This is a genomic window from Pseudorhodoferax sp. (genome assembly GCF_047601025.1).
Lineage (GTDB): Bacteria > Pseudomonadota > Gammaproteobacteria > Burkholderiales > Burkholderiaceae_C > Pseudorhodoferax.
The window spans coordinates 4,202,869-4,430,815 of the sequence record NZ_JASGJZ010000001.1 but is presented as its reverse complement, the minus strand read 5'-3'; the positions used below and the strand labels follow the sequence as shown (position 1 = coordinate 4,430,815).

At 69.3% G+C, this 227,947-nt stretch carries 196 protein-coding genes, 1 tRNA gene, 8 pseudogenes and 1 other annotated feature (2 of these 206 running past the window's edge); of the genes and pseudogenes, 112 read left to right on the top strand and 93 right to left on the bottom strand.

Annotation, left to right across the window (positions count from 1 at the left end; all coding sequences use genetic code 11):
- From QM782_RS20570 to QM782_RS20495, 16 genes are all read left to right on the top strand, one after another.
- Positions 1-1,220, top strand: the 3' portion of a protein-coding gene (locus QM782_RS20570) for an aldehyde dehydrogenase (RefSeq protein ID WP_415204737.1). 268 nt of this gene lie to the left of the window's left edge; 1,220 of the gene's 1,488 nt are visible here — the last part of the coding sequence; its start codon lies off the left edge, out of view; the stop codon is at positions 1,218-1,220.
- 31 nt (positions 1,221-1,251) lie between these two features.
- Entirely contained in the window at positions 1,252-2,742 is a 1,491-nt protein-coding gene (locus QM782_RS20565; protein ID WP_415204736.1) for an aldehyde dehydrogenase family protein, read from the top strand.
- Between the two features lie 28 nt (positions 2,743-2,770).
- Positions 2,771-4,246, top strand: coding sequence for an aldehyde dehydrogenase family protein (locus QM782_RS20560; RefSeq protein WP_415204735.1), 1,476 nt, complete (start codon positions 2,771-2,773; stop codon positions 4,244-4,246).
- A 28-nt stretch (positions 4,247-4,274) separates the two neighbouring features.
- Positions 4,275-5,345, top strand: coding sequence for a zinc-dependent alcohol dehydrogenase family protein (locus QM782_RS20555; RefSeq protein WP_415204734.1), 1,071 nt, complete (start codon positions 4,275-4,277; stop codon positions 5,343-5,345).
- Between the two features lie 24 nt (positions 5,346-5,369).
- Entirely contained in the window at positions 5,370-6,503 is a 1,134-nt protein-coding gene (locus tag QM782_RS20550; RefSeq protein ID WP_415204733.1) for an ABC transporter substrate-binding protein, read from the top strand.
- Between the two features lie 33 nt (positions 6,504-6,536).
- The gene (locus tag QM782_RS20545; protein WP_415204732.1) at positions 6,537-7,667 is read left to right on the top strand and encodes an ABC transporter substrate-binding protein; all 1,131 of its coding nucleotides are present in this window, start codon (positions 6,537-6,539) and stop codon (positions 7,665-7,667) included.
- A gap of 25 nt (positions 7,668-7,692) precedes the next feature.
- Positions 7,693-9,111 (top strand): MmgE/PrpD family protein, encoded by a 1,419-nt coding sequence (locus tag QM782_RS20540; protein WP_415204731.1) that lies wholly within the window; start codon positions 7,693-7,695, stop codon positions 9,109-9,111.
- Between the two features lie 68 nt (positions 9,112-9,179).
- Positions 9,180-10,322 carry an ABC transporter substrate-binding protein gene (locus QM782_RS20535; RefSeq protein ID WP_415204730.1) on the top strand — a complete coding sequence of 381 codons (1,143 nt, stop codon included), beginning with the start codon at positions 9,180-9,182 and terminating at the stop codon, positions 10,320-10,322.
- Positions 10,323-10,350: 28 nt separating this feature from the next.
- Positions 10,351-11,475, top strand: a complete 1,125-nt coding sequence (locus tag QM782_RS20530) for an ABC transporter substrate-binding protein (protein WP_415204729.1) — start codon at positions 10,351-10,353, stop codon at positions 11,473-11,475.
- An 86-nt stretch (positions 11,476-11,561) separates the two neighbouring features.
- A complete protein-coding gene (locus QM782_RS20525; protein ID WP_415204728.1) occupies positions 11,562-12,455 on the top strand; it encodes a branched-chain amino acid ABC transporter permease in 894 nt (297 codons plus the stop codon).
- Entirely contained in the window at positions 12,452-13,333 is an 882-nt protein-coding gene (locus tag QM782_RS20520; RefSeq protein WP_415204727.1) for a branched-chain amino acid ABC transporter permease, read from the top strand. The genes QM782_RS20525 and QM782_RS20520 overlap by 4 nt, the downstream gene beginning before the upstream one ends.
- On the top strand, positions 13,330-14,103 hold the full coding sequence (locus tag QM782_RS20515; RefSeq protein WP_415204726.1) for an ABC transporter ATP-binding protein: 774 nt from the start codon (positions 13,330-13,332) through the stop codon (positions 14,101-14,103). Before QM782_RS20520 ends, QM782_RS20515 begins: the two co-directional genes overlap by 4 nt.
- A gap of 3 nt (positions 14,104-14,106) precedes the next feature.
- A complete protein-coding gene (locus QM782_RS20510; RefSeq protein ID WP_415204725.1) occupies positions 14,107-14,865 on the top strand; it encodes an ABC transporter ATP-binding protein in 759 nt (252 codons plus the stop codon).
- Positions 14,866-14,942: 77 nt separating this feature from the next.
- Positions 14,943-16,349 carry an MmgE/PrpD family protein gene (locus tag QM782_RS20505; protein WP_415204724.1) on the top strand — a complete coding sequence of 469 codons (1,407 nt, stop codon included), beginning with the start codon at positions 14,943-14,945 and terminating at the stop codon, positions 16,347-16,349.
- A 41-nt stretch (positions 16,350-16,390) separates the two neighbouring features.
- A complete protein-coding gene (locus QM782_RS20500) occupies positions 16,391-17,251 on the top strand; it encodes an acid phosphatase (protein ID WP_415204723.1) in 861 nt (286 codons plus the stop codon).
- A gap of 97 nt (positions 17,252-17,348) precedes the next feature.
- Entirely contained in the window at positions 17,349-18,320 is a 972-nt protein-coding gene (locus tag QM782_RS20495) for a Bug family tripartite tricarboxylate transporter substrate binding protein (protein WP_415204722.1), read from the top strand.
- A gap of 225 nt (positions 18,321-18,545) precedes the next feature.
- Here QM782_RS20495 and QM782_RS20490 read toward each other — a convergent pair whose 3' ends face one another.
- Genes QM782_RS20490 through QM782_RS20470 form a run of 5 tightly spaced genes read right to left on the bottom strand, consistent with a single transcriptional unit; the run spans position 18,546 to position 25,280 of the window.
- Positions 18,546-19,967 (bottom strand): MmgE/PrpD family protein, encoded by a 1,422-nt coding sequence (locus QM782_RS20490; protein WP_415204721.1) that lies wholly within the window; start codon positions 19,965-19,967, stop codon positions 18,546-18,548.
- A gap of 11 nt (positions 19,968-19,978) precedes the next feature.
- Entirely contained in the window at positions 19,979-21,160 is a 1,182-nt protein-coding gene (locus tag QM782_RS20485) for a CaiB/BaiF CoA transferase family protein (protein ID WP_415204720.1), read from the bottom strand.
- A gap of 10 nt (positions 21,161-21,170) precedes the next feature.
- Complete coding sequence (locus QM782_RS20480) at positions 21,171-23,126, bottom strand: AMP-binding protein (protein WP_415204719.1); 1,956 nt, start codon at positions 23,124-23,126, stop codon at positions 21,171-21,173.
- 16 nt (positions 23,127-23,142) lie between these two features.
- Positions 23,143-24,348 (bottom strand): acetyl-CoA C-acetyltransferase, encoded by a 1,206-nt coding sequence (locus QM782_RS20475; RefSeq protein ID WP_415204718.1) that lies wholly within the window; start codon positions 24,346-24,348, stop codon positions 23,143-23,145.
- Between the two features lie 56 nt (positions 24,349-24,404).
- Positions 24,405-25,280 carry a MaoC/PaaZ C-terminal domain-containing protein gene (locus QM782_RS20470; protein ID WP_415204717.1) on the bottom strand — a complete coding sequence of 292 codons (876 nt, stop codon included), beginning with the start codon at positions 25,278-25,280 and terminating at the stop codon, positions 24,405-24,407.
- A 197-nt stretch (positions 25,281-25,477) separates the two neighbouring features.
- Between QM782_RS20470 and QM782_RS20465 the strand changes: the two genes are divergently transcribed.
- Positions 25,478-26,626 carry an acyl-CoA dehydrogenase family protein gene (locus tag QM782_RS20465; protein ID WP_415204716.1) on the top strand — a complete coding sequence of 383 codons (1,149 nt, stop codon included), beginning with the start codon at positions 25,478-25,480 and terminating at the stop codon, positions 26,624-26,626.
- A 2-nt stretch (positions 26,627-26,628) separates the two neighbouring features.
- Here the strand turns inward: QM782_RS20465 and QM782_RS20460 are convergent, their stop codons facing one another.
- The gene (locus tag QM782_RS20460) at positions 26,629-27,591 is read right to left on the bottom strand and encodes an AraC family transcriptional regulator (protein WP_415204715.1); all 963 of its coding nucleotides are present in this window, start codon (positions 27,589-27,591) and stop codon (positions 26,629-26,631) included.
- A 137-nt stretch (positions 27,592-27,728) separates the two neighbouring features.
- Here QM782_RS20460 and QM782_RS20455 point away from each other — a divergent pair, with 137 nt between their 5' ends.
- The 10 genes from QM782_RS20455 (at position 27,729) to tssA (ending at position 38,121) form a co-directional block, all read left to right on the top strand.
- Positions 27,729-28,637: an alpha/beta hydrolase gene (locus tag QM782_RS20455; RefSeq protein WP_415204714.1), complete on the top strand. Its 909-nt coding sequence runs from the start codon at positions 27,729-27,731 to the stop codon at positions 28,635-28,637.
- 30 nt (positions 28,638-28,667) lie between these two features.
- Positions 28,668-29,606, top strand: a complete 939-nt coding sequence (locus tag QM782_RS20450) for an alpha/beta hydrolase (RefSeq protein ID WP_415204713.1) — start codon at positions 28,668-28,670, stop codon at positions 29,604-29,606.
- Between the two features lie 157 nt (positions 29,607-29,763).
- Positions 29,764-30,816 (top strand): MBL fold metallo-hydrolase, encoded by a 1,053-nt coding sequence (locus QM782_RS20445; RefSeq protein WP_415204712.1) that lies wholly within the window; start codon positions 29,764-29,766, stop codon positions 30,814-30,816.
- Positions 30,817-31,900: 1,084 nt separating this feature from the next.
- Positions 31,901-32,086, top strand: a complete 186-nt coding sequence (locus tag QM782_RS20440) for a hypothetical protein (protein WP_415204711.1) — start codon at positions 31,901-31,903, stop codon at positions 32,084-32,086.
- Position 32,087: 1 nt separating this feature from the next.
- A complete protein-coding gene (locus QM782_RS20435) occupies positions 32,088-32,969 on the top strand; it encodes an oxidoreductase (protein ID WP_415204710.1) in 882 nt (293 codons plus the stop codon).
- A 130-nt stretch (positions 32,970-33,099) separates the two neighbouring features.
- Positions 33,100-34,056, top strand: coding sequence for an SDR family NAD(P)-dependent oxidoreductase (locus tag QM782_RS20430; protein WP_415204709.1), 957 nt, complete (start codon positions 33,100-33,102; stop codon positions 34,054-34,056).
- Positions 34,011-34,856 (top strand): SDR family NAD(P)-dependent oxidoreductase, encoded by an 846-nt coding sequence (locus QM782_RS20425; RefSeq protein ID WP_415204708.1) that lies wholly within the window; start codon positions 34,011-34,013, stop codon positions 34,854-34,856. The genes QM782_RS20430 and QM782_RS20425 overlap by 46 nt, the downstream gene beginning before the upstream one ends.
- 20 nt (positions 34,857-34,876) lie before the next feature.
- Positions 34,877-35,737, top strand: a complete 861-nt coding sequence (locus QM782_RS20420; protein WP_415204707.1) for an oxidoreductase — start codon at positions 34,877-34,879, stop codon at positions 35,735-35,737.
- Positions 35,738-35,821: 84 nt separating this feature from the next.
- Entirely contained in the window at positions 35,822-36,877 is a 1,056-nt protein-coding gene (locus tag QM782_RS20415; RefSeq protein WP_415204706.1) for an NAD(P)-dependent alcohol dehydrogenase, read from the top strand.
- Between the two features lie 179 nt (positions 36,878-37,056).
- On the top strand, positions 37,057-38,121 hold the full coding sequence (gene tssA / locus QM782_RS20410; protein ID WP_415204705.1) for a type VI secretion system protein TssA: 1,065 nt from the start codon (positions 37,057-37,059) through the stop codon (positions 38,119-38,121).
- Positions 38,122-38,160: 39 nt separating this feature from the next.
- Here tssA and QM782_RS20405 read toward each other — a convergent pair whose 3' ends face one another.
- From QM782_RS20405 to QM782_RS20380, 6 genes are all read right to left on the bottom strand, one after another.
- Positions 38,161-39,012: an OmpA family protein gene (locus tag QM782_RS20405; protein WP_415204704.1), complete on the bottom strand. Its 852-nt coding sequence runs from the start codon at positions 39,010-39,012 to the stop codon at positions 38,161-38,163.
- Between the two features lie 5 nt (positions 39,013-39,017).
- Positions 39,018-39,995: a type VI secretion system-associated protein TagF gene (tagF, locus tag QM782_RS20400; RefSeq protein WP_415204703.1), complete on the bottom strand. Its 978-nt coding sequence runs from the start codon at positions 39,993-39,995 to the stop codon at positions 39,018-39,020.
- A gap of 13 nt (positions 39,996-40,008) precedes the next feature.
- Complete coding sequence (gene tssM / locus QM782_RS20395) at positions 40,009-43,905, bottom strand: type VI secretion system membrane subunit TssM (protein ID WP_415204702.1); 3,897 nt, start codon at positions 43,903-43,905, stop codon at positions 40,009-40,011.
- Entirely contained in the window at positions 43,902-45,425 is a 1,524-nt protein-coding gene (locus tag QM782_RS20390; RefSeq protein ID WP_415204701.1) for a hypothetical protein, read from the bottom strand. The genes tssM and QM782_RS20390 overlap by 4 nt, the downstream gene beginning before the upstream one ends.
- Before the next feature lie 265 nt (positions 45,426-45,690).
- Entirely contained in the window at positions 45,691-45,957 is a 267-nt protein-coding gene (locus QM782_RS20385; protein WP_415204700.1) for a PAAR domain-containing protein, read from the bottom strand.
- Positions 45,957-46,862 (bottom strand): M15 family metallopeptidase, encoded by a 906-nt coding sequence (locus tag QM782_RS20380; RefSeq protein WP_415204699.1) that lies wholly within the window; start codon positions 46,860-46,862, stop codon positions 45,957-45,959. Before QM782_RS20380 ends, QM782_RS20385 begins: the two co-directional genes overlap by 1 nt.
- Before the next feature lie 147 nt (positions 46,863-47,009).
- On the opposite strand from QM782_RS20380, the gene QM782_RS20375 reads away from it, so the two are divergent.
- The 9 genes and pseudogenes from QM782_RS20375 to QM782_RS20335 all read left to right on the top strand — a co-directional run bounded on the left by QM782_RS20375 (position 47,010) and on the right by QM782_RS20335 (position 58,472).
- The gene (locus tag QM782_RS20375) at positions 47,010-48,053 is read left to right on the top strand and encodes a hypothetical protein (RefSeq protein ID WP_415204698.1); all 1,044 of its coding nucleotides are present in this window, start codon (positions 47,010-47,012) and stop codon (positions 48,051-48,053) included.
- Positions 48,050-49,123: pseudogene (locus QM782_RS20370) on the top strand (type VI secretion system Vgr family protein); the annotation flags it as partial. The gene QM782_RS20375 and the pseudogene QM782_RS20370, both read left to right, overlap by 4 nt.
- 373 nt (positions 49,124-49,496) lie before the next feature.
- A complete protein-coding gene (locus QM782_RS20365; protein ID WP_415204697.1) occupies positions 49,497-51,152 on the top strand; it encodes a DUF2345 domain-containing protein in 1,656 nt (551 codons plus the stop codon).
- A complete protein-coding gene (locus tag QM782_RS20360) occupies positions 51,149-52,894 on the top strand; it encodes an esterase/lipase family protein (RefSeq protein ID WP_415204696.1) in 1,746 nt (581 codons plus the stop codon). The genes QM782_RS20365 and QM782_RS20360 overlap by 4 nt, the downstream gene beginning before the upstream one ends.
- A 5-nt stretch (positions 52,895-52,899) precedes the next feature.
- Entirely contained in the window at positions 52,900-53,955 is a 1,056-nt protein-coding gene (locus tag QM782_RS20355) for a T6SS immunity protein Tli4 family protein (protein ID WP_415204695.1), read from the top strand.
- Positions 53,956-53,979: 24 nt separating this feature from the next.
- Positions 53,980-57,231 carry an IS21 family transposase gene (gene istA, locus QM782_RS20350; protein WP_415205699.1) on the top strand — a complete coding sequence of 1,084 codons (3,252 nt, stop codon included), beginning with the start codon at positions 53,980-53,982 and terminating at the stop codon, positions 57,229-57,231.
- On the top strand, positions 57,231-57,614 hold the full coding sequence (locus QM782_RS20345) for a Mu transposase domain-containing protein (protein WP_415204694.1): 384 nt from the start codon (positions 57,231-57,233) through the stop codon (positions 57,612-57,614). Before istA ends, QM782_RS20345 begins: the two co-directional genes overlap by 1 nt.
- On the top strand, positions 57,614-58,186 hold the full coding sequence (locus QM782_RS20340; protein WP_415204693.1) for an ATP-binding protein: 573 nt from the start codon (positions 57,614-57,616) through the stop codon (positions 58,184-58,186). Before QM782_RS20345 ends, QM782_RS20340 begins: the two co-directional genes overlap by 1 nt.
- Positions 58,170-58,472: an ATP-binding protein gene (locus tag QM782_RS20335; RefSeq protein ID WP_415205698.1), complete on the top strand. Its 303-nt coding sequence runs from the start codon at positions 58,170-58,172 to the stop codon at positions 58,470-58,472. Before QM782_RS20340 ends, QM782_RS20335 begins: the two co-directional genes overlap by 17 nt.
- Before the next feature lie 177 nt (positions 58,473-58,649).
- Here the strand turns inward: QM782_RS20335 and QM782_RS20330 are convergent, their stop codons facing one another.
- The gene (locus QM782_RS20330) at positions 58,650-59,300 is read right to left on the bottom strand and encodes a DKNYY domain-containing protein (protein ID WP_415204692.1); all 651 of its coding nucleotides are present in this window, start codon (positions 59,298-59,300) and stop codon (positions 58,650-58,652) included.
- Between the two features lie 350 nt (positions 59,301-59,650).
- On the opposite strand from QM782_RS20330, the gene QM782_RS20325 reads away from it, so the two are divergent.
- Positions 59,651-60,115 carry a hypothetical protein gene (locus QM782_RS20325; RefSeq protein ID WP_415204691.1) on the top strand — a complete coding sequence of 155 codons (465 nt, stop codon included), beginning with the start codon at positions 59,651-59,653 and terminating at the stop codon, positions 60,113-60,115.
- A 485-nt stretch (positions 60,116-60,600) separates the two neighbouring features.
- Here QM782_RS20325 and QM782_RS20320 read toward each other — a convergent pair whose 3' ends face one another.
- The 7 genes and pseudogenes from QM782_RS20320 to QM782_RS20290 all read right to left on the bottom strand — a co-directional run bounded on the left by QM782_RS20320 (position 60,601) and on the right by QM782_RS20290 (position 67,715).
- Positions 60,601-61,254 (bottom strand): hypothetical protein, encoded by a 654-nt coding sequence (locus QM782_RS20320; RefSeq protein ID WP_415204690.1) that lies wholly within the window; start codon positions 61,252-61,254, stop codon positions 60,601-60,603.
- Between the two features lie 448 nt (positions 61,255-61,702).
- A complete protein-coding gene (locus QM782_RS20315; RefSeq protein ID WP_415204689.1) occupies positions 61,703-62,686 on the bottom strand; it encodes a PoNe immunity protein domain-containing protein in 984 nt (327 codons plus the stop codon).
- A 17-nt stretch (positions 62,687-62,703) separates the two neighbouring features.
- Positions 62,704-64,440 carry a hypothetical protein gene (locus QM782_RS20310; protein WP_415204688.1) on the bottom strand — a complete coding sequence of 579 codons (1,737 nt, stop codon included), beginning with the start codon at positions 64,438-64,440 and terminating at the stop codon, positions 62,704-62,706.
- On the bottom strand, positions 64,437-65,423 hold the full coding sequence (locus QM782_RS20305; RefSeq protein WP_415204687.1) for a DUF2345 domain-containing protein: 987 nt from the start codon (positions 65,421-65,423) through the stop codon (positions 64,437-64,439). Before QM782_RS20305 ends, QM782_RS20310 begins: the two co-directional genes overlap by 4 nt.
- Positions 65,420-65,776, bottom strand: a pseudogene (locus tag QM782_RS20300) (contractile injection system protein, VgrG/Pvc8 family); the annotation flags it as partial. The gene QM782_RS20305 and the pseudogene QM782_RS20300, both read right to left, overlap by 4 nt.
- 59 nt (positions 65,777-65,835) lie before the next feature.
- On the bottom strand, positions 65,836-66,726 hold the full coding sequence (locus QM782_RS20295) for a hypothetical protein (protein WP_415204686.1): 891 nt from the start codon (positions 66,724-66,726) through the stop codon (positions 65,836-65,838).
- A gap of 14 nt (positions 66,727-66,740) precedes the next feature.
- Positions 66,741-67,715 carry a DUF2515 family protein gene (locus QM782_RS20290; protein WP_415204685.1) on the bottom strand — a complete coding sequence of 325 codons (975 nt, stop codon included), beginning with the start codon at positions 67,713-67,715 and terminating at the stop codon, positions 66,741-66,743.
- A gap of 175 nt (positions 67,716-67,890) precedes the next feature.
- On the opposite strand from QM782_RS20290, the gene QM782_RS20285 reads away from it, so the two are divergent.
- Positions 67,891-69,116 (top strand): IS3 family transposase gene (locus tag QM782_RS20285; RefSeq protein WP_415204684.1). Its coding sequence is split into 2 segments (ribosomal slippage): positions 67,891-68,179 and positions 68,179-69,116, totalling 1,227 coding nucleotides; the frame shifts between segments, so codons are not numbered across the junction.
- Positions 68,169-68,285: a sequence feature (AL1L pseudoknot), on the top strand. It overlaps the preceding gene by 117 nt.
- 1 nt (position 69,117) lies before the next feature.
- Here QM782_RS20285 and QM782_RS20280 read toward each other — a convergent pair.
- Positions 69,118-71,331: a type VI secretion system Vgr family protein gene (locus QM782_RS20280; protein ID WP_415204683.1), complete on the bottom strand. Its 2,214-nt coding sequence runs from the start codon at positions 71,329-71,331 to the stop codon at positions 69,118-69,120.
- A 74-nt stretch (positions 71,332-71,405) separates the two neighbouring features.
- Positions 71,406-72,506 carry an Imm71 family immunity protein gene (locus QM782_RS20275; RefSeq protein WP_415204682.1) on the bottom strand — a complete coding sequence of 367 codons (1,101 nt, stop codon included), beginning with the start codon at positions 72,504-72,506 and terminating at the stop codon, positions 71,406-71,408.
- Between the two features lie 129 nt (positions 72,507-72,635).
- Here QM782_RS20275 and QM782_RS20270 point away from each other — a divergent pair, with 129 nt between their 5' ends.
- The 3 genes from QM782_RS20270 (at position 72,636) to QM782_RS20260 (ending at position 75,621) form a co-directional block, all read left to right on the top strand.
- A complete protein-coding gene (locus tag QM782_RS20270) occupies positions 72,636-73,910 on the top strand; it encodes an IS256 family transposase (protein WP_415204681.1) in 1,275 nt (424 codons plus the stop codon).
- A gap of 166 nt (positions 73,911-74,076) precedes the next feature.
- Positions 74,077-75,021, top strand: coding sequence for a DUF6708 domain-containing protein (locus tag QM782_RS20265; protein WP_415204680.1), 945 nt, complete (start codon positions 74,077-74,079; stop codon positions 75,019-75,021).
- A gap of 81 nt (positions 75,022-75,102) precedes the next feature.
- Positions 75,103-75,621, top strand: a complete 519-nt coding sequence (locus tag QM782_RS20260; RefSeq protein WP_415204679.1) for a contractile injection system protein, VgrG/Pvc8 family — start codon at positions 75,103-75,105, stop codon at positions 75,619-75,621.
- A gap of 10 nt (positions 75,622-75,631) precedes the next feature.
- Here QM782_RS20260 and QM782_RS20255 read toward each other — a convergent pair.
- A protein-coding gene (locus QM782_RS20255) for an IS3 family transposase (RefSeq protein WP_415204678.1) occupies positions 75,632-76,815 on the bottom strand; the annotation gives its coding sequence in 2 pieces (ribosomal slippage) (positions 75,632-76,560 and positions 76,560-76,815; 1,185 coding nt in all).
- A gap of 91 nt (positions 76,816-76,906) precedes the next feature.
- Here QM782_RS20255 and QM782_RS20250 point away from each other — a divergent pair.
- The 6 genes and pseudogenes from QM782_RS20250 to QM782_RS20225 all read left to right on the top strand — a co-directional run bounded on the left by QM782_RS20250 (position 76,907) and on the right by QM782_RS20225 (position 81,240).
- Positions 76,907-77,545, top strand: a complete 639-nt coding sequence (locus QM782_RS20250; RefSeq protein ID WP_415204677.1) for a hypothetical protein — start codon at positions 76,907-76,909, stop codon at positions 77,543-77,545.
- A pseudogene (locus tag QM782_RS20245) lies at positions 77,545-78,262 on the top strand (DUF6708 domain-containing protein); the annotation flags it as partial. The gene QM782_RS20250 and the pseudogene QM782_RS20245, both read left to right, overlap by 1 nt.
- 58 nt (positions 78,263-78,320) lie before the next feature.
- The gene (locus tag QM782_RS20240) at positions 78,321-78,470 is read left to right on the top strand and encodes a DUF6708 domain-containing protein (protein WP_415204676.1); all 150 of its coding nucleotides are present in this window, start codon (positions 78,321-78,323) and stop codon (positions 78,468-78,470) included.
- Between the two features lie 102 nt (positions 78,471-78,572).
- Positions 78,573-79,397, top strand: coding sequence for a toxin VasX (locus QM782_RS20235; RefSeq protein ID WP_415204675.1), 825 nt, complete (start codon positions 78,573-78,575; stop codon positions 79,395-79,397).
- Between the two features lie 54 nt (positions 79,398-79,451).
- Positions 79,452-80,435, top strand: coding sequence for an IS5 family transposase (locus QM782_RS20230; protein ID WP_415202385.1), 984 nt, complete (start codon positions 79,452-79,454; stop codon positions 80,433-80,435).
- 121 nt (positions 80,436-80,556) lie between these two features.
- Positions 80,557-81,240, top strand: a complete 684-nt coding sequence (locus tag QM782_RS20225; protein ID WP_415204674.1) for a hypothetical protein — start codon at positions 80,557-80,559, stop codon at positions 81,238-81,240.
- Between the two features lie 151 nt (positions 81,241-81,391).
- Here QM782_RS20225 and QM782_RS20220 read toward each other — a convergent pair whose 3' ends face one another.
- Positions 81,392-82,375: an IS5 family transposase gene (locus tag QM782_RS20220; protein WP_415202385.1), complete on the bottom strand. Its 984-nt coding sequence runs from the start codon at positions 82,373-82,375 to the stop codon at positions 81,392-81,394.
- A 53-nt stretch (positions 82,376-82,428) separates the two neighbouring features.
- Between QM782_RS20220 and QM782_RS20215 the strand changes: the two genes are divergently transcribed.
- The 4 genes from QM782_RS20215 to QM782_RS20200 all read left to right on the top strand — a co-directional run bounded on the left by QM782_RS20215 (position 82,429) and on the right by QM782_RS20200 (position 86,764).
- Complete coding sequence (locus QM782_RS20215) at positions 82,429-83,775, top strand: IS5 family transposase (protein WP_415205697.1); 1,347 nt, start codon at positions 82,429-82,431, stop codon at positions 83,773-83,775.
- A gap of 165 nt (positions 83,776-83,940) precedes the next feature.
- Positions 83,941-84,279 (top strand): hypothetical protein, encoded by a 339-nt coding sequence (locus QM782_RS20210; RefSeq protein ID WP_415204673.1) that lies wholly within the window; start codon positions 83,941-83,943, stop codon positions 84,277-84,279.
- A gap of 23 nt (positions 84,280-84,302) precedes the next feature.
- Entirely contained in the window at positions 84,303-85,397 is a 1,095-nt protein-coding gene (locus tag QM782_RS20205; RefSeq protein ID WP_415204672.1) for a T6SS immunity protein Tli4 family protein, read from the top strand.
- A 347-nt stretch (positions 85,398-85,744) separates the two neighbouring features.
- On the top strand, positions 85,745-86,764 hold the full coding sequence (locus QM782_RS20200; RefSeq protein WP_415204671.1) for a hypothetical protein: 1,020 nt from the start codon (positions 85,745-85,747) through the stop codon (positions 86,762-86,764).
- Positions 86,765-86,839: 75 nt separating this feature from the next.
- On the opposite strand, the pseudogene QM782_RS20195 reads toward QM782_RS20200, so the two are convergent.
- The 5 genes and pseudogenes from QM782_RS20195 to QM782_RS20175 all read right to left on the bottom strand — a co-directional run.
- Positions 86,840-86,935, bottom strand: a pseudogene (locus QM782_RS20195) (hypothetical protein); the annotation flags it as partial.
- A gap of 710 nt (positions 86,936-87,645) precedes the next feature.
- The gene (locus tag QM782_RS20190; protein ID WP_415204670.1) at positions 87,646-88,107 is read right to left on the bottom strand and encodes a hypothetical protein; all 462 of its coding nucleotides are present in this window, start codon (positions 88,105-88,107) and stop codon (positions 87,646-87,648) included.
- 193 nt (positions 88,108-88,300) lie between these two features.
- Positions 88,301-89,632 carry a 3-deoxy-D-manno-octulosonic acid transferase gene (locus QM782_RS20185; RefSeq protein WP_415204669.1) on the bottom strand — a complete coding sequence of 444 codons (1,332 nt, stop codon included), beginning with the start codon at positions 89,630-89,632 and terminating at the stop codon, positions 88,301-88,303.
- Positions 89,629-90,642 carry a lipopolysaccharide heptosyltransferase I gene (waaC, locus tag QM782_RS20180; RefSeq protein ID WP_415204668.1) on the bottom strand — a complete coding sequence of 338 codons (1,014 nt, stop codon included), beginning with the start codon at positions 90,640-90,642 and terminating at the stop codon, positions 89,629-89,631. The genes QM782_RS20185 and waaC overlap by 4 nt, the downstream gene beginning before the upstream one ends.
- A gap of 17 nt (positions 90,643-90,659) precedes the next feature.
- Entirely contained in the window at positions 90,660-92,057 is a 1,398-nt protein-coding gene (locus QM782_RS20175; RefSeq protein WP_415204667.1) for a phosphomannomutase/phosphoglucomutase, read from the bottom strand.
- Between the two features lie 447 nt (positions 92,058-92,504).
- Here QM782_RS20175 and QM782_RS20170 point away from each other — a divergent pair.
- Positions 92,505-92,717: pseudogene (locus tag QM782_RS20170) on the top strand (IS110 family transposase); the annotation flags it as partial.
- On the opposite strand, the gene aldA reads toward QM782_RS20170, so the two are convergent.
- Genes aldA through QM782_RS20150 form a run of 4 tightly spaced genes read right to left on the bottom strand, consistent with a single transcriptional unit; the run spans position 92,704 to position 97,480 of the window.
- On the bottom strand, positions 92,704-94,137 hold the full coding sequence (aldA, locus tag QM782_RS20165) for an aldehyde dehydrogenase (RefSeq protein ID WP_415204666.1): 1,434 nt from the start codon (positions 94,135-94,137) through the stop codon (positions 92,704-92,706). The pseudogene QM782_RS20170 and the gene aldA overlap by 14 nt on opposite strands.
- Before the next feature lie 16 nt (positions 94,138-94,153).
- Complete coding sequence (locus tag QM782_RS20160) at positions 94,154-94,954, bottom strand: aldolase/citrate lyase family protein (RefSeq protein WP_415204665.1); 801 nt, start codon at positions 94,952-94,954, stop codon at positions 94,154-94,156.
- Positions 94,955-94,964: 10 nt separating this feature from the next.
- Positions 94,965-96,155: an L-rhamnonate dehydratase gene (gene rhmD, locus QM782_RS20155; protein WP_415204664.1), complete on the bottom strand. Its 1,191-nt coding sequence runs from the start codon at positions 96,153-96,155 to the stop codon at positions 94,965-94,967.
- Between the two features lie 29 nt (positions 96,156-96,184).
- Positions 96,185-97,480, bottom strand: a complete 1,296-nt coding sequence (locus QM782_RS20150) for an MFS transporter (protein WP_415204663.1) — start codon at positions 97,478-97,480, stop codon at positions 96,185-96,187.
- Positions 97,481-97,682: 202 nt separating this feature from the next.
- On the opposite strand from QM782_RS20150, the gene QM782_RS20145 reads away from it, so the two are divergent.
- Entirely contained in the window at positions 97,683-98,702 is a 1,020-nt protein-coding gene (locus QM782_RS20145) for a LysR substrate-binding domain-containing protein (RefSeq protein ID WP_415204662.1), read from the top strand.
- Here the strand turns inward: QM782_RS20145 and QM782_RS20140 are convergent.
- Genes QM782_RS20140 through glgC form a run of 4 tightly spaced genes read right to left on the bottom strand, consistent with a single transcriptional unit; the run spans position 98,653 to position 102,115 of the window.
- Positions 98,653-99,111, bottom strand: coding sequence for a transposase (locus QM782_RS20140; RefSeq protein WP_415205696.1), 459 nt, complete (start codon positions 99,109-99,111; stop codon positions 98,653-98,655). The two genes, QM782_RS20145 and QM782_RS20140, sit on opposite strands and share 50 nt — an antisense overlap.
- A gap of 15 nt (positions 99,112-99,126) precedes the next feature.
- Positions 99,127-99,351 (bottom strand): hypothetical protein, encoded by a 225-nt coding sequence (locus tag QM782_RS20135; RefSeq protein ID WP_415204661.1) that lies wholly within the window; start codon positions 99,349-99,351, stop codon positions 99,127-99,129.
- A 47-nt stretch (positions 99,352-99,398) separates the two neighbouring features.
- Positions 99,399-100,850 (bottom strand): glycogen synthase GlgA, encoded by a 1,452-nt coding sequence (gene glgA / locus QM782_RS20130; protein WP_415204660.1) that lies wholly within the window; start codon positions 100,848-100,850, stop codon positions 99,399-99,401.
- Complete coding sequence (glgC, locus tag QM782_RS20125) at positions 100,847-102,115, bottom strand: glucose-1-phosphate adenylyltransferase (protein WP_415204659.1); 1,269 nt, start codon at positions 102,113-102,115, stop codon at positions 100,847-100,849. Before glgC ends, glgA begins: the two co-directional genes overlap by 4 nt.
- Before the next feature lie 181 nt (positions 102,116-102,296).
- On the opposite strand from glgC, the gene QM782_RS20120 reads away from it, so the two are divergent.
- The 7 genes from QM782_RS20120 to QM782_RS20090 all read left to right on the top strand — a co-directional run bounded on the left by QM782_RS20120 (position 102,297) and on the right by QM782_RS20090 (position 113,306).
- Positions 102,297-104,741 carry a glycogen/starch/alpha-glucan phosphorylase gene (locus QM782_RS20120; RefSeq protein WP_415204658.1) on the top strand — a complete coding sequence of 815 codons (2,445 nt, stop codon included), beginning with the start codon at positions 102,297-102,299 and terminating at the stop codon, positions 104,739-104,741.
- Positions 104,738-106,660: a 1,4-alpha-glucan branching protein GlgB gene (glgB, locus tag QM782_RS20115; RefSeq protein WP_415204657.1), complete on the top strand. Its 1,923-nt coding sequence runs from the start codon at positions 104,738-104,740 to the stop codon at positions 106,658-106,660. Before QM782_RS20120 ends, glgB begins: the two co-directional genes overlap by 4 nt.
- On the top strand, positions 106,657-108,768 hold the full coding sequence (glgX, locus tag QM782_RS20110) for a glycogen debranching protein GlgX (RefSeq protein ID WP_415204656.1): 2,112 nt from the start codon (positions 106,657-106,659) through the stop codon (positions 108,766-108,768). Before glgB ends, glgX begins: the two co-directional genes overlap by 4 nt.
- A gap of 68 nt (positions 108,769-108,836) precedes the next feature.
- Complete coding sequence (gene malQ / locus QM782_RS20105; RefSeq protein WP_415204655.1) at positions 108,837-110,342, top strand: 4-alpha-glucanotransferase; 1,506 nt, start codon at positions 108,837-108,839, stop codon at positions 110,340-110,342.
- 207 nt (positions 110,343-110,549) lie between these two features.
- Entirely contained in the window at positions 110,550-111,149 is a 600-nt protein-coding gene (locus QM782_RS20100; protein ID WP_415204654.1) for a cysteine hydrolase family protein, read from the top strand.
- 25 nt (positions 111,150-111,174) lie between these two features.
- Positions 111,175-112,308 (top strand): ABC transporter substrate-binding protein, encoded by a 1,134-nt coding sequence (locus tag QM782_RS20095; RefSeq protein WP_415204653.1) that lies wholly within the window; start codon positions 111,175-111,177, stop codon positions 112,306-112,308.
- A 74-nt stretch (positions 112,309-112,382) separates the two neighbouring features.
- A complete protein-coding gene (locus QM782_RS20090; protein WP_415204652.1) occupies positions 112,383-113,306 on the top strand; it encodes a cation diffusion facilitator family transporter in 924 nt (307 codons plus the stop codon).
- A 22-nt stretch (positions 113,307-113,328) separates the two neighbouring features.
- On the opposite strand, the gene QM782_RS20085 is transcribed toward QM782_RS20090, so the two are convergent.
- Both QM782_RS20085 and QM782_RS20080 read right to left on the bottom strand, forming a co-directional pair.
- Positions 113,329-113,586 carry a hypothetical protein gene (locus QM782_RS20085; protein ID WP_415204651.1) on the bottom strand — a complete coding sequence of 86 codons (258 nt, stop codon included), beginning with the start codon at positions 113,584-113,586 and terminating at the stop codon, positions 113,329-113,331.
- A gap of 9 nt (positions 113,587-113,595) precedes the next feature.
- Positions 113,596-113,892 (bottom strand): hypothetical protein, encoded by a 297-nt coding sequence (locus tag QM782_RS20080; RefSeq protein WP_415204650.1) that lies wholly within the window; start codon positions 113,890-113,892, stop codon positions 113,596-113,598.
- Between the two features lie 163 nt (positions 113,893-114,055).
- Between QM782_RS20080 and QM782_RS20075 the strand changes: the two genes are divergently transcribed.
- From QM782_RS20075 to QM782_RS20060, 4 genes are all read left to right on the top strand, one after another.
- Positions 114,056-115,639, top strand: coding sequence for an AlkA N-terminal domain-containing protein (locus QM782_RS20075; RefSeq protein ID WP_415204649.1), 1,584 nt, complete (start codon positions 114,056-114,058; stop codon positions 115,637-115,639).
- A 171-nt stretch (positions 115,640-115,810) separates the two neighbouring features.
- Positions 115,811-116,338, top strand: coding sequence for a methylated-DNA--[protein]-cysteine S-methyltransferase (locus QM782_RS20070; RefSeq protein ID WP_415204648.1), 528 nt, complete (start codon positions 115,811-115,813; stop codon positions 116,336-116,338).
- The gene (locus QM782_RS20065; protein ID WP_415204647.1) at positions 116,335-117,243 is read left to right on the top strand and encodes a DMT family transporter; all 909 of its coding nucleotides are present in this window, start codon (positions 116,335-116,337) and stop codon (positions 117,241-117,243) included. Before QM782_RS20070 ends, QM782_RS20065 begins: the two co-directional genes overlap by 4 nt.
- A gap of 103 nt (positions 117,244-117,346) precedes the next feature.
- Positions 117,347-119,305 carry a gamma-glutamyltransferase family protein gene (locus QM782_RS20060; RefSeq protein ID WP_415204646.1) on the top strand — a complete coding sequence of 653 codons (1,959 nt, stop codon included), beginning with the start codon at positions 117,347-117,349 and terminating at the stop codon, positions 119,303-119,305.
- Positions 119,306-119,368: 63 nt separating this feature from the next.
- On the opposite strand, the gene QM782_RS20055 is transcribed toward QM782_RS20060, so the two are convergent.
- Positions 119,369-121,045 (bottom strand): phosphoethanolamine transferase, encoded by a 1,677-nt coding sequence (locus tag QM782_RS20055; RefSeq protein ID WP_415204645.1) that lies wholly within the window; start codon positions 121,043-121,045, stop codon positions 119,369-119,371.
- Positions 121,042-121,737 carry a phosphatase PAP2 family protein gene (locus QM782_RS20050; RefSeq protein WP_415204644.1) on the bottom strand — a complete coding sequence of 232 codons (696 nt, stop codon included), beginning with the start codon at positions 121,735-121,737 and terminating at the stop codon, positions 121,042-121,044. The genes QM782_RS20055 and QM782_RS20050 overlap by 4 nt, the downstream gene beginning before the upstream one ends.
- 64 nt (positions 121,738-121,801) lie before the next feature.
- Here QM782_RS20050 and QM782_RS20045 point away from each other — a divergent pair, with 64 nt between their 5' ends.
- From QM782_RS20045 to QM782_RS20015, 7 genes are all read left to right on the top strand, one after another.
- Positions 121,802-122,488 carry a response regulator gene (locus QM782_RS20045; protein WP_415204643.1) on the top strand — a complete coding sequence of 229 codons (687 nt, stop codon included), beginning with the start codon at positions 121,802-121,804 and terminating at the stop codon, positions 122,486-122,488.
- Positions 122,485-123,840, top strand: a complete 1,356-nt coding sequence (locus tag QM782_RS20040; protein WP_415204642.1) for a histidine kinase dimerization/phospho-acceptor domain-containing protein — start codon at positions 122,485-122,487, stop codon at positions 123,838-123,840. The genes QM782_RS20045 and QM782_RS20040 overlap by 4 nt, the downstream gene beginning before the upstream one ends.
- Positions 123,837-124,241, top strand: a complete 405-nt coding sequence (locus QM782_RS20035; RefSeq protein ID WP_415204641.1) for a diacylglycerol kinase — start codon at positions 123,837-123,839, stop codon at positions 124,239-124,241. Before QM782_RS20040 ends, QM782_RS20035 begins: the two co-directional genes overlap by 4 nt.
- Before the next feature lie 90 nt (positions 124,242-124,331).
- Positions 124,332-124,943, top strand: coding sequence for a TetR/AcrR family transcriptional regulator (locus QM782_RS20030; protein WP_415204640.1), 612 nt, complete (start codon positions 124,332-124,334; stop codon positions 124,941-124,943).
- Positions 124,940-126,556, top strand: a complete 1,617-nt coding sequence (locus tag QM782_RS20025; RefSeq protein ID WP_415204639.1) for an MFS transporter — start codon at positions 124,940-124,942, stop codon at positions 126,554-126,556. The genes QM782_RS20030 and QM782_RS20025 overlap by 4 nt, the downstream gene beginning before the upstream one ends.
- Before the next feature lie 33 nt (positions 126,557-126,589).
- Entirely contained in the window at positions 126,590-127,714 is a 1,125-nt protein-coding gene (locus QM782_RS20020; protein WP_415204638.1) for an HlyD family secretion protein, read from the top strand.
- Positions 127,711-129,144, top strand: a complete 1,434-nt coding sequence (locus QM782_RS20015) for an efflux transporter outer membrane subunit (RefSeq protein ID WP_415204637.1) — start codon at positions 127,711-127,713, stop codon at positions 129,142-129,144. The genes QM782_RS20020 and QM782_RS20015 overlap by 4 nt, the downstream gene beginning before the upstream one ends.
- Here the strand turns inward: QM782_RS20015 and QM782_RS20010 are convergent.
- The 5 genes from QM782_RS20010 to QM782_RS19990 form a co-directional block, all read right to left on the bottom strand.
- A complete protein-coding gene (locus tag QM782_RS20010) occupies positions 129,141-130,031 on the bottom strand; it encodes a DMT family transporter (RefSeq protein ID WP_415204636.1) in 891 nt (296 codons plus the stop codon). The genes QM782_RS20015 and QM782_RS20010 overlap by 4 nt on opposite strands.
- Positions 130,032-130,133: 102 nt before the next feature.
- On the bottom strand, positions 130,134-131,501 hold the full coding sequence (locus tag QM782_RS20005) for a sigma-54-dependent transcriptional regulator (RefSeq protein ID WP_415204635.1): 1,368 nt from the start codon (positions 131,499-131,501) through the stop codon (positions 130,134-130,136).
- A complete protein-coding gene (locus QM782_RS20000) occupies positions 131,501-133,336 on the bottom strand; it encodes an ATP-binding protein (protein ID WP_415204634.1) in 1,836 nt (611 codons plus the stop codon). Before QM782_RS20000 ends, QM782_RS20005 begins: the two co-directional genes overlap by 1 nt.
- Before the next feature lie 7 nt (positions 133,337-133,343).
- A complete protein-coding gene (locus QM782_RS19995) occupies positions 133,344-134,039 on the bottom strand; it encodes a DUF6781 family protein (RefSeq protein WP_415204633.1) in 696 nt (231 codons plus the stop codon).
- A gap of 81 nt (positions 134,040-134,120) precedes the next feature.
- Entirely contained in the window at positions 134,121-135,470 is a 1,350-nt protein-coding gene (locus QM782_RS19990) for a dicarboxylate/amino acid:cation symporter (RefSeq protein WP_415204632.1), read from the bottom strand.
- A gap of 241 nt (positions 135,471-135,711) precedes the next feature.
- On the opposite strand from QM782_RS19990, the gene QM782_RS19985 reads away from it, so the two are divergent.
- A complete protein-coding gene (locus QM782_RS19985; RefSeq protein WP_415204631.1) occupies positions 135,712-136,083 on the top strand; it encodes an ATP-binding protein in 372 nt (123 codons plus the stop codon).
- A gap of 23 nt (positions 136,084-136,106) precedes the next feature.
- Here the strand turns inward: QM782_RS19985 and QM782_RS19980 are convergent, their stop codons facing one another.
- The 11 genes from QM782_RS19980 to QM782_RS19930 form a co-directional block, all read right to left on the bottom strand.
- Entirely contained in the window at positions 136,107-137,318 is a 1,212-nt protein-coding gene (locus QM782_RS19980) for an MFS transporter (RefSeq protein ID WP_415204630.1), read from the bottom strand.
- 44 nt (positions 137,319-137,362) lie between these two features.
- Positions 137,363-137,743: a DUF1428 domain-containing protein gene (locus tag QM782_RS19975; protein WP_415204629.1), complete on the bottom strand. Its 381-nt coding sequence runs from the start codon at positions 137,741-137,743 to the stop codon at positions 137,363-137,365.
- An 81-nt stretch (positions 137,744-137,824) separates the two neighbouring features.
- Positions 137,825-138,454, bottom strand: coding sequence for a dihydrofolate reductase family protein (locus QM782_RS19970; RefSeq protein ID WP_415204628.1), 630 nt, complete (start codon positions 138,452-138,454; stop codon positions 137,825-137,827).
- Positions 138,455-138,478: 24 nt separating this feature from the next.
- On the bottom strand, positions 138,479-138,820 hold the full coding sequence (locus tag QM782_RS19965; protein ID WP_415204627.1) for a YciI family protein: 342 nt from the start codon (positions 138,818-138,820) through the stop codon (positions 138,479-138,481).
- 51 nt (positions 138,821-138,871) lie between these two features.
- Positions 138,872-139,318, bottom strand: a complete 447-nt coding sequence (locus QM782_RS19960) for an SRPBCC family protein (protein WP_415204626.1) — start codon at positions 139,316-139,318, stop codon at positions 138,872-138,874.
- Between the two features lie 33 nt (positions 139,319-139,351).
- Positions 139,352-139,699 (bottom strand): GFA family protein, encoded by a 348-nt coding sequence (locus QM782_RS19955; RefSeq protein ID WP_415204625.1) that lies wholly within the window; start codon positions 139,697-139,699, stop codon positions 139,352-139,354.
- Positions 139,700-139,724: 25 nt separating this feature from the next.
- Positions 139,725-140,372 (bottom strand): glutathione S-transferase family protein, encoded by a 648-nt coding sequence (locus QM782_RS19950; RefSeq protein ID WP_415204624.1) that lies wholly within the window; start codon positions 140,370-140,372, stop codon positions 139,725-139,727.
- Between the two features lie 23 nt (positions 140,373-140,395).
- Complete coding sequence (locus tag QM782_RS19945) at positions 140,396-140,782, bottom strand: VOC family protein (RefSeq protein ID WP_415204623.1); 387 nt, start codon at positions 140,780-140,782, stop codon at positions 140,396-140,398.
- Between the two features lie 34 nt (positions 140,783-140,816).
- Entirely contained in the window at positions 140,817-141,227 is a 411-nt protein-coding gene (locus QM782_RS19940) for an SRPBCC family protein (protein ID WP_415204622.1), read from the bottom strand.
- 11 nt (positions 141,228-141,238) lie between these two features.
- Entirely contained in the window at positions 141,239-141,688 is a 450-nt protein-coding gene (locus QM782_RS19935; RefSeq protein WP_415204621.1) for a VOC family protein, read from the bottom strand.
- A gap of 42 nt (positions 141,689-141,730) precedes the next feature.
- On the bottom strand, positions 141,731-142,234 hold the full coding sequence (locus tag QM782_RS19930) for a VOC family protein (protein WP_415204620.1): 504 nt from the start codon (positions 142,232-142,234) through the stop codon (positions 141,731-141,733).
- Between the two features lie 115 nt (positions 142,235-142,349).
- Between QM782_RS19930 and QM782_RS19925 the strand changes: the two genes are divergently transcribed.
- Entirely contained in the window at positions 142,350-142,994 is a 645-nt protein-coding gene (locus QM782_RS19925) for a TetR/AcrR family transcriptional regulator (RefSeq protein WP_415204619.1), read from the top strand.
- A gap of 21 nt (positions 142,995-143,015) precedes the next feature.
- Here the strand turns inward: QM782_RS19925 and typA are convergent, their stop codons facing one another.
- From typA to QM782_RS19870, 11 genes are all read right to left on the bottom strand, one after another.
- A complete protein-coding gene (gene typA / locus QM782_RS19920) occupies positions 143,016-144,842 on the bottom strand; it encodes a translational GTPase TypA (protein ID WP_415204618.1) in 1,827 nt (608 codons plus the stop codon).
- Positions 144,839-145,789 (bottom strand): tRNA pseudouridine(55) synthase TruB, encoded by a 951-nt coding sequence (gene truB / locus QM782_RS19915; protein WP_415204617.1) that lies wholly within the window; start codon positions 145,787-145,789, stop codon positions 144,839-144,841. The genes typA and truB overlap by 4 nt, the downstream gene beginning before the upstream one ends.
- 3 nt (positions 145,790-145,792) lie before the next feature.
- Positions 145,793-146,164, bottom strand: coding sequence for a 30S ribosome-binding factor RbfA (gene rbfA, locus QM782_RS19910; RefSeq protein ID WP_415204616.1), 372 nt, complete (start codon positions 146,162-146,164; stop codon positions 145,793-145,795).
- 13 nt (positions 146,165-146,177) lie between these two features.
- Positions 146,178-146,858: a signal peptidase I gene (gene lepB / locus QM782_RS19905; protein ID WP_415204615.1), complete on the bottom strand. Its 681-nt coding sequence runs from the start codon at positions 146,856-146,858 to the stop codon at positions 146,178-146,180.
- Between the two features lie 26 nt (positions 146,859-146,884).
- A complete protein-coding gene (gene infB / locus QM782_RS19900) occupies positions 146,885-149,842 on the bottom strand; it encodes a translation initiation factor IF-2 (RefSeq protein ID WP_415204614.1) in 2,958 nt (985 codons plus the stop codon).
- A 24-nt stretch (positions 149,843-149,866) separates the two neighbouring features.
- The gene (gene nusA / locus QM782_RS19895; RefSeq protein ID WP_415204613.1) at positions 149,867-151,366 is read right to left on the bottom strand and encodes a transcription termination factor NusA; all 1,500 of its coding nucleotides are present in this window, start codon (positions 151,364-151,366) and stop codon (positions 149,867-149,869) included.
- A 25-nt stretch (positions 151,367-151,391) separates the two neighbouring features.
- A complete protein-coding gene (gene rimP, locus QM782_RS19890) occupies positions 151,392-151,979 on the bottom strand; it encodes a ribosome maturation factor RimP (RefSeq protein WP_415204612.1) in 588 nt (195 codons plus the stop codon).
- Between the two features lie 112 nt (positions 151,980-152,091).
- Positions 152,092-153,696 (bottom strand): ABC transporter ATP-binding protein, encoded by a 1,605-nt coding sequence (locus tag QM782_RS19885; RefSeq protein WP_415204611.1) that lies wholly within the window; start codon positions 153,694-153,696, stop codon positions 152,092-152,094.
- Entirely contained in the window at positions 153,693-154,757 is a 1,065-nt protein-coding gene (locus QM782_RS19880; protein ID WP_415205695.1) for an ABC transporter permease, read from the bottom strand. Before QM782_RS19880 ends, QM782_RS19885 begins: the two co-directional genes overlap by 4 nt.
- A 10-nt stretch (positions 154,758-154,767) precedes the next feature.
- Positions 154,768-155,781, bottom strand: a complete 1,014-nt coding sequence (locus QM782_RS19875) for a microcin C ABC transporter permease YejB (RefSeq protein ID WP_415204610.1) — start codon at positions 155,779-155,781, stop codon at positions 154,768-154,770.
- Between the two features lie 18 nt (positions 155,782-155,799).
- Positions 155,800-157,635 (bottom strand): extracellular solute-binding protein, encoded by a 1,836-nt coding sequence (locus tag QM782_RS19870; RefSeq protein ID WP_415204609.1) that lies wholly within the window; start codon positions 157,633-157,635, stop codon positions 155,800-155,802.
- Between the two features lie 100 nt (positions 157,636-157,735).
- Here QM782_RS19870 and fabI point away from each other — a divergent pair, with 100 nt between their 5' ends.
- Both fabI and QM782_RS19860 read left to right on the top strand, forming a co-directional pair.
- Positions 157,736-158,518 (top strand): enoyl-ACP reductase FabI, encoded by a 783-nt coding sequence (fabI, locus tag QM782_RS19865; RefSeq protein ID WP_415204608.1) that lies wholly within the window; start codon positions 157,736-157,738, stop codon positions 158,516-158,518.
- Entirely contained in the window at positions 158,472-159,365 is an 894-nt protein-coding gene (locus QM782_RS19860) for a DNA ligase (RefSeq protein WP_415204607.1), read from the top strand. The genes fabI and QM782_RS19860 overlap by 47 nt, the downstream gene beginning before the upstream one ends.
- Here QM782_RS19860 and QM782_RS19855 read toward each other — a convergent pair.
- The gene (locus tag QM782_RS19855) at positions 159,347-161,701 is read right to left on the bottom strand and encodes an Orn/Lys/Arg decarboxylase N-terminal domain-containing protein (protein ID WP_415204606.1); all 2,355 of its coding nucleotides are present in this window, start codon (positions 161,699-161,701) and stop codon (positions 159,347-159,349) included. The genes QM782_RS19860 and QM782_RS19855 overlap by 19 nt on opposite strands.
- A 122-nt stretch (positions 161,702-161,823) precedes the next feature.
- On the opposite strand from QM782_RS19855, the gene QM782_RS19850 reads away from it, so the two are divergent.
- The 4 genes from QM782_RS19850 to QM782_RS19835 all read left to right on the top strand — a co-directional run bounded on the left by QM782_RS19850 (position 161,824) and on the right by QM782_RS19835 (position 163,910).
- Positions 161,824-162,255, top strand: a complete 432-nt coding sequence (locus QM782_RS19850) for an NfeD family protein (RefSeq protein WP_415204605.1) — start codon at positions 161,824-161,826, stop codon at positions 162,253-162,255.
- 15 nt (positions 162,256-162,270) lie between these two features.
- The gene (locus QM782_RS19845; RefSeq protein WP_415204604.1) at positions 162,271-163,188 is read left to right on the top strand and encodes an SPFH domain-containing protein; all 918 of its coding nucleotides are present in this window, start codon (positions 162,271-162,273) and stop codon (positions 163,186-163,188) included.
- Between the two features lie 229 nt (positions 163,189-163,417).
- A complete protein-coding gene (locus QM782_RS19840) occupies positions 163,418-163,795 on the top strand; it encodes a DUF2237 family protein (protein ID WP_415204603.1) in 378 nt (125 codons plus the stop codon).
- A 24-nt stretch (positions 163,796-163,819) separates the two neighbouring features.
- Positions 163,820-163,910: transfer RNA gene (locus QM782_RS19835), tRNA-Ser, on the top strand.
- A gap of 599 nt (positions 163,911-164,509) precedes the next feature.
- Here the strand turns inward: QM782_RS19835 and QM782_RS19830 are convergent.
- The 5 genes from QM782_RS19830 to QM782_RS19810 all read right to left on the bottom strand — a co-directional run bounded on the left by QM782_RS19830 (position 164,510) and on the right by QM782_RS19810 (position 168,063).
- Positions 164,510-164,938 (bottom strand): acyl-CoA thioesterase, encoded by a 429-nt coding sequence (locus QM782_RS19830; protein ID WP_415204602.1) that lies wholly within the window; start codon positions 164,936-164,938, stop codon positions 164,510-164,512.
- A 38-nt stretch (positions 164,939-164,976) separates the two neighbouring features.
- Positions 164,977-165,405: a DUF3830 family protein gene (locus QM782_RS19825; protein ID WP_415204601.1), complete on the bottom strand. Its 429-nt coding sequence runs from the start codon at positions 165,403-165,405 to the stop codon at positions 164,977-164,979.
- 8 nt (positions 165,406-165,413) lie between these two features.
- Positions 165,414-166,130, bottom strand: coding sequence for an amino acid ABC transporter ATP-binding protein (locus tag QM782_RS19820; protein WP_415205694.1), 717 nt, complete (start codon positions 166,128-166,130; stop codon positions 165,414-165,416).
- Positions 166,131-166,225: 95 nt separating this feature from the next.
- The gene (locus QM782_RS19815) at positions 166,226-167,116 is read right to left on the bottom strand and encodes a dihydrodipicolinate synthase family protein (protein WP_415204600.1); all 891 of its coding nucleotides are present in this window, start codon (positions 167,114-167,116) and stop codon (positions 166,226-166,228) included.
- A gap of 14 nt (positions 167,117-167,130) precedes the next feature.
- Complete coding sequence (locus QM782_RS19810) at positions 167,131-168,063, bottom strand: dihydrodipicolinate synthase family protein (protein ID WP_415204599.1); 933 nt, start codon at positions 168,061-168,063, stop codon at positions 167,131-167,133.
- Positions 168,064-168,246: 183 nt separating this feature from the next.
- On the opposite strand from QM782_RS19810, the gene QM782_RS19805 reads away from it, so the two are divergent.
- The 9 genes from QM782_RS19805 to QM782_RS19765 all read left to right on the top strand — a co-directional run bounded on the left by QM782_RS19805 (position 168,247) and on the right by QM782_RS19765 (position 177,510).
- Positions 168,247-169,257 (top strand): LacI family DNA-binding transcriptional regulator, encoded by a 1,011-nt coding sequence (locus tag QM782_RS19805; RefSeq protein WP_415204598.1) that lies wholly within the window; start codon positions 168,247-168,249, stop codon positions 169,255-169,257.
- A 5-nt stretch (positions 169,258-169,262) separates the two neighbouring features.
- Positions 169,263-169,658 (top strand): tautomerase family protein, encoded by a 396-nt coding sequence (locus tag QM782_RS19800; RefSeq protein WP_415204597.1) that lies wholly within the window; start codon positions 169,263-169,265, stop codon positions 169,656-169,658.
- A 7-nt stretch (positions 169,659-169,665) separates the two neighbouring features.
- Complete coding sequence (locus QM782_RS19795; RefSeq protein WP_415204596.1) at positions 169,666-170,808, top strand: acyl-CoA dehydrogenase family protein; 1,143 nt, start codon at positions 169,666-169,668, stop codon at positions 170,806-170,808.
- 10 nt (positions 170,809-170,818) lie between these two features.
- On the top strand, positions 170,819-172,426 hold the full coding sequence (locus QM782_RS19790) for an acyl CoA:acetate/3-ketoacid CoA transferase (protein WP_415204595.1): 1,608 nt from the start codon (positions 170,819-170,821) through the stop codon (positions 172,424-172,426).
- Complete coding sequence (locus QM782_RS19785; RefSeq protein ID WP_415204594.1) at positions 172,423-172,890, top strand: MaoC family dehydratase; 468 nt, start codon at positions 172,423-172,425, stop codon at positions 172,888-172,890. The genes QM782_RS19790 and QM782_RS19785 overlap by 4 nt, the downstream gene beginning before the upstream one ends.
- Before the next feature lie 82 nt (positions 172,891-172,972).
- Positions 172,973-173,815 carry an ABC transporter substrate-binding protein gene (locus QM782_RS19780; RefSeq protein ID WP_415204593.1) on the top strand — a complete coding sequence of 281 codons (843 nt, stop codon included), beginning with the start codon at positions 172,973-172,975 and terminating at the stop codon, positions 173,813-173,815.
- An 18-nt stretch (positions 173,816-173,833) separates the two neighbouring features.
- Positions 173,834-174,544, top strand: a complete 711-nt coding sequence (locus tag QM782_RS19775; RefSeq protein ID WP_415204592.1) for an amino acid ABC transporter permease — start codon at positions 173,834-173,836, stop codon at positions 174,542-174,544.
- 44 nt (positions 174,545-174,588) lie between these two features.
- Complete coding sequence (hydA, locus tag QM782_RS19770; RefSeq protein ID WP_415204591.1) at positions 174,589-176,019, top strand: dihydropyrimidinase; 1,431 nt, start codon at positions 174,589-174,591, stop codon at positions 176,017-176,019.
- 525 nt (positions 176,020-176,544) lie between these two features.
- Positions 176,545-177,510, top strand: coding sequence for a DMT family transporter (locus QM782_RS19765; protein WP_415204590.1), 966 nt, complete (start codon positions 176,545-176,547; stop codon positions 177,508-177,510).
- Positions 177,511-177,562: 52 nt separating this feature from the next.
- On the opposite strand, the gene QM782_RS19760 is transcribed toward QM782_RS19765, so the two are convergent.
- The 3 genes from QM782_RS19760 to metE all read right to left on the bottom strand — a co-directional run bounded on the left by QM782_RS19760 (position 177,563) and on the right by metE (position 181,715).
- Positions 177,563-178,105, bottom strand: coding sequence for a hypothetical protein (locus QM782_RS19760; protein WP_415204589.1), 543 nt, complete (start codon positions 178,103-178,105; stop codon positions 177,563-177,565).
- Between the two features lie 3 nt (positions 178,106-178,108).
- Positions 178,109-179,359, bottom strand: a complete 1,251-nt coding sequence (gene glyA / locus QM782_RS19755; protein WP_415204588.1) for a serine hydroxymethyltransferase — start codon at positions 179,357-179,359, stop codon at positions 178,109-178,111.
- Positions 179,360-179,423: 64 nt separating this feature from the next.
- Positions 179,424-181,715: a 5-methyltetrahydropteroyltriglutamate--homocysteine S-methyltransferase gene (gene metE / locus QM782_RS19750; RefSeq protein WP_415204587.1), complete on the bottom strand. Its 2,292-nt coding sequence runs from the start codon at positions 181,713-181,715 to the stop codon at positions 179,424-179,426.
- Between the two features lie 109 nt (positions 181,716-181,824).
- Here metE and QM782_RS19745 point away from each other — a divergent pair, with 109 nt between their 5' ends.
- From QM782_RS19745 to QM782_RS19730, 4 genes and pseudogenes are all read left to right on the top strand, one after another.
- Positions 181,825-182,736, top strand: a complete 912-nt coding sequence (locus QM782_RS19745) for a LysR family transcriptional regulator (protein WP_415204586.1) — start codon at positions 181,825-181,827, stop codon at positions 182,734-182,736.
- Positions 182,733-182,900, top strand: a complete 168-nt coding sequence (locus QM782_RS19740; RefSeq protein ID WP_415204585.1) for an epoxyqueuosine reductase QueH — start codon at positions 182,733-182,735, stop codon at positions 182,898-182,900. The genes QM782_RS19745 and QM782_RS19740 overlap by 4 nt, the downstream gene beginning before the upstream one ends.
- A 109-nt stretch (positions 182,901-183,009) precedes the next feature.
- Entirely contained in the window at positions 183,010-183,504 is a 495-nt protein-coding gene (locus QM782_RS19735) for a hypothetical protein (RefSeq protein ID WP_415204584.1), read from the top strand.
- A gap of 32 nt (positions 183,505-183,536) precedes the next feature.
- Positions 183,537-183,725 (top strand): annotated as a pseudogene (locus QM782_RS19730) (epoxyqueuosine reductase QueH); the annotation flags it as partial.
- A 42-nt stretch (positions 183,726-183,767) separates the two neighbouring features.
- Here QM782_RS19730 and QM782_RS19725 read toward each other — a convergent pair.
- The 3 genes from QM782_RS19725 to tauA all read right to left on the bottom strand — a co-directional run bounded on the left by QM782_RS19725 (position 183,768) and on the right by tauA (position 186,497).
- Entirely contained in the window at positions 183,768-184,610 is an 843-nt protein-coding gene (locus tag QM782_RS19725; RefSeq protein ID WP_415204583.1) for an ABC transporter permease subunit, read from the bottom strand.
- On the bottom strand, positions 184,607-185,341 hold the full coding sequence (locus tag QM782_RS19720; RefSeq protein WP_415205693.1) for a taurine ABC transporter ATP-binding protein: 735 nt from the start codon (positions 185,339-185,341) through the stop codon (positions 184,607-184,609). The genes QM782_RS19725 and QM782_RS19720 overlap by 4 nt, the downstream gene beginning before the upstream one ends.
- Positions 185,342-185,450: 109 nt before the next feature.
- Positions 185,451-186,497, bottom strand: a complete 1,047-nt coding sequence (gene tauA / locus QM782_RS19715; RefSeq protein WP_415204582.1) for a taurine ABC transporter substrate-binding protein — start codon at positions 186,495-186,497, stop codon at positions 185,451-185,453.
- A 210-nt stretch (positions 186,498-186,707) separates the two neighbouring features.
- On the opposite strand from tauA, the gene msuE reads away from it, so the two are divergent.
- The 4 genes from msuE (at position 186,708) to QM782_RS19695 (ending at position 190,243) form a co-directional block, all read left to right on the top strand.
- Positions 186,708-187,274 carry an FMN reductase gene (gene msuE, locus QM782_RS19710; RefSeq protein ID WP_415204581.1) on the top strand — a complete coding sequence of 189 codons (567 nt, stop codon included), beginning with the start codon at positions 186,708-186,710 and terminating at the stop codon, positions 187,272-187,274.
- A gap of 409 nt (positions 187,275-187,683) precedes the next feature.
- Positions 187,684-188,652: a sulfonate ABC transporter substrate-binding protein gene (locus QM782_RS19705; protein ID WP_415204580.1), complete on the top strand. Its 969-nt coding sequence runs from the start codon at positions 187,684-187,686 to the stop codon at positions 188,650-188,652.
- Positions 188,649-189,767 (top strand): aryl-sulfate sulfotransferase, encoded by a 1,119-nt coding sequence (locus tag QM782_RS19700; protein WP_415204579.1) that lies wholly within the window; start codon positions 188,649-188,651, stop codon positions 189,765-189,767. The genes QM782_RS19705 and QM782_RS19700 overlap by 4 nt, the downstream gene beginning before the upstream one ends.
- A 281-nt stretch (positions 189,768-190,048) precedes the next feature.
- Positions 190,049-190,243 (top strand): hypothetical protein, encoded by a 195-nt coding sequence (locus QM782_RS19695; protein WP_415204578.1) that lies wholly within the window; start codon positions 190,049-190,051, stop codon positions 190,241-190,243.
- A 107-nt stretch (positions 190,244-190,350) separates the two neighbouring features.
- Here the strand turns inward: QM782_RS19695 and QM782_RS19690 are convergent, their stop codons facing one another.
- From QM782_RS19690 to QM782_RS19680, 3 genes are all read right to left on the bottom strand, one after another.
- Complete coding sequence (locus tag QM782_RS19690) at positions 190,351-192,732, bottom strand: TonB-dependent siderophore receptor (protein ID WP_415204577.1); 2,382 nt, start codon at positions 192,730-192,732, stop codon at positions 190,351-190,353.
- Positions 192,733-192,841: 109 nt separating this feature from the next.
- Positions 192,842-193,897 carry a FecR family protein gene (locus QM782_RS19685; RefSeq protein ID WP_415204576.1) on the bottom strand — a complete coding sequence of 352 codons (1,056 nt, stop codon included), beginning with the start codon at positions 193,895-193,897 and terminating at the stop codon, positions 192,842-192,844.
- An 86-nt stretch (positions 193,898-193,983) separates the two neighbouring features.
- On the bottom strand, positions 193,984-194,538 hold the full coding sequence (locus QM782_RS19680) for an RNA polymerase sigma factor (RefSeq protein ID WP_415204575.1): 555 nt from the start codon (positions 194,536-194,538) through the stop codon (positions 193,984-193,986).
- Positions 194,539-194,742: 204 nt separating this feature from the next.
- Between QM782_RS19680 and QM782_RS19675 the strand changes: the two genes are divergently transcribed.
- The 5 genes and pseudogenes from QM782_RS19675 (at position 194,743) to QM782_RS19655 (ending at position 200,288) form a co-directional block, all read left to right on the top strand.
- On the top strand, positions 194,743-195,258 hold the full coding sequence (locus QM782_RS19675) for a sigma-70 family RNA polymerase sigma factor (RefSeq protein ID WP_415204574.1): 516 nt from the start codon (positions 194,743-194,745) through the stop codon (positions 195,256-195,258).
- 21 nt (positions 195,259-195,279) lie between these two features.
- Complete coding sequence (locus QM782_RS19670) at positions 195,280-196,320, top strand: FecR domain-containing protein (RefSeq protein ID WP_415204573.1); 1,041 nt, start codon at positions 195,280-195,282, stop codon at positions 196,318-196,320.
- A 154-nt stretch (positions 196,321-196,474) separates the two neighbouring features.
- Positions 196,475-198,997 carry a TonB-dependent siderophore receptor gene (locus QM782_RS19665; protein WP_415204572.1) on the top strand — a complete coding sequence of 841 codons (2,523 nt, stop codon included), beginning with the start codon at positions 196,475-196,477 and terminating at the stop codon, positions 198,995-198,997.
- A gap of 176 nt (positions 198,998-199,173) precedes the next feature.
- Positions 199,174-199,464, top strand: a pseudogene (locus tag QM782_RS19660) (carboxylesterase); the annotation flags it as partial.
- Positions 199,449-200,288 (top strand): carboxylesterase family protein, encoded by an 840-nt coding sequence (locus QM782_RS19655; protein ID WP_415205692.1) that lies wholly within the window; start codon positions 199,449-199,451, stop codon positions 200,286-200,288. The pseudogene QM782_RS19660 and the gene QM782_RS19655, both read left to right, overlap by 16 nt.
- Here the strand turns inward: QM782_RS19655 and QM782_RS19650 are convergent.
- The 3 genes and pseudogenes from QM782_RS19650 to QM782_RS19640 form a co-directional block, all read right to left on the bottom strand.
- Positions 200,239-201,630 carry an MFS transporter gene (locus QM782_RS19650; protein WP_415204571.1) on the bottom strand — a complete coding sequence of 464 codons (1,392 nt, stop codon included), beginning with the start codon at positions 201,628-201,630 and terminating at the stop codon, positions 200,239-200,241. The two genes, QM782_RS19655 and QM782_RS19650, sit on opposite strands and share 50 nt — an antisense overlap.
- Positions 201,631-201,652: 22 nt before the next feature.
- A complete protein-coding gene (locus QM782_RS19645; RefSeq protein ID WP_415204570.1) occupies positions 201,653-202,444 on the bottom strand; it encodes an SDR family NAD(P)-dependent oxidoreductase in 792 nt (263 codons plus the stop codon).
- A gap of 141 nt (positions 202,445-202,585) precedes the next feature.
- Positions 202,586-204,844: pseudogene (locus QM782_RS19640) on the bottom strand (TonB-dependent receptor).
- A gap of 168 nt (positions 204,845-205,012) precedes the next feature.
- On the opposite strand from QM782_RS19640, the gene QM782_RS19635 reads away from it, so the two are divergent.
- The 7 genes from QM782_RS19635 (at position 205,013) to QM782_RS19605 (ending at position 217,787) form a co-directional block, all read left to right on the top strand.
- Positions 205,013-205,645, top strand: coding sequence for a TetR/AcrR family transcriptional regulator (locus QM782_RS19635; protein ID WP_415204569.1), 633 nt, complete (start codon positions 205,013-205,015; stop codon positions 205,643-205,645).
- A 367-nt stretch (positions 205,646-206,012) separates the two neighbouring features.
- Positions 206,013-208,199, top strand: a complete 2,187-nt coding sequence (locus QM782_RS19630) for a TonB-dependent siderophore receptor (RefSeq protein ID WP_415204568.1) — start codon at positions 206,013-206,015, stop codon at positions 208,197-208,199.
- A 92-nt stretch (positions 208,200-208,291) separates the two neighbouring features.
- Entirely contained in the window at positions 208,292-210,469 is a 2,178-nt protein-coding gene (locus QM782_RS19625; protein WP_415204567.1) for a TonB-dependent siderophore receptor, read from the top strand.
- Positions 210,470-210,551: 82 nt separating this feature from the next.
- Positions 210,552-212,786 carry a TonB-dependent siderophore receptor gene (locus QM782_RS19620; RefSeq protein WP_415204566.1) on the top strand — a complete coding sequence of 745 codons (2,235 nt, stop codon included), beginning with the start codon at positions 210,552-210,554 and terminating at the stop codon, positions 212,784-212,786.
- A gap of 39 nt (positions 212,787-212,825) precedes the next feature.
- Positions 212,826-213,548 (top strand): DUF4198 domain-containing protein, encoded by a 723-nt coding sequence (locus QM782_RS19615; protein WP_415204565.1) that lies wholly within the window; start codon positions 212,826-212,828, stop codon positions 213,546-213,548.
- Positions 213,549-213,636: 88 nt separating this feature from the next.
- Positions 213,637-216,087 carry a PepSY domain-containing protein gene (locus QM782_RS19610; protein WP_415204564.1) on the top strand — a complete coding sequence of 817 codons (2,451 nt, stop codon included), beginning with the start codon at positions 213,637-213,639 and terminating at the stop codon, positions 216,085-216,087.
- Between the two features lie 170 nt (positions 216,088-216,257).
- Positions 216,258-217,787: a catalase gene (locus tag QM782_RS19605; protein WP_415204563.1), complete on the top strand. Its 1,530-nt coding sequence runs from the start codon at positions 216,258-216,260 to the stop codon at positions 217,785-217,787.
- A gap of 36 nt (positions 217,788-217,823) precedes the next feature.
- Here the strand turns inward: QM782_RS19605 and QM782_RS19600 are convergent, their stop codons facing one another.
- Positions 217,824-218,873 carry an NAD(P)-dependent alcohol dehydrogenase gene (locus QM782_RS19600; RefSeq protein WP_415204562.1) on the bottom strand — a complete coding sequence of 350 codons (1,050 nt, stop codon included), beginning with the start codon at positions 218,871-218,873 and terminating at the stop codon, positions 217,824-217,826.
- Entirely contained in the window at positions 218,870-219,445 is a 576-nt protein-coding gene (locus QM782_RS19595; protein ID WP_415204561.1) for a GNAT family N-acetyltransferase, read from the bottom strand. The genes QM782_RS19600 and QM782_RS19595 overlap by 4 nt, the downstream gene beginning before the upstream one ends.
- 238 nt (positions 219,446-219,683) lie before the next feature.
- Between QM782_RS19595 and QM782_RS19590 the strand changes: the two genes are divergently transcribed.
- Complete coding sequence (locus QM782_RS19590) at positions 219,684-220,085, top strand: pyridoxamine 5'-phosphate oxidase family protein (RefSeq protein ID WP_415204560.1); 402 nt, start codon at positions 219,684-219,686, stop codon at positions 220,083-220,085.
- Between the two features lie 31 nt (positions 220,086-220,116).
- Here the strand turns inward: QM782_RS19590 and QM782_RS19585 are convergent, their stop codons facing one another.
- Positions 220,117-221,016 (bottom strand): LysR substrate-binding domain-containing protein, encoded by a 900-nt coding sequence (locus QM782_RS19585; protein ID WP_415204559.1) that lies wholly within the window; start codon positions 221,014-221,016, stop codon positions 220,117-220,119.
- Between the two features lie 76 nt (positions 221,017-221,092).
- On the opposite strand from QM782_RS19585, the gene QM782_RS19580 reads away from it, so the two are divergent.
- Together QM782_RS19580 and QM782_RS19575 are read left to right on the top strand one after the other, a co-directional pair.
- Positions 221,093-222,286, top strand: a complete 1,194-nt coding sequence (locus QM782_RS19580; RefSeq protein WP_415204558.1) for an MFS transporter — start codon at positions 221,093-221,095, stop codon at positions 222,284-222,286.
- A 203-nt stretch (positions 222,287-222,489) separates the two neighbouring features.
- Positions 222,490-223,944 (top strand): MFS transporter, encoded by a 1,455-nt coding sequence (locus QM782_RS19575; RefSeq protein WP_415204557.1) that lies wholly within the window; start codon positions 222,490-222,492, stop codon positions 223,942-223,944.
- A 124-nt stretch (positions 223,945-224,068) separates the two neighbouring features.
- Here QM782_RS19575 and QM782_RS19570 read toward each other — a convergent pair whose 3' ends face one another.
- Positions 224,069-224,824, bottom strand: a complete 756-nt coding sequence (locus QM782_RS19570; protein ID WP_415204556.1) for a hypothetical protein — start codon at positions 224,822-224,824, stop codon at positions 224,069-224,071.
- A 185-nt stretch (positions 224,825-225,009) separates the two neighbouring features.
- On the opposite strand from QM782_RS19570, the gene QM782_RS19565 reads away from it, so the two are divergent.
- Positions 225,010-226,284, top strand: a complete 1,275-nt coding sequence (locus QM782_RS19565; RefSeq protein ID WP_415204555.1) for an IS4 family transposase — start codon at positions 225,010-225,012, stop codon at positions 226,282-226,284.
- Positions 226,285-226,287: 3 nt separating this feature from the next.
- On the opposite strand, the gene QM782_RS19560 is transcribed toward QM782_RS19565, so the two are convergent.
- From QM782_RS19560 to QM782_RS19550, 3 genes are all read right to left on the bottom strand, one after another.
- A complete protein-coding gene (locus QM782_RS19560) occupies positions 226,288-226,680 on the bottom strand; it encodes a hypothetical protein (protein ID WP_415204554.1) in 393 nt (130 codons plus the stop codon).
- A 296-nt stretch (positions 226,681-226,976) separates the two neighbouring features.
- Positions 226,977-227,678: a 7-cyano-7-deazaguanine synthase QueC gene (gene queC / locus QM782_RS19555; protein ID WP_415204553.1), complete on the bottom strand. Its 702-nt coding sequence runs from the start codon at positions 227,676-227,678 to the stop codon at positions 226,977-226,979.
- A protein-coding gene (locus tag QM782_RS19550; protein WP_415204552.1) for an SIR2 family NAD-dependent protein deacylase crosses the window boundary here: on the bottom strand, positions 227,675-227,947 show its end. Its footprint extends 603 nt past the window's final position; 273 of the gene's 876 nt are visible here — the last part of the coding sequence; the start codon falls outside the window, past its right edge; its stop codon occupies positions 227,675-227,677. Before QM782_RS19550 ends, queC begins: the two co-directional genes overlap by 4 nt.

Sequence of the window (227,947 nt, the reverse complement as noted above, 5' to 3'; positions counted from 1 at the left end):
TGGCCGTGATCGAGTCGCACGACAACGGCAACCTCGTGCGCGAGCACCGCGCCAGCCTCGCGGCCCAGGTGCAGTGGTACCAGTGGTTCGCGTCGCTGGCCGACAAGGCCCAGGGCACCACCATCCCGATCGACGACAGCGTGCACGCCTTCACCACGCGCGTGCCCATCGGCGTGGTCGGCGCCATCATCCCGTGGAACGCGCCGCTGCTGGCGACCTGCCTGAAGATCGGCGCCGCGCTCGCCGCGGGCTGCACGCTGGTGGTCAAGCCCGCCGAGCAGACGCCGGTGTCCGCGCTGGAACTCGCCCGCCTGATCCACGAGGCGGGCTTCCCGCCCGGCGTGTTCAACGTCGTGCCCGGCTACGGGCGGACCGCGGGCCAGCGCCTGGTGGAACACCCGGACGTCAACAAGGTCTCGTTCACCGGATCGACCGCGACTGCCCGGCGCATGGTGCAAAGCGGCGCCGACAACCTCAAGCGCTTCACCTTCGAGCTGGGCGGCAAGGCACCGCACATCATCTTTGCCGACGCCGACCTGGACAACGCCCTCAACGCCGCCACCGCCTCGGCCTGGCGGCTCACCGGGCAGAGCTGCGCGCTGGGTTCGCGCGTGCTGGTGGAGCGCAGCATCTACGACCGCGTGGTCGAAGCCTTCCGCGATCGCGCCAAGGCCGTGCGCGTGGGCCTGCCCTGGGTCGACGCCAACCACATGGGCCCGCAGGCGCACCAGCAGCAGCTGGACAAGACCCTGTCGTACATCCAGTACGGCAAGGAGGACGGCGCCGAGCTCGTCACCGGCGGCCGCCGCATCGACACGCCCGAACTCGCGGCCGGCTACTTCGTCGAGCCCACGGTGTTCGCGGGCGTGGACAACCGCATGCGCATCGCGCGCGACGAGATCTTCGGCCCCGTGGCCTCGCTGATCCCGTTCGACGGCGAGGACCAAGCCATCGCGATCGCCAACGACACGCCCTACGGCCTGACCGCGGGATTGTGGACGCGCGACGTAGGCCGCGCGCACCGCGTGTCCAGCCGCATCGAAGCGGGCATGGTCTGGGTCAACACCTATTCGTTCCTGCGCTGGTCCACGCCGTACGGCGGCTTCAAGGCCAGCGGCTGGGGTCGCGAGAACGGCATCGACGCGCTCGACCCGTACCTGGAGACGCGCACCACCGTCATCAGCACCACGGGGCAGTTCCCCAACCTGTACGCCGCCTGACCGGCATCGTCGCGACGCAAGGAGACACAGCATGACAGCCACGGCCAACGCCACCGAAACCGCACGCACCAAGGCCCTCGCCTGGATCAACCAGGCGCCCAAGCGCCTGCTCATCGGCGGCCAGTGGGTCGATGCCGCGTCGGGCAAGACCTTCGAAAGCCTGAACCCCGCCACCGAGCAGTTGCTGTGCCGCGTGGCCGAGGCCGACAGCGCCGACGTCGACGCCGCCGTGGCCGCCGCGCGCAAGGCGTTCGAGGCGCCTTCCTGGGCGGCCATGTCGCCCCACGCGCGCACGCGCGCGCTGCTCAGGATCGCCGACAAGATCGAGGCGAACATCCCCGAGCTGGCCGCCATCGAGACGCTGGACAACGGCATGCCGCTGTGGTTCTCCATGGCGGCCGTCAGCGGCTGCGCGGACATCTTCCGCTACTACGCGGGCTGGTGCTCCAAGGTGCTGGGCACCACCATCCCCTCGGACGGCAGCACGCTCATCTACACGCTGCGCGAGCCGCTGGGCGTGTGCGGCCAGATCATTCCGTGGAACGCGCCCATCCTCATGGCGACGATCAAGTTCGCCAACGCGCTGTGCTGCGGCAACACCGTGGTGCTCAAGCCTGCCGAGCTGGCCTGCCTCACGTCCATCCGCCTGGCCGAGCTGATCCAGGAAACCGACCTGCCGCCCGGCGTCATCAACGTGCTGCCGGGCTACGGCCCCACGGCGGGCGCGGCGCTGTCGCAGCATCTGGGCGTGGACAAGATCGCCTTCACCGGTTCCACCGCTATCGGCAAGCAGGTGGTGCGCGACGCCACGTCCAACCTCAAGAAAGTGACGCTGGAACTGGGCGGCAAGGCGCCCAACGTGGTGTTCGCCGATGCCGACCTGGACAAGGCCATCGCCACCGCCGTCAAGACCTTCTGCGCCAACTCGGGCCAGATCTGCTCGGCGGGCACGCGCCTGTTCGTGCAGGAAAGCATCCATGACGAGGTGGCCGAGCGCGTCGCCAAGGAAGCCGTCGCGTGGAAGGCGGGCGACCCCTTCGCGGCCGACACCAAGCTCGGCCCGCTGATCTCGGCCAAGCAGCGCGATCGCGTGTGGTCCTACATCGACGCGGGCCAGGAAGCCGGTGCCGCGCTGCGCCTGGGCGGCACGGCGTGGAACGGCCCGGGCTACTTCGTCGAGCCCACGGTGTTCGACCAGGTCAAGAACGGCATGAAGATCGCGCAGGAGGAAATCTTCGGCCCCGTGCTCTCGATCATTCCGTTCAAGGACGAGAACGACGCGGTGCTGCAGGGCAACGAAACCACCTACGGCCTCTCGGCCGCCGTGTGGACGCGCGACATCTCGCGCGGGCACAAGGTCGTCAAGGCGCTCAAGGCCGGGCGGCTGTGGATCAACACCTTCGGCGAGTCCGACCCGGCCATGGCCTTCGGCGGCTACAAGCAGTCGGGCTGGGGGCGCGAGTTCGGCCAGGAATCCATCGAGGCCTATACGCAGACCAAGTCCGTGATGGTGCGCATGTAAGCGTCACGGCACATTCAGGAGACCCAGCATGAGCAACACCCTCCCCGCCTTCATCCAGGGCACCAAGCAACTGCTGATCGGTGGCCAGTGGGTCGATTCCGCCTCGGGCCAGCACATCGACGCCATCAACCCCGCCAACGGCGAACTGCTGTGCCGCATCGCCCAGGGCAACGCGCAGGACGTGGATCGTGCGGTAGCCGCCGCGCGCAAGGCGTTCGAGGGGCCTTGGAGCAAGTTCACCGCGCACGAGCGGCGCAAGCTGCTGCTCAAGGTGCACGACGCGATCATGGACAACTTCGAGGAGCTGGCGCTCATCGAGACGCTGGACATGGGCGCCCCGCTGGTGCGCACCCGCAGCTACAAGGAATGGCTGTCGCAGCTCCTGCAGTTCTACGCGTCGCAGACGGGGCTGGCAGGCTCGTCCAGCAGCGTGCCCATGTCCATCGCGCCCGACTTCATGGCGCTCAAGCACCTGGTGCCCGTGGGCGTGGTCGGCGGCATCATCCCGTGGAACGGCCCGTTGATGGGCCTGTGGTGGATCTACGGCCCCGCGCTCGCCACCGGCTGCACGGCGGTGCTCAAGCCCGCCGAGGACGCCTCGCTGGCCGCGCTGCGCGTGTCGGAACTGATGCTGGAAGCCGGCGTGCCCGAGGGCGTGATCAACGTCGTCACCGGCTACGGCAAGGACGTGGGCCAGGCCCTGTCCGAGCACATGGGTGTCGATCGCGTGGCGTTCACCGGCTCGGTGGGCACGGCACAGGCCATCGTGCGCGCGTCGGCGGGCAACCTCAAGCGCCTGCAGCTGGAGCTGGGCGGCAAGTCGCCCGACATCGTGTTCGCCGACGCCGACCTGAACAAGGCCGTGCCCGGTGCGGCCATGGGCGTGTTCGGCAACACCGGCCAGGTCTGCGTGGCAGGCACGCGCATCTTCGTGCAACGCTCCATCCACGACGAGTTCGTGCAGCGCCTGGCCGCGTTCGCCAAGACCATCAAGATCGGCGACGGCCGCGAGGAAGGCGTGCAGATCGGCCCGCTGATCTCCGGGCGCCAGCTGGAGCGCGTGATGCACTACATGGACGTGGGCAGCAAAGAGGCGCAACTGGTGCACGGCGGCAAACGCCTGACGGATGGCGCCTACGGCAAGGGCTTCTTCGTGGAGCCCACGGTGTTCGCCAACGTGACCAACGACATGACCATCGCCCGCGAGGAAATCTTCGGCCCCGTGGCCTCGGTGATCCCGTTCGACACGGTGGAAGATGCGCTGCGCCTGGCCAACGACACCAGCTACGGCCTGGCGGGCGGCGTGTGGACGCAAAACCTCTCCACCGCGCACAAGGTCTCGCAGGGCATCCGCTCCGGCACCGTGTGGGTCAACTGCTACGGCGTGATCGACCCCGCCACCGGCTTCGGCGGAACCAAGATGAGCGGCTACGGCTGGAAGGGCGGCAAGGAGCACGTCGAGAGCTTCCTGTACCCCAAGGCGACCTATTTCAACCTCGGCTAACCCCACCCATTTCCACCAGGAGACCACCATGCGCGGCATCGTATTCAGAGGCAACCGCAAGCTCGAAATCCTCGACTTCGAGGACCCTACCCCCGGCCCTGGCGACGCGATCGTCGCCATCAAGGCCTCGGGCATGTGCGGCAGCGACCTGCACTTCTACCGCAACAACCCGGCCGACGTCATCAAGTCGCTAGGCTTCAAGGACCTAGCCTCCCGCGGCATCTCCGAGGACACGCCCATCATCGCGGGGCACGAGCCCTGCGGCCAGATCGTCGCGCTGGGCTCGGCCGTGGATCCGCGCGTGTTCAAGGTGGGCGACCGCGTCACGGTGTTCCACTACGAAGGCTGCAACCACTGCGACCACTGCCGCAGCGGCTGGACGCAGATGTGCAGCCACGGCGCCGACATCCACGGCCTCATCAAGAACGGTGGCCACGCGCACTACATGAAGGTGCCCGTGACCTCGCTGGTGCACCTGCCCGAAGAGGTGTCGTACGCCACCGGCGCGGCCGTCTCCTGCGGCACGGGCACGGCCTGGGGCGCGCTGCTGCGCCTGCAAGTCAGTGCACGTGACACGCTGGCCGTGTTCGGCCTCGGCCCCGTGGGCCTGTCGGCGGTGCAGCTGGGCGCCGCCATGGGCGCCGAGGTGATCGGCATCGACATCGCCGCCGACCGCGTGGCACGCGCCAAGGAATTCGGCGCGGCCCACGCCATCGACGGCAGCAAGGCCGACGCCATCGAGGAAATCCTCAAGCTCACCGGCGGCCTGGGCGCGACCTGCTCCATGGACTGCGCCGGCGGCGACATCCCGAAGCAGCAGGCCGTGCGCTGCACGCGCCCCTGGGGCCGCATCGCCCTGGTGGCCGTGGGCGGCAACCTGAACGTGGACGGCATGAAGGACGTGATCGGCAAGCAGCGCACCATCGTCGGCTCCTACACCTTCTCGGAGCCGAGCATGAAGGAATGCGTGAACTTCATCGCCGACCACGGCGTGGACGTGGACAAGATCTTCACCGACCACTGGAAGCTGGAGCAGGCCGAGGAGGCCTACCGCGTCTTCGACGGCCAGGCTGGCGGCAAGGGCGTGTTCGTGTTCTGAATCCATGGCACAGGAAACGCGTTCATGAACAACCCCAAGCGCCATTCGATGAAGCTGGCAGCCGCGGCCGTGCTGACCCTGGCCAGCCTCGCGACGCATGCAGCCGATGAGATCCCGGTGGTCTCCATTCAATCCATGACGGGAACGACCGCATTCGCGGGAGCCGCGTTCCAGAACGCCATCCGCATGGCCATGGACGAGGCCAACGCCCAGGGAGGTGTCCACGGCGCCAAGATCAACCTGATCGAACGCGACAACGCCAGCGACAAGGGCCAGGCCATCAACCTGGCCAGCCAGGCGGCCGACCGCGACCGCGCCGTGCTGGTGCTGGGGCCCTCCTCCACCGCCGACACGATGGCGGTGGTTCCCCTGCTCAACGACAAACGCACCCCGTCCGCGGGGCTCGCGGGCTCGGACGCGATCCTGAAATCCGGTCCCTGGACGCTGAAGTTCCGGCAGAACTCGCAGGTGGACAGCCCGATCCTGGCCAAGTACGTGCTGGAGAAGACGAAGATCAGGAAAGTGGCGCTCGTCTTCGACCGCTCCAACGAAGCGCTGATCGAGTTCAAGAACAACTTCCGCGACGCCTTCAAGGCCGGGGGCGGCACGGTGGTGAGCGAGGAGGCCGTGGTCAGCAGCGACTCCAATTTCCTGCCGCTGGCGACCAAGCTCAAGGCCATGGATATCGACGCGGTCTACTTCACGAGCTATGCCGAGCAGTCCGCCAACATTGCCCTGCAACTGCGGCAGGCGGGCTTGCCGGAAAGGATCACCTTCATCGGATCGCTGGCCATCGCCTCGCCCAAGTACGTGTCGGTCGCCGGCAAGGCGGCGGAAGGCACCATTGCGGTGTCGGACTATCTGCCCGGCATCGACCGCCCGCAGAACAAGGCATTCGACGCCGCCTACAAGAGCCGCTACAACGTGGAGGCCGACAGCTTTGCCGCGGCCGGCTATTCGCTGGCGCAGGTCGCCATCGCCGCCCTGCGCGAGGCCGGCCCCGCCCCCACGCGCGAGAAGGTGCGTGACGCCTACCTGCGGCTGCGCGACGTCCCCGTCGTGCTCGGCACCGGCCACTGGACCCAGAGCGACCGCAAGCCCAGCTATGGCGCCGTCATGCTCACGGTCAAGGACGGCAGATTCGTCACCGCGCAGTAGCCCCTGTTCTTTCGTGCCACGGAAAACCGCTCCATGAGATTCGTTCGACAAACTCTCGGCATGCTGGCGCACGCCGCCGGACTCCTGGCGGCCGCGGCCGCGGCGCAGGCGCAGGACATTCCTGTGGTCTCGATCCAGTCCATGACCGGTCCTGCCGCCTTCGCGGGTACGCTGTTCCAGAAGTCGATTCAGCTGGCAGTGGACGAGGCCAATGCCAAGGGCGGTATCCATGGCCGCAAGATCGCCCTGATCGAGCGCGACAACGCCGGCGACAAGGGCCAGGCCATCAACCTGGCGAACCAGGCCATCGAGCGCGACCGTGCGCTGCTGGTGCTCGGGCCCTCGCTGTCGGCCGATTCGCTGGCGGTCGCGCCGGTCTTCAATGAGAAGCGCACGCCCTTCCTCACCTTCGCCAGCTCGGACGCCATCCTCAAATCGGGCCCCTGGTCGCTGAAGCTGCGGCAGGGATCGGACGTGGACGGCCCCATCCTCGCGAACCATCTGCTGGAGAAGACGCCGATCCGCAAAGTGGTGGCGATCTTCGACCGCACCAACGAGTCCCTCATCGAATACAAGAACGTCTTCCGCGACGCCTTCAAGGCCGGCGGCGGCGCCGTGGTCGCCGAGGAAGCCATCGTCAGCCAGGATGCCAACTTCCTGCCCCTGGCCACCAAGATCAAGAGCATGGACGTGGACGCGGTCTACGTATCCGCCTATGCCGAGCAAGCGGCCAACATCGTCTCGCAGCTGCGCAAGGCCGGCCTGCCCACGAAGGTCCGCCTGATCGGCTCGCTGGCCGTCGCATCGCCGAAGTTCATCGGCAATGCGGGCAAGGATGCGGAAGGAAGCATCGTCATCTCGGACTATGTGCTCGGCGTCGACCGCCCTCTCAACAAGTCCTTCGACGCGGCCTACCAGGCGCGCTACCACATGGAGCCCGACAGCTTCTCGGCGATCGGCTATTCGCTGGCCCAGGTCGCGCTGGCGAGCCTCAGGGAAGCCGGCCCCGACCCCACGCGCGAGAAAGTGCGCGACGCCTACCTGCGGATACGCGACGTGCCGGTGGTGGTCGGCTCCGGCACCTGGAACCAGAAAGACCGGCGGCCGCAGATCGGTGCACTGGTGCTGGTCGTCGAGGACGGGAAATTCCGCATCGCGCACTGATGGCGCGAACCGCATGGAGGCCACTGTGACGCTCTACGAACACGCGCCGTCGGAAGATCCGATGGCCGCACTGTGCAGGATGGCCCTCGGCGTCCGGTACGAGCAGCTGCCGGCCGAGGTGATTCGGCACGCCAAGCATTCGCTGCTCGACGCGATGGCCGTCACCATCGGCGGCTCCGGCATGGAAGGCGTGCCGGGCATCGCCGCGCTGGTCAAGGAAAAGGGCGGCAAGGAGGAAACGCTGCTGCCGTTCTACGGCGGGCGGGTGCCCGCGAGCGAGGCGGCACTGGCCATCGGGCCGATGCCGCGCGCGATGGACTGCGGGGAGCTGCACGAAGAAGCCGGACACATCGGCGAGTACATCGTGGCCAGCCTGCTGGCGGCCACCGGGCTGAAGCCCCGCGTGTCGGGCCAGGAGTTCCTGGCCGCCATGGTGGTGGGCCAGGAAACCATCATCCGCATCGGCATGGCGTACCGCCTGATCAGCCAGGCGGTCAAGGCGGGCGACTGCGGCGGCCACTACATCTTCGGCGCGGTCGCCGCCGTGGGCAGGCTGATGGGACTCAGCCAGGACGAGCTGGAGAACGCGCAAGGCATCGCCCGCACGATGACGCAGCCCCACACCATGGCCATCTACTCGCCGGCCACGCTGATGGTGCGCGTGCACCACGGCCTGGTGTGCCAGGCGGCGATCACCGCCTGCCAGCTGGCCCGCAAGGGCATCACGGGGCCGCGCCAGCAGGTGCTGCTGGGCGCCATGGGCTACCTGTCCCGCGCCCGGTGGGACACCCGCCCCGACGCCCTGACCGAGCGGCTGGGCCAGCGCTGGGAGATGGAGAACGTCATCGCCAAAGGCTACTGCGCCTGCTACTTCTCGCATTCGTCGATCGACGGTATCCTGGACCAGATGCGCAGCCATGGCTTCGAGGCTGGGGACATCGCCAGCATCCATCTCGAAGTCTCTTCGCCGGGATGGAAGGCGACCTGCGAGCCCAGGGACAAGAAGTGGAACCCGCAGACGGTTCCGGAGTGCCAGTTCAGCCTCGCCTATGCCGTCGCCATCGCCGCCCTGGACAAGGAGGTCTTTCTGAACGCCTACACCGCCCAGTCCCGGGCCCGCCACGACGTGCGCGACCTGATGTCCCGCATCACGGCGACCGAGGTGCCATCGCTGCCGGAATGGGGCGCCCGGGTCAGCACCAGGCTGCGCGACGGCCGCGCGTTCACCAACGACATCGTCTACGTCAAGGGGCACCCCAGCAACCCGTTCAGCGAGCAGGACTTCATCGACAAGTTCCGGCGCTGCGTGCCCTGGTCGGCCTGCCCGCTGTCCGAGCCGGTGGTGGACGGGCTGATCCATGACATCCTGAACCTCGAGCACATCGAGGATGCGGCGCAGGCACTGCTGCTGCCGCTGACGCCGCAAGACGGCCCCGGCACATGAGTATTCGCCGGCCGGCGGAGCGCCTCGGCGCCTCATCCCACCAATCCCACTCGAAGAGAGACAAGCCCATGCAATACCCTTCCCCCACCTCTCCGAGACGCCTGGGCACCGGCGCGCTGGCCGCCCTGGTTGCCGTCGTGGTCGCGCAGGCCCAGGCACAGGACATCCCCGTGGTGTCCATCCAGGCCGAAACGGGAGCTGCGGCCTTCGCGGCCGCCAACTACCAGAAGGCCATCCAGCTGGCGGTGGAGCAAGCCAACAGCCAGGGCGGCATCAACGGGCACAAGATCAACCTGATCACGCGCGACAACGCCAGCGACAAGGGCCAGGCCATCAACCTGGCCAACCAGGCCATCGACCGCGACCGCGCCGTACTGGTGCTGGGCCCGTCCTCGACCACCGACTCCATGGCCACGGCGCCGATCTTCAACGACAAGAAGGTGCCCAACCTGAGCTTCGTCACGTCCGACGCCATCCTGAAGGCCGGCACCTGGTCCATGAAGTTCCAGCAGTCGCCCGCCGTCATCACGCCGCTGGTGGCCAAGTACGTACTGGAGAAGACGCCCGCCCGCAAGGCCGCCCTGGTCTTCGACCGCACGAACGAGGCGCTGATCGACTCCAAGAACATCTTCCGCGACGCCTTCAAGGCCGGGGGCGGCACCGTGGTGTCCGAGGAAGCCATCATCAACACCGACGCCAATTTCCAGCCGCTGGCCACCAAGCTCAAGGCCCTGGACGTGGACGCGGTCTACATCTCGGCCTTCACGGAGCAGTCGGCCAACCTCGTCGTGCAGCTGCGCCAGGCGGGCCTGTCGGACAAGGTGCGCATGATCGGCGCACTGTCGCTGGCATCGCCCAAGTTCGTGAGCACGGTCGGCAAGGCCGGCGAAGGCACGATCGCCGTGACCGACCACATCATCGGCGTGGACCGCCCGCTCAACAAGGCCTTCGAGGCCGCGTGGAAGACCCGCTACGGCACCGAGCCGGACAGCTGGAGCGCCATCGGGTATTCGCTGGCCGCCGTGGGGCTGGCCGCGCTCAAGGAAGCCGGCCCCAATCCCACGCGCGAGAAGGTGCACGACGCCTTCGGGCGGCTGCGCGACGTGCCCATTCTCGGCGGCTCGGGCCTGTGGAACCAGACCGACCGCAAGCCGTATTTCGGTGCGATGGTGCTGATCCTCAAGGACGGCAAGTTCATCGTCGCCCCCTGAGCCTTCCACTACATCCAGGAGACATTCCATGCAATCCATACGACGCATCCGCGGACTCCTCGCCGCGGCCCTCCTCTCGCTCGGGGCCGTGGCCCAGGCGCAAGACATTCCCGTGGTGTCCATCCAGGCCGTGACGGGAGCGGCGGCGTTCGCGGGCGACCCCTACCGCAAGGCCATCCGGCTGGCCGTCGACGAGTTCAACCAGAACGGCGGCGTGGGCGGCCAGAAGATCAACCTGATCGAACGCGACAACGCCAGCGACAAGGGCCAGGCCATCAACCTGGCCAACCAGGCCATCGACCGCGATCGCGCCGTGCTGGTGCTGGGCCCGTCCACCTCGACCGACAGCGCGACCGTGGCGGCCATCTTCAACGACAGGAAGACGCCCAACCTGAGCTTCGCCACCTCGGACGTGGTGCTCAAACCCGGCCCCTGGACGCTCAAGTACCAGCAGGCCCCGTCGGTGGTCAGCCCCCTGGTGGCCAAGTACGTGCTCGAGAAGACGCCGGCCAGGAAGATCGCCATCGTCTACGACCGCACGAACGAAGGCCTGATCGAGTACAAGAACGCCTTCCGCGACGCCATCAAGGCCGGCGGCGGCACCATCGCGACCGAAGAGGCCGTGGTCACCAGCGACTCCAACTTCCTGCCGCTGGCCACCAAGCTCAAGTCCATGGACGTGGACGCGGTCTACATCGCCACCTACGGCGAGCAGTCGGCCAACATCGTGCTGCAGCTGCGCCAGGCGGGCATACCCGACAAGGTGCGCTACATCGGCACCATCGCCATGGTGTTCCAGAAGTTCCTGACCATGACGGGCGCCGCATCGGAAGGCGCCATCGCCGTGTCGGACTACGTCGCCGGCATCGACCGCCCGCAGAACAAGGCCTTCGAGGCCGCCTACAAGGCGCGCTGGGGCGAGGAGCCCGACAACTGGGCCGGGTCCGCCTACTCCCTCGCCCAGGTGGCGCTGGCGACGCTCAAGCAGGCCGGCCCCAACCCGACGCGCGAGAAAGTGCTCAAGGCCTACCATGAGATCCATGACGTGCCCATCGTCTGCGGCTCCGGCGTGTGGAACCAGAAGGACCGCGTTCCCAGCTACGGCGCCATCGTGCTGACCGTCAAGAACGGCAAGTTCGTCGCAGCGCCGTGACGACCATGCATCGCCGCATCCGCCATGGCTCCCGGTCCTTGAACCACAAGGGCCGGCCGTCCACTGCATCGTAGAAGGACTTTCCCATGCTGCTCCAACAGCTACTCAACGGCCTGGTGGTCGGCGGCACCTTCGCGGTGTTCGCACTGGGCTTCACGCTGCTGTTCGGCGTGAACCACATCCTGAACATGGCCTACGGCACGGTGTTCATGTGGGGCGCCTTCGCCGGCCTGTACGTGGCCACGGCGTTCCAGGCCCCCTTCATCGTCGCGCTGCTGGTGGGCATGCTCGCGGGCGGGGTGCTGTCCGTCGCGCTCGACTTCCTGGCCTTCCGCCCCCTGCGGCGGCGCCACGCGCCGGAGTTCTCCTACATCCTGACCTCCATCGGCGCCAGCATCGCGCTGGTGGCGCTGGCGCAGAAGGCTTCGAACACGGCGGTGTGGCAGTTCCCGCCCGACACCTTCCCGGTGGTGACCTATGAGTTCCTGGGGCTGCAGGTGCAGCGGCTGCAGCTCATCATCGTCGCCTCGGCCGTGGTCCTGGTGGCGGCGCTGATCTACGCGCTCTACCACACCGGCCTGGGCCGGCGCATCCGCTGCGTGGCGCATTCGGAAGGCACGGCGCAGCTGCTGGGCATCAACGCGGAGTGGGTGAACATCCAGGTGTTCTTCATCTCCGGGGCGCTGGCGGGCTTCGCCGGCGTGATGATCGGGCTGGCGTTCAACTCGGTGCACTTCCTGATGGGCGAGCCGTTCCTGATGCGCGCCTTCGTCATCATCATCCTCGGGGGCCTGGGCAGCATCGCCGGCTCGCTGGTGGGCGGCGTCATCATCGGCGTGGTGCAGACGCTGGCCTACGCCTACATCTCGTCCGCCGCGGCCGACGCCATCGCCTTCATCATCCTGTTCGTCATCATCCTGATCCGTCCGACGGGCCTGTTCGGCAAGCCGGGGGCGGTGATGCGGGTGCAGCGCCAATGATCGACTACCTCCTCTCCTACAGCTCGGTCCTCGACCACGTGCTGATCTACGCGCTGCTGGCCATGAGCCAGGCCGTGGTGCTGCGCGCGGGGACGTTCTCCATCGGGACGGCCGCGTATGCCGCCGTCGGCGCCTACACCGCCGCCATCCTGACCGTCAACTACGCCTGGCCCGCGCCGCTGGCCATCGCCTGCGGCATGGTGCTGGCGGGCGTCCTCAGCGCGCTGATGGCCTACCCGCTGTCGCGCCTGCGCGGCGTGTTCCAGGCCCTGGCCACGCTGGCGCTGGTGCAGGTGATGGTGACCATCGCGCAGAACTGGGACAGCGTGACCAACGGCGTGCTGGGCATCTCCGGCATCCCCAAGGTGGCGACCACCGGCTGGCTGGTGGTGATCGTGGCCGTCTGCATGCTGCTGACCTGGACGCTGGGCAAGTACAGCCTGGGCCGCGCGATGGACGTGATCCGCGCCGACGAGACGGTGGCCGTGTCGCTGGGTATCCGCGTGGCCTACCACCAGCGGCTGGCGATGGCGCTGTCGGGCCTGATCGCCGGGCTCGCCGGGGCGCTGCACGCGTGCAACTCCTACGCCATCTCGCCTGAGGAATTCGGCTTCGGCATGCTGGTGCACGCGCTGGCGTCGAGCGTGCTGGGCGGCACCACCTCGATCTGGGGACCGCTGGTGGGCTCGGCCGTGCTGACCACGCTGCCCGAGTTCGTACGGGTGTTCGCCGACTACCGCGGCGTGGTGCAGGGCGCCTTGCTGATGATGATCATCATCTACCTGCCGCACGGCATCGCCGACACGCTGCGCTCCTGGCGCCATGACCGGCGCGTGCGCCGCGGCATGGCCCGGTCCGCCAAGGGAGGTGCCGCATGAACGACCGCACCGCATCCCCCGTGCTGCAGCTCGACAACGTCGGCCGGCGCTTCGGCGGCCTGCCCGCGGTCGACGGCCTGAGCATCTCGGCGCCGCCGGGCACCATCACCGGCCTGATCGGCCCGAACGGGGCGGGCAAGACCACGGTGGTGAACCTGATCATGGGCATCCTCAAGCTCACCTCGGGCCGGGTGCTGTTCGACGGACGGGACGTGAGCCAGGTGGAGGCGGCCGACCTGGCGCGCGCCGGCATGGCGCGCACCTTCCAGAACATCCGCCTGGTGACCGAGGGCACGGTGCTGGACAACGTGCTCTCGGGCCTGCACGCGCACCAGCGCACCGGCCTGTGGTCCAACCTGCTGGGCCTGCCGTCGGCGCGGACCGAGCAGCGGGAACACCTGCGCGAGGCCATGGCGCTGCTGGAACGCTTCGGCATGGCCGAGCTGGCCGAGCACCGCGCGGGCACCCTCTCCTACGGCCACCAGCGGCGCATCGAGATGATGCGGGCGCTGGCGATGAAGCCCAAGCTGCTGCTGCTGGACGAGCCGGTGGCCGGCATGAACGATGCCGAGGCCGCCAGCCTGGGCCGCATCTTCAGCGAGGTGGCCGCCGAGGGCGTGGCCATCCTGCTGATCGAGCACAACATGCGCTTCGTCACGCAGATCTGCTCGCACCTGTACGTGGTGGCGTCCGGCCGGCTGATCGCCGAGGGCCCGCCCGAGACGGTGCTAGCCGATCCGGTGGTGATCGAGGCCTACCTGGGAAGCTGATCGATGAACCAAGCCACCCATTCCTCCCCTCCCTCCACCGCCAACGCGCTGGCGATCGACAAGCTGGAAGTCCACTACCAGGGCATCATCGCGCTGCGCAGCGTCACGCTGGAGGTCAGGCAGGGCGAGATCTTCACGCTGATCGGCCCCAACGGCGCGGGCAAGTCCAGCCTGGTCAACGCCATCACGGGCATCGTGCCCTCCACCGGCGCCATCGCCTTCGAGGGCGGGGAGCTGAACCGCCTGCCGGCCCACCAGCGCGCGCGGCGCGGCGTGATCCAGGTGCCCGAGGGGCGGCGCGTGATCGCCCCGCTGTCGGTCATGGAGAACCTGCTGCTCGGCTGCGAGGCCGTGGGCGCGCGCAAGGGCGACGTGCAGGCCGACCTGGACCGCGTGTTCACGCTGTTTCCGATCCTCGCGGAGCGGCGCAGCCAGCTCTCGGGCACGATGTCCGGCGGCCAGCAGCAGATGCTGGCGATCGGCCGCGCGCTCATGGGCCACCCCCGCGTGCTGCTGCTCGACGAGCCTAGCCTGGGCCTGGCGCCGGTCATCATCGCCGACGTGTTCCGCGCCATCCGCCAGCTCAACCAGGACGGCATGACCATCTTCCTGGTCGAGCAGAACGCCCGCCTGGCCCTGGAGACCGCCCACCGCGCCGCCGTGCTGGAACAGGGCCGCATCGTCAAGCAGGGCGAAGCCGCCGTACTGGCGCACGATCCCGAGGTCGAAGAGCACTACTTCGGGCAAGCCGCCGCGCACTGAGAAACAACCCCGACGGGAAATCCGTTCCCGTGCCAGCCGGCCCATCGCCGGCTGCCATCTTTCGACAGCGAGGAACCATGACCACCACCTCCCCCCTCAACTGCCCGCCGCTGGAACAGGCGCTGGTGCGCTTCGTCCAGGAACTGCGGTACGAGCACATCGACGCCCCCGCGCTCGCCGGCGTCAACCGCCTGATGCGCGACCAGCTCGCGCTGCAGATCGGCATCTCGAAGATGCCGTGGTCCGAGCAGCTGCTGCAATACGCCATCACCCAGCAGCGCCCCGGCAAGAGCCGCGTGAGCGCCTCCGCGCTGACCATGAGCGCCGCCGATGCCGCCTTCGTCAACGGCTCGTACGGCCACGGCTTCGAATACGACGACGCCCACGGCCCCAGCTACAGCCATCCGGGCAGCTGCGTGATCCCGGCCGCGCTGGCGATCGGCGAGGAGCTGGGCTCGTCGCTCGAGGAGGTCATCACCGCGATGGTCGCGGGCTACGAGGTCTATGCGCGCCTCGGCGTGCTGGCCGCGCCCGAGCTGCTGCAGCGCGGCTTCCACCCGCACGGCACGCTGTCGAACTTCGGCGCCGCGGCGGTGGCGGCCAAGCTGCGCGGCTTCGACGCCGAGACCACGCTGCATGCGCTGGCGATCGCGCTGAGCCACGTCTCGGGCACCACCGAATACAGCTCCACCGGCGGCTCCATCAAGCGCATCCATGCCGGCATCGGCACGCGCAACGGCATGGCGGCGGCCGACATGGCCCGCGCCGGCATCACCGGGCCGCGCGCCTTCCTGAGCGGCAACAAGGGCTTCTTCAAGACCTTCCTGCAACGCCCGGCGGGCGAGGCGCCCGAGCAGCGCTTCGCATCGGGCCGGCCTTTCGAGATCGCCACCGTCTGGCTCAAGGCCTACTGCGCCTGCTATTGCACGCACGCCTACATCGACGCGCTGCGCCCCTTCGCCGCACGCCGCGCCGAGATCGCCGACGTCCACCTGAAGATCACGCCCCATTTCAACGTCGTGGTCGGCACCGCCAACGCCAACGCCTACACGCCCAGGAACATCGAGCATGTGCAGTTCAGCCTGCCCATCCAGGCGGCGTTCACGTTGCAGGGCATGGGCAACGGCTACCGCGTCCACCGCGACTACCTCGCAGGCAAGGTGGACATGGAGCCGGTCGTCGCCACGGCGCGCAGCATCCGCATCACCGAGGAGCCCGCGCTGGAGCGGGACCATCCCGGCAAATTCGTCGCCGACGCCACGGTCACGTTCAAGGACGGCAGCTCCGAGCATGTGTTCGTGGCGGATCCGATCGGCACCGACACGAACCCCATGCCCGAGCACGAGCAGGATGCCAAGTTCATGGAATTGACCGCCGGCGTGCTGGGCGAAGGACGCGCCAGCCAGTTGCTGGCCGCGTTGCGCACCATGGACCCGAAGATGAAGGCGGCCGACCTGACGGCCATGTGCGCGGCCGCGCAATAGTCCGCCCCGCATCCTCACGACGCCAACAAGGAGACACCCGCATGCGGACCCCATCGCCCCTGCGGCCCGTTGCCGCCACGATCGCCTGCGCGCTGCTGGCCAGCGCCTGCACCGGCATCCCGAAGCCGCCCGTCACGCTGGCCGAGGTCGGGACCGTCAAGCTCGGCCCGTACACCATGCCCAAGGGCTACCTGACGCGCGACGAGTACCCCGACACCGCGGCCCTGCTCGCGGCCCCGCCGGCCGAAGGCTCGACCGCGCAGGCCGACGACGTGCAGGCCTACCGCACGCTGACGGCGCTGCAAAGCGGGCCGCGCGGCGCGCAGGCGGCCAAGGACGCGGAGCTGATGTTTCCGGCCGCCGCGTCGACGTTCGCCTGCGCGCTCGGCGTCCCCGTCTCCGAACAGGCCACGCCGCACCTGTACATGCTGCTGCGCCGTACCTTGACCGACGCGGCCGACGCCACGCAGAAGGCCAAGAACAAGTACATGCGCCCCCGCCCCTTCGTGGTGTTCAACGCACCGAGCTGCACGCCGCAGGACGAAGCGTCGCTCAGAAAGAGCGGCTCCTACCCGTCCGGCCACTCGGCCGTCGGCTGGGCCTGGGCCGAGGTGCTGACCGAGATCGCACCTGAACGCACCGACGCGCTGCTGCAGCGCGGCCGCGCCTATGGCCAGAGCCGCGGCATCTGCGGCGTGCACTGGAAGAGCGACATCGAAGCGGGCCGCCTGATGGGCGCGGCCACCGTGGCCCGCCTGCGCGCCAACGACGTGTTCAACGCCCAGGTCGCCGCCGCCCGGGCAGAAGTGGCCCAGGCCCGCGCAGCGGGCCGGCAGCCGCCGGCCGCGGACTGCGCGGCCGAGGCATCCGCCCTGGCCCTGTCGGCGCAGCTGGCGCCCTGAGCGCCGCCTCCCCTTCCTGGAGAGTCCGGCGCCTGCGCATCGCGCCGATGCCTCCCCCTTTCTCCAACAAGCATCCACTCACTCGAAAAGATCCACCATGGTTTCACGCCGCCAACTTCTGCAAGCCCTGCCCGCTCTGCCATCGGCCCTGGGCACTTCCGTGGCGCTGGCCCAGCCCATCGCCGGCAAACCCATCCGCCTGATGGTGGCCGCCTCCCCGGGAGCGACCGTGGATGCCGCAGCGCGCTTCGTGTCCGAGCCGCTGTCCAAGATGCTGGGCGTTCCCGTCATCGTGGAAAACCGTCCCGGTGCGGGCGGCGCGATCGGCAGCGATGCCGTGGCCAAGTCGCCGGCCGACGGCCACACGCTGCTGTTCACGGGTGTGACGCACTTTTCCGCGCGCTACTCGGGCGAAGCCTCGGCCACCTACGACCCGGTCAAGGACTTCTCGGCCATCGCCCGCATCTGCAGCGCCGCGCTGGCCGTGGTGGTGGCGACGAACTCTCCCTACAAGACCCTGGCCGACCTGCTCGCCGCGATGAAGGCCAAGCCCGGCGAGATCGACTACGGCTCGGGCGGCGTGGGCAGCACCTCGCACCTGTGCACCGTCATCATGAACGACCTGACGGGCACCAAGGCCAAGCACATCCCCTACAAGGGCAACACGCAGGCCGTCACCGACACCGTGGCCGGCGTCGTCGCCTTCACCTGCCAGGGCTCGGGCGGCGTGGTGCCGCTCATCAAGGCCGGCCGCCTGCGCGCATTGGCGGTGACCAGCCGCAACCGCTGGGAAGCCCTGCCCGACGTGCCCACGGGCATCGAAAGCGGCATTCCCGGCTTCGAGGTCGCGTCGTGGATGGGCTCGTTCGCTCCCGCCAAAACGCCCCAGCCGATGGTGTCCATGGTGTCCGACGCCATGGCGAAGATCGCCCGCTCGCCGGAGTTCAAGGCGTTCTGCGACAAGCAATCGATGTACGTGGAACTGATGGAGCACAGCGAATTCCAGGCCAGCGTGCCCGCGGAGGACGCGCGCTGGCGGCGTGTGGCGGAGCTGATCAAGCGCTCCTGAATCGCACACACCCCTCGATGCTCCCGTGGCCGCTGGACGATTCGTCGCGCCGGCGCGCCGAGACGCGGTGATGCTCAACCGGCCCGGCCCGGCCCGGCGCGGCTGCTGCCGCGCGCCACGCCTCTTCTTGCCGCAGGAGATCGTCCAGCACATCCGCGCCTCGCAGCCGGGCCGAACGCGCGACCCGACGCCCGCCCTCGCGGGCGCGGAAAGGAACGGCGCCTATTACCGCACGAGCACGCGCATGATGGCGCCGAAGTCCTCGACCTGCTCCAGGTGCAGCACGCTGTCCACGACCTGGTCGATGGTGGCGGCCGGCAGGATGCCATCGACGAAGGTGCGGAACTTGCCCACCAGTTCCTCGTTGGTCATGTAGGTGGCCGGATCGGACGAGCGCATGCCCTTGGGGAAGCCCTTTTCGGCCGCGAACGTCTGGCCGCGCGCCTGGATCTCGACGCGCGAGGGACGGCTCAGGATGTCGGCCGAGATCGACTGGAAGTAGGTCGGGTGCGTCTTGAGCTGCACCTTGTTCATCAGCGCCATGACCGAGGGGTCGAAGACCACCGCCTCGTCCTGCCACTGGCGGCCCGGCGGGATGCGGTGCGCCGCGACGGCCAGGCCGTGCGCGAAGCAGAACTGCGCGTCGTGCTGGAGCAATATCTTGCGGTTGGTGAAGCACGGCAGCTCGTAGGCCCAGCCCTCGCCGTAGGAGGTGATGCTTTCGATCTCGTCCACCTTGATGTCGTGCTGCGCGATGAGGTCGATCAGCAGGTCCAGCGGCGCATGCATCACGCGGCAGTGCGGGTACGGCTTGTACATCTGGAAGGCCGGGAAGCGCCAGTCCTCGCCCAGGCCGGTGGTCAGCAGCTCGGGCGACCAGCGCGCGGTGCCGACGAAAGCGGGATAGCCGTGTTCCTCGTCGTCCAGCATCAGCCAATCGCCCCGGTGGCCCAGGTCGCCCATATCGACGGCGGACAGCGCCACGTTGGTCAGCGCGCCCGCCATCTGGTACTTGATGGTGGCCGTGGGCGCGTGCATGAACCAGGCGCGCTGCGAGTTGACGGGCGCGGTGGCGGCGGCGATGCCCAGGGCGTTGGCGAGCTTTTCGGCATCCAGCCCGCGCAGCTTGCCTGCCGATGCGGTGGCGCCGAAGGCGGTGCTGCTGTAGCCGACGATGGAGGAGCTGGAGGCCTTGCCGTCCTTGGTGTCGCGGTAGCCGCTCATGGCCGCGCCCAGGCGGTAGGAGATTTCATGCGACACGGCGACGGCGGCGATCAGGTCCTTGCCCGAGCGGCGTTGCGACTCCGCCGTGGCGAACGCGCCGGGCAGCACGTAGGGGCTGACGTGGCCGGGCAGCAGCACCGAGTCGGCGTCGAGCGCGTTGACCAGTTCGCCGTTGGCGAAGGCCGCGCCGTGGGGCGTGGATTTCTCGCCGCTGCCGATGATGGTCGCCGTGCCGCCGATGCCGCCCAGGCGCTTGCCCGCCTCGATGCCGATGCGGCCCTTGGGGTGGTCGATGCCCGCGAGCGCGACGCCCAGGGTGTCGAGCACGTCGCGCTTGCATTCGTCGATGACGTTCGCGGGCAGCCGGCCGATGTCGGTGTCGGCCGAGAACGCGGCCAGCCGCTCGATGATGGTCTGGGTCATGGCGGGTCTCCCTAGATGATGTTGCGCTGGCGCAGCTCGGCGATTTGCTGTGCGGTCAGGCCGATGCTGGCAAGGATCTCGTCGGTGTGCTCGCCGTTGAGCGGCGCGCGCTGGCGGATTTCGGGCGGGGTGCGCGAGAGCGTGACGGGCGTGGCGAAGATGGGTACGGGCTTGGCCGCGCCGGGATAGTCCATCCAGTGGATGAGGTCGGCGGCCTTGACGGTTTCGTCGGCCAGCGCCTGGCGCGGCGAGTTCACGCGGCCTGCGGGGATGCGAGCCTTTTCCAGCAGGGCCAGGCATTCGTCGAGCGTCTTGTCCCGCGCCCATTCGCTCATCACGCCGCTCAGGAATTCGCCGTGATCGCCGCGCAGCTTGTCGTCGGCGAAGCGCGGGTCATCGAGGTATTCGGGGTGGCCCACGAGCCGCGCCCAGTTCTTGAACATGGCGCCGCCGATGACCTGGATGATGAACCAGCCATCCTTGGCCTTGAAGATGTCGGACGGCGCGTAGCTGCCCGCGCGGTTGAGCGTGGCCTGGCGGTCCAGGCCCAGCACCGCTTCCTCGATCAGCGCGCCGCTGGCCATGTTCAGGCCCGTGCAGAGCAGCGAGGCGTTCACCTCCTGCCCCTTGCCGCTTTGCTTGCGCTCGTACAGCGCGAGCACGGTGCCCAGGGCGCAGGCGAACGAGGTGGCGAAGTCCACCACGGGCACCATGGCCTTCTGCGGCTGCTCGGGCGTGCCCGCCATGTACACCGCGCCGCTCAGGGTCTGGCCCACGCCGTCGAAGCCCACGCGGTCGCGCACGGCCTCGGCGTTGCCGAAGGCGTTGGGAGCCACCAGGATGATGTCGGGCTTGACGGCGCACAGGCTCTCGTAGTCCAGCCCCAGGTTCTTGAGCGTGCGCGGCGGCATGTTGGCGACGACCACGTCGGCCCCCGCGACCAGCTTGCGCACGATCTCGCGGCCGTCGGGGCTGGCGAGGTCGAGCGTGAGGCAGCGCTTGTTGCGGTTGAGCTGCAGGAACATCGCGCCTTCGCCGGTTTCGGTGACGGGCACGATGTAGCGGTCCTCGCCGCCCTCCACGCGGTCGATGCGGATGACCTCGGCACCGTAGTCGGCCAGCAGCGCCGCGCAGTACGGCCCGGCGATGAAGCGGCCGAAATCCAGGACCTTGATGCCTTCGAGTACGTTCATCGTCGCGCTTTCAAGCCTCTGCCGCCGCGCGCACTTCGTCCAGCGCGGCCGGATTGTCGAGCGAGGACAAGTCCCCCGGCGGGCGGCCGCAGTACACGCTGCGGATCACGCGGCGCATGATCTTGGAGCTGCGCGTCTTGGGCAGCTGGCTCACCACGTGCACCTTGCCCGGACGGAACGGACGGCCCAGGCGCTTGTCCACGTGGCCGATCACGGCGGCCTGCAGCGCGTCCGCCGGCGGGGCATCGGGCCGGGCGATCACGAACACCACCAGCTTCTGCCCCTTGTCGGCATCGTCCACGCCGATGGCGGCCGCCTCGGCCACGCCGGGCAGTTCCAGCACGACCTCCTCCACCTCGGCCGGGCCCAGGCGCTTGCCGGCGACCTTCAGCGTGTCGTCGGAGCGGCCCATCATGAAGAAGTTGCCCTCGGGCGTGCGCAGCGCCAGGTCGCCGTGCACCCACAGGCCGGGAATGGTCTGCCAGTAGGTTTCCAGGTAGCGCTCGTCGTCGTGCCAGAACGACTGCGTCATGCCGACGAAGGGCGCGCGGATCGCCAGCTCGCCGACCTCGCCCGTCACGCTGCGGCCGTCGGCGTCCACCACGTCGGCCGCGACACCCGGCGAGACGGTGTTGAAGCCGCTCGGCGGAATCGGCCGGACCGGCACGCTGGCCAGCAGCGCCCCCGAGACCTCGGTGCCGCCGGTGTAGTTGATCAGCGGCGCCGTGCCGTCGCCGAAGCGCTGCTGGAACCAGTTGAAATGCTCTGGCGCGATGCCCTCGCCGGCCGTGATCAGCAGCCGCACGGTGCTGCGGTCGCCGGCCAGCGCCAGCGCCTCATGGCTGGCCATGCCGCGGATCAGCGTGGGCGCCGAGCCGAAGTGCGTGACCTTGTGGCGCTCCACGACGCGCGACATGCGCGACCAGTCCGGGTAGTCCGGCGCGCCGTCGTAGCAGACCAGCGTGGCGCCGCGCAGCAGCGCGCAGCCCAGCACCAGCGTGCCGGCGATCCAGCCCATGTCGGCCGGCCAGCAGTACACGTCGCCGGGCTGCACGTCGAAGTGCACCAGCGCGTCGTGCGCGATCTTGATCGGGAAGCTGCCGTGCGCGTGCACCACGCCCTTGGGCTTGCCGGTGGTGCCCGAGGTGTAGATCACCATGAACGGCGTGTCGGGCGTGACCGACACCGGCGCGAGCGTGCTGCCCTGCCCGGCGGCGGCGACCTGCTGCCAGTCCAGGTCGCGCGCGTCCTGCGCGGCCTCGCCCTCGGCGCGCTTCCAGACCACGCGCTCGAGCTGCGGCAGCTGGCCCCAGGCCTCGCGCAGCGCACCCTGCACGTCCACGCGCTTGGTGCGGCGCGAAAAGCCGGTGGAGGCGATCACCATGCGCGCCTCGGCCGCCGACAGCCGCGCCACGATGGCATCGACGCCGAAACCGCTGAACAGCGGCACGACCAGCGCCCCCAGGTGGACCAGGGCCAGCAGCGAGACCGTGGCCTCCACGCCGTTCTCCATCAGCAGGCCGATGCGGTCGCCCTGCCGCACGCCGTGCTGCGCCAGGCCGGCCGCGAACTCGCGCACGCGCACTTCCAGCTCGGCGTAGGTCAGCGCGCTGACGGAGCCGTCCTCGCGCTCGGCCACGACGGCCGCCCGCTGCGCCGTGGCGGGGTTGCGGCTCCAGGCCAGGATGGTGTTGACCCAGTTCAGCCGCCCGCCCGGGAACCAGCTCGGAAACTGCGGGCCGCGCGACAGGTCGGCATAACCGGTGGGCGGCTGGTCCCAGGCGATCGCGCATTCGCGCATCACGGTGCGCCAGTAGCGCTCGGGCTCGTCCACCGACACGCGGAGCAGTTCGTCGTAGTCCGGCGTGCCGAGCGCACGCATCAGCTGCACGATGCCGGAGTTCTGCAACTCGCGCGCGCCGGGCTGCCAGGTCGGAAAAGAAGGCTGGGAAGCCGCAGTGTTCATGGTCTCTAGTCTCCGTTCACGCGCGTTCGACGATCATGGCGATGCCCTGGCCGCCACCGATGCACATGGTTTCCAGCCCGTAGCGGGCCTGGCGGCGCTGCAGTTCGTACAGCAGCGTGGTCAGGATGCGCACGCCGGTGGCACCCACCGGGTGGCCCAGCGAGATGCCCGAGCCGTTGACGTTGAGGCGGTCTTCCAGCGCCTCCATGCTGCTGCCCCAGCCCTTGACGCAGGCCAGCGCCTGGCAGGCGAAGGCTTCGTTCAGCTCGACCAGGTCCATCTGGTCGAACTTCAGGCCCGTGCGCGCGAGCACCTTCTGCACGGCGGGCACGGGGCCGATGCCCATGCGCGCCGGGTCGCAGCCGGCCGCGGCCCAGCCGACCAGCCAGCCGATGGGCTCCAGGCCCAGCGCTTCGAGCTTGTCCTCGGCCACGACCAGGCAGGCTGCCGCCGCGTCGTTCTGCTGGCAGGCGTTGCCGGCGGTGACGACGCCGTCCTTCATGATGGGCCGCATCTTGGCCAGGCTCTCGGCGGTGGTGTCGCCGCGCACGCCTTCGTCCTGTTTCACGACCAGCGGATCGCCCTTGCGCTGCGGCACCGAGACCGGAACGATCTCGGTATCGAAACGGCCCGCGGCCTGGGCAGCGGCGGCGCGCTGGTGGCTGCGCGCGGCGAAGGCGTCGGCCTGCTCGCGGCTGATGCCGTACTCGCGCGCCAGCGTCTCGGCGGTCTCGATCATGCCGCTGATGCGGCCGAAGCGGCTCTCGGGCTGCGAGCGCTCGCGCCCCCGGTCGAGCCGGTCGTGCAGCTTGACCGTGCCCGCGCGCTTGCCCCAGCGCATGTCGGTGGTGTAGTACTCCACGTTGCTCATGCTTTCCACGCCGCCGGCCATCACCACGTCGGCCGCGCCGGTCTGCACCATCATGGCCGCCGTGGCCAGGGCCTGCACGCCGCCGCCGCAGCGCCGGTCGAGCTGCATGCCCGCCACTTCGATCGGAAAGCCCGCCTGCAGGGCCACCCAGCGGCCCGTGCACGGGGTTTCGCCGCTGGCATAGCTCTGGGCGAAGACCACGTCGTCGATGCGCGCGGGGTCCAGGCCGGTGCGCTGCACGACGGCACGCGCCGCGATGGCGCCGAGTTCCTCGACGGGAATGCCCCGGAGGCTTCCGCCGAACGCGCCCACGGGCGTGCGCAGCGGGGAAACGATGGCTGCGCGCTTCATACCGGGAGCCTCCTGTGCTGCAAGACCAGATTCATACCGTTCTCTCCTTGAAAAGTTCAGCGCAGGCTGACCCGCGCGTTGTTCAGCACCACCACGCCGCGCTCCACCGCCGTGGTGCGCAGCGAGACCGTTTCGCCCCGCACCCACATCTCGGTGCGCAGCGTGTCGCCCGGCAGGGCCGGCGCGGTGAAGCGCACCCGCATGCCCGCAAAGCGCGTGGCATCGTAGGCCAGCACCGTGCGCAGCACCGCGTGCGCCGCCACGCCCATCAGCGCCATGCCATGCAGGATGGGCCGGGAAAAGCCGGCCGCAGCGGCCACCGACGGGTCGGCGTGCAGCGGATTCAGGTCGCCGCTCAGGCGGTAGATCAGCGCCAGCTGGGCCGGCGTCGCCAGTTCGCAGACCTGGTCCGGCGCGCCGTCGGGCATGGCGTGCGGCGCCGGCGGCGCCCCCTCGCTGCCGCCGTCGCCGAAGCCGCCGTCGCCGCGCAGCAGGCTCAGCTGCACCACGCTGGCGAGCAGTTGGCCGGTCGCGGCATCGGTGATGTCACGCGTCTGCTGCAGGAAAGCGCCCTTGCCTGCGCCCTTGTCCCACAGGCCGGTGATGCGCGTGGCACCCCGCACGCGCCCGCTGGCCGGCAGCGGCGCATGCAGGTGGATCTCCTGCTCGGCATGCAGCAGCTTCTGCCAGGTGATGCCGGTGTCGGGCTCGCGCGCCCAGAAGCCGGGATAGGCCAGCACGTTGGCCATGGTCGGCATGGTGCGCAGCGCGGTGCCGTCCTGCCCCTCGTAGACATAGCGCAGCTGCCCGGCGTCCAGCGGATCCGCGCCCAGGCCCAGCCCGAGCGCATAGAGCTGGGTGTCGCGCAGCGTGTAGTCATGGTCGATGACGGGAAAGGAGCGCGAAAGCAGGTGGCGAGGGTCGATGGGCATGGCGGATGGGCGACTGGGCAACGAACCCGACGATGACGCGGCGCCTCGCCCCGGTCAACCGGCACGCAACGCGCGTTCCGTACCTTGGCAGACCCGGGTGCTCGTTCCAACCTTCGGAACGGTATCATCCGATGGCTTGCGTGCCTACCGGCCGGCACGCAGTATGTTGGGTTCCTCCCACCTACCGCTGCACCGACATGATCCGAGACCGCGAAACGCTGAACGGCCTGCTCGACACCATCGCCCGCTTCGTGCGCGAGCGCCTGATCCCCAACGAGGAAATCGTCGCCGAGACCGACGAGATCCCCGAGGACATCGTCGCCGACATGAAGGCCATGGGCCTGTTCGGCCTGACCATCCCCGAGCGCTTCGGCGGCCTGGAACTGACGATGGAAGAGGAAGTGCTGGTCGTGCTGGAGCTGTGCCGCGCCTCGCCGGTGTTCCGTTCGCTGCTGGGCACCACGGTGGGCATCGGCTCGCAGGGCATCCTGTTCGACGGCACGCCCGAGCAGCAGGAGAAATACCTGCCGCGCCTGGCGACGGGCGAGATCATGGCCTCGTTCGCACTGACGGAACCCGAGGCGGGCTCCGACGCGGCCTCGCTGCGCACCACCGCCATCAAGGACGGCGACCACTACGTGGTCAACGGCACCAAGCGCTTCATCACCAACGCGCCCCAGGCCGGGATGTTCACGCTGATGGCGCGCACCGACCCGAGCAACAAGGGCGCGGGCGGCGTGTCGGCCTTCATCGTCGATGCCGGCACGCCCGGCATCAGCTTCGGCAAGCGCGACAAGAAGATGGGCCAGAAAGGCGCGCACACCTGCGACGTGATCTTCGAGAACGTGCGCGTGCCCGCCGCCAACCTGATCGGCGGCAAGGAAGGCCAGGGCTTCAAGACCGCGATGAAGGTGCTGGAAAAAGGCCGCATCCACATCGCCGCCGTGGCCGTGGCCGTGGCCGAGCGCATGCTGGACATGGCGCTGCGCTACGCCGTCGAGCGCAAGCAGTTCGGCCAGCCCATCGCCAACTTCCAGCTGGTGCAGGCCATGCTGGCCGACAGCAAGGCGGAGATCTACGCCGCCCGCTGCATGGTGCTGGACGCTGCCCGCCGCCGCGACGACAAGCTGCCCAACTCCACCGAGGCCTCGTGCGCCAAGATGTTCGCCACCGAGATGTGCGGCCGCGTGGCCGACCGCGCGGTGCAGATCTTCGGCGGCGCCGGCTACATGAGCGAGTACGGCATCGAGCGCTTCTACCGCGACGTGCGCCTGTTCCGCATCTACGAAGGCACGACGCAGATCCAGCAGACGGTGATCGCGCGCAACATGATCCGCGAGGTCTGATCTCAGGGAGATCCGCGCTGGCCGCGGTGCTGGTGCTGTGCATCGGCAGCGGCTGGCGACCAGCGGCGCCGGTACTGCGTCGGCGAACAGGACATGGTCCTCTTGAAGGCGGTACTGAAGGCGCTTTCGGACGCGTATCCGAGCGAAAAGGCGATGGCGGCGACGCTCTCGTCGCCGCTGCCCAGGCGGTCCGCCGCCACCAGCATGCGCCAGCGCGTCAGGTAGTCCATCGCGGTGTGGCCTGCCAGGGCCTTGAACCGCTGCGCGAACACGGTGCGCGAGACCCCGGCGACGCGGGCCAGTTCCTCCAGCGTCCAGGACCGGGCGGGCTCGGCGTGCATGGCGCCGATGGCGGCACCGATCTGCCGGTCCTTCAGCGCGAGGAACCATCCTTTCGGCACCTCGGAGGATGCCGCCAGGAACAGCCGCAGCACCTGCACCAGCATCAGGTGCGCCAGGTGGATGGACATCAGCGCCCCGCCCGGCCGCGGATCGCGCAGCTCGCTGGCCCATTGGTCGAGCGACCAGCGCAGCACCTCGGCCTGGCTGGAGGCGCGGGGGATGTTGACGATGGGCGGCAGCGCATCGAACAGCACGGCGGCATGGCTGCCCGAGAAATCGAAGCGCCCACAGATCAGGAACACCTCGCCGCCGCCGTTGTGCACGGCCACGCCGTCGTGCGTGACCGCGTTCAGGATGCAGGTGGCGTCCTGCGGCGGCAGCGAGGGGTCGGATGAAAGCACGATGCGGCGCCCGCCATTCAGCAGGAAGCAGTCGCCTTCCTCGAAGCGGACCGGCTGCTCCAGCCCGTCCGCGATGCCCCAGCAGGCGCCGCGCATCATCGCGGTGAACTTGATGCCCTGGTGGGCGGGAAAGTCGAACGACCAGTCGCCCGCGGCGTCGAAACCGGCGTAGAACTGGCTGCGCGGCTCGATCAGCGAAAGCACGTCGGAAAGAGGGTCCATCGCCAGATCCGTACTTTGGAAAAAGAAACTTGTACTTTAAAGCATGGCTCGTTCGGCCATGATGGCTTATCGTCCATGCTTCGCCGCGTGCGCCGTCCGCGCCCGATGACTTCCACCGACGCCTGGAGCCTTTCGAGATGACCGAATCCGTATCGTTCAAGACCTACGCCTGGACCCTGGCCGGCCGCCTGCACCTGCCCGCCGGCTTCGACCCGCAGCGCCTCTACGCGGCCATCGTCTGCGTGCATCCCGCCGGCGGCGTGAAGGAGCAGACGGCCGGCTTGTACGCCGAGAAGCTGGCCGCGCACGGCTTCGTCACGCTGGCCTACGACGCGGCCTTCCAGGGCGAGAGCACGGGCGAGCCGCGCCACCTGGAGAACCCCCATCTGCGCGTGGAAGACGTGAGCGCCGCCATCGACTACCTGACCACCCTGGCCTCCGTGGATGCGGCACGCATCGGCGTGCTGGGCGTGTGCGCCGGCGGCGGCTACGCCACCAACGCCGCCGTGGTCGACACCCGCATCAAGGCCCTGGGCACCGTCAGCGCGGTGAACTACGGCCAGATGTACCGCCAGGGCTGGGACGGCACGGCCAATCCACAGGACTGCCTGGCGCTGCGCGACATGGCCATGGCCGCGCGCACGGCCGAGGCCAATGGCCAGCCCACGCAATACCTGCCCACCGTGCCCGACCGCCGCGAGGACGCGCCCCACCCCGACTTCGCCGAGGCGTTCGACTACTACCGCACCGCCCGCGCCCAGCACTGCAACGCGCCCGGCAGGCTGGCCACGCGCAGCCTGGCCCAGCTGGTGACCTACGACGCCTTCAACAACGTGGAACTGTTCCTGACCCAGCCGGTGCAGATCGTCGCCGGCAGCCAGGCCGGCACGCGCTGGATGAGCGAAGACCTGTACCGCCGCGCCGCCAGCAAGAACAAGGACCTGCTGATCGTCGAGGGCGGCACCCACATGGCCATGTACGACCAGCCCGCCATGGTCGAGGCCGCCCTGGGCAAGCTGGTGCCGTTCTACCAGGCCCACCTCTAGTCGCACACACCGCCGCGTCAGGAGCATTTCATGACCCAAGCACAATCCATCACCGTCAAGAACCGCAGTTGGGACGTGGCCGCCACGCTGCGCCTGCCCGAGGGCTTCGACGCCGGCAGGAAGTACGCCGCCATCGTCTGCGCCCACCCCATCAGCAGCTGCAAGGAGCAGACCTCGGGCGCCATCTACGGCGAGGCGCTGACGAAAGCCGGTTTCATCACCCTGGCCTTCGACGCCTCCACCCAGGGCGCCAGCGGCGGCGAGCCGCGCTTCCTCGAAGACCCCGGCACGCGCGTGGAGGACTTCCGCTGCGCGGTGGACTACCTGGTCACCCTGCCCTACGTGGACGAGGCGAAGATCGGCGTGCTGGGCGTGTGCGGCGGCGGCGGCTATGCCGTCAGCGCCGCGATGACCGACCGCCGCTTCAAGGCCGTCGGCACCGTGGTGGCTGCCAACTACGGCCGCCTGATGCGCGAAGGCGACATGTCGCCCGATGCCGCGATCAAGACGCTGGACGCCATCGCCAAGCAGCGCACGGCGGAGGCGCGCGGTGCCGATCCGCTGATCGTGGGCTACATCCCCGGCTCCGAGGCCGAGCGCGCGAAGGCCGGCATCAACGACATCGACATCGTCGAGGCCGTTCAGTACTACACCACGCCGCGCGGCCAGCAGCCGGGTTCGCCCAACAAGCTGCGCCTGACCAGCACCGGCGCGGCCGTGGGCTGGGATGCCTTCCACTTCGCCGAATTGCTGCTGACGCAGCCGCTGCACATCGTCATCGGCGGCGTGCCGGGGGGCTTTGGCTCGTACCGCGACGGGCTGGAGCTGTATGGCCGCGCGCGGTCGCACGAGAAATCGATCCAGATCCTGCCGGACACGAGCCACTACGACCTGTACGACAAGCCCGAGGCCACCAGCCAGGCGCTGGCGCAGTTGGTGCCGTTCTACAAGAAGCACCTGGGCGCCTGATGCCCTGACCCAGCCTTCCACGCGCAGCACCACAGCCCATGCTGGCGCTGCGCAGTCGGCGCAGCCTTTGGGCAGGTTCCGTTTTCCCATGACCTTTCTACGCCGCCGTGCGGGCATTGCCGCCCTCATTGCGCTCATCGCCTGGAGCGCCTACGCCATGCTGCAACCGAAGATTGCCGACTACGCCGCCTCGCCCCAATCGCGGGAAGGGCGCTTCCACAACCAGCGCCCGCCCGGCCCGGGCGACCTGCCCGAATCCACGCTGGGCGTGTGGTGGGACTTTTTCTTCAACAAGCCCGCCGGCACCGTGCCCGCCGCGCCCGTGCCCATCCACCGCCTGACGCGCGCCGAGCTCGACGCCGCGCCCGACCGCAGCCTGTACCGCCTGGGCCACTCCACGCTGCTGATGAAGCTGCGCGGCCAGTGGTGGCTGACGGACCCGGTGTTCTCCGAGCGCGCCGCGCCGGTGCAGTTCATCGGGCCCAGGCGCTTCCATGCGCCGCCGATCAGCATCGACGAGCTGCCGCCGATCCGCGCCGTGATCCTGTCGCACGACCACTACGACCACCTCGACCACGCCGCCATCCAGGCGTTGGCGGGCAAGGTGGAACTGTTCCTCGCGCCGCTGGGCGTGGGCGACCGGCTGGCCGACTGGGGCATCGCCCGGACCAGGATCCGGCAGTTCGACTGGTGGCAGGGCACCGAGATCGATGGCCTGCGCCTGACCGCCACGCCCGCGCAGCATTTCTCGGGCCGCAGCTTCAGCGACGGCAACCGCACGCTGTGGGCCTCGTGGGTCATCCAGGACGGCGACTATCGCCTGTTCTTCAGCGGCGACAGCGGCTACTTCACCGGCTTCGCCGAGATCGGCGAGCGCTTCGGCCCGTTCGACCTGACGCTGATGGAAACCGGCGCCTACAACGTGCAATGGCCCTACGTGCACATGCATCCGCCCGAGACCGTGCAGGCGCACCAGGATCTGCGCGGGCGCTGGCTGCTGCCCATCCACAACGGCACGTTCGACCTGTCCATGCATGCCTGGGACGACCCGTTCGAGCAGGTGCTGCGCGTTGCCGCCGAGCGCGGCGTGCCCGTGGCCACGCCGATGATGGGCGAGCGCATCGACATGGACGCGCCCCACGAGGGCCGCCGCTGGTGGCGCGCCATGCAGACCCAGGAATCCAGCGCATGGGCGCCCCAGCCGCAGTGACCGTCGGCGGCTCGCCGGGCGGGCGGTCCGCGCGGCGCTGGCGCCGCCGCGCGCGGGCATCGCCTCCCCCGTGCCGGAGCGCGCCGCCGGCCGCGCGCAGCGCAGCGCGGCCCTTCGCGCCGGCGGCGCACCGCTGGAACGCGCCATCGGCGCCACCGCCTGCCGCCACGCAGCCGACGTGCCGGGCGACACGGCAGTCCGCCAGCGCCCCTTGCCGCATGCAGGGTGGGACGTCTACACCGCGCCCCGCGCTGCCGCCAAGGCCGATGCGGTCATCCGCATCGCCGAGGGTGCCAGGGTGGCTGCGGCGGGCAAGCGAGGCGAAGCGGCCTGGGCACGCGGCGAAAGCGGCGCCCCCTGGCACGGCGACGTGCCCATCGGCGCCGACGGCTGCCGCAGCGTGGTGCGCCACGACGTGGCCGCCGACCGGCGCCATGCCGGGTACGCAGGCTACATCGCCTGGCTGGGCCGGTGCGGGACTCCCGAGGCCCGGCGACAGCACATCCGCGGCGCGGATTTCGTTCCGCATGGCCGGGAGCTTGTGGCGGTCCATCCGCTGGTCGACAGGAGCAGGCGGGGCACGCGCTTCGGCGGGACCTGGTTCGACACGGGGCACAACGCGCTGATGCGCGAGATCGGCGTGGTCCGGAATGGCCACGTGGTGCACACGCCGCGCGCCGGTCCTGTTCCCGATGCGGGCTATGCAGCGCTGGCCGGGCACCGGGCGGCAATGGGACGGGCCCTGGTGCCCGGGCATCGTGCAGGCGCTGCGCCAGCGCGAGGTCGTCGCCACGCCGATCCCCGAGTACGTCCCGCGGCAGGCCGTGCGCGGCCGCGTGGCCCCGGTGGGCGATGTCGCCCATGCGCAGACGGCGATGGCCGGCGCGGGCGTCGAGGAAGCCGTGCGCGATGTCGCCGCGCTGGCCGATGCCTTGCGCGGACAGGTCCGACGTGCCGCAGGGCCTGCAGCACTGCGCGTTGCTGCGGCTGACGGCGTGCGCCAGCGCGTCGAGGACGGGCCATCGTTCAGCGGTTCGCTGATGGGTTGCCCCTGTTTTTCTACCCGTTACCCAGGAAAGTCATCATGCATCGCTTGCAGAACAAGGTCGCCATCGTCACCGGCGCGGGCAGCGGCACCGGCATCGGCGCCGTGGTCGCCCGCGTGTTCGCCGAGGAAGGCGCCAAGGCCGCGCTGCTCCCGGCCGGCGACGAGGCGCCCTCCATCACCGGCGCCGACCTGGTGGTCGATGGCGAGCCGCCCCCCCTCTGACATGAAAGGAATCGACATGCGCAATGCCAGGAAAGTCTGGCTGATCACCGGCGCCTCCTCGGGCTTCGGCAAGTCCCTGGCCGAGGCCGTCATCGCCCATGGCGACAGCGCCGTCGTCACCGCTCGCCGCCTGGATCGCCTGCAAGCCATCGCCCAGGGCCATGAAGACCGCGTGCTGCCGCTGGCCGTGGACGTGACCGACGCCGCCGCGCGCGACAAGGCCGTGGCCGGCACGCTGGCGCGCTTCGGCCGCATCGACGTGCTGGCCAACGTGGCCGGGCGCGGCGTGGCCGGCGCCTGCGAGGAGTTCAGCCTGGAGCAGCTGCGCGCGCAGATGGAGCTGAACTTCTTCGCCGCCGCCGAGATGAGCCGCGCCGTGCTGCCGCAGATGCGCAAGCAGGGCGCGGGCCACATCCTCACCGTCAGCAGCATCGCCGGGCTGGTCTCCATGAACGCCGCCGGCCCGTACTGCGCGGCCAAGTTCGCCATCGAGGGCTGGACGGAGGCGCTGGCCATCGAGGCCAGGCCGCTAGGCATCCACGTCACGCTGGTCGAGCCCGGCGCGTTCCGCACCGAGTTCGCCGGCGACGTGAACATGCGCCCGGTGCAGAGCATCCCGGCCTACCGCCCGGTGGTCGAGCCGTTCGAGACCTACCTGGCGGCCTCCGCGGGCAAGCAGATGGGCGACCCGGCCAAGGCTGCAAAGCGCATGCTCGAAGTAGTGGCCAGCGACGCGCCGCCCGTGCGCCTGATGCTGGGCCGCGATGCCTATTCGATCTGGGACGCGACCATCGCCAAGCGCATCGAGGACCTCAACAGCTGGCGCGCGCGTGGCGAGGACACGGCGTTCGACGATGCCGTATTCGAGGCAATCAAGCTGTGACGCTGTACCGCTCGTCCCCTGCCCCGCACCCTGCCGCCCAGGTCGCGGCGGCGGGGCCGCGCCTGGCGGTCGAGCGGGCCGACGCGGATCGGAGGACGCTCCTGAACACGACTCGAACCAAGCCACCACCATGCAAGATCCGCAAACACCCCTGAACCCGGGCTTCGGCGCCCGCAGCACCGCTGCCGACGTGCTGGCCGGCATCGACCTTTCCGGCAAGCTCGCCATCGTCACCGGCGGCCATTCGGGCCTGGGCCAGGAAACCACCCGGGCCCTGGCCGGCGCCGGTGCGCACGTGCTGGTGCTGGCACGCCACCCGGAAGCGGCGCACCAGGCGCTGGACGGCGTCAGGAACGTCGAGGTGGATCGGCTCGACCTGGCCGACCTGGACAGCGTGCGCGCCTGTGCCGGGCGCTTCGTCGCCAGCGGGCGCACGGCCGGCATCGCCATCTGCAACGCCGCCGTCATGGCCAACCCCGAAACCCGCGTCGGCAACGGCTGGGAGTCGCAGTTCGGCACCAACCACCTGGGCCACTACGCGCTGGTCAACCTGCTGTGGCCCGCCATCGCGCCCGGCGCGCGCGTCGTGGCGCTGTCGTCCATGGGCCATCACTACTGCCCCATGCGCTGGGACGACGTGCAGTTCACCACCGGCTACGACAAATGGCTGGCCTACGGCCAGTCCAAGACGGCCACCGCACTGTTCGCCAGGCAGCTCGACATCCTGGGCCAGGCCAAGGGCGTGCGCGCGTTCTCGGTGCACCCCGGCAAGATCCACACGCCGCTGCAGCGCCACATGGACATGGCGGAAATGCAGGCCCTGGGCTGGTTCGACGACCAGGGCGACCTGATCGACCCGACCTTCAAGACCGTGCCGCAAGGCGCCGCCACCACGGTGTGGGCCGCCACCTCGCCACTGCTGCAGGGCAAGGGCGGCCTGTATTGCGAGGACTGCGACGTGGCGCGGCGCGACGACAGTCCGCAGCCCACCGAATCCGGCGTGCGCAGCTACGCCATCGACCCCGGGCAGGCCCGGCGCCTGTGGAAGCTGTCGGCCGAGCTGACCGGCATCGACGCATTCGCCTGAACCCCTCCACACCATCGACAGGAGCTCCCATGAAACAACTTCTCCAAGGCAGGACCGCCGTCATCACCGGCGGCAGCAAAGGCATTGGCCGTGCAGCGGCCGAACTGTTCATCGCCGAAGGCGCCAACGTCGTCATCACCGCGCGCCGGCAGAAGGAACTGGACGAAGCCGTGCAGGCGCTGACGGCCCAGGGTGGCAAAGCCATCGGCGTGGTGGCCGATTCCGCCGACCGTGCCGCACCGAAGCAAGTGTTCGAGCGTGCGATCGAAGCCTTCGGCCAGGTGGACATCCTGGTCAACAACGCCGGCATCGCCGATCTGTGCTCGATCGAGGAAACCACCGACGAAGTGCTGGAGCAGGTGGTGAGCGTGAACTATCTGGGCGTGTTCCGCTTCTGCCGCGAGGCCGTGCAGCACTTCATGCCGCGCGACGAAGGCGTGATCGTCAACGTGTCGTCGGTCAATGGCGAACTGCCGGTGTGCGGCCCGGCCTATACCTCCACCAAGGGCGCGGTGAACAACCTGACCCGCAACATCGCCATCCGCTTCGCCGGTACGAAGATCCGCTGCAACGCGGTGGCACCGGGCGCGACCGATACCGATCTGGCGCGCGCCTACTTCGATGGCAACATGCTGGGCGGCTGCTCGGGCATGGCCAAGTACGGCGCGCTGTACAGCAATCTGGAATTGCCCGCGACCCAGCCGCAAGACCAGGCCAACGCCATTCTTTATCTTGCCAGCGACATGTCGCGCGCCGTGACGGGCCGCGTGCTGACGGTGGACAACGGCATCAACTTCTGATTCTTCCAAGGAGTATCGACATGAGCAAAACCTGGTTCATCACCGGCGCATCGTCCGGCTTCGGCAAGGAACTGGCCCGGCTCGTTCTGGCCAGGGGCGACAGCGCCGTGCTGACCGCGCGCCGCCTGGAGCCGCTGCAAGCCATCGCCGCCGCGCACGGCGAGCGCGCGCTGGCGCTGCAGCTGGACGTGACCGACGCCGCCTCGCGCGCCGCCGCGCTCCAGGCCGCGAACGACAAGTTCGGCCGCATCGACGTGCTGGCCAACATCGCCGGCGCGGGTTCCTACGGTGCGCTGGAGGAGTTCACCTCCGCGCAGATCCGTGCGCAGATGGAACTGAACTTCTTCGCCGCCGCCGAGCTGTCGCGCGAGGTGCTGCCGCAGATGCGCGCGCGCAAAGCGGGCCACATCCTCAACCTGACCAGCATCGCCGGCCTGGTGGCCTTCCCCGGCAGCGGCCTGTACAACGCTTCCAAGTTCGCGCTGGAAGGCTTCACCGAGGCGCTGCACCACGAGGTCAAGCCCTTCGGCGTGCGCGTGACGCTGGTCGAGCCCGGCGCCTTCCGCACCGGCTTCGCGGGCAGCGCCGCCATGAAGGCCGAGGGCCGCATCGCCGACTACGCGCCGCTGGACGCGGGCATGGACGATTACTACGCCACGCAGAACGGCCAGCAGATGGGCGACCCGGCCAAGGGCATGCAGGTGGTCATCGACATGGTGGACAGCGACACCGCGCCGGTGCGCCTGATGCTGGGCGAGGACGCCTACCAGCTGTGGGAAGGCGCCGTCGCCTCGCGCAAGCGCGACCTGGCCCAGTGGCGCGCCCGCGGCGAGGACACGCTGATCCCCGGCGCCGTGAAGAACACGGCCCAGGCGCTTTGACGACTACTTGCATCGCCCGCTTGGCCGCCGGCGCCCGCCAGCCAAGCGCTGGCAGCCACGATTTTTGAGAAAGCACCACGACCCATGAAAACCGCCAGCTACGCCGCCCAGTCGGCCACCTCCCCCATGGCCCCCCACGCCATCGAGCGCCGCGCACTGCGGCCCGACGACGTGGGCATCGAGATCCTCTACTGCGGCGTATGCCATTCCGACCTGCACATGGCCCGCAACGACTGGGGCCGCGCGATGTACCCGGTGGTGCCGGGCCACGAGATCGTCGGCCGCGTCACCGCCGTCGGCCCCGAGGTCACCAGGCACAAGGTGGGCGAGCACGTGGCCGTGGGCTGCTTCGTCGACAGCTGCCAGCATTGCGACCAGTGCCACCTGGGCAACGAGCACATGTGCCGCGAGATCCTCACCGAGACCTACAACGGCAGGGACCGCGTCACCGGCGAGACCACCTACGGCGGCTATTCCAGGCACATCGTGGTGAAGGACGACTTCGTGCTGCGCATGCCCGAAGGGCTGGACCTGTCGCGCGCCGCGCCGCTGCTGTGCGCGGGCATCACCACCTACTCGCCGCTGCGCACCTGGAACGTCGGCCCCGGCAGCCGCGTGGGGGTGGTCGGCCTGGGCGGCCTGGGCCACATGGCCGTGAAGCTGGCCGTGGGCATGGGCGCGCACGTCACGGTGCTGAGCCGCTCCAGGGCCAAGGAGGCCGACGCGCTGGCGCTGGGCGCCGACCGCCTGCTCGACACCTCCGACGCCCAGGCGCTGGCCGCCGCGGCCAACGGCTTCGACGTGATCATCGACACCGTGCCGGTCAAGCACGACATCAACCCCTACGTCCCGCTGCTGGACATCGACGCCACGCTGGTGCTGGTCGGCCAGCTCGGCAACATGGACGAGCTGTTCACCGTGCCCGCCATCATGGGCCGCCGGCGCATCGCCGGATCGATGATCGGCGGCATCCCCGAGACCCAGGAAATGCTGGACTTCTGCGCGCGCCGGAACATCCTGCCCGACTGTGAAATGATCCGCATGGACCAGATCAACCAGGCCTTCGAGCGCATGGAGCGCTCGGACGTGCGCTACCGCTTCGTGATCGACATGGCCAGCCTGCCGGACACCGTGGCCTGAAGCGGCCACGCAGGCCCGCTGCCCCGGAGCGGCGGGCCGCATAATGGCCCCGGCCTGGCATGCGGACGCCGAGGGCCAGCGCACCCGCCAGGGCCGGCGATCATTGCGGGCCGCGGACGCATCCCCGGCCACCACCCGCGCCAAGCCGCCTGCCTGCATCCACCCGCCATCCCGACACCATGAACACCGACCTCGCCCCGCTGCTGCGCCCGTTCGACGCGGACGCCCCCTGCGGCCCCGACATGAGCTTCTCCGCCGAGTTCGACGCGCTGCGCGAGCTGCGGCGCGAGGACGACGCCACGCTGAAGCAGGGCGACTGGAAGACCGCCCTCAAGCGCGCCGACTGGCCGGGCGTGCTGCAAGCCTGCGAGACGCTGCTGGGCGAGCGCAGCAAGGACCTGCGCGTGGCGGGCTGGTACACCGAGGCGGCCGCGCGCCTGCGCGGCTATGCCGGGCTGGCCGACGGGCTGGACCTGTACGCCGGGCTGGTCGACGGCGCCTGGAACGACGTGCACCCGCAGGCCGAGGACGGCGACCAGGAGCAGCGCATCGGCAGCATCCAGTGGCTGCTGGCCCTGGTGGGCAGCGCCTGCCGCCGCGTGGCCGTGCTGCGGCACGAGGACGCCGGCTTCACGCTGGCCGACCTGGATGCCGCCCGCCAGCGCGCGCTGGCGCCGGAAGGCAGCGCGCAGGCCGAGGGCTACCCGAACATGGACGACATCCTGCGCGTGCAGCGCCAGGCGCCGGTGGCCGACGTAGTGGCGGCGCTGGCCGGCGCGCGCCGCGCCGCCGCGGCCCTGAACGGACTGCAGCAGGCGGTGGATGCGCGCCTGGGCGACGACGGCCCCGGCTTCGTCGCCACGCGCGAGGCGGTGGCCGATGCGGTGGCCGAACTGGAGCGCCTGGTACGCGAGATGGGGGGCAGGACCGACGCCGCCCCGCCGCCATCCACCGCCGGCAAGCCGGCCGCGCCCGAGGCGCCCGCCGCGGCCGGCGGCACCTTCGCCGGTGGCGCGCCGGCCACGCGCGCGCAGGCGCTGGCGCAGCTGCGCGAGGTGGCCGAGTTCTTCCGCCGCACCGAGCCGCACAGCCCGGTGGCCTACCTGGTCGAGCGCGCGGCCGCCTGGGGCGACATGCCGCTGCACGCCTGGCTGCGCCACGTGATGAAGGACGGCACCACGCTCGCGCAGCTGGAAGAGCTGCTGGGCATCGCGCCGCCGGACGACGGCAGCAGCGGCAGCTGATCCGGCCGCGCAGGCCCGGGCCGCCGGCCCGCCTTGCCCCTACTGCCCGACGCGGAACTCGATGCGCCGGTTGCGCGCGCGGCCCTCGGCGGTGTCGTTGCCGGCCACCGGCCGGTCGGGCCCGACGCCCGAGGTGCTGAACGCCAGCTCGGGCAGGCCCTTGCCCACCAGGTAGGTCTTGACGCTTTCGGCGCGGGCGATCGACAGCGCCACGTTGGTGGCGCGCGCGCCCTGCGCGTCGGTGTGGCCGATGATCTCGAACTTGCGGCCCTGCAGCTGCCGCAGCACCGGCACCAGCTGGTCCAGCACCCCCTGGCCGCCGGCGGTGAGCTGGGCACTGCCGGTCTCGAACTCGATGATGCGGTTGGCCAGCGCCGCATCCACCTGCTCCTGCCCCGGCCCGGCCACGCGCAGGCCGTTGCGCACCGTGTAGGTGGGGTTGTTGATCTGGGTCGAGAGCGTGCTCACCAGCTGCTGGCGCACCGCCTCGTTGCGCACCTCGCCCTTGACCTCGACCACGTTGCCCTGGATGGTGATCTGCCCGCGGCTGACCTGCTTCAGCTCGGGCGTCAGCATGCGCTGCACGTGCTGGGCCCAGTTGGGCGGCGCCACCAGGTTGCCCACGCCCAGGTGGTCCACCACCCGGTCGGCGCCGTACAGCTCGCGCATGCGGCCGATGATGGCCTGGCGCGCCGCCTCGTCGGGCACCGTGCCGGCCACCACCACCATGCCGGGCTGCGTCGCCGCGCCGGTGGGGCGCGCCGCGGCCGCCGGTGGCGCCGACGCGCCGGCCGCCGCCGGGCGGCCCTGTTGCGCCCAGGCCGCGGGTGCCAGCAGCGCCAGCGCGGCCACGGCCGCCCAGGCGCCGGGCCGATGAATGAGGCTTGCCATCGCGTTCAGCTCCCGAGAAAGGCTTCCTTGAAGGTCTGCACCGCCTGGCGCAGCGACATGCCGCCCTGCGCCAGGTAGGTGGACAGCTTGTGCACCCCGTAGTCCTGGCCGAGGTGCTCTTCCACCCAGGCCGCGTCGCGGGTGTCGATGTAGACCTCGCGGCCGAAGGCCGGGTCCAGCAGCGCGTGCAGCGAACGTGCGGACGCGCCGTCGAAGCCCAGCGCCAGCACCGGCGGGCCATCGTCGGGCGTGGGCAGGAACAGCGCCAGCTCGAAGTCGGCGCGCGCCAGGAAGCCGGCCACCAGGTCCAGCCACAGCGCGGCCACCAGCGAGCGGTACAGCGGGTCGGCCGGCAACGGCAGCAGCAGGCCGCGGTCCAGCGAATGCGCGCCGCTGGCCGGCAGCGGCTGCAGCAGCAGGCCCAGTCCCAGCACCAGCTGGCGCAGGTCCAGCACGTGGCCGGCCTGGGCCAGCATGGCGGTCAGGCCCGACACGGTCTGCATGTCCAGAAAGTCGCGCAGGCTGGCGTCGTAGGCGTTGGCCGCGCTTTCCACCGCCACCTCGATGCCGGCCAGCTCGCCCAGCGCCGGCCCGGCGTCGGCCGCGTCGTGGGCGTTGCGCGCTGCCGCGCCCAGCCGCAGCCAGGCCCGGCTGAGCGCCAGCGGGCTGCGCGCCAGGAAGGCCAGCGGCGCGTCCGTCTCCAGCCGCGCGGCGGTGATGAACGGGAAGCGCCGGCCCGAGGCGTCGCGGCTGGCCAGCAGGTGGCCCACCAGGCCGTGTGGGTTGTGCGAGCCGAGGAACGCGAAGTGCGCCGGCCGGGCCTGGTCGTACACCTCTTTCCAGCGCGGATCGACCGCCAGCGCCTCCACGCCGCTGGTCAGCCAGCGGTCCAGCGTCTGGATCAGCCCGGGCGCGTGCGCGCTGCGCACGAAGTCGCCCCGCGAAGGCAGCTTGCCGAAATACAGCAACGGTTGGCCGTTCATGATGGCGCTCGCGTCACGGCCGTCCGGAAGCAGCTGGCGTCGCCGCCGGCGCCGCCACGGGGGCGGCCGCCTGCGCGGCCAGCACCGGCGCGTCGGCACCGGCCACCAGCGCGGGCAGCTTCACGCCCTTGAGCTTGTTGCTGGCCACCGGCGGCGGTGCCGCCTGGCCCGACTGGGCGGCGGCGGCCGGCGGCGGCGCCTCGCCCGGCGAGCGCAGCACCTTCAGGTGCAGCGTGACGCGGTAGGTGCCCTGGGTCCAGCTCATCTCGTTGCTGCCGTCGGGCAGCCGGCGCCGCTGCGCGGTCTCGAACAAGCGGGTCAGGCCGTTGCTGCCCGGCTCGTTGACCAGGTCGATGCTGCGGCCGTCGTTGGTCACCGCGGTCAGCCGCGCACCGGCCGTGCCGGCGGGGTTGGGCCACACCATCTGCGTCCACTCGGGCGCGGTGTTGCGGTAGCGCAGCGTCTGGCCGTCGATCACCAGGGTGTACTCGCTCAGCCCCGGCGTGCCCTGGGGCAGCACCTGGAACACGGTCTGGTCGGCACTGGGCGTGGCGGGCGTGCCGGCCACGGCACCCGCGGGCGCGGCGCCGCCGGCCGGTGCGTTCGGCCCTTCGAGCGGGCTCACCCAGGCCGGGAAGCCGGCCATGAACTCGGGCTTCAGGCGCACGCCCACATCGGCCCATTTGCGCGGCTCCACCAGGTCGCCGCGCCGCACCACCAGCGGCCCCAGGGTCTCGCCGGCAAACTTGGCCACCGCGCCATCGGGGCCGAAGACCTTGGCGATCTCGGCCGGCCCGGCCTCCACCCGCGACGCCGGATCGAACGGGTACTTGGTGGCCAGCGTGCGCTGGAACGGATCGGCCACCTGGGCGGCCCAGATGCGGTTCAGCTCGGTCTCGGCCGGCGGCACGGCCACCGCCAGCGCCTGGATCAACGGCCGCACCAGCACCGGGCGCAGCGCGGCCTTGGCGCTGTCGGTCATGCCCACCAGCATGCGCTCGTCCACGTAGCGCAGGGTCTCGGCCAGCTCGGAGTCGCCGCCGTCCAGCGTCTTGCCGATCAGCGCGCGCGCGCCCGGGCCGGGGTCGCCCTGGTTCTTGATCTGGTTGAAGCGGGTGCGCAGCTTGGCCAGCGTCTGCAGGTATTCGGCGATCGGCGGCGTGCTGTTGTCGCGCGACATCATGATGCGCGCCAGCGGCGCGAACTCGCGCCCGATCGGCCCCAGCGGAATATTCGCCTGCTGTGTCTCGATCTTCAGGTTGATGTCCACCCGCGTGGGCGCCTGGCGCAGGATGGTCTGCTTGAACCAGGCCACCAGGCCGCGCTGGGTGGTGGCCAGGCGCTCGTTGAACAGCGACGGGTTGTCCCAGGAGGTCTGGTCGAACAGCGTCTGCATCAGCTTGCGGATGGGCGACTGCTGCGGGTCGCCCAGCCGGTTCAGGCGATCGACGGCGACGTTGAAATCGGTGAACTCGCCCACCGTCACGCCCTGCATGAAGCGCCGCCACTCGGCGACGTATTCCTTCTTGTACAGCTCGGTCAGCTCCTTGCGGATCTGCTCGGGGCTGCCTTCCAGCGTCAGGTCGTCGCGGGCGCTGGTCTTGAGCACCCAGTCCACGCTCTGCAGCTCCTTGCCGGCGGCGTCCTTGAAGGCCTGCTCGACGTAGCCGTCCCAGGCCTCGCGGGTGAACGGGCCGGGCACGGCATGGCTGCCGGCGATGGTGCCCTTGTCGGCCTCGGTCAGCAGCCCGGCCACGGTGATCGGCGGGAAGCGGGTCGCCGCGCGGGTCTTGATGTCGGCGTAGACGCGCTCGATGCCGCGCATGCCCTTGACCACCTCGCGCAGGTTCTCGCGCGTCTGGTCCACCAGGGCGAGCTGGTTGCTCAGCACCGGAAACGCCGGATCGGTCAGGTTGGCGGTGACGAAGCTGATCAGCTGCTCGGCGCTGCGGATCATCTGCTCGCGCGGCAGGGTGCCGCGGTTGTCGTCCAGCCAGCCGCGCCAGAAGCGGGTGATCTGGTCGGTCAGGTGGCCGGGCTCCAGGCGCTCGCGGTCACCCAGCATCAGGTAGGTCTTGAGCGCGTTGTAGGCCTCGGACGAATCCTCGGGCGAGGCATCGACGAAGCGCGCGCCGTCGGCCCGGCGGGCGCGCTCGGCCGGCGCGGCGCCCGATTCGGGCGTGCGCACCATGGGCTTGAGCCGCTCGGGATGGGCGTTGACCTCGGCCAAGTAGCCCTCGATGGCCTGGGCCACCGGCTGCAGCATCACCTGGCGGATGCCGGCGAAGTACTCCTCGCGCAGCTTGCGCTCGATCGCCTCGCCCTGGTACAGGCCCAGCGACAGGCCCAGCGGCGGGGCCTCGCGGTGGCGCTTGAGCTGCTCGATGCGGTCCTGCAGGATCTCCAGCGACGCCAGCCGCGAGGCCAGGTCGGGCTGCTCGGCCTGCAGCTTGATCGCCTTGTCCAGGTCGGCGCGCACGTTGGACATCAACTGGCGGTTGCCCAGGTACGACCAGCTCCAGCCGCCCAGCGCGGCCGCCAGCGCCACCACGCCCAGCACCAGCGCCGCGGTGCGCCAGCGCAGCTTGTTGCGACTGGTGTATTGCCGCACCAGGTTGCGGTCGGCGAACACCACCTTCGAGAACAGGTCCTTCAGGAAGAAGCCGGCGTCGGACAGCGTCCGCGGCGCGCCGCGCTCGCCGCCACCGGCCAGGCCGAACTGCTGCGCCACCTGCTCGCTGGCCAGGCTGGCCGAGGCGCCCTGCTGCACCGCGCTGGTGAAGTAGAAGCCGCGGAAGACCGGCTTGAACTGGAACGGGTTCTCCTCGAACAGCGTGGCGACGAAGGCGCGCAGCGCCGGCTTGAGCGCGGCGAACTCCAGCGGAAAGGCCAGCACCCCGGGCGCCAGCGTCTGCTGGCGGGCCAGCGACATGCGCGCCAGCGACATTGCCTTCAGGCCCTCGGTCAACTCGTCGAAGCGCGTCTCGAACTGCCCCAGCGCGTTCACCCCCTCGGCCTGGGCGTAGGGCAGCGAGGTGCCCCAGATGCGCTCGCGCTCGCTGCCGTCGGTGTCGTCGAAGAAGTCGGCGAAGCCGGCGATCAGGTCGGCCTTGGTGAAGACCAGGTACACCGGGGCGAACACCTCCAGCCGCTCGGTCAGCTCCTGCACGCGCTGGCGCAGGCTCTTGGCCAGCTGGATGGCCTGCTCGGGCCGGCCCTGCGCCAGCTCGGCCGCGCTGACCGCGATGATGATGCCGTTGATCGGCGCCTTGGACCGGTGCTTCTTCAGCAGGTCCAGGAAACCCAGCCACTCGCCACGGTCCTCGTCGTGCACCGAATAGCGGCCGGCAGTGTCCAGCAGGATGCCCTCGCTGGTGAAGAACCAGTCGCAATTGCGGGTGCCGCCGATGCCCTGGATGATGTTGCCGCTGGCGCGGTCGCCGCCGGCGCCGCCCTCGCCGGCGAACGGGAAGGTCAGGCCCGAGCGGATGATGGCCGTGCTCTTGCCCGCCGCCGGGTTGCCGATCACCATGTACCAGGGCAGTTCGTACAGCGCGCCGGCGCCGGCCAGCTGGCCCAGCTTGGAGCCCTTGATCGTCTTGATCGCCTGGTGCATGCGTTCGCGCAGCGCGGCCACCTCGGCCCGCTTGTCGTCGGGCACGGCGCGGGCGGCGCGCGCCGCCTGCTCGTCGATGGCCTGCTCCAGCGCCTGCCCGGCCCGGCGCGCGCGCCACTTCTGCACCAGCCACACCACGCCCCAGACCAGCAGGAACAGGGCGAACGCCAGCGCCGCCCAGACCAGCGCCACCTTCAGCGTCTCGGCGCCCAGGAACAGGAAGGCCGCCAGCGCCGCCAGCCCCACCACGGTGAGCACCCGGGTGTCGTAGAAATATGTCCAGATACGCTTCATGTCGTGTTCTTGTTCGGCGGCTCCCCGGCGGCGCCGGGCCGGGTGGACGCGCCGTCGTCGGCGGGCGGGGGCGCCTCGGGGCGCGCCACCAGCGCAAGCCGCCAGTGTGCATCACCCACGGCCAGCGCCAGCCAGGGCTTGCCGCCGGCGGCGGCGCAGCGTGCGGCCATCGCCACCGCCGCCAGCGTGCCGGCGGCGCCGGCGCGGCCCAGCAGGTGGCCGGCCATGCGGTGGTCCTCGGCGGCGTCCAGGTGTGGCAGCTGGGCCACCATGGCGCCGTACAGCTCGGGCGCGCGGGCGCTGTGCTGGTCGGCGTCGTCGGCCAGGCCGGCCACGGCATCGGGCGCCAGGCGCGCCGCGGCCAGCGCCTGGCGCAGCAGCTCGGCGGCCAGGTCGGCACTGGTGCGGCCGGCGGCGTCCACCGATTTGTCGCGCCGCGCCACCGCGGCGCGGTGCAGGTGCGGGTACGGCGGCGCGTCGGGCGCGGCCGGCGGCCAGTCGGGACCGGCCAGCAGCAGCGCGGCCGCCGCCTCGCCGGGGATCACGCCCTTGGGGCAGGCGCTGCCGAACAGCTGGCCGGCATCGCCCAGTTGGCGCACCGCGGCCTCGGTCACGTCGCTGTGGCAGGCCAGCAGCAGCAGCGGGTCGTCCAGGCCCTCGCGCTGCAGGCTGGCGTGCAGGCGGTCGGCCTCCAGCCACAGCTCGGGGCCGCTGGCGCTGCCGCCGGGCTGCACCACCCAGGCATCGGGATGCACCAGGCCTTCGCCGAGCACCAGCAGCTGCTGGCGCAGCCAGGCCCGCGCCAGCGCGAGCTCGGCCTCGGGCAGGCCGGCCGGCCAGGCGGGCAGCACCCGTACGCGGTGGCTGGCCGGCTGCGCCGGCTGGCCCGGCAGGCGCTCGGGTGGCAACAGGCGCCCGGGCCAGGCGGCCAGCACCGCCACGGCATCGGCCAGCGGCGCGGCCAGCAGCACGAGCGCGCGCACCAGCGTCTCGCTGGGCGCCGCCGGCGTGTCGGCCGGATGCAGCCGCGCCAGCTCGGCGGCGGCCTCTTCCAGGGCCTGGGTGGCGGCCTCCAGCGGCGGCTCGGCCACCGCGGCGGCCAGCACCGGCAGGCCGCCGGCGTCGAGCAGCCCGGCCTGCAGCGCCGGCCGCGGCTGGCCGGCCTCGGCCGCGCCGAGCAGTTCGTCCACCGACGCGGCCGCGGCGCAGCAGACGTGCGCGGCCAGCAGCTGCATGGTGGCGTGGCGGGCCGCCTCGTCCGCGCCGGCCGCGGGCTGCGCGGCAGGGGCGGCCGGCGCAGCCACAGCTGCCGCAGCCGCGGAGGCCTTGGCTGCCGCGCCGCGCCAGGCCCAGCGCGCCGCCAGCACCAGCACGAACAGCACGAGCGGCAGCGCGCCGAGGTAGACCACGATGTCCTCGACCGACATGTCGCGGCGCGTGGCCTGCCAATGCCACAGCACACCCACCCACACCAGGCAGGTGATCGCGATGAACAGGCCGAGGCCGCGAAGAAACCGCATCGGATGCAGACGGAGGACGACGGAAGACAGGAACGAACGCGCGCGGGAGCCCGGATCAGAAGCCGCGAACCAACCGACCGCGCCCACGACGGGGGGCGCCAGGCCGCAAGCCGCCACCATGGATCGCGCCAGCGCAAGGACTGCAACGCCCGCCTGCGGCCCGGCGGCCCCCGGCGCGCAGGGCGAAGCCCTGGGTGCGGCCACAAAGTTGCGAACAGTGGGTCATCGGGAGCCTCGCGTGGGGGTGAGCGGTTCGTTCACCGCTTCAGTCGGTGGTGACCACCTGGCTGGCCAGCAGCGTCGCGCCGCAGGCGGTCTTGTCGCCCTGGCGGGCGGCGGGTTGGCCGTCGATGATGCAGGTCGGGTCGCCGGTGGCGATCACCGTCACCGAGCCATGGCCCCGCCGGGGACAGGTGACCTTGTCGCCCACGCGGGCGATGCGCTTGCCGCCGGTGTCCGTGAACGGCGCGCCCTCGATCACGGTACCGCCGTGATCGGTCATGTCGCCTATCACGATGAAGGGTCGGCTCATCAGGATGCTCCCGGGAAGGATGGTGAAGAAGGTGGGTTCGACGGACCGGGCGGCGCGGCCGGCAGGCTGCGCATCACGCCGGGCCGGCGCAATTCGACATGGCCCAGGTCCTTCAGGCTGCGCCAGCTGCCGCCCCAGACCAGGCCGGCCGATTGTGCAACGGCACCCAGGATCTCGTAGCCGTGCGCGGCCACCGGATCCCGTTCATTGATCACGATTCGGCCATCGATGAGGAACGCGCTGTCGGCCGCCAGGCCGTACTGGTGGTAGCTGTGGCCCGGCCCGGCCTGCGTGACCTGCGGGCCGAGGGCCGCCAGCTGCGCCTGCCGCTCGGGGCTGCGGTAGCCCTCCAGCAGCACCATCTCGTAGCCGTGCTGCTCGCGCATGATGCGGTAGACGGCCAGCAGCCGGTTGCGGAACTCGCCGTCCAGCAGCTCCCAGTGCCGGCTGGCGGTGGCGATGGCCGGGCGCTCGCGCTCCAGCTCGGGTGTCGTGAACAGCTCGGGCGGCAGCGGCGCCGGCGGCACGAGCTGCTCGCCCGCCAGCAAGGCGGCCACCTGCGGGTTGGCCGCGCGGCTGGCCGTGTGGTCGAAGCCGTCGTAGGCATGCCACTGGCGCAGCCACAGCGTCAGCGCGGGCACGGCCCCCAGCAGCAGCGCCGCCGCCAGCCACCAGCGCACCGGCCCGCGCCAGTCGCCGAGGGCCTGCGCGGCCACGGCCAGCGAGCGGCGCGTGGCCCGCGTGCGCCGCCGCAGCTGGCCGCCACCGCTGCGCAGCGCACCGCGCCCGGTCGAGGCCACGGCCACCGTGCGCCGGCCCAGCCAGCGCCGCACTCCGGGCAGCAGCAGCCACGCGGCCACGGTGGACACCAGCAACAGATACAGGAAGACACCAACGAAGATCACAGCCGCAGTGGACGAAAAACGGGGCCGTGATTCTCGCCCAGCCCCGCACCCCACCCGCGGGCGCGGCCGGCGCGCCACTTAGAATCCACCCTCCCCGCGCCCCCCACCCCCGCACGCTTCTCGCACCCACTCCCGGGAGAAACGGCCTTGCCGCATTCCAACGACGCCAACGACGAACGCCTGCAACGCAGCGGGTCGGCCCGACCCTCGCTGATGGGTTCGCCCGGCTCGGGCGGCACGCGTCCGGACTCCATCCTGCAGGCCCTGCGGCAGAACGGCGGCGCGGCCCCGGCCGCCACGGCCGGCCGCCGCCCCGCCGCGCGGACCTCGAAATGGCTGCTGGCCGGCGCCGCCGTGCTGCTGCTGCTGGGCGGCCTGGCATGGACCCAGTGGCGGCACCAGCCCGGGCCCGACGCCTTCCCGTCCGCAATGCCCGAACGCCTGGCCGCCGCCTCGCCCGACACCCGCCATCCGGCTGCCGACGCCCCGCCGCCCGCGGCTCCGGCCAGCAGCGCCGACGAGGCCGCGCCCACGGCGGCACGCATCGAGACGCTGCCGGCCGATCCGCCCGCCCCCGCCGCGCTGGCCGCCCCGGCCGCGGAAGCCACGCTGGCCTCGGCCGCCATGCCAGCCGCGCCCGCCGCCACGCCCCCGGTGCCGGCAGAACCCGCGGCGCCCCCCGTCGCGCAGGCCGCAACGGCCGCCGCAACGGCCGCCGCAGCGGCCGCAGCCGCCACCGCCCTGCCCCATCCTCCGGCTGCGGCGGCGCTCCCGGCGGCCCGCGCGCCCGAACCAGCGAAGGCCCAGCGCAAGCCCCAGGCCAAGCCGGCCGACGCGCGCCCCACGCACCTGGCCAAGGCGGACAAGGCCAAGGCCCCCGCCGCCAAGCCCGCGGCCACCGCCCGCAAGGCCGGCACCGCCACGGCCCGCCCCGCCCCGGCCGACCCCGACGTCGCCATCGTCACCGCGCTGATGTCCGGCATCGACAGCGCCGCCGCCCCGGCGGCGAAGTCCCGCAGCATCGCCGAGCAGGTGGCCTCCTGCGGCCACAACGCCCGCAGCGACCGCACCCTGGCCTGCCGCGCCCGCATCTGCGAGGGCTACTGGGGCAAGGCCGACGCCTGTCCGGCCCACGAACGCAAGGCCGCCCAGCGCGCCGCGCGCGAGCTGGCGGGCCACGGCCAGTCATGACCCTGGACATCACCGCGACCCTGCGCAGCGTGCTGCTATCCGAGGCGACGCGGCTGTACCGGCTGCAGGGCGAGGGCGCGCTGTCCGGCCTGCTGGTGGAAGCCTGGACGCTGCACGAGGCGCTGGACGAGCCCTGGACGCTGTCGGTGAGCACGCTGTCGCCCGACGCCACGCTGGAGCCCGCCCAGTTCCTGGGCCAGCGCCTGACGCTGTGGAGCCGGCTGGCCGACGGCAGCGAGCTGCCGCGCAGCGGCCTGGTCACCCAGGCCATCGCCGAGGACGCCGACGGCGGCTTCGCGCGCTACCGCCTGACCATGCAGCCCTGGCTGGCGCTGCTGGCGCACAGCCGGCGCAGCCAGGTCTGGCAGGAGCGCAGCGTGGTGGAGATCGTCGAGAGCCTGTTCGCCGCTTACCCCCAGGCCGCCTGGCAGTGGGCGCCCTGCGTGGCCGCGCACCTGCAGGCCAGCGCCCATGCCGGCGTGCGCAGCTACACCGTGCAGTACCGTGAGAGCGACCTGGCGTTCGTGCAGCGCCTGCTCGCGCGCGAGGGCATCGCCATGCGGCTGCAGCGCCAGGACGACGCCCCGCTGGGCCACACCCTGGTGCTGCTGGCCGACAGCCCCGCCCGCGCCGCCTGCCCCGAGGACGCGGTGAGCGCCCAGGGTGGCACGGACGGCGCAGGCGGCGCCGGCGTGCGCTTTCACGCCAGCGGCGCGCAGCAGATGCAGGACGCGGTGCAGGCCTTCGGCGGGCGGCGCCAGTTGCCCGTGGCCACCACCACCGTGCTGGCCTGGGACCACCAGGCCAAGCGCGCCGTGGCCGCCAGCGTGCCCACCGCCGCCGCCTTCGCCGGCCCCGGCGCCCCGGCGCTGGAGGACTTCGACGACGCCGGCGCCGAGGCCTTTGCCGACACCGCCGACGCCGAACGCGCCGCCCGCCTGATGCAGCAGGCCCACGAGGCCCGCCACAAGACCTGGCTGGGCCGCGCCACCGTGCGCAGCTTCACCGCCGGCCAGTGGTTCCGCCTCACCGGCAGCGAACTGGACGCCCTGCCCGGCCTGTCCGATCAACCTGATTCCGAGCACCGCCGCTTCCTGCTCACCGCCGTCACCCACGCCGGCATCAACAACCTGCCCAAGGACCTGAGCGACGCCATCGCCCAGGCGCTGGGCGCGCCAGCGCTGCAGGCGCCAGGCGCCCTGGACACCGCGCCGCCGCTGGACGCCGCTCCCCCCGCTGGACGCCGAGCTGCGCGCGCAGGCCGCCGCCACCGGCTACGGCAACGCCTTCACGGCCATCCGCGCCAGCGTGCCCTGGCGTCCCCAGCTGCTCGACGGCACCGGCGCGCGCCGCCACCCCGTGCCCAGCGCCCCGGGCCTGCTCACCGCCACCGTCGTCGGCCCCGACGGCCAGGAGCGCGCCAGCGGGCCCGAGGAGATCCACATGGACCGCCTGGGCCGCGTGCGCATCCGCTTCGACTTCCAAACCCTGCCCCAGGGCCCCGGCACCAGCGCGGCCAGCACCTGGGTGCGCGTGCTGCAGCGCTGGGCCGGCGCCGGCATGGGCGCGCAGTTCATCCCCCGCATCGGCCAGGAGGTGCTGGTGGATTTTGTCGACGGCAATGTCGAGCGGCCCCTGGTGGTCGGTGCGCTGTACAACGGCCGTGGTGAGGCAGGGCTTGCTCCCACGCCCGGCGGCCAGGCGGCCCAGGACGATGCCAGTGCACTGGCCGCCTCGGGCGACCACCGCCCCGGCGCCCAGGGCAACCTGATCGGTGCCGGCCCCGGCGGCCACGGCCCGGCCTGGCACGGCGCCGGCCACGCCAGCCTCCAGGCCGCCGGACAGGCCAACGCCGCCGCCCTGTCCGGCACCAAGACTCAGGAGTTCGCTGGGTCAGGCTTCAACCAGCTCGTCTTCGACGACACCGATGCCCAGCTGCGCACCCAGCTGGCGACCTCCCAGCACGCCACCCAGCTCAACCTGGGGCACCTCATCCACCAGGCCGACAACCACCGCGGCAGCTTGCGCGGCCTGGGCTTCGAATTGCGCACCGACGCCTACGGCGCCATCCGCGCCGGCCAGGGCGTGCTGCTGAGCAGCTACGGCACGCACGCCCAGGAGCCGGCCGGGGACAACGTGGCCGGCATGGCGTTGCAGGGGCAACTGGCTACGCTGGCACGGACCTTCAGCCAGGCTGCGGGCATTCACCAGACGGTCAAGCTGGCGCAGGCCATCGGCAGCCGGCAGGCCGAGGCCAGCACCCTGAGCGAACGCGAGCCGCCGGCCCAGGCGCTGCACACCGTGCTCAAGGGGATGGTGGACGAGACAGGCTTCGATGCCGCCCGGGCTGACGCGGCAGCCGATAGCACATCCACAGAGCAAGGCAAGCTGCCGCACTTCACGCAACCCGTCGTGGAGGTGGCCGCCAAGGCCGGCCTGGCCACCGTGGCCGGGCAGGACCTGCAGTGGAGCGCCGGCGAAGGCATCGTCATCGCCAGCGGGCAGGACACGCACCTCGCCAGCGCCGGCGCCAGCCGCATCCACACCGGGCAGGCCATCGGCATCCTGGCCGGGGCGATCCAGCCCGGCGAGCAGGCGACAGGCACCGGCATCACCCTCATCGCTGGACGGGGGGATGTAGAGTTGCAGGCCCAGGCCGACCGGATGCAGGTGGCGGCCAAGCAGGACGTGACCATCCAGTCGCAGTCCACCCACATCGACTGGGCTGCGGCCAAGCGGATCGTGCTGTCCACCGCCGGTGGCGCGTCCGTCACCCTCGAGGGCGGCAACATCACCGTCGAGTGCCCGGGCACGATCACCGTCCATGCCAGCCAGAAGTCGTTTGAGGGCGCAGACAGAATTTCAGCACCTTCGGTGGAATTACCCCGCAGCATGATGCGATTCGACGAGAAGTTCCAATTAATAGACGAAGTTGGTGACCCCATCGCAAACATGCGAATTGAAATCATCCGGCCTGATGGCACCGTTGTTCCGGCAGTCAGCGATGCACAAGGCATACTTCCATTGCAGCAAGGCTTTGACCGTACACGACTTCAAATTCGTGTGGTTGGTCGTATTTCGGAAGGGAGCAAACCGTGAGCGCCGTTCCGCCGGAAATCCGACGCAGCCAAGTGGCACGGCCAGACAAGAGTGGCCGTGCCATGTTCGAGTGGACCTTAACCGGCTCCAACATCACCGACACAGTCCGCCTAATCGGAGGACCATTTAATGTACTGCCTGTGGTATTCGTACCAGGGATTATGGGGTCCAATTTACGAGCCAAAGGTGCCATCAAACCGACTCCGATCTGGCGACTAGACACCACAGGCGGGGAGCCTGCCGGATTACTAAATGATTTTCTCACCAAAGGTCCGGGTTTGCGACAAACACTATTGCATCCCGATCGTTGCGAAGTGGATGACCAAGGTGCTATCCCATCTACGCCGGTTGGTACCGTTCATGTCGTGGAAACCTTTCGCGATCGAGGATGGGGCACTGTCGGCGAAGGCTCCTATCACAAATTTCTACTATGGCTTGAAGAAGCGTTGAATCCAGGAGAACGCAACCCCGCACTATGGCCCGACTATCACCAAACGCAAGCCAGTATCGGTCCATCGCCAGCCTCTAACAGCCAGCCAAAACTCTCTCTTGGATTGCGCATGGGCATGAAAGGCGAACCTTTTGGATCAGAGAAACAGCCATTTTCTCCTGTTTTTTCCAATGACCTAATCGCACGCGGAAAATTCCTATTCCCGGTCTATGCTGTCGGCTACAACTGGTTAGCAAGCAATTCCGCTGCAGCCGCGGAGCTAGCCACTCGGATTACAGGGATCATTGACAAGAACAACATCGGCGCCTTTCGCTGCAAACAGGTGATTCTTGTTACCCATTCCATGGGAGGCTTAGTTGCCAGAGCATGTGCTCAAATATCAGACATGTCAGATAAAATTGCTGGCATCGTCCACGGCGCAATGCCGGCCACTGGTGCCGCCGTAGCTTATCGACGCTGCAAATTGGGAATGCGTGACGAAAGCTATTTGGCCAGTCTTGTGATTGGCGGCAATGGCCAGGAAGTTACCGCAGTTTTTTCTCAAGCTCCAGAGGCGCTCCAATTGCTCCCTTCTCAATTATACAAGCCAGAATGGCTGCGAATCTCCCAAACTGCATCAAAGCCAGCACTGCAACTACCTAGCAGCGGGCCAAATGACAGTTGCGATCCATATTCAGAAATCTACTCAAATCGTGATCACTGGTGGGGCTTAGTCAATGAATCTTGGTTGGCCCCATCCGGGGGCACCAAGATCAAATGGTCCGACTACATTGACAATCTCAATACCGCGAGAGATTTTCATTCAAAACTTGGAAGAAAATATCACCATCAAACATACGCATACTATGGTGCGGACCCAAAACAGCCCAGCTTCGAGACCATGACATGGCGTATTCGGCAGGGCCTTCGCCCTGAAGGTAGCGACAAGTCGCTTCCTGCCGCCAAGTTACAAGAATTATCTCCTCAGGAAGTGCGAATGGATGGAATCAATCCTGAGTATGTCGGTGGAAAAACAGTAATTCAACCCACCTATAGTCCAATGGGAAGTAGTGTATCCATCTACGAAACAAGTCAGTGGGAACTTCACGGCGAGATGCAGGATGGGGCTGGCGATGGAACAGTTCCGATTAGTTCAGGCTCTGCGCCACTCAGACATGGGCCAAGCGAAGTGAAGCAGCAGTTCAAGCTTATCGGCTTTTCACATGAAAAGTCCTACAACGACGCCATGGCACGCCGCGCGACACTTTACTCCATTAATAAGATCGCAGGGGCCGCAAAGAATCTGGCGTAACATCCATGCGTCGCACTCCGTATCGAACGTGGGCCATGGCATGTGGCGCCATTGCATTGATTGTTGCGGCTTTCCTCTATGCCTTGAACCCAAAAGATTCGGCCATAAAATCTGCTATGCCTTTGCCAGAACTTCGCACCACTTGCATTGGGCGATTTCTCATTGATTTACCCGTGGATATGGAATTCAGCGGCGACGTAGATTTCTATTATGGACTAACCAAAGACTTCCAAACGACGAAGTTCGAGCCTCTTGCTTTTCTTTCAGATCAACACAAATTTCGCAGATTGGTTGAAAAGCGCCTAGGAGATTTAAGAGCTCAGCGAGAACCAGACACACCAACCCATACTCACTTGGCAGAATCCAAGGTGATTGATGATTTCAGTGTGCTCATAGTTTCTTATAGAGAGCCCTTCCCTGCCTTAAAAATGGAGATCATCATGCAACGAGGCAACTCCATCGGGCGAATATCTCGCAAAATCTACAACAACGCATCTCAAACCGACAACCCGAAAGAGATAGAGTCCGAACTCATCTCAATGGCCCATCGTATCACTGCAGCGGACGACCCTCTGCACGCAGGTAAAGGAACATGTTTTGGCAACATGCTCATTAATGACAACCATGACGGAGAAGTATTTACAGTCTTCGCCGGCAGTAAACGCTACCCCGATATAGGAATTGAGCTATTCATTGACTCCATGCTCGCGAAGAACGACGGCGGCATGCTACGCAGAATAGACAATGAGATCGGGGCCTTGAAAATGATCGCCGACACAGGCACCATAGTACGACGTGGCAAGACGATAGTAGCAGGAAAAGCCGCAGAAGAAATCGTTAAAACATTTAAGGAAAAAAACAAGGTCGTGCGGCATTTTGATGTCGAGACCTTGTTGCCTACTCCCGCAAGACTTAATGACCCACATATTCACCTTGGCATGCGAATGGGAGGCCAAGTTGCTAGTGGTGAGTATGTAGATGCTAGCCTTTCGGAAAGCGACAGCTTAAGGCTGTGGGACGATATGCTCAAGTCAGTTCGCGTTCGGCCTGGTTCTTTCTAACCCCAACGGCCACCGACCTGGACGCTGCACGAGGCGCTGGACGAACCCTGGACGCTGTCGGTGAGCACGCTGTCGCCCGACGCCACGCTGGAGCCCGCCCAGTTCCTGGGCCAGCGCCTGACGCTGTGGAGCCGGCTGGCCGACGGCAGCGAGCTGCCGCGCAGCGGCCTGGTCACCCAGGCCATCGCCGAGGACGCCGACGGCGGCTTCGCGCGCTACCGCCTGACCATGCAGCCCTGGCTGGCGCTGCTGGCGCACAGCCGGCGCAGCCAGGTCTGGCAGGGGCGCAGCGTGGTGGAGATCGTCGAGAGCCTGTTCGCCGCCTACCCCCAGGCCGCCTGGCAGTGGGCGCCGTGCGTGGCCGCGCACCTGCAGACCAGCGCCCATGCCGGCGTGCGCAGCTACACCGTGCAGTACCGCGAGAGCGACCTGGCGTTCGTGCAGCGCCTGCTCGCGCGCGAGGGCATCGCCATGCGCCTGCAGCGCCAGGACGACGCCCCGCTGGGCCACGCGCTGGTGCTGCTGGCCGACAGCCCCGGCCGCGCCGCCTGTCCCGAGGATGTGGTGAGCGCCGGTGTCCTGGGCGCCCTGGATACCCTGAGTAGCGCTGGTGGTGCCGGCGTACGCTTTCACGCCAGCGGCGCGCAGCAGATGCAGGACGCCGTGCAGGCCTTCGGCGGGCGGCGTCGGCTGCCGGTGGCCGCCACCACGGTGCTGGCCTGGGACTACAAGGCCAAGCGTGCCGTGGCCACCAGCGTGCCCACCGCCGCCGCCTTCGCCGGCCCCCCGGCGCTGGAGGACTTCGACGATGCCGGTGCCTACGCCTTTGCCGACACCGCCGATGCCGAGCGCGCCGCCCAGCTGATGCAGCAGCAGGCCCACGAGGCCCGCCACAAGGCCTGGATCGGCCGCTCCACCGTGCGCAGCTTCACCGCTGGCCACTGGTTCCACCTCACCGGCAGCGAACTGGACGCCCTGCCCGGCTTGTCCGATCAACCTGATTCCGAGCACCGCCGCTTCCTGCTCACCGCCGTCACCCACGCCGGCATCAACAACCTGCCCAAGGATTTCAGCGACGCCATCGCACGGGCGCTGGGCGCGCCGCCGCTGGATGTGCCAGGCGCCCTGGACACCTCGCCGCCGCTGGACGCCGAGTTGCGCGCGCAGGCCGCCGCCACCGGCTACGGCAACGCCTTCACGGCCATCCGCGCCAGCGTGCCCTGGCGCCCCCAGCTGCTCGACGGCACCGGCGCGCGCCGCCACCCCGTGCCCAGCGCCCCGGGCCTGCTCACCGCTACCGTCGTCGGCCCCGACGGCCAGGAGCGCGCCAGCGGGCCCGAGGAGATCCACATGGACCGCCTGGGCCGCGTGCGCATCCGCTTCGACTTCCAATGCCTGCCCCAGGGCCCCGAGACCAGCACGGCCAGCACCTGGGTGCGCGTGCTGCAGCGCTGGGCCGGCGCCGGCATGGGCGCGCAGTTCATCCCCCGCATCGGCCAGGGGGTGCTGGTGGATTTTGTCGACGGCAATGTCGAGCGGCCCCTGGTGGTCGGTGCGCTGTACAACGGCCGTGGCGAGGCCGGGTTGTCCCCGACCCCCGGCGGGATGGCCGCCCAGGACGACACCGGCGCGCTGGCCACCTCGGGCGACCACCGCCCCGGCGCCCAGGGCAACCTCATCGGTGCCGGCCCCGGCGGCCACGGCCCGGCCTGGCACGGCGCCGGCCACGCCAGCCTCCAGGCCGCCGGCCAGGCCAACGCCGCCGCCCTGTCCGGCACCAAGACCCAGGAGTTCGGCGGCCCCGGCTTCAACCAGCTCGTCTTCGACGACACCGATGCCCAGCTGCGCACCCAGCTGGCCACCTCCCAGCACGCCACCCAGCTCAACCTGGGGCACCTCATCCACCAGGCCGACAACCACCGGGGGAGTTTGAGAGGCGCGGGCTTCGAGCTGAGGACGGATGCCTATGGGGCCATCCGCGCCGGCCAGGGCGTGCTCCTAAGCAGCTACGGCACGCAGGTCCAGGAGCCGGCCGGGGACAACGTGGCCGACATGGCGCTGCAGGGGCAGCTGGCTACGCTGGCGCGGACCTTCAGCCAGGCTGCGGGCATTCACCAGACGGTCAAGCTGGCCGAGGCCATCGGCAGCGTGCGGACCGATCAGAGCGCGCTTGATGACACCCAGCCACCGGCCAGGGCGCTGCACACCGTGCTCAAGGGCCTGGTGTCAGTGGCACTCCAAGAATCCCCAGTTGTGGCATCTGAAATTTCCCCACCCATCGACAACGCAAAGGAGCGAGAGATGGACAAGGAAGTACAGAGGCGAGAGCAAGACGTGGCGGCGCCGGCCGCTACCGTGCCCGTTCGAGAACGGAGCATGGAGGTGGCCGTGGTTGGCCAGGAGCCATGGCAGGCGATCCGGGAGCGCGGTGCTGTAGGGCAGGCCGTCTCGTTGATCGCCCGGGAGATGGGGCTGGACCGCAAGACGGTGAGGAGCTGCCTGCGGCGCGAGAAGTGGAAGCCATACAGCCGCGAAGTGGCACGGCCCACGTTGCTCGATGCGCACATGGACTGGTTGCGCGCGAGGGCGCCGCAGGTCGGCTTCTCCGCGCGGGTGCTGTACCAGGAACTGCGCAGCCGCGGATTCAGCGGCTGCGACGAGGTGGTGAAGGTGGCCGTGCGGCCGCTGCGCGCGAACGCCTCGGTGGCCGCGGTCACGCAGATGCGCTTTGAGAGCGCACCGGGCGAGCAGGCGCAGGTCGACTGGGGCCAGGTCAAGGTGTGGTTCGGCGGCCAGCCCGCCCGCGTGCACGTGTTCGTCATGACGCTGGGCTACAGCCGGCGCGGCTATGCCGAGGGCTACCTGAACGAGCGCATGGACAGCCTGCTGTCGGCGCACGAGCGGGCCTTCGCGCACTTCGGCGGCGTGTGCCAGACGCTGCTGTACGACCGCATGCGCACGGGGACCATCGGCACGAGCGAGGATGACACTGGGGTGCGACGCGCCAAGCTGAACGCCATCTTCCAGGCCTTTGCCGGCCACTGGGGCTTCGTGATCCGGCTGTGCCACCCCTACCGCGCCCAGACCAAGGGCAAGGTCGAGTCCGTGGTGAAGTACATCAAGCGCAACTTCGTGCCCGGTCGCCAGTTCCGGGACCTGCAGGACTTCAACGCCCAGCTGGCTGCCTGGCAGGCCGAGATCGCCGACGTGCGCGTGCACGGCACGACGCACCAGCGGCCCATCGACCGCTTCGCCGAAGAAGCCGGGGCGCGCTGATGCCCGCCGCCGGCCAGCGCAACTTCCTGGAGGCGGTGGTGCGCGAGCGCGTGGTCGCCGAGGACTGGCTGGTGGCCATCGATGCCAACCGCTACTCCGTGCCGTTCCGGCTCATCGGCAAGACCGTGCAGGTCGCCCGCGAGGGTGGCCACTGGGTCATCCGCCACAAGGGCAAGGTGGTGGCCGAGCACGCGGTGCTCGGCGGGCGCGCGCAGCTCAGCGTGCTGCCCGAGCATGGACCCGGGGCCATCCCGCGCAACCAGCGCCAGCGCTTCGCGGTGGTCGCGGACCGGCCGGCACCAGTGCACAGCGAACGCGACGTCCAGGTCCGGGACCTCAGTGTCTACGACCAGTTGCTCAACGCCGCGCGGCAGGCTGCGTGATGACGAGCACCACCCGCACCCCGAAGCTCGCCCAGGCGGTCATGCCGCCCTCGGCCGTGACGACACCGGTGCAGCTCGAGCGCCTGGGCGAGCACCTGCGCAAGCTGCGCCTGCTCAAGAGCGGCGAGCGGCTGGAGGCGCTGCTGCAGCACGCCGCCGCCCAGGAGCTGCCCTACGCCGAGTTCCTGGAGCAGGTGCTCGGTGAGGAAGTGGCAGCCAAGACCAGCAAGAACATCGCCATGCGCACGGCCATGGCGCGGCTGCCCTTCGTCAAGCCGCTGGAGACCTTCGAGCTCGACTACCAGCCCTCCATCGACAGGAAGCAGGTGCAGGCGCTGGCCAGTTGCCACTTCATCGAGCATGGCGACAACGTCATCGTGCTGGGGCCACCGGGCGTGGGCAAGACGCACCTGGCCGTCTTGCTGGGCCTCAAAGCCATCGGCAACGGCTACCGCGTGCTGTTCACCACGGCGACCAACCTGATCGCCGTGCTCACCAGGGCGCACGCGGAGGGGCGGCTGGACGAGAAGCTGAAGGTCTACCGCCACCCCGAGGCTGCTGATCATCGATGAGATCGGCTACCTGCCGATCGACCGGCTGGGAGCCAACCTGTTCTTCCAGCTGATCAGCCGGCGCTACGAGCGCGGGCCCATGATCCTGACGAGCAACCAGAGCTTCTCGGCCTGGGGCGATGTCTTCGGCGACCGGATCATCGCCACCGCCATCCTGGATCGGCTGCTGCACCACGCCGTGACGCTGAACATCCGAGGCAACTCGTACCGACTGAAGGACAAGCTGAAAGCCAGCCTCATCCGGGCCAACGACAACGAGGGTTCACAACCGGGTGGGGAAATTTAGATCGCCACGGGTGCGGAAAATTGAAATGCCCTTGACACATGGTGCATCAGGCGCGTGGTCTCGGGCGCCAGGATGCGTTGCCCCTGGTAGGCGCCGCCCTGCAGGTGCACAACCGCGCGATGCCCTGGGCTGGACACGCTGTCTTGCACGGGTGTTCAAGCCTGCGCCAGAGGAGCCTCATGGCTTACCAGCCGCCAGCCTCGCATCGAAATCCCGCTGGAGCGCTGGATCCTGCACGATCAGGCGTGCCTCTGCTTCGAAAGCCGGCTGGATCGCATAGAGTTTGCCATCGATTCGGCAATAGCTGGTATACGAGAAACGAAAACAGAGCAGGTCCGGTTTCGCCTGGTTACGGAATACAGTGGGCCGGTTTCCATCGCGCAGGAACACAATATCCCGCCCGACGATGCCGATACGGGCAACGTGATCGGCGGAATCCCGGCAGCTGATCGACCCCTCAATGCATCGCAGTGGCAGCCACGCTATCTTGCCCAGATCGATGTCGGGGACGAGATATGTGTCGATATAGGTATTGTGCCGGTCGCGGGCGAAGTAGAAATCCTGCCACTCGGTATCGCTACCATACGGAAAGAGCACTTCGAAAGTTTGTGGATCCGCCTCCGGTAGTTTTTCGTCATTCAGGTAAACAGCCGTTCGATCCGCAGCATAACGGTTCAGTTGTTGTCGTTGCCAGACAACCAGATCCGTGCGATGGGAACCCATCAGCCGAAAATTATCGCCATCCTCGCTCACCAGCCAGAATTTGCGTATTTCCATCGTACGGTGAATCTGCAGGCGCGAAGGCAGGTAACAGACGGGGTCGGCCATGTTGCCGAGGGCACCGCTTCCCCTGCCGGAACAGGGACTGTGGCGCTCCTTCTCGAAGAAGGTCCAATAAGCTTTGCCTCCCACCACCAGGTAGTGCTCGCCTACCCAGCGACCGGCTGGGCCGGCTCTCTTGCAACTGGCCACTCGGTCAGCCGGACGGTCATGGGAAGCGACTATGCCCTGGTTGTACCAATGCTCCCTGCATTCGTATCTCTCGATGGCGAAACAAGGAGGAGCGAGGAGGAGCCAGGCACAGATTGCAACCACGGGCCTCAGCCAGGCTATGAGCCGCTCTAGTTTGAACATCGGTCGAATCCTGGGTATGGGAAGGATCATTACGGTCTGGTTAAATGCCCCTCGCACAGGCCAAGAGCAAGCATCGGCGCGGGTTTCGCCGGGGCGATATGCCATCAACAGATATTATTGAGCGCGGAAAGCAGGTTGGCGTTTCCACGCAACTGGCCGGCAAGGATGGGATCAAGTGGACAAGCGTCAGATCCCAGAAGGTCGGCGATGAGTACCTTATGCATACGGACGTAATCCTTGAAAAAAACATGACGGAAAAAGTCCATGCGCTTGATGAGACGCGAGCCTTCCGTTCGTTGCAGGATGCCATCAACGGCGCTGAGCGATTGCTTGGCTCTTACAAATTAATCTTGAAGATCACGACATTGAAGGGGCAACGAATTTTTCAATCCTCATGCAGTGATGATTCCGCGCGACTCGTGAATCCCGCGGGAGTCGCCCCTCGCGAGCGCCAGCCACGGCCGCACGCTCAGAAAGTACAGGAAGTGCCGCCTGCACAACTGGCGTGACAATCATGCTGCGCCAGATGATTATCTGATTGTAACTTCTCGACGCTGAACGCTTGCAGACACTTGCTCGGCCATCGAGATGAACGCATCCCGGGTCATTGCCCTTGCGCATGGCCTGCTTACTGTTTTGGATGATGTAGAGCATCAAGTCAGGGGTATCCTCTTTGGCTTTTGGGTCTCCTCGCACGACCACCAAATATCCATAGTCAATAGTGTTTTCATCGCGTGTGAGCTTCACAAATGAAACCAGTCCCGAATAGCCAGCAATTTTCACTTGGCGCGTACTGGGAGACCAGAGGGGTCTCACTTCTTTAGCCCGTGTAAGTAATCGACTCCAGAAGCCTACGGTCACTAGCTCCGGTTCATTGTTGATAGTGCGGACTCCTGGTTCATAGGCCGCTGCTGTTGCATCTTTAAGTAGGATTTGCACATCGGGTTGATCGATCAATCTATAGAGTGAACGAATATCTCGTGTCGCTCCTCCCTTATCGGAAAAGAGCATATGGAGTGCAAACCCCCGAATCGGAAGGTATTTCGTATAGTGATCGTGCTCTCGCACCAGTGATTAGTTGCTCTGGAGTGTTTGGCGTAATTTGATCTTTCGCGATTTCTGCGCTCACTGTCCATAGCAGAGCGCTGTCTCCAATTCGAACGAAGAATCGGTACGCGCCGTTAAATTGCCATGCGACACTATCTTGAGCTCCGATATTAATTTCTGAGAAAACTCTTTTTCCTGGGTCACCGCTTCGCGCGGTCTGCTTGTTTGAAATTTTGCGCGCTCTTCCTTGCCATTCTTTTACATCGGAAAGCAAGCCTGCGAATTCGGAGATTTTTAGCGGATGGCTGATATAACCGTGGCTGCCGAGAGTACTAATTCTTCCGTATGAGCCGTCAGCACCATCAAGAAATTCAAGCCATTGCTGATTTGATTCTTGTTGAATTTCCTCCTGAAGTCTTTTGAATCGATATGCGGAAACTTCAGATTGTCCAAGAAGTGAGAATTTCAGCCTGCCTACGAATTCAGGCACGGATGGGTGAGAATCCTCCGGCGCCAATGGTGTGCCATTGGCCATTTGTGTGCTCAGCAGAAGAAATGCCGTGAAGATTTTTATTGTTATTCCGGCGGGAATGGCGCTCATGTCCTCTCCTCTTTTGGGTGGTTCTCCTGTTGCTGAATGGAGGCCAGCGTTGCCATTGATTTTTTGTCTCGGGAGAACCTATCGTCCCATTGCGAACGATGAGCGAGGCCGGGGGAGAATATGAAAATTTTCATTCTTGAGCCATTCGACGCAGTATAGGAAGGATTAAAGCCCATTTCACCGAAATCGTGCCCTATCCCGGCATCCCATGCCACTCCCAATCCCACCTTCAATCCCCGGCCCGAATCCCGCCTTGGCTCAGGACTTCGATCGAAGTCCGCCATGCTGATCGCGAAACCACCGCCCGACGCGATGGCGCCTCGCACCATCGTCCTTCATCCACGCGTGCAGCCAAACGCCCCTTGCCCGGCCCTTCCCTGGACGGCATCCGGTTACAGTACCCAACCCACGCCCATCACCGGTGACCCCCGGCCCTTCGGAAACAGCGCTATGCGAGGCCACCGTCCTGACGCTCGTCCCACTGCCAGATGGTGGTACCGTAGTCGCCACCGAGCGAAGGCATCGTTTCGCCGGCTTCAAGGCGCCGCCTGCTGTTTGCCTTGGCCGGCGTCACCCACCAACCCGCGCGCGGGCACGGTTCGCCAGCCATGACCCGCAGCCGAGCAATGCCAGCGGAATCTTCTTCGCTCAGCGCGCTGTTGTCTCGTGCCCAGGCGACCAGATCGCGGGGGTAGACCATGTGGTCAATGGCGCTGTCGTCGAGGTCGTAAAGCAGCGCTACGGCACCCGCCTCGAAGGCCCAATAGCCGAAGTAGTCGCCTTCGGTGCCTTCGATTCGCGTATGGCTGTTGTGCCAAGGCGCGTACTCGAAGCACTTGTACCAGGACTCGCAATACGCCTTCAGTTCGACATTCGCCTCGGGTTGGTCGAGGTACATGGAGTTGACCAATCGCGTGTAAGGCTCGGCGTGGTACCACTGGTCAACGTCGGCGCGCCCGGCCACGTCGAAAGACATCAGGTCTTCATACACCGTGTCTTCCCCGCCATAGGCGGGGTCGAACAGCGCGCGCAAGCGTGGCAGCAGGTCGCGGCGATGCAGCAGGTAGCACAAGCTGACCAGTTGCAGGGCGCGCTCATAGTCTTTCAGGTCGTCGAAGCCGAGGGGGGCCACCTGCGGAATCTGCTCGTAAACCTCCAAAGCCTTCTGGTAGCGCTCGTAGGCTTCAACTACTGAAGTCAGCTCGGCACGCAATGTGGAAATAGGAGCACCTGCGGTGTAGCGCAAGGAGTACAGCTCGTATGCAAAACTGGCGTGCGTCATGCCTGCCAGCATCTTTTTCTCTTCGGGTGTATCCCCGTCGTCACCTAGCCCATCACGCCAGTAGTCCCGCTCTGACAGAAGATAGTCAATGCGGGCCAAGCTATGAACGGCACTTGCAAAGGGTTGACGCCGGTTGAACTCGAATTCCATTGGATAAACTCTTGGCATTACGACTCCTGGGAAAGGCTCGGGAGCGGACCATATTTACCCCTCAGGCTTGCCTTACGCTTATTCACTGCGATCTTGATTTCAGATTCGGTGTAGTGAATCGCGTCATGGTCAGCGTGTGTTGCAGCAGCTTCGCCCTTCAAACGTGCTTCTGCGTGACGTTCAGCGCAAGGGTGATACAGCGGACTGAAAAACAGGTGGCGCGTGTAGCCGCGGCGCCGAATGTCAGCCGCTAATGAGCCAACTGCACTTTCCAAGTTTTCCCGAATCCATTCCCTGCTCATCTGCACCAATATCGACTTGCTTGGTCTCGCACCCGCGGACTGTGAAGTTCCTGATGCAGAGTTGCCGGTGCCCGTCGTCGCCTTGGGCTTGCCCGCCCCAGGCTTGCCACCCCCGGGTTTGCCGCCGCCGGGCTTGCCCTTGCCCCCCGCGGATGCGCTGCCGGCGTCGTCCAGCGGTTCGAGCAACTGGCTCGGATCGACCGCGCCGGATACCCCCAGCTTGCTGGCTACGCTGGGCTTGCGCGTGTTGTTCTTCCTGCGCATGAACTTGGGCCCGTCTTCGTCCGCACTGGCCTTGGCTTCCACGATGGCATAGGGTTTGCCGCCATTGTGGCCTTCGGCCCGCCACACCGCATCGATGCCGGTGCCGTTGGCGCCATCGGTGAGCTTGTACAGCGCATGCGCCACCTTGGGGCTGCCGCCCTTGCTCAGCTTGCCCACGGTGTCCTTGTCCGGCTTGCTGGACCACCGGCCCTGGTTGCCCGCGTCGTGCTCCTTCCAGCCCTTGCCCCAACCAAACTTCTTAGCGCAGATGTAGTCGGCAATGTGCTCGCCGCTGACCCCCAGCACAGCGTTGCCGATGTCGATCAGCGTGCCGGTCGCCTGCACACCGCTGTGCTTGCTGCCCGCGCCGGGCTTCACTTCGGTGGTCGGCGAAGGTCCGGTGGTCTTGGGTTTCTGGCGTGCCGGCGCATTGCCCTTGGGCTTGAGCGCTGCGGCGTTGTGGCCGTTGCGCGGGCGCGTGCCAGGGATCGCACTGGCCGGCACGGCGCGCTGGCCTACAGCCATCACCACTGCGGCTGCGCGTTCGCCCAGCAGGTCTTCCAGCAACTCGCGGATCTCCCGGCTACCGCGCTCCAGCGGCGCGGCCAGCTTGCCGCGCATGCTGGTCAAGCCCGGCAGCAGCGCTCTGGCCAAGGCCTGGATCGAATCAGGCACCAGCCAATCCTTCCAGCCCTTGAGGTTGGCAATCGTGCGGTTCAGGCTTATCACCGCCTCCAGCGCTTCATTGGCCTTGGCGATGGCCTCCTGCGTGCGACCCGCCCACTTGCCCAGAACCTCCTTGCGCACCCAGGTGACCGCACCTCCTTTGCCCAGCCCGAGCATGGACTCGATGGCCTTCATCCCGCCTTGAACCATGCCCTTGGCCGCACGACGGTTGTTCCACATCGGCTTGAACGCGGTCTTGAAGGCGCTGCCGACCGCCGGCACGGCGCCGAAGGCAGCGAACGCGACCGTCACGACATCATCGGTGGTGGCTTTATCAAAACCGCCCTTGTTGTTGACGCGATAGATCGAGCCGGCGATGTCGCGTACATCGAGCACTTGGTCGAGCACGGGGATCATCGAGATCAACCCTCCGACGATCATGGCGGAGGTGTTCTGCTGGCCTTCTTCAAAGTCGCCGAGAAGCAAGGTTCGGAAGAAACCTTCGATGTCTTTGCGGTTCATGCGGGGGCCTCTTCTTCGGCCGCCTCAGGCCAGCGCCCCTCCTGCTCGTGCAAGGGGCGCTCCTTCTTGAGCAGTTGCTCGATCAAGGCCACGCCTTGCTGCTGGCTCTCGGCGGTCTTGAGTTCAGCGATATCCGACTCAAGCGGTGGCGACTGCCAAGGTCTGGCGTCCTCGCCGTACTCCACCGTGTAAGGCCCCTTGGGCACGCCCACCAGCAGGGCATGGCCGGCAGCGTCAAGGGTGCCTTGGCGGACCGAGCCGTCGTCGAACGCCACCTTGTAGGGCGCGCCGACCACGGGCGTGAGGTCGTCGTAGTGGTAGTGAAGTTCGATTTCCTGCGGAGTTTCGGTGGCCGATCCCACCGGCAACGCCTCTAACTCAGCCGCCCTGCTCCCGCCGTCCAGGAACGCATGGGTCGCGCCCTTGACCGCAAACGTGCCCGGGCAGGTGAAGGTGATGTTGCCCCCCTCCAGCACCATCGCGCTCTGCCCGCCGATGACCTCGATCGTGCTGCGCGCGCTGATGCGGATCTCGTCGTTGACGCTGATGACGGTCACCTCCTGGTCGGCCCAGATCTGCAGCGCGTCGGTGTGCGCGCGCAGGCTCACCGGCCCGTTGGCCGCGTAGGCCTTCACCCCGCCCTGGTGGGTGTACAGGCTGCTGGTGCGGCCCGAGACCTGCGCGTAGGTGTGGCCGGCGGCCTGGTGCAGGTCGCCCTGGGCGACGAGGCTGGTGTCCTGTCCGGCGAAGGCCGTGATGCCTGCCTCGCTGGCCAGCGCTGCCGTGCTGGGCGTCTCCAGCAGCACCTGCGGCCGCGCGAAGGCGGCCACCGCCCCGGCCTCGCCTTCTTGCAGCGCACGGCCGTCGGCGCCGGCCTGCTGGGCCGGCTGGCCGTTGACTATTCCGGCGTGCTTGCCCTCGGCCTTCGGGTCGATGGCGTGGATGAACTTCTCGGTGGCCTGGTTGGCGTCGTGGCTGGTCAAGGGCTGCGCCCCGCCTTGTGTGGCGACCTCGCGTTCGGCCCGTACAGCGGGTGGTCCACCAGCGTGAACTCGGCGCCGGCCCTCAGGTGCCGGGCGCTGCCCTGGCCTTCGAAGCGCTTGGCCTGCAGCTTCAGCGCCGCCAGCGCCAGCGCCGCGGCGCGCTCGGCATGTTCGGCGTCGGCGTAGCGGTAGGCGCCGGCGCCGTCGTACACCTCCAGCGCCGGTGTCTCGCCCAGCGCCAGCGCGCTGGCCGCCTGGCCCGCCGTGCCCGCCAGCGCCTTGTAGTTCCAGCTGCCCAGCGTCACCGCGCTGGCCACCACGCTGCGCTGCGCCATGAACGCCGTTACCGCGTCGCGCTCACCCGTAACTCGTACTGCGCTTGCGGGTAGTCAAGATATTGAGATTAATCGTTTCAATCAAATTTCGGAGCTGGCGGATCCTGATAGCTCTCGTCGATCCTGATGCCCTTGACACGCAATTCAGCCTCCTTCTGCGCACGGACAGCAGCCACTTTGGCAAGTTCTTGCGCCAACACTTCTTTCCAACGAATTCTATTATCAGGCCCAGCAAAGCTTCGAAAATATTCTTGTGCAGTTTCTATTCTGTAGGTCAAAAAATAAGCCCCAGGCTTGGCCGGGTCTGTTAAAGTTGGCGCACGCGTAAACGTGACATCCATGAATATCCCATCCGCATAAAATCCCCACGACGTACGATTCTCTATTCGAATCCATTCATCATAGGTTGGAATATGTGTCGCATCAAGCCCAATCGACGACGAAACATTCAAAACATAGTCAATTCTGGCTTGACCGCTGAGTCTCGGACGGCTACGCGGGGTTGTGGGGCGCCATCCCGCATCAAGGATACGCCCCAAGATTTTGTAGATCACCAACCGAGCCTGATCATGGGATATCAATTCAGATGAACCAATAGCAGCTCGAATCGAAAAACTATCCAACCCATCCCCCTCAAATTCACCTAAATCCTGAGAGGAAAGTAGAGCAAGAACACGCTCAACAACAAATGAATGTTTTGCATGATTGATTCGGACTTCACCGAAGTTCCTCGAATTCCAGATGATTTCGTAAAAATCCAATCCCGCAGGCTGATGCTGAACGCGCACCATGCCTGGATAACGTTTTGCAAAACTCGGCCCCATCTCTCCGAGATTGATCGATACTGGCACTGACATTACGGGGCTCCCATTTTCCATTACCAGCTGATCGGTGGCATTTTTTTCTTCGCCGCAGGCAGAGACTACAAGCAAAGCAGCAGCGATGACCAATCCGGCAATATTAGCCACATCATATGAAATTATTAATCGCTTAGCGCAGCCCAGGCAGCCATCTTTTGGATCTCACCTTCCATATATAACTTTCGCCTTTGCATTAATTTATGAAACTTATCGGCAGCCTGCTCAATCCAGAGCATCCGACTTGACAGATCTTCAAGTTTAGTTTCGCTCGGCGCTACTGATTTCAGTTCCGCATCGTCGGAAATGCACGCACTACTGAACACCAACTCAAGATTTGGACTAGCCCAATTGACCCAAGAACTTCTCTGAATTTCAAGCCAACCAACAAAATCCTTATCTCTATAGATTAGCGGCTGAAGAATTACACCTTTCTCGTGCTCAGCAATCGCCATCAAGTGCTTAAATTGTATATTCCACCTTTCGACAGGATCAATTTCTGCCTCAAAATCCTTGATTTTCTCGAATCCATTTTTAATTGATGCCGACATAGCCATCTGATTAATTTTCGGAAGTGCCTCCCCACTCCAAGGCAACTTCGCCAACTGCGCCTTAACTTTTGGCACATAATTTCCAGCATTACGGCTATCAAAGCAAGCATCAAAGCTATTTGAGAACTTGCAATAATACCAATGCCACCCACTGATATCACAGAAGAGCCAGAGATTCCCTTTGCTCAGGCCATCTTTAACTTTTGACGTGAACATCGCTTGCATTCGAACACGCCGCAATTCCAGCGTGCATGCCACCGTCTTGCTCGCAAAAGCGCCCAAAGCCATCCAGTAGAACCGGCCTTTCTTTTGGCGATCGCACCCTTCTTCCTGCTCCAAGTAGAAACGAGCATAGGTTGCGGCAATACGACGTGCGCGGACAGCAGGATCCGCCACAAGCGTGGCCTTAAAGTCACCCGTTTCTTGGCTAAGCCGTAAATAGCTGAGCTGCTGCACCAGTGACCACATCGTATTGCAGTCACACTTAACATCCACACACGAGTTCGGCGTGGAGTTGGTCATAGCCTCGACAGCAATTCCGTCAGCCAATTGGGCGCTCCGATCTATTCATTAATAATACATAAGACCAGAAAATTCTCTAGCCCTTTACTTTACATCAATATCAAACCATCGAAGCTCGAAGCTTATCTTCTCTATTTCGGCAGTCGATATGAACCGCCCCGGTTTTTGAGGAGGCTCCCTCGTTTGAGAAGATGGAGCCATCATGAGGAAGTCAGTGAAATTTTCGCCGGAGGTTCGCGAGCGAGCGGTGCGCATGGTGTTCGAGCACCGAGGGGAGCACGAATCGCAGTGGGCGGCGGTCGTATCGATCGCCGGCAAGATCGGCAGCACGCCGCAGACGCTGCTGAACTGGGTGCGTCAGCACGAGCGTGACACGGGTCAGCGCGAAGGCGTGACCACGGCCGAGGCCAATCGCGTCAAGGAGCTGGAGCGCGAAGTGCGCGAGCTTCGCCGCGCCAACGAGATCCTCAAGCTGGCCAGCACGTTTTTCGCCCAGGCGGAGCTCGACCGCCGACTGAAGTGATGTACGCCTTCGTGGACCGGCACCGCCAGCTGCATGTGGTCGAGCCGATCTGCAGGCTGCTGCAGATCGCCCCATCGGCCTACCGGCGGCACGCTGCCCGGCAGCGCGATGCGGCCTTGCTCAGCGGCCAAGCCCAGCGAGACCACGAACTGATGCCCCACATCGAACGGGTGTGGCAGGCCAACCTGCGGGTCTACGGGGCCGACAAGGTCTGGCGACAACTGCAACGCGAAGGCCACACGGTGGCACGCTGCACCGTCGAGCGCCTGATGCGCCGCCTGGGGCTGCGAGGTGTCGTGCACGGCAAGGTGGTGCGCACTACGATCGGCGATGAGCGTGCGCCATGCCCGCAGGACCTGGTCAATCGCCAGTTCAATGCGCAGCGCCCGAACCAGCTGTGGGTATCGGACTTTACGTACGTCTCGACCTGGCAGGGCTGGCTGTACGTGGCCTTCGTGATCGATGTGTTCTCGCGACGCATCGTGGGCTGGCGGGTGAGCACCAGCATGCGCACGGACTTCGTGCTCGATGCCCTGGAGCAGGCCCTGTATGCCCGCCAGCCCGGCCAGGACGGTTCGCTCGTGTGTCACAGCGACCGCGGATCGCAATACGTCAGCGTCCGCTACACCGAGCGGCTGGCCGAGGCCGGCATCGAGCCCTCGGTAGGCAGCAAGGGCGACTCCTACGACAACGCCTTGGCCGAGACGATCAATGGGCTGTTCAAGGCCGAGTTGATCCATCGCCGGGCGCCCTGGAGGACCCGCAAGGCCGTCGAACTGGCGACCCTGGAATGGGTGTCATGGTTCAACAACCATCGGCTGATGGCCCCGCTGGACTACGTGCCGCCGGCCGTGTTCGAGGCCACCTACTATCGCAATCTTGAGCAGCAGGCCAGCACGGCCTGACTCAAGCCAACCGGCCTCCGCGAAACCCGGGGCGGTTCAATAGACGAATAGACTGACCGTCGGACTGTGTCACGCTCTTTTCAACGCCGTCGGAAGCGGTTATTTTGTAAGCCATGCCTTGAAGCGTATTGCCGAGCGGATCTTTGAGAGCGAATACTTCGTCGTAGACGTTAACGCGTGTGCTGGGCAGCCTACTCAACTCAGCCGCCCTGCTCCCCCCATCCAGGAAGGCATGAGTCGCACCCTTGACCGCAAACGTGCCCGGGCAGCTGAAGGTGATGTTGCCCCCCTCCAGCACCATCGCGCTCTGCCCGCCGATGACCTCGATCGTGCTGCGCGCGCTGATGCGGATCTCGTCGTTGACGCTGATGACGGTCACGTCCTGGTCGGCCCAGATCTGCAGCGCGTCGGTGTGCGCGCGCAGGCTCACCGGCCCGTTGGCCGCGTAGGCCTTCACCCCGCCCTGGTGGGTGTACAGGCTGCTGGTGCGGCCCGAGACCTGCGCGTAGGTGTGGCCGGCGGCCTGGTGCAGGTCGCCCTGGGCGACGAGGCTGGTGTCCTGTCCGGCGAAGGCCGTGATGCCTGCCTCGCTGGCCAGCGCTGCCGTGCTGGGGGTCTCCAGCAGCACCTGCGGCCAGGCGAAGGCGGCCACCGCACCGGCCTCGCCTTCCTGTAGTGTGCGGCCGTCGGCCCCGGCCTGCTGGGCCGGCTGGCCGTTGACCGCGCCGGCGTGCTTGCCCTCGGCCTTCGGGTCGATGGCGTGGATGAACTTCTCGGTGGCCTGGTTGGCGTCGTGGCTGGTCAAGGGCTGCGCCCCGCCCTGGGCCGCCACCTCACCCAGCCGCTGGCCCAGCTCGCGCGCGGCCTTCAGCTGCGCCACGGCTTCGGCCGCGTCCATCTGCGTGGACTGCGCGCTGCCGTAGCTGCCCGCGCGCGCCGTGGTCGAGACCAGCAGGCCGTGGCCTGCGCGCACGCTGGCCCAGCCTTGCGTGTTGGCTTCGAAGCCCGCTCCGCGCCACGCGCCGCGCTGCGCCGAGTTGGCCGGCTGCTGGATCAGGTGGCCCAGGTTCAGCTGCGCGCCGGCGTGGCTGCTGGCCAGCCGCATGCGCAGTTGGCCCGTGGCGTCGTCCAGCACCCATTGGTTGTAGCCGGCACCGTCCAGCGCGTGGCTGTGCAGGCCGCTGATCACTCCGGGGTGGTTCACGCCGGCGTCTGCGCCGGCCGCGAACGGCGGGGGGTCCGCGCCGTTGTACAGCTGGCCCACGATCGCCGGGCGGTCGATGTCGCCTTCGATGAACTGCACCGCCACTTCCGTGCCCACCCTCGGCACGAAGGCGCTGCCCCAGTTGGCGCCGGCGCTGGGCACTGCCACCCGCACCCAGGTGCCGCTGCGTTCGTCGCCCGGGGCGTTGCCTTGTGCGTCGGTCGTGCTGGCGTGGGCCAGGCCGCCGGCCAGCGGCGCCTGGCCGCGCTGCCATGCGAACTGCACCTTCACCCGCAGGTCGCGCTCGGTGGTGACGGGCTCGTTGGCCACGCCCACCACCAGCGCGGTCTGCAGCCCCGGCGCCGTGGGCTTGCGCACCCGCGCCGGCACCAGCGCCGCGGCCGCCGGCGCGCAGTGGAAGTGGCATTTGTACGTGCCGGCCTCCAGCGTCGTCGGCCCCTCGTCCAGCCTCGCGATGCCGCCGCCCAGCTGTCCGCCCAGGTTGTTGCTGGCGTGGTGCTCCACCGCCAGCACCACGAAGGCGTTGTCCGGGCGCTGGCGTGAGGCGGTCCGTGCGCCCGCGTAGTCCGGCGCGCTGGTGTTCGGCCCGTACAGCGGGTGGTCCACCAGCGTGAACTCGGCGCCGGCCCTCAGGTGCCGGGCACTGCCCTGGCCTTCGAAGCGCTTGGCCTGCAGCTCCAGCGCCGCCAGTGCCAGTGCCGCGGCGCGCTCGGCATGCTCGGCGTCGGCGTAGCGGTAGGCGCCTGTTCCGTCGTAGACCTCCAGCGCCGGGATCTCGCCCAGCGCCAGCGCGCTGGCCGCCTGGCCCGCCGTGCCCGACAGGGCCTTGTAGTCCCAGCTGGCCAGCGTCACGGCGCTGGCCACCACGCTGCGCTGGGCCATGAACGCGGTCACCGCGTCGCGCTGGCCGCGCAGGTTGGCGCTGGCGTGCTGCACGGCGAAGCGCAGCTCGCCCAGGTCGTCCCGCTCGGCCTGCCGGTCGGTGATCAAATGCCTGCTCGGTGCAGTGAACAACTCGACCAGCGGCTTAAAAAGTGGTTGGAGCGCCTATTGCCACGTCTCAATCAATCGGCTTGCCGAGAATCCCACTGCCAAATGGTGGCGCCATAGTCACTCCTGAGGTCCGGCATCAGTTCACCACGTTCGAAATGGCGGCGACTATCGGCACGGGCTGGCGTCAGCCAGTAACCAGTACGTGGACAGGGTTGTCCTGACGGAACCCCTGCCAGCACCTCTGACTGTTTTGTCGTCAATGGCGTGGGTTGAGGAGGATTGATGGGGCCGGGCTGCAAGAAACGGTAATCACGTTCTTCCTCGGGAATGCTGCCATCCTCGTAGCGGTCGTCGCGCCACAGCAGGCGCCAGGTGACATCGACGTGATGGAGTTCCTCACTATCGGCTGTCCTCTGGGTCGCACGCGGGGCCGGCGAGCCACCGTGCAGATAGTTCATGCAGCCGATGATAGGGAACGGACCACGTGGCGGCGGCTGCTTGAACAGGCTGAATCCCTTGGGCTTTGGGGCGTCTACCGGCTCCCAGATGCCGGAACAGGGGATGGGCTTACCGGTACGGACCAGGACATCATCCGTGGGGTTGGGGACGTCAGAAAGCGAATCTGGAAACCAAATCTTGGATTTCCATTCATGAATCCACGGACCATAGGAAAAGGGCGCAGCGGCGTCTAGATCATCGCTTTCAAGAATATCAACGGAACACTCACCAGATGCTGCGTTGAATTTTTTTAGTGTGCACTCGAACTCCTCCCAATGGGGAGTGCGCTCGTAGTCGATGCCCATCTCGCCACGTCCCCAGATGCCGGCATGCCAATAATCGGGCGCACGACCGGCCATCGCGAACTCGCCATGGGCGTTGTACTGAAACACGCGCTTGTCGCCTTTGCGCAGACGTCGCACGCCTTCCTCGCAATGGGCCAGGCCTTTCAGGATGTAGACGTAGTCGTCATACAAAATAGTGGACTTTTCCAGAATCCCCGCATTGTCGGCGGCACGCACACTTTGCTCGGCAGCGTCCGCCCATGCCTTGTAATAACCGAGGATGCGGTTCCACGCAGTCCATGACGAGACCTGCTTGAGCCAGTAGAAGATCTGCTTGCGCTCGTGTTCGTTGGGCAGCAGCACGTCCTGGCGGGGGAGAGGGATGTTCATGGAGCGATGACAACCTCGCGGTGTTCCTTGCTGGCCTGTTCACGTGCAGCGAGACGTGCGGTCTGCACGGTGCCGGGAGCCTGTCCGGAATTTTGTGTTTGAGGCATAGCATGACCCTGAGGAGCATCTATGCCAAAGAGCAAGACGAAGTTGAAGAATGCGGCCATCGCGGCCAAGTCGGCGGCGTTGCCGTCGATCCCCAAGGAACTGCTTGACCAGTTCGTGACCGGCCCCATGACCGGCGAGGCGGTCAACGCCGCATCGATGGCGTTCAAGAAGGCGCTCATCGAACGCGCCTTGGGCGCCGAGCTCGGCCACCACCTGGGCTATCGCAGCGGGGCGGACAAGCCCGAGAGCAGCGCCAACCAGCGCAACGGCACGAGCGGCAAGACCGTGCTGACCGAGGACGGCCCGCTGCGCATTGACGTGCCACGCGACCGTGATGGCTCTTTCGAGCCGCTGCTGATCGCCAAGCACGAGCGGCGCTTCACCGGCTTTGACGACAAGATCGTGGCCATGTACGCCCGAGGCATGACCGTGCGCGAGATCCAGGCCTTCCTGGCCGAGCAATACGCCACCGAGGTCTCGCCCGAGTTCATCAGCAGTGTCACCGACGCCGTGATGGCCGAGGTCGGCGCCTGGCAGGCCAGGCCGCTGGAGGCCATGTACCCAGTGGTGTTCTTCGACGCGCTGCGCGTGAAGATCCGTGAGGACGCGGTGGTGCGCAACAAGGCCATCTATCTGGCCCTGGGCGTTTTGCCCGACGGCACGCGCGACATCCTGGGGCTGTGGATCGAGAACACGGAAGGGGCCAAGTTCTGGATGAAGGTCTTCAATGACCTGAAGACGCGCGGCATCAACGACATCCTGATCGCCGTTACCGATGGCCTCAAGGGCATGCCCGAGGCGCTGGGCGTGGTGTTCCCGGCCACGACGCTGCAGACCTGCATCGTGCACCTGATCCGCAGCAGCCTGGATTACGCCAGTTGGAAGCAGCGCAAGCTGCTGGCCGCGGCCATCAAGCCGATCTACACCGCGGCCAGCGCCGAGGCGGCGCAGGCCGAACTCGATGCGTTCGAGCAGGGCCCTTGGGGGCAGAAGTTTCCAACCGTCGCGGCGGCCTGGCGCCGGGCCTGGGATCGCGTGATCCCGTTCTTCGCGTTCCCGCCGCCAGTGCGCCGGGTGATCTATACGACCAACGCCATCGAGAGCATCAACGCGCAGCTGCGCAAGATCATCAAGACCCGCGGGCACTTCCCCGGTGACGACGCGGCCAGCAAACTGATCTGGCTGGCCCTGCGCAATATCACGGCCGACTGGGGTCGTGCTGCGCACAACTGGAAGGAGGCGATGAACCAGTTCGCGATCCTCTACGAAGACCGGTTCACCAGGACCGTCGCGTAGGATCAAGACCGACTTTCCCACCGCGTCGCTCGCCTCGTCGCAAGCGCCGACCGCCGCCGTGCAAAAGTCTCAGCGCCTCGAACACAGAAATTCGGACTCTCCCGATACCCGCAACACACATCAAGCAATACAAGCTGGCCCTGGCCGAATAGCAGCCTGACCCCATATGACTACCTTCAGTGCCTATGGCATGGGCCCCAAGGGCTTCCTGGTCAATCGCCCGCTGAACGACTACGAGCGGGAACACCACTTCGACGTCAAGCGCCGTGCAAGCGACCGGATGCACTACGACATGTCGCTCATCAAGCTCAACAGCACTTTTGTCGAGTGCGTGGACAAGTGGTACTCGATGAGGGGGTTTGTGGCGATGGTCGGCACCACGTTTTTCGCCGTGGCGCTGTATGCGATCGGCGCTGGCATCTATTTGGCTACGACGATGAGCGACTGGTTCTTCGCTGTTGCTGCCTTGATTCCGGCGGGAGTCGCTTTATTTGTCACTAAGGCATTCCTGTCCGATGCCTTCACCTACACCCACTACCCGATCCGGCTGAACCGCAAGAACCGGCAGGTGTACGCATTTCGGCGCGACGGCACGGTGCTCAAGGCGGGGTGGGATGAGTTTTACTGGACGATCTACAACACCAAACTGGGGATGGGAGGGGGTGACCTGAATGTGATGGGGCACCTGCTGGACAAAGACGGTGCCACGGTCAAGGAGTCCATCGGCCTGAGCTTGGTGGATGCCGGTGAGCCAGGTCGGCAGAACCAGCTGATGTTCTTCGAGTTCTTTCGCCGCTACATGGAAGAAGGCCCGGGGCCGACTCTCGAAGCATTGAAGCCTGTGCCGCTGATCATGCTGCCCGGCGTCGACAAAGAAAAGGAGAACTGGCTCTTTGGATGGGAGTTGCTGACAGCCAGCCTCAAGGGCATGCCATTGCTGCAACTGCTGCTACAGGTCTTCTTCCTGCCCATCAGCCTGTTCCGCTGGATCGTCATGCGCACCAGCAAGATCCCGCGCTGGCCTCAGTGGGTGGAAGACGAATGCGCCATCGAGCCCGGCGACCCCTGGGTGCGCGACGGCCGGCACCGCGCGGGAGGCCTGCCAGGCTGAGCGCTCCGTTCAAAAGACGCTCAATAAAACTTCAAGTACGCCGGCCAGCGCCTGCCCAGCGGCCTGGACGCGCTGGCCCTGGTGGACGTGCCCGGCCAGTACGCCTACGAGGACACCGCCCAGGGCGAGCGCCTGGCCCTGCGCCAGATGCAGGCGCTGGACGCGCACCGCGAGCGGCTGCAGGCCAGCGGCACGCTGCGCGACGCCGCCCCAGGCGCCACCTTCACCCTCGTCGACCACCCGCTGCACGACGGCCTGGACCCCGGGCGCGACCGCTTCGAAGCTCGCGTGTTGGTGATTGCGGGCAGTGTGGGTGCCATCGGCGCGAGTTTTGAACTTGTCAGCGCGGGAGGCAAGCTGGCGGCGGCACAATGGGCCACGCGGGTTGGGCGCATCGGCGGCATCATCGGCGGTGCGGCATCGATCATTGAAGGGGTGCAGGCGGGGATGGCTTCGGTTCGGACTTGGCGTCGCGGTGACTATGACGCCATGGGTTTCTACGCCAGTGCAGCAGCGTTTCTCATCGTAGGCGGCATGGTTGGGGGGTGGGCTGCTGCAACTGGCGCAGCTGAGCTTGCCCTCGACTTCCGCATCCCATAGCCGAGTTCAATTATGCGGCTCGCTTTTCCTGGGCAGCGAGCCAAGCCCGTTCGTACTGCATCGGGCTGACGTAGCCCAAGGTCGAGTGCAGTCGTCGATGGTTGTAGAAGGTCAGCCAGTCGATGACCTCGTCCATCGCCTCGCGCCTTGTCTCGAAGCGCCGGCCGTGCAGCCTCGCCACCTTCAGCGAGCCCCACAGGCTCTCGGTGACGGCGTTGTCCCAGCAGTCGCCCTTGCGGCTCATCGAGCTGCGCATCCCGTAGCCCGAGAGCGTGTTCTGGAACTCCTGGCTGCAATACTGGCTGCCCCGGTCGCTGTGGAAGATCAGCCCCTGGGGCGGATGCCGACGGAACCAGGCCATGCGCAGCGCATCGGCCACCAACTCGGTCTTCATGTGCGGCTTCATCGCCCAGCCCACCACCTGGCGGCTGAACAGGTCGATGACCACGGCCAGGTACAGCCAGCCTTCGTCGGTGGCCATGTAGGTGATGTCGCTGCTCCACGCGGCGTTGGGCTCAGCGGGGTTGAAGTCGCGCTCCAGCAGGTTCGGCGCGATCGGCAGGCCGTGGTTGCTGTCGGTCGTGGCCTTGTACTTGCGCTTGGACCTGGCCTTGATGCCGTGCAGTTGCATGAGCTTCTGTACCCGCTGCTTGCCCACGCGCACGCCTCGCGTGAGCAGCTCCCTCCACACCCTGGGCCAGCCGTATTCGCCTTTGCTTTGGGTGTGCACGGCGCGAATGTGAACGAGCAGCGCGTCGTTACTCAGGCCGCGGCGTGGGCCATCGCTCGGCCCTCGCTCGCGCCGGTTGCGCTCGTGATACCCGCTCGGGCTCACGCCCAGCACCTGGCAGGCCACAGACACCGGCCAGACCTTGCGGTGGCTCTCGATCCAGGCGTACTTCACCCCCGCTCCTTCGCGAAGTACGCCGTCGCTTTTCCCAGAATGTCGCGCTCCATCTTCACCCGCGCCAGCTCCGCGCGCAGCCTCGCGATCTCCATCTGCTCCGGGCTCACCGGCTTCGTCCCCGGACCCTGCAGGCTGCCCTTGCGATCAGCCTTGACCCAGTTGTGCAGCGTCTGCTCGGCAATCCCCAGGATCTTGGCCGTCGCGCTCAGGCTCTGCCCGCCCTTGACCAGCCTCACCGCTTCGAGCTTGAACTCCAGCGTATAGCGCGCTCTCGTCGTCTTCGTCACTTCCGTTCTCCTTGCTTGGATTGAACCACTCAGCAAGGAATGCGGTTTTCGGGGGCAAGCTCAAGCACTGCTTGGTCCACTTGGAATTGCGATGCTGCTTATCGCAGCTGGTGTTGCAATGCTCTACTTCGCTGCAAAGGCGGAAGACACCCAAGCAGGAATTTGGTTGGATCGCTGTTACTGGGGCAAGGGCAAGCGCTTCGCGCGTGGTCAGAACCTCGCTGACCGCCCATGGTCAAACGCCGAAGTCGATGACGAACTCAAGCAACTCAATGGCGTCATTCTGGGCCTTCGAGGCGAAACCGGCTTCAACGACGACGGGTGGGGATTTGGGGATTGGACGTGGGATACCGTCAAGGCCAAGATCAGCTTCCCCTACTTCGATGCGCAGCATGCCGCCTATGAGTGGCAGCTGCGGGCGCTGGGCCGCAGAGGTGCGCCCAATCTGACCCTGGCGCGTGGTAGTCATGGAATACTGCCTGATGACCCTAGCGCCATCGTGGTGCGTGCCAAGGCGCGCGCACAGAACATCGATCACACCAAGTACTACCGCAACCTGGTGATCTCACCTCCGCGCGCCGAGGGCAAGGACGGCTCGATGCGCGTGGTCGAAGTCAAGGTGGAAGTCAATGTGGGCTACTTTCAAGACGTGAAATTGACGGCCGAGTACGTGCCCGACACGCTTGATGCCCGTGGCCGCGCCAGCCTGGCTTTGAGCGAGTCGGATTGATGGCTGACGCGCAGCAGAAGTCGCCACGACTCGAACCGCCGCCGCAGGGTTGGCTTGAGGACCTGCCGCTTCGAGGAGCACCGCTGTCAGGCACGCCCGATGGCCAGGACGAGATCAATCACCTTGATGAGTGGTATTTGGAGTTCTCGATGGCATCGGATCTGCCGAGAGGAATTGCGGCAGTTCTTGGTGCGATAGCCATAGCCGCTTTGCTATTTCTGACGGGGCTACCGCTACTGGCGTACTTGGATAGCGGGGAAACCTGGACGCTGAGTCTAACCTTGCTCCCACTGGCAATGTTTGTGCCGTTGGCATGGTTCCTCTTCCGCCTGGATTTCTCCGTCCCCCGTGACCGTCCCGTTCGCTTCAACCGCCGCCAAGGCAAGGTCTTCATCAACCATTACGCCTGGACGCACAACCCGTTCGGCAAGTGGGGCGGCGGCGTCAAGGTTTGGGACTGGAACACCGTGCAAGCCTGCGTCGTGCGGCGCCTGGGCGCTTCGGGCGAGGTGGTTACCCAGCACTATGACCTGCTGCTGGTGTCCTGCAAGCCCGGCACCACTGGAAGTGGTAGACAGCTTCCGGCTGCAACAAGGCGCCGTGACCACGGCGCAGTACGAAGACCTCTGGGCATTGTTGCGTCATTACATGGCCAAGGGCCTGCAAGACCTTCCGCCGCAGAACATTCGCAATCCGAACCCGGGTTTTTTGAACTGCCTGCTGTTCGCCATGCCATGGTTTGCACCCACGCAGGAAGGCCGCTGGGCGCGCGCGCATGAAAGGCTTCCTGGGCTTCTTGATAATGGTGTTGATATCAATGCTCTTCCCGATGTGGCTGTTGTTTGGGCTGGGCAACTATGTCGTCAACAAGCTCGCGCCTGAAGCGGTCTGGCCGCCGGGGATGGATGAGCAGTCGCGGTCGTAGTGGCCTGCGGCGAATTGCAGCCAAAACGATGGGAACTCATTCCGGGTCATTCCGCCCCACATACGTCTCCAGCCCGTCGCTGGCGACAACATTCCGGCGCAATTGATCGCGATCGATCCCGAAAAGCACACCACGATCTGGCTGGCCTACAGCCGCTACCGCTGGACTCAGCAGGTGCTGGACGACTATCGAAACGACAAGGATGGCCGACGCACAGCCCGCATGACACCCGTGAATGTCACCGCCGCGGCCAAAAACGACCTCGGCGCCGGCAAGACCGTTCCTCACGGCGCTGCTGCTGGCGCAACGACTCTGCCCAGTTACGTCGCCGATTTCACCAGCGTTGCCACGCAAACTGCCATCAACAAGACCCAAGTCACCCCTCTGCGCAACCGTGCCGGCCAGGCCGCAGCGCTGGCCCAGAAGATGGCGCACATTTCACGTCACACGCCAGGGAAGACCGGTTGCCTCATCGTGCTCAACGATCCGGTGAACAACGTCATCGAGTTGGGTGCCTCGCGCGATGAGACGGCCTTGAAGGTGGCGCAATCCACGGGCCTGTTCGACCGGGACGGCAAACGCGCCCGCGCGCGCATCGTCGCCGAGGCGGTGGAGGCCGTACGCAAGAGCGCAGAGGAGAACCCCGGGCCCTGGTACGACCGCAACTACGGGCCTGACCGCTTCATGAAACACGTCAAGCAGGCAGAACTGCAGACGGCGCTGCAAGATTCCAAGGACTTCAATGCCAACCTCAAGCTCGTGGACCTGCTCAGCGCCGACTACGTGGCGGTGAAGGAGTCGACGCGCTGGAAAGATGTGCAGCGCTGGGACTTCGACGCCACGGACGACACCTCCGCCCTCGACCATGGGCAGATGGTGGCCGACAGCGTCCGCGGCGCGGGCGTGACCAAGCTAGGGAGGCGCTGATTTATCCGTGCTGACCGCGATGCGAGATTGACACCACGAAGGCAGCATCAGGGTATGAACCAACGCAGCTTTGCCAGCGCCGAGTACGCCTTGAAGAAGAAGCGCACGAGGCGAGAGAGGTTTCTCGACGAGATGGAGCGCCTCGTGCCTTGGGCCCGTCTGGAAGCAGCCATTGCGCGTTCGTACCCGCGCGGCGGCCGGGTAGGCCGCCCGCCCATCGGCGTGGCCAAGATGCTGCGCATGTACTGCTTGCAGCAGTGGTATGGCCTGGCCGACGAGGCGCTGGAGGACACGCTGTACGACAGCCAGTCCATGCGCGACTTCGTGGGCATCGACCTGTCGCGCGAGTCGGTGCCCGACGCCACGACGCTGCTGAAGTTCCGACGCCTGCTGCTGGCCAACGACCTGACAAGGACGCTTTTCGACGAGATCAACGCCCACCTGGGCGAGCAAGGCTTGCTGATGCGCGCGGGCACCATCGTGGACGCCACCATCATCGCCGCGCCCAGTTCGACGAAGAACGCCAAGGGTGAGCGCGACCCGCAGATGCACCAGACGAAGAAGGGCAACCAGTGGCACTTCGGTATGAAAGCGCACATCGGGGTGGATGCCGAGTCGGGCTTGGTGCACACGGTCATCGCCACGGCAGCCAACGTCAACGACGTGACGCAGGCCGGAGCACTGCTGCACGGGCAAGAGGCCTCGGCCTTCGGTGACGCCGGCTACCGCGGCGTGGACAAGCGGCCCGAGGCCAAAGGGCCGGTCTGGTTCGTTGCCATGCAGCCCGGCAAGCGCCGGGCGCTGGAACTGAAGAGGAAGTGGGCGCGGTTGCTGGAGCAGGCCGAGCAACTGAAGGCCAGCGTGCGCGCCAAGGTCGAGCACCCGTTCCATGTGATGAAGAACCTGTTCGGCCATCGCAAGGTTCGCTACAAGGGGCTGGCCAAGAACCAGGGGCAGCTGTTCACGCTGTTCGGCTTGGCTAATCTGGTGATTGCCAAGCGATCGTTGTTGGACATCCAAGCCCGAGGTGCGTCTTGATCGAGCAAATCGGCCTGGAAAGGGCCGCAAACGAGCGCGCGGCGCTGCTCGTCAGGCTCGAATCGGCCGGGTTCTCACGCCCGCATCTCCTGACATACGAGTTAGCCGCTCATGTTGGGCATTGTTCAGCGCTTCCCTAGTCAACGCCTACAGCACCGACGACGACAACCTGCTACCACTGGAATACTGGCTGGATAACGGCACCTTCGGCAATGGTGCCCACCGCAGCAAGGAGGGAAACCTTTACTACGACAAGAGAACCAAGTCGGCGGCCAAACCATTTTCCAGTTTGATCGAGGAGTTGACCGAATTTCAGCGTATCGTGTTCGCGGCAACTGGCCGCATTTCTGGCGTACGTGACCGCAACAATAACGGCATGATCAGTTTCTACGAGATACGACTGCCGCGCTGGGTGGATGGCAGCACGCTCGAAGTGACGTTCGAAGGCACACCTGATGGCGCGACCATGACACGCATTGCCTTCTTTCGCTACCAAGCCGGTAAAGCCACGCCGCAGACCCTGCACTATGAGCCGCGCGTGTTCGGAACTTCTGAGGATCCGAAAGCCGAACTGGATGCCAAGCTGCGTACGATGCGCGTGAAGGGCCACTTCGCCACCGCACAGCCCGGAGGAATTGCCGAAGGCTTGGGTGATTTCTTCGAGTGGGTGGGACTGGCGGACGAGAAAGACCGTCGGACGTTCATCAAGGATGTGCGCATGACGGTGATCTACCGGCCCGACCAAGAGAGCATGCCAGGGATTGTGCAAACCATCAACGATTGGAGCATTCGCAGTGCTTCATGAAACCTATACGCCTAAGGAAGCGCTGAACAATGCCCAACATGAGCGGCTAACTCGTATGTCAGGAGATGCGGGCGTGAGAACCCGGCCGATTCGAGCCTGACGAGCAGCGCCGCGCGCTCGTTTGCGGCCCTTTCCAGGCCGATTTGCTCGATCAAGACGCACCTCGGGCTTGGATGTCCAACAACGATCGCTTGGCAATCACCAGATTAGCCAAGCCGAACAGCGTGAACAGCTGCCCCTGGTTCTTGGCCAGCCCCTTGTAGCGAACCTTGCGATGGCCGAACAGGTTCTTCATCACATGGAACGGGTGCTCGACCTTGGCGCGCACGCTGGCCTTCAGTTGCTCGGCCTGCTCCAGCAACCGCGCCCACTTCCTCTTCAGTTCCAGCGCCCGGCGCTTGCCGGGCTGCATGGCAACGAACCAGACCGGCCCTTTGGCCTCGGGCCGCTTGTCCACGCCGCGGTAGCCGGCGTCACCGAAGGCCGAGGCCTCTTGCCCGTGCAGCAGTGCTCCGGCCTGCGTCACGTCGTTGACGTTGGCTGCCGTGGCGATGACCGTGTGCACCAAGCCCGACTCGGCATCCACCCCGATGTGCGCTTTCATACCGAAGTGCCACTGGTTGCCCTTCTTCGTCTGGTGCATCTGCGGGTCGCGCTCACCCTTGGCGTTCTTCGTCGAACTGGGCGCGGCGATGATGGTGGCGTCCACGATGGTGCCCGCGCGCATCAGCAAGCCTTGCTCGCCCAGGTGGGCGTTGATCTCGTCGAAAAGCGTCCTTGTCAGGTCGTTGGCCAGCAGCAGGCGTCGGAACTTCAGCAGCGTCGTGGCGTCGGGCACCGACTCGCGCGACAGGTCGATGCCCACGAAGTCGCGCATGGACTGGCTGTCGTACAGCGTGTCCTCCAGCGCCTCGTCGGCCAGGCCATACCACTGCTGCAAGCAGTACATGCGCAGCATCTTGGCCACGCCGATGGGCGGGCGGCCTACCCGGCCGCCGCGCGGGTACGAACGCGCAATGGCTGCTTCCAGACGGGCCCAAGGCACGAGGCGCTCCATCTCGTCGAGAAACCTCTCTCGCCTCGTGCGCTTCTTCTTCAAGGCGTACTCGGCGCTGGCAAAGCTGCGTTGGTTCATACCCTGATGCTGCCTTCGTGGTGTCAATCTCGCATCGCGGTCAGCACGGATAAATCAGCGCCTCCCAAACGGCCGAGTTGTTCCGTCCACGGTTGGACGAGCAGATCAACATGCGTCACCCGCTGGTCAGGCTGGCTGCCTTGATCGATTGGGCGGAGATCGAGCGCACGTTCGCGGTGTCATTCACTTGCGGCCGCGGCCGGCCTGCCTTGCCGGCACGTCTGGTCGCTGGGCTGCTGTACCTGCAGCACACCGTCGATGCCTCCGACGAAGCCGTGGTCAACACCTGGGTGGAGAACCCGTACTGGCAGTTCTTCTGCGGCGAGACCACCCTGCAGACCGAATTGCCCATCGACCCGTCCAGCCTGACGCGCTGGAGAAAGCGTGTCGGCGAAGAAGGCGTGGAGACGCTGCTGGCGGCCAGCATCGAGGCCGCCCGGCGTGGCGGCGTGATCCACAAGTCCAGCGCGCAGCAGGTGATCGTGGGCACCACCGTCATGCCCAAGGCCATCGCCCATCCCTCTGACAGCCGGCTGCTGGACAAGAGCCGTCAGCACCTGGTCAAGGCGGCCGAGGACAACGGGCTGCGGCTGCGCCAGAACGACAACCGCGTGGCACCGCGCCTGGCCGCGCAGATCGGGCACTACGCGCACGCCAAGCAGTTCAAGCGCATGAAGAAGGCCGTGCGTGCGCTGCGCAGCCGCGTCGGCCGCGTGCATCGCCAGGTGCAGCGCCAACGGGACGTGCTGCCCGAAGCGGCCAAAGCCAAGCTCCAGGATTTGTTGCTCCGCACCGGCCGCATCCTGACCCAGGCACCGAAGGACAAGAACAAGCTGTACGCCCTGCACGTACCCGAAGTGGAATGCATCAGCAAAGGCAAGGTCAGGACACCGTATGCGTTCGGCGTGAAGGTCAGCATCGCCACCACGGTGAAGGAAGGCCTGGTGGTGGGCACGCGCTCCATGCCGGGCGACCCCTACGACGGGCACACGCTGGCCGAAGCGCCGGAACAGGTGGGCATCCTCACCGGCATGGACAGGCCGCCCGCCACGGCCATCGTGGACAAGGGCTACCGGGGCGTGGAGATCGAGGGCGTGCGCATCCTGCGCGCGGGACAACGGCGCGGCATCACCAGGACACTCAAGGCCATGGTCAAGCGGCGCAGCGCCATCGAGCCGGCCATCGGGCACATGAAGATGGACGGACGGCTGGGCCGCGACCCGCTCAAGGGCGCGTGGGGTGATGCCATCCATGCCGTGATGTGCGGCGCTGGGCACAACCTGCGCCTGATCCTGGCCGCGCTGCGGCTTTGTTGCGCCCGCTTCGGGCTGTCGTCGATGCAGGCGCTCATCGCTGCACTGCTCGCCAACCCCGCCGATCGCCAACCCGCCTGCGGCTGAGAACGGAATTGTTCAGGACGGACCAAGTACCATCCCAACACCTTTGTCTACTACGGTGACGACAGCGGCAAGCAGGCGAGTTTTGAGTGCGTCCATTGGGACATCAAGCCGGGCCATCATCCGGCCGGTCATACAACCGTGCCCACAGCATCAGAAGTCATGGGCATGACACCCCAGCAGACACGCACTGACGGTAACAACGTAGCTCTCGTGGAAGGCAAGGCCGAGTTTGTGACCAACTACGCGGGGCCCATGAGCGTGAACACCACGCGGTATGACACCAGCTTCTGGGAGTTGACTTGCCGTAAGCAGGATGCAAAGGGTGATGGCACCGTGCCCACCCGCTCTGGAGCCGCACCGGCACGCGCTTCGGGCAGCAGCATCCAACAGCAGTTTGCACTCACCGGCTTCGGGCACGAGGCGTCCTACAAAAACTCGACAGCGCAAATCACCACGCTGTACAGCATCACCAAGATTGCGGCCAAGGCCCACCTACCGGCATGAAGCGGTTGTTCAAGAATCGTCGCATGCTGCTCGTTGCACTGGGCTTGGTGGTCCTGCTGGCGAGTTGGCTCAACCGAGGCCCTTCCAAGAGTGAGCGTATGACCATCGACGAATTGACTACGAACATGAAGACTGTTTGCCTCGGCCGCTATTTGATCGATATACCTCAGTTTTTTGAACATGACAGCAAGGCCGATGCCGCCGGTAACCGATTCATGCCGCCGGACATGGATTTCCAAGACGCTCCGCACATGTCGCTGGCGTTCGATGGAAGGAAAAATCAGTCCCTTGAGGATTTTCGGCGGGACATGCAGATCATGCTGACCAGCAGGCAGGTCATCAATTATTCAAATAAAGCGCGCCCGGAATACCAGGAAGTCGAATTTGGCGAAAAAATTTCCGAAACCGTCTTCATGTTTCGGAATAAAAGAAAAGGGTTTGGAAAAAATCTTCCATCTCGAAACATTGAGATCCGCTTCTGGCTAGAAGGCCAGACGGTCATAGCCAGCGCGGCAGCCTATCAGGCCGACGATCAAGCCATGACGTTGGAGCACCTCAAGAAGTTCGTTCAATCAATCAAGCTCTACGATCCCCAAAAGGCCAATCAGCAGGGCTTTTGCGCTGGACCTTTGTTGATCCAGGGGCGTTACAGCCAGGAGGAGTTCTTTGCGCATTTCTGGAGCGAAGAACGTCCCGACCTTCTCATGAACATGGTTGTCATCACCAACGGCAGTGGGCGTGGCAGCAGTTTGATGGAACGTGCCAACGACCCCAAGAATCTTTTGAATATCTTCGACATAGGCTACAGCACATTGCGCAAGGGCAAGTTGCAGGTGGCTGGCATGGCGGCCCAGGAATTGGGTGTTCGATTTTCAGGTCCCGATAGCGACGGGAACAAGCGGATCGAGCATAAGCTCATGCTAGAAGTGGATCTCTCGCCAACCTCTGGAACGTTGAATTCCCAGATCGACTTGAACCTGAGCACAGGAATGCAAGGTTTCAGAGAAGGCACACCGACCTATGGGAAGATATTTTCTTCCTCCCTTTCGGATGAGGAAGTGGTGGGCGTCTGGGATGCCATTGTCAAGAGCATTCGGCCTCGGCCGGGTGCTTTTTGATGGGCCATGGTGCTTCTCGTTACCTTATGTGTAAAGAGCTAAAGCAGTTCCTGGTTCTGGGGGTTGCTGTGGCGTCGATATTAATAGGCGGATGCAGCGCCAAAGGCGACGAAGTCAAGGATCTAAATTCTAATTTCAACAGGCCCGAAAATTGGCAAACTGAGTGTATTGGTCGCTGGCTGATAGATGTTCCAGCTCCTATCGAGCTTGGGGCGTCATACTTTCTTCTTGGAGCGTATCCAAAGTTTTTCAACTATACGGCAGAGTCTCTTAGGCAATCCAGAAGATCCAAGGGGTTCGTCGCTATTGGGCCAGTGGCGTTCAGCGAGAGTGATCCGCTGGTGGGGATGGACAACGATCCCTCTTTCCGTCAGCCTATTTCGAAGTTCATCCGAATGTCGGGGCTCCTCACACAGAGCCTGTTCAACTACACAACTTCTGGTAACGAAGAATTCAAACAGATTCGCCCAATTGCTCCAGAGACGGACTCGTTTACGAACTGGGCTGGCCCTGGCCGCTTTCAGATAGGAATTCACGTTCCAGAAGACCAGCGCGGCCGCTTCTACTGGAAGGACAAATCCCAGGAGCGCGCCACGATGCCCGCGGACGGCGAGCGGGCCGATTCAGATTCACCGCCGCCTTCGCAGGAGCCCTTGGCGCGCGAGGTGTTGGCCAAGCTGGTGCCGCGCTACAGCATCCGGCAGCCCGGCCAGATGCCGGGCTGCCCGGGCATCTGCACGCCGCATGGTTTCTTTGCCGACCCGGCCGGCGGTACCGAGCGTGACAGCCGCGTGAGCGTGAGCTTCGTCGACCCTCGTTATGCCAACCTCGTGCTGCACGTGGACATCAAGACGCGCATGCCGCATACGGAGACCGCGCTGATCCCGACCGAGGACATCCGCCAGGCCATCACGCCATGGGATGCGGCCGAGGAGATGGCCCGTGAGAGCAAGAAGCGCTGCCGCGCGCAGCAGGGCACGGCCAGCCGTGACCTGTTCGGCTGCTCGTTTGCCGGTGCCACCGGCATCAGCGACCACTGGGACGTGCAGTACCTGAAGCTTGCCAATGGCCAGGAGGCGCGCGCCATGGCCATCACCTATCCGGGCTCGATCAACAACTACACCGTCTACGAGGTGATCATCGAGACGGCCGGCAAGAAGGGTTCGGTCACCGAGCCGCGCATCGTGGTCAGGGCCGAGGGCATCGGCAAGCTGGCCGACGACAAGGCGTTCCACGGCAAGGAGCCTCCGCCGTTGAAGGAGGCCTTCAATTTGGCGATGACGCTGGCCAGGTCGCTGCGTCCGCGCCCGCAGGCCATCGACCCGGCTGCGCCCGTGGTCGATCCTTGGGCCCGATTTCGCCAGTGATTTTTTGGCTGACGCGTCTGCGCCTGCGACGCGTTGCAGGCCGATCCACATGGTCTTGACGCCGGGCCGGCCGTCGCTCTTGCGGCCAAGAAAGCCGCCCAGCGTGGCGATCAGGCGGATCGCCTGATGGAGCCGGGGCGCCGCGTGCGGCGGCTTGTTGTCCAGCACGATGCAGGCGGCCTTGCACTCGTCGGGCTCGAAGAACAGCTTGGCCGGCAGGTCCGGGCAGGTTCACCCCAGGCGCATCAGCCGTGCGATGCGCCAGGCCACCACCAGGTACAACGCGATGGCCTTCTCCAGCCGGGCCATCGTGCTCAACTGCAGCGCCTCGACCCGGCAGGCGTTCTTGACGCTGTTGAACAGCGGCTCGATCTCTCAGCGGGCCCGGTACCAGTCGCGAGGGTTGCGTGAACTGGATCGTTCCCAGCGCCTGAGCCGCCGTGGCCGTCTCCCACCGCTTGGTCTGGCCCTGCGCCTGCTTGTCCTGGCCCGCAAGCTGGCGGTCATGCTGGCAGCCGATCAGCCAGTCCGCCGGATGCTGCAGTTCGTGCGCGCGCTGCATCAGCGCCTCGATGTCCGCCTCGCGGTCGGCCACATACACCAGCCGCGTTCGCGGCAACTCCTTGGCCCACTCCGCCACGCGTTCGTAGCCTTCGATCCAGCGCGTGCTCTCCACCGGCGCCGGGTCGTCCCCCACCGGCCGGCGTGCCCACATCCACGCGTCGATCACCCCCAGCGGCTCGCGCTGCGGCGTCACCGCGTAGGTCGGATGTACGTACGCGGACCTGAACCCGATCCGGGCCGGCATGGGCATCGACTCCACGGGCCAGTGGCCGGAAATCGGGCCGCGCTCGCTCGGACGTGCCCGAACGGGCGAGACCTCAGGTCAGGCGACGCTGGGCCGCACGCTCGACCAGCAACCCCAGCTCGGCGGCGATGGCCAGGATGCGCTCGGTATCCGCACGCCGGACGACGATGGCATTGAGGTTGTCGTAGTCGTAGGGATTGCCCCACAGCAGCAGTTCATAAGGCATCTTCCCGCCCGCCAGATGCTCGTCCAGCCAGCGAAAGTAGTCCGGTGCCGGCATGCGATGGTTCGGGAACACCGGCAGCGGCTCGGCGAACTGCTCGCTCACCTGCTCGTGCAGTTCGTCGACCCGGTCGCTCATCATCACGAAATCCTCGCGGATGACCGCGATCTGCATGTATTCGGCCGGCGTCTCGCCCTCGACGAAGGCCAGTTCCGGATCGTCCGGCGCCGCCTCGATCCTGGCCACCAGCGCGGCCAGTTCGTCGACATCCAGTTCGTCGCAGGTCAACAGCGCCATCAGCTCGGTCAGCATGGGTTTTCTCGGGAAGTGGTCGAAAAAAGCTTACAGCACGCCGCGCTTCATCGGGCCGTGGCCCGTCCCGGCTTGCGCGGAAGCTGTCCGGTTCGAGTCAGCCAGTTCCCCGGCCTCTTGCTCGGGAGATCGTGAACACGTTCCAGCGGCCAGGCGCCGAGCCCCCGGGCAGTAGGTGCGCGAGCATGGATCGTCAGAACGCCGAGCGACCTGACCCTTGACCACTGTGGCCGGTCGGACGCAAGCCTGCAGCGGCGGCCCGCAGCGCCAACACCGCGATGGCTTCGGCCGTGCGCTGGGCCGCGCCACGGTGCGCTGCGGCAAAGTCCAGGCCCGCCTGCGCGGCCCGCGTGCGCGCCGCCGGGTCGGCCGCCAGTCGTTCGGCCTGCTGCACCGCCGCCGCCAGGTCCGCCACGCGCAGTGCGGCGCCGGCCTGCCCGGCCAGCGCCGCCGCCTCGGCGAAATTGAAGGTGTGCGGCCCCATCAGTACCGGGCAGCCGCAGGCCGCGGCCTCGATCAGGTTCTGGCCGCCCAGCGGCTCGAAGCTGCCGCCGAGCAGCGCCACGTCGGCCAGACCGTAGTACAGCGCCATCTCGCCCAGCGAGTCGCCGAGCCAGACCGCGCCCTGCGGCGCCGGCGGGCCGCCCTCGCCCCAGGCGCTGCGGCGCGCCACGGCGATGCCCTGCGCCTGGACCACCAGCGCCGCGACCTCGTCGAAGCGCTGCGGATGGCGCGGCACGATCAGCCATTGCAGCTCGCCGAGCAGGCGGCGGTCGGCCGCGAGCAAGGCCGCCAGCGCAGCCTCCTCGCCCTCGCGCGAGCTGGCGAACAGCACCACCGGCCGGCCGGCCGCGGCGCGCCATTGCCGGCCGCGCGCCAGCTGCGCGGCATCGGGTGCGGCGTCGAACTTCAGGTTCCCGAACACGCCGGCCACCGGCGCGCCGGCCGCGCGCAGCCGCGCGGCGTCGGCCTCGGTCTGCGCATAGGCGGCCGTCAGCGCCGCATAGGCCGGCGGCAGCAGCGGCACGCGCCGGGCGCCGCGCAGCGATTTCTCGGACAGCCGGGCATTGGCCAGCACCAGCGGCACGCCGGCGCGGCGGCTGCTCTCGATCAGCCAGGGCCAGATCTCGGTCTCCATCAGGATGCCGACGGCGGGCCGGAAATGCGCGAGGAAGCGGCCGGTCGCGCCCGGCGTGTCCCAGGGCTGCCAGACCTGCAGGTCGCCCTCGCGCAGCAGCCGCGCGCCCTCGGCCCGGCCGGTGGCCGTGCCATGCGTGAGCAGCAGCCGCAGGCCGGGCAGGCGTTCGCGCAGCGCGGCGACCAGCACGGCCGCGGCGCGCGTCTCGCCCAGCGACACGGCATGCACCCAGACCCAGCCGCTGGACGGCGGCTGGACGTAGTGGCCGAAGCGCTCGGGCACGGCCTGCCCGTAGCCGGGCTCGGCGCGCGCGCGCCGGGCCAGCTTGCGCCGCAGCAGCGGCTGCGCGAGCCAGGTCAGCCAGCCGTACAGGCGCAGCAGCATCATGCAGCGCGCGCTTGCGCCGCGTCGGCCGCCCGCACCTGCTGCCAGGCCTGCCAGACCGCGTCCACGCCCGGCGTGGGCCGCGCGAACACGCTGCGCTGCAGCGGCTCGCCGTGCGCGGGCGGCAGCGGGCCGGTGCGCCAGGCGGTGTCGAAGTTGTAGATCTGCACGTGCGGCAGGTCCAGCGCGACAGCGATGTGCGACAGCCCGCTATCCACGCCGACCACGCCGGCGCAGCGCGCCAGCTCGCGCGTCAGCGCATCCAGCGGCAGGCGCGGCAGCACTTCCGCGCGCACGCCGTCGGCGCGCAGCGTGTCGGCCATCACCTCGCTGCGGGCCTGCTCGCTGGCGCTGCCGTGCGGCAGGGCCACGCCCAGGCCCTGGCCGTGCAGCCGGCGCGCCAGCGCCAGCCAGTGCGCGATCGGCCATTCCTTGTCCGCGCGCGAGGTACCGTGCACCAGCGCGACCAGCGGCTGCTGCGCGGTACGGTCGCGCTCGCGCTCGCCCAGGCCGAAGCGCAGATCCGCCGGCAGCGCATAGCCCAGCGCACGCGCGCAGACCTCGCGCGAGCGCTGCACCACGTGGATGTGCGGCTCGACGGCGATCGCGGTGTCGGCGACCCAGCGCGTGGCCGCCTCGTAGCCGGAGTCCTCGGTCCCGTTGGCCATGGCGTAGCGGTGGCCGCGCGCCATGCGGGCGACCACCGCGCTCTTGGCCAGGCCGTGGATGTCGATCACGGCGTCGTAGCGCGTGCCGCGTAGCACGCGCCGGAACGCCAGGAACTCGCGCGCCGCCTGCAGCGGCACCTGCCGCAGCGTGCGCCCCCAGCGCCGCAGCCCGATCGGGATCACGCGGCGGATGCCCTGGACCTGGCCGAGCAGCGGCGCGAAGCCCTCCTCCACGACCCAGTCCACCTGCACGCCGGGCAGCGCCTGGTGCATGTCGTGCAGCACCGGCAGCGCGTGGACCACGTCGCCCAGCGACGAGAGCTTGACGATCAGGACCTGCTGCATGCGCAGCGGTGCACTACTCAATGCGCGGCCGCCTGGATCCGGGCGTCGGGCTTGACCGCGCGCAGCAGCTCCATCATCCGCGCCTCGATGCGCTCCAGCGCCTCGTGCGTATGGCCCTCGAAGCGCAGCACCAGCACCGGCGTGGTGTTGGACGCGCGGATCAGGCCGAAGCCGTCGGGCCAGTCCACGCGCAGGCCGTCGATGGTGTTGACCGTCGCCGGCGCGTCGAAGCTGGCCGCGGCGACCAAGCTGGCTACCAGCGCGTGCGGCTCGCCCTCGGCGCAGCCCACGTTCAGCTCGGGCGTGGAGAAGCTGGTGGGCAGCGCGTCCAGCACGGCGCTGGCGTCCGGCGAGCGGGAGAGGATCTCCAGCAGCCGCGCGCCGGCGTAGGTGCCGTCGTCGAAGCCGAACCAGCGCTCCTTGAAGAAGATGTGGCCGCTCATCTCGCCGCCCAGCGGCGCCTGGCCGCCCTCGGCCTCGATGGCCTTCATCTTCGCCTTGATCAGCGAGTGGCCGGTCTTGTACATCAGCGCCGTGCCGCCGGCCGCTTCGATGGCCGGCGCCAGGCGCTGCGAGCACTTCACGTCGAACAGGATCGTGCCGCCCGGCACGCGCGCGAGCACGTCCTGCGCGAACAGCGCCATCTGCCGGTCCGGGAAGATGTTGTTGCCCTCGCGCGTGACGATGCCCAGCCGGTCGCCGTCGCCGTCGAAGGCCAGGCCCAGCTCGGCGCCGCTGCTCTTCAGCGCGGCGATCAGGTCCTGCAGGTTCTCGGGCTTGCTCGGGTCGGGGTGGTGGTTCGGGAAGTTGCCGTCCACCTCGCTGTACAGCTCGATCACCTCGCAGCCCAGCGCGCGGAAGATGCCGGGCGAGGACGCGCCGGCGATGCCGTTGCCCGAATCGACCACGATCTTCAGCGGGCGCGCCAGCTTCACGTCCGAGACGATGCGCTCGCGGTAGGCGGGCAGCACGTCGGCCTGGCGCACGCCGCCGCCGGGCGCGTCCTGCCAGCTCTCGGCTTCCATCATGTGGCGCAGCGCCTGGATCTCCTCGCCGTAGATCGCGCGCCCGCCCATGATCATCTTGAAGCCGTTGTAGTCCTTGGGGTTGTGGCTGCCGGTGATCTGGATGCCGCTGGTGCACAAGGTGTGCGCGGCGAAGTACAGCATCGGCGTGGTCACGGCGCCGCAGTCGATGACCTGCACGCCGGCCGCGACCAGCCCGCGGACCAGCGCCGCCGACAGGGCCGGGCCGGACAGGCGGCCGTCGCGCCCCACGGCGACCGTCGTCTCGCCCTCGCGCCGCGCGATCGTGCCGAAGGCGCGGCCCAGGCCCTCGGCGACGGCCTCGTCCAGCGTGCTCGGCACGATGCCGCGGATGTCGTAGGCCTTGAAGATGGACGCGGAAACTTGCATGGAACTCCTGGACGGAACGAAAAAAGTGCCGGCGATTATGGACGACAGCTCCACTGCTGCATGGTCCGGCACCTCAGGCCGTACAGGTGCGTCCTGCGCTGCAGCAGCCGCTCCAGGCGTCGCAATATTCTTGCCAGGTCCGCTGGCAAGCTGCTGGACCCGCAGCACTGCACATGCGTGATTCGCACGGTGGTTTCAAGACCGGCGTGTGCGCTTCGGTCTTGAAGCCCCCTCGCTATTCAGGCAATTTTCCCGTCACCACGATCAGCAAGATTCGACCGCCTTGCATCTTCAGCACTCGGACCGGTCCAGGTAGCCCGAAGCGCCTCTGGGAAATTCGAAGCCCATGGCTGAGCACGGGGCGCCGGACCCGGACCGTCCTTTCTTGCAGCCGGAACGGCTGTAGGACCCAGTGGTTCGCATCAACAAGGACGGGAGCGAAAGGACGTGTCCGCCCCCGTTTTTATCGGTATCGCCGTCTGCAGCCAGACGCTGGAGATCGTCAGTAGCGAGCAGACCAGGACCTGGCGGGTCGCCGACGACTCGGGCGGCATCGAGCAGTTGGTCAGCCAAGCATCGGCCTTGGCGCCTGCGCTGGTGGTCTTGGAGGCCACGGGTGGCTGCGAGTTCGAGGCAGCCTGCGCGTTCAGCCCTGCAGGTACACCACGTGGGTGTGGGTGTACTCATAGAGGCCGTGCTTGCCGTCCGCACCGCCCACGCCCGACTTGCGCACACCCGCGTGAAAGCCCTGCATGGCCTCGAAGTTCTCGCGGTTGATGTAGGTCTCGCCGAAGTCCATCTCGCGCATGGCCTGCATGGCCTTGGACAAGTCGCGCGTGTAGACCGACGAGGTCAGGCCGTACTCGCAGTCGTTGGCCAAGGCGATGGCCTCGTCCAGATCCTCCACCACCTGGATGGGCAGCACGGGACCGAAGATTTCCTTGCGCATGATCTCCATGCCTGCATGGCAGCCGGCCAGCACGGTGGGCTGGAAGTGGAAGCCCGCGCCCAGGTCGGCGGCCTGCCCGCCCGTGACCAGTTGCGCACCGTCATCGACGGCCTGGCGCACCTTGGCCTGCACGCCGTCCAGGCCCTTGCGGTTGATGAGCGGGCCCATTTCCACGTCGGGACGGGCGATGGGGTCGCCGTAGCGCGTGGCGGCCATGGCCCGGGCAATGCGGGCCGTGAACTCGTCGGCCACCTGGCGCTGCACGTAGACGCGCTCGGCGCAGTTGCAGACCTGGCCGGTGTTGATGATGCGCGAGTCGCGGATAGCGCGCACGGCCAGGTCCAGGTCGGCATCGGCCAGCACGATGGCCGGGGCCTTGCCGCCCAGCTCCAGGTTGAGCTTGGTGATGTGGGGCGCGGCCGCGGCCGCGATGCGCTCGCCCGTGGCCACGCTGCCCGTGAAGCTGACCATGTCCACGCCCGCATGCCCGGACAGTGCCGCGCCCGTGCCGCCCTGGCCGTAGACCACGTTGAACACGCCGGCCGGCAGTTCGCACTGGGCCAGCAGCTCGGTGAAAGCGTGGCAGTTGATGGGCGTTTCCTCACTGGGCTTGATGACGATGGTGTTGCCCGTGAGCAGGGCCGGCGCCATCTTGCGTGCGATCAGGAAGAAGGGGAAGTTCCAGGGCAGGATGCCTGCCACCACGCCCAGGGGCTTGCGCAGCAGGAAGATTTGCTCGCCCGCGCGGTCGCTGGCGATGACCTCCCCCTCGATGCGGCGCGCCCATTCGGCCATGTAGTCGAGGTAGTCAGCCGTGAAGTTCACCTCGACCTCGGCCAGACCGAGGGTCTTGCCCTGCTCCTCGGTGATGGTGCGCGCGATACGCGGCGCGTTGTCGCGGATGCGGGCCGCCACGCGGCGCAGGTACTGGGCGCGCTCCACAGCCGGGCGGCGCGCCCAGGCTTTGTGGGCACTGCGCGCGGCGGCGATGGCACGGTCCACGTCGTCCTGGGTGGACAAGGGCGAGTGCGCCAGCACCGCACCCGTGGCAGGGTTGGTGACGTCATGCATTTCGACGCTGTCGGTGAAGTGACCGGCGATGAAATTGCGCAGCACGGGAAGAGATGCCATGGAGTTCTCCTGGGGTTCAGTAGGTGCGGGATGCAGAAACGGCCGGGTCGGCGTCGCGGTAACGCGCCAGATTGGCCAGCGCCGCCTGGCGCAGCAGGCTGATGTCGATGCCCACGGCGATGAAGCTGCAGCCCCATGCGGCATAGCGGCGCGCATCCTCCTCCTGCGGCGCGAGGATGCCACAGGCTTTGCCGTGGGAGTGCACCGCCTCGATGGTGCGGCGTATGCAGTCCTGCACCTCGCTCTGGCTGGCGTCGCCCGCATGGCCCATGCCCGTGGACAGGTCGGCCGGGCCGATGAAGACGGCGTCCACGCCATCGACGGCAGCGATCTCGGCGGCGTTGTCCACCCCCCGGCGCGATTCGATCTGCACGATCAGGCACAGCTCTTCGTGCGCCGTGCGGATGTAGTCGGGCACGGCGTCCCAGCGCGTGGCCCGCGTGAGCCCGCCACCCACGCCGCGCACGCCGCGGGGCGGGTAGCGCATGGCGCGTACCAGCTCCCGCGCCTGCTCGGCCGTCTCGACCATGGGAATCATCAGCGTCTGCACGCCGACGTCCAGCAGTTGCTTGATGAGCACGGTGTCGCCCTGCACGGCGCGCACCACGGGATGGGTGGCATAGGGCGCCACGGCCTGTAGCTGGCCCAGCAGCGTGGGCACGGTGTTGGGCGCGTGCTCGCCATCGACCAGCATCCAGTCGTAGCCCGTGGTGGCGATGATTTCTGCCGCATAGGGCGCGGCAAAGCTGGTCCAGATGCCGTACAGCGGATCGGCGCCCCGCAGCGCAGCCTTGAAGGGGTTGACAGGTAGTCGCATGGCTGCTTCCTCAGTGCGTGTAGGGCCGGTGCAGCGCGCATTCGGGGTTCAACTCCACGCCGAAGCCAGGCTTGTCCAGCGCCGAGATGCGCATGCGGCCGTTGACTGGCACGGGCTCGCCCAGCAGTTGCGGATGGAACATGGGCACGACCTCGTCGGCCTTGGGCGCCATCATCAGGAACTCGGCGAACGGGCTGTTGTGGCGCGTGGCCACGAAGTGGTAGCTGTAGACGCTGGAGCCATGCGGGATGACCAGGGCCTGATGGGCATCGGCCAGGGCTGAGATCTTGAGCAGCTCGGTGATGCCGCCGCACCAGCCCACATCGGGCTGGATGATGTCGCAGCAGCCCATCTCCAGCAGCTGGCGAAAGCCCCAGCGCGTGGCCTCGTGCTCGCCCGTGGTCACCAGCATGCCCGTGGGCACGTTCTTCCTGAGGGCGGCATAGCCCCAGTAGTCATCGGGCGGCAAGGCCTCCTCTATCCACTTGAGGCCATGTTCCTGTGCGCCTTGCGCCAGGCGGGTCGCGTAGTTCAGGTCCAGGCTCATCCAGCAGTCGAGCATGAGCCAGAAGTCCGGGCCCACGCGCTCGCGCATGGCGGCCAGTTCCTCCAGGTTGCGGCGCAGGCCCTCCTCGCCTTCGGCCGGGCCATGGTGCAGCGGCATCTTGCCGCCGATGAACCCCATCTTCTGCGCCAGGTCGGGCCGCGCGCCCGTCGCATAGAACTGCAACTCGTCGCGCACGGCGCCGCCCAGCAATTGATGTACGGGCTCGCCGCGCACCTTGCCCAGCAAATCCCACAGCGCGAGGTCCACGCCCGAGAGGGTGTTGATGACGATGCCCTTGCGGCCGTAGTAGAGCGTGGACAGATACATCTGGTCCCAGATGCGCTCGATATCGGTGACTTTTGCACCTTCGAGGAAGCGGGCCAGGTGCTTTTCGACGATGTAGGCGGCGGGCTCGCCGCCCGTGGTCACGGCAAAGCCCACGTTGCCCGCGCTGTCCTCGATCTCCACCACCAGCGTGCCCAGCACGTTGATGCCGAAGCTGCGCCGGCTTTGGCGGAACTCGGGGTACTTGGACATGGGCGTGGCGATGTGGTCATCGATCCAGTGGCCGTCGGACTGGTCGTGGTAGTCGGCGCCGCCGCCCTTCAGGGTGAAGGCGCGCAAATGCTTGATGGTCGGGATCTGCTGGCTCATGTCTTCATTGCTCCATATGGAAGAAAGGTTCAGAGGGCGGCGCCGGGCTGCAGCGCAGGCGCCATGCGGGTCCGCACGCCCAGCACCAGGGCGGCCGCCAGCAGCGTGGTGGCCGCCAGCAAGTACAGGCCCGCCGCCGGGGAGTGGAAAAAGCCTTCGGCCCAGTTCTTCACGATGGGGGCGATGAAGCCGCCCACGGCGCCGAAGGAGTTGATCAGTGCAATGCCGCCCGCCGCCGCCGCGCCGGCCAGCGTATTGGCGGGAAAGGTCCAGAACACGGGCTGCACGGCGATGAAGCCGGCGGCCGCCAGGCACAGCGCGGCCACGCCCAGTAGCGGGCTGGAAAAACTCACCGAGGCGGCCATGCCCACGGCCGCCATCACCAGGGTCAGACTGGCAATGCCGCGCGGCTTTTGCGTGCGCTCGACATGGCGCGGGATCCACCAGGCCGCCAGCAGGGCACACAGCCAGGGAATGGCCGAGACCACGCCTACCAGCAGGCCCACCTTGGCGCCCAGCAGGCCCGCGACCTGGCTGGGCAGATAGAACACCACGCCGTAGACGCTGGCCTGGATCAGCAGATAGACCAGCGCCAGGTACAGCACGCGCGGCTGGCACATGGCTGCCATCAGGCTATGGCCGTGGCCGCCCTTGGCACGCTCCTCGCCGTCGAGGATGTCCTGCACCAGCGCCCGCTCTTCCCGGGTCAGCCATTGGGCATCCGAGGGACGGTTGGTCAGGTAGAAGTAAGACCAGATACCGACGGCCGTGGCCATCAGGCCCTCGACGGCGAACAGCCATTGCCAGCCATGCCAACCGCCCATGCCGTCCAGTTCCAGCAGCAGGCCCGACAGCGGGCTGCCGAAGATGAAGGCCAGCGGCGCGCCGAAGTAGAAGAACCCCATGGCCTGCGCGCGGTGCGCGGCCGGGAACCAGTAGGTCAGGTAGAGGATGACGCCGGGAAAGAACCCCGCCTCGGCCACGCCCAGCAGGAAGCGCAGCACGTAGAAGGTGGTCTCATTGTGGGCGAACATCATGGCCGCCGACACCAGGCCCCAGGTGACCATGATGCGGCACATCCACATGCGCGCGCCGACGCGGTGCATGATCAGGTTGCTCGGGACTTCCAGCAATGCATAGCCCGCGAAGAAGACACCCGCGCCGAAGGCGAAGGCAGCATTGCTGATGCCGGTGTCGGCCTGGAAAGCCACCTTGGCGAAGCCCACGTTGGCCCGGTCCAGGAAGGCCATGATGTACATGAGTAGCAGAAAGGGCAGCAAGCGCCAGGAGATCTTGGCGAGCAGGGGAGCGGGAAGTTTTTTCATGACGAGTTCTTGCAGGCAACGGAGGGCCGTCACGCCCGCGAAAGACGGGCGCAGAAGGCGTGCTTTTGGGGAAAGTTGCGAGTGCGCGGCGCTGGTGCCAGCCGCGTCAGCGCGTCATGAAACAGGCGATGGGCTGTGCATGTCTCGTCTCCTGGATTGGGTCTGATCGCTTGTCGATCGCCCAATGTACGGCGCATGATCGATGCTCAACAAATCGAATTTCGGTCACATCCGATACCTTGCACTTATGCCTTCCAAGACACCGCAAGCCACCACGCCCATGCTTCACCGCAGCCTGCTGAACCGGCTGCGCTACAAGCACCTGCACATGCTGGTGGCCTTGGGTTCGAGCCTGAATCTGCACCGTGCCTCGATCAGCCTGGCCATGTCGCAGCCGGCAGCCACGCGTATGCTGCGCGAGATCGAGGACATGTTCGGCGGCCAATTGTTCGAGCGCCTGCCGCGCGGCATGCGCCCCACGGCCCTGGGCGCGCAACTGGTGCGTTTTGCCGAGACCTCGCTCAACAGCCTGGACCGCTGCGCCGAGGATCTGGCCGTGCGCCGGCAGGGAGGCTACGGCTACCTCGCCATAGGCACCATCATGGGCGCCGCACCGCATCTGGTGATGATGGCCGTGGCGCGCATGAAGGCGCAAAGCCCTCAATTGCGCCTGCGCATCATGGGTGACACCAGCGATGAAGTGCTGCGGCTGCTGGAACAGCGGCGCATCGACCTCGCCATCGCGCGGCGCAGCCCGGCGGCCGGCAGCGGCGCTTACAGCTTCGAGGCGCTGGGCAACGAGCACCTGCTCGTCGTGGTACGCAGCGGCCATCCCCTTGCACGCCGGCGCAAACTCGACTGGGAAGAATTGGTACAGGAGTGGCCCTGGATCTTGCAGCCCGCGACGAGCCCCGCGCGCATCGCGCTCGACCAGATGCTGCTGCGCCTGGCCTTGCCGACGCCGGCCGACATCATCGAATGCAGCTCGGTGTACTCCATGCAGCAGCTGGTGCAGTTGACCGACGCCGTGATGCTGCTGTCGGAGTTCGCGCTCAAGGACTATCTGCGCATGGGCCTGGTCAAGACGCTGCCGGTGTGCATCGACGGGCCCTTGGCACCTTTCGGCATCGTGACGCGCACCGACGACCCGCTGACGCTGGAACAGCAGAAGTTCATTGCGCTGCTGCGGACGCAGGCACAGGAACCGGCCCGCGCAGGCTGACGCGCCATTGGGATCGGCAAGTTCGCCCGACCAGCGACATACCTCGGACAAGCGCAATGCCTTCAATGGAAGCGGGCGTGCAGCAGCCAGTGCTCGCAGTAGGCTGGGCAGCGTGGCCCTTTGGCAGGCTGCACTTGCGCAAGAAAGCGCGCATACCCGTCGCCGGCCACGTGGCAGCCCGCCGCCAGATGGCGCTTGCCCATTGCTGCATGTCCTGGTTGGTGAAGTCCGCCACGGGCGTCATGCGCATGTACAGGGGCCTGCCATCGGCGCTGGTCTGCACCGCAGCGACGAAGGCTGTCTTGTTGGCAGCCTTGCGCCCGCCGTTGACGTGGCCTGCGCGCTCGCCTCCGAGGTACGCATCGTCGATCTCCACGTGCCCTTGTAGGGGGTAGCGCTCCTCATGCAGGGCCCATGGTCTGCATCAGCTCGTGCTCCAACGGCCATGCCGAGGATTCGGCATGGCCGTTGGACTCGCGCGGCTCGGCTTCGTTCGGCTGGGATCTGAGGTACGTCGCTCGTCAGGCAGGTGGATCCTGGCCAGCAAGGCCACCAGCGTGGCGACGCGGACCGCCGCGGCCACCTGCGACAGCATGGCGGCCGCCTCCCCGTCCAACTCCTGCTGGCTGGCCGCGTTGTGCGTCTTCACGAGGGCAGTGGCCCGTTGAAGACGCAGAGGCAGCCGGCTGCCCGGCTTCAAAGGGCGCTGATCGCCTGCCGGTACAGCGCCATGTACTGCTGCGCCACCGGCTCCCACGAGAAGTTCTGCGCCATGCCGTTGTGCACCAGCTGCTGCCAGACCGCGGGCTGGCGGTAGGCCAGCACGGCGCGCTGCAGCGCGCGGCCCAGCGCGTCCGCCGTGGCCGGGCCGAACGCGAAGCCGGTGGCCGCGCCGCGCGCCAGCGTGTCCTCGCTGCAGTCCACCACGGTGTCGGCCAGGCCACCGACGCGGCGCACGACGGGCACCGTGCCGTAGCGCAGCCCGTACAGCTGCGTGAGCCCGCAGGGCTCGAAGCGCGAGGGCACCAGGATGGCGTCCGAACCGGCGATCAAGCGGTGCGCGAAGGCCTCGTCGTAGCCCAGGCGCACCGCCACGCGGCCGGGGTGCTGGACCATCGCCTGGCGGAACGCGCCCTCCAGCGCCGGATCGCCCGAGCCCTGCACCGCCACCTGCGCGCCCTGCGCCAGCAGGTCCGGCAGGGCCTCCAGCACCAGGTCCAGGCCCTTCTGCGCGGTCAGCCGGCTGACCACGCCGAACAGCGGGGCGTCGGCCTCGGGCAGCAGGCCCAGCGCCTGCTGCAGCGCGGCCTTGCAGCGCGCCTTGCCGGACAGGTCGCCGGCGTCGTAGCGCGCGGCCAGCTCCGCGTCCGTGGCCGGGTTCCAGACCTGCGGGTCCACGCCGTTCAGGATGCCCGAGACGTCGTCGCCGCGCACGCGGACCACGCCGTCCAGGCCGCTGCCGAACTCCGGCGTGCGGATCTCGCGCGCGTAGGTCGGGCTGACCGTCGTGACGCGGGTGGCGAACTTCAGCCCGGCCTTGATGAACGAGAACTGGCCGTGGAACTCCAGCGCGGCCGGCGCCATGAAGCGCGCGGGCAGCCCCAGCAGGAAGAAGTCCTCCGGATCGAACAGCCCGTGGAAGGCCAGGTTGTGCACGGTGAACACGGTGGCCACGTCGCGCACCGGCCGCGCGGCCAGGTAGGCGCAGGACATCGCGGCATGCCAGTCGTGCGCGTGCAGCACCGCGGGCTTCCAGTCCGGGTCCAGCTCGCCGGCGGCCAGGTGCGCGGCCACCCAGCCCAGCAGCGCGAAGCGCTGCAGGTTGTCCGGCCATTCGCGCCCGTCGGGCCCGAGGTAGGGATTGCCGGGGCGCTCGTACAGGTACGGCGCGTCGACCACGTAGGCCGCCTGCACCCCGTCCATGCGCCCGCGCAGCAGGCGCACCCGGCCGGCGCCGAACAGCGGACCGATCGTGCAGACCTCGGCCAGCCCGTCCAGGCCGTGGAGGATGGCCGGCAGCCCCGGCAGCAGCAGCCGCACCTCGGCGCCGGCCCCGGCCAGCGCCTGCGGCAGCGCCCCCACCACGTCGGCCAGCCCACCCGTCTTGACCAGCGGATACACCTCCGCGGCGACCTGCAGGACCTTCATGCCTCGAGCTTCTCCAGCATGCTCTTGGTCACCAGCACGATGCCGTTGGGGCTGCGGTAGAAGCGCGCGGCGTCGGCCTCGGCATCCTCGCCGATGACCATGCCGTCGGGGACGTTCACGCCGCGGTCGACGATGGCACGCGTGATGCGCGCGTGCCGGCCGATCTGCACGCCGGGCATCAGCACCGACCAGCTGACGTGGGAGTACGAGTTCACGCGCACGCTGGAGAACAGCACCGAGCGCAGCACCTGGCCCGAGATGATGCAGCCGCCCGAGACCAGCGACTCGACCGCCATGCCGCGCCGGTCGTCGCTGTTGTGCACGAACTTGGCCGGCGGCAGCTGGGCCTGGTAGGTCCAGATCGGCCAGCGCGTGTCGTACAGGTTCAGCTGCGGGTCGGTGGCGGTGAGGTCGATGTTGGCGTCCCAGTACGCGTCGATCGTGCCGACGTCGCGCCAGTAGGCCTCCTCGCCCACGCGCATGTTCACGCACGACAGCTCGAACGGGTGCGCCGCGGCGTTGCCGTTCTTCACCGCGCGCGGAATGATGTCCTTGCCGAAGTCGTGGCTGGAGCTCGGGTCGGCCAGGTCGCGCTCCAGCTCCTTGTACAGGTAGCGCGCGTTGAACACGTAGATGCCCATGCTGGCCAGCGCCATGTCGGGCCGGCCGGGCATGGCCGGCGGGTCCTTGGGCTTTTCCAGGAAGTCGGTGATCAGGCTGTTCTCGTCCACGGCCATCACGCCGAAGGCCGAGGCCTCCGCGCGCGGCACGGCGATGCAGCCCACCGTGCAGTCGCGGCCCTTGGCCACGTGGTCGGCCAGCATGATGGCGTAGTTCATCTTGTAGATGTGGTCGCCGGCCAGCACGACGATGTAGTCGGGCCGGTAGCTGGCCAGGATGTCCTGGTTCTGGTAGACGGCGTCGGCCGTGCCGCGGTACCAGCTCTCCTCGTCCACGCGCTGCTGGGCCGGCATCAGGTCCACGAACTCGTTCATCTCGGTCTTCAGGAAGCCCCAGCCGCGCTGCACGTGGCGCAGCAGGCTGTGGCTCTTGTACTGCGTGATCACGCCGATGCGCCGGATGCCGGAGTTCAGGCAGTTCGACAGCGCGAAGTCGACGATGCGGAACTTGCCGCCGAAGTACACGGCCGGCTTGGCGCGGCGGTCGGTCAGGTTCATCAGCCGGCTGCCGCGGCCGCCTGCCAGCACCAGGGCGATGGCCCGCTTGGGCAGATCCAGCTGCTGGGCCAGGTCGTTTGAGTTCATGGGTTCTCCCGCGGCTGCCTCTGCCGCTTACAAAAGGGTTTCACGACGGGCGTCTAGGATAGCTGCTGTCGCGCGGCCCGCGGCGGATGACGCGAGAATCGCGCGCTCCACTGGCATGGACCATGCTTGCCGCCCCGGTCTCGGCGGCCCGCGCCGCGCCACGCCCACAAGAGAAACCGCCATGAGCCCAACACAAGCTTCCCCCCTGCCCCTCGGCTTCGCCGCCCGCACCGAGGACCACCTGCTGCACACCGTCGGCGTGGCCCCGGCCCGCGCCAGCTCCACCGACCTGATGCACGCCGTCTCGCAGGTCGCGCGCGCCGAGCTGTCGCAGCGCTGGGTGCAGACGCAGGCCGCCGAGCACGGCGTGCGCGCGCGCCGCGTCTACTACCTGTCGATGGAATTCCTGATCGGCCGCACGCTGTCCAACGCGCTGGCCGCGCTGGGCCAGACCGACGGCGCGGCCGAGGCGCTGGGCGCCCACGCCCAGGCCATGGAGGACGTGGCCGACCACGAGCCCGACGCCGCGCTGGGCAACGGCGGCCTGGGCCGCCTGGCGGCCTGCTTCCTCGATTCCATGGCCACGCTGGGCCTGCCCTCCTTCGGCTACGGCATCCGCTACGAGTACGGCATGTTCGCGCAGGAGATCCACAACGGCCAGCAGATCGAGCACCCGGACCCCTGGCTGGCCGACGGCACGCCCTGGGAGTTCCCGCGCTGGGAGATCCACTACCCGGTGCGCTTCGGCGGCTGGGTCGAGCACGTGGACGGCAAGGCCGTCTGGCGGCCGGCCGGCGAGGTCGAGGCCAAGGCCTACGACATGGTGATCCCCGGCCACGGCACCAAGAAGGTCAGCACGCTGCGCCTGTGGAAGGCCACCGCGCCCTCTCACATCGACCTGAACGCCTTCAACACCGGCGACTACCAGCGCGCCGCCACGGCCAAGAACGAGTACGAGAACATCTCCTGGGTGCTGTACCCCAACGACAGCACGCCGGCCGGCCGCGAGCTGCGCCTGAAGCAGGAGTACTTCTTCGTCGCCGCCTCGGTGCAGGACCTGGTGCGCCGCCACCTGGACGAGCACGGCACGCTGTCCAACCTGGCCGACCACGTGGCCATCCACCTGAACGACACGCACCCGGCCATCGCCGTGGCCGAGCTGATGCGCGTGCTGGTGGACGAGCAGGACATCGCCTGGGCGCCGGCCTGGGCGATCTGCCGGCGCACCTTCTCCTACACCAACCACACGCTGATGCCCGAGGCGCTGGAGACCTGGCCGGTGGGCCTGATGCAGCACGTGCTGCCGCGCCACCTGGAGATCATCTTCCGCATCAACAAGGAGTTCCTGGACTTCGCCGCCGCCCAGCGCCCCGGCGACAACGGCTTCCTGGCGCGGCTGTCGCTGATCGACGAGGCCGGCGAGCGCCGCGTGCGCATGGCCAACCTGTCCATCGTCGGCAGCCACAAGGTCAACGGCGTGTCCAAGCTGCACTCGGACCTGCTGGTGCAGACCATCTTCGCGGACTTCGCCGCGCTGTGGCCCGAGCGCTTCACCAACATGACCAACGGCGTCACGCCGCGGCGCTGGCTGGCGCAGGCCAATCCCGGCCTGTCCGGCCTGCTGGACCGCCACATCGGCACCGGCTGGCGGCGCGACCTGGACGAGATCGCCAAGCTGGGCGCGCTGGCCGGCGACGCGGCCGTGCAGGCCGAGTTCATGGACGCCAAGCGCGCCAACAAGGCCCGCCTGGCCACGCTGATCGCCCGCACCACCGGCGTGCAGGTCAGCCCCGACAGCCTGTTCGACGTGCAGGTCAAGCGCATCCACGAGTACAAGCGCCAGCTGCTGAACGTGCTGCACGTGGTCGGCCGCTACCAGGCCATCCTGGCCAACCCGGCCGGGCCGGACGGCCACGGCTGGGTGCCGCGCGTGGTGGTGCTGGCGGGCAAGGCCGCATCGAGCTACCACATGGCCAAGCAGATCATCCGGCTGATCCACGACGCCGGCCGCGTGATCAACAACGACCCGCGCGTGGGCGACCTGCTCAAGCTGGTGTTCATCCCGAACTACGGCGTCTCGGTGGCCGAGACCATCATGCCCGGCGCCGACCTGTCCGAGCAGATCTCCACCGCCGGCACCGAGGCCTCCGGAACCGGCAACATGAAGCTGGCGCTGAACGGCGCGCTGACCATCGGCACCGACGACGGCGCCAACATCGAGATCCGCGAGGCCGTGGGCGACGAGAACATCTTCATCTTCGGGCTGAAGACGCCCGAGGTGCAGGCGCTGCGCGCCAGCGGCTACCAGCCGATGCGCCACTACGAGGGCCAGCCCGACCTGAAGGCCGTGCTGGACGCCATCGCCGGCGAGCAGTTCTCCCCCGGCGAGCCGGGCCGCTACCGCGGCGTCGTCGACGCGCTGCTGTGGGGCGGCGACCACTACATGCTGCTGGCCGACTACGCCGACTACGTGGCCACGCAGGCCCGGGTCGACGCGCTGTACCGCCAGCCCTCCGAATGGTGCCGGCGCGCCATCCTCAACGTGGCCGGCATGGGCGTGTTCTCGTCGGACCGTACGATCCGGCAGTACGCCAGGCAGATCTGGCGCATCGAACCCAAGCCATGACCCAGCCACGCCCCGGACCAGCCGCAGACGACGCCTTCCTGATTTCCGACACCGACCTCTGGCTGCTGGCCGAGGGCACGCACCTGCGGCCCTACGCGGTGCTGGGTGCGCATCCGCTGGTGCTGCAGGGCACGGCCGGCACGCGCTTCGCGGTGTGGGCGCCGAACGCGCGGCGCGCCAGCGTGGTCGGCGACTTCAACGCCTGGGACGGCCGCCGCCACCCGATGCGCCTGCGCGAGGGCGCCGGCATCTGGGAGGTGTTCATCCCCAGCGTCGGGCCCGGCGCGCTCTACAAGTACGAGCTGGAAGACCGCGACGGCCGGCTGCTGCCGCTGAAGGCCGACCCCTACGCGCTGGCCGCCCAGCTGCGGCCCGAGACCGCCAGCGTCGTCGCCGAGCTGCCGGCGCCCGTGCCGCCGAGCCCGCAGCGCCAGCGCGCCAACGCGCACGACGCGCCGATGTCGATCTACGAGGTGCACCTGGCCAGCTGGCGCCGCCGCCCGGAGGAAGGCGGCCGCTGGCTCGACTGGGACGAACTGGCCGACACGCTGATCCCCTACGCGCTGGACCTGGGCTTCACCCACCTGGAGCTGCTGCCGGTCAGCGAGCACCCGTTCGACGGCTCCTGGGGCTACCAGCCGATCGGCCTGTTCGCGCCGACCTCGCGCTTCGGCGAGCCGGCCGGCCTGCACCGCTTCGTGCGCAGGGCCCACGACCAGGGCCTGGGCGTGCTGCTGGACTGGGTGCCGGCGCACTTCCCGGCCGACGCGCACGGCCTGGCGCGCTTCGACGGCACGGCGCTGTACGAGCACGCCGACCCGCGCGAGGGCTTCCACCACGACTGGAACACGCTGATCTACAACTTCGGCCGCACCGAGGTGCGCAACTTCCTGGTGAGCAACGCGCTGTACTGGCTGGAACGCTACGGCGTGGACGGCCTGCGCGTGGACGCCGTGGCCTCCATGCTGTACCGCGACTACAGCCGTCCGTCCGGCCAGTGGATCCCGAACCGCCACGGCGGCCGCGAGAACCTGGAGGCGATCGACTTCCTCAAGCGCCTGAACGAGACCGTCGGCGGCCAGCGGCCCGAGGCCGTCACCCTGGCCGAGGAGTCCACCTCCTTCCTCGGCGTCTCGCGCCCGACCTTCGCCGGCGGTCTGGGCTTCCACTACAAGTGGAACATGGGCTGGATGCACGACACGCTGCGCTACTTCGGCCGCGACCCGGCGCACCGCCGCCACCACCACCACGAGCTGACCTTCAGCATGGTCTACGCCTACAGCGAGCAGTTCGTGCTGCCGCTCTCGCACGACGAGGTGGTGCACGGCAAGGGCTCGCTGCTGGCGCGCATGCCGGGCGACCGCTGGCAGCAGTTCGCCAACCTGCGCGCGCTGTACGGCTACATGTGGGGCCATCCCGGCAAGAAGCTGCTGTTCATGGGCGGCGAGTTCGCCCAGCAGCGCGAGTGGGACCACGGCCAGAGCCTGGACTGGCACCTGCTGGGCGACGGCCTGCACGCCGGCGTGCAGCAGCTGGTGCGCGACCTGAACCGCGTGCTGCGCCACTACCCGGCGCTGCACGCGCTGGACCACGATCCGGCCGGCTTCGAGTGGCTGGAGGCCGACGACGCCCAGCACAGCACCTATGCCTTCGCCCGCCACGGCCGCGAGGACGGGCAGCTGATGCTGGTGGTCTGCAACCTCACGCCCGTGGTGCGGCGCGACTGGCGGCTGGGCGTGCCACGCCCGGGCCGCTACCACGAGCGGCTGAACACCGACTCGGTCTACTACGGCGGCAGCAACGCCGGCACGCCCTGGGGCGTGGCCGGCACCGAGCCCATCCCCGCGCACGGCCGCTCGCACTCGGTGCTGCTGACGCTGCCGCCGCTGGCCACCGTCTTCATGGAGTGGACGCCTTGAGGAAGCCCGACCCCCACGCCCTGCAGCCCGGCCGCCCCTGGCCGCTGGGCGCCACGTTCGACGGCCGGGGCGTGAACTTCGCCGTGGCCTCCGAGCACGCGCAGGCGATCGAGCTGTGCCTGTACGGCGCCGACGGACAGCACGAGACCGCCCGCATCGCCCTGCCCGGCCGCAGCCACGACGTCTGGCACGGCTACCTGCCCGGCGCCCTGCCCGGCCTGGTCTACGGCCTGCGCGCGCACGGCCCCTGGCGACCCGACCAGGGCCACCGCTTCAACCCGTTCAAGCTGCTGCTGGACCCGTACGCGCGCGAGATCGTCGGCACGTTCGCCTGGCGCGACGAGCACTTCGGCGCCGACCTGCGCCACCCGCTGCACATGGACCAGACCGACAACGCCCCCTGGGCGCTGAAGGCCCGCGTGGTGCACGATGACGCGGACTGGGGCGGCGACGAGCCGCCGCGCACGCCGCTGGCCGACACCGTGCTCTACGAACTGCACGTGCGCGGCTTCAGCAAGGCCAACCCGGCCGTGCCCGAGCCCCTGCGGGGCACCTACGCCGGCCTCGCGCACCCGGCCTCGATCGGCCACCTGCAGCGCCTGGGCGTCACCGCCGTCAGCCTGCTGCCGGTGCACTACGCGCTGGACGAGCAGCGCCTGGTGCGCCTGGGCCTGGGCAACTACTGGGGCTACAACACGCTGGGCTTCTTCTGCCCGGCGCCGCGCCTGGCCGCCGCGCGCGAGGGCGCGGCCCAGCGCGAGGAATTCCGCGCCATGGTGCGCGCGCTGCACGCGGCCGGCATCGAGGTGCTGCTGGACGTGGTCTACAACCACACCGCCGAGACCGACGAGAACGGGCCCACGCTGTCCTTCCGCGGCCTGGACAACGCGCTGTACTACCGCCTGCCGCCCGAGCACCGGGCGCTGTACGAGAACCACACCGGCTGCGGCAACACGCTGGACATCCGCTCGCCGCGCGTGCTGCAGCTGGTCATGGACAGCCTGCGCCACTGGGTGGCCGAGTTCCACGTCGACGGCTTCCGCTTCGACCTGGCCGTGGTGCTGGGCCGCGGCGAGCACGGCTTCGACGCGCGCGGCGCCTTCTTCGCGGCGGTCGCGCAGGACCCGCTGCTCTCGCGCGTGAAGATGATCGCCGAGCCCTGGGACATCGGCCCCGGCGGCTACCAGGTCGGCGGCTTTCCGCGCGGCTGGCTGGAGTGGAACGACAAGTTCCGCGACAGCATGCGCGCGTTCTGGATGCTGCCGGCCGCCGGACGCGAGGGCGCCGCCGCGCGCGGCGAATTCGCGCTGCGCCTATGCGGCTCGTCCGACCTGTACCAGCCGCGCAACCGGCCGCCGGCCGAATCGGTCAACTACGTCGTCTCGCACGACGGCTTCACGCTGGCCGACCTGGTCGCCTACGACCAGCGCCACAACGAGGCCAACGGCGAACAGAACCGCGACGGCCACGGCCACAACCTGAGCTTCAACTGCGGCGTCGAAGGGCCGAGCGGCGACCCGCAGGTGCTGGCACTGCGCGGCAAGCTGCAGCGCGCGCTGCTGGCCAGCGCGCTGCTGGCCCAGGGCACGCCGATGCTGGCCGCCGGCGACGAGCTGGGCCACAGCCAGGGCGGCAACAACAACCCCTATTGCCAGGACAACGCGACCACCTGGATCGCCTGGGACCGCGCCGATCCGCAGCTGACCGACTTCACGGCCCGGGTGCTGGCGCTGCGCCGCCTGGCCGGGCCCTTCGGCAGCCACTGGTACAGCGGCCTGTCCGACCCGCTGGGCCTGCACGACCTGAGCTGGCTGCAGGCCGACGGCAGCCCGCTGGCCGGCGAGGCCTGGCAGGCCCCCGGCCAGCGCGTGCTGGGCTGCCTGATCGGCAAGCCCGGCCGCGCCAAGGCGCCGCTGCTGCTGCTGGTCAACGGCGGCACAGCCGACGCCGGCTTCCTGCTGCCCGCCGGCGTCTGGCGCGGCCTGCTCGACACCGCCGACCCCGCAGGCCGCTCGCGCTGGTACGGCCAGGGCGAGCAGCCCTATCCGCTGCCGGCGCTGAGCCTGTCGCTGCTGGCGGCCGAGGGCGCCGGCATCCAGCTCGGCTGATCCTCCCGGCATCCGGCGCTGCCGGCCGGCCGGCTCCCTCCACCCCTCCATCCGAAGCCGACGTTCCCATGCGACTCCCCCGCGCCAGCGGCATCCTGCTCCACCCCACCAGCCTGCCCGGCCCGCACGGCGGCGGCGACCTCGGCCCCGCGGCCTACCACTTCGTGAACTGGCTGGTCGCGGCCGGCCAGAAGCTCTGGCAGATCCTGCCGCTGACCGGCATCGGCCCCGGCAACTCGCCGTACATGAGCCCCTCGGCCTTCGCCGGCAACGTGCTGCTGGTGGACCTGGCGGACCTGGCCGCCCAGGGCTGGCTGCAGGCCGGCGACCTGGACGTGCCCGCCGGCCGCTTCGCCGACGCCCGCGTGGACTACGCCGCCATGGTCCCCTGGCGCATGCAGCGGCTGGCGCTGGCGGCGGCCGGCTTCGCCGAGCGCGCCACGCCCGAGCAGCGCGCCGCGCACGACGCCTTCTGCGCCCGGCATGCGCACTGGCTGGAGGACTACGCGCTGTTCATGGCACTGGCCGAGGCGCAGCCGGGCCGCGACTGGGCCGACTGGCCGGCCGCGCTGGCGCGGCGCGACCCCGGCGTGCTGCGCGAGGCCGCGCTGCAGCATGCCGGCCGGCTGGCGTTCTGGCGCTTCGCGCAGTGGCAGTTCTTCGCGCAGTGGGGCCGGCTGCGCGCCTATGCCAACGTGCGCGGCGTGTCCATCGTCGGCGACGCGCCGATCTTCATCGCGCCGCAGAGCGCCGACGCCTGGGCGCGGCAGGACCTGTTCGAGCTGGACGCCGACGGCCGCCAGCGCGTCGTGGCCGGCGTGCCGCCGGACTACTTCAGCGCCACCGGCCAGCGCTGGGGCAACCCGCTGTACCGCTGGAGCGCGCACGCCGCCGACGGCTACGCCTGGTGGACCGAGCGCATCCGCCACACCTTCGCGCTGGTGGACGTGGTGCGCATCGACCATTTCCGCGGCTTCGCGGCGTACTGGGAGATCCCGGCCGCCGAGCCCACCGCCATCCACGGCCGCTGGGTGCCCGGCCCCGGGCCGGCGCTGTTCGAGGCCATCGCCGCCGCGCTCGGCCCGCTGCCGGTGATCGCCGAGGACCTGGGCGTCATCACGCCCGACGTGGACGCGCTGCGCCACGCCACCGGGTTCCCCGGCATGCGCGTGCTGCAGTTCGCGTTCGACGGCAAGCCCGACAACCCCTACCTGCCGCACAACTACGCGCCCGACACCGTGGTCTACACCGGCACGCACGACAACGACACCACGCTGGGCTGGTGGCGCGCGGCCGGCGCCGGCGAGCGCGAGCACGCGGCGCGCTACCTGGGCCACGCGGCCGCCGAGCTCGACACCGGCATCCACTGGGCCATGCTCCGCGCCGCCTGGGCCAGCGTGGCCGACACCGCCATCGCCCCGCTGCAGGACGTGCTGGGCCTGCCCTCCGAGCACCGCATGAACCTGCCCGGCGAGGCCGACGGCCACTGGGCCTGGCGCTTCGGCTGGGACATGGTGCAGCCCGCGCACGCCGAGCGGCTGGCGGCGCTGACGCGGCTGTACGGGCGCGGCTGAACGGCCGGCGCCTGCGCGGCGGCCAAGCGCCGCCGCAGATCACACCACCGGCCATCGCTGGTGCGCGGCTTGGCACATCGGTCGGTGCCGCCAACGCGCCGTGGCGGCAGCTTCGCCGGGTTTTCCCAGGGCGGCGCCTGCTTGACAGCATATTTCAAGAATACACAATGCATTATGCTTTTGCCTCGCATCGAACCTGCCAGGGCCGTGTTGATCGTCATCGACATGCAGAAGGACAACGTCGACGTCGGCGCTCCGATGTTCTTCCCCCAAGCCCGTGCAGCCATCGAACCCAACCGGCGCGCCCTCGAACTGGCGCGTGCCGCAGCCATGCTGGTGGTCTTCGCCATGCACGCGCACCGGGCGGACGGACGCGACATGGGCCGGTTCGCCGACCGGTATCCCGCCATCCGCGAACGCCGTGCCCTGATCGAGGGCACGCCAGGGGCGGAGATCTGCGATGAATTGCGTCCGAACGCGGACGAGCTCGTGATCAAGAAGCGGCGGCACAGCACCTTCTTCGGCACCGACCTGGACATCGTGCTGCGCAGCCAGCGCATCGACACGGTCGTGATTGCAGGACTGGCCACGTCGAGCTGCGTGATCAGCACCGCCCGCGACGCATGCGCGCACGAGTACCGCACCGTGGTCCTTGGCGATGCCTGCGTGGCAGGTTCCGTCGCGGACCGGGGCTGGGGCGCGTGGGACGGAGACCAGATCACCGCGGCAGGCTTGTCGGTGATGGCGGGCAATACCGCGGAAGTTCTCACCGTCGAGCAATTCGCGGCACTGTTGCGTCGGGCCTAGATCGACTTCATCAGCAGGAGACAACATGCAGCATTTTCGCAAGCAGGCCGTAGTCCTATTGGCAGGCGCCTGGGTATTGGCAGCCGTTCCCCCGTGGGTCGGCGCGCAGGAGATCCCCGTGATGGCGATCTCTTCCCTGACGGGCGCGACGGCCTACGCCGGCGTGCCCGAGATGAACGGCATCCGGCTCGCGATCGATCAGGCCAACGACGACGGCTATCTCGGCAAGGCGAAGATCAAACTCATCGAGGGCGACTACGCCGCCGAGAAGCCCCAGGCCATCAGTCTTGCAGGCCAGGCCATCCAGCGGCACAAGGTCGTCCTGGCATTGGGGCCCACGGCCTCGCCCGAAGCCGTGGCTGTGAGCTACATCTTCAACGAGGGCAAGACGCCGATGCTCAGCTTCGGAACCTCCAATGCCATCACCGCGAACAGTCCCTGGGCATTCAAGATCCAGCAAAGCGGCACCGAGTCGGTGCCGTTGCTGGCCAGGTACGCATTGGAGAAAACGCCGGTGCGCAGGATGGCGATGATCTACGACTCCGGCAATGACGGGCTGGTCGAATACAAGAATGTCTTCGCCAAGACATTCAAGGATGGTGGCGGCACGGTGGTCGCGGAAGAGGTGGTGTCCGCCAAGGAAGCGAATTTCCAACCGCTGTTCACCAAGCTCATGGCGATGAATCTGGACGGCATCTTCATCTCCAACTACGCGGAGCAGGCCGCGAACATCATGGTGCAGTTCCGGCGTGCGGGCATGCCGCAGTCGGTCCGGTTCTTCGGCACCGTCGGCGTGATGACGCCCCGCCTGGTGGAGATCGGCGGCCAGACGATCGAAGGAGCACAGGGGATCGGCGAGTTCGTTCCGGGCCTGGATCGTCCGTTGAACAAGGCATTCGAAAGTGCCTATCTGGAACGCTACAAGACGACGCCGGACTCCTTCGCTGCGCTGGGCTATTCGCTGGGACTGGTGGCGTTGAAGGCCATCAAGGATGCGAGTCCCGACCCGACGCCGGAGAAGGTACGTGTCGCGCTGACCAACCTGCGCGACGTACCGGTGGTCGTTGGCAACGGCGTCTGGAACCACAAGGACCGCAATGGCAACTACGGTGCGGTCGTACTGGAGGTCAAGGCCGGAAAATTCATCGCCGCGCCTTGACAGGCAGGCGATGGAGGAGGCGGTCGCCGTCCTGCCCGCGCGGCACCCCGCCCCTGCTTCGCCACAATCCCCGGGTGTCCTTGCCATCGCTCCTGCCCATCGGCCCCGCCGGGCTGCTCAAGCTGTCCGCCCTCGGGGCAGTGGCCACCATCGCGCTGAAGAGCGCAGCCTGGGCGCTGACCGGCTCGATCGGCCTGCTGTCCGACGCGATGGAATCGTTCGTGAACCTGGCCGGCGCGCTGTTCGCGCTGTGGATGGTCCAGGTCGCGCGGCGGCCGGCCGACACCGGCCACAACTACGGCCACCACAAGGCCGAGTATTTCTCGTCCGGCTTCGAAGGGCTGCTGGTCCTCGGCGCGGCCGTCGGCATCGTCTGGGCCTCGGCGCACCGGTTGCTGCTGCCGCAGCCGCTGGGGCCGCTGGACCTGGGCCTGGCCCTGTCGGTGGCCAGCGCCGTGCTGAACGCCGCGCTGGCCGGGGCGCTGTTCCGCGGCGCGCGGGCCGCCCGCTCGGTCGCGCTGGAGGGCGACGCGCGCCACCTGATGACCGACGTCTGGACCTCCGCCGGCGTGGTCGCGGGCCTGCTGGCCGCGCTGGCCACCGGCTGGCACTGGCTGGACCCGCTGATCGGCCTGGCGGTGGCGCTGAACATCGCGCGCGAGGGCGCCCGGCTGGTGTGGCGGTCCTCGCAGGGGCTGATGGACGCGGCGCTGGAGCCGGCGCTGGCCGCGCAGATCGACGCCGTGCTGCGCGGCTTCGTGCAGCGCGAGGCCGCCGCCGGCATCCGCATCGACCACGTCGCCACGCGCGGCGCCGGCCACCGGCGCTACGCGGAGCTGCACCTGCACGTGCCCGGCGGCTGGAGCCTGGCGCGCGCGGCGCGGTTGCGCGACGAGATCGAGGCCGCGCTGATGCACGCCGTGCCCGACCTGTACACCACGATCCAGCTGCTGCCGCTGGGCATGGAGACGCGGGCGGTCCACGCGCCCTCGCCCTAATGTCCCGGCCCAGTGCCCCGGTTCAGGCCAGCAGGCCCTGCGGCACCGGCATGGTGGCCATCGGCACCACCAGCTCGAACTCGCGCTCAACCTGCGCCTGGATGCGCGCGAACACCGCCGGGATGGTGCAGCTGCCCGCCGTGTCGGCGTCGCGCAGGTAGCCGCCGATCTTGCCGTCGGGGTAGAGGCGGAAGGCCATGCCCTCGCAGAACGCCGGGTCGGCCCACAGCCGCTGGTTCAGCTCGGCCAGGTACTGCACGTGGTTCAGCGGCTTGCGCATGGCGGCCTCCTAGAAGCGCTCCAGGTCGGCCAGTTCCAGGCAGTCGTCGGGCAGGTTGTCCAGCGCCAGCGTGGGCTGGCCCTGCTCGTCCTCGACCACCTTCAGGCGCGGGCCGACGTCCACGCGCGTCTCGTCGCGCAGCAGCGCGCACACGGTGTCGCCGGCCCGGATGCGGGCGACGACCTCGTCCACGCCGGCCTCGTGCGGCTCCTGCGTCCACTGGCCGGGGCCCTCGCCCTCCCCCAGCTGCAGCGCCGTCAGCTGCTGGCTGCGGTAGCACACGGCGGTCACGCGGTATTCGCTCATCGGGAGCCTCCTCGTCCAAGGGTCCAGGGATGGTGCAGCCGGGATGTTCGCGCCGGTGGGGGCGGCATCGCTGTCGGCCGAGGCCGCGAGGTAGCGTCGGGCGGGCGATGCCGAGGTCCGGAAACGGCCAGTCCGCGGCGGCGGCGCTGCCTATGATGCCGCCATGGCCGCCCCGCCCTTTCCTCCCGCCGGATCCTCGCCGCTGGACGACGCGCGCTACCGCGCGCTGGCTGCCCGCGACGCGCGCTTCGACGGGCGCTTCTTCACCGGCGTGACCAGCACCGGCATCTACTGCCGGCCGGTCTGCGGCGTGAAGACGCCGCGGCGCGAGAACTGCCGCTTCTTCGAGCATGCGGCGCAGGCCGAGCGGGCGGGCTTCCGCCCCTGCCTGCGCTGCCGGCCCGAGCTGGCGCCGCAGGCGCTGGCCTGGTCCGCGCAGGATGCGGCCGGCATCCTGGCCAGCCAGGCCGCCCGGCTGCTGGACGAGCCGGAGGCCTGGCCCGAGGACGGCCCCACGGCCCAGGCCCTGGCCGCGCGGCTGGGCGTGAGCGACCGCCACGTGCGCCGCATCTTCGAGGCGCAGTTCGGCGTCTCGCCGCTGCAGTACCTGCAGACGCGCCGGCTGCTGGCGGCCAAGCAGCTGCTGGCCGACACCGGCCTGCCGGTCGCGCAGGTCGCCGCCGCCAGCGGCTTCCGCAGCCTGCGCCGCTTCAACGCGGCCTTCCTGGCGCACTACGGCATGAGCCCCGGCGCGCTGCGCCGCGCCGGCGGCCGGCCCGAGGGCCAGGCCAGCACGGTGCGGCTGGGCTACCGGCCGCCCTACGACTGGCAGGCGATGCTGGACTTCCTCGCGGCGCGCCAGATCCCGGGCGTGGAGCGGGTGGACCTGGGGGCGCAGCCCGCGTTCGCGCGCACCTGGCAGTGGCGCGGCGGCGGCACGGTGCAGGCCGGCTGGCTGCAGCTGCGCTTCGCGCCGCAGCGCCACCAGGTGCAGCTGCAGGTGTCGGACAGCCTGCACGGCGCGCTGCCGCAGCTGATCCGCCGCGTGCGCGCGCTGCTGGACCTCGACGCCGACCCCGAGGCCATCCACGCCGTGCTGGGCGCGCGCTTTCCGCACGGCGCAGGCCTGCGCGTGCCGGGCTGCCTGGACGGCTTCGAGCTGGCCGTGCGCGCGGTGCTGGGCCAGCAGGTGACGGTGGCCGCCGCGCGCACGCTGGCCAGCCGGCTGGCGGCGCGGCTGGGTGCGCCGATCGCGACGCCGCTGCCCGGCCTCACGCATTTGTTCCCCACCGCCGAGCAGCTGGCCGTGCTGGGCGACGGCGCGGCCGAGGCGCTGGGCGCCCTGGGCATCGTGCGCCAGCGCCAGGCCGCGATCCTGGCGCTGGCGCGCGCCGTGATCGGCGGGCTGGCGCTGCACCCCGGCGCCGACGTGCCGGCCACCGTGGCCGTGCTGCGTGCGCTGCCGGGCATCGGCGACTGGACCGCGCAGTACGTCGCGATGCGCGCCCTGCGCTGGCCCGACGCCTTTCCCGCTGGCGACGTGGCGCTGCACAACGCGCTGCAGCTGCGCGGCGAGCGCCACCCGGCGCGCGCGGCCGAGGCCGCCGCCGAGGCCTGGCGGCCCTGGCGCAGCTACGCCGTGCTGCGCGCCTGGGCGCTGCCGGCGCCTTCCCCTTCCGTTTCCCCGGCTTGCCAGGAGCAAGAAGCCATGCACGCACCGCCCACACCCCCACGAGGCCCCCAATGACCACCTGTCCGCACCTTCATCGCCGCACCCCGGGCCTGGCCCGGCGGGCCGGGGGACGCCCAGCCACCTGCAGGCGTTGCAGTCCGTGCCCTGGCACGCGCCAGGGCGGCGGCCTGCGGCCCGGCGCCCCCCGTCGTGGGCGCGGTCGATTCATCCACGGCTTCTGACACCATGCGATTCGATCCGTCCACGGTGCGCCAGCACATCGACACCCCGCTCGGCCCCATGCTGCTGGCGGCCAGCGACCGCGGCCTGAACGGCGCCTGGTTCGACGGCCAGCGCCACCAGCCCGACGCCGCCACCATCGCGCGCTGGCCGCAGGCACTGCGCCATCCGGTGCTGCTGGCCGCCCGGCAGCAGCTGCAGGCGTATTTCGCCGGCCAGCGCAGCCGCTTCGACCTGCCGCTGGACCTGTCGGGCGGCACCGCCTTCCAGCAGGCCGTGTGGCAGGCGCTGCTGGCCATCGGCCCGGGCGCCACCAGCGGCTACGGCGCGCTGGCCACGGCGCTCGGCCGGCCGGCGGCGGCGCGCGCCGTCGGCGCCGCGGTCGGCCGCAACCCGGTCAGCGTGGTCGTGCCCTGCCACCGCGTGCTGGGCGCCGGCGGCGCGCTGACGGGCTACGCCGGCGGCCTGGCGCGCAAGGAAGCACTGCTGCGCCTGGAGCGGGCGCAGGCCCTGCTGCGGCGGGAGGCCGCTTGAGCGGCGGCAGCGCGGGCGCGCCGCCGCGCTGGATCGGCGAGTTCCTGGCGCTGTCGGCGCTGTGGGGCGCCTCCTTCCTGTTCATGCGCCAGGCCGCGCTGGAACTCGGCCCGCTGCCGACCGCGGCCGCGCGCGTGGCCATCGCGGCGGCCTGCCTGCTGCCGCTGCTGTGGCGGCGCGGCCTGCTGCGCGAACTGGCGCGGCACCGCTGGCCGGTGCTGTTCGTCGGCGTGCTGAACTCGGGCATCCCGTTCGCGCTGTACGCGTATGCGGTGCTGTTCATCCCGACCGGCCTGTCGGCGATCCTGAATGCCACCGTGCCGCTGTTCGGCGCCCTGGTGGCCTGGGCCTGGCTGCACGAGCGGCCCGGCGCCGCGCGCAGCCTGGGGCTGGCGCTGGGCTTCGTCGGCGTGGCGCTGCTGGCCTGGAACAAGGCCAGCTTCACGCCCCGGGCCGGCGCCGCGGCCACCGGCTGGGCCGTGCTGGCCTGCCTGGCGGCCTGCATCTGCTACGCGCTGGCGGCCAGCTTCATCAAGCGCCACCTCGGCACGGTGCCGCCGCTGGTGCTGGCCACCGGCAGCCAGCTCGGCGCCACGCTGGGGCTGGCGCTGCCGGCGCTGTGGCTGTGGCCGGCGCGCGCGCCCAGCGCCGCGGCCATCGGCAGCCTGGCGGCCGTGGGCGTGCTGTGCACGGCGCTGGCCTACGTGCTGTTCTTCCGGCTAATCGCCAGCATGGGCCCGGCGCGCACGCTGACGGTCACCTTCGTCGTGCCGGTGTTCGGCGTGCTGTACGGCACGCTGCTGCTGGACGAACCGCTGACGCCGGCCATGCTGGGCTGCGGCGCGCTGATCCTGCTCGGCACGGCGCTGGCGGCCGGCGCGCTGCGGCTGCCGGCCAAGGGTTGAACCCCAGGCGCCGCCGGGCGGCCACTGGCACATTCGGTGCTTCCCATGCGCCCCTGCGCCCATCGCGGTGCGCAGGCCCGTTCAACCCTGGAGAAGACGCCCCATGAGACCCCCCTTGCGCACCACCCTGTGGATCGCCACCCCCGTCACGCTCGCGGCCCTGCTCGCCGCCTGCGGTGGCGACGGCGACGGGCTGATCGTCGACACCAACGTCAACAGCTGCTCGATCCTGGCGGGCAACGGCTCGCCCGTCATCGTCGGCTCCGGCCAGGCCGGCGACCCGGCGGCGCCCGAGCCGTCCTCCGGCTACCGGCTGGGCTACACGGCCAAGTACTCCAGCAGCTACATGGTCGTGGCCAACACGCCGCTGGCCACCAAGGCCGGCTGCGAGGTGCTGCGCGCGGGCGGTACCGCGGCCGATGCGGCGGTGGCGGTGCAGGCCGTGCTGGGGCTGGTGGAACCGCAGTCCAGCACCGTCGCGGGCAGCGCGTTCATGCTGTACTACGACGCGTCCAGCAGGAAGGTCACCGCCTACGACGGCCGCGAGACCGCCCCCGCGGCCGCCACCGGCTACTACCTGGTGCGCCAGGACCAGGCCGACGCCGGCTCGCCCGCGCCGGTGCCCAGCGCACGCCGCAGCGGCCGCTCGATCGGCGTGCCGGGCGTGATGCGCATGCTGGAGATGGCCCAGAAGGAGCACGGCCGGCTGCGCTGGAACCAGCTGTTCGACGAAGGCATCACCCTGGCGGCCACCGGCTACGCGATCCCGCGGCGCATGGGCGACGCCATCAGCGGCAGCGCCACCAGCCTGCGGCTGGACGCCAACGCGGTGGCCGCCTACTTCAACGCCGACGGCACGCCCAGGGCGGCCGGCACCACCACCACCAACCAGCCCTATGCCGAGACGCTCAAGGCGCTGGCCGCCCAGGGCGCCAACGCGCTGCACACCGGCCCCATCGCCGAGGCCATCGTCGCCAAGGTCGGCCAGAGCGTGGGCGACGACGCCGCGCGCACGCCGATCACGCCGGGCCTGATCACCATGGCCGACCTGGCCCGCTACCAGCCCAAGAAGCGCGACCCGGTCTGCACCACCTACCGCAACGCCTACTACGTCTGCACGATGGCGCCGCCGTCCTCCGGCGGCATCGCGATCGCGCAGACACTGGGCATCCTGGAGAACTTCAACCTCTCGCTGTACCCGCCGCTGAACCCGGCCAACGAAGGCGGCGTGCCCGCCGTGGCCGGCGTGCACCTGGTGTCCGAAGCCGAGCGCCTGGCCTACGCCGACCGCGACAAGTACGTGGCCGACACCGACTACATCCCGCTGCCGGGCGCCGGCGTGTCCACCATGCTGGACAAGAACTACCTGCGCAGCCGCGCCGCGCTGATCGACATGAACCGCAGCATGGGCACGGCCGCCGCCGGCGACCTGGGCGACGTGCCGCTGGGCCGCGACACCACGCCGGAGAACGGCACCACGCATTTCTCGATCGTCGACGCCTACGGCAACGTGGCCTCGGTCACCTCGACCGTGGAGTCGAGCATGGGCTCGTTCCACATGACCAACGGCTTCCTGCTGACCAACCAGCTGACCGACTTCTCGGCCCAGCCGGTGGATGCCAACGGCACGCCGATCGCCAACCGCGTGGCGCCCGGCAAGCGCCCGCGCAGCACGATGGCACCCACGCTGGTGTTCCGCGGCACCGCGCCGGGCGACTTCCTGATGGCCACCGGCTCGCCCGGCGGCGGCACCATCATCCAGTACGTGCTGAAGACCGTGGTCGGCGCGCTGGACTGGGGCCTGGACGCGCAGCAGGCGACCTCGCTGGTGGACTTCGGCGCCAGCAACAGCCCCACGACGAGCGTCGACGGGTCCAACACCGCGCTGGACACCTCGGCGCTGGTGGCCGGCCTGCAGGCGCTGGGCCACACGGTCTCCACATCGCCGCAGTCCAGCGGCGTCTCCACGATCATGCGCGTGCAGAAGGACGGGCGCTGGATGCTCGAAGGCGGCGTGGACCCGCGCCGCGAAGGCATCGTGCTCGGCGACGGGGCGCTGTAGCCAGCCGTCCGGCGGCCCCAACGCCGGGCCGCCGCGCTGCCACCGGGGCACCACGCCCCCAGGCTACGACGCGCGCGCCGGCCGCGGCTCGGCCGGCTGCCCAGCCCACTGCCCCTCCTCGCGGCACGGCGCGTAGGCGTCGTGCGCGAGCCGGTAGGCGCTGGTCTGCACGGCCATCAGGCCCAGCACCGAGTGGAAGTAGTCGTCGTGCGAGACGCGCGTGTCGGCCCGGCCGCGCAGGCATTCCGGCGACAAGCCGTCGGCCTGCGCGAAGCCCGGCGCCAGCCAGGTAATCCACGGCACGTGCTTCTGCACGTCCGGCGCGATCGCGTAGGGCATGCCGTGCAGGAACAGGTTGCCCTCGCCCAGCGACTCGCCGTGGTCGGACACGTACATCAGCGCGTTGTCGGTGCCGGTCGGGTTGCGCTGCAGCCAGGCGATGGCCTCGCCGAGGAAGCGGTCGGTGTAGGCGATCGAGTTGTCGTAGGCATTGATCAGCGCCGCGTGGTCGCAGTCCTGCAACGCGGTGCTGGTGCATTCGGGCAGGAAGCGCTTGTCCTCGGGCGGCGAGCGGCGCGCGTAGGCCGGGCCGTGGCTGCCCATCTGGTGCAGCACGACGACGATGCCGCGCGCGCGCCGCGCCGGGTCGAGCGTGGCCAGGCGCTGCTCCAGCCCGTCCAGCATCGCGCCGTCCAGGCATTCGCCGTCGGGGCAGCGGCCGGCGTCCACCACTGCGTTGGGCACCCGCTCGCACACGCCCTTGCAGCCGGCCTGGTTGTCCAGCCACAGCACCGCCAGGCCGGCGCGCTGCAGCACGTCCAGCAGCGTCTCGTAGTCGCCGCTGCGGGCCAGGTACTCCGCGCGCGGCAGGTGCGAGAACATGCAGGGCACCGATTCGGCCGTGCTGGTGCCGCAGGACCAGGCGTTGCGAAAGCTCAGCACCCCGGCCTGCTGCAGCGCCGGCGTGGTCGGCCGCGGGTAGCCGTTCAGGCCGAAGTGGTCGCTGCGCGCGGTCTCGCCCAGCACCAGCAGCAGCAGGCGCGGCCGCGCCGGCGCCATGCCGGCCGCCAGCGCGGGCAGGCGCGCGTCCGTGCCGATGGCCTGCAGCGGGCCGCGCGGGCGCTGCAGCGGCCGCGCCGCCAGCCGCGCGGCCGAGACGATGGACGAGGCCGGGTTGACCAGGTAGCGCAGGTCCTTGTGGTTGCGCGAGGCCGACGCCAGCGGCTGGAACAGCGCCAGCACCAGCGCCGCGCACGCCGCCAGCGCCGCCAGCGCGAACGCCGGGTTGCGCCACAGCTGCCGCCGCAGCCGGCCGTAGGCCAGCGGCTGGCGCCAGACCCACCAGGCCGGCAGGGCGGCCAGGCCGAGCACGCTGGCCACGAGCGGCCAGCTGATCAGCGCGCCGGCCTCGCGGCGGTCGGTCTGCAGCACGTTGAGCAGCATGCCGGGGTCCATCAGCACGCGGTAGCGCAGCATGAAGTGGCCGGCCAGCGCGGTGACGAACAGCAGCACGATGACCACCGGCTTGAGGCTCGCGCGCCAGGCCAGCGCGCCCAGCAGCGCCGCCAGGCAGGCCCATACGGCCAGCAGCAGCCCGGCGCCGAACAGCCAGCCGGGCCGCCCGTCCAGCAGGCCCAGCGACGCCATGCGCTGCCACAGCGCGGCGTTGCCGGTCAGCGTCATCCAGCCGCTGGCGGCCAGCACCAGCCACAGGGGGGAGATCGGTCGTCGAAGCATCATCGCGAAGGTTCCGGTCGAAGCGCGGGCCGCGCCCGCGTGAAAGCCAGGTCCACCGCCCAGCCGGCCGTCCAGCAGACCCAGCCGGTCCACAGCGTGTGGCTCATGAAATGCGCGCCGCGCAGCTGCTGCACCAGGCCGAGCAGCAGCCCGGCTGCCAGCGCCGCAGCCAGCCACCAGCCGGCCAGGCGCGGCAGGTCGCGCCGCAGCGCGAACCAGCCGGCGACGAACGCGAAGCCGGCGCTGGCGTGGCCGGCCGGGAAGCAGCGGCCCGCGCCGCCGTCGCTGCTGAACCAGCCGAGCCAGTGCGACTGGTAGCGCGCGACGCCGCCGAAGGCCGCCAGGTCCCAGGGGCAGCTGACGTGGCTGCCGGCCTTGAGCAGCGACACGCTGGCCGTGGCCACCAGCACCGAGACGGCCAGCTGCAGCCGCCGCGCGAACGGCAGCCGGCGCAACGGCCCGAACGGCCAGCCCACGCCCAGGCACAGCACGCAGCCGAACGCCCATGCCAGCCGGCGCGCGCCGTCGTGGAACACGTGGCGCAGCCACCACTGCTCGCGCAGCGGGAAGCCGCCGGCATCGCCCATGTGCTGCGCCAGCGCCATGTCCAGGCCGGACAGGTCCCACAGCACCGGGATCGCCAGGGCCAGCAGCACGGCCGCGGCGGACGGAAAGCTCTCTCGCCGATCTCGCATGCCGGCAGCTTCCGGGCGCGTGCTTAAGAAATCCTTAAGAGCCGGCCGCGCACAATCCGCCCCCATGCGGGCACTCGTGGTGGAAGACGACCCAGGCATCTCCAGCGGCCTGGCGCTGACGCTCGGCCAACAGGGCTGGGCGGTGGATTGCGTGGACGCGCTGGCGCCGGCCTGGGCGGCGCTGCGCGCCGAGCCCTTCGACGCGGTGCTGCTGGACCTGGGCCTGCCCGACGGCGACGGCGCCACGCTGCTGCAGCAGCTGCGCCACGCCGCCCCGGGCCGCCTGCCGGACCCGGCCACGCCGGTGCTGATCATGACCGCGCGCGACCAGGTGGCCGCGCGCATCGACGCGCTGGACACCGGCGCCGACGACTATCTGACCAAGCCCTTCGACGCGCACGAGTTGGCCGCCCGGCTGCGCGCCGTGCGCCGCCGCGCCGCTGGCCGCTCGCAGCCGCAGCTGCGCCACGGCCGGCTGGTGGTGGACCCGGCCGCGCGCCAGGTGCGGCTGGACGGACAGCCGGTGGAGCTGTCCGCGCGCGAGTTCGGCGTGCTGCTGACGCTGCTGGAGGCCAGCCCGCGCGTGCTCTCGCGCCAGCAGATCGAGGCCAGCCTCTACCACTGGGGCCAGGTGCTGGAGAGCAATGCCATCGAGGTGCACGTGCACCGCCTGCGCCGCAAGCTCGGCGAGGGCCTGATCCAGACCATGCGCGGCGTGGGCTACTTCGTGCCGGAGGACGGCGCGGCATGACGCGCACCCCGTCGCTGCAGCGCCAGCTGCTGGCCTGGACGCTGGGCGCGCTGGCGGTGGTCTGGGCGGTGTTCATGCTGGTCGGCTACAAGACCGGCGTGCACGAGGCCGACGAGCTGACCGACGGCCACCTGGCCAGCGTCGCCTCGCTGCTGCTGGCCCAGGGCGACGCCCGCTTCGCGCAGCGGCCCGACGCGGCGGCCGTGGGCATGAAGCCCGAGCTCAAGGCGCACGACTACCAGCAGTCGCTGAGCGTGGTCGTCTGGGACGGCCAGGGCGCCGTGCTGACCCGCGCCGGCCCGGCGCCGGCCCCGCCGTTCACGGTGGACGACGGCTTCTCCACCGTCGCGCTGGGCCAGCCGGCGCGGCCCTGGCGCGTGTTCGCGCGCTGGGACGGCGACACCCACGGCCGCCGGATCGCCGTGCTGCTGGACCTGGACGAGCGCGACGCGCTGGCCGACGACATCGCCGGCCAGGTGGCCGCGCCCGGCCTGTGGCTACTGCCCATCGTCGCGCTGGTGCTGACGCTGGCGGTGCGCCGCGGCCTGCGGCCGCTGAAGGTGCTCAGCGCCCGCGTGCGCGCGCTGGACATCCACCACGGCGCGCCGCTGCACGCGCCGCCGCATGCCGAGTTCCAGGCCATGGTCGGCGCGATCGAGACGCTGGCCGGCCGCTACCAGGCCGCGCTGGGCAGCGAGCGCGAGCTGGCCGACACCTTCGCGCACGAGCTGCGCACGCCGCTGGCCTCGCTGCGGCTGCACGCCGGCTCGCTGCACGGCCCGCTGGCGCCGGCGCAGCGCGCCGCCGCGCTGGCCCGGCTCGAAGCCGACGCCGAGCGCACCGCCGCGATCATGGACGACCTGCTGGCCCTGGCCCGCGCCAGCCGCCTGCAGCTGGCCGAGGCGGCGCAGCCGCTGGACCTGGCGGCGCTGGCCCGCGGCGTGGCCGCCGAGCACGCCCAGGCCGCGTTCGACAGCGGGCACGAGCTGGCCGTGGACGCGCCGGCGCACTGCCCCGTGCACGGCCACCCGGTGCTGCTGCAGATCGCGCTGCGCAACCTGGTCGCCAACGCGCTCGGCCACACGCCGCCCGGCTCCGCGGTGGAGATCCGCGTGCTGCCCGGCCCGCCGCCGGCGCTGCAGGTGCGCGATGCCGCGCGGACCCCGGCGCCCGTCGCCGGCGGCGGGCGCGGCGGCGCAGTGCTGGGCCTGGGGCTGGGCCGCCAGGTCGTGCAGCGCATCGCCGCCGTGCACGGCGGCCGCTTCGACACCGCCGCCGCGCCCGACGCCCAGGGCTGGCGCAGTGACACCCTGACCCTGGGCGAACCGCCCGCCGCGCCCGCATCGACGTGACCACCGACCCCTCGCCCCGCCCCGCCTTCAGCAACCCGCACAAGCAGCGCCGCGGCCTCGCACGGCTGTGGCATGCGCTGCGCCACTCGCTGGCCGGCCTGCGCGCCGGCTGGGGCGAGAAGGCGTTCCGGCTCGAGGCGCTGCTGGCGCTGGTGCTGCTGCCGCTGGCCTGCTGGCTCGGCCGCAGCTGGGCCGAAGCGGCCGTGCTGGCCGGCAGCGTGGTCGTGGTGCTGGTGGCCGAGCTGCTCAACACCGCGGTCGAATCGGCGATCGACCGCATCGGCCCGCAGTGGCACGACCTGTCCAAGCGCGCCAAGGACCTGGGCAGCGCCGCCGTGCTGCTGGCGCTGCTGTTCTGCGGCGCGGTGTGGATCGCCGCGCTCGTCGCCCGCCTGTCCTAGCCCCTTCCCAGCGGGCGGCCGCCGGCGCCGCCTGCACGCCACGGCCAATATCGATACAATCCATTTCCGAAACGACTCGGTTCCGTAACAGTGCCCGCTCCCGCCACCCCGCCCACCATCGGCCGTCCACGCGACGCCGCGCTCGACGCCGCGATCCTGCGCGCGGCCATGGAACTGCTCGGCGAGCGCGGCCTGTCGGCCCTGACCATGGACGCCGTGGCCCAGCGCGCCGGCGCCGGCAAGGCCTCGGTCTACCGGCGCTGGAAATCCAAGGACGAGCTGCTGGCCGATGCGCTGGCGATGTACGCGCCCGTGGACGTGGAAATCGACACCGGCACGCTGCGCGGCGACCTGATCGCGCTCTATGCGCACCACTACGGCATCGGCAACCCCGTGACGCAGGCCGCCATGCAGGAAATCCTGGGCAACGTGCGCCAGCACCTGGCCTGGACCGCCAAGGTCGCGCCCGCGCGGCTGACCACGCGCCGGGCCAAGGTGCAGGAGATCTTCGCGCGCGCCATCGCGCGCGGCGAGATCGCCGCCCCGTCGGACCTGGACCTGGTGGCCGACCTGGTGCCGGCGATGGTCCTGTACCAGTACAACACCCGTGCGCAGAAGGTCAGCCGCGCGCGCCTCGCGCGCCTCGTCGACGGCCTGGTCCTGCCGCTGGTGGGACTGCCGGGCACGGCGGCCAGGCCATGAGCGGGCAGGCCGTCCCGGCACCACCGCCGGTGCCTCCGGAAGCGCCGCCCTACGACCCGCGCCAGGGCGTGGTGTTCGCGCTGGTGTCGCTGCTGGTGGGGCTGACCCAGGGCCTGGGCGTGAACCTGGTCAACGTCAACCTGTCCGGCGTGCAGGGCGCGCTGGGCGCGACCGCGGTCGAGGCCGGCTGGCTCACCACGGCCTACTACGCGACCAACATCTCGGCCTCGATCCTGCTGACCAAGGTGCGCTACCAGTACGGCCTGCGCTGGTTCGCCGACGTGGTGATCGGCCTCTACCTGCTGCTGGCGCTGGCGCACCTGTTCACCCAGCAGCTGGGCTCGGCGCTGCTGGTGCGCGCGGCGCTGGGCGTGGCGGCGGCGCCGCTCAGCAGCCTGGCCGTGCTCTACATGGTGCAGGCCTTTCCGCCCAGCCGGGCGCTGGTCGGCGCGCTGCTGGGCTTCGGCGTGCTGCAGCTGGGCATGCCGCTGTCGCGCATCATTTCCGAGGACCTGCTGCAGATCGGCCAGTGGCACGGCCTGCATTTCGTCGACACCGGGCTGGCCGTGCTGTGCGTGGCCGCCATCAACGTGGTGCGGCTGCGGCCGATGCCGACGGTGCAGATGTTCGCGCGCGGCGACGGCATCGTCTTCACGCTCTACGCCACGGCGCTGGCACTGGTGTGCGTGGTGCTGACCCAGGGCCGCTACGCCTGGTGGACCGACGCGGCCTGGATCGGCCAGTGCCTGGCGCTGGCGGTGCTGCTGCTGGGCATCTACGTCGCGGTCGAGCTGCGGCGCGACGCGCCGCTGGTGGACCTGCGCTGGCTGGCCAGCCCGTTCATGCTGCGCTTCGTCGGCGCGACGCTGCTGTTCCGCATCGTGCTGTCCGAGCAGACCGTCGGCGCCGTCGGCCTGATGAACGCGCTGGGCTTCACCAACGACCAGATGCACACGCTGTTCGTGTGGGTCACGGTCGGCACCATGGCGGGTTTCCTGCTCACGCTGCTGGTGGTGCCGTCGCAGCGCTTCGGCGCGGTGGGCATCGGCGCGCTGGCGCTGGTCATGCTGGCGGCGTGGATGGACGGCGACGCCACCACGCTGACCCGCCCGCACGACCTGTACCTGTCGCAGACGCTGCTGGCCGCCGCCAGCGCGATGTTCCTGGGCATGGCGCTGCTGCAGGGCTTCACCCACGTGCTCGCCGGCGGCGGCAAGCAGCTGATCAGCTTCATCGCCGTGTTCGGCGGCGGGCAGTCGCTGGGCGCGCTGATCGGCCAGGCCTGGCTCAGCACGCTGCTGGTCGACCGCCAGCGGCTGCACTACGCGCACCTGGTGGAGCAGCTGCAGCTGTCCGACCCGCAGGTCGCGCAGCGGCTCGCGCAGCTGGGCGGCGCCTACGCCGGCCAGCTCAGCGACGCCGCGGCGCGCAGCGGCCAGGCCGCCGCGCTGCTGGCCCAGCAGGTCACGCAGCAGGCCACGGTACTGGCCTACAACGACCTGTTCCACGCCGTCGCGATGATCAGCACGCTCGGCCTGTTCGTGTTCGCCGGCTTCAAGACGCACCGCTGGCACCGCGCCCGGCGCCAGGCGGCGTCCACGGCGGCGGCCTGAACCTCCCATCCTCCTTTCCCGACTGCTCCTGCCATGCCTTCGCTGTCTTCCACCCTCCGCGCCCGCGGCACCTGGATCGTGCTCGCGGCCACCCTCGCCTGCGTGGCGCTGGTGCTCTACGCCTGGCGCCTGCCGCCGTTCCACACCGGCACCGAATCGACCGAGAACGCCTACGTGCGCGGCATGGTCACCATCGTCGCGCCCAAGGTCGACGGCTACGTCGCCGAGGTGCTGGTGCAGGACTACATGCCGGTGCAGGCCGGCCAGGTGCTGGTACGGCTGGACGACCGCATCTACCGCGAGCGGCTCGAGCAGGCGCGCAACAACCTGGCGGCGCAGCAGGCCAACCTGGCCAACACCGTGCAGGCGCGCCACGCGCGCGAGGCCGGCCTGGGCAGCGCCGAGGCCCAGATCGCCGGCGCCGACGCGCAGCTCGGCAACGCGCGCGCCCAGCTGGCCCGGGCGCAAGCGGACATGCGCCGCGCCACGCCGCTGGCGCAGGACGGCTCGCTGTCGCAGCGCGAGCGTGACCAGACCGAGGCCGCGCTGCACCAGGCCGAGGCCGCCGTGAAGCAGGCCGAGGCCGCTGCCCGCCAGGCGCGCGCCGGCAGCGCCGTGGCCCGCCAGGACCTGCAGACCGTGGTCGTCAACCGCGACGCGGTGCAGGCCGCCGTGCAGGCCGCGCAGGCCGCCGTGCGGCTGGCCGAGATCGACCTGGAGAACACCCGCATCCGCGCGCCGCGCGACGGCCACGTGGGCGAGGTCGGCGTCAAGCTCGGCCAGTACGTGACGCCGGGCACGCAGCTGGTGGCCGTGGTGCCGCAGCAGGTCTGGGTGGTGGCGAACTTCAAGGAAGCGCAGACCGCCGCGATGACGCCCGGCCAGCCGGCGCAGCTGCAGGTCGATGCGCTGGACGGCGCCCGGCTGCAGGGCCACGTGGAGCGCATCGCGCCGGCCACGGGCTCGGAATTCAGCGTGATCAAGCAGGACAACGCGACCGGCAACTTCACCAAGATCCCGCAGCGCCTGTCGGTGCGCATCGCCGTGGACGACGGCCAGGCCCTGGCGCAGCGGCTGCGGCCCGGCATGTCGGTGGTGGTCAGCGTGGACACGCGCGCCGGCCGGCCGGCCGGCGCCGCCGGGGAGCACGCATCGTGAGCGCCGCCTTCCGGCAGCGCGCGCTGGCGCTGGCCGCCGCGCTGCTGCTGCAGGCCTGCGCCGGCACGCCGCCCGCGGCGCCGGCGCTGCAAGCCGCCGTGCCGGCCGCCTGGCAGGGCCAGGCTGGCGCCGCCGCCGGGGCCGCGCAGCGCATCCAGCCGGGCTGGTGGCATGCCTTCGGCGACCCGGTGCTCGACGCCCTGGTCGACCAGGCGCTGGCCCACAACCGCGACCTGCGCGCCGCCGCGGCCCGCGTGGCCGAGGCCCGCGCGCTCGACGACGCCCAGCACGGCGCATCCGCCCCCTCGCTGACGCTGGAGGCCGGCGGCAGCCGCAGCCGCGCGATCAGCGCCGCCACCGGCCGGCCCTACGATGCCACGGTCGGCCAGCCGCAGTTCCGCGCCGCCTACGAACTGGACCTGTGGGGCCGCATCGCCGCGCTGGAACGCGCCTCCGGCGCCCAGCTGCAGGCCAGCCAGGCGCTGCGCGACGGCGCCGCGCTGAGCGTCGCCGCCACCACGGTGCAGGGCTACGTCGCACTGCGTGCGCTGGACGCGCGGCTCGAGCTGGCGCACCGCACGCTGGCCGCGCGCGAGGCCGCGCTGGCGCTGGCGCGCTCGCGCCAGGCCCGCGGCTACAGCTCGGCGCTGGACACCGCGCAGAGCGAGGCCGAATACCGCGCCACCGCGCAGGCCGTGCCGCAGCTGGCGCTGGCCGTGCGCCGGCAGGAGCACGCGCTGAACCTGCTGACCGGCGCCGCCCCCGGCCCGGTGCCGCGCGGGCGCAGCCTGGCCGAGCTGCAGGCGCTGCCGGTGCCCGACGCCGGCCTGCCCTCCGAACTGCTGCGCCGCCGGCCCGACATCGCCGCGGCCGAGGCCCAGCTGGCCGCCAGCGATGCCCAGCTGGCGGCGTCCCGCGCGCAGCTGCTGCCGGCGGTACAGCTGTCGGCCACGCTGGGGCGCATCACCTCCTCCGCGCTGGTCGGCGACCCCTACGGGCTGTGGAGCCTGGGCGGCAGCGTGCTGGCGCCGCTGTTCGACGGCGGCCGCCTGCGCGCGCAGGCGCGCGCCGCCGACGCGCGCCGCGACCAGGCGATCGCCGGCTACGAGAAGACGGTGCTCACCGCCTTCGGCGAGGTCGAGGACCAGCTCGCCGCGATCGAGGAACTGGGCCGCCAGGCCGACGAGGCCGACGGCCAGCGCCGCGCGCTGCAAGAGGCCGTGCGCGTGGCCGGCAACCGCTACCGCGAGGGCTACGCCTCGCACCTGGACGAGCTGGACGCCCAGCGCAACCTGTTCGGCGCTGAGCAGGCCGTGCTGCAGCTGCACGCCGACCGGCTGTCGGCACAGATCGCCCTGGTCCGCGCGCTCGGCGGCGGCTGGCAGCCGGAACCGGAGCGGCCGCTGGCCGCCGCGGCCGCGCAGCCCTAGCCGGCCCGCGCGCGCCAGCCCAGCAGTTCGTTGGCGACCAGCGCCAGGATCACCAGCGAGCCGCCGGCCAGCACCTCGGGCGCGGGCTGCTCGCCGGCGCCCAGCCAGGCCAGCGCGATGCCGAAGATCACCTCCAGCAGCGCCAGCAGCGAGACCTCGGGCGCGGCCAGCACGCGCGCGGAGCGCACCGCCAGCACGCAGGGGATGGCCAGCTGCACCACGCCCAGCAGCGCCAGCAGCGCGATGTCGCGCGGCGTGGCCGCGAACGGCAGCGCCAGCGGCAGCGTGTAGAGCGAGGACAGCAGCGCGCCGAGCAGCACCGCCGGCACCAGGTCGATGTCGTGCCCGGCCGCATGGCTGCGCTGGGCCACGGTCCAGTTGACCGAGGCCGCCGCCGGCACGCACAGCGCCACCAGCGTGCCGGCCAGCACGCCGCTGCCGCCGTCGCCCAGGCGCAGCTGCGGGCCGTACATCCAGGCGATGCCGGCGCCGGCCAGCACGATGGCCAGCCAGGTGCGCGGCGCCAGCCGGTGGCCCAGCGCGACGCGCGCCACCAGCGCCGTGAACAGCGGCCCCAGCGCCATCGTCACCAGCACGTTGGCCACGCTGGTCAGCGTCAGCGCCAGCATGAAGGCGGTGAACATCACGCTCCAGCACAGGCCCGCGACCCACAGCGGCCAGCCGGCGCCGCGCACGCGGCCCGCCAGGCCGCGGCGGCGCAGCAGCGGCAGCAGCACGGCCATCGCGGCCAGCGTGAAGAAGCTGCGCCAGAACGTGACCTCGAAGCCGCCGGCCGCCTGCAGCTGGCGCGTGACCACGCCGGCGATCGACCACAGCAGCGTGGCGAGGACCATCAGCAACAGGGCGCGGGCGTGGGTCAGGGGCATGGAGCGGCAGCGGCGGCTCCGGGACGGTGGCGGCGCCGGGCGCGATTGTGCTTCAGCGCGGGCGCCGCCTGACGGGCCGCCGGCAGGCGGCAGCCCGCCCGGTCACGACGGTTCGCCCGGGCGGAACGAGGCCGCGTCCACGCGCAGCCGCTTGAGCTTGTCGTACAGCGTCTGCTTGGCGATGCCGAGCGCGGCGGCGGTGGCGCCCACGTCGCCCTGGGCGCGCCGCAGGGCCTCGGACACCAGCACGCGCTCGATCTGCTCCAGCTGCTCGGGCAGGCTGGCGGCGGCCGGGGCGCTGCCCAGCAGGCGTGCCTGCTCCTCGTCCACCAGGCCCAGCACGAAGCGGTCGGCCACGTTGCGCAGCTCGCGCACGTTGCCGGGCCAGGCGTGGGCCATCAGCAGCGTCAGGATGGCGGGCGTGGCCACCGGCGCGGGCAGCTCGTAGCGGCGCGCGGCCTGCAGCACGAAGTGCTCGAACAGCAGCGGGATGTCCTCGCGCCGCTCGCGCAGCGGCGGCAGCTCGATGAAGGCCACGCCGAGCCGGTAGTACAGGTCGGCGCGGAAGCGCCCCTGCTCGGCCAGCACGCGCAGGTCGGCCTTGCTGGCGGCGACCACGCGGCAGTCCACCGGCACCTGCGTGTTCGAGCCCAGCCGCTCGACGGCACGGTCCTGCAGCGCGCGCAGCAGCTTGGCCTGCACCGGCAGCGGCATGCCCTCGATCTCGTCCAGGAACAGCGTGCCGCCGTCCGCGTGCTCGAACTTGCCGATGCGCCGGCGCGTGGCGCCGGTGAAGGCGCCGGCCTCGTGGCCGAAGATCTCCGAATCCACCAGCGATTCGGGCAGCCCGGCGCAGTTGACCGGCACGTAGTTGCCGTGGCGGCGCGCGCCGTGCTCGTGCAGGCAGCGCGCCACCAGGTCCTTGCCGGTGCCGGTCTCGCCGTAGATCACCACGTCGGCCGGCGCGGCGGCCAGCACGCGCACGCGTTCGCGCACGCGCTGCATGGCGGCCGAGCGGCCCAGCAGCGTGGCCTGGATGCCGGGCCAGCTGTGCAGCTGGCGCTTGAGCGATTCGACCTCCAGCGCCAGCCGGCGCTGGTCGGCCGCGCGGCGCACCACGGCCACCAGCTGCTCGGCGCTGCAGGGCTTTTCCAGGAAGTCGTAGGCGCCTTCGCGCATCGCCTGCACGGCCATCGCGATGTCGCCGTGGCCGGTGACCAGCACCACCGGCAGCTGGGCGTCGAGCCGGTGCAGCTCGGCCTGCCAGGCAGTGCCGCTGGTACCGGGCAGGCGCACGTCGCACACGACCACGGCCGCCATGCCGGGCGCCACCGCCGGGCGCGCCGCCTCGACCGATTCGAACGGCCGCACGCGAAAGCCGGCCAGCTCCAGCGCCTGGGTGCTGCCGGCGCGCACGTCCTCGTCGTCCTCGACGAACAGGACCTCGATCGGATGCGGTGCGTCGGCCATCAGCCCTCTCCCCCGTCGCGTCGCGCCGGCAGTTCGATCGTGAATTCCACGCCCTCGGGCACGAGGTTGTGCGCGGCCAGGCGGCCGCCGCATTCGCGCACGATGTGGGCCGAGATCATCAGGCCCAGCCCCATGCCCTTGCCGGCCGGCTTGGTGGTGACGAAGGGCTGGAACATGCGCTCGAGGATGCTGGCGGGAATGGACGGGCCATTGTTGCGGATCGCGATCCGCGCCATGCCGCCGCCGGCGGCCTGGGCATGGACTTCGATGCGCCGCGGCGCGGCGGCGCCCTGCAGCGCGTCGATCGCATTGCCGAGCAGGTTGGCCAGCACCTGCTCCAGCCGCGCCTCGTCGCCGGCCACGGCCAGCGCCTCGGGCTGCACGTCCAGCACCAGGGCGATGCCGGCCTCGGCCAGGCGCGGGGCGAGTTGCTGCTGCACCTCCAGCACCAGCGCGCGCACGCCGACCGCGCCGACGATGCCGCTCGGCTTGGTGGCGAACAGCCGCAGCTGCGCCGACAGGCGCTTGAGCCGCCCGACCAGCCGGCCGATGCGGGCCAGGTTGTCGCGCGCGTCGTCGAGCCGGCCGCGCTGGATCAGTTGGTCGGCGTTCTCCGAGACGGTCTGCAGCGCGGCCAGCGGCTGGTTCAGCTCGTGCACCAGCCCGGCCGAGAGCTGGCCCAGCACGGCCAGCTTGCCGGCGTGCACCAGTTCGTCCTGCGCGGCCCGCAGCGCGGCCGTGCGTTCGGCCACCTTGCGTTCCAGCGCGTCGTGCGCGGCCTGCAGCGCGGCGCGGCTGGCCAGCCGCTGGCGGATCGCGCGCCGGCGTGCCTGCACCAGGGCGCCCGCGGCCAGCGCCAGGGCCATGGCCAGCGCGCCGATGAAGGCCCCGGCGCGCGCCGCCGCGCGGGCGGCGTCCTCGCTGTCGAGCACGATCAGCCGCCAGCGGCCCTGGTGCACCTGGCGCGTGCTGGCCAGCCAGGGCTGGTCCTGCAGCCGGATGCGGCGCGCGCTCCCGGCCTCGGGGTCGTGTGCCCGCTCGCGCTCGCGCCAGCCCAGCGGCTCCAGCGTGCTGTCGCCGTAGCGCCGCGCCGCGCCGGCCTCGGCGCGGGCTTCGGCGCCCAGCGCCACCAGCGGGCGCCAGCGCCAGTCGTCGCGCGTGGACAGGATCGCTACCTGGTGCTCGTCGACCGCCAGCACCTGGCCCGGCAGTTGGCGCCAGTCGTCCTCGATGCCGGCCAGGTCGACCTTGACGACGGCCAGCCCGACCGCGCCGTCGCGCGCCGGCAGCGCGTACGACAGGTAGTAGCCGGCGCGCGCGCTGGTGACGCCCAGGCCGTAGAAGTGGCCGCGGCCCTCGGCCAGCGCCTCGCGCACGTAGGGGCGGTAGGACAGGTCGCGCCCCAGCGGCGTGCCGGGCCGCGCGAAGTCGCCCGCGGCCACGGCCACGCCGCGGCGGTCGATGATGTAGAGGTTCTCGGTGCCGGCGATCGCGTTCAGCGACTGCAGGTACTGGTTGACCGTGTCGCCGAGCGCGGCGTCGGCGCCGGTGGCCAGGAAGCGCATCACCTCCGGCGAGGTCTTCAGCAGCGACGGCAGGAAGTCGAAGCGGGCCAGCTGCGCGTCCAGCCGCGCCGCCGCCAGTTCCAGCCGCCGGTCGGCGGCCTGGCGCTGCATGGCCAGGCCCTGGGAGAACGCCGCCCGGTAGCCGGCCCAGGCGGCCAGCGCGACCAGCAGGCCGGCCAGCAGCAGGCGCAGGGCCAGCCTGGCGCCGCGCCCGCCGCGGTGGTGGTCACCGCCCGCGGCCGGCGGCGGCGCGGCGTCCTCCCCGGCCATCGCGCCGCTAGCGGCTCTTGCGGGCCGGCGCCGGCTTGGCGGCGGCGGCGCCCGGCGCGAAGGCCTCGGACATGCCGATCAGCACGCCGCTGACCAGCGTGGCGTAGTGGTCCATGAAGGCCTGGGCGGCGCGCTGGTTGGCGGCGCGGCCGGCGCGCGCGGCGTCCTGGGCGCGCGTCATCAGGTCCTGCACCGCGGTGGCGGCGGCCTGGCCGGTGGCGCTGTCGCCCTGGCCGAACAGCATCAGCGCCTGCGCCCAGGCACCCTGCATCGGCGCCATCGCCTCGCTGCTGGTGGCCTTGCGCATCGCGTCGAACACCTGGTCCTCCATCTTCTCGATGTCCGACAGCGCCTTCTTGACCTGCTTCTCGCGCAGGTCCAGGCCCTGGTCGAGCAGTTGCTGCAGCGCGCGCTGGCTGGCCTGCACGGCCTGGCGCACGGCGTCGTCGATGCCGGCGACGGTCTGGTTCAGCATCGCCTCCACGTCCACGCCCTGGGTGTTGCGGGCGGCGCCGGCCGCGGCAGCCTCGGTCACCGTCCGGACCACGTCCTTGATCGCCTTGAGCGTCAGCTCGCGCTGCTGCAGCGCGCGCAGCGTGGTGTCCTGTACCGCCTTGCGCAGCGCCTGGCCCTGCTGGGCGGTGGCCTGCTCGTACTGCGCGATCAGCGCGTCGGTGTCGATGCCGAGTTTGCTCGTTGCCATGTGCGGTCTCCTGGTTCGATGGAAAAACGTCCGGGCGCCCCTACTGGCGCCCGGACGCAATCTAGCACCAGTTCAGGCGGTTCAGGCGCGCGGCGCCGCCTCCACGGGCATGTGGTGCTCGACCTTGTCCAGCACCGCCTCGGGCTCGTCGGCCTCCTCGGGCGTCTCGTTGTTCAGCACGGCCTGCATGCGGGCCACGTCCAGGTCGCCGGTCCACTTGCCGACCACGATCGTGGCCACGCCGTTGCCGATCAGGTTGGTCAGCGCGCGCGCCTCGGACATGAAGCGGTCGATGCCCAGGATCAGCGCCAGGCCGGCGACCGGCACGTTGCCCACGGCCGACAGCGTGGCCGCCAGCACGATGAAGCCGCTGCCGGTCACGCCGGCCGCGCCCTTGCTCGTCAGCAGCAGCACCAGCAGCAGCGTGATCTGGTGCGACAGGTCCAGCGGCGTGTTGGTCGCCTGGGCGATGAAGACCGCGGCCATGGTCAGGTAGATCGAGGTGCCGTCCAGGTTGAACGAGTAGCCGGTCGGCACGACCAGGCCCACGGTGGACTTGCGCACGCCCAGGTTCTCCAGCTTGGCCATCATGCGCGGCAGCACCGATTCGCTGGACGAGGTGCCCAGCACGATCAGCAGTTCCTCCTTGATGTACTTGACGAACTTCCAGACCGAGAAGCCGTGCGCGCGCGCGATGGCGCCCAGCACGACGAAGATGAACAGCAGGCAGGTGACGTAGAAGGTGGCCATCAGCTGGCCCAGCTGCACCAGCGAGCCCACGCCGTACTTGCCGATCGTGAAGGCCATGGCGCCGAAGGCGCCGATCGGGGCGACCTTCATGATGTAGCCCACGATCACGAACAGCACGTGCGAGAACTTCTCGATGAAGTCGAACACCGGCGTGCCGCGCCCGCCGAACTTGTGCAGCGCGAAGCCGAACATCACCGAGAACAGCAGCACCTGCAGGATCTCGCCCTTGGCGAAGGCGTCCACCACGGTGGTCGGGATCACGTGCAGCAGGAAGTCCACCGTGCCCTGCATCTGGCCGGGCTGGGTGTAGGCCGCGATGGCCTTGGTGTCGAGCTGGCTCACGTCCACGTTCATGCCGGCGCCCGGCTTGACGACGTTGATGATGACCAGGCCGACGATCAGCGCGATGGTGGAGACGACCTCGAAGTACAGCAGCGCCATGCCGCCGGTCTTGCCGACGCGCTTCATGTCCTCCATGCCGGCGATGCCGACGACGACGGTGCAGAAGATGATCGGCGCGATGATCATCTTGATCAGCTTGATGAAGCCGTCGCCCAGCGGCTTCATCGCGGCGCCGGTCTCGGGCCAGAAGTGGCCCAGCAGCACGCCGATCACGATGGCCGTGATGACCTGGAAGTACAGCGAGTGGTAGAACGGGCGCGGACGGGGATCATGGTCCATGGCTTGTCTCGTGCAGGAGTTGTGAAGAGCGGGCTTTTTGCAATGCCCGTGCCAATGCCATGCATTTCCCAAGCCGTTGATCCGTCTGGATTTTCTGGCGGCGGCGCGGCCGGGGGCTCCGCCCGCCCGGACGCATGGGCCCGACGCCCTCCGGAACTCCGGAGGCCAATCCTGGGGTTAACCCTGTATTCGGAGCGCCTGCATTGCGGGTAGATCGGCTTTTCAACGCAGGAGACCGTCCATGAAGCTGATCACCGCGTCCGTCCTCGCCCTCGTCCTGGGGACCGGCTGCGCCACCACCCCGGCGCCCGGCACGCGCGCCGTCGACGGCGTGCTCGTCGGGCCCACGGGCATGACGCTCTACACCTTCGCCCGCGACACGGCCGGCAGCGGCAAGTCGGCCTGCAACGGCCAGTGCGCCGCCAACTGGCCACCGCTGGCCGCGCCGGCCGACGCCAGCCCCCGGGACGGCTACAGCGTCGTCACGCGCGACGACGGCAGCAAGCAGTGGGCCTACCAGGGCCAGCCGCTGTACTACTGGGCCAAGGACGCCAAGCCCGGCGACCGCACCGGCGACGGCGTGGCGGGCGCATGGAAGCTCGCGCGGCCCTGACGCCCGGTGCCCAGGGGCGCCCGCTACGCCGGCACCGCCCCGGCGCGCCGCGCGGGAAACGGCCGGAAGGCCATCAGCACGAGCATCGCCGCCAGCCCCATGCCCCACGAGCCGACGTACATCGGCGTGTAGCTGTTCAGGCGGTCGTAGGCCAGGCCGCCGAGCACCGGCCCGGTGGACATGCCCAGGCTGCCGGCCAGCGCCGTGGCGCCGATGATGGTGCCCATCATCCGCAGCGGGAAGTTCTCGCGGATGATCACCGCGTACAGCGGCATCGTGCCCGCATAGATGAAGCCGACCACCATCGCCACGGCATAGAAGCCGTAGAGCCGGCTGACCGACACGTAGGCCAGCACGGCGAAGGCCTGCGCCAGCAGGCCGACGACCAGCACGCGCTGGGCGCCGAAGCGGTCCCCCGCCAGGCCGAAGCCGATGCGGCCGAACATGCCGGCCAGCCCCTCGACGCTGTAGACCGTCACCGCCGCGATCATCGGGATGCCGCAGGTCACCGCGTAGCTCACCGTGTGGAAGATCGGGCCCGAGTGCGTGGCGCAGCAGCAGAAGTTGGCCAGCATCAGCAGGAGGAACTGGCGCGAGCGCACGGCCTGGGCGACGCTCATGCCCGACGGCGCTTCGCCGGCCGCGATCCCGGCGGGCGCGCCATCGTCCAGCGCCGGCGGCCGGCGCACCAGCAGCGCGGCGGGGAGCATCAGGACGGCCGCGACGCCGGCGACGGCCAGCATCGCGCTGCGCCAGCCGTAGGCGGTGACCAGCCAGGCGGCGAGCGGGGCCATGGTCATCGGCGCCATGCCCATGCCGGCGGACACCAGCGAGACGGCCAGGCTGCGCTGCGTGTCGAACCAGCCGGTGACGCAGGCCATCATCGGCACGAAGATGGCGGCCGTCGCGCCGCCGACCAGCAGGCCGAACAGCAGCTGGAACCCGCCCAGCGACGTCGCCCGGCTGGCCAGCGCCAGGCTCGCCACCAGCACGACCGACCCCGCCAGCACCACCGGGCGCGGGCCGAAGCGGTCGGACAGGCTGCCCCACGCCAGGCTGGCCGTGCCCATCGCCAGGAAGGCCAGCGTCATCGCGGTGGAGATGCCGGTGACGGACCAGCCGGTGTCCTCGGCCATCGGCCGCAGGAAGACCGGTAGCGAGAACATCGCGCCCATCGCGACGCAGCCCAGCAGGCCGCCGGCCGCGACGATGACCCAGCGGTAGCGGGGGTTCACGGTGTTCCTCCGGAACGCTGCGTGCGCCGACGCGGTGCAGCCGCTCAGGCTGCCGGCGCGCCGCCCCAGCCCAGCTCGACCAGCCCGGCGAAGCCGCCCCAGAACATGCGCATGCCGTCGAAAGGCATGTCCTCGGGCTTGCAGTCGGCAACACGCGGGTCTTGCATCACCAGCGCGTTGATGCGGTCGCGCTCGGCACGCGAGGCGTAGACGATCCACGCGAACACGGCCACCTCGTCGTCCTTCAACTGCACGGCCTGCGGGAACGAGGTCACCTTGCCGGGCTGCACGTCGTCGCCCACGCATTCGAAATACTGCAGCGCGCCGTGCTCCATCCACGCCTCGCCGGCTTTCTGCGCGAGTGCACGGTAGGCGTCCAGCTTGGCGCGGGGGACGGGCACGACGAATCCATCGACGTAATGCATGTGGTTTTCTCCTGTCAAGGTTTCAGCGGCATGAGCGCACAAAGGCCCGGCGGGGACATCCGGTCGACGATCGGTCCCGCATCACCGACGCACGTAGCGCAAGTGGGTGGCAGCGGGGCCGTCGAGCACCTTGTCGATGCGGAACCGCGGCCCGGGCTCGCGCAGGTTCTCGAAGAGACGCCGGCCGCCGCCGAACAACACCGGCGCCAACGCGATTTCCAGTTCGTCGACGGCATCCAGGTTCAGGTACTGCTGGATCACGTCCGCGCCGCCTGCGATGCGGACGTCGCGGCTGCCCGCGGATTCCCGGGCCAGTTCCAGCGCGCGCTCCGCCCCGTCGTTGACGAAGTGGAAGGTCGTGCCGCCGGGGCGCACCCAGGGGTCGCGCTGCTCATGGGTCAGCACATAGACCGGCGTGTGAAACGGTGCCTCGTCCGGCCAGGCGACTTCGCCCTGGTCGAACATCCGCTTGCCCATGACGTTGGCGCCGATGCGCTCCGTCGTGCTGCGAACCAGGTCATTGACCGGGCCGGTCTCTCCGCCGGGCCCGAGCTTGAGGTTGTCGCGGAAGTGCTGCTGGCTGATGAGCCAGGCCATCAGGCCTCCCCATTTGGCGCCCCAGTTCTTGTACTCGGGTTTGCCCATGGTCATGCCTTCCGGTGCCATGTAGCCGTCGAGGCTGAGTCCGATGTTGACGAATACCTTGCTCATCGCTTGCTTCTCCCATGCTCGAATTCAAGACTCCGGATCGAACATGATCTCGCGAACCTCTTGCGCGCAGCGGCACGCGGCAGCGAGCCTGGCGGTCCAGGCGAGTGCCTCTTCGCGTGAAGCAACCTCGATAACCGAAAAGCCGCCGATGACGGCCTTCGTCTCGGGCACCGGCCCGGCCGTGGTGGTCCCGTCCGTTGCGACGATGGTCGATCGCTGGCGCTGCATGCCGCCGCCGAAGATCCAAGCCCCCGCGGCCTTGGCCTCCCCGACCACCTGGCGTGACGCCTCGCTCACCGACGGCAAGTCTTCGTCGGGAATATGGTCCATGGCGCCGTCATCGAACGAGATCAGGTACCGGGGCATCGCATCACTCCATGCACCGCCAAGTTGGCGGCGTCATGACTTCCTGGTTTCCTAGTCCGGAATCCCGGGCTCGACGAGGCGGGCGAGTTGGGCGAGCGATTCCTGCCAGCCGAGGGTACACATCTCGACGGGGATGACTTCGGGAATGCCGGCCTGCTCGATATCGACTTCGGTGCCGCAGGACACCGCGCGCAGCTTCACCGTCACGCGCATCTCGCCGGGCAGGTTGGGGGCGTCGAAGCGGTCGGTGTATTCGACGCGTTCGCCGGGGACGAGCTGCAGGTATTCACCGCCGAACGAATGGCTGTGGCCGGTCGAGAAGTTCTCAAACGACATCCTGAAGCGGCCGCCGACCTGGCCCTCGAAGTGGTGGACGTGGCAGACGAAGCCATGGGGCGGCAGCCACTTGGCCAGGGCCGCGCCGTGCGTGAAGGCGCGGTAGACCTTGTCGGGCGTGGTGCGCAGCACGCGGTGAAAGCGGACGGTTCCGGTCGGCATGGTCGGGTCTCCTCGGGTTGTTCGGGCAGGCGGCTACAGGGCCCGCCCGTCGAAGTGGCGCACGGGGATGGCATCCAGGTCGATGCCTTCGACGCAGCGCACGTTGATGGCGGCCATCGGCACGCCCTGCGGGCTGGCGCCCTCGCCGTACAGGTGGATGCCGCAGGTGGGGCAGAAGCGGTGGCGGATGACGTGCTTGTGGAAGGTGTAGCTGCGGCTGGCCTCCTCGGGCGTCTGCAGCTTCAGGTTCTCGCGCGGCGTGAACCACAGCAGCGAGCCGCGGCGCCGGCAGATCGAGCAGTTGCAGGCCAGCACTTCGGCGATGTCGCCGTCGAAGGTGAAACGGTTCTGGCCGCAGTGGCAGCTGGCCTGGTGGTGCATGGAGGTCTCCTCAGGAAAAGACGGCTCAGTCGCGGTCGGGAGTGCCGAGCGGAAAGAACGCACGGTAGGGCCGGGCCTCGTCCACGACACGCGCCACCGACGGATGCACCAGCAATCGGGCGCGGTAGGCCTCGAGCGGCCCCTCGGGAATCGGGTGCACCCAATCGGCGTAGAACAAGGCCGGGGCCGCCGCGCAGTCGGCGATGCTGAAGCCGCTTCCGTTGGCCCAGCCGGCACCGATGCGGCCGGACAGCCAGGCGTAGGCTTTGTCCAGCCTGGCCTTGGCTTCCCTGACGCGCAGTGGACTCTGGTGCTCCTTCGCGCGAAGCGCATCGCCCACGATCTCCTGCATGGGCCCGGACACGTAGGCGTCGAACACATCGGCCAGCATGCGGGCCTGCAGCGCGGCATCGGCATCCGGCGGAATCATCCGCGGCGCGTCGCCGAATCGGTCCAGATACTCGATGACGGCGTTGGACTGCGTGATTTCGCAGCGGCCGTCGGTCAGCGCCGGGAACTGCCCGGTGGGAGACAACTCGGCGATCCGGGCCGAATTCTCGGGATGGCCGGCGTCCACCATGCAGAACTCGAACGGGACATCGCGCTCGTACGCGGCGATCAGTGCCTTCCACACGAAGGACGCAAAGGGGTGGCCGTAGAGTTTGATGGGCATGCGGTTTCTCCGTGTCCCGTCGCTCACGTCATCGAATGCAGGCCGAAGCAGTTGCCCTCGGTGTCCACCACCAGCGCACAGAAGCCGTAGGGGCCGATGGAGAACTTGGGCTTGCGGATCCGGCCGCCCGCGGCCTCCACGCGCGACTGCTCCACGGCGCAGTCCTCGCAGCCGAAGTACACCAGCGTGCCGCCGCCGCCCGGCGAGACGCCGTCCATGCGCACCAGCATGCCGCCCGCGCCGGGGGCGGCCATGTCCATCGGGAAGCTCAGCATTTCCATGCCACCGGCGTCGCCCTCGGGCATGGGCAGCGGCTCCAGCGTGCACTGCAGCACGGCTTCGTAGAACCTGCGCGCACGCGCCATGTCCTGCACGTAGATCTCGAACCAGACGACGGGGTTGGGTTTCATCGGGTGCTCCTGCGTAACGAGGGAAAAGCGCGGCTCAGGCGTTGGCTTCGGCGTAGCGCGCGAAGCTGTCGAGGATGGCCTGCCAGCCTTCGCGCTGCTGCTCCGGGGTGTAGGTGTCGTCGGCGTCGAAGGTCTCGCGCACCGTGGTGCCGCCGGCCGACGCCTGGAACTCCACGCGCACGCGGCGCTGGTCGTTCATCGTGTATTCGATCAGGCGCTGCGGCTCGACGCGCGTGTAGATGCCCTCGAAGTCGAAGCCTTCGCTGCCGTCCCGGGCCTCCATGCGCGTGCTGAAGCGCCCGCCTTCGCGCAGGTCCACGCTGGCGCGCGGGGTGTGCCAGTCGGGCGAGGCCGCGTTCCACCGCTCGATGGCGCGCGGGTCGTTCCAGGCCGACCAGACGCGGGCCAGCGGCGCCTTGACCAGGGTTTCGATGGTGATGTCCATGGTGCAGCCCTTCAGGGCTGGCCGGCGACGTTGACCATCCACGGCGTGCCGAAGCGGTCGGTCACCATGCCGAAGCCGGGCGACCAGAAGGTCTTCTGGAATGGCATGGCCACCTGGCCCCCCTCGGCCAGGCCGTCGAACACGCGCCGGCCCTCGGCCTCGGTCTCCACGCCGATCGATATCCACATGCCTTGCGGCTTCCGATAGCCGCCGCAGGTCTCGAGGCCCATGCCCGGCACCTCCGGCATGGCGTCGGACGCCATCAGGCTCTGCGCGCCGACCTGCAGTTGCGCGTGCATCAGGCGGTTCTTCGCCGACTCCGGCACCGGCGGCATGCCGGACTCGGGTGGCACCTCGCCGAAGGTGGACTGGAAGACGATCTGCCCGCCGAACAGCCTGGCGTAGAAGGCCATGGCCTCGGCACAGTTGCCGTCGAAGTTGAGGTAGGGAACGAATTGCATGGTGGGTCTCCGGTCGGTGAAGGAATCAGCGGGGGCGCTGGCTCAACGCCCGTCGAAGGCCGCCTGCAGGGCAGCGATGTCGAGCTTCTTCATTTCGTGCATGGCGCGCAGGGCGCGCTGCGAAGCCGCCTGGTCGGGCGCGTTCATCAGGCGCTCCCAGTCGCGCGGCGTCACCTGCCACGACAGGCCGTAGCGGTCCGCCAGCCAGCCGCACTGCTGCGCGGCGGGGTCGCCGCCTTCGCCGAGACGGCTCCAGTAATGGTCGATCTCGGCCTGGCTGTCGCAGAGGATCATCAGCGACACGGCGGGGTTGAAGCGGAAATGCGGCCCGCCGTTCAGCGCCAGCATGGCCTGGCCGTCCAGCGTGAAGGACACGGCCATCACCGAGCCGATGGGTTTGCCGTGGTGCTCTTGCCCGGCTTCGCTGTAGTACGAGACGCTCTGGATGCGCGAACCGGGGAAGATGCCGACGTAGAAGTCCGCGGCTTCTTCGGCCTGGGTGTCGAACCACAGGCAGGGCTGGATGCGTGGGGCGAGGCGGGCCATGGGCAGCGACTCCGTTGTCGTGTGGACGATGTTCACATGCTAGGCACTAAAATGAACACTGTCCACATGGAAGACCCCGTGCGGCTGTAAATGTTTGTTCTCATCGGAAGAAGCCATGACCACGGCCCGCAGCTCCACCCCCCGCGCGACCTACCACCACGGGGACCTGCGCGCCGCGCTGGTCGAGGCCGGCCTGGCTCTGGCGCGCGAAGGCGGCCCGCAGGCGGTGGTGCTGCGCGAGGCCACGCGCCGCGCGGGCGTGGCGCCCAATGCGGCGTACCGCCATTTCGCCAGCCACCAGGCGCTGTTCGAGGCCGTACGCGCCGCCACCCTGGGCGCGCTGGCGCGGGCCATCGAGCATGAAATGAAACAGGTCGAGGCCCTGCCCGACCCGGCCGGGCGCGCGCGCGCCATGCTGCTGGCCGTGGGGCGCGGCTACCTGGGCTTCGCGCAGGCGGAGACGGGGTGGTTCCGCACCGCGTTCGCGTTCGGCGCGTTCGACGTCGAGTTGCCGGCGGACCCGGCGCGCACCGCCGAAAAAGGGCTCAACCCCTTCGAGCTGCTGGGCTACGCCCTGGACGCGATGGTGCAGGCCGGCGCGCTGCCCGCGGAGCGCCGGCCCGGCGCCGAGTTCCTGGCCTGGTCGTCGGTGCACGGCATGGCGCTGCTGACCATCGACGGGCCGCTGCGCCGTGCGCCGCCGGCCGTGCGCGCCGCCCTGGGCGCGCGCCTGCTGCGCATGGTCGAGATCGGGCTGTGAGGCGGGCCGGCCCGCCCGGCTTCAGGCCTCGCGGCTCGCCCGCTTGCGCTCGTGCTCCTTCAGGAAGCGCTTGCGCAGCCGGATGCTCTTGGGCGTGATCTCCACGAGCTCGTCGTCCTCGATGAACTCCACGCCGTACTCCAGCGTCAGCTCGATCGGCGGCGTGATCTTGATCGCGTCTTCCTTGCCCGAGACGCGGAAGTTGGTCAGCTGCTTGGTGCGCGTGGCGTTGACCACGAGGTCGTTGTCGCGGCTGTGGATGCCGACGATCATGCCCTCGTAGACCGGGTCGCCGGCGCGCACGAACATGCGGCCGCGGTCGTCCAGCTTGCCGAGCGCGTAGGTGAAGATCTCGCCGTCGTCCATGGAAATCAGCACGCCGTTCTTGCGGCCGCCGATCTCGCCCTTGTGCGGCTCGTAGCCGTCGAAGATGTTGCTGATCAGGCCCGAGCCGCGCGTGAGGTTCAGGAACTCGTTGGAAAAGCCGATCAGCCCGCGTGCCGGGATGCGGTACTCCAGCCGCACGCGGCCGCGGCCGTCCGGCTCCATGTTCACCAGCTCGCCCTTGCGCTCGCCCAGCGCCTGCATCACGCCGCCCTGGTGGCCTTCCTCGATGTCGGCGGTCACCAGCTCGATCGGCTCGCAGCGCTCGCCGTCGATGTCCTTGAACACCACGCGCGGCTTGGAGACGGCCAGCTCGTAGCCTTCGCGGCGCATGTTCTCCAGCAGGATGGTCAGGTGCAGCTCGCCGCGGCCGGAGACCTCGAAGATGCCGTCCTCGTCGGTCTCCTTCACGCGCAGCGCCACGTTGCTCTGCAGCTCCTTCTGCAGCCGATCCCAGATCTGGCGGCTGGTCACGAACTTGCCCTCGCGGCCGGCCAGCGGGCTGGTGTTGACGCAGAAGTTCATGGTCAGCGTGGGCTCGTCGACCTTGAGCATCGGCAGCGGCGCGGGATTCAGCGGATCGGTCACGGTCACGCCGATGCCGATGTCGGCGATGCCATTGATCAGCACGATGTCGCCGGGGCCGGCGGCCTCGGTCTGCACGCGGTCCAGGCCCTGGAACGTCAGCACCTGGTTCACGCGGCCCTTGAAGGCCTTGCCGTCCGGGCCTTCCATGACCTGCACGTCCATGCCGGGCCGGATGGTGCCGGCATTCACGCGGCCCACGCCGATACGGCCGACGAAGGTGGAAAAGTCCAGCGCCGAGATCTGCAGCTGCAGCGGCGCGGCCGCGTCGCCCTGGTGCGCCGGCACGTGCTGCAGCACGGTGTCGAACAGCGGCGCCATGTCGCTGCCCCACTGCTCGTTCGGCTCGCCCTGCTCCAGCGAGCTCCAGCCGTTGATGCCGGAGGCGTAGACCACCGGGAAGTCCAGCTGCTCGTCGGTCGCGCCCAGCTTGTCGAACAGGTCGAACGCGGCGTTGACGACTTTGTCGGGGTTAGCGCCGGGCTTGTCGACCTTGTTCACGACGACGATGGGCTTCAGGCCCAGCGCCAGCGCCTTCTTGGTCACGAAGCGGGTCTGCGGCATCGGGCCTTCCTGCGCGTCGATCAGCAGCAACACGCCGTCGACCATGGACAGCGCGCGCTCGACCTCGCCGCCGAAGTCCGCGTGGCCCGGCGTGTCGACGATGTTGATGTGCGTGTCCTTCCAGCGCACGGCACAGTTCTTGGCCAGGATGGTGATGCCACGCTCGCGTTCGATGGCGTTGCTGTCCATCACGGTGTCGACGACCTTCTCGTGCGCGGCGAAGGTGCCGCTCTGGCGCAGCAGCTGGTCGACCATGGTGGTCTTGCCGTGGTCGACGTGGGCGATGATGGCGATGTTGCGGATCTGTTGGCTCATCTTTGGGTTTCCAGGATCTGTCGGATTTCGGTCGGGCTCAGCAGCCGGGCCGGGATCAGCTCCCCGGCCTTCACGCGTGCGGTGCCCAGCAGGGCATGGGGCTGCGCGCCGAACACGGCCGCGGCCTCGGTATCGGGCCAGTCGCCGCGCCGCCGCATGCCGGACAGGAAGCGGCCGGCCTCCTGTTCGTCCAGGGCGATGCGCGCGTGCGCGGGCAGCAGCGCCTCGCAGGGCAGCAGGCGCGCCAGGCGCTGGTCTTCCGGCAGGGCCTCCAGCGCGGCCAGCGTGGTGCACTGCGCGTCCTCGAACGGGCCGGTGGCCACGCGGCGCAGCGCCACCAGGTGGCCGCCGCAGCCCAGCGCCTCGCCGAGGTCCTCGCCCAGCGTGCGGATGTAAGTGCCCTTGGAGCAGCGCACGCGCAGGCGCAGGAACGGCGCCTCGCCCTGCAGCTGCATTTCCAGCAGCTCCAGGTCGTGGACCATCACGTGGCGCGCCTCGCGCTCCACCGTCTGGCCGCTGCGCGCGTACTCGTAGAGGGCCTTGCCGTCCTTCTTCAGCGCGCTGTGCATCGGCGGCACCTGCGCGATCGGGCCGGTGAAGCGGTCCAGTGCCTCGACCACTTGGCCGGGCGTGCAAGCCACCGGGCGCTCGCGCAACACCGCGCCCTCGGCGTCGGCCGTGGTCGTGGTGCGGCCCAGGCGCACCGTGGTCTCGTAGGTCTTGTCGGCATCCAGGTGCAGCTGGCTAAACTTGGTCGCCGCGCCGAAGCACAGCGGCAGCACGCCGGTGGCCAGCGGGTCCAGCGTGCCGGTGTGGCCGGCCTTCTCGGCGCGCAGCAGCCACTTGGCCTTCTGCAGCGCGTCGTTGCTGGACAGGCCCAGCGGTTTGTCGAGCAGCAACACCCCATGCACGGGGCGCCGCTGCACCCTCGTGCGTGGCGCGTTCACGGGCTACTCGTCCTTGGAGCGCGACGCGACGGCGCGCGCGATCAGCGCGTTCATGTCGGCCGCGCGCTCGGTCGTGCGGTCGAACTGGAAGTGCAGCGTCGGCACCGTGTGGATGTGCAGGCGCTTGAACAAATGGTTGCGCAGGAAGCCGGCCGCCTGGTTCAGCGCGTCCTCGGTCTCCTGCGGGTCGCCGACCAGCACGCTGAAGAACACCTTGGCGTGGGCGTAGTCGGGCGTGACCTCCACGGCCTGCACCGTCACCATGCCGACGCGCGGATCCTTCAGCTCGCGCGCGATCAGCTCCGTCAGGTCGCGCTGGATCTGGTCGGCGACGCGAAGGCCGCGGTTGGGGGTGGAAGACTTCTTGGCCGGCATGGGGTCCTTCGGCTCACAGGTGCAGCGGCAGCCACCAGCGGCCCTGCCGCGGCAGGTAAAGCCCCTGCGGATCGTGCGACATGACCACGCGCATGGCCTGCCCGGTGATGCGGTTCTGGTCGATGAAGCCGATGAAGCGCGAATCGTTGCTGTTGTCGCGGCTGTCGCCCATCACCATCACGTAGCCCTTGGGCACGTGCATCGGCGCGAAGCCGGTGTAGCGGTTGTAGCCGGGCAACTGCGCCACCTCGATGTCGCCGGCAGCGCGGTGTTCGCGCCAGACCTGCTCCTGCAGCACGCCGATCTCGGTCGGCACCGGGCGCGCGGGATCGATCAGCGTGCGCGCCACGGCCTGGCCGTTGACGTGCAGCACGTTGTCGTGCATCGAGACGGTGTCGCCCCCGACGGCGACCACGCGCTTGATGAGGTTGGTGCCATCGGCCGGCGCATCGAAGGTGACGACGTCGCCGGGCTGCGGCTCGGCCCAGCGCGCGAGCTGGTACAGCGTGAACGGCACCCGCAGGCTGTAGGCCAGCTTGTTGACCACGACGCGATCGCCCGCCCACAGCGTGGGGTTCATCGACGACGAGGGCACGTAGTTCCAGTCGGCCACGGCCGAGCGGAACACCAGCATCAGGCCCACGAAGAGCATGAAGCCGCGCTGCTGGCGCCACAGGGTTTTCAGATGGTTCACGGTGTCCCGCCTCCCGCTTCGGCCCGTCAGAGCGTCCGCGCGATCTCCTTGATCTCGAAGATCTCCAGCTGGTCGCCTTCGCGGATGTCGTTGTAGTTGCGCAGCTTGATACCGCACTCGAAGCCCTCGCGCACTTCCTTGACGTCGTCCTTGTGGCGGCGCACCGACTCGACCTCGCCGGTGTAGATGACCACGTTGTCGCGCAGCAGGCGGAAGTGCGCATTGCGGCGCACCTCGCCGTCGAGCACGTAGGAGCCGGCCACGGTGCCGATCTTGGAGGCCACGAACACGGTGCGGATCTCGGCATGGCCGATGACTTCCTCGCGGCGCTCGGGCGCCAGCATGCCGGCCATCGCGGTCTTCAGCTCGTCCACGGCGTCGTAGATGATGCCGTAGTACTTGATGTCCACGCCGTTGCCCTCGGCCAGCTTGCGCGCGCCGACGTCGGCCCGCACGTTGAAGCCGATGACGATGCCCTTGGAGGCGATCGCCAGGTTCACGTCGGATTCGCTGATGCCGCCCACGCCGGCGTAGACCAGCTGCACCTTGACCTCGTCGGTCGACAGCTTGAGCAGCGACTGCGACAGCGCTTCCTGCGAGCCCTGCACGTCCGCCTTGATGATGATCGGCAGCGTCTTGACCTCGCCGGCCGTCATGTCGGAGAACATGTTCTCCAGCTTGGCGGCCTGCTGCTTGGCCAGCTTGGTGTTGCGGAACTTGCCGGCGCGGTAGGTCGCGATCTCGCGGGCGCGGCGCTCGTCGGCCATGACCATGAACTCGTCGCCGGCCTGCGGCACGTCGTTCAGGCCCTGGATCTCCACCGGGATCGAGGGGCCGGCCTCCTTGGTCGGGCGGCCGTCCTCGTCCAGCATCGCGCGCACGCGGCCCGAGGTCGAGCCGGCCAGCACCACGTCGCCGATCTTCAGCGTGCCGGACTGCACCAGCACCGTCGCCACCGGGCCGCGGCCCTTGTCGAGTTGCGCCTCGATGACCAGGCCCTTGGCCGCGGCATCCACCGGCGCCTTCAGCTCCAGCACCTCGGCCTGCAGCAGCACCTGCTCCAGCAGGTCGTCGATGCCCTGGCCGGTCTTGGCCGAGACGGCGACGAACGGCGAGTCGCCGCCGAACTCCTCGGGCACGACTTCCTCGGCCACCAGTTCGCTGCGCACGCGGTCCAGGTTGGCCTCGGGCTTGTCGATCTTGTTGACCGCCACCACGATCGGCACCTTGGCCGCCTTGGCGTGCTTGATGGCTTCCTTGGTCTGCGGCATCACGCCGTCATCGGCGGCCACGACCAGGATCACGATGTCCGTGGCCTGGGCGCCACGGGCGCGCATGGCCGTGAAGGCCTCGTGGCCCGGCGTGTCCAGGAAGGTGACGGTGCCGCGCGGCGTGTCGACGTGGTAGGCGCCGATGTGCTGCGTGATGCCGCCGGCCTCGCCGGCCGCGACCTTGGTGCTGCGGATGCGGTCCAGCAGCGAGGTCTTGCCGTGGTCGACGTGGCCCATGACGGTGACCACGGGTGCGCGCGGCAGGGCCTCGGCGGCCTGGGCCTGCACTTCCTCGTCGGTGAAGGCTTCCGGATCGTCCAGCGCCGCGATGACGGCCTTGTGGCCCAGTTCCTCGACCACGATCATGGCCGTGTCCTGGTCCAGCGGCTGGTTGATGGTGACCATCTGGCCCAGCTTCATCAGTTGCTTGATGACCTCGGACGCCTTGATCGACATCTTGTGCGCCAGCTCCGCGACCGTGATGGTCTCGGGCACGTGCACCTCGATCACGCGCTGCTCGGCCGGCGCGGCATGCGCCAGCTCGTCGCGGTGGTCGCCCCGGTCGCGGCGCCCGCCGCGCGGGCCGCTGCGCCAGTTGCCGCGGCCCACGCCGCCGCTGGAATCGCCGCGCGTCGGGATCGCCTTCTTCTTGGACGGATCGCCGGCCCAGGCCGAGGAGGTCTTGGCGGCCTTGATCTCCTTGCCGGCGCCGGCCGGTGCCGGCGCGCCGGGGCGCGCCGCCGCGCCGCCGGCGGCCGGCTTGTGCAGCGTGCCCTTGACGCCCGGCTTGGGCGCCTCGGCCGGCTTGGCGACCGGCTTGGGCTCTTCCTTCTTGGCGACCAGCACCTTCTTGGGCGCAGCCATCATCGAGCGGATCGCCGCGGCCTCGGCCTCGGCCTTGCGGCGCGCCTCGGCCAGCGCACGGGCGCGCGCGGCTTCTTCGTCGGCGCGCGCCTTGGATTCGGCGGCGGCCTTCTCGCGCTGGGCCGCCTCGGCTTCGGCCTTGGCCTTCGCCTTGGCTTCGGCTTCCGCCTTGGCCCTGGCCTCGGCTTCGACCTTGGCCCGGGCGTTGTCGCCGTGCGCCTGGCGCGCGGCATTCAGCGCATCGGCCTGGGCCTGGGCCTGCTCGGCGCTCCTGCTGCGCATGGTCTCGGCTGCCGCGACGGCCGCGGCAGCCGCCGCCGCTTCGCGGGCGGCCTGCTCGGCCGCCTCGCGCTCGCGACGCTCCTGCTCCGCCAGCTCGCGGCGTTCCTGTTCCTCGCGCTGGCGGCGCTGCGCGGCCAGTTCCTCTTCCTGGCGGCGCAGGGCCTCGGCCTGCTGGCGCGCCTCTTCCTCGCGGCGGGCCAACTCGGCCTCCTCCGCGAGGCGGGCCGCGTGCGCGGCCTGCTCGGCGGCGACGTCGCTTTCGGACATGTCGTCGCGCTTGACGAAGGTGCGCTTCTTGCGCACCTCGACCTGGATCGTGCGGGCGCGGCCGGAGGCATCGGCCTGCTTGATCTCGGTGGTCTGCTTCTTGACCAGCGTGATCTTCTTGCGCTCGCCGGCCGTGCCGTGACTGGCCTGCAGGTAGCTCAGCAGCTTCTGCTTGTCGGCCTCGGACAGGGTGTCGGTCGAGGAGTTCTTGGCCACGCCGGCTCCCTTGAGCTGTTCAAGCAGGGTCTCGGCGGGCTTCTTCAGTTCGGAGGCGAATTCAGCGACGGTGGTGGTGGACATGTGTTGCGCAACCTTTCATGGCCATTACTCGTGAGAGGCGGCATCGCTGCCGGCGAACCAGTGCTCGCGTGCCTTCATGATCAGGGCCGTGGCCTCGTCCGCGGACTGGCCGGTCATTTCCGTGAGTTCATCGACGGCCAGGTCGGCCAGGTCGTCGCGGGTATTCACCCCATTCGCATGGAGCTTGTCGATCATCTCGGCCGACAGGCCTTCGAGGTCGCGCAGGTCCTGCGACACCTCGCCGCCGCCCTCTTCCTTGGCGATCTCCATGGTCAGCAGCGCATCCTTGGCGCGGGCGCGCAGCTCGGTGACGGTTTCCTCGTCGAAGCTTTCGATCTCCAGCATCTCCTGCAGCGGCACGTAGGCCACTTCCTCCAGGCTGGTGAAGCCCTCGGCGATCAGGATGTCGGCGATCTCCTCGTCCACGTCGAGCTTTTCCATGAACAGCCGGCGGCTCTTGTCGGTCTCCTCGGCCTGCTTCTGCGCCGATTCCGCCGCGTCCATGATGTTGATCTTCCAGCCCGTCAGCTCGGAGGCCAGGCGCACGTTCTGGCCGCCGCGGCCGATCGCGATGGCCAGGTTCTCCTCGTCGACGACCACGTCCATCGCGTGGCGCTCCTCGTCCACGACGATGGAGGAGACGTTGGCCGGCGCCAGCGCGCCGATCACGAACTGGGCCGGGTCCTCGCTCCACAGCACGATGTCCACGCGCTCGCCGGCCAACTCGTTGGTGACCGCGTTCACGCGGGTGCCGCGCACGCCGACGCAGGTGCCGATCGGGTCGACGCGCTTGTCGTGCGAGACCACGGCGATCTTGGCACGCGAGCCCGGGTCGCGCGCGCAGGACTTGATCTCCAGCAGGCCCTGCTCGATCTCCGGCACCTCCTGGCGGAACAGCTCGACCATGTAGGCCGGCGAGGAGCGCGACAGGATGATCGGCGCGCCGCGCAGCGTCAGGTCGACCTCCATGATCATCGCGCGCACGCGGTCGCCGGTGCGCAGGTTCTCCTTGGGGATCATCTCGCCGCGGCGCAGCCGGCCCTCGACGCGGCCGCTCTCGACGATGATGTCGCCCTTGTCCATGCGCTTGACGGTGCCGACGAAGATCTTGTCGCCGCGGCTCATGAAGTCGTTCAGCAGCATCTCGCGCTCGGCGTCGCGGATCTTCTGCAGGATGACCTGCTTGGCGGCCATGGCGCCGATGCGGCCGATCGGCACGGACTCGACCGGCTTCTCGATGTAGTCGCCCTCCTCGATGTCGGGGATGTCCTCCTTGACGTCGGAGTACAGCTCCTCGGCATCGGGGTTCTGCAGGCCGGCCGCGTCGGGCACCACCAGCCAGCGGCGGAAGGTTTCGTACTCGCCGCTGTCGCGGTCCATGGCGACGCGGATGTCCACCTCGCCCTGGTAGAGCTTCTTGGTCGCCTGGGCCAGCGCGGCCTCGACCGCGCCGAACACGACGTCGCGCTCGACGTTCTTCTCGCGCGAGATCGCATCGACCAGCATCAGCATTTCGCGGTTCATGTCAGGCATCTCCTGCAGTCTTCATTCATCCTTCGGCGGGCGCGGCGCCGCCGCGGCCCTTGAAATTCACCACCGGCGCCAGGCGCGCCTCGCGCAGCTCGTCCAGCGCAAAGCCCAACACGTGCACGGGCACTTCCTCGGCCTTCTTCCTGCGGCCCGGCTTCTGGCCGGGCTTGGGCGCCGGCGGCTCGTCGCTCCACAGCAGCTGCCACGGCGCGGCGGCACCGGCCTCGGCGCGCTCCAGCCGGCCGCGGAACTTCTTGCGGTTGGCCGCCACCTGGCCGCCGGCCGCGGCGCCCAGCGGGGCCTTCAGCGTCACATCCACCAGCGCGCCGACGAAGCGCTCGAAATCGGCCTCGGTGCGCAGCGGGCGGTCGATGCCGGGCGAGGACACCTCCAGCCGGCGGTACTCGATGCCCTCGACCTCGAGCGCGAACTGCAGCTGGCGCGTGACCTTCTCGCAGTCCTCGACGGTGACGAACTGCTCGGCGGCCCCGGGCGTCCAGGGATGGTCGATCGTGATGCGCAACAAGCCCCCTGCGGAGCGTTCGATCTCCACCAGTTCGTACCCCAGACCTTGCACGGTCCTGGCCGTCAGCTCCTGCAATGCCACGTGTCCTTCACCCTCGGGAAAACGCGACCAAAAAAAAAGGGCCGGTAGTTACCCGCCCAGTTGGTCGTGAAACGTGGATTCTAGCGCAAATTGTAGGAAATTCGCCAGCCGTTCAGGCGGTCGCGGCAGCGACCAGCGCGCGGGTGTAGGCGTGGCGCGGCGCGCCCAGCACCTGGACGGCGGGGCCGGATTCGACGACCGCGCCGTCCTTCATGACGATCACCGCATGCGCCATCGCCCGCACCACGTCCACGTCGTGCGTGATCAGCAGGTAGGCCAGGCCGCGGGCGCGCTGCAGCCGCTGCAGCAGTTCCAGCACCTGCTTCTGGATCGTCACGTCCAGCGCGCTGGTGGGCTCGTCCAGCACCAGCAGCCGCGGCTGGACGATCAGCGCGCGGGCGACCGCGATGCGCTGGCGCTGGCCGCCAGAGAACTCGTGCGGGTAGCGCTGCAGCAGGCCCGGGAAGCGCTCGGCGGTCATGCCGACGTCGGCCAGCGCCTGGCGCACGCGCGTGCCGCGCTCGGCCAGCGGCAGCTCGGGCGCATGCACGCGCAGGCCCTCGCCGACGATCTCCTCGATCGTCATGCGCGGCGACAGCGAGGAAAACGGGTCCTGGAACACCACCTGCACGGCGCGGCGCAGCGCCAGGTCGGCGCGCCGGCCGCGGCCCCAGGCGCCGTCGGCCACGCCCAGCCGCCCTTCGGACGGCAGCAGCCCCAGCGCCGCCAGCGCCAGCGTGGACTTGCCGGAGCCCGATTCGCCGATCACGCCCAGCGTGCGGCCCGGCGGCACCGCGAAGTCCACGCCCTTGACGGCCTCGTAGCGGCCCTTGCGGAACCAGCCGGCCAGGCCGGGCAGCGCGACCGGGTAGCTCACGCGCAGCTGCTCCACCTGCAGCACCGGCGCGCCCTCGGCGGGCGTCTCGGCCACGTCGCGCCGCGGCCGGCTGTCGATCAGCCGCCGGGTGTAGGCATGGCGCGGCTGGCCGAAGATCGGCTCCACGCCGCCCTGCTCCACGACGTGGCCGGCCTCCATGACGGCCACGCGGTCGGCGAAGCGGCGCACCAGGTTCAGGTCGTGGGTGATCAGCAGCACGGCCATGCCGTTCCTGCGCTGCAGGTCCGACAGCAGGTCCAGGATCTGGCCACGCAGCGACACGTCCAGCGCCGTGGTCGGCTCGTCGGCCAGCAGCAGCGCCGGCTTGCAGGCCAGCGCCATGGCGATCATCGCGCGCTGGCGCTGGCCGCCGGAGAGCTGGTGCGGGTAGGCGGCGGCGCGCCGTTCCGGCTCGGAAATGCCGGTGCCGCCCAGCAGGCGGACGGCCTCGCGCCAGGCCTCGCCGCGCAGCAGCGCCTGCTTGAGCTGCAGCACCTCGGCGATCTGCTCGCCGACCGTGTACAGCGGGTTCAGCGCGGTCATCGGCTCCTGGAAGATCACCGCGATCTCCTGGCCGCGGATGGCGCGCAGCTCGCGCTCGGGCAGCCGCGCCAGATCGACCCAGCCGCCGCGGCTCTGGAACAGCGCGCGCCCGGACACGCCGGCCTGCGGCAGCAGGCGCAGCAGGCTCAGCGCCGTCACGGTCTTGCCCGAGCCCGATTCGCCGACCAGCGCCAGCTTCTCGCCCGGCGCAAGCTGCAGGTCCACGCCGTGCACCACGTCGTGGCCGCCGAAGGCCACGCGCAGCTGTTGGACGTCGAGCAGCAGCGGCCGGCTCATCGGTCGGCCTTGCGCGGGTCCAGCGCGTCGCGCAGCGCATCGCCCATGAAGGTCAGCAGCAGCAGCGTCACCACCAGCACGCCGAAGGTGGAGATCGAGATCCACCAGGCGTCGATGTTGGCCTTGCCCTGGCTCAGCAGCTCGCCCAGCGAGGGCGTGCCCGGCGGCACGCCCAGGCCCAGGAAATCCAGCGAGGTCAGCGCCAGGATGGCCGCGCTCATGCGGAACGGCAGGAAGGTGACGACCGGCACCATGGAATTGGGCAGGATGTGCCGCCACATGATCGCCAGGTCGGACACGCCCAGCGCGCGCGCGGCGCGCACGTAGTCCATCTGCCGGTTGCGCAGGAACTCCGCGCGCACGTAGTCCGACAGCCCCATCCAGCCGAACAGCGACAGCAGCGCCAGCAGCAGCGCCACGCTGGGGGCGAAGATCGCGCTGAAGATGATCAGCAGGTACAGCTCGGGCATGGAGCCCCAGAGCTCGATGAAGCGCTGGAACGCCAGGTCGGTCCTGCCGCCGAAGTAGCCCTGGATGGCGCCGGTCACGATGCCCAGCACCACGCCGATGGCGGTGAGCGCCAGCGCGAACAGCACGCTGACGCGAAAGCCGTAGACCAGCTGGGCCAGCAGGTCGCGGCCGCGGTCGTCGGTGCCGAACAGGTTCTCGCGCGAGGGCGCGGCCGGATTGGGCTGGCTGGCGAAGTAGTTCAGCGTGCGCGGGCCGTAGGGGTTGGGCGCGTAGACGGCCCAGTTGCCGCCGGTGGTGATGCGCGCGCGGATGAACGGGTCCAGGTAGTCGGCCGGCGTGTCGAAGTCGCCGCCGAACGTCGTCTCCGGATAGTCGCGCCAGACCGGGAAATAGGTCTGGCCCTCGTAGCGCACGACCAGCGGCCGGTCGGTGGACAGCACCTCGGCGCACAGGCTCAGCACGACCAGCGTGCAGAAGACCACCAGGCTCCAGAAGCCCAGCCGGTTGCGGCGGAAGCGCTGCCAGGCGCGCCGGCCGGGCGAGAGATGCGCCGGTTCGACCGCCGAGGCCGGCCCGGTCGCCGTGGTGATGGCGGCGCTGCTAGTCAAATTTCACCCGTGGATCCACCAGGACATAGCTGAGGTCGCTGAGCAGCTTGGTCACCAGGCCGATCAGCGTGAACAGGTACAGCGTGCCGAGCACCACCGGGTAGTCGCGCCGGATCACGCTCTCGTAGCTCAGCAGGCCCAGGCCGTCGAGCGAGAACAGCGTCTCGATCAGCAGCGAGCCGGCGAAGAAGGCGCCGACGAAGGCCGCCGGAAAGCCGGTGATGATGGGGATCAGCGCGTTGCGGAACACGTGCTTCCACAGCACGCGGCGTTCGTCCAGGCCCTTGGCGCGCGCCGTCAGCACGTACTGCTTGCGGATCTCCTCCAGGAACGAGTTCTTGGTCAGCATGGCGGTCACGGCGAAGCTGCCCAGCACCATGGCCGTGACCGGCAGCGCGATGTGCCACAGGTAGTCCACGATGCGCGCGCCCCAGCTCAGCTGCTCCCAGTTCGCCGAGGTCAGCCCGCGCAGCGGAAACCACTGCAGCTGCCCGCCGAAGATCACCAGCAGCGCCACGCCGAGCACGAAGCCCGGGATCGCATAGCCCACCAGCACGATCAGCGTGGTCACGAAGTCGAAGCGCGAGCCCGCGCGCACGGCCTTGGCCACGCCCAGCGGCACGGCGATGAGGTAGCTGATGAAGAAGGTCCACAGGCCCAGGCTGACGGAGACCGGCAGCTTCTCGACGATCAGCGCGCTGACGCTCTTGTTCTGCATGAAGCTCTTGCCCAGGTCGAACCGCGCGTACTGCCCCAGCATCTGGACGAAGCGCTCCGAGGCCGGCTTGTCGAAACCGTAGAGCGCCTTGATCTCCGCGATCTGCTGCTGGTCCAGCGCCCGCCCGCCGGCGCCGCCGGCCGCGCGGGCCTCCTTGTCGGTCAGCTGCGCGAGCAACTGCTCGGCGGGCCCGCCGGGCACGAACTGGATGATGGCGAAGTTCAGCAGCAGCACGCCGAACAGCGTCGGCAGCATCAGCAGCACGCGTCGTGCGATGTAGGCGACCATGTCGTTCCCGCTGCCTCGTCAGTTCGGCTCCAGCCACCACATGGTCAGCAGCCAGGAGCCCGCCAGCAGCCGCTGCGGCAGCGCCGGCTCGGGATGGCGCAGCCGCGGCTTGTGGGCCATGAAGTACTGCCTGCCGTAGTACATGGGCACCACGTAGTGCTGGTGGAGCAGGAAGCGGTCCAGCAGCCGCGTGGCGGCGGCCAGCGTTTGCCGGTCCGGGCTCGACACGATGAGCTCGATCAGCTCGTCCACCACCACGTCGCTGATGCCGCTCAGGTTCTGGCTGCCGTGCTCCTGCGCCGACTTCGACCCGAAGTCGTCGTACAGCTCGTTGCCCGGGCTGGACGAGCCGCCGAGGATGTTGATCGCCATGTCGAACGCGAACTCGTCCTGGCGCTTCTTGATCAGGCTCGGGTCGCGCAGCCGGATCCGCAGCTCGATGCCCAGCTTGGCCAGGTTGCGCACGTAGCTGCTCAGCACGCCTTCCGAGGCGCGGTCGGGCAGGTCCATTTCGATCACGAACGCCTCGCCGGCGGCGTTGCGCAGCGCCCCGTCGCGGAAGGTCCAGCCGGCCTCGCGCAGCAGCGCCTGCGCCTGCACCAGCTGGGCCCGCAGGCCCGCCGCCGTGTCGCCGGTGGCGGCCGGACGCGGCAGGGCGCCCTGCGTCATCGCCTCGTAGCGTTCGCGGTGCGGCAGGCGCGCCAGCAAGGCGCGCTCCTGCTCGCTCATGGCTGGCTGCGCCATCAGGTCGTCGCTGTTCTGGAAATAGCTCTGCGTGCGCGCACGCCGGCCGTAGAACAGGTGCTGGTTCATCCAGTCGAAGTCGAACGCCAGCGCCAGCGCCTGCCGCACCCGCACGTCGGCGAAGCGCGGCTGGCGCAGGTTCGGCACCAGCCCCTGCATGCCGGTGAAGCGCCGGTGCGCGATTTCCTCCTTGACCAGTTCGCCCGACTCGAAGCGCCTACCCCTGTAGCGGCGCACCCAGGCACTGATCGACGCCTCCTCCAGCGCATCCAGGGCGCCGGCCTTGAGCGACTCTTCCTCGCCGACACGGTCCTTGAAGTACTCGTAGTCGACCCGGCCGAAATTGAACATGCCCTTGCGGCTCGGCAGGTCCCGGGCCCAGTAGTCCTCGCGCAGCCGGTAGGAGATGCGGCGCCCGAACGCCACCTGGTCGATCACGTACGGGCCGCTGGCGATCGGCGCCTCGGAGACGACCTGGTCGAACGGCTTGCCCTCGCCCCAGCGCCGCGAGAACACCGGCAGCTGGCCGAGGATCATGTGCAGCTCCGAGTTGCGCCGCTTGAAGTCGAAGCGGATGGTCCGCTCGTCGACGACGACGGCGCCCTTCACGTCGGACCAGTACGAGCGGAAGGTCGGCGCCGCCTGCTTGCTCATCAGCGTGTCGAACGAATGCTTGACGTCCGCGGCCAGCACCGGCGCGCCGTCCGAGAAGCGCGCCGCCGGGTTCAGGCGAAAGGTCACGCTCAGGCCGTCGGCCGCCAGCGCGATGTCCTGCGCCAGCAGGCCGTAGGCCGTGAACGGCTCGTCCTCGCTGTGCGTCATCAGCGAGTCGAACAGCAGGCCGTATTCGGCGAACACGAAGCCGTTCGCCGAATAGCCCATGCCCGCGGGCGGGCGGCCGCGCAGCGTGAACGGGTTCAGCTTGTCGAAGCTGCCGCTGGCCGACAGCGTGATCGCGCCCCCCTTGGGCGCGTCCGGGTTGACGTAGTCGAAGTGCGCGAACGTCGGCGGGTACTTGGGCTCGTAGCCCATGCCCACGGCGTACACGGCCCATGCGGGAGCCGCGCGAAACACCGACAGCACGAGCAACAGGAGCAGCCAAACCCGCATGCGACAATTCTGCATCAATCCCCTTGCGCGCCCGGGCGAACCCTGAACGAACGCGCCCGGGAGCGCTGTGCCCCCCGCAACCCGAACGAGAACCGACGACATGGGATTCCTCACTGGCAAGAAGCTGCTGATCACCGGCGTGCTGTCCAACCGATCCATCGCCTACGGCATCGCCAAGGCCTGCCACGAACAGGGTGCGGAGCTGGCCTTCAGCTACGTGGGCGAGCGCTTCAAGGACCGCATCACCGAGTTCGCGGCCGAGTTCGGTTCCACCCTGGTGTTCGACTGCGACGTGGGCGACGACGCGCAGATCGACCGGCTCTTCGCCGACCTGGCGCAGACCTGGCCCAAGTTCGACGGCTTCGTGCACAGCATCGGCTTCGCGCCGCGCGAGGCCATCGCCGGCGACTTCCTCGAAGGCCTGTCGCGCGAGGCGTTCAAGATCGCGCACGACATCAGCGCCTACAGCTTCCCGGCCATGGCCAAGGCGGCCTTGCCCTACCTCGGCGACAAGTCCGCGCTGCTGACGCTGACCTACCTGGGCGCCGTGCGCACCGTGCCGAACTACAACACCATGGGCCTGGCCAAGGCCAGCCTGGAAGCCTCGGTGCGCTACCTGGCCGGCTCGCTGGGCCCCCGCGGCATCCGCGTGAACGGCATCAGCGCCGGCCCGATCAAGACGCTGGCCGCCAGCGGCATCAAGGGCTTCGGCAAGCTGCTGCCGGCCGTAGCCGCCGTCTCGCCGATCCGCCGCAACGTGACCATCGAGGACGTGGGCAACGTGGCGGCCTTCCTGCTGTCGGACCTGGCCGGCGGCGTCACGGCCGAGATCACCTATGTGGACGGCGGCTTCAGCCAGGTGGTCGGCGGGCTCGACGAATAGCCTGCGGCGCGCGCTGCTGCTGGCAACGCTGGCGGCGGCCCTGCCCGCCGTTGCCGCGCCGCCGCGGCTGATGCTGGCCAACGTCTACCGCCGCGGCATGCCGTTGGCCGGCTACTGGGTCAGCGAGAAATACGACGGCGTGCGCGGCTACTGGGACGGCCGCCAGCTGTTCACCCGCGGCGGCGAACGCATCACCGCGCCGGACTGGTTCACGGCGCCGCTGCCGGCGCTCCCGATGGACGGCGAACTCTGGGCCGGCCGCGGCCGCTTCGAGCAGGCGCTGTCCACGGTGCGCGGCCAGCGGCCCGTGGACGGGGCCTGGCGTGCGATGCGCTTCATGGTGTTCGACCTGCCGGCCGAGCCCGGCGACTTCGACGCGCGGCTGGCCCGCCTGCGCCGGCTGCTGCCGGTCGCCGGCGCGCCCTGGGCCGTGCCCGTGCCACAGCACCGCGCCACCACGCACGCCGCGCTGCAGGCCGAGCTGGACCGCGTCGTGCGTGCTGGCGGCGAAGGCCTGATGCTGCACCTGGGCAGCGCGCCCTACCGCAGCGAACGCAGCGACGACCTGCTGAAATTCAAGCCCCACGACGACGCCGAGGCCCGCGTGATCGCGCTGCTGCCCGGCCGCGGCCGGCACGCCGGCCGCCTGGGCGCCCTGCTGGTGGAAACGGGCGAAGGCCGGCGTTTCCGGCTCGGCACCGGCTTCACCGACGCCCAGCGCGCCGACCCGCCACCCGTCGGCAGCCTGGTCACCTACCGCTACGACGGCCTGAACGCCAGCGGCCTGCCACGCCACGCGCGCTTTTTGCGCGTGCGCGGGGACGCCGATCAGATCGTGCGGCCGTAGGGCCCGTTGCTGCCGACCTGGATCACGTCCTCGGCGCGCGTGACCTTCTGCGATTCGGGCATGGGGGCGCCCTCGGCCACGCAGTCGGCGTAGTAGTGCACCTTGCCGTGCTCGTCCTCGATCTCCACCAGGCCGTGGATGTCGGTCTCGAAGCCCGGGCACAGCAGGTTGAACTCGCGCGAGAACTTCAGGTAGTCCACGATCTTCTTGTTGAAGACCTCGCCCGGGATCAGCAGCGGGATGCCCGGCGGGTACGGCGTGACCAGGCTGGTGGTGATGCGCCCTTCCAACTCGTCGATCGGCACCCGCTGGGTCTTGCGGTGGGCAATGTGGGCGTAGGCGTCGCTGGGCTTCATGGCCGGCTGCAGGTCCGACAGGTACATCTCCGTCGTCAGCCGCGCGACGTCGTACCGGGCGTAGAGCTGGTGCACGTGCTGGCACAGGTCGCGCAGGCCCATGCGCTCGTAGCGGCGGTGCTGCTGGCAGAACTCCGGCAGGATGCGCCACATCGGCTGGTTCTTCGCGTAGTCGTCCTTGAACTGCTGCAGCGCCGCCAGCAGCGTGTTCCACCGGCCCTTGGTGATGCCGATCGTGAACATGATGAAGAAGCTGTACAGCCCGGTCTTCTCCACGATGATCCCGTGCTCGGCCAGGAACTTGGTGACGATGCTGGCCGGGATGCCCTCGGCCGCGAAGTTGCCGTCCAGGTCCAGCCCCGGCGTGACCACGGTGGACTTGATCGGGTCCAGCATGTTGAAGCCGTCGGCCAGTTCGCCGAAGCCGTGCCACTGCGCGGCCCGCGCCTCGCCCTTGATGATCCAGTCGTCGGCGCGGCCGATGCCTTCCTCGACCAGGCGCTCGGGCCCCCAGACCTTGAACCACCATTCGCCGTCGCCGAACTCCTGCTCGACCTTGCGCATCGCACGGCGGAAGTCCAGCGCCTCCAGGATGCTCTCTTCCACCAGCGCCTTGCCGCCGGGCGGCTCCATCATCGCCGCGGCCACGTCGCAGCTGGCGATGATGGCGTACTGCGGGCTGGTCGAGGTGTGCATCAGGAACGCCTCGTTGAACAGGTGGCGGTCCAGCTTGCGGTGCTGCGAGTCCTGCACCAGCACGTGGCTGGCCTGGCTGATGCCGGCCAGCAGCTTGTGCGTGGACTGCGTGGCGAACACCAGCGACTCCTTGGGCCGCGCGCGGCGCTTGCCCATGGCGTGGTAGGCGCCGTAGAACGGGTGGAAGGCGGCGTGCGGCAGCCAGGCCTCGTCGAAGTGCAGCGTGTCCACGTAGCCGTCCAGCATGCGCTTGATGGTCTCGGTGTTGTAGAGCACGCCGTCGTAGGTGGACTGCGTGACCGTCATCACGCGCGGCTTGACCGTGTCCGCGTCCACGCCCCGCAGCAGCGGGTTGGCGCGGATCTTCTCCCGGATCGCGTCGGGCGAGAACTCCTGCTCGGGGATCGGGCCGATGATGCCGTAGTGGTTGCGCGTCGGCTTCAGGAACACCGGGATGGCGCCGGTCATGATGATCGCGTGCAGGATGGACTTGTGGCAGTTGCGGTCCACCACCACCACGTCGCCCGGCGCCACGGTGTGGTGCCAGACCATCTTGTTCGAGGTCGAGGTCCCGTTGGTCACGAAGAAGCAGTGGTCGGCGTTGAAGATGCGCGCCGCGTTGCGCTCGCTCTCGGCCACCGGGCCGGTGTGGTCCAGCAGCTGGCCCAGCTCCTCCACCGCGTTGCACACGTCCGCGCGCAGCATGTTCTCGCCGAAGAACTGGTGGAACATCTGGCCGACCGGGCTCTTGAGGAAGGCCACGCCGCCCGAGTGGCCGGGGCAGTGCCAGGAGTACGAGCCGTCCTCGGCATAGTCCAGCAGCGCCTTGAAGAACGGCGGCTGCACGCCCTCCAGGTAGCTCTTGGCCTCGCGGATGATGTGGCGCGCCACGAACTCCGGCGTGTCCTCGAACATGTGTATGAAGCCATGCAGCTCGCGCAGGATGTCGTTGGGCATGTGCCGCGAGGTCTTGGTCTCCCCGTACACGTAGATCGGCACGTCCAGGTTCTTGCGCCGCACCTCCTCGATGAACTTGCGCAGGTTCAGCACCGCGGGGTCCAGGTCCGGGCCGGCGCCGAACTCCTCGTCGTCGATCGACAGGATGAAGGCGCTGGCGCGGCTTTGCTGCTGCGCGAACTGCGACAGGTCGCCGTAGCTGGTGACGCCCAGCACCTCGAAGCCCTCGCTCTCGATCGCCTGGGCCAGCGCGCGGATGCCCAGGCCGGAGGTGTTCTCCGAACGGTAGTCCTCGTCGATGATGACGATGGGAAAGCGGAATTTCATGGGCGGCTCCGGGCCTGGGGAAATGCGAAGGCGCGAAGTGTAAGGACAATGTATTTCCGTCCGAAGGCGGGCTGCGGCATTTGTCCCACAATGCGGCGCTGATCCAATGAAGGAGGCCTTCCATGGGCATCGCCGATTCGACCGTCTGGTGGCTGCTGGCCGGCGCCTGCGTGGTGGCCGAGATGCTGACCGGCACGTTCTACCTGCTGATGCTGGCGCTGGGCTTCGCGGCCGCCGCGCTGGCCAGCTACCTGGCGATCGGCATGAGCGCGCAGGTGGCCACGGCGGCCATCGTCGGCGGCGGCGCCGTGGCCCTCTGGTACGCGGTGCGCAGCGCGCGCGGCCGCAGGAAGCACGCCGAGGCCGACCCCGCCCTGAACCTGGACATCGGCGAGACGCTGACGGTAGACCACTGGGCGCCGGACGGCACGGCCTCCGTACACTACCGCGGCGCGCGCTGGACCGTGGTGCCGCACGGCCGGCAGCCGCCGGTGGCCGGGCTGCACCGCGTGGTCGGCGTGGTCGGCAACCGGCTCGTGGTGGACAAGGCCTGAACAGGAGATTCGTGGATGGAAGTCGCTCTCGTACTGCTGGTCATCGCGGCAGTCTTCATTTCGCAGTCGATCAGGGTCGTGCCGCAGCAGAACGCCTGGGTGGTGGAGCGGCTGGGCAAGTACCACAGCACGCTGTCGCCGGGCCTGAATTTCCTGATCCCGTTCATCGACAAGGTGGCCTACAAGCACAACCTGAAGGAAATCCCGCTGGACGTGCCCAGCCAGGTCTGCATCACGCGCGACAACACGCAGCTGCAGGTCGACGGCATCCTGTACTTCCAGGTCACGGACCCGATGCGCGCGAGCTACGGCTCGTCCAACTACGTGGTCGCCGTCACGCAGTTGGCCCAGACCTCGCTGCGCAGCGTGATCGGCAAGCTCGAGCTCGACAAGACCTTCGAGGAGCGCGACATCATCAACGCCCAGGTCGTCGCCGCCATCGACGAGGCGGCGCTGAACTGGGGCGTGAAGGTGCTGCGCTACGAGATCAAGGACCTGACGCCGCCGGCCGAGATCCTGCGCGCGATGCAGGCGCAGATCACGGCCGAGCGCGAGAAGCGCGCGCTGATCGCCGCGTCCGAGGGCCGGCGCCAGGAGCAGATCAACATCGCCACCGGCGAGCGCGAGGCGTTCATCGCGCGCTCCGAAGGCGAGAAGCAGGCCGCCATCAACCAGGCCCAGGGCGAGGCGGCGGCCATCACGGCCGTGGCCGACGCCACGGCCCAGGCCATCGAGCGCGTGGCCGCGGCGGTCCGCCAGCCCGGCGGCAGCGAGGCCGTTCAGCTGAAGGTGGCCGAGAGCGCCGTCGGCGCCTACAGCAAGGTCGCCGCCGACGCGACCACCACGCTGATCGTGCCGAGCAACATGACCGACGTGGCCGCGCTGATCGGCTCGGCCATGCAGATGGTCCGCGCGCAGCCGCCCAAGCCGTGAAAACCTACGAACGAACCACCCGCACCGCAAGGCCGCCCATGAGCACCCGTTCGCAGCGTCGTCTCCGCACCCGGGGCCTCGCCCTGCGAGCCGCAGAACGCCGGGCCGCGTGCGGGTGTTGCAGTCCCCGCCCTGGCACCCGCCAGGGCGGCGGCCTGCGCCGACGCCTGTGGCCCGGCGCACCCCGTCGTCGGCGCGATCGGTTCGTTCACCGCTTCTGAGCCGGGCCATGGAACACAACGTACTGGGTTCCGAACTGGTGCCGTGCTCCTACGACCCGCTGACCGGCTACTTTCGCGACGGCTGCTGCAACACCGACGCGACCGACCTGGGCGCGCACGTGGTCTGCGCGCGCATGACCGCCGAGTTCCTGGAGTTCTCCAGGCGCCGCGGCAACGACCTGAGCACGCCGCGCCCCGAGCTGCGTTTTCCCGGCCTCAAGCCCGGCGACCGCTGGTGCCTGTGCGCTGCCCGCTGGAAGGAGGCGCACGAAGCCGGCTGCGCGCCCTGGGTGGTGCTGGAGTCCACGCACATCGGCGCGCTGGAATTCGTGCTGCTGGAAGACCTGCAGCGCCACGCCTGGCCGCAGCGGAGTCCCTCGAATTGACTGCTACAATCGCGGGCTTCCCACGGAGCGGTGGATGAGTGGTTTAAGTCGCACGCCTGGAAAGCGTGTGTGGGTTAATAGCCCACCGCGGGTTCGAATCCCGCCTGCTCCGCCAAGATTCGATCGCATGGGACCCATGCAGTCCCGAACGATCACGTGAAGCCCTGCTCTGCAGGGCTTTTTCGTTTCATGGCGTCCGTTCAAAGAGGCCTTGGGCTTGCTGGCCAAGGCGGTCGACCGGACACGAGCGACCTCGCGGCCCGCTGCCACACCTTCCCCGGATCGAACCTTCGCCGGTCAGCCAGCGAAAGCGAACGCGGCATGCCGCTGGCGGCCTCGGTCGCGCAGCATGTACGTCCTGCGGACCACAACGCATTCCGGTTCGCCTGGGTTTCCTGATCCGGTCAGCCCGATGCCTGCCTCGCAGGGGCGTGCGTCAAGCAATTCGGAGCGGTCCAGTTGTCCCGATCGCGCGTGGGCAACACTGTGGACAACCCTATGACAATCTTCCGGACGCGTTGCCAGATGCGGGTTGCGGCCACGGTGCCTACCGAATAGGCAGGAACGCCGAACGCAGGAGTCCGACGCTCCGTGCCTGAAAACGGTGACGGCCCGGACGCCGGGCCGTCCACGATGCCGACGCACATTTCTCGTGCGGAGCCGGGACGGACACGGGAGACCGATCCGGCCCGAAAGCCCGGGCCGGCGCGCGGACTATTCGCAGCGCGCGCGGATCTCGGGCGGAATCGGCAGCGCACACAGCCGGCCGTCGGGCCGCTTGCCGCCGAAGATGCGCACGTCCTCCGCTTCCAGGATCAGCGTCTCGCCCTCGGGGTCGTGGCGCGTCACGCGGTAGCCCTGCACGAAGCTCTTCTCGCGCCACTCGCGCACGGCGACGGCGATGTGCAGCGTGTCGCCGTAGCTGGCGGTGCGGACGAAGCGGGCCTTGGTGTCCACCAGCGGCGTGCCGATCACGCCCAGGGTCGCGGCCGTCTCTTCCCAGCGCGGCACGCCGCATGCGGCGAAGAAGTGGCGCGAGGCCGCGTCGAGCCAGCCGAAGAAGTTCGGGTACCAGACGATGCCGGCCGGGTTGCAGTCGCCGAACTCGACGCGGACGTCGTAGGTGATGGTCTTGTTGCTCATGCCCGGATTGTCCCCCGGCCCCCCGGAGAGCACGGCGTTCAGTCGATGCGCTCGAAGACGATGTCCTGCGCACCTTCCCACAGCACCTTCACGCCCAGCGCGCGCAGGTTTTCCTTGCCTTCGACGACGGTGAGGAAGTGGTTGCCCGCGAGCTGGCCCAGCTTGCTGGCGAAGCTGCAGGCGCCGTAGGCCATGATGATCTCGGTCTCGCTGTAGCCGCCGGGGTAGAACAGGATGTCGCCGACCGACGGGTGGCTGGTGTGGTTCTCGAAGCCCACCGGCTGGCCGCCGAGTTCGAGTTTCCACTCGCCCAGCGGCACCCAGCAGCCCTCCCCGCTCCAGCGCACGTGGATGATCTTCTGCCGGTAGGGCAGCAGCGACAGGAAGGCTTCGACGGTCCGGGGGGCATCGGGATGCGTCTCGGCGATGAAGGTGTGGCCGGCGGCCTGGATGCGGATGCGGGTCATGGGTCGGTTCAATCCAGCAGTTGGCTGAGGAAAAGGCGGGTGCGCTCGTGGCGCGGGTTGCCGAAGAATTCCTGCGGTGGCGCTTCCTCGACGATGCAGCCGCGGTCCATGAAGATGACGCGGTTGGACACTTGGCGCGCGAAGTTCATCTCGTGCGTGACCGACAGCATGGTCATGCCGTCCTCGGCCAGCGACACCATCGTGTCGAGCACTTCCTTGACCATCTCGGGGTCGAGCGCGGAGGTGGGCTCGTCGAACAGCATCACCTTCGGGCCCATGCACAGCGCGCGGGCGATGGCCACGCGCTGCTGCTGGCCGCCCGAGAGTTCGGACGGGTACTTGTGCGCCTGCTCGGGGATGCGCACGCGCTCCAGGTAGGCCATCGCCACGTCCTTCGCTTCCCTGGGCGTGTACTTCTTGCTCCACACCGGCGCCAGCGTGCAGTTCTCCAGGATGGTCAGGTGCGGGAACAGGTTGAAGTGCTGGAACACCATGCCCACGTCGCGCCGCACCGCATCGATGCGCCGCATGTCGTTGGTGAGCTCCACGCGGTTGACCACGATCTGGCCTTCCTGGTGCTCTTCCAGCCGGTTGATGCAGCGCAGCAGCGTCGACTTGCCCGAGCCCGACGGGCCGCAGATCACGATGCGTTCGCCGCGCCGCACTTCGAGGTCGATGTCCTTGAGCACCTGGAAGTCGCCGTACCACTTCTGCACGCCGACCATGCGGATGACGAGTTCGGCTCTTCCGTCCGCTGCGTCGACCCGGGAAGCGGAAAGGGAGGCGGAAAGAGATGCGGTCATGGGCAGGCTCCGCGGTTTCAGGTGGAAGAGGATGCGCGCAGGCCCAGCTCGGCCACGATGCGGCGCGCCGCGGCATGGCCCGCGGCATCGAGCGGCAGCCGCGGCGGGCGCGGGTCGCCCACGGGCAGGCCCATGGCCGCCAGAAGGGCCTTGGTGCCGGCCACGTAGGACTGGCCGGCCACGAAGTCGATCATCGGGAAATGGCGGAAGGCGATCTCGCGCGCGTCGGCGAAGCGGCCGGCCTGCACGAGGTCGTGGATGCGCGCCATCTCGCGCGGCGCACCATTGGAGGGCACGGCCGCCCAGCCGACGGCGCCTTCGACATAGGACTCGTAGCCCATGATGCCGCCGAACACGTGCATGCGTCCGTCGGTCAGGCGCACGATGTCGCGCACGCGCGTCACCTCCAGCGTCGATTCCTTGATGTAGCGGCAGTTGTCGATCTCCGACAGCTTCGCCACGAGCGGCGGACGCAGGTCGATGTTGGTCACCGCCGGGTTGTTGTAGACCATGATCGGAATGCCGATCGCATCGGAGATCGCGCGGTAGTGCGCCAGCACCTCGGCATCGGTGGGCGTGCAGTAGAACGGCGGCAGCACCATCACGCCGTCGGCGCCCAGCGCCTCGGCCTGGCGGCTGCGGCGGACGGCCACGCGCGTGTCCTCGGCCGTCGTGCCGATGAGCACCGGCACCCGGCCCGCCGCGCGGCGGATCACGGTGGCCGCCACCTGCTCGAACTCCTCGTCGCCGAGCGAGAGGAACTCGCCAGTCGAGCCCAGCGGAATCAGGCCGTGGATGCCGGACTCGATCTGCCAGTCCACATAGCGTTCGAGGGTGGACAGGTCGACCGCGCCTTCGGCATCGAAGGGCGTGACCATGATGGTGTAGGTGCCGCGGAAGGTCTTCATTGCGTGTTCTCCTGTCACGCCGGCAGCAGGCCGGCGGCCGCCAGCGCGGCATGGATGCGCGTGGTCTCGGCATCGTCCAGCGGCAGCAGCGGCGGGCGCGGCGCCGGATGCCGCAGGCGGCCCATGAGCTTGAGCGCGGTCTTCATGCGGTTGTGGATGTCGAGGTAGGGCGCGCGGTAGAACACGCGGCACAGCGGCACCAGGCGCGCGTTCGCCGCGCGCGCCGCGGCCAGGTCGCCGGCCGACATGGCCTCGTGCAACGCGACCAGCAACGGCGCGGCCACGCTGCCCAGGCCCGACAGGATGCCGTCGCCGCCGTAGGCCAGCGAGGCCATGAGCCAGCTGTTGTTGCTGGTGAGCATCGCCATCGGGCGCGGCAGGCCGCGCAGCACGGCCAGCACGTCTTCGTACAGGTCGGGCGCGTCGCTGCCGTCCTTCACGCCGACGATCTGCGGCACCTCCTCGCACAGGCGCTGCACCAGCGCGGGGCTGAAGGCCTGGCCCGAGGTACGCGAGAGCTGGAACAGCACGATCGGCAGGTCGCTGGCGGCCGCCACCTCGCCGACGAAGCGGCGGGCCATGTCGGGCCGTGCCGCCGCGCCCTGGGCGAAGAGCGCGGGCGGAAAGAGCAGCAGGCCGCCGGCACCGGCGGCCGCCGCCTCGCGCGCCAGCCGGCAGGCGCCGCGCGGATCGTCGGCCACGATGCCGGCCACCACCGGCACGCCGCCCGATGCCTCGGCCGCGAGCGCGACGACGCGGCCGCGTTCGGCGAAGTCCAGCGAGGTGGTCTCGCCGGCATGGCCGTTGACGACCACCGCACGCACGCCGCGCGTGCCGGCCACGTCGGCGATGTGGGCCTGGAGCGCCGCGGCGTCGATGCCGCCGTCAGGCGTGAAGGGGGTGAGAGTGGCGGGCCAGACGCCGCCGCCGCAAATGCGCAAGGACATGTCGATCCATGGGTCGGTGAGGCTGTCAGTATGGAGCATCATTGCAATCGATTGCAATCAATATGACAATTATCCCGACAAGATTGTCATGGAATTGCGAAAACTCAACGGATAGAGCTAGCATAAAAATATGCAAACGATTGCAATCAACGCCCCATCCCGGGGCACATCCGGAAGTGCACCATGGCGGTGACGCTGCGCGACGTGGCGCGTGCCGCCGACGTTTCCGTGGCCACGGCATCGCGCGCCCTGGCCGGTTCGAGCCTCATCAACCAGGCCACCATGCGGCACGTGGTGCAGATCGCCGCTGCCCTGGGCTACCGCACCAACAACTTCGCCCGTGCGCTCAAGACCAAGAGTTCGCGCCTCATCGGCCTGACGGTCCACAACCTGGAAAACGCCTCCTTCCAGGTGCTGGCCTCGGTGGCCCAGGCCCGGATGCAGGCGGCGGGCTACCAGGTCATCCTCAGCATCAGCCGCGACGATGCGGCGCAGGAGAAGGAAATCCTGCGCACGCTGGTCGACCACGGCGTCGACGGCCTGATCGCCGTGCCCACCGGCGCCAACGGCGCCCAGCTGCTGGCGATGGAGCACGCCGAGATCCCCGTCATCTGCGCGGTGCGGCAGGCGGGCGCCGCGCCGCTCGAATCGGTGCTGGCCGGCGACCTCGACGGCGCCTACAACGGCACCCGGCACCTGCTGGAGCTGGGGCACCGGCGCATCGGACTGATCGTGGGCCCCGGCGAGACCACCTCCGGCAAGGAGCGCCTGGCGGGCTACCGCCGCGCCATGCACGAAGCGGGCCTGCCCATCGACCCGTCCCTCGTCCAGGCCGGCCGCTACCTGCCCGCCACCGGCGTCGCGGCGGCCAGCGCGCTGCTGTCGCTGCCCGAGCCGCCGACGGCACTGTTCGTCGCCAACCACGAATCGTCGGTCGGCGTGCTGCGCGTGATCGCCGAGCGCGGCCTGTCGGTGCCCCGGGACCTGTCGCTGCTGTTCTACGAAGACTCGCCCTGGTTCGAGTGGCAGCGCCCGGCCATCAGCGTGGTCGACAGCGGCGCGGCCGAAATGGCCAACCTGGCCGTGGATCGGCTGCTGCAGCGCCTGGGCGGCGTCTCCAACAGCGGCCGCGAATACCGCGTGGGCTCGCGCCTGATCGAGCGCGCGTCCTGCCTGAACCTGTCCAACTCCTGAATCGCATGCCTTACGTGGAAATCCTGGCGCCCCGCGCCGACACCGCCCGCAAACGGGAACTCGCCGGCGTCGTGACGCGCGGCATCGTCGACGGCTTCGGCGTCCTGCCGTCGACCGTGACCATCTACTTCCAGCCGGTCGAAGGCGCCGACTACGCCCACGCGGGCGCGCTGGGCCTGCCCGAAGCGGGCGGCTCGCGCGTGTTCGTGAAGGTGCACGCCTACCGGCGCAGCCCGCAGGAGCGGCGCGCCGTCGCCGCGGCCGTCACGCCCGCGCTGGCGGCCTGCTTCGATACCTCGAGCCCCAACGTTGCCGTGTATTTCCTCGACCGCGAGCGCGACGAAGTCGCGCACGACGGCCACCTCGCCAGCGACGAGCCGGCCTCCAGCACCGCCGACTGAATCCGACATGAGCCACTTCTACACCGACGACCAGATTTCCCTGCGCGACACCGCGCGCCGCTTCGCGGAGGCCGAGGTGCTGCCGCGCGCCGCCGCCATCGACCGCGAGGACCGCTTCGACCGCCCCCTCTACCGCGCCATGGCCGAGCTGGGCCTGTTCGGGACGAGCCTGCCCCAGGCCGCCGGCGGCTCGGGCTTCGACACCGTCGGCACCTGCCTGGTGATGGAGGAGCTGGCGCGCTGCAGCGGCGCCATCGGCAACGCCTTCGCGATCCCGGTCGAGGCGGCGCTGTTCCTGCACCACCACGGCAACGAAAGCCAGAAGGCGCTGATCCCCGGCATCCTCGACGGCTCCATCGTCATGGCCACGGCCATGACCGAGCCCGACTACGGCTCCGACACGGCCAGCATCACGACCTCGGCCAGGCGCACCGCCGACGGCTGGGTGATCAACGGCACCAAGGCCTGGGTCACCCTGGGCGGCGTGGCGGACCGCATCATGGTCTTCGCACGCACCGGCAAGGACGCGGGCCACCGCGGCATCAGCTGCTTCATGGTCGATGCCCGCCAGAAGGGCGTGAGCCGCGGCAAGAACGAGGAACTGCTGGGCATGCACGGCCTGGAGGACTGCCAGATCGTGCTGGAGGACGTCCTCGTGCCCGGGAACGCGCTGATCGGCGCCGAGAACACGGCCTTCAAGACCGCGATGGGCAACTTCAACTTCAGCCGCCTGCTGATGTCGTCCATGGCGCTGGGCATGGCCCAGGCCGCGATGGAGGACGCCGTGGCCTACGCCACCACGCGCAAGCAGTTCGGCGGCCCCATCATGGGCTTCCAGGCGATCCAGTTCATGGTGGCCGACATGTCCACCGACATCGCCGCCGCGCGGCTGCTGATCCACCACGCGGCGCGCCTGTGCGACGCCGGCCTGCCCTATGCCAAGGAAGCCGCGCACGCCAAGCTCTTCACCACCGACATGGCGATGCAGCACGTGTCGAACGCGCTGCAGATCCATGGCGGCAACGGCTACTCGCGCGACTACCGCATCGAGCGCCTGTTCCGCGACGTGCGCCTGGCGCAGATCTACGAAGGCACCAACCAGATCCAGCGCGTGATCATCGCGCGCCAGGTCGAGAAAGAACTGGCCTGAGGAGCGCCCCATGATCAGCTGCATCACAGCCGACGAAGCCGCGGCCCTCCTGCGCGACGGCGACTTCGTCATCACCGGCGGCAACGGCGGCTCCGGCGTGCCGGAGGCGCTCTTCGAGGCGGTCGAGCGCCGCTTCCTGGCCGGCCGGGGCCCGCACGCCATCACGCTCTTCCACGTCACCGGCGTGGGCGCGCTGACCGAAAAAGGCCTGTGCCGCTTCGCGCACCCCGGGCTGGTGCGCCGCGTGATCGGCGGCAACTTCGGGATGCAGCTGCCGTTCATCCAGATGATCGTGAACGACGAGGTGGAGGCGTACAACTTCCCGCAGGGCGTGATGACGCACCTGTGCCGCGCGATGGCCGGCCGCCAGCCGGGCGTGCTCACGCACGTGGGCCTGGGCACCTACATGGACCCGGCCCAGGACGGCGGCCGCATGAACGCGCGCACCACCGAGCCCTTGGTGGAGCGCGTGCGCGTGGCCGGCGCCGACTACCTCTTCTACCGCGCCCCCGGCGTGCCCAGCGTGGCGCTCATCCGCGGCACCTCGGTCGACGAGGACGGCTACGTCAGCATGGAGCACGAGGCCACCGCGCGCGAGGACCTGTCGATGGCGCAGGCCGTGCACAACGCAGGCGGGCTGGTGATCTGCCAGGTCGAGCGCCGCGTGCGCCGCGGCACGCTGCACCCGCACATGGTGAAGATTCCCGGCTTCCTGATCGACCACGTGGTGGTCGAGCCCGAGCAGTTGCAGACCTACACCACGCGCTACGACCCGGCCCGCTGCGGCGAGACGCGCCTGCCCTCCAGCGGCATCGCGCCCGACCCGATGGACGCGCGCCGCGTGGTGGCGCGCCGCGCCGCCTTCGAGCTGCGGCCCGGCGACGTGGTGAACCTCGGCGTCGGCATCTCGGCCATGATCCCCAACGTCGCGGCCGAAGAAGGCATCGACGAGCTGATCACGCTCACCGTCGAATCGGGCGTGGTCGGCGGCGTGCCGGGCCATGCCCGCGAGTTCGGCACCGCGGTGAACCCGCGCGTCATCCTCGACCAGGGCTACCAGTTCGACTTCTACGACGGCGGCGGCCTGAACTGCGCCTTCCTGTCCTTCGCCGAGGTGGATGGCCAGGGCAACGTCAACGTGACGCGCTTCGGCCGCCGCTACGACGGCGCGGGCGGCTTCATCAACATCACGCAGAACACGCAGCGCCTGGTGTTCAGCGGCTCGCTGACCGGCGGCGACGCCGACATCCGCGTCGAGGACGGGCAGCTCGCGATCCGCCGCGACGGCAAGTTCCGCAAGTTCGTGCCGGCCGTGGGGCAGATCAGCTTCTCCGGCGCGCTGGCGCGCCAGCGCGGCCAGCAGGTGACCTTCGTGACCGACCGCGCCGTGTTCGAACTCGAAGCCGACGGCATCGTGCTGACCGAGGTCGCGCCGGGCGTGCGGCTGAAGGAGGACGTGCTCGACCAGGTAGGCTTCGAGGTGCGCGTGAGCGCGTCGCTCAGGACCATGGACCCGCGCATCTTCCGGCCCGGCCCGATGGGCATGCACGCCGCGTTCGTCGCCCAGGCGCCGCGGCAGCGTGCGCGCCGGGCGGCCGGCCAGGAGGCCGCACGATGAACCCGTCGCACGAGTTGTGGTTCGAGGACGTCGTGGTGGGCACTGAGATGCGCAGCCCGCCGCACCGCGTGAGTGCGCAGGCGATCGCGCAGTTCTGCGACGTCACGCAGGACCACCATCCGCTGCACACCGATGCCGCCTATGCGAAGTCGCGCGGCTTCCCCGGCGTGATCGCGCACGGGCTGCTCGGCCTGTCGTTGATGGAGGGGCTGAAGACCTCCATGAAGCTCTACGAGAACAGCTCCATCGCCTCGCTCGGCTGGGAGGGCGTGCGCTTCGTGCGCCCCGTGGTGGCCGGGGACGAGGTGCATGTGCGCTTCCGCTTCATCGACAAGCGCCTGTCCGCGCGCGGCGGCCGGGGCGTCGTCACCGAGGCGCTGCAGCTGGTGAACCAGCGCGGCGAATGCGTCATCGAGGCGCAGCACGCGGCCCTGGTGGCGTGCCGCGAGACCGCAGCGCGCTGAGTCGATTCCCTCGACGCCCTGCGCCCCCGCTTGCCCGCTTTTTGCTTCTCCTGCTTTCTCAACCCTGCCCCGCCGCTTCATCATGAAACACACCCAACTCCTCGTCGGCCTCGTTCTCGGCGCTGCCGCCGCCGTGCCCGCGTTCGCGCAGAGCTGCACGCCCAAGGTGCCGGCCGACCACCTGGTCGCCGCGGGCAAGCTGCAGATGTCCGTCAACCCCACGCTGCCGCCGCAGCAGTTCGTCGACGAGAAAGGCGAACTGCAGGGCCTGAACGTCGAGCTGGGCAAGGCCGTGGCCAGGAAGCTGTGCCTGGAGCCCGTGTTCATCCGCATGGACATGCCGCCCATGATCCCCGCCATGCAGTCCGGCCGCTTCGACGTCATCAACACCGGCATGTTCTGGACCGAAGAGCGCTCCAAGCTCATGTACATGGTTCCCTACGCCCAGCAGGCGATGAGCATCTACACGGTGCCGGGCAGCAAGCTCAAGATCACCCGGTTCGAGGACCTCGCCGGCCACGTGGTGGGCATCGAGACCGGCACCTACCAGGAGCGCAAGGCACGCGAGTACAACGCGGCGATGGTCGCCAAGGGCGAGAAGACCATCGACTTCCGCACCTTCGCCACGGCATCGGAAACCACGGCGGCGCTGCGCGCCGGCCAGCTGGAGGCGGGCATCAACATCGACGAGACCGCCAAGGCCTTCGAGGAACGCGGCATCGCCAAGATCTGGGTCAGCGGCCTCAACGGCACCGACATCACGCTGGCCTTCCGCGACAAGACCACGGCCGAGGCGGCCGTCAAGGCCCTGGACGAACTGAAGGCCGAAGGCGTCTACGACCAGCTCTTCGACAAGTTCAAGATGACGCGCCTGCAGAACGTCAAGAACTTCGCCATCCGCGGCCCCGGCCCGGCGCCCAAGTAAACGCTCCGGGGACCGGCCGTGTTCAATGTCGACGCATTCCTGTCGTACCTGGTCAACCCGTACCTCCTGGGCGGCGTAGGCATCACGATCGGCCTGACGGTGACCACCATCGTCATCGGCCTGGTGCTGGCCCTGCCGCTGGCGCTGGGCAGCATGTCGAGCCACCGGGTGTTCAACGCCCCTGCACGCTTCTACGTGTGGGTGTTCCGCGGCACGCCGCTGCTGGTGCAGCTGGTGATCATCTACACCGGCCTGCCGCAGCTGGGCATCCGCCTGGACGTGCTCACCTCGGCCGTGCTGGCGCTGAGCCTGAACGAGGCGGCCTACCTGTCGGAGACCATCCGCGCGGGCTTCTCCGCCATCGCCAAGGGCCAGGTGGAAGCGGCCAAGGCGCTGAGCCTGTCGCGCGTGGCCACGCTGCGGCTGGTGACCCTGCCGCAGGTGATCCGCATCATCATTCCGCCGCTGGGCAACTCGGTGAACGGCCTGCTCAAGGCCACCTCGCTGGCCTCGGTGATCTCGATGGAGGAGCTGATGCGCCGCAGCCAGGTGCTGATGCAGATGAAGTTCGAGGTGCTGGAGCTGTATTGCGTCGCCGCCTGCTACTACCTGCTGCTCACGACCCTGTGGAACCTCGTGCAGGTGCGCCTGGAGCGCCACTACGGCAAGGGCTACGCGCCGCGCAGCACGAAGAAGGCGAACATCCCCCGCGCCGCGATGGCGCACTGAGAAGCTGTGAACCGCCGGCCGCGACCCACGATCCCCGAGTGCCCATGACCGACTTCGACCTCGTCATCCGCAACGCGCAGGCCGTGACGGCCAGCGACACCTTCCACTGCGACATCGGCGTGCGCGAGGGCCGCGTCGTCCAGCTCGGCCTGGGCCTGGGCCCCGGCGCGCGCGAGATCGACGCCGCCGGCCGCGCGGTGACGCCCGGCGGCGTCGACACGCACTGCCACCTCGACCAGCCGCAGGCGCCGCCGGTGCGCATGGCCGACGACTTCCTGACGGGCTCGCGCTCGGCCGCCTGCGGCGGGACCACCACGGTGATCCCCTTCGCGGCCCAGCACAGGGGCCAGTCGCTGCGCGATGCGGTGGACGACTACCACCGCCGCGCGGACGGCAAGTCCTGCATCGACTACGCCTTCCACCTCATCGTCAGCGATCCCACGCCGACGGTGCTGAAGGAGGAGCTGCCGGCCCTGATCCGCGAGGGCTACACGTCGTTCAAGATCTACATGACCTACGACGACATGAAGCTCGACGACCGGCAGATCCTCGAGGTGCTGGACGTGGCGCGCACGCACGGCGCGATGGCGATGGTCCATGCCGAGAACGCCGACTGCATCGCCTGGCTGACCGGCCGCCTGGAGGCCGCGGGCCGGACGGCGCCGCGCTACCACGCCCACGCGCGGCCGCTGCTGGTCGAGCGCGAGGCCACGCACCGCGCCATCGCGCTGTCGCAGCTGGTGGACGTGCCGATCCTGATCGTCCACGTCTCCGGCCGCGAGGCCGTCGAGCAGATCCGCTGGGGCCGCAGCCACGGGCTGCAGGTCTTCGCCGAAACCTGCCCGCAGTACCTGTTCCTCACGGCAGAGGACCTGGGCATCGACGACAGCTACCAGGGCGCGCGCTGCGTGTGCAGCCCGCCGCCGCGCGACCGGGCGAACCAGCAGGTGATCTGGGACGGCCTGGCCGACGGCCTGTTCACCGTGCTCTCGTCCGACCACGCGCCCTACGACTTCGACGGCGACGCGGGCAAGCACCCCGGTGGCGCGGAGGTGGCCTTCCGCCACATCCCCAACGGCATCCCCGGCATCGAGACGCGCATGGCCCTGCTATGGTCCGAAGGCGTGCTGGCCGGGCGCATCACGCCGCAGAAGTTCGTGGAGCTCACCGCCACGAATCCCGCCAAGGCCTACGGCCTGCATCCGCGCAAGGGCACCATCGCCGTGGGCAGCGATGCCGACCTGGTCGTCTGGGACGAGCGCGACTTCGTGCTGACCAACGGCCAGCTGCACCACGCCGTCGACTACACGCCCTACGAGGGCATGCGCCTGGCGGCCTGGCCGGGCATGACCATCGCGCGCGGCGAGGTGCTGTGGGACGGCCGCCGCTACCTGGGCGAAGCCGGCCGCGGGCGCTTCCTGCCCTGCGGCCGGCCGACGCTGCTGCCCGAACGCCGCCCGGCCGCCGGCCGCTGAGTCTTCGGCGGGCAGGCCCGCGGGCGCGCCGCGCTGCGCGGGCGAGCGAAAAGCGGCTCGCGGCTACGTGGGACTCGCCTGCACGCGCCATGCCGCCCGGCGCACGCGCCCTGTGCGTACGGGCCATGCAGGGCACCGACGCAGGTACGCGCATCCCGCGGAATGTCCGAACCCGGGGTCGCCCGGCTCCCAGCCCGCGCATGCCCCGACTCGCCGGCGGGCAGGCCTGCCGTTGGCCTGGAACAGCGCCTCGGCACCGTCGGTCGCCCGTCCGGGGACGGACCGGCAAACGCAGCGCGCATCGCCACGTGCAATGTCCACGATACGCTGCTCCTGGAGGCGAGGCTGAAGCCAGCCTGCGCCGACGCCATCGCCGCGCGCCGACCAATCGGGTCGACGCACCGGCCCTCCACGAGCGGGGACCGTCCGGGCCGTGCATCGGGGCTTTGCGATTGCCCCTTGGCCGGCACATCGTCGTGCTCCCAAGGACAATGCACCATTTTGGTTCCCCGTTTGCATCGCACCATGTCGTCGGCCACCTCCGCCCTCCTCCCATCGCCCGCCGCCTCCAGGCTCACCGACCGCAAGACGGTCTTCCTGCTGGCTATGTTCTGCTGCCTGCTCTGGGGCAGTTCCTACCCGGCCATCAAGGGCGGCTACGGACTGTTCGGCATCGCGGCCGGCGACATCCCGGCCAAGCTGGTGTTCGCCGGCTGGCGCTTCGCGCTGGCCGGCGCGGCGCTGCTGGCCTGGGCCACGCTGAGCGGCAAGCGCGTCGGCGGCTGGACCGGGCGCCAATGGAGCGGCTTCGCGCTGCTGGGCCTCTTGCAGACCACGCTGCAGTACGTGTTCTTCTACATCGGGCTGGCCAACACCACCGGCGTGAAGAGCTCGATCATGAACGCCACCGGCACCTTCTTCAGCGTGCTGCTGGCGCACTGGATCTACCACAACGACCGGCTCAGCTTCGGCAAGGCGATCGGCTGCCTGGTCGGCTTCGCCGGCGTCATGGTGGTGAACCTGGGCAGCGGCCTGGGCGGGCTGCTGCACCTGGATTTCACGCTGCTGGGCGAGGGCTTCGTGGTGATCGCCGCGGCCGTGCTGGCCGGCGCCAGCATCTACGGCAAGCGCATCTCGCAGGGCGTCGATCCCGTCGTGATGACGGGCTGGCAGCTCGCCGTGGGCGGCGGCACGCTGCTGCTGCTGGGCTACGGCCTGGGCGGCACGCTGCGGAACGTCACGCCGGCCTCGGCCACGCTGCTGGCCTACATGGTGCTGCTGTCGGCGCTGGCGATCTCGATCTGGAGCCTGCTGCTCAAGCACAACCGCGTGAGCCTGATCACGGCCTTCAACTTCATGGTGCCGGTGTTCGGCGCCGTGCTGTCGGCGCTGTTCCTGGGCGAGAGCATCCTGGAATGGCGCAATGCCGCGGCCCTGGTCATGGTCTGCATCGGCATCTGGCTGGTGACGAAGGAACCGCGCCGGCGCTGACGCCGCGCGGCGACCGGGGCCGTGGACACGACGCCGGTCCTGGTCCCGGCGGTCAGTGGTGCGGCGCCAGAGCCAGCAGCCGCCGTGTGCCCTCCAGCAGCGCGCAGGCCTGGTGCCGCTGCGCTTCGGGGAGCCCCGGCAAGGCAGGCTCCAGCATCTCGCGCACGGCCTGCGCCAGCTTCAGGTGCGTGGTCCATGCGCCATTGCGCCCATGCGGCAGGCGCATGCGCCGGGCCAATGCCAGGACCTGCTGCGCGGCGTCGAGGCGCGCCGGCGCACCCTGCGCGGGATCGGCGGCCGCGAGCCGGCCGCAGAACTGCAGCACGGGCGCGGCCTGGCCGATCCAGGCCGCCGCCGCGATGGCATCGGCCAGTTCGCCGCCATCCAGCCCTTCCGGCCGGGCGGCCAGCCGCTCGGCCCACGCCCGTGCCGCCCGGCGGCGCCCCAGCCGCACGCAGGCCTGCAGGATGCCCAGCTGCAGCTGCGCCGGGCGGGCCTGCCCGTCCGCCAGGGCCCCGCGGTAGACCTGCTCCAGCCGCTCCGTGCGGCCGCAGGCCAGCGCGGACGCCACCGCCTCGTCCAAGGCGGCCGCCATGCCCTATTCGTAGACCGGGAAGCGCGCCGTCAGCGCCGCGACCTGCTCCCGCACGCGCTGGAGGACTGCCGCGTCGTGTGGCGCGTCCAGCACGTCGGCGACCAGGTGGCCGACCAGGCGCGCCTCTTCCTCGCCGAAGCCGCGCGTCGTCATCGCCGGCGTGCCCAGGCGGATGCCGGAGGTGACGAAGGGCTTCTCCGGATCGTTCGGGATCGCGTTCTTGTTGACCGTGATGTGGGCCTCGCCCAGCACCCTCTCCGCCTCCTTGCCGGTGATCTGCTTGGCGCGCAGGTCCACCAGCATGACGTGGCTCTCGGTGCGGCCGCTGACGATGCGCAGGCCGCGCGCGATCAGCGTCTCGGCCAGCACCCGGGCGTTCCGGACCACCTGCTGCTGGTAGGCCTTGAACTCGGGTGCCATGGCCTCCTTGAAGGCCACGGCCTTGCCGGCGATCACGTGCATCAGCGGGCCGCCCTGCAGGCCGGGGAAGATCGCGCTGTTGATCTTCCTGGCGATCTCCTCGCTGTTGGTCAGCACCACGCCGCCGCGTGGCCCGCGCAGGCTCTTGTGGGTGGTGGAGGTCACCACGTCGGCATGCGGCACCGGGTTCGGGTAGACGCCGGCGGCGATCAGCCCGGCGTAGTGGGCCATGTCCACCATGAAACAGGCGCCGATCTCCCGGGCGACCCTGGCGAAGCGCTCGAAGTCGATGCGCAGCGCGAAGGCCGACGCGCCCGCGATGATGAGCCTGGGCCTGTGCGCGCGCGCCAGGGCTTCCATCTGCGCGTAGTCGATGTCTTCCCGCGCGTCGAGGCCGTAGGAGACGACCTTGAACCACTTGCCCGACATGTTCAGCGCCATGCCATGGGTCAGGTGGCCGCCCTCGGCCAGGCTCATGCCCATGATGGTGTCGCCGGGCTGCAGCAGCGCGAAGAACACCGACTGGTTGGCCTGCGAGCCGGAATTGGCCTGCACGTTGGCGAAGGCGGCGCCGTAGAGCTGCTTCAGCCGGTCGATGGCGACCTGCTCGACCACGTCCACGTTCTCGCAGCCGCCGTAGTAGCGCTTGCCGGGGTAGCCCTCGGCGTACTTGTTGGTCAGCTTGGAGCCCTGGGCGGCCATCACGGCGGGCGAGGTGTAGTTCTCCGAGGCGATCAGCTCGATGTGGTCTTCCTGGCGGCGGTCTTCCCGCTGGATGGCCGCGAAAATCTCCGGGTCGAGCCGGTCGAGGGCGTAGGAGGCGCGTTGGAACACGGGAAATCCTTCAAACGACAGTCCCGGCGCGCGGCCGGGACCATGGAAACGCGGGCCGCGCAGCTCAGGCTGCGGCGCGCAGGGTCTTGGCGGCGGCCACCATGTTGCTCAGCGCCGGGAGGACCTCGGCCCACTGGCGGGTCTTCAGGCCGCAGTCCGGGTTGACCCACAGGCGCTTGGCGGGAATGCGCTCGGCGGCCTTGCGCATCAGGTTCACCATGTGCTCCTGCGTCGGGATGTTGGGCGAGTGGATGTCGTACACGCCGGGCCCGATCTCGTTGGGGTAGTCGAAGTGCTCGAAGGCGTCCAGCAGCTCCATGTCCGAGCGGCTGGTCTCGATGGTGATCACGTCCGCGTCCATGTCGGCGATCGACGCGATGATGTCGTTGAACTCCGAGTAGCACATGTGGGTGTGGATCTGCGTCTCGTCGCGCACGCCGTTGGCGGTGATGCGGAAGGATTCCACCGCCCAGTCCAGGTACTCCTTCCACTGCGACTTGCGCAGCGGCAGGCCCTCGCGCAGCGCGGCCTCGTCGATCTGGATCACGCGCACGCCGGCCTTCTCCAGGTCCAGCACCTCCTGGCGGATCGCCAGCGCCAGCTGCCTGCACGAGGCCGCGCGCGGCTGGTCGTCGCGCACGAAGGACCAGTTCAGGATCGTGACCGGCCCGGTCAGCATGCCCTTCATCGGCTTGTCGGTCAGCGACTGGGCGTAGGTGATCCACTCCACCGTCATCGGCCGCGGGCGGCTGATGTCGCCGAACAGGATCGGCGGCTTGACGCAGCGCGAGCCGTAGGACTGCACCCAGCCGAACTGGCTGAAGGCGTAGCCCTCGAGCTGCTCGCCGAAGTACTCGACCATGTCGTTGCGCTCGGCCTCGCCGTGCACCAGCACGTCCAGGCCCAGCTTTTCCTGCTCGCGCACGCTGCGCTCGATCTCCGCGCGCATGGCCGCCTGGTAGGCGGGGTAGTCCAGCCGGCCGGCCTTGAACTCGCTGCGCGCGTGGCGGATCTCGGCCGTCTGCGGGAACGAGCCGATGGTGGTGGTGGGAAACAGCGGCAGCAACAGGTGCGCCTCCTGCTTCGGATGGCGCCTGGCATAGGCGCTCTCGCGCAGGCCCAGGTGCGGGGCGACCTTGGCCACCGCGGCCTGCACCGCCGGGTTGTTCACGCGCGGCGAGGCGCGGCGCGCGGCCAGCGCCGCCTGGTTGGCCGCCAGCGCCGCCTGGACCGCCGTGCGCCCTTCGCGCAGCGCGGTGCCCAGCACCTTCAGCTCGTCGAGCTTTTGCAGCGCGAAGGCCAGCCAGGACTTCACCTCCGCGTCCAGCTTGTGCTCGCTGTCCAGATCGACCGGCACGTGCAGCAGCGAGCACGACGGCGCGAGCCACAGCCGCTCGCCCAGGCGCTGCGCCAGCGGCTCGATCCAGTCGAGCACGGCGGTCAGGTCGGTCTTCCAGATGTTGCGGCCGTTGATGACGCCCAGCGACAGCACCTTGTGCGCCGGCAGCAGGTTGATCAGCGGCAGCACGCCGTCGCGGTCGTTGATCGCATCGACGTGCAGGCCGGCCACCGGCAGGTTGGCCGCCAGGTAGGCGTTCTCCTGCAGCTGGCCGAAATAGGTGGCCAGCAGGATCTTGACCCGGGCGGCCTTGAGCTGGTGGTAGGCGGTGTTGAAGGCGTGCTGCCAGTCGGCATCGAGCTCGGTGACCAGGATGGGCTCGTCCACCTGCACCCATTCCACGCCCTGGGCGGCCAGCGTGTCGAGCAGTTCGGCGTACACCGGCAGCAGGCGCTCCAGCAAGGCCAGCTTGTCCGAGTCGTCCTTGGCCTTGCCGATGGCCAGGTAGGTCAGCGGGCCGATGACGACCGGCTTGGCGCGCACGCCCTGGGCCTTCGCCTCCGCGAGCTGCTCCAGCAGGCGCGCGGCGTCGAGCTTGAACTGGGTCGCGGCGGTGAACTCGGGGACGATGTAGTGGTAGTTGGTGTCGAACCACTTGGTCATCTCGCCGGCGGCCACGCCGCCGCAGCAGGCCGCATGGTCCTCCGCGCCCTTGGCCGAGCGGCCGCGCGCCACGCGGAAGTAGTTGTCCAGCACGTCGCCGTGGAAGCCCTGCACGCGCTCGGGCAGGTTGCCGAGCATGAAGCTCATGTCCAGCACCTGGTCGTAGAACGCGAAGTCGCCGACGGGCACCAGGTCCAGGCCGGCCTGGTCCGCCCAGTGGCGCTGGCGCAGCTGCGCGCCCAGGGACTTGAGCGCGTCGCGCGAGGATTCGCCCTTCCAGTACGACTCCAGCGCGAACTTCAGTTCGCGCCGGGCGCCGATGCGGGGAAAGCCGAGGTTGTGGATCGTGGGCATATGGGCCGCTCTCAGAAAACGGAAAACAAGGAATGGCGGGATCGTAGGAAAACCATCCGATGAAGTAAAATGGTCTTATCTCACGTAATCATGAAATCCATTCATTGAAATGCTGGAGCGCATCCATCTGGCCGTGGTGCAGCAGGTCGAGAAGCAGGGCTCGCTGACCGCTGCCGCCCAGGTGCTGCACGTCACGCAGTCGGCGCTGAGCCACAGCATGAAGAAGCTCGAGCAGCAGCTGGGCACCGACATCTGGCTGCGCGAGGGCCGCAGCCTGCGCCTCACGCAGGCGGGGCAGTACCTGCTGGCGGTGGCCAACCGCGTGCTGCCGCAGCTCGACCTGGCCGAGGAGCGGCTGCGCCAGTTCGCCCAGGGCGAGCGCGGCGCCCTGCGCATCGGCATGGAATGCCACCCGTGCTACCAGTGGCTGCTGAAGATCGTCTCGCCCTACCTGGCGGTCTGGCCCGGCGTGGACGTGGACGTGAAGCAGAAGTTCCAGTTCGGCGGCATCGGCGCCCTCTTCGGCTACGAGATCGACCTGCTGGTGACGCCCGACCCGCTGTTCAAGCCGGGCCTGCACTTCGAGCCGGTGTTCGACTACGAGCAGGTGCTGGTCGTCGCCCGGGACCATCCGCTCGCGGCGGCGGCCTACGCCAGGCCGCAGCAGATCACGCAGGAAGTGCTGATCACCTACCCGGTGGACATCGAGCGGCTGGACATCTACAACCAGTTCCTGCTGCCCGCCGGCATCACGCCCCGGCGCCACAAGACCATCGAGACCACCGACATCATGCTGCAGATGGTCGCCAGCGGCCGCGGCGTGGCGGCGCTGCCGCGCTGGCTCGTGCAGGAGTACGCCCACAAGATCGACGTCGTGCCCGTGCGCCTGGGGCCCGACGGCATCGCCAAGCAGATCTTCCTCGGCGCGCGCGAGGCGGACACGGCGATCGACTACCTGCAGGCCTTCATCGAACTGGCGCGCCATCCCGGCGCCCCGCTGTCGCAAGGATCGGCCCCATGACGGCCCCCGAAGAACGCCAGCCCCTGCCGCTGCCCGGCGGCCACCGCACGGTGCGGCCGCACTCCTGCTGCTCGCCCTGCTCGGGCGAGGCGATGGAGGCCATGCTGGCCTCGGGCACCGACGACACCGTCTTCTTCCACAACCCCGACATCCATCCGCTCTAGGAGCACGGGCAGAAACGGGTCGGCCGCCGGGGCCTGTAGCCGCCGCGCCTGCAACCGTGCCGATCCCCTATCCTCGGCCCCTCGCCCATTTGCGGAAAGATCTCTCTCCATGCGCCATCCCATTCTTCTTCGCGCGGTCCTGGCACGAGGCCTCGCCGCACTGTGCATGCTGGGCGCCTTGCTGGCCTGGGCCGGCACGGCGCAGGCCGAGGCGAATCACCTGCCACCCGCCGACGAGCAGGCGCTGCGCGCGCTGGTCCTGCGCGAGGACACGGCCAACCGCGTATTGGCCGCGATGGCCGAAAGCAAGCACGCCGGAATCGAGACGGGGTCGGCCCTGCCCGACTCGGTCGACGCCTGGGCCAGGCAGATCGACGCCAACCCCAAGGCCGCGCAGTTGCTGGCCAGGCACAAGCTCGGCGCACGCGAGTTCGTGCTGAACGCCCTGGCGCTGATGCGCGCGAGCGTGGCGGCCGAGGCGCAGGCCAAGGACCTGCACCAGGCCGGCACCAACGCGGCCAACGTGGCCTTCGCCAAGGCCCGCCAGGCCCACATCCAGGCCGCGTTCTTCGGTGGCGACGAGGACGAAGAAGACCAGGACTGAAGCGCGTGCGCTGCGGCATGCCCGTGCAACGCGCGGCCCGCATGATCGAGATCAGCAAGCGCGAGCGCTTCTACCAGCAGGGGTACTGCGGCTGCGTCTATTCGCTGCGCGACACGAACCAGCACCGGGCTGCCCAGGGCCGCGAGCGCATCCAGCGGGGTGTCCTGCCCTGCGGCCAGGACGACAGCGGCCCCGCCGCCCCGCCCGGCGGCGCCGGCTGAGCCCCGCCGGGCTGTCTCGCGGCGGACCGCGCCGGGGCCTGCTCAGCCCCGCCCGCGCCAGGGCGCCAGCCGCTCCTCCGCCCAGCGCATCAGCAGGTCGAAGCCCCAGGCCACCAGGCCGATCACGATGATGCCCATGACGACCAGGTCGGTCCGCAGGAAGTTCGACGCGTTCAGCACCATCTGGCCCACGCCCACGGTGGCGGCCACCATCTCGGCGGCCACCAGCGTGGTCCAGCCGAAGCCGATGGCGATGCGCAGGCCGACCAGGATCTCGGGCAGCGCAGCCGGGATGACCACGTGGCGCACCACTTGCGCCCGGCTGGCGCCCAGCGAGGCGGCGGCGTTGATCTGCTCGATGCTGGCGCTGCGCACGCCGGCCTTGGCCGCCAGCGCGATGGGCGCGAAGCAGGCCAGGTAGATCAGCAGGATCTTGGCCGTCTCGTCGATGCCGAACCAGATCACGATCAGCGGCAGGTAGGCCAGCGGCGGCAGCGGCCGGTAGAACTCGATGGGCGGATCGAACACCCCGCGCGCGATGCGGCTCACGCCCATGGCGATGCCGACCGGCACCGCCGTCAGCACGGCCAGCGCGAACGCGCCGAACACCCGCAGCGCGCTCCACTGCAGGTGCTCCAGCAACGGCCGGCCACCCTGGATGCGGCCGTGCCAGGCATCCGCCAGCGCGTTGCCGACCGCCGCCGGCGCGGGCAGGAACAGCGCGGGCACCCAGCCCCGGCTGGTGACCAGCCACCACAGGGCCAGCAGCACCGCCGTGCACCCCAGGCCGATGGCACGGCTGCTGCCCGCACCGGGCAGGCGGAACGGCACGACGGCCGGCACGCTGGCCGGATCGGGCCCCGGCCGGGCGGGCGGCGGCGTCATGCCGGCACCGCCGGCGCCGGCCGTGCGCCCACCAGCCGCAGCACGCGCTCGCGCCAGGCGATGAACTCGGCGTCCGACTTGACGGCACGGGCGCCCTGCCCGCCCAGGTAGCGCCGGTTGAACGCCAGCGCATGCTGCTGCGCGATCGCACCCGGGCGCGGCGTCATCACGACGAGGCGCGAGGCCAGGAACAGCGCCTCCTCGACGTCGTGCGTGATGAAGAAGATGGTCTTCCCGCTGCGCTGCCACAGCTGCAGCACCAGTTCCTGGACGGACTCGCGCGTGAACGCGTCCAGCGCGCCGAACGGCTCGTCCATCAGCAGCACGGCGGGATCGCTCGCCAGGGCCCGGGCGATGCCGACGCGCTGCTGCATGCCGCCGGACAGCTGCCACACCGGGGCCTGCGCGACATCCTGCAGGCCGACCAGCGCCAGCTGCTCGGCCGCCAGCGCCCGGCGGCGCGCACGCGGCAGGCCGCGCAGGCGCAGGCCCAGCGCCACGTTGTCGATCACGTTCAGCCAGGGCAGCAGCGCATGCTTCTGGAACACCACGCCGCGCTCGGCGCCCGGGCCGGTGACGGGCCGCCCGTCCAGCGTGATGCTCCCCAGCGACGGCCGGGTGAAGCCGGCGATGCAGTTCAGCAGCGTCGTCTTGCCGCAGCCCGAGGCGCCCAGCGCCACGACGAACTCGCCCGGGGCGATGTCGAGGTCGACGTCCGCCAGGGCGAGCATCGGCGCCACGCCGCGCGCCTGCGGGTAGCGCACGCTCAGGCCGCGGATCCGCACGCCGCGCGAAACCGCCACCGTCGCCGGGCCCGGCCCGCCCGCGCCGGCCCCAGGCTCACTGCGCACGCTGGACCCAGGCCGGGTTGACGCCCACGGAGTAGTCGGGCAGCACCGAATGCACCGTGCCCTGCTCCTTCAGGAAGGCCGCCGTGGCAGCCAGCGATTGCGCGACGACCGACGCCTTGCCCCCGCCCAGCCATCGCGGCCCGGCCTGCTCGGCCGGCGGCACGAAGGCGTACAGCGCCAGGCTGGCCGGCACGGACGCCGCCTCGGCGCCGGTCCACTTCGCGACAGCCTGGACCTGCGGCGACGCCGCCGTCCAGCCACCCTTGTCGGCGGTGTAGGCCCGGTCGGCGTCGGCCAGCACCTGCACGAACCGGGCGAGGAAGGCGTCGTGCTCCCTGGCGAAGGACTTGCTGACGGCCAGCGCGTCGAAGGTGGCCTTGCCGGTCCTGGCGGCGATCTGGCCCGAAGTCGCGATCACCCTGCCGCTCTGCTTGACCTTGGCCAGCGCCGGATCCCAGACGAAGGTCGCGTCGATGTCGCCCCGCTCCCATGCGGCCAGGATCTCGGGCGGCCGCAGGTTCAGGATCTGCACCGCCCGGGGGTCGACCCCGGCGTCCTGCAGCGCCACCAGCGCGTGGAAATGCGTCGTCGACACGAACGGCAGGCCGATCTTCCTGCCCTTGAGATCGGCCAGCGTGCCAATGCCGGAGCCGTTGCGCGCGACCAGCGCTTCGGCATCGTGGATGTCGTCCAGGATCCAGAACACCTCGATCGGCACGCCCTGGGACAGCGCCGCGGCGAAGGGGGACGAGCCCGCCTCCCCGATCTGGATGGCGCCCGAGGCCAGCGCGCGGACCACCTCGGCGCCGCTGCCGAGCTTGCGGTAGGTGACCTTGTAGCCCGTGCGCTTCTCGAGCTCGCCGGTCTCCTGCGCGTAGCGCCAGGGCACGACCATGTCCTGGTAGCCGATGACGACTTCCCTGGCCTGTGCGGCGGCACCGCCGGCCAGCGTGGCGGCCAGCAGCGCTGCACCGGCCTGGAGAACGGATCTGCGCTGGCGCGTGGGGCGGGCCTGGGATCGAAAGCTTGGGGACATGGAACAAGGCATGAACGATGAAGGACCGCCAGTGTGGCCAGGCGGCCGCCGCGCGCGAACGAAGAAATCGGACGCTGCTTATGCGCTGCGTGCAGATCGGCCGGCCATGCCCGGCGCGGAAAGCTTCTATGCATATCGGATTTCGTTCGTAGGGCCGGGGCCTGGCCGCGCCTAGAGTCGCAGCCGTCCCATCCGCCCCAGCCCTCTTCCATGACCCAGCCCCTGAACATCGTCGCCGTCGTCGGCAGCACCTACCAGCCGTCGCGCACGCGCGCGCTGGTCGAAGCGCTCGCCGCCGAGCTGGAGCAGCGCCTGCTGGCGCGCACGCGCATCCTGCAGGTCGGCGACTTCGCGCGGCCGCTGGGGCAGGCCCTGTCGCGCGAGGAACTGCCGGCCGGCATCGAGGAGCACCTGCAGGCCATCGAGTCCGCCGGCCTGCTGATCGCGGCCGCGCCGGTCTACCGCGGTTCGTTCCCGGGCCACTTCAAGCACCTGTTCGACCTGGTGGGCCAGGAGGCCCTGGTCGGCAAGCCGGTGCTGCTGGCGGCGACCGGCGGCAGCGACCGCCACGCGCTGGTGCTGGAGCACCAGCTGCGCCCGCTGTTCGGCTTCTTCCAGGCGCTGACGCTGCCGATCGGCGTCTACGGCGCCAACGCCGACTTCGAGAACTACCGCGTCACCAGCCCGGCGCTGCAGGCGCGCCTGCAACTGGCCGCCGAACGCGCCGTGCCGCTGTTCGACGCCGGACTGCGGCGGCCGCTGCTGCGCGCGGCATAGGGATGCCTTTCATCGCCCACTGTTCATCGCGCACGGGCATTCCGCGGCCGAGCGCATCGGCGCGTGTTCGCGAGACCAAGCACTCGGCGCACCTGGTCGGCCGACCATAGGGCCGGTTGTAGCCCGTGCATGCCGCAGGGGCCGCTATCGCGAGCGCATCGGTCCAGCTGGGCGTCAAGGCCGCAACACTGCCGACTTCGCGGCAATCTCCGCATTCTTCAATTTCGCCGAGCTTGGCATACCTGCTCCCGGTGTCAGGCGATGCCCCACACCCCAGGAATCTGACAGGCCCGCTCCGCCGCCTGAGTCCCGGAGATTTTGTGCATATCGATCTGCGGATAACGAGTTCGACAGGCCGGTAGCCCATACCTATCCTGCGTGACTCTCCATCGCATCAAGAGTCTGCAGCATGCCCATTCACATCTCCCGAAGAACACTCGCGGCGTACGCCACCGTTGCAGCCCTGTCCCTGGGGCTGGGCACCAGCGCGCAGGCGCAGGATCTGCCCAAGGAGGTGCGCATCGGCTTGCAGAAGGGTTCGGCCGTTCTGGTGCTGATCAAGAAGCAGCAGCTGATCGAGAAGCGCCTGAAGGCACTGGGCGTGCCCAGCGTGAAATGGGTGGAGTTCCAGTTCGGCCCGCCCATGCTCGAAGCGCTGGGCGCCGGCGTCATCGATCTCGGTTCGGTGGGTGATACGCCACCCGTCTTTGCCCAGGCCGGCGGCGCCAACCTGGTCTACGCCGCGGCCATCCCGGCGTCCCAGCATGCGGTGCTGGTGCCCAAACAGTCGCCCATCAAGACGGTGGCCGACCTCAAGGGCAAGAAGGTCGCCTTCGGCAAGGGCTCCAGCGCACAGAACGTCACGATCAAGGCGTTGGCCACCGCCGGGCTCACGTTCGGGGACATCGAGCCGATCTATCTATCGCCGGCCGATGCCACCGCGGCGTTCAATGGCGGCAACATCGATGCCTGGGTCGTGTGGGATCCCTACTACGCCATTGCCGAGGAACGCTACGGCGCGCGCTCGATCGCCAGTACCTCGGACAGGCGCCTGGCCGGTTCGGGCTACTACATCGCGTCCCGAAGCTTCGCCAGCCAGTACCCAGCCGTGCTCTCGACCGTGCTCGACGAGATCCGCAAGGGCACCGAATGGGCCGGCCGCAACCGCGGTGAACTCGCGGCCCTGGCCGCCGAGGCCACGGGCATCGACGTCAAGTCGTGGACCGCGGCGTTCGCGCGCGACGAGTTCACGCTTGGCCCGGTGACCGACGCCCATGTGGCCCAGCAGCAGCGACTGGCCGACGCCTTCCACGCGCTGGGGATCATCCCGCGCAGGATCGACGTGCGCGAGATCGTCTGGCAGGCACCGGCGCCATGAGTGCCCCTCGCTCCGTCGTCGATCAGATCACCCAGCGCCGGCGCGGTGCTGGCCTGATCGCCCATGACCCCGAGCGCAGCTTCGGTGGCTACACCCTGATCGCGCCGCAGACCGCAGGCGGCCGGGTGTTCCTGGTGGATGCCGCGGGCCAGGTGGCGCACGAATGGCAACTGCCGGTGCGGCCAGGCCGCCATGCCGTCATCCTGCCCAATGGCAACCTGGGCTACAACGGCAACCACCCCGCGTCACCCGACCGCTATGCGCCCTGGTCGATGTGGCACGGCGGCGATTTCTACGAAGTCACACCGGCGGGCGAGGTGGTCTGGCGCCATGAGGACCCGGACCACCACCACGACGCACAGTGGCTGCCCAACGGGCACCTGCTGTACGCCGCTTGCGAGCAGGTGGATGCGCGCTTCGCCCGCGGCGTGCCTGGAGGCTCGGGCGGGGAAGACACGCCAATGCATGCCGACGTGATCCGCGAGGTCGACCGCGCGGGACGGCTGGTCTGGGAGTGGCGGGCCACCGACCATTTGGACCCGGCGCGGTTTCCCATCCACCCGGGGTTCGGCCGCTATCACTGGCCGCTCGTCAACGGCCTGGGCGTGACAGCCGACGGCCTGGTACTGATGAGCCTGCGCACCACGTCCGGCGTGATCGGTGTGGACAAGGCCAGCGGCGGGGTGAAGCTGCACATTCCCCCCGACGTGGTGTCGCACCAGCACGCACCGGTGCCGCTGGACAACGGCCACATCCTGGTGTTCGACAACGGCAACTTCCGCGCGGGCGCGCACGTGGCGTACTCGCGCGTGCTCGAGATCGACCCGCGCGATGGCAACCGCATCGTCTGGCAGTACGCCGACGAGGTGGTCAACCTGTTCTATTCGCCCTTCATGGGCAACGCGCAGCGCCTGCCCAATGGCAACACGCACATCACCGAGTCCTCCACCGGTCGCCTGTTCGAGGTGACGCCGCAGGGCGAGGTGGTATGGGAGTACGTCATTCCCTGGTTCGCCGAATATCCGGACGAGGCGGCACGCAAGACCGGGCCGGGGCGGCTCAACAGCGTGTTCCAGACACTGCGCTACTCGGCCGGGCAGGTGCCCTGGCTGTGACGGACGGTGGGGTGGGCTGGTTTTCTGCGCACATCCATCGCCGCCTCTCTTCGTTGGAAAGCCGCCCGCGGTCCCATCCGCCCGGAACAAGTTCATTGGCCTCCTACCCAGGAGGCTGGTGCGGATGGCCGAGGACCTTGCACGCCAGCCGCCGCAGAGCAGCGTGGACATGGGCCCACCGGCCCGTGGGCAAGGACTCGGCACCGGGAAAGAGTACGCGCTGGCTCGAGGGACACGAGCGCGCGGCCGGGTCGGTCGCAGAGCTGCCTGGAGCGCGGCTGGTGTATGCGGCCGATCGCGAAGGCGACATCGGGGCGCGGATGCACCGCGCAGACGATCTGGAGCCACCGGCCGACCGGCTGACCCGCTGCCGGAACGACGGCGCGCCCGGCATCAAGACCATGTGGATCGGCCTGCAGCGCGTGGCCGACTTGCCCGCAGGCATGCACCGCGCACGTCACGCCGGCTTGCTCTGAATGGTGGGCCATCGGATGCGCTCAGGCAGATCAGCGGCAGGCAAGTCGTGCAGGCCAGGCTGCGCCAAGTGTGAAGGGTCGCCAAGGCTTTCAGGCGGCACGGCCAGTCAGAACTTCGCCCGCAGCGTCAGCGCCGCGTTGCGCGGGGCGCCGTATTCCGCGAACAGCAGATACGGCGCACGGCTGTAGTACCGCTTGTCGAAGAGATTGTTCACGCTCAGGTCGGCCTCCAGATGCTCATTGAAGCGGTAGCCGATCTTGGCGGAATACAGTGCATAGGACCCCTGGTGGTACTGCGGCCTCAGCCGCCAGGTATTGCTCTGGAAGTACAGCCCTGCGCCGACCATGAACCTTTGCAGCGCGCCCTGCGTGAAGCGATAGGTGTTCCACAGCTTGACCATGTGCCTGGGAGTCTCGCCGTTGTACGACTGGCCCTGGCTCGTGGGACTGGCGGTGTATTTGGTATCCGCCCGCGTATAGCTGGCGCTCAGGTTCCATTCCGGCACCGGGGAGCCCGAAACTTCGGCCTCCCAGCCTTGGCTGCGCATGGCACCGCTGGCGATGGAAAACCCTGGGTGCAGCTGGTCGGCAACCGCCAGATCGCTGCCTTTGATGCGGAAGGCAGCGATGGAAGCGTTGAGCCTGCCGTCCAGCGCACTGCTCTTGAGCCCGGCTTCGTACTGCTCTCCTGTGAAAGGCTGGATGGCCTCGCCGGAATAGGTGGTATTCGTCTGCGCGGAAAACGCCTTGGAATAGCTGGCGTAAGCAGAAACCTCGGGCGTCAGCGCGAACACCAGTCCGCCATAGGGAACGAATTTCCCGTTCTCCCTGGCCTTGGTGCTCCAGTCTCCCAACGTCGGCAGGAGGGTCTGGGATCGTTGCTTGAAGAAGAGGTAGCGGCCACCGAGGACCAGGGAGAATTGCTCTGTCAAGTGCGCGTTGACATGGCCATACAGGCTGGATTGAGTGACCTTCGTCTTGGTTCCCGACGTGAATGGAGCGTCCAGCTCCGGAATGTCCGGGGAAAAGATGTTGTAGGTGCCCATGCTGACATTGCTGCCAATGTATTTCTCGCTATAGACGCTCCGGTTCACACCCAGCAGCACCTCGGTGTTCCGCCCCAGCACATCGGCCGTGCCGGAGACGCGGGCGTCCATGCCCAGCCAATCGTCCTTGATGTCCTGCTCCTGTCCTTGGTAGGTGGCCATGTACGTTCCGGCCGCCGGGTTGTTGGAGAAGGCGTATTTGGAGTACATCGGCACCTGCCTGGAAACCAGGGTCGCCTCCGCATTCCAGTCATCGCCGAAGCGATGCCTCAATGATGCGGAGACTTCCTTCGTCGTATTGGATGCGTAGTTCCAATCCGGTCCGAAGTTCTGCGACCAGCCCCTCGGGCCGATGACGATATTGTCCGCCGAGTCATAGCCGACACCATAGTCGGGCCGGTGGTTGGGGTCCTTCTGCTGCCCCGCGGACAGCGAGACCGTGGTCTGCGCGTCAATATCGTATTCCAGCGTCCCGTAAGCCATGCTGGTGCGGGAATACTGGCCGTCGATGTATGAATTGGCCCTGCCCGCCAAGCCGACGATGCGCCCGCGCAAGCTGCCGTCCTGGTTGATCGGGCCGGACACGTCGATCATCTGCCGGAGACTGGCCCATGAACCCACCGAAGTCTCGCTCTGGAGCTGGAACGCGTCGGTAGGTCGCTTGCGCACCAGATTGATGGTGCCGCCGAAAGCGCCTTGCCCGTTCAGCAGGCCGGAGGGGCCCCTGAACACCTCGACCCGGTCGTACATCGCCATGTCGAACTGCGGTCGCCACTGGATGCCGTTGAGGGCGGAAAAACCGTCCAGGGACACGGTGACGGGAAAGCCCCGCGCGTTGTAGTAACCGGTGCTGCCGCTGCTGCCGCTGTTGTTGCCGAAATAGGAAATGGAGGCAACGCCGGGCGAATAGAGCATGGCGCTGATGATGGTGTTGACGTTCTGGTCCTCCATCTGCTGTCGGGTCAACACCGACACCGAGCTGGGAATATCCTTCAGCGACTGGGTATTGCCGAACATCGTGACAGCACGTGCCGAATAGCCCTTGCCTTGCGTCGCTGCATTCAGTTCAGCCCCGCTTCTCACGACGACCTCGGGCAGCGCGGTGCTTGCGGCTGGCCTGGCGGGCTGGATGACCACGGCATCGCCCTCCCGCGTCGCGGCCAGGCCGCTGCCGGTCAGCAGGCGATCCAGGGCCTGGCTGGGTGTCAGCACGCCCGACACGGCCGGGGCGGTCTTGCCGGCCAGCAGTTCCTGCCGGGCGATGAGCTGCAGGCGCGTCTGCCGCGCCCAATCGTTGAGCGCCTCGGCGAGGGGCTGGGCCTTGATGGCGATCTGAACCGGCGCGTCGGGCGACGCCGCGCCCTGCGCATGAACGGCGGCAGATCCCAGCGCAAGGGCGATGGCCAGGGCCAGGGGTGCCGGCCGAAGGTTCTGGCGACTCATGAATGTCCTCCAAGTAGTGAATGCAAACAGCTCCTACCTGGGTAGACGCACGAGCCCTCGGAAATACGGTAGGGCCTCCGGAAACTTCTTCGCGCCAACCCGAACGCGGTCAGCGAGCAGGCAGCACCTCGGTCGTTCCGCCCGCCTCCCGCAGCCGCACGGGCAAGGCACTGGGCAGCACGCGCCGCAGCGTCCGCGCGTCGCGCGGGTCGAAGGTGCCGCTCAGGCGCAGCGCCGCCACGGCAGGGTCGCGCACCGTCAGGCCCGTGCTGCCGTAGCGTTCCAGCTCGGCCAGGGCCTGCGCCAGCGGCGTGTCCACGAAGCTGATGCGGCTGCCGCGCCAGGGTGCGATGCCTTCGCCAGGCACCGCCTGCACAGGGGCCAGCGTGCCCTCTGTGTCGGCCAGCACCTGCTGGCCGGCGGCGAGATGGATGGCATCCGGCAGGTCGCCCAGCGCGTCGCCCGGTACCCCGGCGCGCCGCACGACGCGGACCCTGCCCTCCTCCACGGCGACCTGCACGCCGTCGTTGCCGGCCAGGTTCGGCGTGTAGCGCACCGAGAACCTGGTGCCGACCACCGTGATGCCCACCGGGCCGGCCAGCACGTGGAACGGGCGGGCCGCATCGGCCTGGACGCTGAACACGGCCTGGCCTTCGAGCAACTGCACTTCCCGGCGCTGGCGGTAGTAGGTGACCTCGATCCGCGTGGCGGTATCCAGCCGCATGCGGCTGCCGTCGGGCAGCGGGACTTCGGTCTGCTGGCCGCGCTGCGTGCCGAAGGCCTGCGCGAACACCGGCTGCGCCTGCCAGTGGCTCCAGGCCAGCAACCCGGCGCCAACGGCGACGGCTGCCACGGCGAGCGCGGGCACCAGAAAGCGCCGGCGGGGCATGCCGGACGGCGCCCGCCGGGCGGCTTCCCGCGCCGTGTCGCGCTGCAGGTTGCGACGCAGCCGGGCCACGGCATCGGCGGGAAGGGCGTCGAGCGCCTGCCAATGGGTCTCCCACTGCGCATAGCGCTGGCGATGGCGGGCGTCGGCGCCCAGCCAGGCCTGGAAGGCGGCCTCGTCCTGCACGCTCCAGCCGTCGCGCTGTCGGCGGATGAACCAGTCGAGCACTTCCTGGCGCAAGCCGGGCGTGTCTTCTGGCGGTGGCAGCGCGGGGGACATGGAAGACGGTCTCTCTTCTTGTGTAGACGCGCGAGCGGCGCCGAATCCGGTATCGGGCGCGCGATGGCCCCGCATATTCTTCCGATTCATGGCTCGGTGCGCTTTCTCCGGCCCCGCGCCGGCGCGGTACGCGCCGCGCCGTCGATCCGGTCCAGGCAGAGCCAGCAGGCATGCATCGCGATCTGCAGCTGCATTTCCACCGTGCGCGGGGAAATCCCCATGCGCTCGGCGATCTCGGCATAGGACAAGCCGTCGAACTTGTAGAGGATGAACGCCTCGCGGCAGCGCGGAGGCAGCTCTTCGATGGCGGCGACCACCGCCGCCAGGCCCTCGCGCGAGGCGACGATGGCGTCCGGCTCCTGGGACGGCGGGCCGGCGAGGCCGTCGAGCCCGGCGCCTTCGTCATCCAGCGACATGGCTTCGCCTGTCTGGGCGCGCACCTCGGCGCGGCGATGCTGGTCGATGACGAGGTTGCGGGCCGTGCGGTACAGCAGCCCGCGCGGGTCGCGCACGGGCCGGCCGGCCTGTTGCGCCGTCAGCACGCGGGCGTAGCTTTCCTGCGCCAGGTCGGCCGCGGTGTCGCGGTCCCTCACGGTGCGGAAGAGAAAGCCCAGCAGTTCGCGGTAGTAGCGCTCAAGCACGGATCACCGAATGCCCCATGGAAACGAGAAACACCGGTCAGCGGATCGGTGCCGGGATGTGCGCGGTCCATCCCTGTGTGCTTCGAACCACAGGCATCACACGATCGTCCATGCGGCATCATAGTTGATACAAATTCTCATTTACCATTCAGCCCTCGTTCCATTTCAAGGGCTGTGCACGCCGTCGTCGCACAGCGTGACGGCATGCGCCTGGGGGCCTCCGACCACTCGCTTTCTCCCACGGTGGAGATCCTCTACAGCAACCACCGCGGTTGGCTGGAGGGCTGGCTGCGGCGCAAGCTGGGCGACGCCTTCGTCGCGGCGGACCTGGCGCAGGACACGTTCGTCAGCGTGATCGCGGCGGGCACGGCCGGCCAGATCCGCGAGCCCCGGCCCTTCCTGGCCACCATTGCGCGGCGCCTGATGGCGCACCACCACCGCCGGCGCCTGCTGGAGGAAAGCTATCTGGAGGCGCTGGCCGCGCTGCCCGAAGGGATGGCGCCGTCGCCCGAAGCGCACTGCCTCGCGCTGGAAGCCCTGCGGGAGATGGACCGGGCGCTCGACGGCCTGCCGCCCCGGGTGAAGGAAGCCTTTCTGCTGGCGCACCTCGAAGAACTCAGCTATGCCGACATCGCCGCGCGGCTGGACGTCTCCACCAGTTCCGTCAAGCAGTACCTCACGCGCGCCCACCGGCACTGCCTGTTCGCGCTGTCGGCCTAGGCTGCCGCGCGCGCCGAGCCGATGAGCGTATCCACCACCTCCGCCGACAGCGGCCGCGGCCCGCCCATGGCGGGTGGCCAGCCCATCCGCGAAGCCGTCGCGGACCAGGCGGCGCAGTGGCTGACGGTGATGATGTCGGGCGAAGCCTCCGACGACGAGCGCCGCCGCTGGCAGCGGTGGCGTGCCGCGCACCCCGACCACGAACGCGCCTGGCAGCACGTCGAGGCCGTCGTCGGCAAGTTCAAGGCCATGGCGCCGCATGCCGCCTACAACGCGCTGTCGGCCTATGCCGACGGCCACCCTGGCCGTCGGCCCGGCAGCCGCCGCAAGGCGCTGCGCGCGCTGCTGTGGACGGGCGGCATGCTGGGCGGCGCCGGTCTGCTGGCCTCGCGCACGCAGACCTGGCAGCAGCTGGCTGCCGACTTCAGCACCGGCACCGGCGAACAGCGCCGGCTCACGCTGGACGACGGCACCGCCGTGACGCTCAACACCGCCACGGCGATCGACGTGCGCTTCGACGGCCGGCAGCGGCTGGTGCGGCTCGCCGCCGGCGAGGTCCTGGTCGTCACCGGCCACGGCACGGCCGCGGTGGCGGACAGCCGCCCCTTCGTCGTCGAGACCGCCGAGGGCCGCATCCGCGCGCTGGGCACGCGCTTCACGGTGCGCCGCCTCGCCGGCAGCACGCAGGTGGCCGTGCTGGAGAGCGCGGTGGAGATCACGCCCTGCGGCGGCAGCGCGCCGCGCGTGCTGCGCGCCGGCGAGCGCGCCACGTTCCGCGGCGATGCCGTCGGCGCACCCGAGGCGCTCGGCGCCGAGGCGGATGCGTGGACGCGCGGCCAGCTCCTGGCCGACGGCATGCGCCTCGGCGATTTCGTCACCGAAGTCGGCCGCTACCGGCCCGGCGTTCTGCGCTGCGCGCCCGAAGTGGCCGGCCTGCGCTTCTCGGGCGTGTTCCCGCTGCAGAACACCGACCACATCCTGTCCGCCCTGCCCCGGGTGCTTCCGGTGCAAGTGAGGTGGCGCACGCGGTACTGGGTGACCGTGGAAGCCGCCGCACGCTGAGGCCGTCGGGCCCTCCCGGCGCTTTCCTCCCGATCCACGCAGGCCTGCCCCGCCGGGCCCGATGGCGTTTTTTGCAGGGAGGACTGCCCGATGCGCCTTCTCGCGGCACCTACCGAGGAGAGAACCCCTTTTTCCACTTCGTGAGGCCACCACCATGCGAGCAAGCACGCCGCGCGCCGGGCAGTCCGGCATCCGTCCACCCGTCCTGCGCCACGGCGCCGTCGCCTACGCGGCATGGCTCTGCATCGGCACCCTTGCCCTGGGCGCTGGCCTGCCGGGCACCGCCCTGGCGCAGGAGGATGCCCGGCCGGCCCAGGGCGCGCGCCGGAGCTACGACATCCCGGCCGGCGCCCTGGCGCCGGCGCTCAGCAGCCTGGCCAGTTCCGCCAACGTGCTGCTGACGTTCACGCCGGAGCAGACCAGCGGAAAGACCACGGCCGGCATCCGCGGGCAGTACACGGTGCAGGAGGCGCTCGCGGCGCTGCTGGCCCACAGCGGCCTGAACGCCGTGCGCATGGACAACGGAGGCTATGTGCTGCGCGCCGCGCCGGCCTCCCCGGCAGCGCCCGCGGCCCCGCCGAGGCCGACGGAGGCGCCCGCGTCCACGCTGCCCACGGTGCGCGTGACGGCATTGGCCGAACAGTCCCCCGGCGAGCTGCCGCCGGTCTATGCCGGCGGCCAGGTGGCCAGGGGCGCGCGCCTGGGCCTGCTGGGCAACGCGGATGTCATGGACACGCCCTTCTCCGTGACCAGCTACACGGCCGAGGCCATCGAGAACCAGGGCGCGCGCACCGTGGCCAACGTGCTGCGCAACGACGCGTCGGTCCGCTTTTCCACGTCGGACGGCCATCCGTTCGAGAACTTCCGCATCCGCAACTTCGCCGTCAACCAGAACGAGATGACGGTCGACGGCATGTACGGCCTGATGCCCTACGGCCACACGCCGGTCGAGATGTTCGAGCGCGTGGAGCTGCTGCGCGGGCCCAGCGCGCTGTTCTCCGGCATGGCGCCCGCCGGCGCCCTGGGCGGCACGATCAACCTGGTGCCCAAGCGCGCCGGCCCGCAGCCGCTCAGCCGCGTGTCGCTCGACTACATCGGCGAGAGCCAGTTCGGCACCCGGCTGGACCTGGGCCGCCGCTTCGGCCCGGACGATGCCGTGGGCCTGCGCGTCAACGGATCGTTCGCCGACGGCGACACCGAGCTCGACGGCCAGTCCAAGCAGCGCCAGTTCCTGTCCGCCGCGCTCGACTACCGCAACGGCGGCTTCAAGGGCTCGCTGGACGCCTACTACAGCAAGGAGAAGTTCGACGGCGGCACGCCCGCCGGCATCTTCTTCCGCAATGCCGCGCTCGGCCTGCTGCCGGCGCCCGACGCCGGCCTGAACCTGTTTCCCGCCGCCTACGGCGAGGCGGAGAACAAGGCCGCCATCCTGCGCGCCGAATACGCCTTCAACGACATGGTGACGGCCTATGCCAACGTCGGCGTGCGCCGCGGCACGGTGGCGGGCTTCTTCACGGGGTCGTGGATCGTCGCCACCGGCGCGGACGGCACCGGCACGGCATCGATGTCCGGCCAGCGCATGTACGAGAAGAACGTGAGCGCCGAGACCGGGCTTCGCCTGAACTTCAGGACCGGCGGCGTCGGCCACGCCATGGTGCTGCAGGCCTCGCGCCTGAAGATGGACTACGGCTACGACGCCAACTCCAACGGCGGCGTCACCAACATCTACCACCCGGTGCCGGTGGCGATGCCCGACCTGCCGGCCTCCGCCCGCAAATGGTCGGACAAGACCTTCGACAGCCTGGCGCTGATCGATACGCTGTCCATGCTCGACGACCGCCTGCGCCTGACGCTGGGCCTGCGGCACCAGAGCTTCGAGGTCGATCCGACGGCGGACGGCATCAGCACCGGCGGCGAGGTCGCCTACGACAAGAGCGTGGTCACGCCCGCCGTGGGCGTGGTCTTCAAGCCCTGGGGACCGAACGTCTCGCTGTATGCCAGCTACGTGCAGGGCCTGAGCCAGGGTGCCAGCATCTCGACGACCAACGGCTACGTCCGCAACCACACCTTCGCGCCGTACAAGACGGAGCAAGGCGAAATCGGCGTCAAGTGGAACGCGGGCACGTTCACCAACACCTTCGCGCTGTTCCAGATCACCCAGCCGACGCTGATCACGTTCACCGACGGCAGCGGCGCGATGGACGCCACCGACGGCGGCGAGAAGCGCGTGCGCGGGCTGGAGTGGAACACCTTCGGCGAAATCACGCGCGGCCTGCGCGTGCTCGGCGGCGTGGTCTACGCGCAATCCGTCCAGACCAGGACGCAGGGCGGCCTGCTCGACGGGTATGCCGCCGTGGGTTCGCCACGATGGCAGGCCAACCTGGGCGCGGAATGGGACGTGCCCGGCGCGCCCGGCCTGACGCTGACCGGCCGCGTGGAAACCAGTTCGCCCCAGTGGCTGACCAACAACCACACGCTCCGGCTGCCGGGCTGGGGCGTGTTCGACCTGGGCGCACGCTACGCCACCCGGCTGTACGGCAAGAACGCCACGCTGCGGCTGAACGTGGCCAACGTCGCGGGGCGCAGCTACTACTCCGGCATCTTCCGCGAGGGGGCGGCCATCGCCACGCTGGGCGCGCCGCGCACGGTGTCGGCGTCGCTGACGGTGGATTTCTGACGGACCGGACGCCGCACCCGCCCCTGCGCAGCCCGTGCAGCCGGCCGAACGGGGTGTCCGCCAGCACGCGTTCGCCGCCCTGCGCTGGGTGAACGGCTGCATCGCGGCCTTCGGCCGGCGACCCGGCGCGGGTGACGCTGGCCGGGCAGTCCTCCGGCGCCGCCAACATCGCGCTGATGGCGCACAACCGCCTCGGCGAGGGGCTGTACCGCGGCGTCATCGCCCAGGGCCCGCCGCTGTTCCGGCCGCCGATGTTCGCCGAGCTGGAGACCGCCGCGGCCAACACCGAGGCCCTGTGCGCAGCGCTGGGCATCGGCGTCACGGCGCTGCGCGCGCTGGACGGCGCGGAACTGCAGCGCCGCGAGCAGGCGTTCTCCACCTCGCCCGAACTGGTGGCGCGCATGAAGCGCCCGGCCACCGCGCCGGTGCGCGACGGCCACCTCGTCCGCGACTGGTCCTGGGACGCCGCGCCGATGGCCGTGCCGCTGCTGGCCGGCTGGACGCGCACCGAGGCCGACTTCTGGTTCGACCTCTGCGACGGCGCCGGCCAGCGCCTGTCGCCGATGCAGGCGCCGCAGACCCCGGCCGAGCTGGCGCAGCGCGTGGCCGGGCTGGTCGCGGCGCACGATGCGTTCGACGCGCCGCCGCCGGTACCGGCGGTGATTGCGGCCTACGCCGCGCCGGGATACACGCCGCAAGCGGCCTGGCGCGCGCTCTACACCGACCTGGTTTCCGGGCCCCGATCCTGCACACGCTCGGCAAGCAGGCCCGGGCGCGGCGGCCGGCCTGGGCCTACGAGTTCGCCTTCCCGATGGCGGGCACCGACGACAGTTCCCCGCATGCGGCCGACGTGCCCTTCGTGTTCGGGAACACCGGCAGCGCGCACGTGCGGGACAAGATCGGCCGGCCGGCGCAGGCTGCCGCGGTGGCCCTGGCGATGCAGCGCTGCTGGCGGGATTTCGTCGCCGGTGGCGCGCCGGCCGGCGATGGCCGCTGGCCGCCGTTCGACGCGGACCGGCCCGCGGTGATGCGCTTCGGGCTGGAAGGCGCCACCATCGCGGTGCCCCGCACGCCCGCCACAGACGGCTTCTGGCCGCACTACTTCGCCGGGCCGAGGCCCACGCCGCGCGCTTGCCCCCCATCCTGCGGCCGCGCCGCCGCCCGCTCGCGCGCGGTCTCGCCGTTCGAGGCCGGGTCCGCCGTTTCCGGCCGCCTCCCGCCGGGTCGCGGCGTGCCGCCGGCTACCTCGCCTGCCGCGACACCTGGTCGCCGACGCCGGGCTGGAGCCTGAACACGTCGGCCACCGCCAGCAGCGCGGTAGCGGCGACGATCAGGAACGCGATGCGGAACGGCGTGGCCGCATCCGCGCCGGGCGCGACGGACTCGCCGATGCGCCAGGCGATGGCGCCCAGCGCCACGCCCAGCCCCATGGCGAGCTGGAAGGCCGTGGAGAACAAAGTGTTGGCATCCGGCATCTGCGCCTGCGGCACGTCGCTGAAGGCGATGCTGTTGAGCGCGGTGAACTGCATCGAGCGCGCCATGCCGCCCAGGAACAGCACCACGCAGACCAGCGCGAGCGGCATCCGGTGGGCGAACAGCGCGCAGGCGCCGATCAGCACGGCGTTGAGCAGGCCGTTGGCGACCAGCACCGGGCGAAAGCCGAAGCGGCGCATCACGCGCGTCGTCATGGGCTTCATCGCCAGGTTGCCGGCGAACACCGCCATCAGCATCAGGCCCGCCGAGAAGGCGTCGAAGCCGAAGCCGATCTGGAACATCAGCGGGATCAGGAACGGCACCGCGCTGACGCCCATGCGGAACAGCGAGCCGCCCCAGATCGTCACCGCGAAGGTCGGCAGCTTCAGCGCCGACAGGTCGAGCATCGGCCGCGCCGCGCGCCGCAGGTGGCGCACGCTGGCCGCCATCAGCACCAGGCCGGCGGCCAGCAGCGCCGCCGCCCGGCCCCAGGCCGCCTGGGGCTGCGCCACGATCTCGGTGGCGGCCAGCAGGCAGAACAGGCCGCCGCCGGTCAGCAGGAAGCCGGGCCAGTCGAAGGCCTTGCCCTGCTGGGGCTGCAGCGCCGGCACGATGCGCCAGGCCAGCACCAGGGCGATGGCGCCCAGCGGCAGGTTGAGCCAGAAGATCCAGCGCCAGTCGCCGTGGTCGGCGATCAGCCCGCCCAGCGGCGGCCCCAGCACCGGCGCCACCAGCGCCGGCCAGGTGAGCACGGCGATGGCGCGCACCAGGTCCTGCTTGGGCGTCTCGCGCAGCACCACCAGGCGGCCGACCGGCACCATCAGCGCCCCGCCGATGCCCTGCAGCACGCGCGTGGCGACGAACTGCGGCAGCGAGGCCGCCAGCCCGCACAGCAGCGAGGCGAGCGTGAACAGCGCGATGGCGCCCGCGAACACGCGCCGCGCGCCGAAGCGCTCCGCCGCCCAGCCGCTGATCGGGATGAAGACGCCCAGCGTCAGCATGTAGGCCGACACCCCGATGTTCAGGTCGACCGGCTGCACGCCGAAGCTCGCCGCCATCGCCGGGATGGCGGGGGTGATGACGGTGGCGTCCAGGTTCTCCATGAAGAAGGTGCCTGCCACCAGCAGGGCGAGCGCGGTGCGGCGGTCGATCACGGGCATGGGTAGGCGGCGGCCGCGCGGCTCACAGGCTGTCCACCACGCCGCCGTCGACGCGCAGGGCCGCCCCGGTGGTGGCGGAGGCCTGCGCGGAGCAGACGTAGACGATCAGGTTGGCGACCTCCTCGACGCTGGCCGGGCGCTGGAGGATGGAGGACGGCCGCTGGGCCAGCACGAAGGCCTTGGCCACCGCCTGCAGCGGCTGGCCGGTCCGCGCCACCTCGCCTTGCAGCATCGCGGCGACGCCCTCGGACAGTGTCGGCCCCGGCAGCACCGAATTGACCGTGACGCCGGTGCCGGCCATGCGCTTGGCCAGCCCGCGCGCGACCGCGGTGCAGGCGGTCTTGGTCATGCCGTAGTGGATCATGTCCGCCGGGATGTTGAACGCCGACTCCGAGGACAGGAAGACCACGCGCCCCCAGCCCCGGGCCTGCATGCCCGGCAGGTAGGTGCGCGACAGGCGCACGCCGGACATCACGTTGACCTCGAAGAAGCGCTCCCACTCGCCGTCGGGCGTGTCGAAAAAGTCCTGCGGGCCGAAGATGCCGACGTTGTTGACGAGGATGTCGCAGGCCGGGTGCGCGGCGGCCAGCGCGGCGCACCCCTGCGCGCTGCCGAGGTCGGCGGCGCAGCCGGCGACGCTGGCGCCGGGCACGGCCGCCTTCACCGACGCGACGGCGGCATCCACCTCCGGCCGGCGCCGGCCGTTGACGACGACGGCCGCGCCGCAGGCGGCCAGCCCCTTGGCGGTCGCCAGCCCGATCCCCTGGGTCGAGCCGGTGACGATGGCGGTCTTGTGGGTCAGGTCGATCTGCATGGCGCCTCTCTCGGTCTGGATGTCGGGACACCAGCAAGAATAGTGGACCTGCGCGACCCGGTCGCCGCCACCGGCCATCACGGCGGCGGTGCGCGGCGCCGCGCCGCCCACGGCGACCGCCAGCCCGGAGACGCCCGCGCGTCAGAAATCCATCGTCGCCGAGAGCGCCAGCGTGCGCGGCGCGCCCAGCGCCAGGCTGGACAGCAGCGGCATGCCCCAGTAGGCCTTGTCGGTGACGTTGGCCTCGCTCGCCCGCAGCACGAGCGGGTGGCCGGCGGCCTGGGTGGCGTAGCGCGCGCCCAGGTCGTAGACCGTGCGGCCGGGCGCCTACAGCGCGTTGTCGGCGCTGATGTACTGCTTGGAAACGGCGGTCGCGTTGGCGGTAAGCGTCAGGCCCTGCACGGCGGGCACGTCCCACTCCGCGCCCAGCTTGCCCTGCAGCTTCGGCAGGCCCGTGGCCACCTTGCCCTGGTTGGTGCCGCCGGACGTCCGGGTCAGCTTGGGCTCCACATGGGCGATGCCGCCCATCAGGCGCACGCCGCGCAGCGGCGCGCCGAAGAAGCTCCATTCCAGCCCCCGGTTGCGCTGCGCGCCGCCGAACGAGAAGACATTGGTGACGGGGTCGGTGTAGCTGCCGGGCCGCGTGATCTGGTACAGGCTGAGCGTGTGGGCGAACGTGCCGAGGTCGAACTTGAGGCCAACCTCCTTCTGCCTGGTCTTGTACGGCGGGAACAGCTCTCCCGCATTGGCGGCGGCGAGCGGCGCGGTCTGGCCCTTGCTCAGGCCTTCGATGGAGTTGGCATACACGGAGACCTGGTCCGTGGCCTTGACCAGCAATGCGGCGGCAGGCGACGTGGCGCTCGCGTCGTAGCGGGACGCACGCGCCCCGGTCGTGACGTTGAAGGTGTCCGTCAGGACCTCCTGGCGCCGCACGCCGAGCGTCAGCTGCACCCGGTCCTGCGCGAACGACAGGGTGTCCGCCAGGCCGTAGCTGGTCAGGCGCGTTTCCGTGTGCAGCGTCGGCGGCGTGACGAGGGCGGCGGCCGGCCCCCAGACGGGGTCGTAGAGGTTGGTCGTCCAGTCCGCGCCCGGCACCGACCTGCGGCCGAATTCCCGGACGGTGTCGGCGTAGTGCGTGGCGTTCACCGCCCACCGGTGGCCGATGCCGCCGGTCTGGAAGCGGCCCGCCAGGCCGACCTCCGCCGACTGCTTCTCCACCTCGAAGGCCAGCTGGCCGATGGTGGTGCGCAAGTCGCCCGCCGCATTGAGCACCTGGGCCGAGATGGCGCCGTTGTACGTGTAGTCGCTCTTGCTGGTGCCGAAGGCCGCATGCGCCGTCAGCTGCTCGCTCAGGTCGAATTCGCCGCGCACGATCGCGCCCCGGTCCCTGTTCTCGACGAAGGACCAGTCCGGGTTCAGCAGCGTGTCGGGCCTGGGTGGCCTGGGGATCGCCACGCCGGGCGCCAGGTTGATGCCCCGGGTCACGCCGTCCACGCGGTCCTCGCTGCGGTAGAGGTCGGCCGAGAGGCGCACGCGCTCGCCCCGCCAGTCCAGCCCGAGGGAAGCCAGCTGGGCCTTCTTCTCCTGCTGGCGGACCGCCCCCTCGCCATCGCGGTAGACGCCGTTGAAGCGGATTCCGAACTGCTTGTCCTCGCCGAAGCGCCGGCCCAGGTCGACGTGCCCGCCGAACTGCGCGTCCGACAGGTAGGTCGCCGTCAGGCGCGCCAGCGGCTGCGCGCCCGCACGCTTGGGCACCAGGTTGATGGTGCCGCCCACCGAGCCGCCGGGCGGCATGCCGTTGAGCAGGGCCGACGGCCCCTTCAGCACCTCGATGCGCTCGAACATCTCGGGCGTCGTGCGGTAGTACGGCGCCATGCCATACAGCCCGCCGACGGTGATGTCGGTGGTGCTGGAGGCGAAGCCGCGGATCGCGTAGTTCTCGCTCCAGGCGCCGGAGACGCCGTTGCTGAACACCGTGGGGTCGGTGGCGGCGATCACCTCGGTGATGTCCTTGGCCTGCCTGTCCGCGATGAAGGCGTCCGTGTAGCTGATGGTGCTGAACGGGGTTTCCATGAAGTCCCTGTCGCCCAGCAGGCCCACGCGGCCGCCGGTGGCCACCTGCCCGCCGGCGTAGGGCGCGCTCGCCGCCGCCTGCCCCTGGACCGTGACCTGGGGCAGCGTGGCGGCAGCCGCTTCGCCACGGGCGTTCGCGCGCGCGTCCGCCGCGTCGGCGGCCGCCTGCGCCAGCACCGGGGCGCTGGCGCCCAGGCCGCCCGCGGCCAGCCCCAGCAGCAGCGCCGCCTGGACGGCGCTGCCACGCCGGAGCGCGAAGGGCGGACGCACATGCGCCGCCTGGCCGAGGGGACGCGCGATGCGGGAGGAATGGCGATGTCGGGCCATGTCAGCTTTCTTGGTGTTGGAATGGGTCCGGCGTGCAACCGATCGCCGGAACGCCATCGGAATGCGAGCGATAATTAGTTGCATGATATTAAACTAATTCACCGGTGCTGCCGGCGGCAGGCCTGGCGGCACCCTCCTCCGACAATCGCCGCTGGCCACGGAGAACACATGCCCCACGGAAAGCAGCCTTCGGCACGCGGACGCCCGCCCACCATCACGCGCGAACGGATCGCCGAGGCGGGCATCGGCATCGGCTTGCCCAGCATCACCTTCGTCGGCGTCGCCGCCGCGCTCGGGGTGAGCCACATGGCGCTCTACAGGCACGTCCCCAGCCTGGAGGCGCTCAAGCACCTGGTCGCCGAGGAGATCTTCAGGCGCTGGCAGATTCCGCGGGCCAGTGGCCGGGAAGCAGGCGGGCTGGAGGAGTACCTGCTGGTGTTCAGCGCATCCGTGCAGGCCTTCGTCAAGGCGCATCCGGGCCTGACGCCGTACGTGATCCGCCGGCTGGCCGCGACGCAGCCCATGCTCGCCAAGATCGACGAGCACCAGAGCCATGTCGCGCAGGTCTACGGCATCTCGAAGGAGGACGCGCGCTGGCTGCTCGCCACCGTGGCGTTCCACTGCATCGCCGTGGCCGACACGGTGTATTCGGTGGCGGGCCGCGAGCCCGCCGTGGCAGCGGACCGCGCGGCGGAAGAAGCCGAGATGGAGGCGGAGTTCGCGCAGGGCATGCACGCCCTGGTCGTCGGCGCGCTGGCCATGGTGCAAGCCCGCGGCGGCGGCACCCCCGCCCTGTCCTGACAGCCCGGCCGGCCGCGTTGCCGGCAATGCCCGGCCGTCGCCGCTGCGCGGCCGCGGCCGGCCGCCGATGGCTGGCGCCCGGCCTTCGCAGACCAGTCTGGCGCCCAGTCCTCCATCTGCACCGACCTGGGCGTGAACCCGGCTACCCGCGCGACGTAGCCCGCCTTGAAGCCGCCGGGGCGGCATCCCGCATCGCCAGGCCGCCAGTGCTCCAGGCGCCGGCCCTACCACATTCGATCATTGATGCAAATCAAATCAATTATCATTTAGATCTTTAATTAAATTTACCTCTGATTTCCGTATGGTTTGCCTCAGGTTCGTGCGCCCGTCGCCGCGGTTGTCCGCCTCCTCCCACCGCGTCGGTGGCGTGCCCTCCTCCGCGCCCGCGTTCAACTTCCGCGCGCTGGCCCACGGCGTGCGCTACGCTCTGGCCGGCATGGCCTTGGGCGCGGGCCCGGCCATGGCGGCCGATCCGGCGGCCGAGTCGAGCGCGACGAGCCTGCCCACCGTCACCGTCACCGTCAGCGGCGACCAGGAGGCCAAGGGCACGGCGGCCGACGGCTACCGCGAGGACCGCGTCTCCAACGTCGGCCCCTGGCAGGGCCGCACGCTGCAAGACACGCCCTACTCGATCACGGTGTTCTCGGAAGACTTCATCGAGAACCTGCAGGCCAGCAGCGCGGACCAGGTCTACCGCGTCAACCCCACCTTGCAGCAGACGCGCTCGCAGTACGAGAACAACCAGCCGACCATCAACCTGCGCGGCTTCACCCTGTGGGGCTCGTACCGCGACGGCGTGCGGGACGACCAGTACGGCCACGGCACCACGATGGAGGACACCGAGCGCATCGAGGTGCTCAACGGCCTGTCGGGCTTCCTGTACGGTCCCAGCAACGTGGGCGGGCTGGTCAACTACGTGACCAAGCGCTCGACCGACGAGCGGCTGAACAGCATCACCGCGTCCAGCCTGGGCAACAAGGCCTGGTACCTGCACGGCGATTTCAGCGGCAAGTTCGATGCGGACGGCCGCTTCGGCTACCGCGCCAACGTGGCCAAGCAGGACGGCGACACGTCCATCCGCGGCCAGCGCATCGAGCGCGACATGTACAGCCTGATCCTCGACGCGAAGCCCCGCAACGACCTGTACCTGCAGGCCAGCGCCATGAACATGGACTACGACATCCATGGCGCGCAGGCGCGCTTCGCCGCCACGGCAGCCACGCGTCCCTCCGTGCACGCGCTGCGCAACGACATCTCCTACGGCCCGTCGTGGACCTACCGCCACTACAACACCGACCGCTACACCGCCCATGCCAAGTGGGACGTGAACGAGGCCATGAGCCTGCGCGCCACCTACCTCTACAGCACGGGCGTGCGCGACTCCGAGGGTGCGCCGGTGACCAACACCATGACCTCGCCGACCACCTACGACCAGACCCTCAGCTACTTCTACGCCCCTGGCGTGGTCAACACGCTGAGCTATGTCTACGACAGGAGCGGCTCGGTCTATGGCGACTTCAAGTTCGACACCGGCGCCGTCAGCCACAAGGTGACGCTCGGCTACCAGTACACCCACAACCGGCAGGATCGCTGGACCGCCAGCGCGCGAGCCATTCCCCTCGGCTCTTCTTCCATCGACAACCCGCAGTACCCCGACAGGCCCGTCGTCGCGCCCATGGACCGGGGCGCGAAGAACGTCGGGTGGAGCGTCGGCCGCCGCAAGAGCCTGGTGCTCGGCGACGACATCACCTTCAGCGACCACTGGTCGGCGCTGGTCGGCGTGGCGTACGTCACGCTGCTGTCCAAGACCTACGACAAGTCGGCCCTGACGCCCACGCTGTCGCTGCTGTTCAAGCCGACCCCCGACCTGACCACCTACGTCAGCTACATGGAGTCGCTGGAGCAAGGCGGGACGGCCGCCGACGAATACCAGGGTGTCGAGGTGGTCAACAAGGGCCAGGTCTTCGACCCCCTCACCAGCAAGCAGATCGAGGTCGGCGCCAAGTACTCCTGGAACGGCATGCTGCTGAGCGGCGCGCTGTTCCAGATCGACAAGGGCCTGCAGTACTACGACGTGCGCGATCCCTCGCGCCCCGTCTACGTGCAGGACGGCCGCCAGGTGCACAAGGGCGTGGAGTTCACCGCCATCGGCAAGATCACCCGCGACCTGAGCCTGATGGGCGGCTTCACCTTCCTCGACCCCAAGGTCAAGCAGCAACGGCAGAACCCGCTGCTCGAAGGCAAGCGGCCCACCCAGGTGGCCGACAAGATGTTCAAGGCGCGTGCCGAGTACGCCGTGCCCGCCGCGCCGGGCCTGAGCCTGTCGGCCAGCCTGAACGCCATGGGCGCCAACTACGCCGACAACATGAACACCGACCGGCTGGCGGGCTACGCCATCTACGACCTGGGCATGCGCTACCAGATGAAGGTCGGCCAGACCCCCATGACGGTTCGCATGGATGTGTACAACGTGACCGACAAGCACTACTGGGCCAACTCCTCGGCCCTGGGCGCGCCGCGCACCGTCGTGCTGTCCACCAACCTCAAGTTCTGACGATGCGCGTGCCTCCCCCCGGAGAGAACGCCGCCTGCTTCCTCGGCATGACATACAGACAGCAACCTTCGCTGCCGGCGCGATCGGCCGCCATGGCAGTGCCCCCCAACCCGTCGCACCGGCGCCAGCCCCATCGGCCCGGCGTGCTGGCGCATGCGGTCCGCCGCGCCATCGCCGCCGACCAGGGCGGACAGGCGCCCGCCAATGCCGCCACGCAGGCGGAGAGCCTGCCCACGGTCACCGTCAGCAGCGGCCAGGAGGCCAAGGGCACGGCGGCCGACGGCTACCGCGAGGACCGCGTCTCCAACGTCGGCCCCTGGCAGGGCCGCACGCTGCTGGACACGCCCTATTCGATCACGGTGTTCTCGGAGGAATTCATCGAGAACCTGCAGGCCGGCAGCGCGGACCAGGTCTACCGCGTCACCCCCACCCTGCAGCAGACGCGCGCGCAGTACGAGAACAACCAGCCGACCGTGAACCTGCGGGGCTTTTCCCTCTACGGGTCGTACCGCGACGGCGTGCCGCAGGACTTCTTCGGCCACCTGGTGACGATGGAGGACACCGAGCGCGTGGAGGTCTTCAACGGCCTGTCGGGCTTTCTCTACGGCTCGGGCAACGTGGGCGGGCTGGTCAACTATGTGTCCAAGCGCTCGACCAGCGAGCGGCTGAACGACATCACCGTCACCAGCCTGGGCCACAAGGCCTGGTATGTGCACGGGGACTTCGGCGGCAAGTTCGGCCCCGACGGCAGGTTCGGCTACCGGCTCAACGTGGCCAAGCAGGATGGCGACACCGTCATCAAGGGGCAGACCATCGACCGGGAGCTCTACAGCCTGGTGCTGGACTGGCAGCCGCGCAACGACCTGTACCTGCAGGTCAGCGGCACGAAGATGAACTACGACATCTTGGGATCGCAGGCCGCCTGGTCGGCCACGGCCGCGACGCGGCTGCCGGCGTCCGCGCTGCGCAACGACCTGTCGTACGGTCCGCGCTGGACGCGCCGCTACTACGACACCGACCGCTATGCGGCCCAGATGAAATGGGACGTCGGCCAGGCCGCGAGCATCCGCGCCGTCCTGCAAAGCAACAGCGTGGTGCGCAACACGTCCTATCCCTCGCCGACGAACACGATCAATTCACCGACCACCTACACCCAGACCATCGCGCACGTGTTCGCGCCGGGCGTGAACGACGTCTACACCTCCACGGACGATCGGCGCGGCGCGGTCTACGCGGACTTCAGGTTCGACACCGGCGCCGTCAGCCACAAGCTGACGGCGGGCTACCAGTACGGCAACAACCACATCCAGTCGTGGGCCAATGCCGCGCCGCTGGTGGTGGCGGGCACGTTCCTGATCGACGATCCGCAGTACATCGACCGACCCACGGTGCGGCCGTCGTCGCGGGGTGCCGAGCGCAACTCCGTCAGCATCCGCAGGAGCTTGCTGGTCGGCGACGACATCACCTTCAACGACCACTGGTCCGCGCTGGTCGGTGCGTCCCACACCCAGATCACCTCCAGTGGCTATGACAAGTCGGCCCTGACGCCCACGCTGTCGCTGCTGTTCAAGCCGGTCCCCGACCTGACCACCTACGTCAGCTACATGGAGGCGCTGGAGTCGGGCGGAACCGCCGCCGACACCTACCAGGGCGCCGAAGTGGTGAACAAGGGCGAGATCTTCGGGCCGCTCAAGAGCAAGCAGGTCGAGATCGGCGCCAAGTACTCCTGGAACGGCATGCTGCTGAGCGGCGCGCTGTTCCAGATCGACAAGGGCCTGCAGTACTACGACGTGCGCGACCCTTCGCGCCCCGTCTACGTGCAGGACGGCCGCCAGGTCCACAAGGGCGTGGAGTTCACCGCCATCGGCAAGATCACCCGCGATGTGAGCCTGCTGGGCGGCTTCACCTGGCTGGACCCCAAGGTCCGGCAGCAGAAGCAGAACCCGCTGCTCGAAGGCAAGCGGCCCACCCTGGTGTCGGACAAGCTGTTCAAGGTGCGCGCCGAATACGCCGTGCCCGCGGTGCAGGGGCTGAGCGTTTCCGCCGGGTTCAACCACGCCAGCGCCAGCTACGCCGACACCATGAACACGGATCGCCTGCCCGCCTACACGGTGTATGACGTGGGGGCGCGGTACCGCTTCGGGCCGGCCGGCCATCCCATCACCATCCGGCTGGACATCACCAACCTGTTCGACAGGCACTACTGGGCCAATGGCGCGACCCTGGGCGATCCGCGCACCGTGGTGCTGTCGGCCAACTACCGCTTCTGACGACGTGACTGCTTCCCCAAGAGAAAACACCTCCTGCTTCCTCGACATGACCTACGAAATGAATTCGACCCGATCCGCCGCCATGACGGCCCCTGCCCCCTCCCGCCAACGCGAGGCCGCGCCAGTGGCCCTGCTTCGGCCCGGCGTGCTGGCGCATGCGGTCCGCTGCGCCATCGCCGGCCTGGCCGCCACGGCCATGGGCGGCGCGGCCATCGCCGCCGACCAGGTCGCGCAGGTGTCCGCCGATGCCGCCGCGCAGAACAACAGCCTGCCCACGGTCACCGTCAGCGGCGACCAGGAGGCCAAGGGCACGGCGGCCGACGGCTACCGCGAGGACCGCGTCTCCAACGTCGGCCCCTGGCAGGGCCGCACGCTGCAGGACACGCCGTACTCGATCACGGTGTTCTCGGAGGAATTCATCGAGAACCTGCAGGCCGCCAGCGCCGACCAGGTGTACCGCGTCAATCCGACCATGCAGCTGTCGCGCTCGCAGTACGAGAACAACCAGCCCACGGTCAACGTGCGCGGCTTCAACTTCTACGCCTCGTACCGCGACGGCGTCGCGGACGACCAGTACGGCCACGGCACCACGATGGAGGACACCGAGCGCATCGAGGTGCTGAACGGCCTGTCCGGCTTCCTGTACGGCGTGGGCAACGTCGGCGGGCTGGTCAACTACGTAACCAAGCGCTCGACCGACGAGCGGCTGAACAACCTCACCGTCTCCAGCCGCGGCAACAAGGCGTGGTACGTGCATGGCGACTTCGGCGGCAAGTTCGACGCCGAGGGCAAGTTCGGCTACCGGCTGAACCTGGCGCGCCAGAGCGGCGACACGGCCATCCGGGGCCAGTCCATCGACCGCAACCTCTACAGCCTGGTGCTGGACGCCAAGCCGCGCAGCGACCTGTACCTGCAGCTCAGCGCCACGCGGCTCGAGTACGACGACTGGGGCGCCCAGGCGGGCTGGTCCGCCACGGCGGCGACGCGCCCGTCCGCCGACGCGCTGCGCACCGACCGCGCCTACAGCCCCTCGTGGACGCACCGCTACTACGAGACCAACCGCTACACGGCCCACGCGAAGTGGGACGTGAACCAGGCGCTGAGCCTGCGCGCCAACCTGCTGTTCAGCGACGGCGTGCGCAATGCGGCCACGTCGTTGACGACCAATACCTTCACCTCGCCCACGGCCTACACCCAGAGCTTCAGCTACCTCTACGCGCCGGGCTTGAACGATGTGCTGTCCTACCAGCGCGACCAGCGCGGCGCGGTCTACGCCGACTTCAAGTTCGACACCGGCGCCATCAACCACAAGGTGACGGCCGGCTACCAGTACAGCAACAACCGCCAGGACCGATGGGCCACGAATGCGCGGCCCGTCAGCGGCGGCACATTCGCGGTCGGCGATCCGGCGCAGTACAGGGACGAACCGACCGTCGCCCCGATCTCGCGCGGCGACAAGAGCGTGTGGGCCTCCAGCATCAAGAAGAGCCTGGTGCTGGGCGACGACATCACCTTCAGCGACCACTGGTCCGTGCTGGCCGGCCTGGCCTATTCCACCCTCAGCACCAGGAGCTACGACAAGTCCGCCGTCACGCCCACGCTGTCGCTGGTGTTCAAGCCGGCAGCCGACCTGACCACCTACGTCAGCTACATGGAGTCGCTCGAACAGGGCGGCGTCGCGGCCGACGAATACAACGGCGTCCCCGTGGTCAACAAGGGCCAGGTCTTCAAGCCGCTGACCAGCAAGCAGGTCGAGATCGGCGCCAAGTACTCCTGGAACGGCATGCTGCTGAGCGGCGCGCTGTTCCAGATCGACAAGGGCCTGCAGTACTACGACGTGCGCGATCCCTCGCGCCCCGTCTACGTGCAGGACGGCCGCCAGGTCCACAAGGGCGTGGAGTTCACGGCCATCGGCAAGCTCACCCGCGACCTGAGCCTGATGGGCGGCTTCACCTTCCTCGACCCCAAGGTCAAGCAGCAGAAGCAGAACCCGCTGCTCGAAGGCAAGCGGCCCACCGTCGTGGCCGACAAGCTGTTCAAGGTGCGCGCCGAGTACGCGCTGCCGATGGTGCCCGGCCTGAGCCTGTCGGCGGGGCTGAACGCCACCGGCGACAGCTACGCCGACACCATGAACACCGACCGGCTGCCGGGCTACACGGTCTACGACCTGGGCATGCGCTACCAGTGGGGGACGGCGAAGAACCCCATGACCGTCCGGCTGGACGTCACCAACCTGACGGACAAGCACTACTGGGCCAACGCCACCGCCCTGGGCGAGCCGCGCACCGTGGTGGTGTCGGCCAGCTACAAGTTCTGACCCCGTGCGACGCATCCGCTCTTTTCACAGGAGAGCACCATGACCAGGACCCTCACCCTGCTGGCGGCCGCCCTCGGCTTCAGCCTCACGGCGCAGGCCCACTTCGTGTGGCTGGAACAGCCGGCCGGCAGCGCCACCGCCGTGCTGCGCTTCGGCGAATTCGCGCACAACCTGCGCGAAGCCTCGCCCGGCCTGCTCGACCGCTTCGGCAAGCCCTCCGCCACCCACCTGTCCGCGCAGGGCGAGAAGGCGGTGGACGCCAGCAAGACCGCCGGCGGCTTCGCGCTGCCCTTCGGCGCGGGCCAGGGCGAGGCCATCGTGGCCGAGGACGCGAGCTTTCCGCTGCGCCGCGCCAAGCAGGGCGACCAGGAGGTGACGAGCTGGTTCCGCCCGGCGGCCCGCCTGATCACCGGCTTCGCCGCCCAGCCGCCCAAGCTCGCGCTGGACCTGGTGCCGACCGGCAAGGCGGGAGAGTTCAAGCTGTACTTCAAGGGCCAGCCGCTGCCCAAGACCAAGGTCGAGTGGCTCACCCAGTCCGGCTGGGCCCTGACCGGCTACACCGACGAGCACGGCGGCGTGGCGTTCGACATGCCGTGGCAGGGCCAGTACGTGGCCGAGGTCCGGCACACCGACCCCACGCCCGGCACGCGCGGCAGCGAGAAGTACGATAGCGTCAGCTACGTCACCTCGCTGACCTTCGTCCAGCCGTCCGGCCTGGCGCCGCTGCCCGCCGCGCCGCTGAGGACGCCCTCGGCGAAGTAGGCACGGCTCCGCCGGCCACCGGCCCGGTCCGGGCCACCGGCATCGCAGGGCGGCGCGAGCCGCCCGTCGTCTTTCCCCTCCTCTTCGCATGAACGCTGATCTCCAGGACCGCCAGCAGCCACCGGCACGGCGGCTGCCGCGGATCGGGCTGCGCGACGCGCTGTTCCAGATCCACTGGTGCATCGGCATCGTGGCCGGCACGGTGCTGATGCTGATGGGCCTGACCGGCGCCATGCTGACCTTCGAGGACGAGCTGCTGGACCTGTTCAACCCCGGCATCCTGGTGCTGGCGCCGGAACAGGCCCGGCGCCCCGCGCTGGCGCCGCCGGAGCTGCTGCAGGCCCTGCCGGCGCTGCCGGCGGGCCAGTCGGTCTCGATGCTCACGCTGTGGAGCGATCCGCAGCGCACGCCCCGCCTGCTGCTCGTGCAGGGCCCGACGCGGCTGCCGGCCGCCTACCTCGATCCCGCCACCGGCGCGTGGCTCGGCCCGGCCGCGGGGCAAGGCGTCTTCGACGTCGCCGAGCGCCTGCACCGCTGGCTGCTGCTGCCCAGCAACATCGGCAAGACCGTGACCGGCACGATGACGCTGGGCCTGGTGCTGCTGCTGGCGAGCGGCGTGTACCTGCGCTGGCCGCGGCGGGCGTCGAGCGCGCGGGCCTGGCTCACCTTCAACCCGCGGCTGAAGGGCCGGCCGTTCCTGTGGTCGCTGCATGCCGTGGTCGCCACGTGGATGCTGCCGGCCTGGATCATCCTGTCGGCGACGGGCATCTACTGGGCCTTCGATCCCGTGCGCAAGACGGTGGACGGCTGGGCCGGCGTCCAGCGCCCGCCGCGCGTGCAGCGCCAGGCCGGGCCGCCCACGCCGCCGGGCGACATCAGCGCGGCCTGGCAGGCCTTCCGTGCGCGCGTGCCCGCCTGGGAACAGGCGCGCCTGCGCCTGCCGGCGCGCGCCAGCGATCCGCTGGAGGTGTTCTGGCTGGCCCCCGGCGCCGAACACTCGCAGCAGACCAACCAGATGCAGATCGGGCTCGACGGCGAGATCCGCCGCGACCAGCGCTTTGCCGACCGCACGGCCGCGCAGCGCGCGCTGGCCACGATCTACCCGCTGCACATCGGCGAGTTCTTCGGCCTGCCCGGGCGCATCGCCATGATGCTGGCGGCGCTGGCGCTGCCGCTGCTGGGCGTGACCGGCTGGTGGCTCTACCTGCAGCGCCGGCGCCGCAGGCGCAGCGCCGCGGCCGAGCGCCGGGCGCTGGACGGCGCGGGCGACGGCGCCGAGTTCCTGGTCGCCTGGGCCGGCCAGACCGGCCGGGCCGAATCGCTGGCCACGCGCACCGCCCGGGCCCTGCAGGGGGCGGGCCACGCCGTGGCCCTGCGGCCGCTGGCCGCCCTGATGCCGGCCGACCTGGCGGGCTATCCCCGCGCCCTGCTGGTGGCCAGCACCTTCGGCGAGGGCGAGGCGCCCGACGCCGCCCGCCGCTTCGCCGCCGCGATCGCGCGCGGCGAGGCGCGCCTGGCCGGCCTGCAGTACGCGGTACTGGCGCTGGGCAACCGCGAGTACGCGCATTTCTGCGCCTTCGGCCACTGGCTGCACCGGCGCCTGGGTGAACTGGGGGCCAGCGCCCTGCAGCCGGCCGTGCCGGTCTGCGACAGCGACCCGCGCGGCGTCGACCCCTGGTTCTCCAGCCTGGCGCGCTTCGGGGCCGACCCGGCCGCCGCGGCCGACGAGGACGGCGGCGCCGATGACGCCCTGGCCTGGCAGGACTGGTCCCTGCGCGGGCGCACGCTGCTCAATCCGGGCAGCGTCGGCGAGCCGCTGTACGAGCTGGACCTGGCGCCCCCCGCGGACGCGCTGGCGCCCGCCTGGGCGCCCGGGGCGCTGGTCGAGATCCTGCCGCCGGACGCGGACGCGGCCGATCCCGCGCCGGGCGAGGCGCGCGATGCCCTGCCGCGCCGCTATTCGGTGGCGTCGATCCGCGAGGACGGCCGCCTGCAGCTGATCGTCCGCCGGCACCGGCACGCCGACGGCATCGGCTGGGTGTCCGGCCACCTGACGGGTGGCTGCGCGCCGGGCGGCACGATCCGGCTGCGCCTGGTGGCCAATCCGGCCTTCACCGTGTCCACGGACCCGCAGCCCTGCCTGTTCATCGGCAACGGCTCGGGCCTGGCGGGGCTGCGCGGCCTGCTGCGCGAGCGGGTGCGCCGCGGGCTGGGCGACAACTGGCTGGTGTTCGGCGAGCGCAACCAGGGCGCCGACCGGCTGTGCGCCGACGAACTCGGCGACTGGCAAGCCCGCGGCCTGGTGCGGGTCGACCGCGTGTTCTCGCGCGACCCGGGCGGCGGCTACGTGCAGGACCATCTGCGGGCCCGCATGGCCGAGCTGCGCCACTGGCTGCTGGACCGCGGCGCCGTCGTCCACGTCTGCGGCAGCCTGCGCGGGATGGCCGGCGGCGTCGAGGACGTCCTGCGCGACCTGCTCGGCAGCGACGGCCTGGCCGCCCTGGCGGCCGAGGGCCGGTACCGGCGCGACGTCTACTGACCCGCCGGGCCCGGGCCCCCTGCCCTTTCCGGCAGCCGCCCGGGCGCGTTCATCGTTTTCGGCTATCGGGTCGATGAAGACTATGGAGTTCCTTTATCCAACGAATCTTCTTAGCATCCGGGTGCCCGTCCCCAGCGGGTTCCCCTGACACCCCACCAGCAGGAGCTGCCATGAACAACGATGCCAAGAAGTGCCCCGTGACCCATCTGACGACCGGCTTCGGCGCCCCCGTCGTCACCAACCGCGACAGCCTCACCGCCGGCCCGCGCGGCCCGCTGCTGGCCCAGGACGTGTGGCTCAACGAGAAGCTCGCCAACTTCGTGCGCGAGACCATCCCCGAGCGGCGCATGCACGCCAAGGGCTCGGGCGCCTTCGGCACCTTCACGGTGACCAAGGACATCACCCGCTACACCCGCGCGGCGATCTTCAGCCAGGTCGGCAAGAAGACCGAGATGTTCGCCCGCTTCACCACCGTGGCCGGCGAGCGCGGCGCGGCCGACGCCGAGCGCGACATCCGCGGCTTCGCCCTCAAGTTCTATACCGAGGAGGGCAACTGGGACATGGTGGGCAACAACACGCCGGTGTTCTTCATCCGCGATCCGCGCCAGTTCCCCGACCTGAACAAGGCCGTCAAGCGCGACCCGAAGACCAACCTGCGCAGCGCCACCAACAACTGGGACTACTGGACACTGCTGCCCGAGGCGCTGCACCAGGTCACCGTGGTGATGAGCGACCGCGGCATCCCCGCCAGCTACCGCCACATGCACGGCTTTTCCTCGCACACCTACAGCTTCTGGAACGCGCGGGGCGAGCGCTTCTGGGTCAAGCTGCACTTCAAGACCCGGCAGGGCATCAAGAACCTGACCGACGCCGAGGCCGAGGCCCTGGTCGGCAAGGACCGCGAAAGCCACCAGCGCGACCTGTTCGAGGCCATCGCGCGCGGCGACTTCCCCAAGTGGACGATGTACGTCCAGGTCATGCCCGAGACCGACGCCGAGAAGTACCGCCTGCACCCGTTCGACCTGACCAAGGTCTGGTACAAGGCCGACTACCCGCTGATCGAGGTCGGCGAGTTCGAGCTGAACCGCAACCCCGAGAACTTCTTCCTCGACGTCGAGCAGAGCGCCTTCTCGCCCGCCAACCTGGTGCCCGGCATCGGCGTCAGCCCCGACCGCATGCTGCAGGCGCGCCTGTTCAACTACGCCGATGCGCAGCGCTACCGCCTGGGCGTGAACCACCACCAGATCCCGGTCAACGCCGCGCGCTGCCCGGTGCACAGCAACCACCGCGACGGCCAGGGCCGCGTGGACGGCAACTACGGCGGCCTGCCGCACTACGAGCCCAACAGCTTCGGCCAGTGGCAGGGCCAGCCCGGCTTCGCGGAGCCGCCGCTGCGCATCCACGGCGACGCGAAGTTCTGGTCCTTCCACCAGGACGACGACAACTACTTCGAGCAGCCGCGCAAGCTGTTCCAGCTGATGACGCCGGCGCAGCGGGAGGCGCTGTTCGGCAACACCGGCCGCGCCATGGGCGACGCGCCGGAGTTCATCAAGTTCCGCCACATCCGCAACTGCCACGCGGCCGACCCGGCCTACGGCGCCGGCGTGGCGAAGGCGCTGGGCATCGACCTGCGGAAAGCCCTGGCCTCCAAGCAAGCCGACCCGATGTACGGCAACCCGCTGGTGGCGCTGCCCGCCTGAGACGCCGCGGCCGGGCGCTGCCCGGCGCCCGGCGATTCAGGCGGCGAGCGAGGCGCTGTCGATGACGAAGCGGTAGTGCACGTCGCCCTTGAGCATGCGCTCGTAGGCCTCGTTGATCTGCTCGGCGCGGATCATCTCGACGTCCGCGACGATGCCGTGCTGGGCGCAGAAGTCCAGCATCTCCTGCGTCTCGGGGATGCCGCCGATCATCGAGCCGGCCAGGCTGCGCCGCTTCATGATCAGGCCGAACACCTGCGGCGACGGGTGCGGCGTGGCCGGCGCGCCCACCAGCGTCATCGTGCCGTCGCGCGTGAGCAGCGCGAAGAAGGCGTCGAGGTCGTGCGGCGCGGCCACCGTGTTCAGGATGAAGTCCAGGCTCTGGGCGTGCGCGGCCATCTCCTCCGGCTGGCGCGACACCACCACTTCGTGCGCGCCCAGCGCCCGGGCGGCCTCGCGCTTGGACGGGGAGGTGGTGAACGCCACCACGTGCGCGCCCATCGCGCGCGCCAGCTTGATGCCCATGTGGCCCAGCCCGCCGATGCCGACCACGCCCACCCTGTGGCCCGGCCCGACCTTCCAGTGCCGCAGCGGCGAATAGGTGGTGATGCCGGCGCACAGCAGCGGCGCCACGGCGGCCAGCTGCGCCGCGGGGTGGCGGATACGCAGCACGTAGCGCTCGTGCACGACGATCTGCTGCGCGTAGCCGCCCAGCGTATGGCCCGGCGCGTCGGGCGTCGGGCCGTTGTAGGTGCCGACCATGTGGTCGCAGTAGTTCTCCAGCCCCGCGCCGCAGTCCGCGCAGTGCCGGCAGCTGTCCACGATGCAGCCCACGCCGACCAGGTCGCCCGGCGCGAAGCCCGCGACCTGCGCCCCCACGGCCGCCACGCGGCCCACGATCTCGTGCCCCGGCACGCAGGGATACCGCGTGCCCGCCCATTCGGAGCGCACCTGGTGGATGTCGGAATGGCACACGCCGCAGTAGGCGATGGCGATCTGCACGTCGTGCGGCCCCGGCGCGCGCCGGGTGATGTCCAGCGGTTCGAGGGGCCGATCGCCCGCATGGGCGCCGTAGGCTTTGATGGTCATGGGAATGTTCCTTTCGTGGAAGTGGAAACGGCCTGCGCGCCTGCGCCAGCGGCGGGCCGATGGCGCAGCATGTGGAGGGCTGGCCCGTCGGGCGTGTCGATCGTCCGGATTCTCCGCAACCCCGCCTTCTCATAGCAACGGATGGCCCGGAGATCGTGGGGAGAGGGATCGGCCTGGACCATGGACACCCGCGGATCGCTGAAAAGCCGGTCGACCAGAACGCGGGCGAGCCGGGTCCCGAGCCCTCGCCCCAGAAGCCCGGGATCAGCGATGAACTGGTCGATGCCCCGCACGCCCGGGTCGGTCTCGTCCTCCCACCATCCGTCTCCAGCACCAAGCGCGACATAGGACTGGGCATAGGCGAACGGCGGGCCGTCCAGCATGCCGATGTACGGAGTCACCTTCCCGGCCGACTGGATGCGCGGCAGATAGCGCGCCTGAACCTGCGCGAGCGTGGGGCGCTCGCCGCCCCAGCTTTCCACCACGTGCGGACGCTGCAGCCAGCGGTGGAGCATGGGAATGTCGTGTGCCGCCATCGGTCGCAGGGCCACGGTCGCCTGGAGGGAAGCCATGGCGCAAGTGTGCCTGCCCGCGCCATGCCGCGGCCAGGCCGCCCGCGGCCCCGGCCGCGCTGTCGCCGCCCCCGCCCGGTCAGGGTTGTCCCTGCCACAGGTGGGCAACACTGTGGAAAACTCCTTGAAGATCTTCCGCAAGCGTTGACCGGCGCGGGCTGCGGGCGCATTGCCTATCGAATAAGCAGGCGCGGCCCAGCACCGGTTCCGCCCGCGCAGCCCCACCGCGAGGATGAACATGAGCATGCCTGTCGCCCTGCCCGAACTGTCCCAGGCCATGGAGCGCTACCGCTTCGCCTACCTGCTGACCCACAGCGCGCAGGGCGCCCCGCATGCGGTGGCGGTCGTGCCGGTGCTGGAGGGCGGCGTCCTGAAGATCGGCGGCATCGGCCGGCGCACCCGGCAGAACCTGCTGGCGCGGCCGGACGTGGGACTGGTGTGGCCGCCCGGCGACCCCTCCGGCTACTCCCTGATCGTCGACGGCCAGGCGGCGCTGGCGGGCGAGGTGCTGCACGTCGTCCCGTCGCGCGCCGTCCTGCACCGCCCGGCGCCGCGCCCCGGACCGGCCGAGCCGGGGGCCTGCGGATCGGATTGCGTGGAACTGCCGGTGCCCGCCCCTGCAGGCGACGCCCCGCGCTGAACGTGCCGCCGCGGGCCGCAGGCCGCGGACGTCACGCCGGAGGCTCCGCCGAGCGCACGTCCTCCAGCCATTGCACGAAAAGCTGCGCCTCCGGCGGCGCGCCGGGCGCGACACCGTAGTAATAGCGCTCCAGCGCGAGCCGGTGCAGCGGCAGCAGCGGCACCAGCCGGCGCTGCGCCAGGTCGCGGGCCAGCAGCGAGCGCGGCGCCATCGCCACCCCCAGGCCGTCGACCGCCGCCTGCAGCACCAGGTGCAGGTGGTCGAGCGCCAGGCGGCCGGCGGGCCGCAGCCGCGCGACGCCCGCCTGGCGCAGCCAGTCGTCCCAGTCGCCCTTGCGCGAGCGCGCGCCCAGCAGCACGTGCGCCGCCAGGTCGCGCGGCGACGCCACGTGCCGGCCGGCGCCCTCGACCAGCGCCGGCGCGCCGACCACCAGGGCCTCGTCCTCCAGCCACGGCCGCACCTGCAGCGCCGGCGGCCAGCCCTGCAGCCCGCGCCGGATGGCGACGTCGAAGCCGTCGGACGCCCGGGCCGGCGCCGCGGTGCTGGTGATGACCTCGGGCGCGATGCCCGGATGCTGCGCGACGAAGTCCGGCAGGCGCGGGATCAGCCAGCGCACGGCGAACGACGGCCGCACGTTGATCCGCACCGCGCGCACCGGCGCGCGCGCCGTCAGCGCCCGGGCCGCCGCGCCGATCTGCGCCAGCCCGGCATCGGCCTGGGCGTAGAAGGCCTGCCCTTCCGCGGTCAGCACGACCTGCCGGATGCGCCGCTCGAACAGGGCGACGCCCAGGTGCGCCTCCAGGCTCTTGACCTGCCGGCTCACGGCGCCGTGCGTCACGTGCAGCTCGGCGGCCGCCCGCGTGAAGCTCTGGTGGCGCGCCGCGGCCACGAAGGCGCGCACGGCGTTCAGCGGCGGAAGGCGAAGCGTCATGCGTGAGATCTTTGCACACATGCGCGCGCAGCAATCTCGTTTGCCAGGCCGCCAGCGCCCGCGGACCATGCAGGCCATGCAGCCCCCCGCGCCGCTCGACGCCACCGGCCCCGCCGACCCCATCGCCACCGCCGACCGCGACTCCCGCCACGCGGCGATCGCGCTGGCCACCACCCTGCCCTCCGACGTCGTGCTGTACCTGCTGCTGCCGATGTACGGCAGCGCCTTCGGCATCTCGCTGGCCGAGGCCGGCATCCTGCTGGCCGCCAACCGGCTGGTGCGCATCGCGGGCTACGGCTGGGTGGCGCGCTTCTACGCGCGCCGCGGCGACCGCCTGACCTGCACGCTGGCCGTCGCCGCCGCGGCCGCCTGCGCGCTGGGCAACGCGACGCTGACCGGCTTCTGGGCCCTGCTGCCGCTGCGGCTACTCTGGGGCCTGTGCTTCGCCGCGCTGAACCTGGCGACGCAGGTGCTGGCGACCTCGGCGGCGGCCGGCGCCGCGGCCCGCTCCGGCCGCTCGCGCGCCTACATCGCGCTGGGGCCGGTGATGGCGCTGCCGGCCGCCGCCGTGCTGAGCGAAGCGGCCGGGCCGCGCTGGATCTTCGCGCTGCTCGCGCTCGTGGCCCTGGGCGGCCTGCTGGCGGCGCGCCGCCTGCCCGCCCGGCCGCACCCGGGCATCAGCGCCGCGCGCCGGGGGCCGGCGCGCCCGAACGCGCTGGACACCTGGTCCTTCCTCGAAGGCTTCGCGCTGGACGGCCTGTTCGTCATCGGCCTGTCGGTCCTGGGCCGGGACGTGCTGCCGGGCGCCGCCGTGGTCGCGGCCGGCGTGCTGCTGGCGCTGCGCTACGGCGCGGAGATCGCGCTCAGCCCGCTGGGCGGCCGCCTGGCCGACCGCTGGGGCGCCGAGCGGCTGCTGGTCGCCCTGTCGCTGCTGACGGCCGCGGCGCTGGTCGGCTTCGGCACCGGCTGGCTGTGGAGCTGCGCGGCCGCCATCGTCGTGCTGCGCGCGCTGCAGCTACCGCTGCTGGCGCCGATCGTCGCGCACCGGCACCCGGGGCCGGACCGGGTGCGGGCGCTGGCCGCGCGCTCGGTCTGGCGCGACATCGGCGCCGGCCTCGGGCCGCTGGCCGCGGGGATGCTGCTGCCGGTGCTGTCGGCGCCCTGGCTCTACGGCCTGCCGGCCGCGCTGCTGGCGGCCGCGGCGCTGGCCTGCGGGCACGGCGCGCGCAAGCCGCCGCCCGGCGGGGATCGAGGTGCTGGCCACCGCTGATGGCCGGGCCACGGGAGGGCCATGACTGTCAACCTGCGCCGACAGCCGGCGCGGCGCATCCGGCGTAGCCTCGCCGCCATGCCCTGCCGCCACGGTCCCCGCCCCTGCCATCCCCGCATCGCCCGCCGGCCACGGCCTGCTCCGCTGCGCCCATGAGCACCGCCGGGCCGCCCCAAGGTGCTCGCACCACAGCCCGTCCGGGAGTGACCGCCACCGCACCCACCCCGGACGCCCGCGCCGCCGCCGTCCTGCAGTCCGACCTCCCCGCCCGGCTCGACCGTCTGCCCTGGTCGGCCTGGCACTGGCGCGTCGTGCTCGCGCTCGGCGTCGCCTGGGTGCTCGACGGCCTGGAGGTCACGCTGGTCGGCTCGCTCGGCGGCGTGCTGGAGCGCGGCGACACGCTGGCGCTGAGCGCCAGCCAGATCGGCCTGGCCGGCTCACTGTACGTGGGCGGGGCGGTGCTCGGCGCGCTGCTGTTCGGCCGCATGGCCGACCGATGGGGCCGCAAGCGGCTGTTCATGGCCACGCTGGCCCTCTACGCGGTCGCCACCCTGGCCACGGCGTTCTCGCCGGGCTTCGCCTTTTTCGCGGCGTGCCGCTTCGTCACCGGCCTGGGCATCGGCGGCGAGTACGCGGCCATCAACTCGGCCATCGACGAACTGGTGCCGGCGCGCGTGCGCGGGCGCGTGAACCTGGCGATCAACGGCAGCTTCTGGCTCGGCGCGGCGCTGGGCGCGGGGCTGAGCCTGGTGCTGCTCGACCCCGCCGTGCTGGGGCCGGTGTGGGGCTGGCGCGCTGGCTTCGCGCTCGGCGCGCTGCTGGCGGTGGCGATCGTGCTGGTGCGCCGCCACGTACCCGAAAGCCCGCGCTGGCTGCTGATGCACGGCCGCGCCGACGAGGCCGGGCGCATCGTCGCGGCGATCGAGGCCGAGGTGGAGCGCGAATGCGGCGCGCTGCCGCCGGTGGCGCAGCGGCTGGCGCTGCAGGCGCGGGCCATGCCGTCGCTGCGCGAGATCGCGCACGTGCTGCTCGCCCGCTACCGCCGGCGCAGCGCGGTGGCACTGGCGCTGATGTTGTCGCAGGCCTTCTTCTACAACGCCATCTTCTTCACCTATGCGCTGGTCCTCACGCGCTTCCACGGCGTGCCCGACGCGCGGGTGGCGCTGTACATCTTCCCGTTCGCGCTGGGCAACGTGCTGGGGCCGCTGCTGCTGGGGCCGCTGTTCGACCACGTGGGCCGGCGCCGCATGATCGCGCTGACCTACGTGGGCGCCGGCATCGGCCTGGCGCTCACGGGCTGGGCCTTCATGGCCGGCCTGCTGGACGCGCGCAGCCAGGCGCTGGCCTGGTCGGCGGTGTTCTTCCTGGCCTCGGCCGCCGCCAGCTCGGCCTACCTGACCGTCAGCGAGGTGTTCCCGCTGGAGATGCGCGCGCAGGCCATCGCGCTGTTCTACGCGGTGGGCACCGGGGCCGGCGGCTTCGCGGCGCCCTGGCTGTTCGGCGCGCTGATCGAGACCGGCAGCCGCGGCGCGGTGACCGTGGGCTACGCGGTCGGCGCCGTGCTGGTGATCGCCGCGGGTTTGCTCGCGCTGCGCTTCGGGGTCGATGCGGAGCGGCGGGCGTTGGAGGAGATCGCGCCGCCGCTGGGCACGCACTAGCCGTATAAGTGACCGCGTTCGCGCTGCACGGCCGAGCGACAGGGCAATGCTTCAACTGCTTTGCGCCCGAAGCGGTCAAAGACATCTGACCTAGACCTTTCCTGGCTAGCTAGGCCGAGCGCTCTCAGGCAGAGCCGAACATGACCCAGTCGACTTGACTCTTGCGGTGGTTCGTGGCGGCCAAGACTGTCGCTCCCACCAAGCTAGTGACAGGAAGACTTGTAAATGGATACAGCCCCAGGAGAAGATCTAAAGGAACGCAGGCAAAGGTGAAGAAGGCGGCCATTCGTTCTACATTTTTAAGCTTGGCAACTTCTTTATTGGCAGTGCCTACCAACTTACGCAATCGAGCCTCCTCGGCAGGGGATCCGCCGGCAAGGCAACTCGTCCATTCCGCCATTGCGCTCCGGAATGATGTTATACGCTTGTCCTCGCGCAGTCTCAAGACATCTGTGACCGATCTTAGACGGGGGGCGCACAGCACCTCATCCATCCAAATTCCGACCGCAACATGCGAACTACCCTGATTCGCGCGCAGCCGCAGCTGTGCCCGAAAAAGTTCTGCATTCAGAAGGCTCTTGGGTGTCAGGAGCTGAACCGGAAGATTGGCGCTCAGCACGGCATCCATTTCTCGGCTCAAATTGACTAGTGCGACCCATCTCTGCGCCGACGTCTTAAAATCGCTCATAAACTGTCGATTTCTTTCGTACTCTTTGTACGCTTCGAAGTCCTCTCTGCTTGTATCGGCGGCGATCGATTGCCCTAGTTGGGTGCCGGATATGTGAAGAGCTTCGCGCCCTGGAATTCTAAATGGGCCATCACCAAACATCGTCTTCACCCCGGACACGTATTCGTCATAGGTTTCGTAAAGCCCGTACATGGCCGAACTGAGCCGATTGTGCACGGCGTGGCCTTTCGAGGACCTCAGACTTAAATATTTGGAAACTAGGTCGTCCGTAGTGGCCAATGGCATTAAGTTAGGCGACCTGCAGTAAAATCATTGGCGCAACTCTTTGATTTATATGGGTTTTCACATGACCATCGAAGAGCAAATGCCGTGCCAGTATGCTGCTGGCTGATCTGTCCGAGCACCTCCACTCCTGCGCATTTCGCGACGCCCATCGCGTCAACCCCAGCGACTTCACCCGCAAGCGCTGCCTGGATCTGCCCACGCTTGTGGGCTTCATGCTGCAGCATTCGGGCAACCAGTCCGTGCAAGCTTCGCTGGACCGGTTCTTCACCTCGCTGGGCGGTCACGCCCATGCCGTGCGCGGTGCCACCAAAAGCGCGCTGTGCCAGGCTCGGCGCAAACTCAAAGCCAGCGCCTTGCACGCGCTCAATCGGCTGTGGGTGGACGGCTGGCATGCCCAGGGCTCCTACGCCCGCTGGCATGGACTGCGCGTGGTCGCCGCCGATGGCACCTGTCTGCGTCTGCCGCGCTGGGACGAGAACGTGCAGGTGTTTGGTCCAGGGCCGTACAACGACGGCTCGGTGGTGATGGCCCGCAGCGTGGCGTTGATGTCGGTGGCCACGGGCCAGTTCCTCGACGTACGCCTGGGGGCCTACGAGCAGGGCGAACGGGCCTTGCTGATGGGCGCGCTCGATGCGCTGCGTGCGGATGATGTCATGGTGTGGGACCGGGGCTACCCGGCCTGGTGGCTGTTTGCTGCCCTGCAGGCGCGCAAGGTGAACTTCTGCGCGCGCATCGACGCCTGCGGCTGGCCCGACGTGGTCCGTTTGCTGCGCAGCAGCGCCCGCGAGATCGTGCTGACGCATCGGTTGCGCCCGGACACACGCCGGGCGGTGCTGGCACTGGGCCTGCCGTGTCCCGAGACGATCGAGCTGCGTCTGGTCAAGGTGCTGCTACCCAACGGGCACATCGAAGTGTTGGCCACCTCGCTCGTGGACACCGAGCGCTACCGGGCCGACACGTTCTCGGCGCTGTACGCCAAGCGCTGGGCGATCGAGGAGGCGTTCAAAACGATCAAGCATCGCCTGCACATCGAAGGATGGAGCGGCGAGCTGCCCCACACCATCGAGCAGGATGTGGCCGCCAAGATCCTGATGCACAACATCACCGAGGCGCTGTGCGAGAAGGCCCAGCAGGCGCTGGCCAGCGACATCGCCAGCAAGAGCCGCGTCAACCACGCCTACGCGCTGATGCATTTGCCACAGGTCGTCGCGACCTGGATCGGCGGCGATGCCGGTGCCCTGTCGCAGGTGCTGCACGCGGCCGTCTCGCTCATCGGGCGCACACGCGACAAGATCAGACCAGGCAGGAGCTTCCAGCGAAAGCATAAGGTCGGCGCCGCGCAGCGGCCGAGGAAAGCCTACCGCTGACGCTTAACTTAATGCCATTGCCGTAGTGGCGCCGGGATGGGATGGTGAAATGTCGGCAACAACAAATTCCTGCACGCCCCGGACAATTTCCGGGTTGCTGTCCAACTGCCGGCCTGCGTCTATTTGATCCGAAAGACCCAATTGGCCTTGGATCAAGCCGTGCTCACTCAGTCCAGAGCAGTCCAAGTTATCGAACGGACTTAACACTGCGGGGTAATGCAAGAGCAGGTCGAAAAGCGCTTGTCGACGCAGTTTTTCGTCCGTGCCTTTGGCAAGAAATCTAGACGTCGTTGGGTCTTTGTATAGCGCAGAACGATCAATAGCATGAGTCACCATATTTTCAGAGGCTGCGATATTTAAGAATGCAGCGCTAAGCTGTTCATCGTAAATTAACATCTGGCGTCTCCAAGTAGGTGGCCGTTGTAACTTCTGCGGTTGCAGTCTTTTGCAGTCTGATTAATGACCGTGGCGCGATCCTACAGGGTTACGAAGAGAGATATGAGGCAAGTGCATGCTTTCCGCGCAAGAAAAATCTGAACTCTAGTTCGCCTGATCTTGCCAACTTCCGCTTGTAGCCGGCAGGAGCCATCCGTCAAAGACAAGAAAAACTTTCCCAATCAACCTGAAACAGCCAGCCACCCCGCTTGGCCGTCTGCCCCTCGCCGACGCCTATCCTCCTGGCGCCCCTCCCCTCACCCCCCGCAATACCTCTCCCACCCCTTCGCCCGCAACGCGCACGCCGGGCACGTCCCGCACCCATACCCCCACGCCTGCCGCGCCCCGCGCTCGCCCAGGTAGCAGGTATGCGTGTGCTCGACGATCAGGTCCACCAGCGGCCGGCCGCCCAGGGATTCGGCCAGCCGCCAGGTCTCGGCCTTGTCGATCCACATCAGCGGCGTGTCGATCAGGATGCGGCGGTCCATGCCCAGCGACAGCGCGATCTGCATCGCCTTGATGGTGTCGTCGCGGCAGTCGGGGTAGCCGGAAAAATCGGTCTCGCAGACGCCGGTGACCAGCACGTCCAGCCCGCGCCGGAAGGCCAGCGCGGCGGCCAGCGTCAGGAACAGCAGGTTGCGGCCCGGCACGAAGGTGTTGGGCAGGCCGGCGCCCTGCATCTGCAGCGCGATGTCGCGCGTCAGCGCGGTCTCGCTGATCTCGCCGAGCACCGGCACGGCCAGCAGGTGGTCGTCGCCCAGGCGCGCGGCCCATTGCGGGAACTGCGCGCGCAGCTCGCGCAGCACCTGCAGCCGCGCGTCCAGCTCGACGCGGTGGCGCTGGCCGTAGTCGAAGGCGATGGTCTCCACCCGGGCGTAGCGCGCCAGCGCATGCGCCAGGCAGGTCGTGGAGTCCTGCCCGCCGGAGAACAGCACCAGGGCATTGCGCGGCAGGCTCATGCCGATCCCTCCTGCGTAAATCCGCCGGCGGCCCAGTGCCGGTCGATGGCCTGCAGCGCCGCCAGCGCGGGCTGGGCCAGGGCCACGTCGCCCGCCGCATCGACGGCCGGCTCGCGCGGGTTGATGCGGACCAGCCGCGCCGCCATGCCGCGCTGCAGCTGCTGCACGAAGTGGCGCACCGAGGGCACGGCCGTGCCGGCGCCGATCTCGACCACGACCAGCCGCGCCCGCGCCTGGCGCAGGCCGGCCAGCCAGTCCTGCAGCGCGGT

Excerpts from the sequence above, each read along its gene's own strand:
- QM782_RS20565 (WP_415204736.1), top strand. The coding sequence starts at position 1,252 with ATGACAGCCACGGCCAACGCCACCGAAACCGCACGCACCAAGGCCCTC.
- QM782_RS20560 (WP_415204735.1), top strand. The coding sequence starts at position 2,771 with ATGAGCAACACCCTCCCCGCCTTCATCCAGGGCACCAAGCAACTGCTG.
- QM782_RS20555 (WP_415204734.1), top strand. The coding sequence starts at position 4,275 with ATGCGCGGCATCGTATTCAGAGGCAACCGCAAGCTCGAAATCCTCGAC.
- QM782_RS20550 (WP_415204733.1), top strand. The coding sequence starts at position 5,370 with ATGAACAACCCCAAGCGCCATTCGATGAAGCTGGCAGCCGCGGCCGTG.
- QM782_RS20545 (WP_415204732.1), top strand. The coding sequence starts at position 6,537 with ATGAGATTCGTTCGACAAACTCTCGGCATGCTGGCGCACGCCGCCGGA.
- QM782_RS20535 (WP_415204730.1), top strand. The coding sequence starts at position 9,180 with ATGCAATACCCTTCCCCCACCTCTCCGAGACGCCTGGGCACCGGCGCG.
- QM782_RS20530 (WP_415204729.1), top strand. The coding sequence starts at position 10,351 with ATGCAATCCATACGACGCATCCGCGGACTCCTCGCCGCGGCCCTCCTC.
- QM782_RS20525 (WP_415204728.1), top strand. The coding sequence starts at position 11,562 with ATGCTGCTCCAACAGCTACTCAACGGCCTGGTGGTCGGCGGCACCTTC.
- QM782_RS20520 (WP_415204727.1), top strand. The coding sequence starts at position 12,452 with ATGATCGACTACCTCCTCTCCTACAGCTCGGTCCTCGACCACGTGCTG.
- QM782_RS20515 (WP_415204726.1), top strand. The coding sequence starts at position 13,330 with ATGAACGACCGCACCGCATCCCCCGTGCTGCAGCTCGACAACGTCGGC.
- QM782_RS20510 (WP_415204725.1), top strand. The coding sequence starts at position 14,107 with ATGAACCAAGCCACCCATTCCTCCCCTCCCTCCACCGCCAACGCGCTG.
- QM782_RS20505 (WP_415204724.1), top strand. The coding sequence starts at position 14,943 with ATGACCACCACCTCCCCCCTCAACTGCCCGCCGCTGGAACAGGCGCTG.
- QM782_RS20500 (WP_415204723.1), top strand. The coding sequence starts at position 16,391 with ATGCGGACCCCATCGCCCCTGCGGCCCGTTGCCGCCACGATCGCCTGC.
- QM782_RS20495 (WP_415204722.1), top strand. The coding sequence starts at position 17,349 with ATGGTTTCACGCCGCCAACTTCTGCAAGCCCTGCCCGCTCTGCCATCG.
- QM782_RS20490 (WP_415204721.1), bottom strand. The coding sequence starts at position 19,967 with ATGACCCAGACCATCATCGAGCGGCTGGCCGCGTTCTCGGCCGACACC.
- QM782_RS20485 (WP_415204720.1), bottom strand. The coding sequence starts at position 21,160 with ATGAACGTACTCGAAGGCATCAAGGTCCTGGATTTCGGCCGCTTCATC.
- QM782_RS20480 (WP_415204719.1), bottom strand. The coding sequence starts at position 23,126 with ATGAACACTGCGGCTTCCCAGCCTTCTTTTCCGACCTGGCAGCCCGGC.
- QM782_RS20475 (WP_415204718.1), bottom strand. The coding sequence starts at position 24,348 with ATGAAGCGCGCAGCCATCGTTTCCCCGCTGCGCACGCCCGTGGGCGCG.
- QM782_RS20470 (WP_415204717.1), bottom strand. The coding sequence starts at position 25,280 with ATGCCCATCGACCCTCGCCACCTGCTTTCGCGCTCCTTTCCCGTCATC.
- QM782_RS20465 (WP_415204716.1), top strand. The coding sequence starts at position 25,478 with ATGATCCGAGACCGCGAAACGCTGAACGGCCTGCTCGACACCATCGCC.
- QM782_RS20460 (WP_415204715.1), bottom strand. The coding sequence starts at position 27,591 with ATGGACCCTCTTTCCGACGTGCTTTCGCTGATCGAGCCGCGCAGCCAG.
- QM782_RS20455 (WP_415204714.1), top strand. The coding sequence starts at position 27,729 with ATGACCGAATCCGTATCGTTCAAGACCTACGCCTGGACCCTGGCCGGC.
- QM782_RS20450 (WP_415204713.1), top strand. The coding sequence starts at position 28,668 with ATGACCCAAGCACAATCCATCACCGTCAAGAACCGCAGTTGGGACGTG.
- QM782_RS20445 (WP_415204712.1), top strand. The coding sequence starts at position 29,764 with ATGCTGCAACCGAAGATTGCCGACTACGCCGCCTCGCCCCAATCGCGG.
- QM782_RS20440 (WP_415204711.1), top strand. The coding sequence starts at position 31,901 with ATGCATCGCTTGCAGAACAAGGTCGCCATCGTCACCGGCGCGGGCAGC.
- QM782_RS20435 (WP_415204710.1), top strand. The coding sequence starts at position 32,088 with ATGAAAGGAATCGACATGCGCAATGCCAGGAAAGTCTGGCTGATCACC.
- QM782_RS20430 (WP_415204709.1), top strand. The coding sequence starts at position 33,100 with ATGCAAGATCCGCAAACACCCCTGAACCCGGGCTTCGGCGCCCGCAGC.
- QM782_RS20420 (WP_415204707.1), top strand. The coding sequence starts at position 34,877 with ATGAGCAAAACCTGGTTCATCACCGGCGCATCGTCCGGCTTCGGCAAG.
- QM782_RS20415 (WP_415204706.1), top strand. The coding sequence starts at position 35,822 with ATGAAAACCGCCAGCTACGCCGCCCAGTCGGCCACCTCCCCCATGGCC.
- tssA (WP_415204705.1), top strand. The coding sequence starts at position 37,057 with ATGAACACCGACCTCGCCCCGCTGCTGCGCCCGTTCGACGCGGACGCC.
- QM782_RS20405 (WP_415204704.1), bottom strand. The coding sequence starts at position 39,012 with ATGGCAAGCCTCATTCATCGGCCCGGCGCCTGGGCGGCCGTGGCCGCG.
- tagF (WP_415204703.1), bottom strand. The coding sequence starts at position 39,995 with ATGAACGGCCAACCGTTGCTGTATTTCGGCAAGCTGCCTTCGCGGGGC.
- tssM (WP_415204702.1), bottom strand. The coding sequence starts at position 43,905 with ATGAAGCGTATCTGGACATATTTCTACGACACCCGGGTGCTCACCGTG.
- QM782_RS20390 (WP_415204701.1), bottom strand. The coding sequence starts at position 45,425 with ATGCGGTTTCTTCGCGGCCTCGGCCTGTTCATCGCGATCACCTGCCTG.
- QM782_RS20385 (WP_415204700.1), bottom strand. The coding sequence starts at position 45,957 with ATGAGCCGACCCTTCATCGTGATAGGCGACATGACCGATCACGGCGGT.
- QM782_RS20365 (WP_415204697.1), top strand. The coding sequence starts at position 49,497 with ATGGACCGCCTGGGCCGCGTGCGCATCCGCTTCGACTTCCAAACCCTG.
- QM782_RS20355 (WP_415204695.1), top strand. The coding sequence starts at position 52,900 with ATGCGTCGCACTCCGTATCGAACGTGGGCCATGGCATGTGGCGCCATT.
- QM782_RS20345 (WP_415204694.1), top strand. The coding sequence starts at position 57,231 with ATGCCCGCCGCCGGCCAGCGCAACTTCCTGGAGGCGGTGGTGCGCGAG.
- QM782_RS20340 (WP_415204693.1), top strand. The coding sequence starts at position 57,614 with ATGACGAGCACCACCCGCACCCCGAAGCTCGCCCAGGCGGTCATGCCG.
- QM782_RS20330 (WP_415204692.1), bottom strand. The coding sequence starts at position 59,300 with ATGGCCGACCCCGTCTGTTACCTGCCTTCGCGCCTGCAGATTCACCGT.
- QM782_RS20325 (WP_415204691.1), top strand. The coding sequence starts at position 59,651 with ATGCCCCTCGCACAGGCCAAGAGCAAGCATCGGCGCGGGTTTCGCCGG.
- QM782_RS20320 (WP_415204690.1), bottom strand. The coding sequence starts at position 61,254 with ATGAGCGCCATTCCCGCCGGAATAACAATAAAAATCTTCACGGCATTT.
- QM782_RS20315 (WP_415204689.1), bottom strand. The coding sequence starts at position 62,686 with ATGGAATTCGAGTTCAACCGGCGTCAACCCTTTGCAAGTGCCGTTCAT.
- QM782_RS20310 (WP_415204688.1), bottom strand. The coding sequence starts at position 64,440 with ATGAACCGCAAAGACATCGAAGGTTTCTTCCGAACCTTGCTTCTCGGC.
- QM782_RS20275 (WP_415204682.1), bottom strand. The coding sequence starts at position 72,506 with ATGAACATCCCTCTCCCCCGCCAGGACGTGCTGCTGCCCAACGAACAC.
- QM782_RS20270 (WP_415204681.1), top strand. The coding sequence starts at position 72,636 with ATGCCAAAGAGCAAGACGAAGTTGAAGAATGCGGCCATCGCGGCCAAG.
- QM782_RS20265 (WP_415204680.1), top strand. The coding sequence starts at position 74,077 with ATGACTACCTTCAGTGCCTATGGCATGGGCCCCAAGGGCTTCCTGGTC.
- QM782_RS20250 (WP_415204677.1), top strand. The coding sequence starts at position 76,907 with ATGCTGCTTATCGCAGCTGGTGTTGCAATGCTCTACTTCGCTGCAAAG.
- QM782_RS20240 (WP_415204676.1), top strand. The coding sequence starts at position 78,321 with ATGAAAGGCTTCCTGGGCTTCTTGATAATGGTGTTGATATCAATGCTC.
- QM782_RS20230 (WP_415202385.1), top strand. The coding sequence starts at position 79,452 with ATGAACCAACGCAGCTTTGCCAGCGCCGAGTACGCCTTGAAGAAGAAG.
- QM782_RS20220 (WP_415202385.1), bottom strand. The coding sequence starts at position 82,375 with ATGAACCAACGCAGCTTTGCCAGCGCCGAGTACGCCTTGAAGAAGAAG.
- QM782_RS20210 (WP_415204673.1), top strand. The coding sequence starts at position 83,941 with ATGACACCCCAGCAGACACGCACTGACGGTAACAACGTAGCTCTCGTG.
- QM782_RS20205 (WP_415204672.1), top strand. The coding sequence starts at position 84,303 with ATGCTGCTCGTTGCACTGGGCTTGGTGGTCCTGCTGGCGAGTTGGCTC.
- QM782_RS20200 (WP_415204671.1), top strand. The coding sequence starts at position 85,745 with ATGGACAACGATCCCTCTTTCCGTCAGCCTATTTCGAAGTTCATCCGA.
- QM782_RS20190 (WP_415204670.1), bottom strand. The coding sequence starts at position 88,107 with ATGCTGACCGAGCTGATGGCGCTGTTGACCTGCGACGAACTGGATGTC.
- QM782_RS20185 (WP_415204669.1), bottom strand. The coding sequence starts at position 89,632 with ATGATGCTGCTGCGCCTGTACGGCTGGCTGACCTGGCTCGCGCAGCCG.
- waaC (WP_415204668.1), bottom strand. The coding sequence starts at position 90,642 with ATGCAGCAGGTCCTGATCGTCAAGCTCTCGTCGCTGGGCGACGTGGTC.
- QM782_RS20175 (WP_415204667.1), bottom strand. The coding sequence starts at position 92,057 with ATGCAAGTTTCCGCGTCCATCTTCAAGGCCTACGACATCCGCGGCATC.
- aldA (WP_415204666.1), bottom strand. The coding sequence starts at position 94,137 with ATGGCATCTCTTCCCGTGCTGCGCAATTTCATCGCCGGTCACTTCACC.
- QM782_RS20160 (WP_415204665.1), bottom strand. The coding sequence starts at position 94,954 with ATGCGACTACCTGTCAACCCCTTCAAGGCTGCGCTGCGGGGCGCCGAT.
- rhmD (WP_415204664.1), bottom strand. The coding sequence starts at position 96,155 with ATGAGCCAGCAGATCCCGACCATCAAGCATTTGCGCGCCTTCACCCTG.
- QM782_RS20150 (WP_415204663.1), bottom strand. The coding sequence starts at position 97,480 with ATGAAAAAACTTCCCGCTCCCCTGCTCGCCAAGATCTCCTGGCGCTTG.
- QM782_RS20145 (WP_415204662.1), top strand. The coding sequence starts at position 97,683 with ATGCTCAACAAATCGAATTTCGGTCACATCCGATACCTTGCACTTATG.
- glgA (WP_415204660.1), bottom strand. The coding sequence starts at position 100,850 with ATGAAGGTCCTGCAGGTCGCCGCGGAGGTGTATCCGCTGGTCAAGACG.
- glgC (WP_415204659.1), bottom strand. The coding sequence starts at position 102,115 with ATGAACTCAAACGACCTGGCCCAGCAGCTGGATCTGCCCAAGCGGGCC.
- QM782_RS20120 (WP_415204658.1), top strand. The coding sequence starts at position 102,297 with ATGAGCCCAACACAAGCTTCCCCCCTGCCCCTCGGCTTCGCCGCCCGC.
- glgB (WP_415204657.1), top strand. The coding sequence starts at position 104,738 with ATGACCCAGCCACGCCCCGGACCAGCCGCAGACGACGCCTTCCTGATT.
- malQ (WP_415204655.1), top strand. The coding sequence starts at position 108,837 with ATGCGACTCCCCCGCGCCAGCGGCATCCTGCTCCACCCCACCAGCCTG.
- QM782_RS20095 (WP_415204653.1), top strand. The coding sequence starts at position 111,175 with ATGCAGCATTTTCGCAAGCAGGCCGTAGTCCTATTGGCAGGCGCCTGG.
- QM782_RS20085 (WP_415204651.1), bottom strand. The coding sequence starts at position 113,586 with ATGCGCAAGCCGCTGAACCACGTGCAGTACCTGGCCGAGCTGAACCAG.
- QM782_RS20080 (WP_415204650.1), bottom strand. The coding sequence starts at position 113,892 with ATGAGCGAATACCGCGTGACCGCCGTGTGCTACCGCAGCCAGCAGCTG.
- QM782_RS20075 (WP_415204649.1), top strand. The coding sequence starts at position 114,056 with ATGGCCGCCCCGCCCTTTCCTCCCGCCGGATCCTCGCCGCTGGACGAC.
- QM782_RS20070 (WP_415204648.1), top strand. The coding sequence starts at position 115,811 with ATGCGATTCGATCCGTCCACGGTGCGCCAGCACATCGACACCCCGCTC.
- QM782_RS20060 (WP_415204646.1), top strand. The coding sequence starts at position 117,347 with ATGAGACCCCCCTTGCGCACCACCCTGTGGATCGCCACCCCCGTCACG.
- QM782_RS20055 (WP_415204645.1), bottom strand. The coding sequence starts at position 121,045 with ATGATGCTTCGACGACCGATCTCCCCCCTGTGGCTGGTGCTGGCCGCC.
- QM782_RS20050 (WP_415204644.1), bottom strand. The coding sequence starts at position 121,737 with ATGCGAGATCGGCGAGAGAGCTTTCCGTCCGCCGCGGCCGTGCTGCTG.
- QM782_RS20045 (WP_415204643.1), top strand. The coding sequence starts at position 121,802 with ATGCGGGCACTCGTGGTGGAAGACGACCCAGGCATCTCCAGCGGCCTG.
- QM782_RS20040 (WP_415204642.1), top strand. The coding sequence starts at position 122,485 with ATGACGCGCACCCCGTCGCTGCAGCGCCAGCTGCTGGCCTGGACGCTG.
- QM782_RS20025 (WP_415204639.1), top strand. The coding sequence starts at position 124,940 with ATGAGCGGGCAGGCCGTCCCGGCACCACCGCCGGTGCCTCCGGAAGCG.
- QM782_RS20020 (WP_415204638.1), top strand. The coding sequence starts at position 126,590 with ATGCCTTCGCTGTCTTCCACCCTCCGCGCCCGCGGCACCTGGATCGTG.
- QM782_RS20010 (WP_415204636.1), bottom strand. The coding sequence starts at position 130,031 with ATGCCCCTGACCCACGCCCGCGCCCTGTTGCTGATGGTCCTCGCCACG.
- QM782_RS20005 (WP_415204635.1), bottom strand. The coding sequence starts at position 131,501 with ATGGCCGACGCACCGCATCCGATCGAGGTCCTGTTCGTCGAGGACGAC.
- QM782_RS20000 (WP_415204634.1), bottom strand. The coding sequence starts at position 133,336 with ATGGCCGGGGAGGACGCCGCGCCGCCGCCGGCCGCGGGCGGTGACCAC.
- QM782_RS19995 (WP_415204633.1), bottom strand. The coding sequence starts at position 134,039 with ATGGCAACGAGCAAACTCGGCATCGACACCGACGCGCTGATCGCGCAG.
- QM782_RS19990 (WP_415204632.1), bottom strand. The coding sequence starts at position 135,470 with ATGGACCATGATCCCCGTCCGCGCCCGTTCTACCACTCGCTGTACTTC.
- QM782_RS19985 (WP_415204631.1), top strand. The coding sequence starts at position 135,712 with ATGAAGCTGATCACCGCGTCCGTCCTCGCCCTCGTCCTGGGGACCGGC.
- QM782_RS19975 (WP_415204629.1), bottom strand. The coding sequence starts at position 137,743 with ATGCATTACGTCGATGGATTCGTCGTGCCCGTCCCCCGCGCCAAGCTG.
- QM782_RS19970 (WP_415204628.1), bottom strand. The coding sequence starts at position 138,454 with ATGAGCAAGGTATTCGTCAACATCGGACTCAGCCTCGACGGCTACATG.
- QM782_RS19965 (WP_415204627.1), bottom strand. The coding sequence starts at position 138,820 with ATGCCCCGGTACCTGATCTCGTTCGATGACGGCGCCATGGACCATATT.
- QM782_RS19960 (WP_415204626.1), bottom strand. The coding sequence starts at position 139,318 with ATGCCGACCGGAACCGTCCGCTTTCACCGCGTGCTGCGCACCACGCCC.
- QM782_RS19955 (WP_415204625.1), bottom strand. The coding sequence starts at position 139,699 with ATGCACCACCAGGCCAGCTGCCACTGCGGCCAGAACCGTTTCACCTTC.
- QM782_RS19950 (WP_415204624.1), bottom strand. The coding sequence starts at position 140,372 with ATGCCCATCAAACTCTACGGCCACCCCTTTGCGTCCTTCGTGTGGAAG.
- QM782_RS19945 (WP_415204623.1), bottom strand. The coding sequence starts at position 140,782 with ATGAAACCCAACCCCGTCGTCTGGTTCGAGATCTACGTGCAGGACATG.
- QM782_RS19940 (WP_415204622.1), bottom strand. The coding sequence starts at position 141,227 with ATGGACATCACCATCGAAACCCTGGTCAAGGCGCCGCTGGCCCGCGTC.
- QM782_RS19935 (WP_415204621.1), bottom strand. The coding sequence starts at position 141,688 with ATGCAATTCGTTCCCTACCTCAACTTCGACGGCAACTGTGCCGAGGCC.
- QM782_RS19930 (WP_415204620.1), bottom strand. The coding sequence starts at position 142,234 with ATGGCCCGCCTCGCCCCACGCATCCAGCCCTGCCTGTGGTTCGACACC.
- QM782_RS19925 (WP_415204619.1), top strand. The coding sequence starts at position 142,350 with ATGACCACGGCCCGCAGCTCCACCCCCCGCGCGACCTACCACCACGGG.
- typA (WP_415204618.1), bottom strand. The coding sequence starts at position 144,842 with ATGAGCCAACAGATCCGCAACATCGCCATCATCGCCCACGTCGACCAC.
- rbfA (WP_415204616.1), bottom strand. The coding sequence starts at position 146,164 with ATGCCGGCCAAGAAGTCTTCCACCCCCAACCGCGGCCTTCGCGTCGCC.
- infB (WP_415204614.1), bottom strand. The coding sequence starts at position 149,842 with ATGTCCACCACCACCGTCGCTGAATTCGCCTCCGAACTGAAGAAGCCC.
- nusA (WP_415204613.1), bottom strand. The coding sequence starts at position 151,366 with ATGAACCGCGAAATGCTGATGCTGGTCGATGCGATCTCGCGCGAGAAG.
- QM782_RS19885 (WP_415204611.1), bottom strand. The coding sequence starts at position 153,696 with ATGAGCCGGCCGCTGCTGCTCGACGTCCAACAGCTGCGCGTGGCCTTC.
- QM782_RS19875 (WP_415204610.1), bottom strand. The coding sequence starts at position 155,781 with ATGGTCGCCTACATCGCACGACGCGTGCTGCTGATGCTGCCGACGCTG.
- QM782_RS19870 (WP_415204609.1), bottom strand. The coding sequence starts at position 157,635 with ATGCGGGTTTGGCTGCTCCTGTTGCTCGTGCTGTCGGTGTTTCGCGCG.
- fabI (WP_415204608.1), top strand. The coding sequence starts at position 157,736 with ATGGGATTCCTCACTGGCAAGAAGCTGCTGATCACCGGCGTGCTGTCC.
- QM782_RS19860 (WP_415204607.1), top strand. The coding sequence starts at position 158,472 with ATGTGGACGGCGGCTTCAGCCAGGTGGTCGGCGGGCTCGACGAATAGC.
- QM782_RS19855 (WP_415204606.1), bottom strand. The coding sequence starts at position 161,701 with ATGAAATTCCGCTTTCCCATCGTCATCATCGACGAGGACTACCGTTCG.
- QM782_RS19850 (WP_415204605.1), top strand. The coding sequence starts at position 161,824 with ATGGGCATCGCCGATTCGACCGTCTGGTGGCTGCTGGCCGGCGCCTGC.
- QM782_RS19845 (WP_415204604.1), top strand. The coding sequence starts at position 162,271 with ATGGAAGTCGCTCTCGTACTGCTGGTCATCGCGGCAGTCTTCATTTCG.
- QM782_RS19840 (WP_415204603.1), top strand. The coding sequence starts at position 163,418 with ATGGAACACAACGTACTGGGTTCCGAACTGGTGCCGTGCTCCTACGAC.
- QM782_RS19830 (WP_415204602.1), bottom strand. The coding sequence starts at position 164,938 with ATGAGCAACAAGACCATCACCTACGACGTCCGCGTCGAGTTCGGCGAC.
- QM782_RS19825 (WP_415204601.1), bottom strand. The coding sequence starts at position 165,405 with ATGACCCGCATCCGCATCCAGGCCGCCGGCCACACCTTCATCGCCGAG.
- QM782_RS19820 (WP_415205694.1), bottom strand. The coding sequence starts at position 166,130 with ATGGTCGGCGTGCAGAAGTGGTACGGCGACTTCCAGGTGCTCAAGGAC.
- QM782_RS19815 (WP_415204600.1), bottom strand. The coding sequence starts at position 167,116 with ATGAAGACCTTCCGCGGCACCTACACCATCATGGTCACGCCCTTCGAT.
- QM782_RS19810 (WP_415204599.1), bottom strand. The coding sequence starts at position 168,063 with ATGTCCTTGCGCATTTGCGGCGGCGGCGTCTGGCCCGCCACTCTCACC.
- QM782_RS19805 (WP_415204598.1), top strand. The coding sequence starts at position 168,247 with ATGGCGGTGACGCTGCGCGACGTGGCGCGTGCCGCCGACGTTTCCGTG.
- QM782_RS19800 (WP_415204597.1), top strand. The coding sequence starts at position 169,263 with ATGCCTTACGTGGAAATCCTGGCGCCCCGCGCCGACACCGCCCGCAAA.
- QM782_RS19795 (WP_415204596.1), top strand. The coding sequence starts at position 169,666 with ATGAGCCACTTCTACACCGACGACCAGATTTCCCTGCGCGACACCGCG.
- QM782_RS19790 (WP_415204595.1), top strand. The coding sequence starts at position 170,819 with ATGATCAGCTGCATCACAGCCGACGAAGCCGCGGCCCTCCTGCGCGAC.
- QM782_RS19785 (WP_415204594.1), top strand. The coding sequence starts at position 172,423 with ATGAACCCGTCGCACGAGTTGTGGTTCGAGGACGTCGTGGTGGGCACT.
- QM782_RS19780 (WP_415204593.1), top strand. The coding sequence starts at position 172,973 with ATGAAACACACCCAACTCCTCGTCGGCCTCGTTCTCGGCGCTGCCGCC.
- hydA (WP_415204591.1), top strand. The coding sequence starts at position 174,589 with ATGACCGACTTCGACCTCGTCATCCGCAACGCGCAGGCCGTGACGGCC.
- QM782_RS19765 (WP_415204590.1), top strand. The coding sequence starts at position 176,545 with ATGTCGTCGGCCACCTCCGCCCTCCTCCCATCGCCCGCCGCCTCCAGG.
- QM782_RS19760 (WP_415204589.1), bottom strand. The coding sequence starts at position 178,105 with ATGGCGGCCGCCTTGGACGAGGCGGTGGCGTCCGCGCTGGCCTGCGGC.
- metE (WP_415204587.1), bottom strand. The coding sequence starts at position 181,715 with ATGCCCACGATCCACAACCTCGGCTTTCCCCGCATCGGCGCCCGGCGC.
- QM782_RS19745 (WP_415204586.1), top strand. The coding sequence starts at position 181,825 with ATGCTGGAGCGCATCCATCTGGCCGTGGTGCAGCAGGTCGAGAAGCAG.
- QM782_RS19740 (WP_415204585.1), top strand. The coding sequence starts at position 182,733 with ATGACGGCCCCCGAAGAACGCCAGCCCCTGCCGCTGCCCGGCGGCCAC.
- QM782_RS19735 (WP_415204584.1), top strand. The coding sequence starts at position 183,010 with ATGCGCCATCCCATTCTTCTTCGCGCGGTCCTGGCACGAGGCCTCGCC.
- QM782_RS19725 (WP_415204583.1), bottom strand. The coding sequence starts at position 184,610 with ATGACGCCGCCGCCCGCCCGGCCGGGGCCCGATCCGGCCAGCGTGCCG.
- QM782_RS19720 (WP_415205693.1), bottom strand. The coding sequence starts at position 185,341 with ATGCTCGCCCTGGCGGACGTCGACCTCGACATCGCCCCGGGCGAGTTC.
- tauA (WP_415204582.1), bottom strand. The coding sequence starts at position 186,497 with ATGTCCCCAAGCTTTCGATCCCAGGCCCGCCCCACGCGCCAGCGCAGA.
- msuE (WP_415204581.1), top strand. The coding sequence starts at position 186,708 with ATGACCCAGCCCCTGAACATCGTCGCCGTCGTCGGCAGCACCTACCAG.
- QM782_RS19705 (WP_415204580.1), top strand. The coding sequence starts at position 187,684 with ATGCCCATTCACATCTCCCGAAGAACACTCGCGGCGTACGCCACCGTT.
- QM782_RS19700 (WP_415204579.1), top strand. The coding sequence starts at position 188,649 with ATGAGTGCCCCTCGCTCCGTCGTCGATCAGATCACCCAGCGCCGGCGC.
- QM782_RS19690 (WP_415204577.1), bottom strand. The coding sequence starts at position 192,732 with ATGAGTCGCCAGAACCTTCGGCCGGCACCCCTGGCCCTGGCCATCGCC.
- QM782_RS19685 (WP_415204576.1), bottom strand. The coding sequence starts at position 193,897 with ATGTCCCCCGCGCTGCCACCGCCAGAAGACACGCCCGGCTTGCGCCAG.
- QM782_RS19675 (WP_415204574.1), top strand. The coding sequence starts at position 194,743 with ATGCGCCTGGGGGCCTCCGACCACTCGCTTTCTCCCACGGTGGAGATC.
- QM782_RS19670 (WP_415204573.1), top strand. The coding sequence starts at position 195,280 with ATGAGCGTATCCACCACCTCCGCCGACAGCGGCCGCGGCCCGCCCATG.
- QM782_RS19665 (WP_415204572.1), top strand. The coding sequence starts at position 196,475 with ATGCGAGCAAGCACGCCGCGCGCCGGGCAGTCCGGCATCCGTCCACCC.
- QM782_RS19650 (WP_415204571.1), bottom strand. The coding sequence starts at position 201,630 with ATGCCCGTGATCGACCGCCGCACCGCGCTCGCCCTGCTGGTGGCAGGC.
- QM782_RS19645 (WP_415204570.1), bottom strand. The coding sequence starts at position 202,444 with ATGCAGATCGACCTGACCCACAAGACCGCCATCGTCACCGGCTCGACC.
- QM782_RS19635 (WP_415204569.1), top strand. The coding sequence starts at position 205,013 with ATGCCCCACGGAAAGCAGCCTTCGGCACGCGGACGCCCGCCCACCATC.
- QM782_RS19625 (WP_415204567.1), top strand. The coding sequence starts at position 208,292 with ATGGCAGTGCCCCCCAACCCGTCGCACCGGCGCCAGCCCCATCGGCCC.
- QM782_RS19620 (WP_415204566.1), top strand. The coding sequence starts at position 210,552 with ATGACGGCCCCTGCCCCCTCCCGCCAACGCGAGGCCGCGCCAGTGGCC.
- QM782_RS19615 (WP_415204565.1), top strand. The coding sequence starts at position 212,826 with ATGACCAGGACCCTCACCCTGCTGGCGGCCGCCCTCGGCTTCAGCCTC.
- QM782_RS19610 (WP_415204564.1), top strand. The coding sequence starts at position 213,637 with ATGAACGCTGATCTCCAGGACCGCCAGCAGCCACCGGCACGGCGGCTG.
- QM782_RS19605 (WP_415204563.1), top strand. The coding sequence starts at position 216,258 with ATGAACAACGATGCCAAGAAGTGCCCCGTGACCCATCTGACGACCGGC.
- QM782_RS19600 (WP_415204562.1), bottom strand. The coding sequence starts at position 218,873 with ATGACCATCAAAGCCTACGGCGCCCATGCGGGCGATCGGCCCCTCGAA.
- QM782_RS19595 (WP_415204561.1), bottom strand. The coding sequence starts at position 219,445 with ATGGCTTCCCTCCAGGCGACCGTGGCCCTGCGACCGATGGCGGCACAC.
- QM782_RS19590 (WP_415204560.1), top strand. The coding sequence starts at position 219,684 with ATGAGCATGCCTGTCGCCCTGCCCGAACTGTCCCAGGCCATGGAGCGC.
- QM782_RS19585 (WP_415204559.1), bottom strand. The coding sequence starts at position 221,016 with ATGACGCTTCGCCTTCCGCCGCTGAACGCCGTGCGCGCCTTCGTGGCC.
- QM782_RS19580 (WP_415204558.1), top strand. The coding sequence starts at position 221,093 with ATGCAGCCCCCCGCGCCGCTCGACGCCACCGGCCCCGCCGACCCCATC.
- QM782_RS19570 (WP_415204556.1), bottom strand. The coding sequence starts at position 224,824 with ATGTACGGGCTTTACGAAACCTATGACGAATACGTGTCCGGGGTGAAG.
- QM782_RS19565 (WP_415204555.1), top strand. The coding sequence starts at position 225,010 with ATGCTGCTGGCTGATCTGTCCGAGCACCTCCACTCCTGCGCATTTCGC.
- QM782_RS19560 (WP_415204554.1), bottom strand. The coding sequence starts at position 226,680 with ATGTTAATTTACGATGAACAGCTTAGCGCTGCATTCTTAAATATCGCA.
- queC (WP_415204553.1), bottom strand. The coding sequence starts at position 227,678 with ATGAGCCTGCCGCGCAATGCCCTGGTGCTGTTCTCCGGCGGGCAGGAC.